The organism is Nostoc sp. UIC 10890 (assembly GCF_054786515.1).
Map to the genome: position 1 here is coordinate 57,672 of NZ_JBSGKF010000005.1, position 191,351 is coordinate 249,022.

Below are 191,351 nucleotides of genomic sequence, written 5' to 3' on the forward strand. Positions count from 1 at the left end.
CTGTACCCTTTGACCAGCAGCACATGAGGCTGAACAGACTGTGCTACACCTTTCCGAGGTATCGGTTGATCGGAGAACTCGTCACTATCAACAATAGTGACCTTAGAAAAAAATTCTGCAAGTACTGTAGCGCTAAGTAACCCTGCAATACTCCCACCAATTACAACAGCGTGAGTGTTATAAGTATAATTTTTGGCTTTTGTAATATTTACCATTCAATTCACTATTGTTTTAAGTGTGTAAGTGCTTAGTGCCGATGGAATAGAAGGTTTGAGGTAGTATATCAGTATTGAATGAATTAGATTTCTGAGAATAAAAACTGTTTATAAAAGTTAATAATCAAATTAATTACGGACTTTAAACTAAGACTTTTATTGAATAGAATACATGCGTCGGTTGCATTTTTAATGATTCAAAAATTATGCTTTTAGACAACGAAAATATGTCTTTAGCCAAAACTTTCTCTCAGACAAAAGTAATATTTGATACTATTCCTTCTTCAAAACGAGAAATCAAGGGTTTTGACTATTTCGCAGTGAGGGAATAAATAATTACGTATAAACTCTCATGAGAGAAAAGGTTTTTCCAGTGAAGATCGAGATTATAATATTGAACTTAAGTTGTAGGGCATCTGTGAAAAAAGGTAAGAGAAAGTGGATTTTGTCAATCGGCTAAAAGACTCAAAAGTATTTTAATAATAATAGTAGCTGGGTTGGGGAAAGAGGGGAGTGTCAGACTCAGCCGTGGTTAAATATCTCCTCAAGCCAGCAAGCTGGATTTATTAGCACTGCACCTTCGCAGACATTTGTGCAATCTAGGCTCTCACAAGTGGCCCTTTCGAGAGCATTTTTGTGCTTTGCAAGGGTGCGATGGCGTAACCGCCCGCCGGATACTGTACCGGAGGCGATCGCAAAACAGGTATTTTACCAAGGAGGAGCAGAGTGATAAGTCTGACGGAATGGTAGGCTTACCACTTACGCCCGGAACAGAACGAGAAAATGCATTTTAGGAAGCTGGAAGGCTTTGAAGTAGTTACGGGAGGGGCTGCGGCTGCGATGGCGTAACCGCCCGCCGGAGGCGATCGCAGCCCCTTCCATTCTGTAGATAGAGCATTTATTTGAGAAGTATTGCCGCGTTCACCCTTTGTGTTGGCGTACACTTGGTAGCGTGCCTAAGAGTTGCCATTGCCATTGAGCTACACCTTGCTCTAAAAAATCTAGATACGTGTACATGTTCAAAGAATTATCGATTATTGATTTTATTAATTAGATTTAAAGTAAATTGATATTCGGTTGTTTTGCCTTGTTGCTGAAATAGTACCGAAGCTTTTTGTAAATCTGTAATTGCTAACTCTAAATTTTTTAATACATAATGGGCAACGCCTCGATTATAATAAGCTTCTCCCTCTTGAGAATTAATACGCAAGGCTCGATTATAATCTTCAATTGCTCCTTTCAAATCTCTTAAGTTCTTCCGTGCAACACCTCGGTTGATATAAGCTTTTGCATCTTTAGGATTAAGACGTAATGCTTGATCATAATCTTCAATCGCTCCTTTTAAATCTCCTAAGTTCTTCCGTGCCACACCTCGATTAACGTAAACTTTTGAATAGTTAGGATTAAGACGTAACGCTTGATTATAATCCTCAATTGCCCCCTTAAAATCTCCTGAGCGATAGCGAACAATACCTCGGCTTAAGTATACTTCTGGATCATTAGTATTAACTTGTGCTAACTGCGATTTTGATTCACTTTCCAAGTCTAAAACTATTGACGAATTTTTAGCATTCACTTGAGAACTATTTAGAATTACTCCCAAGGCAATAAATAAAGTTGTTGATTTAAATATTTTCATATTTTTCAATCGCAAGTTTTACTTAGCCAGAATTTTTTCACTAGGTTATAACTACAATTACCATACAACAGGTTATTATTTTAATTTCTTAAACTGTAATTATCAATATGGTCGTAACAAAAGCATAATTAGGTCAAAAACTAATGTTTTTGTTTACGTAATAGGTAACATCTGCGATCGCCTGAAGCTGTCTTCCTTTGTCTCCAAACAAAACCAAAGGCTTAAGAAGAGCTTATCCCTTCCAGCAACAGGTAATTCAGTACAATTTTGAGTAGAAACGGAGTTTTGAGTGGAGAAACCAATTGAGGCAAAGTTTGACTGCACCAAGCCGGAAACTGAAGATTACGATCCTAACAGTAGGTTCAAGAGGAGACTTGCAACCATACTGTGCTTTGGGTATTGGGTTAAAACGTGCGGGGCATAAGGTGAAGGTAGCAGCGCATGAAAACTTTGAGTCGTTTGTTAGAAAGTTCGATTTAGAGTTTGCACCGATCGCTGGCAATATGGAAGAGTTTCTGCAATCGAAACAAGGGCAGCGATTGATTGCGGGAGAAAAGTTGAAAAAAGAAGAAGGAGATAAGCTTTTACTTCAACAGTTGGAATCAGCTTGGGATGCGTGTGTTGGAAGTGAAGTGATTATTTACACGCCGTTAGCTACCTTTGGATATCACATTGCAGAGAAATTAGGCGTACCCTGCTTTTTTGCATCAGTTCTGCCGTTGACTCCCACAGGGATGTTTGGGTTTTTGAGATTTGGTCAGATAACTAAAAACCCACTAAAGAAAGCAATCAACTATGGCAGCTACTTGCTAATAGAGTTTTTGCACTGGCAAAGATACCGTCCACTGCTGAATCATTTCAGAACCGAAACTTTGAAATTGCCGCCTTTGCCATATTTAGGCAGACGCTTCAGACAGAAGACTCCGGCGAATGTATCACGAATCCCTGTATTGTACGGGTTTAGTTCGCACGTCATCCCAAGACCCCGTGACTGGCCTGCATGGGTGGATGTAACTGGTTTCTGGTTTATTGACCAAGCCTCCGAATACGAGCCACCCCTGGAACTAGAGGATTTTCTTGGACGAAAGCAATTACCTTTGTGTTTTGGGTTTGGGAGCATGACGATGCCCAATCCAGAGTATCTCACACACTACATCGTGGAAGCTCTAAAGAAAACCCGTCAAGGCGGGATTATATTATCTGGCTGGGGTGACATTGGAAGAACAGTGAATGTAAAAGATTCGCTACGAGTGTTTGTGATCAAGGAAGTTCCCCATGATTGGCTGTTTCCCCAAGTGCCAGCAGTAATACATCACGGAGGAGCAAGTACAACGGCGGCAGTGTTACGTTCGGGAACACCATCAGTTACCGTACCTTTTTTTGCAGATCAGCCAGTTTGGGGTGAAAAGCTAACTCGGTTGGGAGTCAGCCCTGCGCCGATACCGTACCAAAAGGTATCAGAAGAAACCTTAGCGGCAGCAATTGAAATTGTACTGGGCGATGAGGTGATGCGGTCTAAAGCCCAGGAGTTAGGTGAAAAGATTCGGGGTGAAGATGGTGTAGCGAATGCTGTAGAAGCTTTCCATCGCCATTTGGGTTTGATTGAGTAAGTTATTATTTGGATGAGAAATCCTAGATAACCGTAATACATCATCATACCCACAACAGCAGTAAATGTCCACAGTTAAAGTTTGTGTTCATCTTAAATACTGGACATTTAAACACTATTTGCAAGATATATTCATAAGGAGTTGAAAATATGACAGGTAAAGCAAGCTATGACTTTGCTGGTAAAACGATTTTGATTACGGGCGGTGCTGGCGATATTGGTCGGGCTACCGCACAGCGTTTTGCCGCAGATGGCGCAGGTGTAGTACTCCTAGACTTAAACGAAGCGAAAATGGCAGAGGTTACTCACGAATTGGAAGTGTATAAAATTCCAGTCGCTGCCTTTGGCTGCAACGTCACCGCTTCTGAGGAAGTTGCTCAAGCCTTTTCTGGTGCTGTAGAGAAATTTGGACGGATCGACTATGTTTTCAATAACGCGGGTTATCAAGGAGTATTTGCCAAAACCGACGAGTATCCTGATGAGGATTTTCAAAAGGTCATTGACATCAATGTTGTCGGAGTTTTTCACATCCTCAAGGCGGCAGCCCAACACTTACGCAAATCGGGTGGAGGAGCGATCGTTAATATGGCAAGCTATGCAGGAGTAGTTGGCCCTCCGAATATGATCGCCTACTCAGCCTCGAAGTTTGCCGTAATTGGGATAACTCAGACAGCAGCGAAAGATTTGGCTTCCTACCACATTCGGGTAAATGCGCTCTCACCTGCGTTGATTGGACCTGGTATGATGTGGACGCGGCAGACTGAATTGCAGGCAGGTGTAGGCTCACAGTATTTTGATGCTGATCCTAAAGTAGTAGAACAGCAAATGATTAATTCAGTACCGATGCGGCGTTTGGGGAGCCTTGAAGAAGTTGCCAACAGTGTGGCATTTCTGATGAGCGAGGAAGCAAGTTACATTACGGGCTTTAATTTGGAGCTTACTGGTGGGCAATAGGGAAAGAGTATTGCCTCAGTTAGTCAGGGACTTCCAAAAACTGAGGCTATAACCTGAGTTAGCGATCGCCTAATCTAAGAGCGATCGCTTGCCTACTAAAAAATTATGGTTAAACTCAGACATACGCGCTTGACAAAGATTTTGAAGCATCCGCATGAGCGTTTGAATCATATCTGAGGATAAAAGTGAGCAACTTGCTCATCTTATGGTTACAGTGACATCAGTTGTGACTTTAGGCAAAATCTGGTTCTTGTCAGATTTTGGTGATCATTGAAGGTCACGCACTTTAAGGCAGACGGCAGAAGGTTTTAAGACGTTTTGTTATCCGAGCGTGGAACTTGTGGCCAAGACGGGCGATCGCTTACGGCTTTCTGATGATGCAGATGTTCTAAAATCCAAGCAAAGCTTCAATTGTGGGAATTTTTTCTTCCTCCTTCCTTCTGCCCTCTGCCCTCTGCATAGCTGCCTTGCTCCAACCAAGATCACCAAAAGTTGCCAAGAGCCACTTTATCCTTTAAGTGACATGCTTTGAAACCATAAAGTGAGCAACTTGCTCATCTTATGCTTACAGTGACAATACACGATCGCGGTGTGAATACAAAATAAGCTACTGTTATCTTTTATCCGATATAAACTACGATTAACACTACTTTCCTTGATACATAACACTTTCACCAACATGCGATCGCTCTGGGTGCATGTTGGCAACGGAATAGACACTATTGCGCTGCCGATAAATTTTGCTTGTCTTGGTATCGCCTTTGATGCGTAATCCAACGATACACACTTACAGGGTGCTAACTTTTAGTTATAATTAGCCGTAACTTATTATAGGCACAATTAACTATAGCTTTGACTGAGTGCAAAGATAGTTTACAAAAGTTGCTCAGGCGGTAATACTGCGCGGATAACTGCAACCGCCTTGATGCAGAACTGTCTGAGAATACAAATTGTCTGTTTTAATTACAAAAATTATCTACCCGAATATCTCGCCAGACATCAGACACTTGCCAGCCGGAATTTCCCACCGATTGTACTGGAGGATTATCAAGAAATGGAACATAGTCAGGAACTCTAGGCTCTGAAATCGCTACTGGTTTCTCCTCAACCTCAACCACAGGGGCAGTAGAATTGTCAGTATTAGCTTGAAGAAGTTGGTCTTCTGCCTCCTCGATTAGCTTCATCTGTCTCAGGGTAAGCTTGTCAGATTTTTTGATGATCTTCTTGGTATGTATCTCATTAGAAGCACTCATTGGCTGTTCCCTCGAAGGCATTGGTTTAAAATTTGTCTGAGTAAAGTTGGGAAAGTTAGGTATAAATAATTTGCACGGAATAAACACTCTACTGCAAAACTATGGAAAATACGAGTCCCTTGCTGAAGAAATTATCAATTGAGTACAAATTTCTTTTTCGTGCAGATGCCTTAGCTGTGGAGGAGGACAGATGCAAGTATTAAGCGATCGCTTCTTTCCTCATGACTGAATGTGTCTGTCAAGAATTACGGAAACAATCAGATGTACCAATTATCATGCTAACAGCCTTGGCAGATGTAGCAGACCGAATCACTGGGCTAGAACTTGGTGCTGACGACTACATGACGAAACCCTTCTCACCCAAGGAGCTAGAAGCCCGAATTGCTTCTGTACTGAGACGACGTTTTCACAAAAGTGATATGAATATTATTCCTAACTCTGGGATAATCCATGTTGGGAATCTCAAAATCGATGTGAATAAGCGGCAAGTCCATAAAGATGAGCAACGCATTCGGTTGACAGGTGTGGAGTTTAGCTTATTAGAGTTGTTAGTAAATCATTCAGGAAAGATTTTTTCAAGGGCTAAAATATTACAGCAATTGTGGGCCTTTGCCTTGCGATCGCAAAGTCTTTGCAGGTCAAAAGGTCATCGCTTGAATCATTTACAACTATAACTATATAGTAATATAAGTTATATATAAAATTGAATCCTTATGTCAAAGACCCTTTCTCCAAAAAATACTTCAGAAATCCTTGCTCCTGTTGCAGAGTATTTTAAGGTACTCTCTGAAACCAGTCGCTTACAGATTTTGAGTTCTCTTAGAAGCGGGCCGATGAACGTTACCGAAATGGGTGAAGCTACGGGTTTAGGACAAGCGAATCTCTCGAAACATTTAAAAGTGTTGACCCAAGCAGGTTTAGTGTCCCGTCAGCAAAAAGGAGTTAGTGTCTACTATGCGATCAGCGATCCTGTAATTTTTGAATTATGTGAATTAGTTTGCGATCGCATTGGCAACCAAATACAAAAACGGGCTAAAGAATTTGAACAGATCAAAGCCTTTAGCACCCTCTCAAAATAACTATTTCCTCAGCTTAACTGAGGAAAAGTTTCTTGGGAGTTTCCCTACTCCCCTCCCGACAAGCCATTGACTAGACATTCACTTTTAGATTCTCCTCCCAACGACGCGCACCATTGGCACGACGAATGTCTCGCCAAATTTGCGTAGCAGCTAAAGCACCATCCCCCGCAGCAATCACTACCTGATTCAATCCTACCTTCAAATCACCAATGGCAAAGACTCGCGGGTGAGAAGTCCGACACATCTGATCGGTAACTAGATTACCTCCTTTTAACTCTAGGTTTATCCCTTGCAGATAGGTATTGTGATAGCGGGAACCCATTGAAATTAGACCAGTTTCTAACTCAATCACCGAACTATCCACCAACTCGACACCAGTCATCTGGTGATTGTGTCCCAAGAATTGCTTAATTGGTGTCTCCACTAGGGGATAACCATGTTCTTGGAGTTTCTGACGCACTTGCGGACTTACTTCAAAAACTCCGTGAGTGAAGGCGGTAATGTAAGGTGTAAACCAGCTTAAGTTGAAGATCATTTCTTCAATACTTGCTTCACTACCTGCGAAGAAACCACATTTTTTATCTGTCATTTCATAACCATCACAAATCATGCAGACATGCAAATTATACCCAGCATAGTCATAAACATTCTGCATTTCATCCAAAGGTGGCAGATGGTCAATAATACCACTAGCAGCAATTAAATACTTAGAGCGAAACACTTCGGAAACGCTATTTACACGCCCCAGCTTGACCTTGACAGCAAAGGTTTCTCCCTCATCAACTATTTCTTCAACATAAGCATTAAGGAAATCACCATCAAGTGAAGTATAATGTTTTTTCCCACTCTGCAATAAAATCCTACCGGGGGTATCTGGTGGTAAACCCAAATAATTGTGCAATTCTTGCATCCAGAAAGACCTAGCTTTACCCTTGTCAATAATTAAACTAGAAAGACGAAAACGCTGTAAATAAATACCCGCAGATAGTCCCCCAGCACCACCACCGACAATAATCACATCATAGATTTGGTTAAGGTGTTGATTAAGGTTTTCTTTGGAAACTTTCATAGTTTTTATATTGTGAGTCTAAACAATTTGAGTGTTAATTAAACTTTTTGAATCTAGTTCAGCGATTTCGACAGTTTTCTTCCTAGCTACTCCAGCAATATGAGGGCTGACAATGGGAAAAGAAAGATTAAACTGTTGATAATCAACGCTCTCAAAACCAACATTGTCTAAAATTTCCCCAGTTTCACGGTTAGGGTGACAATTGTCGAACATTGTCTTCCAGACTGGTTCAATTCCATCTTGAATTCTGCGCGTCCAAGTACCGCATTGTGCTGCAACATGTTCGATAAATAAGAAACGACCATCAGGTTTAAGTACCCGCTCTATTTCTCGTAAGGTAGTTACAAGGTCAGTTACAGAACAGAGAACATGGGTACTGACAACAACATCAATGCTGTTATCTTCAATCTCTAACCTTTCTGCTGACCCTAAATGTAACTCAATATTATGCAAACCAAAGCGTTCCGCTTCCTGCTTGAGATAGGAATGCATGAAAGGATTTGGCTCAATGCCAATCCAGTAGACATCAGTGGGATAATAAGAGAGATTTGCCCCTGCTCCCGGCCCAATTTCTAAAACACGTCCGTCTAAATCGGCAAAGAAAGCCTGTTTGAGTTGTGCCATAGTTGCATAACTGCTGCAACCCTGCAACTTGATGGCACTGTTATCTGCGGTATTTGCTTTAGCCATTCCCCAAGCAAACAGACGTTTTAACCAGTCTGGAGTTATTTGTCTGTGTGGTGTCATAAAAAACTCCCGATTAAACCAAAATTATTACTTACCCGTACAAGTTTCTAGCCCCAATCGCCGCCACTCCATCATCCCACCGCTAATATTGAAGACTTTTGTAAAACCTGCTTTGACCAAATATTCAGCAGCGATGGGGCTGCGGTGGGAGGTTAAACAAATTACAACAACAGATTCGTTTTTGGGTAAATCCCAAAACCATTGGGGATAAAGCCAGCGACCTAAACCCGGTATCATGCCTATTAAAAGACGTGGCAAACTCAGGTTGATTGCCCCAGGTGCGTGAAACATCCCATACTCAAATTTGCTACGCACATCTATCAGCAAGGGAGGTTCAGCTAAGTTGGCAAATTCAGAAGGGGAGATATTCCCAAATGGTTGAATGGAAGATGTAGATGCCATTTCAGTAGTCATAACTTATACAATTCTCAATTGGTGGAAAGTTTGATGATGCCTACGGTGTAACCCTCTGGGGAAGCAAGCTACGCGTAGTGTCTCGTAAAGCCTGCGGCATAGTTACGCTTAGGACGTAGCCTCTCATAAAGAAAAGAGCGAAGCGATCGCAAATGTAGCTCTCAATAAACAGATTTTTTTCTCTATGTGACTCTGTGCTTACTTTACTACCTAGTGCATTTAAAAACATAATCTCGATGTTTACGGATTTATAGCAGATTGGAACCTGCTATCAAATCAAACTACTAAACCCACCAGGGTTTTTGCCCAGTGCGAGGATCAATTTCCGTCCAAGGAGAAATTCGGATATACTCCCCTTCCAAGTTAATACTAACAAGCTTGAGGGGAAGAGGTGCTGGCCCCCGTACTACTCTCCCATCAGGATCATAGCGAGAACCGTGACAAGGACATTGAAATTGATTGTCATTGGGATTCCAAGGAAAGGTACAACCCAAATGGGTGCAGTTATCGACAATTCCCCAAGGGTGCAGGGTGTCATCTGACTGTATTGTTAGGTAAGTAGGTTCTGCTCCTAAACCCGCGACTAAGGCACGAGTACCAGGGGGTTCAGCCAAAATCTGGTTAGCAGGAATGAGATTTCCGTTAATATCCTTAGCGAGGATAGAACCATCTTCACCCACTTCTGTGGGGGCAACAAAGAATTTAGCCGCAGGATAAAGTAGGCTGCTGGCTGTAGTGGCGACAACTGCACCTGTGAGAAAGTTTAGTAACTGTCGCCTCGACATTGAGGGACTTTCTAGAGGAAGACTCTCTGTCATGATTTTATACCGCTTAGTTTCACCATAGGTGTTGAGTGCCTTGGTGAATGTTTTGATCAGTAAATTTTATTTACTCTTCTACTATATTACTAATTGGTAATTTAGTTAATTATCTAAATTTTTCTAAAAGATGACTCTGTTCCTACTTTCGTTTTCCCGCAGGGGATAAGCATCTTTAAAACAAGATGAGAATTTACTTGACATTATATATAACTATATGGTTATATAAAGTATAAGGTTAACTTGCCTTGAACAACGATTAACCTCGGAATTAAAAATTATGACTATTTCTCTGCAAGAACGCCAAAGTAGTAACAATCTTTGGGAGAAATTCTGCAATTGGATCACCAGTACCAACAACCGTATGTACATTGGTTGGTTTGGCGTAGTGATGATTCCCACACTCTTAACGGCAATCACTTGTTTCGTCATTGCTTTCATTGCTGCACCACCTGTAGATATAGATGGTATTCGTGAACCTGTCGCTGGTGCTTTACTCTATGGCAATAACATCATTACTGCTGCTGTTGTGCCTACTTCCAATGCAATTGGTCTGCACTTTTATCCCATTTGGGAAGCGGCTAACTTAGATGAGTGGTTATATAATGGCGGCCCTTACCAGTTGATTATTTTCCACTTCCTGATTGGTATTTACTGCTACATGGGTCGGCAGTGGGAATTATCTTATCGCTTAGGGATGCGTCCTTGGATTTCTATTGCCTACAGCGCACCTGTTGCTGCTGCCACTGCGGTAATATTAGTCTACTCTATTGGTCAAGGTTCTTTCTCTGATGGGATGCCTTTAGGGATTAGTGGTACTTTCAACTTCATGCTTGTATTGCAAGCAGAACACAACGTTCTCATGCACCCATTCCACATGTTGGGAGTAGTTGGTATCTTTGGTGGTGCTTTATTCTCTGTCATGCACGGTTCTCTAGTTACTTCGTCTTTAGTTCGAGAAACCTCTGAAACTGAATCCCAGAACCACGGTTACAAATTTGGTCAAGAAGAGGAAACTTACAATATTGTCGCGGCTCACGGTTATTTCGGTAGATTGATCTTTCAATACGCATCTTTTAACAATAGTCGTGCTTTACACTTCTTCTTAGCTGCTTGGCCAGTAATTGGTATCTGGTTTGCTGCCTTGGGCGTATCTTCTTTTGCCTTTAACCTCAATGGTTTTAACTTTCACGATTCCCTTCTTGATTCTCAAGGTGTTGTAATTAATACTTGGGCTGATGTTTTAAACCGCGCTAACTTGGGAATTGAAACAATGCATGAACGCAACGTTCACAATTTCCCCTTAGATTTAGCTGCTGGGGATATTCAACCTGTAGCTTTAGCTGCTCCCGCTATTCACAGTTAATTAATTCTGAATTCAGTTCGTTCTAACTCCTCAAAAATAGTTTAGGCAACCCAAGTTAAAAATGCTTCGGGTTGCTTTTTTTATCAAGAGGGCGTTGCTATCAGAAAGAATCATTGTTTGGCGATAGCTACGCCTCGATGGAAGCGCCTACCGTAAGCAAGCGATCGCAACAGTCACAAAGAAGTGTGGACAATATATTACTGTATAGTTATACTATTGATTAATCAAACATTTTTATCTGGAGTTAGCCATGATGTTATTCCGACAACTCTTTGACCCGGAAACAAGTACCTATACTTATTTAATTGCAGATTTAGAGACTAAAACGGCGATTTTGGTCGATCCGGTATTAGAACAGGTGGAGCGCGATCGCCAATTACTCAAAGAACTAGGACTAACTCTCAAATACTGCTTAGAAACCCATATCCACGCCGATCATATTACTGGAACAGCTAAATTGCGGGAAGCTACAGGTTGTTTGGGGATTGTACCGGAAAATGCCCAAGCTATATGTGCAGACAGATTTATGAAAGATGGAGAAGTATTAAAGTTAGGGAGCGTGAAAGTAGAAGCGATCGCAACTCCGGGTCATACTGATAGCCATAATGCCTATTTAGTTAATGGTACTCATCTACTCACCGGAGATGCCTTGTTAATTCGTGGTTGTGGACGGACTGACTTTCAGAGTGGGAATGCAGGGATGATGTATGACGCAATAACGCAACGTTTGTTTACATTACCTGACGAAACCTTAGTTTATCCCGGTCATGATTATCGAGGTAACACAGTTTCCACCATTTGGGAAGAGAAACAATGGAATTCGCGCCTGGTGGGACGAAACCGCAGCGAATTTATCCAATTGATGGCAAACCTGAATCTACCCAACCCGAAAAAGATTATGGAAGCAGTACCCGCTAACCAGCGTTGCGGTAGCGTTGCTGCGTAACAAAATCACACAAAACTCTGCATTTAAAAATCTACATTCCTAAGTATAAAAAGCAATGACTACTTCCCGCGTAAACAAATTACAAACCGTTGATACTCAAACTCTCAAACAGTTGTTGAAGCAACAAGCTATCACACTCATAGATGTCCGTGAACCAGCTGAGTATGCTCTAGAGCATATTCCCGGAGCAACTTTGATTTCGCTCTCCAAATTTGATCCGCGCAAAGTTCCCCAAGATCAAGACACAAAAGTGATTCTCTACTGTCGTTCCGGGAATCGTTCAACAATGGCTGCTCAAAAACTATTTGATGCGGGTTTTACCACTGTTACCCATCTGGAAGGGGGTATAAGCGCTTGGAAACAAGCGGGCTATGCTACCACAATGAACAAAAATGCCCCCATTAGTTTAATCCGACAAGTGCAAATTGTCACTGGTTCATTGGTGTTAATAGGCACATTATTAGGAGCATTTGTTTCTCCTTGGTTCCTAATTCTTAGTGGTTTGATGGGAGCGGGATTAATGTTTTCGGGAATTACAGATAGCTGTATGTTAGGGATGCTACTAGCAAAGCTTCCTTATAATCAACGGAGTAGTGTATGACGCTGTGGATTATTGGGCATTTGCTGGCTGCTTGTATTGGGGTGAGCTTGGGTTTGATTGGTGGTGGGGGTTCGGTGCTAGCACTACCGATTCTAGTTTATGTTATGGGTATACCTCCAAAATCTGCGATTGCCATGACTTTGGTAATTGTCGGTACTGTTAGCTTATTGGGGGTAATTCCCCACTGGCGAGCCAAAAATGTTGATTTCAAGACTGCATTTATTTTTGGTTCAGCAACGATGCTGGGGGCATTTGTGGGGGCAAAAATTGCTACCCTCCCAGTAGTTACCGAAGCTTTTCAAATGATGCTGTTTGCAGTCATGATGTTGGTAGCTGCTGTGTTTATGATTCGGCGTAGTTCTAAGCCTGTTACAGCAGATGACAAACTGGCATTTTATCCCCCACCTGTCTGCAAGTATTGCTGGTTGTGGTTAATTAGTGAAGGCTTGGGTGTGGGAGTGCTGACTGGGTTAGTTGGTGTTGGTGGTGGGTTTGCGATCGTGCCAGCTTTGGTACTCTTGGGAAATGTACCAATGAAACAGGCGATCGGCACATCCTTATTAATTATTGTATTTAATTCAGTTGCAGGTTTTTTGGGCTACTTAGGTCATGTTTCTTTAAATTGGAACTTGATGTTCTCTTTCATTGTGGCTGCTAGTGTGGGAACAATTTTCGGTGCGTACTTAGCTGAATTTGTTCCAGCTAATAGACTTCAGAAAACTTTTGGTTATTTTTTGCTTGCAGTTGCAGCTTTGGTTTTGATGCAGAATCGTCAGCAACCGCGATCTGCGCTTCGCAGCAGCGCTTCGCTATCGCCCCAGGTAGAAAATCATAGCAACTCCCGACTAGTCACAGTCAGTAGACCGAAAAGTTTTGGGATACCTTCTCTACGAGATTCTATGCGAAGGGCGGGCGTAGCGATCGCCAAAAAATAACAGCATCTCAAAACTCCGTATGAAGAATTACACAGCGATCGTATGAACTAGCGGATAGCTAAGGTTTAGCCCATTCTGGCTTCTGAATTATTCTTTATTCTTTGATTGTTTGATTTTTTGGAACTCCTTTCGTGGCTGTTAAATTGGAAATTTCTCGATCAATGAAAAAGATACCCTGTCCTTCTGTCCCAATTAAATTAATTTTATCAAGAATCCCTTTGAACAGAAACTCTTCTTGATGTTGTTCAGCAACGTACCACTGGAGAAACTGAAGGGTGGAATAGTCTGGTTCCGTATTTGCTAAATGTACCAAATCATTAATCTTGTGAGTGATGCACTGTTCATGTTCGTAGATTTGTTCAAATAGTTCCTTCAGAGAAGAAAAATCACTGGGTGGAGCCTGCATTCCAGTGATGACAGCCAGTGAGCCTGTTTCATGTAAATAATTTAGCAAGCGTCGCATGTGCATCATCTCTTCATCTGCGTGTTGACTCAAAAAGCTAGCACATCCTTCCAAAGCTTTGTAGGCACACCAAGAACTCATTTGTAGATAAAGATGTGAAGAATACATTTCCAGGTTGATTTGCTCGTTCAATCGTTCAATGATGGCTGCTGATAGCATCTTTCTGACTCCTTTTTAATTTTTGACAAAGATAATTCGGAATAATGTCTTGAAAATGGAAAATAGAGAAGAGTAAAGACTAATATTCATGCTTGGTTGTAGAGTTTTCCAGGCATGGAAATCAACTACAAATTACTCAGCGCGATTCCACAAAAATACTTTGCGCTGTTTCCTGATCTAAGGCAGCGCGGGTTCTCCCAACTGTAATGATATAGGAAGGAAAACGTTGTTCCAGCACCAAATTACTTCCAGGTAAAATGCCGAATGCCATGAGTTTTTGTAACACTGAATGATCTTGAGTTTCTAAACTCACTACTGTTTGCGGTTGACCAATTTTGACTGTTGATAAAGCGTTCACACTAAAAGCTCACTCCGAATAAAATTAAACCGTGGTTGACGATATATCCCATGAGGAAGGCGAAGGGAAAAACAAACATTACTATTGCCAATGTGATTTTACTTCCCTGTTCCTTAATTAGGATTTGCAATTGGGCGATGCAGGGTAAGAATAAAGTCAAGACAATAGCAGCCACCACCAACTGATTACCCGTCAGGCTTCCCTGTTGCTGTAAATCAAACAGTCCGGCTGCACCATAATCTCGTCGGAAGAAGCCATAGAGAAATATCGATGCTGCTTGTTTCGGCATTCCCAAAGCCAAGGTTAGAGGTTCAATTGCCCGAATAATTAAGTCAAATAATCCGGTTAACCGTCCTACCCAAATTAAAACCGATGCCCATATAAACAAAGGCAAGATTTCCACAAAATACCACTTCATCCGCACCCAGGTTTTGGTTAGTATGTTCCGCAATTTGGGGAGACGTAAAGGGGGAACTTCCATGTAAAAACTGCCGGAAGTACCAGGTAGAAATTTGGCTGTGAGATAGCCAACAACTAAGAAGATGGCGGTGATAAAGCCTCCCCAAAAAAGCAAGGCGGCGGGTTTTTGTGCTAGTAGTCCCACAATTACACCCCACTGCGCTGCACAGGGAATGACGAGGGATAGTAAAAATGTGGCAATTAACCGTTCGCGTTTAGTTTCTAAGGTGCGAGTCACAATTGTTGCCATCGTGTCGCATCCTAAACCCAATACCATCGGAATCACGGCTCTACCTGATAAGCCAACGGATTTGAATAAGCGATCGAGCATTAAAGATAGGCGAGGGAGATAGCCGCTATCTTCCAAAAATGAGAACATCAAGAAGTAGGTAGCAACTACGGGTAAAACAATGGCTGTAGCATAACGAATACCCAAGGTGATAATGCCGTAGTCATTAGCAATGAGGTCTTGTATCGGTTTCCAGGGAATGAGTTGAGCGGTGAGGTAATTTACGACTGGGTTGATTTGTCCCTCAAAAAACGTTTCGATGCGATCGACGAGTTCCCCAGCGCCAAATTCACCGACAAATTTGTAAACTCCATAGTAAAGAATGACTACAAGAATAGGAAATCCGGTAATCGGATTGACTGTGAGTCGGTGGAGTGTTTCTGCAAGTGAAGATTGAGTCTGTTTGGTTTCATGCAGAACTGCTCTTTCTATAGCATTAGCCCAACTTTGACGAGTATTAGCGATCGCTAACCCAATAGGCTGTTTTAGTTGGTTCTGGGTAACAGTAATCAATATCTCTAGATAACTACACTGTTCTCGATCCTGTTCCAAAGTCTGCCATAACGTCGGGTCTTTTTGTAAAAGTAATAGAGCCAGACTGCGGGGTGAGAGTGAGTAGTTTTTAAATAAATAGTGATCGCCTAATGTTTGTCCCCAAGATTCTAGCTGGGCGATCGCAGTTTCAATTGGTTCTGGATAAGTAACTTGGCTAATCATGCCCTTGCCTCATAATCTAAAATACTTACGCTGGGATCATGACTGGCTGCTTCGGCAAGAATGGAGTAATTCTGTGTCGTAATTCGTCTAAACCTTGATTTAAAGCTGCCGCCATGCAGACTACTGGAATCCCTAACTCCATCTCCAACGCATCTGGTTGTACATTTATTCCCCAACGACGCGCTTCATCCATGATGTTGACGGCAAGTAAAACAGGTAGTCCAGCCTCGATCAGTTGAAAGGTGAGGGGCAGCATTCGTCCCAAGTTCTTGGCATCTACTACATGAATCACGGCTGTGACTGGTTCTGTTAACAATAAATCTCTGGCAACTTTTTCTTCTTCGCTGATCGGCAGTAGTGAATACATTCCTGGTGTGTCAATTACCATCATGGTTTGTGTACCAATCTGCGCCACTCCCCGACTCACTTCAACAGTCGTACCTGGGTAATTGGACACTGTGACATAAATTCCGGTCAAAGCGTTAAACAATACACTTTTACCAACATTGGGCATTCCTACCAGAGCAATTGGGGGATTTGAGGAAACTTCCTTTGTTAAAAATTGCTGACTTTTGCGAAAGAATGGCAACTTGTATGCTTGTTTTTTACAGGATTGACTGTGGGATCTACATTTGTGACATTCCATAGGAATTTCAGTTCGAGCTTTACTGACAAGTATTTTTAACTAAAAATGTGAGGAACTTGTGAGGAAATATATGGGATTGCATAGTTGCGGGATGAATTAAGCTACCAAGAGTTCTGTTGTACTAATGATATTGTGTATTAATTCTGTCTGATAGGGCTAAGTACTTACGGTTGATGATTGAAGATGAGTGATCGTAATTCAAGTTATAATCTGCACAGCATTGCAGACGTGGGAAAAATTTGGGGTGTTCAGTATTCAGCTTAAACGCTTCATCACGAACAAAATGATGACGGTTGTAGTCTGTCCGTATTGCCTTTAACTCTGTCTCCTGTGCAGATAAATCCAGGTTGACAGCAGTTTCAAAATTCTGTGGTGTAAAATCGGGCGCTAACAAAAAAATAACTATATAGTTATTTAGCTAAAATAGATAATACATTAAGTTTTGAAACTTCTCTAGCCGAGTTATCTTCATCGCTATATAGTTATAAAACTAACCTAGTTGCACTAACTGAAAGTTTCAGAGGTTTTAAAATGGGTCGTTATTGGGATAATTCTCTGCAAGAATCTAGAAATCAGAAAACATTGCTGTCATCATCTATCAACACAATACCCCAGGATTCACGGGTGCGATCGCAGCAATTCATGCAGACCTTACAGGATGAAATTTGCACAGCCTTAGAGCAACTTGATGGAGAAGCACGCTTTCAACAAGACCACTGGGAGCGAGCAGAAGGCGGAGAAGGGCGTACCCGCGTGATTCGAGAAGGGCAGGTATTTGAACAGGGTGGCGTGAATTTTTCCGCAGTTTGGGGAAATAGCTTACCGCCAGCAATTTTGGCTCAACGGCCAGAAGCCGCCGGACATGAGTTTTTTGCCACAGGAACCTCAATGGTATTACATCCTCGTAATCCCTATGTACCAACAGTACATCTTAACTACCGCTACTTTGAGGCAGGCCCAATTTGGTGGTTTGGTGGTGGGGCTGATTTAACGCCATACTACCCCTTTGCAGAAGATGCAATTCACTTTCATCAGACTCTCAAAAATGCCTGTGATGTCCACCATCCAGAATATTACCCAGCCTTTAAACAGTGGTGTGATGAATACTTCTACTTAAAGCATCGCCAAGAACAACGGGGTATTGGCGGCATCTTCTTTGATTATCAGGATGCTAGTGGCAAGCTTTATGTTGGTTCTCAAACAGATAGTCCCGCAGCACTCTACAGTCAGCAAGTAGGAACGGTATCTCGGAACTGGGAAGATATCTTTGCCTTTGTGCAGTCTTGCGGTCAAGCATTTTTACCCGCCTATTTGCCCATTGTAGAACGACGGCAGGGAATAGAGTATGGCGATCGCCAACGTCAGTTTCAACTGTACCGTCGGGGTCGTTACGCAGAGTTTAATTTAGTGTATGACCGGGGAACGGTTTTTGGTCTGCAAACCAATGGGAGAACAGAATCCATACTAATGTCTCTACCACCTCTAGCACGCTGGGAATATTGCTATGAGCCAGAACCAGGTACACCCGAAGCACGACTCACCGAACTTTTTCTCCAGCCTCATGATTGGACAAATGTGGCTTTTATCAAAAAATAACAACATTTTTAGCAACAAGGTATTCATCATGAGCAGCCATTTAGATGTTCGCTTGCGAGAAGGCACGAAACATTCTCACACAATAATCCATGAATTTGAACAGATTCCTACCCCAGAAGCTAAACGAGAATTTAAAGAGCAGTACCGTCAAGCATTGAATTTTCTACCTCTAGATGAGGCAATGATTCAGAAGATTGTAGACGAGGCCAACTATGCCTTTACTCTGAATAGAAATGTAATTTCTGAACTGGAAACAGATGTGAAGGCTATTATTGGGGAGTATGTCTTTGATTTGATTAGTCGCCAAGATCGCTTTGGTAGTACAGAACGTACTCCTGAAAGTGCTACGACAGAGATGAGCGCACCGGAGTATAGTATTTAGTCTTGGGGAAAGAAGATAAGGAACCTAGCGGGTAGGGGAAACGCACCTTATTTACTAATAAAATTTAAGAGAGATTTCAAAATGACATAGATAATTGCAAAAATCGATAAGGTTATGAATAAAATAAATGAATTGTCTCGAAAAAGTATGATTTAGCTTATCTGATGCTAAATAATTATTTATTGATACTAAAATAACTCAAGATTCGAGTTTATAAAGCTATGTTCATCTAGAGGAAAAGTAAAACTCTTCCTAAATATTCAAATTTAATTTCTGATATATGAGTTTATGCTAATGCTAAAACTCTTGCTAAATAATTGTTATCTAGCCCAGCGAGAAACTGTTTATTTTTTATTCCACGTTTGACACGCTTCTCTTGACCTAAAAGATTGACTGCAATATGTCTAAGAATTGCAAAATTCTGTGGAGCATTATTTTTTCTAATCCGACAGTCATCTTCTCTTAAAGCAACATCTAATATCCAATGTAGTGAGTTCTCAATTCCCCAATGACTGCGAATAGAATTACCAAATTGTTTAGCATTTGATTCAAGGCTACTGATAAAATAATGGGTTTCAACCGTTGTTTCACCATTTAACGAACGAACGGATTCTACCATTCCAACACTATTAAAGTTTGACCAAACTGAATTTGGGTTAAGCCGAGACTGGATTTGAGATAACATCACATAATGGCGGATTTCACGACGACCATGCCCTATTTCATCTGTTTTATATGTGCTATGTTCAATCCCCTCAAAACCTGTAACTATTCCTGAATGGAAGAGTTCTTCAACCTCATCATAAAGATTTCCTTGATTCTTTTTTAACGTAATTACATAATCTGCATTTGACTGCGTAATTAACTTCACAATTTCTTTTTGGCAACCCATTGCATCGATTGTCACAATACATCCAGATATATCTAATACTTTTAACAACTCTGGGATTGCTGTAATTTCATTCGATTTTTCATCTACTTTCACTTGTCCTAACACTAATCTATTTGTAGTTGCCCATGCACTCACTATTTGGATTGCACTTTGCTCACTACTTTCATTATAGGAACCACGTAATGTTTTACCATCAATTGCAATTACTTCTCCTGAAGTTATCTGATGTATTGATTTCATCCAATCTACAAAACAGGACTGAAATTGTTGAGGATTTATTCGTGCGAATACTCGCGCAAAAGTATCGTGTGACGGAATGCCATTCGGGAGTTCTAAAAATCTTTTTAACCAGTCATACTTCGCACAACCATAAGTCTCGATTCCCACCCATCCATCTGCCCCACAAATCACCGCGCATACGGCAATGGTCATGATATCGATTAACTTGTGTCGTTTAGTACGATCTATGCGTGGATCTTCTATTACACCAAAATGGTCAGCAATCGTAATTTTGGGTTTAAGCTTCATTCAACTATAATCTGGTTCTTGTTGTTTAATGCAAACAATGAATTTACTACAAAAACGAACCTATATTGCTTGGCAGCCGACGGCTGCCACAAATTCACGCCTCTACAACGATTATCATTCTTATTCAGCTTTATACCTAATTATCTGAAAGTCCTGTGTGGTCTAGTGTTGGGGAAGTTAATCTTGATTATCTATCTTTAATATTTAGATGCGTTCGCCCTAACCTAGCGGGTGGATTTATCCCCCGCTAAGACAACCGCTAGAATAGCCGTCAATAAATTGGCTGCGAGTGTCAAAATGTGTCTTGGATAATTCTGAGCGCCAAAAATCAGTATTTATAGTTAATAACTTAAAAATCAAATATGACAACACTTCCACCGCTACTTATTGGTAAACATATTGCCCGATACCCAATTATTCAAGGAGGAATGGGAATCAGAATTTCTGGCGCGAATCTGGCTGGGGCTGTGGCTAATGCAGGTGGTATTGGTATTGTATCCGCCGTAGGATTAGGACTCAATTCTCCTTATTTTGCGTTTAAACAACGAAAAAATCAGCTATTTGAAGCAAATCGTTTGGCGTTAATTGATGAACTTCAGAAAGCTCGTCAAATCAGTCCAAATGGAGTGATTGGGATTAACTCAATGGTGGTAGCGCGAGATAATGAAACTCTGGTACGTACAGCCGTGGAACATGGTGTTAATTTAGTGGTTTCTGGTGCTGGCTTACCATTGCATCTACCAGAATATACAGAGAGCTATCCAGATGTGGCACTAGTGCCAATTGTTTCCAGTACCCGCGCTGCTAAGGTGATTTGCCGAAAGTGGGAACGTCATTATGGACGTTTACCTGATGCCTTTGTGGTGGAGAACCCGAATACAGCAGGGGGTCATTTGGGTGCAAAATACCAAGATTTAGGTAATGTTGCCTTAAATGCGGAGCAAGTAATTCCAGAATTGGTAGAATATCTGCGTTCGGAAGTGGGAAAAGATATTCCAGTGATTGCAGCAGGTGGAGTTTGGAACCGTGCTGATATTGATCGGATGTTGGCTTTGGGGGCTATTGGCGTACAAATGGGGACTCGCTTTATTACCACCGATGAATGTGATGCAGATATTAATTATAAAGAGTTTCATCTTCATGCCAGTCCCGAAGATGTGGTAATTGTACCTTCTCCTGTGGGAATGCCGGGAAGGGCATTAAAAAATAGTTTTGTGAAAAAAGCGATCGCTCATTCTCCAGATTTAGAAAAACGCTGTATCGCTAACTGTTTAGAGGTTTGCCAATGCCGAGATCATCAAGAAACCTATTGTATTGTTCAAGCATTAGATAAAGCCGCCCGTGGTGATGTGGAAAACGGTCTAATTTTTGCCGGCAGTAATGCTGGACGTGCCGAATGTATTATGTCTGTTGCAGAATTAATTGGGGAACTTGTTAGCTAAGTAGGTAGGCGTAATTAAATATAAGATCAAAACCGAATGGCACTAAGTTAAGCGCAAAGCCATGATATAGCTGGCTTTTGGGTGTGGGGTGTAGGGTATGGGGTGTGGGGAATAAGAAGATGTTGAACTTCTTGACACAACTAAAATTTAATGGTCGGTCTTAAAAACTACACTCTACACCCTACACCCTGCCCCGTCCAGGTTTCAGCTTTTCTTAGTGCCATTCGATCTAGATTTGCCTCTCTTCAATTGGCGATCGTCTCCCCTGAAGCCTTCCAACCTGCAAAGCTAGGTGGAAAACCCTGGACATTATCGTAATTAAGCAGATGCAACGTCATCACCCCCATAGAAGAACGATAGCCAGTAGAACAGTACATCACTACAGGGCGATTGCTGGGAATTTTACTTAAATTACGAGCTAGCGTTCGGAGCGGGATATTGGTTGCACCAGGGATATGACCAGACCGATACTCTGATGGCTCTCGCACATCAACCAATAAGGGCTGACGGTTTGCCATCAAACTTTTTAAGTCTTCAACCTTAGCGATCGTGTAATATCCCGATGGTAGTGACATGAGATACTGATCTATGGCTGATTTCAATTTCGGAAATCCTTTCTGATCTGACAGAATATCGGTTTCAGCCATTGAGTCTGATGAAGTGGAAATTTCCGATGCCATCAAGTTTTGTTGAATGCTTAAAAAGAGACAGAACGACAAAACAATTCCGAGCAGTAGAGTTTGGATTGACTTTTTAAACTTCATAAATTTCTCCTAAAATGGCTAGCACTTGCAAGTGTTTTAACTTAGTGTGATCGCAATACTTTTCGGGTTTTGGAGGAAAGGTAAAAGGGTTTGAATTTACCTTTCCCCAGACCAAAAGAGAGATTATTGGGTTTATCCGAAAAGTATTGACTGCGATCGCCTGGTAAATTTGGAAATATTTCAATTTGTCAACAATATTACTATATAGTAATATAATCGTGTTAGTTTAAATTCAAACCCCGTCTAAAACTCTTTTGCATAAAGATGGGAGTGAAAAGGCATTGGTTAAAAACTCAACTTAAAAAATTACCTTTAGGAGTCGTTATTATGGCTCGCGTTGTTGTCATTGGTGCTGGACTGGGAGGATTGCCTGCTGCTTATGAACTAAGGCATATATTGCCGCGTGAACATCAGATTATACTCATTTCTAATCAACCAAAGTTTACATTTGTTCCTTCGTTACCTTGGGTTGGATTGGGGTTAAAATCCCTCGATCGCATTCAATTAGATTTAGCTAAGATTGTTCCTCAGCATGGTATTGAGTTTATTCATGCTGCTGTCACCGCCATTGATCCGAAGTCTCATCAGATAACGATGAGCAATCAAACACTGGACTACGACTATGCCGTTATTGCCACGGGGCCAGAACTGGCGTTGGATGCCCTACCGGGATTAGGGCCAGAAGGTGGTTATACCCAGTCAGTTTGTAATCCGCACCATGCTGTGTTGGCAGGTGTTGCGTGGGAGAAATTTTTAGACGATCCAGGCCCGGTTGTGGTGGGTGCAGCACCAGGAGCAAGTTGTTTTGGCCCCGCCTATGAATTTGCCTTGTTGATCCATCACGTTTTGAAGCAGAAGGGATTGCGAAATTGCTCTTCAACGTCAAAGCGATCGCAAATACCGATTACCTTCATTACCTCAGAACCCTACGCCGGACATCTGGGCATTGGCGGTATGGCTAACTCCCGGTGGCTAATCCGCAAATTCATGGCAGATCGAGAAATTGAGCTAATGGAAAATACTGCCATTTCCCATTTTGAACCTGACGCGGTTTATCTGGCTGATGGGCGGAAGATTCCAGCTAAGTACATAATGGTATTGCCGCCGTTTCGCGGGCCACGCTTCCTGCGTGAAGCACCGGGGTTAACCGATGCCAAGGGTTTTATACCCGTATTGCCAACTTATCGTCACCCTGACTTTGAGTCGATTTATGCTGTAGGGGTGATCACCCAACTAAAACCAGTAGAGCAAACCCCCATCCCTACGGGCGCTCCCAAGGTAGGGCTGATGTCCGAAGAAATGGCGCTTGCTGTTGCTCATAATATTGCCCTGGAATTAGGGGTTATTTCTGGATATCAGATCAGACCCACTCTACAGGCTATTTGCTTCGCGGATTTTGGCGATACTGGAGCGCTGTTTTTAGCCGATCCACTATTACCAGATGAGGCAGGACATCGCCACCGGGCGTTAACCTATAACGGCATCTGGGTATCTTGGATGAAAGCAGGATTTGAGAAATATTTTTTGACGAAATTGCGCCTGGGCTGGACGATTCCCTGGTTTGAGCGTTGGGCCTTTCGGGCAATCGGTCTGCCTCTGGTGGAACCGATTGTTCCCAACCCAGAACTGATTCAGGTAAAAGGATAAAGATTATCAATCGCCGCCATCACAACTCACTGGAGTAAAGCAAGTGATATGGAAATTGTCTTCAACTCTGGCGAACTGGAGGTACTCGCAAGCCGATTTAAGATCCTGGCAGAACCAACCCGACTGCAAATTCTAGCAGCCCTATGCAATCAAGAACGCAGTGTACAGGAAATCTGCAATTACACAGGGTTACTTCAGGGCAATGTCTCCAAACATTTGCGATTGATGAAAGATGCTGGCGTGGTGGCGTGTCGTCGAGAAGGGGTATGGCGCTATTACCGAGTAATTGATACTGAGTTATTGGCACTTTGTTCTTATCGGCAACAGTTACGCAACCATTTGAAGGAGTGAGTAATTAGAGAGGAAACATTATGGGATGTCGTATCCGCAAAATTTTTTCCGGGTTGCTGTTGTTGGGGACACTCGTACTAGATGTTCTCCTGGGTTTGGGAATGCTGAATCTTCCCAGTGCAGCAGCAGCCATCCGACAACTAGAAGAAGCACCGGGGCAAATCGTCTATCAGTCTCGCCAAACGCTCAAAGATCAGCATGGCAATGGCTGGCAGTCTATAGCGTTCAAACGTATTCGTCCCAATGGGGAAACCAGTTTTGAGTTGCGATTGGTGGGATTTCCCGGAGGGGTTGAAATTGACCGTTCCCAACCCCTGACTTTAACCAATTCATTGGGTAAAACCCTAACCGCAACTGATGTTTCTAGCAACATCTTTACCGAAGCCGCCAAAGCTGAACCCAATGTTGGGCAATACAACCTTCAGCCGACACTACCACATTTACAGGCAGAGATTCCCCTAACGTTAACATTGCCAACGTTCAAGGGTGAAGCCATTAGACTATCTGTTCCAACATCGTTAGTTCAGGAATGGCAAACCGTTTCTAGTTACGAATAATCTTCCAAATTAAGTAGGAGAAAAAAATGGCAGACTTATTTTCAGCGGAATGGATGCAGGCTTTTGGTAAACAGTGGAACGCAGAACCTGAGCTAGCTGATGCCCTTGCCAAAATTCATTTTAATTCCGCGATCGCTTATGGTTTTGTGGATGATCCCAACCCGATGGGCGTTCTAATCGTTCAAGAAGGACGGGTGGTTTCTGCCGGCAGCTATGACGGACAAAAACTTAACTGGGATTTACGTGCCGATGGCGATCACTGGCAACAGTGGAAAACCAAAGGGTTGAACATGATGGGATTGAGCATGGCGTACATAAGTAAAAAATTGCAATTTCGGGTGGGAGATTACACTGCCATGATTCAAGATCCTCGGATGGCAAAACCATTTATCAAATCGTTCTCAGTCATCACAAGAGTATAACTTCATGAATAATCAGATATCACAACAGCAGTTAAATTCCATTGTTGCCCCATTAATCCCATTCAAGGCAGTTTATGGCCCAGTTCAGTCTTGGCGATTTGGGCGATCGCTAGGGATTGATCCAATTGGTTCAGTATCTACCTGTTCATTTAACTGTGTATATTGTCAATTGGGAAAAATTGAGCATCAAAGCCTTCATCGCCGGATCTTTGTCCCTACCCAACAAATTCATCAAGAATTGCAATCCTTTACGCCATCTGATATCGATTGTGTCACGTTAAGCGGTAGCGGAGAACCTACACTGGCATTAAATTTAGCAGAGATTTTAATAACTGCTAAAGCCTTTACAAACAAGACTATAGCGGTATTGACAAATGGAAGTTTGCTTCTTAATGCGTCGGTTAGAGAAGCATTGGTGATCGCCGATCTGGTCGCTGTCAAATTTGATGCTGTCGGTATTCGACAGTTTCATCTCGTCAACCGATCGCTATCTGATCTCGACTTCATGCACATTTGGGCAGGGACATTAGAATTTCGCCGGATGTATACCGGACGATTAGCTATTCAAACCATGCTACTAACCGAATGGAATGATCGAGAACAAGAAGCATACATTTCTCTGATGCAGACGTTATGCCCAGATGAAATTCAGCTAAATACGCCAACCCGTCCTAAACCTCTAACCCATACTTTGGAGGCAAGAGGTAATCATCTCCCGGAAAACTCTGATTTAGGGCGATCGCTCAAATATGTTTCAGTGGATTTATTACAGAGTTTTGCTAATCGGATTCAAAGCACACTAGGGATTCCAGTGCGTTATCCACAAGTTACGGAATAACGATAACGAACCACAGAGGCGCAGAGGACGCAGAGAGAAAGAGAGAAAGATTTTAAAACTTAGGTTGGCTTGACACAGTACTAGTACCCTATTTATGACTTCTAAGAAGCAAGACTTAATTCTATGACTCACACGACTTCAGATGAATCGCAGGGTAAAACAATTGATGGATTAACTGAGCAAAAACAGTCTCCCTCACCAAGGCTTTTTCCTAAGAGGTGGGGACTGTTACTGGGAGGTGCATTGCTGCTGGCAGGAGGGACTTGGGGCATTCTGCAATTGACTCGCTCTGCTCATTCACCAGAAGCCATCTTAGTACCGGCGATGCCTGCGGCGGGCGGAGCCATCGCAGTTGAAACCCTAACTATTCGTTCCCAAGTGATCGTCAATACTTTGGAACTTTCTGGTTCAATTCGTCCTGTTGATCAGGCAACCCTGTCAACACGGGTGATGGGAAGGATTACCAAGTTGTCGCTAGAATCAGGCGATCGCTTCCGTAAAGGCCAAGTCTTGGCTCAGATTGATGTCACAGATATGACTGCCCAAACCAATCAGGCGAAGTCTGGGGTTATTCAAGCCCAGTCTGTTGTGATGCAACATCAAGCAGAATTATCGCGCTCTCAAGCAATGCTGAATCAGTTTGAGGCGCAAAAAATCGAGACGCAAGCGGCGCTACAGTTAGCAACTATCGATCAGAGGCGGATGGCAACTCTCCGAGCAGATGGCGCTGTTTCCCAAGAGCAACTGGATCGGGCAAACACTGTCCTAACCCAGGCAAAATCTAAGGTTGCTCAGATTAACGCCGGGATTCGCCAAGCACAAGCGGCAATTAGTCAATCTAATGCAGCGATCGCTCAGTTCCGTTCTGCCGTCAAACAGGCAGAATCTGGTGTCACCTCCGCAGATATCAATGAAAGCTACGGAACGGTCATTGCCCCCTTTAATGGAGTTGTGATTCAAAAGTTGGCTTATGAAGGGGAAATGGCAACTCCGGGAACGCCATTGCTAAAAGTGGAAAATCCAGACAAACTTCAGCTAGAGATTGCTGTACCGGAAGAGAAGTTGCGTTTCGTGCGTGTCGGTCAGTCAGTCAAAGTACGGTTTGATGCCGTCAATCAAACTCTCAATACTACCATTCAACAAATTGTTCCAGCCGCAGACCCAAAATCTCGCAGTTTCTTGGTCAAAATCCCTCTAAGTAATTCTGGCAGGTTAATTTCTGGGATGTTTGGGCGAATTACTTTGCCTTTAGGTGAAAAACAGCAAACAATGCTCATCCCTGCTGATGTCATGATGCAACGGGGGCAATTACAAGGGGTTTATGTGGTGGAAAAAAGCGGCTCTCAACCGATCGCTGTTTTACGTTGGGTAAAAGTCGGGAAAGTACAAAATAGACAGGTAGAAATTGTTGCCGGATTGATGAGTGGCGATCGCATCATTACCAACAAAATTAATCAACTCAGCGATGGACAAGCGATCGCAATTGAGCAATAGGGAGTGGAGAAAATTATGCAGAACGAATCGAATGGTCATCAATCCCCATCTCCCCATCCCCACAAATTGGGATTCGTTGGTAAGTTAGCTAAGAAATTCATCGACTCCAAATTGACACCGTTAATCATCTTGGTGGCGTTACTGTTGGGGATTGGCGCAACCCTGCTTCTACCAAGGGAAGAGGAACCACAAATTACCGTCCCGATGGCAGATGTATTTGTGCAAATGCCGGGAGCATCGGCGAAGGATGTCGAGCAGCGTGTCACTGCACCGATGGAGAAGTTGATTAAAGAATTGCCGGGAGTGGAATATGTTTACTCGACTTCCAAACCCGGCTCATCTCTAGTAATTGTGCGATTTTTAGTTGGTCAAAATACAGAAGATTCTATTGTTCAGCTTTATAACAAACTCTACGCTAACTTTGACAAGATTCCCCCCGGTGTTTCCCAACCTTTGATTAAGTCACGAGCGATTAATGATGTACCTATTCTTGCTTTATCTTTATGGGGAGAACAGACTACTGGCGCAGAATTACGGCAAATTGCGGCGCAATTAGACGAACAAATTAAGCAAATTCCCGATGTTTCTGAAACTACAATTATTGGTGGACAGAAGCGACAACTTAGAGTAAAACTAGATCCCACCCGACTAAATGGATTTGGATTAACACCATTAGAAATTTCCCAGGCATTGCAGTCTCAGAATGCTGAACTTGCTAGTGGTGCTTTAAGTCAAAATAATCAATCGTTTCTAGTCAGAACTCAAAGTTTTATTCGGTCGGCTGAAGATGCCAAAGGACTTGTAGTTGCTGTTGCAAATAATCAACCTGTTTATTTGCGAGATGTGGCGATCGTTACGGATGGTTCAGAAGAACCTGCCAGCTATGTATTTTTTGGACAAGGAAGTAAGCGAGGGGAGGAGCAGAAAAGCCAAAATGCTAGTGAAACCGAAGCGGTGACGATCGCGATCGCTAAACGGGCTGGAGCTAATGCCATTCAGGTGTCTCATCGAGTTCTCCACAAACTGGAGCAAATTAAGCATAATTATATTCCTCATAATGTCCATTTGACAGTTACTCGTGACTATGGCGAAACAGCCGCAGAACGTTCTAATGAACTTCTGTTTCACATGCTGATCGCTGTCGTTTCTGTGACGCTGCTGATGTGGTTTGTGATGGGCAAAAAAGAGGCAATGGTGGTGGCTGTCTCGATTCCAGTCACATTATCACTGACTCTCGCCAGCTTTGTTTTTTATGGATTCACACTCAATCGGGTAACATTCTTTGCCTTAATCTTCTCCATTGGGATTTTAGTAGATGACGCGATCGTAGTTGTCGAAAATGTCGGTCGTCATCTGGAATTACCAGAAAATAAAACCCGCTTACAAATTTCTACAAATCGCCGCCGCACCCTGAAACAGATTGTCTTAGAAGCAGTGGATGAAGTTGGTAATCCCACAATTTTGGCAACTGTGGCAGTAATTGCGGCAATCTTACCAATGGCGTTCGTTGGCGGCTTGATGGGGCCTTATATGCGCCCAATTCCTCTGGGTGCTTCGGCGGCGATGATCTTCTCAGCCTTGGTAGCATTTATTGTAGTTCCCTGGACAACAATGCGGGTATTCACTGGCGCTAGTCAGGCTGCTCATGGTCATGGGGAAGATGCTTTAAGTAAATTGTATCGCCGCTTTATGTATCCTCTGGTGCATTATCCGCGTCGGGGAACGGCTTTTTTGGTGGCAACTGCGATCGCTTTAATCCTAATTGTGGGCGGGTTGGCAGGATTTCGTTTAGTCATCCTCAAGATGCTACCCTTTGACAACAAGAGCGAGTTACAGGTGGTGGTAAATATGCCTGAAGGCACGACGCTAGAGCAGACTGCCAGAGCGACGAGAGAAATGGGACAATATCTTGCCACCATCCCCGAAGTTGTTAACTATCAAAGTTATGTCGGTACAGCTTCACCTTATAACTTCAATGGTTTAGTACGGCATTACTTTTTGCGATCGGGTACAAATGTTGCTGATATTCAGGTGAACTTTTTGCCGAAGGGCGATCGCAAACGTCAGAGCCATGATATTGCTAAATCAATTCGTCCCAAACTGAAGGAAATTAGCGATCGCTACAATGCTCGGATTCAAATTGCCGAAATTCCGCCCGGCCCCCCGGTGCTGCAAACGCTGGTTACAGAAGTCTATGGCCCCGATTACAAAGGTCAAATTGACCTCGCCAAGCAAATTTTTCAATTATATCAGTCAACTGATGGTGTTGTTGATGTGGACTGGTATGTGGAAACTCCGCAAACTGATTATAGATTAGTAATTGATCGTGAGAAAGCTACACTTAACGGTATTAGTCCCACTCAAATTTCCCAAGTTTTGCAAATGGCAATTTCTGGTGAAAATGTTGGGCTTTTACATGATGAAAATGCCCGTGAGGATGTGGCGATTAATCTGCGCTTCAGTCAGGCGAGCCGCACTAGCTTAGAGGATCTCAAATCCCTTAATCTTAAGGACGCAAACGGTAATTTGGTATTTCTGAGTTCCTTAGTGAAAACAGAAACTGCGATCGCTGATACTAGCATTTACCACAAAAACTTACAGCCTGTTGTCTATGTTCTGGGTGACGTGTCTGGCAAAGTCGAGAGTTCCGTTTATGCCATGCTCAACCTGCAACCAAAAATCGATAAACTGATTCCTGCAACAGGTGCAAAAATTCAGACTTACTTGACTGAACAACCCCCAACCACTGAAACCTACTCGATTAAGTGGGATGGTGAATGGCAAGTTACTTATGAAGTCTTCCGTGACTTGGGCATTGCCTTTGCAGTGGTGCTTGTACTGATTTATGCGCTGGTGGTGGGTTGGTTCCAATCATTTACAACCCCATTAGCAATTATGGCAGCCATTCCCTTTTCCCTAATCGGAATTATGCCCGCCCACTGGTTAATGGGATCATTCTTTACAGCTACGTCGATGATTGGCTTTATTGCTGGAGCCGGAATTGTGGTGCGGAACTCCATCATTCTGGTAGATTTCATCGAGTTACGCTTAAAAGAAGGAATGCCTTTAGAAGAAGCCGTAATCGATGCGGGAGCCGTCCGCTTCCGGCCGATGCTGCTAACTGCCGCCGCCGTAGTTGTGGGATCGGCAATTATTCTCGCTGACCCGATCTTTCAAGGGCTAGCGATCTCCCTGATGGCGGGTGAAGTTGCATCCTTGTTACTGTCGCGATCGGCTGTGCCAATTCTTTACTATAAACTCTGGCGTAAACGCAAAGGAATTCAAAAAGATTTCAATGCCCCAACGGATCAACCTACTGTCGAGATAATTACTAATTCGTAAATCCCTCTATGATATTTAAGAAACTTTGAATTTAAAGCTACATTTGCCAGTTTACTAGTGGTCAAGATTTAAACGAATTCAGAGGTTAGTTCATGGATTTTCTATCGGATACCGTTGCCCTATCGCGGATGCAGTTTGCACTGACGGCGATCTTTCACATGCTATGGCCTGTTCTCACTACTGGGATGGGGATTTATCTAGTCATAGTCGAAGGAATGTGGCTCAAAACACGCAATCCCGATTACTATCACCATGCTCGTTTCTGGGCAAAATTATATGTGCTGAACTTCGGCATTGGTGTAGCATCTGGCTTACCGATGGAGTTTCAATTTGGTACGAATTGGGCACCGTTTTCTGAAGCAGTAGGTGACTTTTTTGGCAGCATTTTGGGCTTTGAGGCTTCGATGGCATTCATGCTGGAAGCCGGATTTTTGGGTATTATGCTGTTTGGTTGGGAACGAGTAAACCCAGTGATTCACTATTTTGCCACGATCATGGTTGCCTTTGGCGCAAACTTATCTACCTTCTGGATTTTAGCGGCAAACTCTTGGTTACAAACCCCGGCAGGTGGAGAAATGGTGGACGGGAAATTTGTTGTCGATGATTACTTTCAGGCAATCTTAAATCCCTTCATGCTCAACAGCGTGTCGCATATGTTTTTGGGGACGCTGGAAACTTCGCTGTTTGTGATTGGGGGAATTAGCGCTTGGTATATTCTCAACAATCGTCATCAGGCTTTCTTTGCGCGATCGCTTAAAATTGTCTTAGCAACTGCGATCGCTGTCACCCCATTACAAATCTACGTCGGACACCTCAGCGCCGAGCAAGTAGCTGATTATCAACCTACCAAACTCGCGGCAATGGAAGCGAAGTGGGAAACTAGTCCAGCAGGACAACCTGCGCCTTGGAGTGTGGTGGCATTACCCAATAATAAGACTGAGCAAAATGATTGGGAAATCTCAATTCCCAACGGCTTAGGCTACATTTTGGAATTCAAACAGAACCTCTCTAAACCCGTTCTCGGACTGAAACATTGGAAACCTGAAGATCGCCCCCGGATGGTAGGTTTGATTTATTATGCCTTCCGTATTATGAGCGGTATTGGTTTCTTCTTGGCTGGATTGATGGGTATCAGTGTGATTCAATGGTTGCGGGGCAAACTTTCACCAGAAGCGATCGCCGGGCAGAAATGGCTACTGCGAATCTGGATTCTGGCGGCTCCACTGGGCTACATTGCCGTCGAATCGGGCTGGATTGTGCGTTGTGTTGGGCGGCAACCCTGGATCGTTTATGGGCAAATTCGCACGGTAGACGGAGCCTCCCACTTACCTGCTAGTGAGGTCTTAACATCTTTGGTGATTTTTGCTGGAATTTATACAACCCTGTTTATTTGTGCTTTATTCTTTGGTAGTCGGATAATTCGTCAAGGCCCCAATCTGGAGCTTCCGGTTCCAGGTATTGACACCCAACCTGGTGTAGAAACTACTCCGGCTAAATTTGTCCCAGATCAACGTCCTATCGAAGCAGAGCAATGAAGAGTGTTGAGTTCCGAGTTCTGAGTTCCGTTAGCAGTAGCGGGGCTTTAGCCGGTACTTTTTCTTCCCTACGGGACGCTACGCGAACACGCAGAACTCAATACTTAACACTCAATACTTAACACTCAATACTTAACACTCAATACTTAACACTCAATACTTAACACTCAATACTCAATACTCAGCACTGACTAAGGTAACTATATGGAGAATCTAGAACACTTTTTAGCCCAGGTCTGGTTTGTTATCTTGGCTCTGTTTTTATTTCTCTACGTCATGTTAGACGGGTTTGATCTAGGCGTAGGAATCCTATCGCTAACAAGTTCCAATGACGACCGACGCGACATTTTAATGACGAGTTTGGGTAATATTTGGGATGCCAATGAAACCTGGTTGGTGTTGATGGGGGGTGCGTTGTTTGGGGCATTTCCTCTTGCTTATGGCACAATTCTGAATGCGCTCTATATTCCCATTTTTGGGATGATCTTTGGCTTGATTTTTCGGGCTGTGGCCTTTGAGTTTCGAGAACATTCTACGAACAAAGTATTTTGGAATGTGGGGTTTGGAGTTGGTAGTTTTATGGCGGCGCTGTTTCAAGGATTTGCCTTGGGCAGCATTCTGGAAGGCATTAAGGTGGATGAAGCGGGTCACTTTATCGGCACCATGTGGGATTGGCTCGATTGGCGATCGCTCTTAGTTGCCTTGACATTAATCCAAGGTTATGTATTGATTGGCTCCACCTATCTCATCTTAAAAACTGAGGGAGAACTGCAAACGTCCCATTACCGCACAGCAAAACTCGCTGCTTGGACAACGCTATTAGGTGCAATTTTAATCACGATCGCCACCCCTGTTGTATATGAAAATGCCAGGGCAAAGTTATTTCATCAGCCAGAAGTGTATCTATTTGCAGTCATTCCAGTGTTAGGTGTGCTGCTGATTTGGTTATTGATTCAAAGCCTGAACCGCAAAGCAGAAACTACTCCCCTCGTTTGGACAGTGCTGCTTTTTCTACTTACCTTTGTGGGGTTAGGATTAGTTGTTTTTCCCTATATTATTCCCCCAAGTATCACCATTTATCAGGCAGCCGCAGCACCTAGTGCATTAGTCTTCATGATTATCTTCATTGGATTTCTTATTCCCATTATGTTGTTTTACAACATCTACAATTACATTGTGTTTCGAGGGAAAGTAGCAGGCACACATTATGGACAATAGGACTTCACTAAAGCAACAGGGATCGTGAGTTGTCAAACCAGACGCTACTTATTTAGGATTGACTCGGCTCAAAAATAGTGTGCAAAGCTACCCTTCTACAACTAGAAAAATTATCCATGTAGATATGGATGCCTTCTACGCATCGGTGGAACAGAGAGACAACCCTAGCTACCGAGGTAAACCGTTAAACGTAGTTCAATGCGAGTATTGAGGTAATCTTTGCAAGTTTGCCAGTCTGGAATGATGGTTTCTAAGAGTTTGTAAAAGCTTGGGGAATGATTATGAATACGAATATGGCACAGTTCGTGGATAATTACATAGTCAATGCAATCTTTTGGGGCGCTGACCAGCAAGGGGTTGAGTATTATCTTACCTTCCTTGGTACAGCTTCCCCAGCGTTTATGCATGGTGCGTAGCTCAAACCCTCGCTCATGTTGAATTCCGTATTGGGCTACTAGCCGGATGCAATGCTGGTAACGTTCCAAATATATCTGTTGTGCGCGTTCTCTGTACCAGCGCTTGACTAAATTCTCTACCTGCTTGCTGTTTTCTCTTTGATGAGTGCTGACTTCTAATTTACCGTGCCAAAGTCGCACAGTTTCCTGATTACTTTCAATTACTTTTAAGCGGTATTGTCTGCCCAGATAGCGATACCCCTCTCCAGAAACATATTCCTGGGCGGTTAATGTAGGGGCGTATTGGGCAAATTGCCGTTGCTGCTTGGTTATCCATCTTCCACGGTTACTAACTCTAGTCTGGATAGCTTCTAGGGGTGAATTATGGGGGGCTTTAACTACAACGCTACTGTCTGGATGGACTTCAATGCCCAGAGTTTTGCGATTGCTGTATTCAAGCGCAAACAAAATTGACTTCACTGAAAGCGTGAGTTTGTCCCCGGTGTTGAATTTGATTTAGTTTGCGAAGTTGGGTTGTGAGGATTTCTTCTAGAACAATCTTAGAACGTTTTCCCCCACGTTTGGCTAGGGCTGACTGTGGTGTGAGATATTCATAGCCCATGTTTTGCAGAAGAGTAAGGGCTGGAAGTTGGGAGATGATATTTTCTAGCCAGTCACTTGGGGATAGGTTCATTGTCAGATTGTTTTAAATTTCTCTTGCTGTAATTAGAGCATAATCATAAATTTTTGGGCTGATTCTTGTTCCTTTACTCATTAAATCATCTAAAATATTCTTGACATTATCAATCAATCCTTGCTCTTTTGCTAAAATAATCACTCCAACTAAACCAATAATTGGCAAGCCTCTACTAATAGCAACTTTTCTCCCAGCTTTTTCATCAATTAAAAGTTGATCTGCTTTTAATTCTTCTGCCAAAATAATTGCCGAACATTCTCCTAAATCTAAGTCTGTTTCTAATTGTAGTTGTTCAATGAGTTGGTTATTACTTATAGAACGAACTTCTAGCCATAAGGCTGATTTTACAGCTAAAACTGCGGGATGATTCCCCGTTGTTAATTCTGTATAGACTTGTTGAGGAATTATTACTCTACCAAAAACAGCCGAAAGTAAATCTAATTTACCAATTTTAGAAAGTTCACTTAATGGGGTTGTATCTGAGACAACAATCATAGATTATTGCCTTGTAATTTCATTTTCGCCTGATTAACTTCTTGCTGAAATTCGTCTAAAGTCATACTATCGTCAAATAGAGATATCTCATGTTTAGACATTAAATCTATTACCTCTAATCGAGGAATTCCTAGTAATTCACTAGCTTTACCACTGCTAATTTCTCCATGTTTAAGTAGAGTCATCACATAAGCTTCTTTGGCTTTAGTTTCTGCTTCTTCTCTGATGGCATTATTAACAGAATGAACAGGAATGGTAAATTCTACTTTAGTCATAATTTCAGAATGTTTTCTTTGTAATGTTTCATTTTCAACAGGGGTGATATTATATAAAATATCATTTTTCTATCGGTTAAAGTTGAGTTCTTCGGCGATTCCAACTAAGGGAGATTGACGGAAAAACTCTACGAGTGTGGTGGGTTGTTCTGGGTGGGTGTTCTGTGTAGTCAGGCTTTAACTGTTGGTTATTTCCTCGATGGCGCTGACCTTCTCAATATTACTTGGGATAAGCATACAAACTGGAACGGCGTGAGAGAATTAGATAAAGCACGAAACGTACCGTCAGCCTTATTTTCCCAACTAAACCCAACCGTCCACCCCCTCGCCCCCAAAAGACACTCCACCATCAGCCTGACCACACTGCCGCCAACCCCGGCAGCAACCGCCCCCGATAGAACTCCTGCTGTAACCCCGACAAAACCACCAGCACCCCAAGTTCAGACCAATCGCCCAAATCCTTGCTATGCAGAGATACCCGATAGTAGCCGCAAGCTAGGCGATCGCACTTCACAGGATAACCCAGTGCGTGACATTTCTCGATCAGCGACGATACCAAAGGTGGATATGTAGTAGGGTGGTTTGTCTTGCCTTGCATAAGGGTTAATTGTAGCTGGTCAGCCCCAACTTCCCCGCCCCAAAGCTCTTGCAGTATCTCCTCCCCGACTTGATATCGATGACAGAAATCCCCAGTCTTTTCAAAGCAGCATAGGGTTATATCTTGCGGATTTTCTTTCTGTTTTCTCACCCACAATTGAATTAGTTGCTGACGATAATCCAGAGTCTTCCTGAACTCCCTGGTGTATTCTTCCTGTGCGGCAGTATCCTGGGCTGATGCCTTCCACCAGTTCAGCAGTTCGGGAGTTGGCGCGAACAGTGGCAGGTGTTTGCCTTTCCAATTTTTGGGAGGGTACAGCGAGATTGAGATGGCCTCGCCTCGGATTTCGCCACGGTAGTATGAGGTGTAGATTGTCATACTCGCATCCTCTCTAAGTCATAGTCAGTCACCCGTGCGATGGGCGAAGTCTCGCCAAGGGCGATCGCATCTCTGAAAGTAAAAAGCTCATCAAACCAATTCGCAACTCGCAATTCGCAATTCGCAATTGCAGAGGAAATTATAAATTAAGCCGTTGGGGTGCAAAGCTAACATGCTAATCTTTGATTAAGTGACAAGTTTCAGTTATCAGTAATTTTAATTGCGAATTGCGAATTGGTAATTGCGAATTGTTTTGGCATCCATTCGATGCAGTAGAACCAGGAATCGCAAATCAGTTGGATGCCTTGGACAATCCTTGCTGGTGGCCCGTCGCCATGAAATCGGAACTCGACTAATTCACCCAGTTCAAACACAGGCTTTTCTTTGGTAACTAATTGTAAGTTACCTGTACCAATGATTTCACGTCCTAAAACAGTTAGATTATCGTTGCCAGAGACAATCTCATAATTCCAGCCTTTAGCTGACCACTCTACACCGCAACAGTAACCGAAAGATTTGGTGGTAGTGACGTAGACTTTCTCCAACAGGGAAACTTCTAAGGGAGGAATCTCTTTACCCCAAGGTGGTGAAACATACCAGCAAGTTTCTAAAGTTTGGACAAGGTTAATCATGCTTATGCCTCCTGACAGGACAATAGATGCCACAAATAATCAATCCGTTTCCAAGCGATCACCTACGGTGGGCGCTTGCGCCATCGCAGCTTGCCTTGGAGAACAACTCAAACCATAAGCGCGACGGGCATCATAATTACCCTTGATTCCCTTGGCTACTCCAATGGGAACCCCAGAAGCCACCTCACGAATGCCGGGTTGATAGCTTCGGTCTTCATGAGAGAGCCGTACTTGCGTAATCTGATTTCTAATTTGGTTTGCCCAGGGGGTCAAACCAATTCGCAATTCGCAATTCGCAATTCGCAATTAATTTCATTGCTTGATTTTCTCTTTAACTTTTCGAGTAGATGCAACTAAGATTTTTCCAATTTCTCTAGTTTCTTGAAGTAAGGATTCAAACTTGTTTTTATCAACCAATTCTGCCTCGATTAATATTTCTAACCAATATTCAGTCTCTCTTTCTTCTTTAAGCGCAATTTCTAATTTGCTCAGAAAATCTTTATCAGATTGGGCAGATTGAGCTTCTTTAACGTTTGCACCTATAGAAGTACCACTTCGGAGTAACTGTTTTGATAATGTTCGACAAACTCCGGGTTTTTCATCTAAAAAAGTACAAGCTTTAACTATTCTTATTGCCAAAGCTTTCGTTCTATCAGCAATACTAAGTTGTTGATTCATCTATTTTACTCCTAGTTAATAATTGCGAATTGCGAATTGCGAATTGCGAATTGATTCTTGGCAATGGTAGTTGGTAATATCTGCGTGGATTGGAATTCCTGGTTGTTCATGGCGCAATTGTGATTGAGCATAAGGGGAGATTTCGACAAATTGCCGGACTCGGAATTTGTGGGATAGACCTGCGGCTGATATTCCGTGGTGGCAGAGTCCGCCGATGCCGGAGAAAAGAGAAAGGACTGATTTCATGAGGCGATCGCACTCCTGACCAGTTCATCTGGCACTTCAAAAATTCCCAACCGCCCAATGTAAGGAATCGGCGTAATCTCCCGTGGATTCTCCAACTTCCAATGGTACTGCTCAGGCATTCCCCAGCCAGACGCAACTTGTGAAAACTTGCAATCAACTATTGTGACAATACCGATGACTTGGCCGCGGCGTAGAGAGATTAATTCTGGGATTATTACCCCCATGCTTTGGCAAAATTCTCTGGCTAGCTGATACTCTTTCTTGGTACAGGTCTTGGCTGCGTGAATCAGAATGTCGCCGCGATAATTGATAGGCCAGCCACGGTTTTCTATGTTTTTGAGAGCATAAATGATTGCCCATGCCCAAGGTTGACGGACAGATAGCGCTTTCACGATGTTTTAAAACTCCAGTAATTGAATGTATGCGTTTAATGCTGCGATCGCTGGATCTGGCTGTAAATTATCTCGCTAAGTTCAAAAATTTCGATGTCGATAAATCGCACAACATGGTCGCAGTGCCGAGCTTACCGTAAAGGCGGTTTTTCTCAACAATTAACTCGATAGTGCGATCGCTGCTGTCATTGCTGTACACGGAGTTGCGATAGAGCATAATTAACTGGTCACAAACCTCAAAGATTTCGCCAGAATTACGTAACAGATGACGATTGGGGCGTTTATCAGCCGTTGTTTGATTTCCCCGATTGATTTGACAGCCCAAGAAAACAGGGATTTTGTGAGACTTGGCAATATCCCGAATCTGGCGAGTAATCTTGCCGACTTCAAAGGCCATGTTCCCACCGGACTCCAGAGGAATCTGCTGCAAGTAGTCAATAAAGACAGCACCAATAGAACCACCAAATTCGGCAATAGCACGGCGCACAGCAGAAGCAATCATTGCGGTTGTCGGGGAGGAATGCTCATAGACTTTCCAAGGCAGTTCTACCATTTGCCCTATGCCTTGTGCTATTGGTTCCCAGTAGTGCTGAGTATTGGTTTGAATGGCAGAAGCGTCTACCCCTGTAATTCGGGCCAGCATACGGGCATTGAGTTGATTCTTGTCCATTTCTGGAGTTACGTACAGAACTGGTTTTCCAAGTTTGGTCATGATTTCATAAGCGTAAGAAATCATGAAGTGAGTTTTGCCCATGTGGGATTCAGCAGCCACTACAACTAAACTGCTAGGATAAATGCCACCGGTGATATTTTCGAGGTCGTACCAACCAACTTTGTTGCCTGCCATATTCCCCATCTCCAGCTTTTGAAAAAGTTCAATGCCCATGTCTTGTGCTGAGAAAACCTTGCAACGTTCATCGCTTTGATTTTGGGTTACAGTAAAAACTTTCGCCTCAGCTTGACCAAGGACAAGTGGTAGTTCAGTTTGCGTCTCGTAACCGAGTTGGACAATTTCATTGCCCACTTTGATTAACTGCCGCCGTCGATATTTCTCCATCACTAGATCAGCCAAAGCATCAATGTTGACGGCGGACACAGTGCGGTCTACCAAAGTTGCTAGCTTATTTCTGCCACCAATGCGATTGAGGAGATTGTGGTCAGCTAACCATGCGGTGACAGAAAGTAAATCTGTGGGTTGAAATGTAGCATGAAGTCGGGCTGCGGCTTGATAAATATCTTTATGGGCACTGATGTAAAAGGCTTCACTGACAAGGATATCGTTGACTCTAGCGATCGCTTCTGGATCGAGCATAATCCCGCCCAAAATTGCTTCTTCTGCTTCAATGTTTTGAGGTGGTAAGTTAACTTGATTTCGGTCAGGAGCAAAAGAAAGTACGTTGTCTTGATTAGAGTGCATAATTAAGCTCTTAGTGCTAATTTTAACTGCGCTTCAACTTCGCGCAAATTCGTGGAAGATAGTCTGGTGTTGCTCGGAACTTTTGGCTCATTTGCTTTGGCTTGAAGTTTCGCTTTTAGCTCCAGCATTTGTGGGCTTTTTTGATACTCCAAAGATGTTTCTTGTTTTGATTGTTCTTGCTGACGGCGCTTATAATCTTGTGCCAAAGCATCTTCGAGCGTGATGCTAGTGGTGTTGCTTGGTCTTTTTGCCGTCGCAGTATGCAGTTGGGGTAGGGGTTGTTTCTGTGTTTGCAATGCTTGGTTATAGCGCTGCATCAGGTTCGTCCATCCCCCTTTGGTTTTTTCCCAGGTGTTCATGACTGCGATCGCATGATCTACTTCCTGTCGTGCGGAGCGTTTCGATTTAGTGGCTAATTCTTGTGCCAGGAAGTCCACGACTATGGGGTTGAAGTTCTGGTACAGGTTATTCAGCTTTCGCTCTCCATTGCGCCAAGGTAAAACCCAGCAATTCCACTTGATTGAGTCTCTAACAAGCAGGGGCACACAATCATCACTCATAGCAGTCGGGTCTGTTAGCCAAGCATCAATCAGTTCTTTTACGTTCCGGGCTGTCTTGTAGGGACAGGTTAGTTGCGGCTTATTCGCTTGTTCGCGTTTCTCGAACGATCCCCCCGCAATAGTTGGTCTACAAGAGGGGTTATCGGTTTGTTGCGAAGACTCGGATTCTTTTAACAACGAAGTGGGTTGTTGTGGGGTTGGTTCTTCTGGGGTTGGTTTTTCTAAGCTTGGTTCTTCAAGTTCAATTTCTTTCGTTGCTAAATCAAGTTCTTCTTTTTCACACACACTCTCTTGGGTGGGGGGCGCGGGTGGCGTTGCCAGGGGCGCGTCCTTAAGTGGATGGACTTCAATTGGATAATCTTTAATTGGATATACTTTAGGTGTCCCCCCAGCACTACCCTGGTGTTCCCCCAACACTACCCCTAGTGTCCCCCCATCACCACCCTGGTGTTCCCCCATCACTACCCCTAGTGTTCCCCCATCACCACCCTGGTGTTCCCCCAACACTACCCTGGTTGTTTCCCCACTACTGGTCTTCGCTTTCCCTCTAGTCAAACTAGATTGTTTAGTTGCTTCGGTAAACCAATCGTCAATATCTGTGAGTCTGTATTGATTTGATGATGGCGAACCGTCTAACTTTTTTTTTGTGGCTTTAGTAATCAGATTCCAACAAACAAGCTCATCGACTGCTGCCATCGCTTTTCGCCGTAAAGTTTCAGTCGGTGAGTTCGGGAAAGAACCACGGAAACAAGCTTCACCTATAGATTTATAGGAAGGGAAGGCGTTATTATCACAACCGGCACGGCGGCACAGGTGGCAGTAAACCCGAAATGCCTCCATTGTTAGTGGCAAATCATCCAGCTTACTATCGATATAAATATGGCGTTTCTTTCTGCCGTCGCTGAAGCTATCGCTCTGTATTTTTGATGTTACACTCATATACAACCACCATTTGTCAAAATTTATAGTTGATCCTTTCCCCTACACTGCGCTACAGGTGGGGGATTTTGCTTGATTCACGTACCAAACGGAAATTCTTGTAATTGCAGTTGAAGGGGAAACTCTTCGATTTCGCCACCCTTACGAGCGCGGGTTTTAAATTGTTGCCCCTGGTAGTAAGCATTCGCCCCCAACTGTTTCACAAACACAGGCGTTTGGGATTGTAGGCACTGTTGGGCAATAAACTCATTCATGCCGTTATCTCTTGCCTCCTACGTGTGGGCGAAATGTCAGATTAATTCGTGTAGTTACAAACTTGTTGGTCTTGGGAACTTGGTGTAGATGTGTTGATTGGCAACCTGGGTGCATAACAAGTAAGCTGCCGTGTTCTAACCAGAAATCAGTCGGCTTTCCCCCGATAGGCTTAATCTGAAACTTTCGCATCGAACCCAGGCTGATAGAAGCGATCGCTGGGTTAAATCCCATTGATGCTTCACTATCGTTGTGCCAGCCGATGCTGTCAGAGCCACTTCTGTACTGATTACCAATGACGATACGGAAGCTGTAGCCAGTAGTCGCGGTGATTCTGTCGCGTAACTTAGCCAGAGCGTCTGTCCAAGGTAGTGGTTTGAGTAGTACGCTTTTAGAGTAGAGGTAATCACAGCCTTCATCGCCATAAATGCACTCTAGGCGAGGCACAGGAATTGTTTTACCCAGCATACGTATTTGATTCTGTTGCCATTGCAGTTGTTGACAATGTTGGTAGAGTGCGTCAGCTTCAGTAAGAGTGAGAAACTCTGGATAATAGTTGACTGGTAAAACAGCAGTTGGTTCGTCAAAAAGTGTCATCTGTTTCATAATTCTCCTTTGGCGTAGCTTGCCACCTTCGACATCGCCCGAACAATTTCTTCTACCCGTTTCTGTGAAATAGCTTGTTCTGGATTCTTGTAAAACCCAATAATTTCTGATTTGGGACGCACAATAATGCGTTGTCCTGTTGTACGTTTGTCCCATACAAAGCACGAAATGGTTATGTTATCAGTAGCCCAGCGAGTACCCCGTTTGTCTTTCCGAAAGCAGAAGCGCGGCAAAACTAGTACAAGTGACGGCGGGTGCTGCTGTAAGAAATCAGCGCGATCATCACAAGGTTCGAGAAAGCTGGTCAGGAGGAATGCAGCTACACCCACACGGGCTTTACGGTAGGCATTCTTAATAATTGGGGATGCGAACTCCGAATATGGCGGATTGGTGCAGATCCAGTCAGAATCGGGAAACTTAGCCCATGACTCGGATAGTGTTGCATCCAGATGGTAATCAGCCGATTTATGTGGATCAATATCGTTTGTCCACATTTGCTTGGTGTGTGGCCACGCCTGAAGTAATGATGCGATCGCGCCGTGTCCCACACAAGGCTCACCAATGACACCAGATAACGGAACATGGCGTAGTAATTCAGTTGTGAACCACGATGGAGACTCGTAAAAGTTTAGAGGATGTCGGGTGACAGTTTCGATGACGGTGATTTCTGGTGCTAATAATGGTACAACAGTCATACTTCATCCTCACTAAATTCAATGTGGCTTAAAGTCTGAAGTTCAACAGCTAATCCGCTTAAGAAATTTTGGAGTTCGACTGTTGCCAAATCAATGGATATCTCTTTTTCTGACGTATAAATAAGTTGCTTGTGATGCCCAAAGTAAACTTCTGTACGAGTTAAGTTTTGCTCTGTATCAGTTAACAGAGTCAAAGTAAATCTTCCAAGTTTACAAAAGTAATAGGGACGCTTTGAACTCCAAGGCTTTCCAGGTTGCCAAGTAATTTGGAGTTTTTTACCAATGTGAACGCTAATAGATTCAAAATCAACGTGGAAAATATTCAGTAAAGGAAGCATTTCGCCACTGTTGTAATTGTCTACAACGTGCTGTCTAATACCTGATTCTGCTAAACCTTCAGGAATATTAATGTGAGCTTCAGATGAAATTTTTTCAACTACTGTGACTATGGCTTTCATCTTTAAACTCCAAACTCAAAAACTTTGCAGTTATCAACAATAACCGGATTAATATTGAGCAATCCGCCCCCAGAATAATTGCAAGGAATATTACGCTTATCTTTGTCATCGAAAGCTTCTTTATGAACTGGCATCCAGCGCCCTACACAAGAAAATGCGACTGCGCTAGAAGGAGCGTCAGCTTTTTTATAATCTTCAGTAGTAGCGATATAACCGCAGCAGGGACACTTAAACTTCCAGTTCATTACATTCTCACCAAACAGTATCTTTCCTTGAGATAACCATGTTTCTTTGTTCATATCTCTTCCCCCTCCTCATCTGAACATTCATCTTCGATGGATTCAAATTCTTGAATAGCAAAAATAGCCATAGCCACACACGCTCTTTCTGCCGGATGTGTAGCTGATTGCATCCGATAGCTTTCGGGGACTACATAGCCTTGAATTGCGTAGAATTTCTTAGCTAGTTTTTCAATCAATACATCTTTCTGGAAGTAGCCGAGTTCCATATCTTTTCCCCTCAAGGTAGAATCTGCCTTTTTTGTGAAAGTCTTAATTTTTGATGATTCGGCGATCGCTGTGCTTGACAGATAACCATCAAGCAGTAACTACAGCTTTCTTACTAGCGAAAGCCCCCGCCTGCCTGAGCGCTGCACTAGGACTGGGATGAGCAAAGAACTCTTCTATAGCTTTGGTTAAGCCTGCTGCAACAGCCGGATCGTGGCAAGCGTAGACATAGATAGGCTGTTGTACACCATTGACCAATCGTGTTTCTTGGCGATCACCCAAATGTGGGTAAAACGTGCGAACCCATGTCCCAAGATGACCACGGTAGTGAGCGCCGCTTAGGGGGACTTTCTTTCCCAGTTCGCTCTCTGCAAAGTTGACCACGCCAAGCCATTTTTCTTTTGTGCCGGTTAGTAACTGTCTGTTGTAGTCAGCTATCAGATTGGCGGCGAAGTCTTTGCAATTCTGTTCCATGTATGGGTTGAGTCTGCCACCGGTAAGTTCGGCTAAAGTCTTCATTGCTTTGACAAAAGTATCTAGCCGTTGTTCAACTGGGGGGAGGGCTGGTGTAGTGGGTTGCTGGGGAGCGATCGCTGGTAGAGATGAAACTAAATCTAAAATGATAGTGCGTACTTGAGCAGCAATCTCCGATTCGGTCAAAAGCATTGCAATTCGGAGTGTGCCTAATGCGGAGAAAACCCTGGCTTGGGATGTTCGGGATGGTAAACAGAGCGTCTGACGAGCATCCCGTAAGTCCTTACCAGTAAGGGTTTTGGTTTCCCAGTCTCGAAATTCAGCCCCATTAACTCGAAAGAGTTCTCTGACAGATGACTCCGTAGTTCCGAAATATTCTGCGATTTGTGCAGTAGTTGCCCAACCACTACCACCCCAAACTGCAAAGATAATTGCTTTAGCCTTGGCCAGAATATCTATTGCCTTGTCGTCAGAAAAGTTTGTGATGGCTTCGGTTCTAAAAGATTTGGATTCGAGCAGTAGCGACTGATTTAAGAGTAATGTCATAGTTCGCTCCTAAAATAATTTTTCAGACTTGCACAAGTTTAAAAATGTGTTTTACTCTGCCGTGTCTAACCAAGGAAATCGGCTCAAGTCCGGGTGTTGGGCTTCAAAAAAGATGAACTTGTTCTCGTCCCAGTCGAGATGAAGGGTAAGACGGATTTCATCAGGGTCTAATCTTTCAACACTTTTGCCTCGCCAGCAGTTAGCGCCTGTTAGCTCCCAGTTGTAAGATTCAGTGTAAATCTCTGCAATTACTGCGCTTGATGCCGCATTCTTAACTGTGCTGACTGAAGCAGGAATTTGCTGCTCTTTCTCATCAACTAAAAATAATTTGTATGCAGGCTGCATCTGCATAAGGCTGACAAAATACTTGATGATTTCTGGTACAGCTTGTTGAAGGGTAAGGCGATCTTCATCCAGCGTGATTAACTGATCCTCTACTGTCGGGAATGAAAATAAGCGATCACGTACAGAAATGTTTCTTGTTCTCACCCCAGAGATGCCTAACCTTTTCTGAAGCTCTTGAATGTTGTCTCGGACAGTGTGGTAGAGAAAAAGGTCAGTTCCAAAACGAGGGCCAAACACTTTACCCATCTTGTCGTAAAACTTACCTCCTTCTTTTACCTCTGCTGGGGCATCCATGCACCAGCCTTTAGGGTCTGACAAAATGCGGCGAAGGATTTCTTCATCTTCACTGCTACCGTCACCAAGATTAGCAAGAGATAAGTAAACCTGTTGGTTTAGTAAAGAGGGGTAAGTGAATTTGTGGCGTTTAGGATATTTTAGACGAATACAATCTTCCAGTAAGGCTGATAAACCTTCTGTAGTAAACAAGTTGGGATTGTCTTGGAGGAGTAGCTGAAAAACTGGTAGTGTAAACATAACTATACCTCTTGTGGTGGTCTAGTTGAGGTGAGCGATCGCATAGCTTGCAGGCGGGCGGTCGCTTCAAATTATCATGGCTAGTTAAATAAACGCATTCATCAAGTCATTCTTGTTCTTCCTCGTCCTCATCCTCTTTAAATTCGACACCAAAAGTAACACCTAAAACAGCTTCTACTTTTCTGAGTGTTGCCAGAGGCAATGTTTTCATTTCTTCATTTTCAATGGCATACCAGTTTGGGGTACTCATTCCAGCCAAGGCTGCTAATTCTATAAGTGGGCGTTTATCAACCTTTCTTGCACGTCGAATTTTTTCTCCTAATCCAGGAACTTCCTTTTGAATACGCTTTTCAACCTTCATCAAACATGAACTCACTAAACCACCTCCTTTATTAAGCCTTGGTTTAGGATTTATTTCTACAAAGTAACACCTAGCGTTTACTAAGTCTGCTTTGTTTATATAAAGTAACACTTAGTAAATGCTAAGTCAAACTTGACAAATACTAAGTAAGACTTTATATTAAATATAAGGGTAAGGAAAGTGAACTGCCTGCACCCAGGACGCGAAAGAGTTCGCAAGTCAACCATTACAAACCAAGTCAAGCCAACATTCCAACTCGAAACATAGTCTAGAGACATGATCACCGGGGTATAGCACAAGCTCTATTGAGTAGGTAAAGAAGCCTGGAGAAGCAATCAACGGACACACAGCCATTTTGAGCAAGCCTTTTATTCAAAGCAGAAGCAATCGCTTTAGTGCAGTGGCTGGCAAATAATACTATTGAAGCCGTCGGTTGCGTGACGCACTATGTCTTTTGCTTAGTAGCTCTAACTACTGGTTAGGAGCAAGAAAAATTGAGGCTTCGCCAATTCTAGATTGAGAGTGTTGTGCTGAAAGCACAACAAACTGACCAATAAAAATAGGGCGAACGCTGGCTCTGGAAAAGTTGCGATCGCCCCTATGCCCCCAACCTTTTAAAGAAGAGGCAATTTATAATGATGACACAAAGTTTAGCCCCTGCGCCAACAAAAGATCCGTTAACCACGAGCGATCGCGAAATCATTGCAACCATCGTCAATCAGTCGGACTACTCAAAAGAGTGCAAGCCCGAAGATGTAGTGACTATCTGGATTACTGAAGATGACACTACGGTTTGGGTGAAAATGACTCACGGTTATGCTCGATACCACAAAGAGCAGTTCAAACGCGCAGTAGCAGAAATTAAAGCGAGTCTTTCTGCTTCAGTAGAGCGCAATCAGCAACTAGATAATGAGTTGAAAGAAGCTGATGAGAAAATTGGCTTGTTGGGTGATTGTGATTGGTTATCGTTGAATATCCAAACCCATCCTGACAAGGTAATTGGTTATGCTGGCTGCTACACCTCACAAAAGCATCGAATATTAACCCCACCTTCTGAATGGGACTTCACCCTGCCAAAGTGGAATCCTCCTGCTGCCATCTGTCCAGACTGTGGTGGTCATGGGTGCGGGAACTGTGGGTATCGTGGAACTCGTTCTGAGGACTTATGTACACCAGTGGACAGCTACCGACTAACCTATGTAGGCAAGACTGACATCCAGACGGCTCACAACGTCTATCTAGATGGTGAGTTCTTGGGCATACTCTTCAAGGTCAGAAACGCTAAGGAAGTCTGGGAAAACGACCCCAAAACATACTACTGGCGCTGTGGCGATGGCGTGCAGTACTGGAGCATTAAGGAAGCTGTAGAGGCGCTGCGTAGAGTGAAGATTCCGGTTGAACTGCCGCAAGTTCGTCGGGAGTTGGTAGCAGCGTAAAAAAATCAGAAGGCGTGACCGAAATCTTCATCGGTTGCGCCTGCTGCTTCAAGAAGTCTACGGCTTCGCCAATGCAAAAGTGAAAATGCTTTTGGTACAAACAAATGAACCCTCAAGAAAATGCTGAACTACTTGCTGCCCTGATGCGCCAAGAAGAATTGCTCAAGCAGTTAGTCGCAGCAATTAATAAGCCGAAGCTGGGATTGCACTCTGAAGCTGGCAATTGTAAAATCTACTGCAACCGTCAGCACGGAGGATTGTGGTACACACTAAATGGTGAACCGAGTGATGTCTCTCAAACTGCGCTGACAGGATATCTTAAAGAACTACGGTTTGAGAATACAGAACGCCGCAAAAAAGAAACCTGCAAGTTGCTAATAACTATGCAAGCAGACCGGACGTATATCTTAGAATCAGGCTACGATACGCATTTCTCAAAGTGCATACTTGCGGCGATCGCAACTTTGACCCCACAACAATTGTATTCTCCCATCACACTACAGCCTACTCCAGGGACGACAGACGAAAATGTGTTGTTCTGTCGTGTATGGGTAGAGTCGGAATTAGTGATGGCATCCTACAACGAGCAAACAGAGTGGCGAGAGGTCAGTAAACAGGCTTTAGCTGTAATAAAAGCGGCGAATGAGATTACGTTTTAACTCGTTGTAAACAGGGTTTGGGCAACTGTAATTAGAAGTTGGTTAAGCCTTGTCTACAGCTAATACGTGCTGTTGAACTATTCACAAATAATTACAGATGAGTATTACAATCGTTCACCCTAATATCGAAAACTTGCAATCATTTTCTGACTCGTTTGACATTGAAAAACTATTGCAATCTGATGGAGTTCTGCCGTGGCTTTTAGCAAATGGCTGGAAGCACAACGATGAATCGAGTTTGATTGCAAACATTATCGATGAGTCAACAAGTCTTGATGAAGTTTGGGAATCAGACGAGTTTGACTTTAAGGCTCTGCCTGATGAATTAAAGGAAAAATTAAACCTGATTTTCGAGCATTTCTATCTTTGAAAGAATCGAAAAATTACATTGTACGTGAAAAACTCTACAGTCAAACTGATTAAAGTTGGCTGTAGAGAAAAATCGATTCCACAAAAGATTATCGCACACTCTACTTCAATACTAATCAGATGCAAACAAATTTGATTAAGGTGTACGACGCGACACTGTTGAGTTCATCAAAAGTTTACCAAATTAATGGTACACATTGTCGATATCTGGGTGATTCAGGTACTATCCAACATCCACAGTATCTGTTTGTACCTCTGCCAAATCAAAGAAAAAAAGCCAGCTTTCGACTAAATCGAAACAAACTTATGACTCGCTGTTATGAAGTCGAAGGCATGACTTATAACAAGCCTGTGGTACAGGATAATTCGCAGCAACTTCAGCTATTTTGAGATATGTCCATACATAAACCACCAGTCATCAAAAGACACATTAGGTTACAAACAACCTCTAAAAAAGTAATCTATAGAGCTACTAAAGACATTCAAATAGTCACAAAGAAAGCTTCGCTTAATTGAAAGTGAAAAATAATGGTTGAGGTAAATAATCATGGTACAAGCAATTGACAACCCTATTGCTACAAATTTCCTAACTGATGCAGTAGTCGAGCGCCACAATTTCTCGCAATTAAATAAAACCCGTATTCGTTTTCGTATCCAGCTAAAGAAAAGTACAAAGTCTGCTGCTCCTAAATGGGCTGATGTCTTAAAATCTGAAGTGTCTGAAATCGAATCAGACCTCGTTAAAGTTACTAATTCCGAAGTTGGATTACGCGGAATCAAAGTATTCAAGAAGCTCGATGAAGCTGCTGCCCAATTGAGGCAAGAGATTGCTTCGGTTCAAGAATGGATGTCTGCTGATACTGGTGATTGGGTTTGTCCGATTGATTTAGCTCCACTTGTGTGGAATCAGTTAATTAATATCAGAGATAATGTTGCCCCTGGACTCCGTAATCAATTAAAAGTTGATTACGAAGCGGGACTCGAAGATTACCAAGAGCGAATTGACCAGTTCCTTTCACTTAACACTTGGGAACTACCCCAGGATAAGCAAGAGTCAGTTAAAGCCAACTTAATAATGGCTTTTCCGACTCTGACTGACCTTGAAGATTATCTCCAAGTAATTATCGGTCGCCCAGTGATCATACCTGCCCTATCCGAACAACTCGACCATAAACAAGCCGAATGTTTAGACCAAATCACTCGCTTCATACAACAGTATGACCAAAATCTGGAGCAGCGACTAAGGGAATCAGCCCTAGCTGGTGGTGAACAACTCGCCGCCCAACTTCTCTCTGAACTAGCCGACTGGGAGCCAGGACGTAAACCAGTCCAATTTAAAAAGAAGATGGAACGCCATTTAATGAAGATTCAGGTACTACTAGCGAATGCTGACCCGGAGGCTGGCAGCAGCTTGGAGGCGATGATGGCGCATATTGACTCGATTGTTAATGATCCGGCGATTGAGTCGAAGAATCTTGGTAATGAGGGGCGCAATCAGTTGCAGCAAAAAATGCAAGAAATTCGCACCAAGCTACTAGATGAACAGCGCAATCTGCAATCACTTGCGACTAGCGACGTGGGCTTGTCGAAAGCTACCGTTAGCGCGTTTAAGTTCAGGTAAAAAACAGTCTTGGGCGAGGGTGAATTCGCTCAAGACTGATCCCAATGGATTTAATACGTAGTTTCCAGAATAACCCAAAAAGAATATCGCACCCATACTATTTCTCAAACCACTTTGAAAGCCTTGGAGCCAAAAATGTCGCATTTCTCAACAGTTAAAACCAAGCTTGTATCCTTTGAATGTCTAGTACAAGCTTTACAAGACTTGAAACTGAATCCGCAAGTTCACGAAACAGCACAGCCACTAAAAGGATACTATGGCGGTTCACAAGGACAAAGTGCTGAAATCATCATATCTGGTCGCACCATAAAAGCTCGTGCAGACATCGGGTTTAAATGGAACACCTCAAGCGGCGTGTACGAGATAATACACGACAGTTATGAAACAGTTCCGAAGCTGGGCAAAGACTTCTTCAGCAATAAACTAATGCTGGCTTATGGACAACGGATGGTTCGCGCTAAAGCCGCCGAGTTACAAGAAAGATTTGGGGAGTGTGCGATCGCTGAAGAAAGCAATGAGACTGTACGAACTTTACGCCTAACCTTTGCCGGACATCAAGAAGTTCAACAATATGCACGGAGATAATTATGGAACGTTCAGTTTTAATTCATTTCGACTCGGCTACAGGTAAAGTTCAAGTAGAAGCTCTTGGATTTGAGGGATTGTCTTGTTTAGAGGCGACCCAACCATTTGAAGAGGCGTTGGGGGTTGTACAGGGCGAACGTGAATTTAAGCCGGAAGCTCAAACACAACGGATAGCAGCAAATTATCAACAATACCAGCGCCAGTAATTAGTCAGTCAGTAGTCAGTTATCGCTTAAAACTGACTACTGATTTTGTCACAATGGCTTCGCCAAAACTAATTGAAGTTATCTCAAATCTGCTATGAAACTCTCAAATCTGCTCTCCACACTCGATTCACAAATCCCTATCGCCGCAGTTGATGTCCTGTCTCCTGATGAAGCGACGATTATCCAATGGCTGACTACAGAGGCATCTAACAAACTGTCAAGTCCAGTGTTCTTCTGGAATCTGGGAGTGTCCAACCTGGAGCAATGTTTAATTGCAGCAGATGGGGGATTGGTGTTTAAGCCAGTTGCAGAGTACAAAAGACCTCCACAGGCTGATCCACTACTATTTGTATTCGACTACATTGCTAATTTTAGTGGTCATGGTGTATTTATCCTCGGAGATATTCACCCATTCATTGCTAAGAACTCACCCCAATTATCATGGGAGATTTTAAGCAAGGTAAAAAACCTTTACCACAGGTTAAAACCTACAGATAAACGCATTGTCTTGTTGGGGCAGAACATACAACTACACGAATCTCTAATCAGATTAATTCCTTATTGTGAAGTCCCTTTACCTAGTATTGACCAAATACTTGAACACATCAATTCTTATTTGCATGACTTACAACAGTCAGCTATTGAACAGGAATTGACTTTCACTATTTCCCTTAATAAAAGTGAAATTGAATCTCTTTCTCGTGCAGCACTGGGTTTAACTTTAGAAGAAATCAGTGATTTTCTGCGGTTAACTGTCAAAGAAAACTTAACTAATGATGGTGTCGTTGTTGATGCTAATTTCATCCCCAAAGCCGTCGAGTACAAAACTCGGTTACTTGCTCAAATGGGTATCGAATTGGGTAAACCTGCGATAATCGCATTCGGCGGTTTGGATCTTCTGCATGATTGGTTGATGAGGCGGCGGCGGCTATTCACCCAAGAGGCGCGAAGTCTCTCGTTACCACAACCAAAAGGTGTGTTGCTGGCTGGCCCACCCGGAACAGGTAAAACATTACTGGCTAAAAACATTGCTAACATCCTTAATTTACCATTGCTCCAGCTAGACATTGCATCCCTTTTGGGCAGTCTGGTAGGTGAGTCTGAGGGGAATGTCAGACGTGCTTTGAAAACTGCATCCGCGATCGCACCCTGCATTTTATGGATAGACGAAATAGAAAAAGCCCTTTCTGGCAGTGGTGACACCAGTGGAGTCTCACAGAGGATTCTGGGCAATATTCTTACGTTTATGTCCGAATCTCAGTGTGGCGTGTTTGTCGTGGCAACTTGCAATGACCCCTCTGCACTGCCAAGTGAGCTAAAGAGGAAAGGCCGTTTCGATGAAAATTTCTTTGTTGACTTGCCCACAGAGCCAGAGCGTGTACAAATTCTAGGGATTCATCTACAACGCTTTGGCATTCACCTGGAATCAGAGTATTTGGAAGCAGTTGCTGCCAACACCGCGAAATTCTCCGGCGCTGAACTGGAAACTCTCGCATCTGAAGCTGCTCTGCTGGCATTCGATGAGGGTAGACCGCAGCAGGTAACACTTGCTGACCTCGAAGCTTGTCGTCAAACCATTACCCCGCTTGCGATTCAGGATGCGGCGGCGGTTGAAAGAATGCAAGCATGGGCATCCACCGCACGACGAGCTAGTAGTCTTGTGGTTGCAGTCAAAACTCAGTCTTTGCGTGCTGCTAAGTTTCGGAATATGAACTGATGAAAAAGCGATTGTCTCCTGATTCTATGGGGGCAATCACTCTTTTTTTTTAGTAATTGAGAGCAATCAATTAACATACTTAATAAGGCGAATAAACATGACGACAGACTTAGTTACTTATTACGGGCAGACTCTAACTATTGACCAACTGGTTGATAAATATGGTGTGTATTTAGAGAAGTTGGACAGAGAAACGAAGCTTATGCTCCGAATGGCATTAGCAACTTACATTTTTACGTTAGAAAAAGACAGTTCTACTAAGCATACTGTTACTGAGGCACTTGAAGATGCATTGTCTAATATAAGCTTATTAGTTTCATATCCATTGTATAAAAACTTGTTTGAGGATGTTTGCTCTATTTTAGATGAGCTAACAACTCTGGAAGCTGAAATCTTACTTGAAGCTTTACAGCATCAAATTCGATGGGGCAATGCCCGTTAAGTCGTGAGTTGACAGGGTAAGAAACATGGAAATTTATTTAGTTTTTGTTGATGCTATCCGAAACAGCAATAAGTTCTGGTCTGCCATTGTCGAAGATGGTAACTTAACAGTGCAGTGGGGCAGAGTCGGTTATCAAGCGCAAACCAGAGTCCACACATTAGGCAATCATCAAAGAGCCGTTAATAAATTCAACAATCTAGTAGCAGAAAAGAAAGCCAAAGGTTACAGCGAAAGTCAGCCAGAGATTGATGCTAGCCGTAGTGTTGCAGACATTAGACGAGCTATTCAATTATTGAATATTATCCGTCCTTGTATTGCTAATAGGATTTTTCACGATGGCTATATTAACGCCCTAAATGAATATCTGAAAATAGTACCAACACCTTTAGGAATGCAAATTGATTACCACAGAGTTTACCGCACAGTAGAAGATATTGACTATCAGCGAGAGTTACTTAACTCTCTGTTAGCGACATCTGCACCAATTGTTACTGCGGTAGCTGTTGGTCATGCCCCTGAAGCAGCAGAACCCAAGGTAGTCAGTCTCAAGACTATCAGTAATAACTTCTGGCGACATTTGTAATTTGAGAAGCGTCACTTTGCAAGAGATGCTAAAAAGCTAAACTTCATTTTGAAATATTCTTTGGGGAAATTATGGAAATCAAGACTATTGCTGTAACTTACACACGTAAGTTCAATTTAGGCGACTACGAATCTTTAGAGTTAAGTTGCTCCTTATGGGGACAAATTGACCCAGCAGAAGAAGATGCACAAGGGACGACACAATTTCTATTTCAACAAGCAAAAGATTCTGTTAAGGAAGCTGCAATTCCAGTAATTAAAGCTTCAACCCATCAAATGAATAAAGCCAAAATGTACAAGCACTCTGCAACAAATCAATTTGAAGATCCTGATAATTTTTAATAACTAAAATTCACCTTTTAAATTCAAAAATACTTTAGTCAAGCATTAATACTGCTTGGCTATTTTTTTCTGCCATCGCTTTGCTTCCTACAAACCACAACAGTAAAAATATCATGCCTAAAAAAACTAACTCAGTCCCAAAAGACCATTCCCAGTTATGCCTACAGTACCTCCGCCATTGCGGTGGCAGCGCTCGATTATCTGCCATCAGGTTTAGTCTCTGTTTCATACAAACATTAGTTAATCGCAAGCTGTTAAAAGTGACAAATACTGGTGCAGGTTTTTTTGTGGAGTTGGATGAAACGAAATGAAAATACAAGTCGAGCAGCTAACTGCTAACGAATTTTTGTGGGCGAAATACTGGATAAAAGAGTGTTTGCCTTGGCGCGATTTATCCTGCCCCGAAGAAGTTGAAGAACTCACAGAACAAGAAATCATTTCCGGCATCACAATCCACTATAGCGGAGGGATAAAACAGTTTAAGTTATCTGTAGATGATCATATTTTTTCTAGTAATTCATGAGAATAAGTGAAACCGATGGCTAATCAGAAACAAATTGCTCGTTCAAGTATGCAAGAGCCAAAAGTCCGGTTAGTTAAAAATCATCGTCCAAGAAGACGATTCAACTCCAAAGTATTCATAGATCGCACCATAGAAACAACTGCAATTGTCTCTCTGCTAATTACTGGATTTTCTGGAGTTGGGGCAATGGCTTGTTGGGGGCTAGAAGTAATCGAGACAAATGCTAATCCCAACATAATCATCTCTGGTTGGGAGCAACAGAAAAATATCTGCCTGGGTGCAATGTTGGTCAGTTTTTCCGCCTTCTTAGGCAGTTCTCTAATCGAGCAAGTCTCAGTATTCAACAAGATAGATTTTAGGGAAAGAAACGGACAATGAAAGAGTATAAAACCAAGCATGGCGGCTACAAAATTGAGACTACCGAATCAAAGGCAAGTCGCAAGTGACAAGTAGCAAGTCGCAAGTTTAAGAGCAATTTTGTGAATTTTTACTTGCGACTTGCTACTTAGTATTATTTTTACTTGCGACTTGGTTAATTTGTTCTTCACTTGCGACTTGCGACTTGCGATTTATGACTTGGTTAAATGATGGTGCTGTGGATATTCACGTTGGGAAGCAGGGCTTTTTTAAAACAACTTGGGCTACTCCTACGACTCAAACTTTTGACAATCATACCCAAGCTGTTCGTCACGCTAAAAATGCTATTGATAACGGCGAAATCGATTCAGTTTTTATTAGTTGAAATGTATGAACTACTCAAAAAATAAAAATGAACACAAAACAATTGATTCTTAAATCTACCATTGCAGTTTTCGCATTTTCCACTATTTTGAGTGGTTGCGTCATGGTTTTTGGACAAAAGAAAACCAATTACTTCAACATCACAATACCTGCAAGCGCAGCGAGGCTGATTTTCAGCTTTAGCATGATGGGAACTGGATTGACCATGTTTATCGGTAGTCGGATTGAAGCAGCGCAATTTGAAGAATCATTAAAACCCAGACCTGTACCTCCTCCGTGCCAAGGTTGCAGGCATTTCCACGGGGTTATCTACAATGGTGTAACCTTCAATTGCGCTGTTCATCCCAAAGGCTGCTTCGGTGATAAATGCCCAGATTGGCAAACATTTAAAAAATCTTTAGAGGAGCAAGAAAATGACATTAACTTTAAATAATCGCTCTCGAAACAAAGAATCATCTCTGACACAAGCATTACGGCAGATACAACAACTAAACTCCAGAATTCTGGAGCTAGAGCAGCAGCATCAAGATTACGTGCATCAGCAACAGAATTTAATTCCAGCGATCGCTGAAATCTGTGTTTCTCCAATGCAGGAAGTACAGGCGCTGCGGATTCTGATACACCGGGGAGAAGCAGCTTGCCGACAGTACTTGCGTTCGGTGCTAGTCAAACAGGGTCAGACTTCAAAATAGCCACAGAACAAATAGAAAAACCCACTTTAAGAAAAAGAGCCAAAAACCAGGGTTTTCTGCAAAATTCAAAAAAATGAATTTTCTTTCTCATAGAGGCGCGGAATCAGTCAGGGCAAGGGATTGAGCAGACCATGAGACAGTTATTTTCACGGCATTACTAGGGTTTTGAGCCTCGTCTAAATCATCCGCGTGTCCCAAAGCCTTGATGCTACCGTGTTTGAGGTCGAGCAGAGTCTCATGGTCTGCTTGCTTTTTAGCGAAGGCACAAAAAAAAGGGGAGTATTGCACCCCTTTAGACTAAATCCCGTCAAGTTATTCGGCTGTACTTTGTGCTTCAGGAATCAAACCCAACTGGTAACGGGCAAGAGTTCCTTGAAGGTGAACCGCAAATCCTTTTTCCCAAAAGACTCGATGCATTTCTGACTCATTCCAACCCTCCATTGCTTGAATCCGTTTTGCAGCTTCATACAATGGCTCTGGAATAGAAACTGCGGTCTGAACCATTTTTGGTGTAGTTTTCTTAGGCATTTTCTCCTCGACAATAACGCTTACCTAACTTTACCCCTATAGTTATATGTTTTTGTCGAGAGTTTTTTCAGAATAATACCCTATCTATAGGGTTATACATAAGGTATTTATGCTAATCTAGAAGTGCAAAGATGTTATGGCTGTTTCTATGGCAGGAACAATTCTGAGGAACGAATATGAAAAAATTGTTGGTCAAGTTAGTGATTACACTTGGCCAAGAATTCTTCGTCGATTAGAAATATCTGATACCACCAGTGCCAAAGCTGGGGTAATTCTGCTGGTGAGAGCTTATGCTCAACTAAAGCTTTTAAATCCCAATCGCACCATTCGATTATCAGATGTTCAACGCTACGAATTTATTTGTTCAAACTTGCCACAATTGTCATGCAACGGCGCTCAACTCTTTGAAGCATTACAAAGGCTAGAACCGCGACCATCCAAACCGACAATTTACAGATGGGGTCAAGAAATTGGAGTGCCATTTTCTGTAGATAAGATTTACACCGAATTTGAAATTCAGCAATGGGTCAAAAAAATTGCTTCTCAAACTAAATTTAAATTTCGTCAACCTAAATCAATTGGAGCCACTTCATGAACGATTTACAAGAACTTCTCATTGCTAATGGAATCGAAATGAGTTCTGAAGAACTACGCTTGTACTTGCAAAAGAAAAGCGTAGATCCCGATGCGATTACTGAAGCAGAAATTATTGCCATCTCTGAAGAACTTGTGGCACTCAAAAAAGCTAGTAATTTAATTGTTTCTAGCAATGGTAAAACAGCTAAAACTACCAAACGTACTGCCAAAACCAATAAAGCTCAACAGAGCATGAGTGATTATAAAACTTCACTTGCCAATCAAGCCAAGCAGTCGTTAGCAGAGATACAATCTTTTAATTCTGCAATTACCCAAGGGACACGCGAGTTTGCTCACAAAGAGGCAGTTGAAACAATCGAGACTTTAGCTAATGTTTCTAACGAGTATTTAGCAGAAGTAGCACAGTTCGCCAAAGAATTTCAGGGAGAACCAGAAGCCTTTTTTCGTTTCGGTCAGGAGATTACATCGCTCTATCTCTCTGCTAGCAATGCAGATGCGACCGAATAAATTCATCTTGGTAGCAGCAGTACTAAATCTGCTGCTATTGACCCTCGTTTTGGGCGTGGCAATATATGGAGCAACAAGACCAAACCCATCGCAAAGCATTAAATATTCACCTGAAGAAGGACGGGGAATTGAATCTGTCAGGGCTGACACTAGAAAATCTGACAACAGAAGAATTCCTGGTAGTCCAGCAAATTATTGATGAGTCGAGAGTGCGATCGCAGTCCAATAGACAGATTGAGGAGTTAATGCAACGGGGAATGATGGCTCAAACTGCGATCGCAGCTTTTACTGTTTTGATGTTTTCATTCATGGGGATATATGGCATAACCCGATATATCGGCTCACAAGTTCAACAAGTTCAGCAGACTTATACGCAGGAGTCAGGAGTCAGAATTCAGGAGAACTAAATAGATAGATTTGAAAAGTAAAAATTTAATACTTTATAGTCTATTCATTCAGTACTACAATTCTTTATTCTGGCTCCTGACTTCTGGCTTCTGAATTCTTTAATTAGTAGTTAGAGAGGAGAAAGCAATGTTAGGAAAATGGCTTCCTGGTTTATTCGGCGGTAAAGGTGATGGAGTAGTGTCAACGGATTTAAGAGTTGGGGATGCTACCCAAATTGAGGGTGATTTACCAAGTTCTATCCGCGCTCGTTATACGTTACCTGCTTATACCACTGCACAACAGGTTCTTGATGAAGCAGAAGTAGCTGGCACGTTAAAAGCCCAGAAGTGGTTACACACCAAGTTCTCTCGCCATCGCCTTAAGCAGTTACAATCCTTGGCTGAAATGTATAAGAATCAACTGGCATATTCTCAAGAAGCCATGAAGGTTGAGGAGGATTTGCAGCGAACCAGGGGATTACATGGGGAGGCGGTGATCCGTCATGCCTTCGGGTCGCAGGAACAACAACGCCAGTTGGGAGGATACGAGCAAGCGTTCAACGAAGTGGGAGATTCATTCAGATTCTAGATTATGCAAAGTATTAAGCTCTCTCATATAGGATATGCAGTGTCTGGGGTTGGCTTTTCTATGTTTATGGGTTATCTATCCGTTGCCAGCCCCGCCAGTAAATACATTCTTTGGTTTATCGGCATAATCTCCATCTGCTGCATATTTCTAGGGTTATTCAACTTTGGCGGTTTAGTTATGAAAGGATTCGGTTTCAACCGCAAGACTTTTACCATTGGCTTAATGCCTGGGGTGATATTCCTGTTTGTCTTCTTGACTTTAGTTGCAGCTGGTGTTGCGTTGGGGGTGAGATAAGTTTATGCCATTTGAATTAGAACGACTAACCGCCAGTAGTGTGATTCACGCAGAGCGGACTACCTTGTGTTCTTTAGGAGCGAGTGCAGTGTTATGTCTGTCTGCTCCTTTTTTCTTAAACACTGACCGAATAACAACCGGGATGCTACTTGGTGCTGGAACAGTCAGTGCTGGCTTATTTGGGGTATCCGCCCAAATCAGCGAAAGTAAGGAAAAAGTTTACCAGTCTTTGCTAGAAGCTGACCTCAAAGCACTTAAGCAGCATTTACAAGGTGAGGCTGTTTATGATTATGTCACCACTGCGATCGCAGCCAAACGCCGAGTTGCTGATTACGTGAATCGGCTACCAATGCAAGAGCGCCCCCGGTGGATAGCTGAATATCAGTTGCAAGGTCTGGTTACACTCCCAGAACCACCAGCACAACGATCACCCTCACCGACTGGTATTCCCAATCCCAATATTGCTGACATTGATGAAGAATCGGTGCAGTCCGTGATTAATCCGGGTGCGATGAAAATTCTGCAAGCGATCGCAGCTAATTATCCCTCATACATCAGAATTGATGGTGGCTGGATTGATGAACTGTGTGATGCTGCATCTAATCAAAATATGACCCTTCGCAGTAATCACCATTTCTACATTTCTGGTGGAACACAGTCTGGAAAGTCCACGCTGGCTGGGGTAATTATCAACAAAATCGCTGCAAAATCTCAAACACCAGCAATTGTGATTGGCAGCGATCCAAAGGATGATGTCACTAGATGGTTGTGCAAGTTCAGCCGTAAGTTTGACGGCATGAAAGAACTAAAAAACTGGATTACCTTTGCCACAGACCAAATTGACAAGCAGAAAGCAAGAGTATCAATTGTTGGTGGCGAATGTCAGGGTGTCCCGGAATTATTTCTTGCTCAAGACGAGGTAGACAGTGTTTACGGTGGTGGCAAGGGACTTCCAGGAATGGTTGATGCTGATACTGCCAAAGACTTGCAAGGTTTTTGGAACTATATCATCAAATTCACAGCGGGGTTAAAGGGTCATGGTTTATTTATGGGACAGTCCCCGCTCTCTGGGGAAACCGGATTTAGCCGCCCATCTCTGAAAAACGTTTGCTTTATTGCGATGGGGCAAACATCAAGTTATATCCTTGACCATCCCCAGGATTTTCTGAATGTCAAAAAAGAAATTCTTGAAATCTTGCGACAGGCTTGCGAAATGTTGGATAAAGCCGGAGTTCGATATGCCCTAGTAATTCCAACTCGTGGTAATCCTTTTATAGCTCTAATACCTGAATTTGATATCAAAGGTATGGAGCAGAAGCAAGATTCTAAACCGAATGGTGACACTGTTAATAGTTCTAAAAATAATCAGCAATCCTCACAGCAGCAGGTTGACTGGTATGAAGAAATTAGAAAATGGGCAACAGAATTAGGGAGAAGACCACATTTTCAGGAAATCAAACAGAAGTGGCAAGAGCTAACGGGGCAAGAATTAAACGAAAAAGGGGTGACTCTATTACTAGAAAATCTCGGCTACCCAGACAATTAAACTGGAATGCCAGATATGGTAATCCCAAAGAGTACAGAAAACAAGTAGCGATTGCTCATAGAAAAACTCACAATTATTGTGTCGTTTGCTTGACTCATAAAAGTGAAGAGATCCATCACGCTTACTACGGCAACGACATCATTGGAGTATCAACATTTTCTACGTGCTACCGTTGTCATCAAGAGATTTGTCATAGTCCAATCAATTGGATAAAAAGCCGTAGTAATCCTGTTTGGGGCAATCGTAATACTGACGAATTTATTATCAGATTACGGCTGGGGTATCAGCTACTTTATGGAGGGATTGTCTATGATTAAGCTCTTTCTAAAATATGCACCAGATTCAGTAGTTGATGCTATAAACGATATTTCTTTAGCAGAACTTGATAAACGAGGTTTAATAGTGTGGGCTGATGCACCGCGCCTGGAGCCAGAAGATGAGAACTCAGCATTTAATCTAGCCATTCAGTTTCAAAACGTCACACCGGACAATATACCGTTCATACTCCAGGCGATCGCTCAAATATACACAAATTACGGTGATTGCTTGGCTCTGAAATACTTGATGGAACTTTCAACCGAATACTTTAGTTTAATTGGAGTTCACGAAGATGTATAACCAATACGATGATTTAAGTTTTTCAGAACAGTTACAGTTGACTGAATCAGAAATTAGACGGCGGCATAATCAGCAGATGTTCTTGCGTCGAAATGCTCAACTGTTGCAGCAGGAGTTAGAGCTTGAAGCTGAATTGTTAGAAGACAGTCCAGAGTTAGCCCAGACGATTCATTCTCTTAATATCCAGGAGATTCAGAGTAATCAGCGAGGGCTAGAGAATGTTTTAGGTTCAGAAGGATTACCTTCAAAAGAGCAAAGTGTTTGGAGTAAGTTTTTTCCGGGATTGGGTGGGAGATAAATATGTCTTGGTCGAAATCTATTTCATTAGATGTTGCTAATAAACTTTTTGACGTAATTGGGGTTTCTTTTGAGCAGAATGAGTTAGAGGGCGGTTACGTCGCCAAACATCAAAATAAGACCTTGAGAAGGCCAACGTTAACCGCTTGCTGTATGGCTGTTTTAACTGACTGGATAACAATCAAGGAGAATTGAATTTATGTCTGATTTATCAACTTTTGTATTTGAGTCTCAAGAAATTCGCGTAGTATCAATTGATGATGAACCCTGGTTTGTTGCCAAAGATGTAAGTCTTGGACTAACGATTCCTTGGAAGGGTGCGGAAACTCTCAATGCTATACCAGAACGGTGGAAACAGGTGAGTCCGGAAATTCCGGACTCACAGGGCAGAACCCAATCTGGCTGGGTAATTAAAGAGTCTGGCGTGTACAAATTAGCATTTCGCTCTAATAAACCAGAAGCGGATAGATTGACTAATTGGATTGCAGAAGAAGTACTGCCATCGCTACGGCGCACTGGTAAATACGAAATATCCAAGCCTGAGCAACAGCACAATACCAAACCCACTCTTGATGAACTCGTTAACTTTGGGCAAAAAGTACTTGCTGGTACAAGGCTGAGTGCAGAACTCCAAACCATCACCATCCTTCGAGGTGTACAAGCGCTGTGTCCCGAAATCACCCCAATGGCACAGGAGTTAGTCGGAGCAATCCAGGAAATCGTTGCGACTCCCGACTGACATTTGTCTCCAACTGCAATCGGTGAATTATATGCCGAACGCAACGGACTGCCCAAGCCCGTAAAGCCACAAATAGTTAACCGTGTTTTGGAATCTGCTGGCTTGCAAACTAAAGAGGTTCAAATCAAGACTGACACCAATGGTAAACAAAGCCACAAAAATATTTGGCATCTAACCGAAAAAGGTAAGCTGTGGGGAACGGTGACACGAGATAAAGCTCGGACTCACGACAAGATTGTGGAACACGTTCGCTGGTTGCCCAATGTTTTGGAAGTCATTGACTTGAATGTGGAGGTTTAATACAAACTTACAATTTGCATAATTTATTCTTTGGAAGTCCCTAAGCCTTACTTTATCTGGTTTTTGCCTTAACCAAACTGTATTGATAGTTAGGCAGCCTCATTTGGTCGAGTTGGTAGTAACTTAAAACTTACGCATCGGTGTTTAAGATGGTGTCAATAAAGCGTTGATATGCCGCCGCACGAGATATTGTTGTTGATCTGCGGAGAACTGTTCAGGAGAAATGACAACACCAGTGCCAATACCATCCACTAGGGCGATGAGTGCATTGGCTTCAAGGGTTAAATCAAGATCGGCTCGAATCACTTTGGCTTTTTGTAAGTCAACTAACTCTTGACAAATAATCTGCCGTAAGAAGTCATAGCGTTTTCGGTGTTCCTGGACAAGGCGTTCGCGCCCGATAGAATAGCCCAAAAATGCCACCCAAACCTTCCAATCAACTTTGTCAATGTCCTTCACAGGCAGAGCCACAAAAATCATCTGTGCTAGTCTGTCAATTCCTTGCCGTCCCTGGGCACAGGTTTTCATGTCCTCTAAGACGTTTTCAAACACTTGTTCTAGGGCAAATAGGGTGAGTTCTTCTTTATCTCGAAAGTAATGGGTAACAACCCCGGTCGAAGAGCCAAGCTCTTGCGCGATTGCCCGCATACTAGCGCGATCCAATCCTTCACGGACAATCACCCGCCATGCCGCTTTAGCGACTTCAATACGGCGATCGTCATAACTCATAGCTCTCCTCGGTTTACAGCAACATGAAACAAGCATCTTGACATCTTATCACAACAGTTGTTATGTTTTAAAGCGACATAACAACTGTTGTAATATTTCCTCCAGAGGCTAACCTGTTTTACACGCACACGGAGTTTGCGATGATTCGACCGACCATACCCGATGACACGACTGCGCTGATTGCTTTAGCCGACGCAACCGGACTGTTTGAACCAAACCAACTTGAGGAGCTTGGTGAAATACTGTCCGATTACTTCGGTGGTAGCAGCGACAGTGATTCTCTGCGAGACGGCAAACGCTTTTGGATTACCGACGATGACAATGGAGCGATCGGGGTCGCTTACTGTGAGATGGAACGAATGACCGATGGGACGTGGAATCTACAGTTGATTGCTATCCAACCTGACAGACAAGGACAAGGACGTGGTGCGACCCTGCTACGCTACGTTGAGCAAACATTGATCAGACGCGGCGGGCGTATACTACTGGTGGAAACATCAGGTACGCCGGACTTCGAGCGCACGCGAACGTTCTACCGCAAGTGCGGTTATGAAGAAGAAGCACGGATACGTGACTTCTATCAAGCGGGCGCTGACAAAATCGTTTACCGCAAGGCGCTGTCCGTTCAGCACCAGTAAGCGCTTGCTTGATGTGACTGCTGTCATTGTTAGAGGAGAGCGATGCCTATGGCGGGCTACGCCTACGCACGTGGGCAATTTAACGACGTTTGATAGCACTAAATTTTTCTAAGTTTCCTGTTCCAGCAATTTCTATAACTTTATGCCAGAAATCTTAAAAATTAGATACTGAATGCTTACGGAGAATGTAAATTTTACTTGCAGTAAATAGTACATTAATAAGTACTGTAAGTTCAATCAACAGGATATATCTTCATTGAAAATTTAAACTACAAAAGTTTAAATCCTAGCGAAATATGATGTGTGTACAAATAATTTGAACTAGTTCAAATTGTTGTTTATCTCTTTTGATTAATCATTTGTAAAGGTTTTAGGCGTATTTTATTCTAGTAATATAGTTATGTTTATTTGTACCTATTTAATTATTATCCATTATTGCATTTAAAAAGTCGGTCAGTTTTGGTCAATGTGTATTGCTATACCTTAATCAGGCGCTTGCTATACAAAAAGATGATAATTTTGTATGGTTTTGGATTGGGTCACATCCAGAGTATGACAGATTGCTAAGTGGTGGATAGCGTTCTAAGACAAATTCTATGATACTGCCCTAGTAGTTCACTTTCGTGACGAAAGCGGGGTAAAGGGGAAGGTGGGCCCCCACGAAGTGGGGATAAGGAGCAGGGGGAAAGGGTTTAAATCCCAAACCCAGTACCCTTTAACCTTTCCCCAGCCCTCACAAGCGCATTTTTGGGTTGGCAGACTACTAGAAATGGAACGAGTGGTAGAGGAAAAACTCGATAGCAAAGGAATTTATCCCAATATTGACTTTTACTCCGGTTTGGTGTTTGGAAAGATGGGAATTCCTACAGACTTGTTTACACCAATATTTGCGATCGCGTTGCAGATTGGCTAGGGACTTCCAGAGAATAAAATATACAGAGTTTTTGAGGGTTTCGCCTGATTTGAGCCGAAACATGGTTGCATTACCAGGGTCAATATTTGCTTTTCGCCTACCTAAGAGAGTAATAAATATCGAAACTTTACCGAATTAAAATTGAAACTTTAAATAAAAAATATTGATGTTTTATATGATTACTCATAGAAAATAAGGTGTGTTTATGAGTTTTTATCAGTGGGCATCAATTTTTGGCTGTACGACAGCAGCTTTTATATCAATTGCACCTCTACAGGCAGAAGCTGCAAAATATCAAATACAGTCTGGAGTCACTAGCGTTTATCATGATCTAAGTTTTCTTAGCAATATCGGTCTAAATTTGACAGGCAGCAATGATACAGTTACGCCAATTAACAGTGATTTTATAGTTGGCTTTGGTATATCCCCAACTACCAATTTTACATTCAGCGACATGGGCGGGTTTTCTCAGCTTTCAGGTACAATTCAACACACTGGTACTGTTACATTCAATAAAGAAATTACTATTGGAAACTTTTCTATTGGCTACGATCCGACACGTGCTATCAACAATGCCAGCGGGCTTTTTCTAAAAGACACAATTTCTCTGAATAAAATTTTGTTTGATTTGAGCGCTCCAGGCAATATGGAATTTGATGGCAAAAATTTAACTATCGCTAACGTTAAATTACTGTTTACTTCCGATTTTGCTAGTATACTTGCCGACTCTAGCTTGCTAGGTCAGGTAGGTGGAACTGCACGAATTGATGCAAAAGTCGTTGAAGTACCTGAATCTACAAGCGCGATCGCATTTTTAGTAGCGGCTGTGCCTCTGTTGAGAAGTAAGTTGAGAAAGCAGATGTAATTACTAATTCTAGAAAAGTACGAGAGACAATTTACTTGTCTCTCGTAAATATTGGTTGCTGTAGTATTAAACTGAATACTTTTTAAAATAAATAGAAAAAAGTCAGAATACGGAATTCAGAATTTAGTCTTCAGAATACCCCATCAATCAGACCACCAGGGGTTTTATAGAGATGGGGATGGTGTCAATACCTTTCGGTTAAGGGGGAAAGGGGAAGGGGAAAAAGTAGAAGAAAAACCTTTAACCTTTTCCCAAAACCAGATTACAAGTTAAAAATGCTTAACCGAACAGTATTGGGGATGGTGTGGGTTGTGAGAGTTGACTATGTAAGCCCTGCCCTACAAAGGCAACATAATTGCAAATTCAGTTCCTTGATTGAGTATGGAATTAACCTTCATTGCTCCACCATGCTTTTCTACTACAATTTGATAAGCGATCGCCAATCCCAGTCCAGTACCTTTACCAACTGTTTTTGTTGTAAATAGATAATTAAAAATTTCTTGCCTCACCTCGTCTGTCATGCCAATACCATTATCGGCAATCCGAATCGTTACATATCCAGGGCTGGACATCTCTGTAAAGATGTTGATTGCTAGGGAATCATTGACTCGCTTGCCCTGCTGCCAAACATCTTCTAAAGCATCTACAGCATTAGCTATTAGATTCATGAACACTTGATTGAGTTGTCCTGGATAGCACTCAACCTTTGGTAAGGAAGCGTATTTTCTGACAACTTTAATTTCAGGTCGCTGTCCCAACCCTTTAAAACGATGTCGCAGGATTAATAATGTATCGTCAAGTCCCTCATGAACATCAAACTTAACCTTTACCGATGTGTCAGTCCGGGAAAAGTTTCGCAGCGACATGGATATTTCTTTAATTCGTTCTGTGCTAACCTGCATAGAATTGAGGAGCTTGGGCAAATCTTCTAAGAGAAAGTCTAAATCTGTTTGAGCGATCGCATTCTGAATCACAGGCGGTAGTTGGGAATAATTTTCCTGACATAATTGCAGGACATTAGTGAGATCGGCAATATACTCTTGAGCAGGATGAATATTGCTAACAATGCAGCTAATGGGATTATTCATTTCATGTGCTACACCTGCTACCAATTGACCAAGCATTGAAAGCTTTTCTTGTTGCACCAGTTGCACTTGTGCCTTTTGTAACGCTGTCGTTCGCTCTGTAACCATTTGTTCAAGATTATCAGTCAATTGCTTCAGTTGCAAATGGATTCGCACTCTGGCAATCACTTCTGTTTGTTCAAAGGGTTTGGGAATGTAATCAACGGCTCCTAACGAAAACCCTTTTACCATATTTCCAGTATCAGCCAACGCGGTCATAAAAATAATTGGAATGTTTTGCGTTAATGGATCAGCTTTAAGTTTCTGGCAAGTTTCAAACCCATCTATTCCCGGCATTTGCACATCTAACAAAATTAGAGCAGGTGGTTTATGCTGCACCATTTCGATCGCACTTTCTCCATCTTCGGCGACTCTAACCGCGAAACCTGCACTTTTTAGTGCTTGTGATAGTACTGACAAATTAGTTGGATTATCATCAACAATTAAAACAAAATCAGAGTTTTTCATGATTCTCAAATATTTCTTATAAAATGAATTAACAAGACCAAAAACCTTATTGATGATTATTTACAGTTTATTTGGACTGGTCTATCCATTGATTTAATGCCTCTCGCAATTTCCTGATTTGGAAATTTTCGGCAAGTTTGATTACTTGTTGAGCAAAATCAAAATAAACAGGATAATTACTCTTTAAGTTATTGGCTTCATGCAATATCCCATCAGGATTGCCATCTTTTGCTAACTCATACAAGCTAGTCAATATCTCAATCGAAGGTAAAGAAAGATTCTGAGAATCTGACTGAATATTAGTTTGATTGCGCTCTAAATCAACTTCTAATTTTGGTGCATAAATCCATACCAAATTTAATTTTAATCGCAGTAATTCCAGCAAATTTTCAGCTACGACAGGTTTAGATAAGAAAGCATCCGCACCAACATCTAAACTACGATTTTGATCGCTGTCAAACACACTTGCAGAAGAAGCAATTATTGCTATGTTTTTTAACTGAGCAGATTGCTTGATATACCGAATCAGATCAAAACCATCCATTACAGGCATAACTAAATCAGTGAGGATCAAGTCAGGTTGAGATGTAACAGCCAGATCAATCCCCTCTTGTCCATTACTAGCTTCTATTAACTCAAATCCAATCGGTTCTAATAAATTAAGGATTACCGAACGGTTTTCCCACTTATCATCTACTACTAAAATGCTGCGTTTTTTGCCTTGATAGCCTGTAATTGCTCCTTGTTGCATTACTCTGGAACTTACAGCCCATTGTTTTGCTTCTGGTAACTCTACTTCAAACCAGAAAATACTACCTTGACCAATTTGACTTTCAACTTCCAAAGTACTACCCATGAGGTAAACAATTTTTTGACTAATAGCTAATCCCAAACCTGTTCCTTCAGATTGTCGTTTGATATCTCCTGCTTGCTCAAAGGGAAGGAAGATTTTCTGCAATTGCATCGATGTCATCCCAACTCCTGTATCTTCTACTTGAAAACGAATTTTATAATTAGTTATTTGTTGTATTTCTTGACTACTGACCCTGGACGAATGATTAATAACGTTTACTTTTAAAGTCACCCCTCCTTTATCTGTAAACTTGACTGCGTTACCCAAAAGATTAATCAGAACTTGCCGCAGTCTTTTCTCATCGGCGTGGATACCAACCGGGAGTTGAGAGTCGGGCTGATAGGTGAAGGAAATAACTTTTTGATCGGCTTTAATCCGACAGATTTCGACTACTCCTTCCAGAAACGAAGGAAAATGGAAATCGATAGGATGCAACTCCATTTTGCGGGCTTCGATTTTAGACAAATCCAGCACGTCATTAATTAAAGTTAATAGATGAAAGCCGCATTGATGGATAATTTCAATTCCTTTGTATCCTTTATCAGACAAGGTTTCAGTCCTTTGTAAAATTTGAGTATAACCGAGGATGCCATTAAGTGGAGTTCGTAATTCGTGGCTCATGTTGGCGAGAAATTCACTTTTGGCTTGATTGGCAACTTCGGCAACAGTTTTTGCTTCGTTGAGTTGGGCAGTCCGTTCTTCAACTCGTCGCTCTAGTTCATCATTGGTTTGCCGCAGTATAATTGCTGATCTTTGGTTTTCACTAGTTACCGCAGAGATCACAAAGGTAGTGATAGCAATTACACAAATGAATGATTGCAACAAGATGAGCGATTCATTAGGTGAGAGTTGTTTGGCAAACGAACCAAAGCCTTTAACAGTACCAAAAACCGCAATCGCTGACACAATAAGTACAGCTAGAGTAGATATCCGCGCTTCAAATCGAAATGCCGTCCAAATTAACGGCGGAATGATCATGTATTCAATTGGGTATCCCCCTGAAAAAGCGACCCGAACAATCGCCATCATTGACAATAAGACGAATGCAAGTTCGATAGTTTGTCGCCGATGGAAGCTTCTCGGCGATGGGGATTTTTGCAACCATGCCAGCACTAAAGGTGTAACAATTAAAATACCTGTGCTGTCTGATGTCAGCCAAGTTCGACAAACGTTACTAAATATTGACCAAGGTGCAATACCACTAATACAAAGCGTTAGTGCAGCCAAGATGGAACTGATTAGGGGGCTGGGTATAGTCAGAACCATAAATTTAAAAATATCTTGCGATCTCTCTAAGAAATGGCGACGCTTGATAAACTTATGAATTAAAAAAGTTGCTACGAAAGGAGTAATTAAATTGACAGTCGGAATGATAGTACTAATTAAAAGATTGTTCTTAAAAAAGAGAGTATAACTAACAATAAAATCACTCAAAAATATGATGGGCCAGACCCGATAGCCTACCAATAACATTCCTGCTAAAAACACACCGAATGAAGGCCAAAATGCTGACGCACCACCGACAAATGTCATGGATAAACCTATGTATCCAAGTCCGAGGTGAACGATAGGAATGGTCAGTGCTGCTATTATAAATGGACGATCCAGCTTGGGTAGGAATTGCTGCTTTGTCGTAGTTTGCTGCATTTCTTGTCTCCGTGCAGATAGCTGAAGGCCAGTAACCCTCAACAAAGGTTGTCCAGTTTATAATTCCCAAAAGTAGTTGTGACTTCACGGGACTTAAACAAAAATTAAGCCCAAATAAAGCCAAAATTGGTTTTGTAAGCAGCAAATACGTCCCAGTTCATCAGTCAAAGTGTGTATTAAGAATCCCTTACCTTTATGCCTGTACTTAACGTCTTCACCGCCACCTTTACCAGGGGAAAAAGACCCATCAACAGCACCGTAGTTCCAGTTGATTAAGGCTCTTTCCTCTGCAATCCCTAGTATCCTTGCTTGTTTTCTAAAGTTCCGTCCGTTTCCCAACGTTGTAACCATCTGTGCGCTGAACTTTTTGATGCTCAAATCTCTCTCTTTGGAATATCACACCATCGACATCCTGTTAACAATACATACAGTAAGGTGTTAAGTACATGGCGAAATGGTGCATGAGGCATTCCCCGCCCTCTGTTTTTTTGGTTCCTTGGGGAACATATCTTCAAACAGCTTCCATTCCAGATCGCTTAATCCTTTCCTTCGGAACGCTACGCGAACAAATCGCCCAGCCATACCTTGATAAAACTTACCGTTATCAACAGCAGATTATCATACTACTGGTATTACAGGTAATGAATCGCTCTTTAAGTGAAAATTTCACAAATCACCCCAGCATTTTTCTATCTCAGTGATTGTTTCAAAATAGCTTCTAACATCTCAATCGCCATTCTCATGTTAGTCATGTGTGCGCGTAACTCATGTGAAACTGTACTTACGAAATCATCTTTAAGATGATTTAATCGTTCAATTTCCTCAATTCGCTGTTGAGATGCCTGATAAAAACGGGCTTGACGAATAGCAAAAGCACATTGATTTGCGACCTGTTGCACTAGCCCAATTTCTACTTCATTAAAGGTCTCCGTTTTCTGTTTGAATAGCTAGAGGTCTCCTAAAATGGCTTGATTATCAATAATGGGGCAAGCCAAAATTGCCAACGGCTTGCTAACCGCGCTGATATCTATTTCACAGAATTGGAAATGCTCACCTTACGGGTCTGCCATCAATCAGTATGTCACCATGAGTCTGGAAGTGGCAAATATTATCCATACTTTTATTATTTGGAGCTTTTATTATCTTTTGTGGTAAAACCCATATAATGGAAATTTGGACGCTTTGGCATCCAACTTATTGGCTATCTGGTTTTATAAAAGCTTTGACTGCTTTGATATCGGTTTATACAGCTTTTACATTAGTGCCGATAATTCCCCAGGCGTTAGCTTTGCCAAGTCCAGCACAACTAGAAGCAGCTAACAGTCAACTAAAACTTACTCTCAAAGACCTTGCAGATACGCAAACTCAACTTATTCAAACTGAAAAAATGTCTTCTTTAGGGCAGTTAGTTGCAGGCATTGCCCATGAAATTAACAACCCTGTTAGTTTCATTTATGGTAATATCGCCATTGCCAATGAATATACTGAAAACTTGCTTAAATTAATTTCACTTTATCAAGAATTTTACCCACAACCGCTATCAAAAATCCAGATTTTAGCTGAGACAATAGAACTTGATTTTGTTAAAGAAGATTTACCCAAAATATTATCTTCAATAAAAATCGGCTCGGAACGCATCTCCGAAATTGTTTTGTCGTTACGTAATTTTTCGAGATTAGATGAAGCAGATATAAAAAGAGTGGATCTTCACGAAGGTATTGATAGTACTCTCCTAATTTTAGGGAATCAATTAAAAGGGTATGGGAAATACCCTGATATTGAAGTGATTAAAGAATATGGCAATCTACCTAAAGTCGATTGTTATCCTGGGCAACTTAATCAAGTATTTATGAATCTTTTGACTAATGCAATTGATGCTTTGAGAGAGCCAACAGTCGGTTGCCCAATACTAGAGAGTAACATTACAAAAACTGGAAATCAGCAACTGACGAATGATAGTCTTCAAATCCGCATTGCTACTGAGGTTTTAGATAGTAATCAAGTAATGATTCGAGTTATTGACAATGGCTGTGGGATGACAGAGAAAGTGAGGCAAAAAATGTTTGACCCTTTCTTTACAACTAAACCTGTTGGTTCAGGTACAGGTTTAGGAATGTCAATTAGCTATCAAATTGTAGACAAGCATGGTGGTCAGTTGAAGTGCATTACACAACCGCTTGAAGGCACAGAGTTTCAGCTCCAACTCCCGATTAGGAGTAATTCTTATTGAAGCTCTATGTACTTTAAGAAAAACCAATCTAATCATTTTCTTGGTAACTTCAAGATTTCACAACAAATGATATAAACATCCTGCTGATTAGTAAAAACAACTTTTATGGTAAAAATTCAGCACTCAGGAGTTAGAAGCTTTTATGCTCTTAAAAATGATTGCCCAGAAGCTAGTAAAGTTCTTGCTTGTTCTCGATCTAAAGGCTTTGAAAATAAGTACCCTTGTGCTTGTTGACATTGCAACAATTTAAGTTGCGTTAATTGGTCAATCGTTTCTACCCCTTCTGCAACGACACTCATTCCTAAATTATCAGCTAAAGTAACAATAGCCCGAACAATAGCGAATTGTTCAGTATCGCTATCAATGCGATTGATAAAGGAGCGGTCAATCTTGAGAACATCAATGGGAAAATTATGCAAATAAGCTAGAGATGAATAACCTGTCCCAAAATCGTCAATACATAATTGCAACCCAAAAGCCTTAAGCTGTTTAAGGACAGAGGTAGCCTTTTCAGGAGAGGCGATAATTGCAGTTTCAGTGATTTCTAGCTTTAAGTTGCTAGGGCTGAGACTAGTATCTTGAAGGATTTGGCTGATTTGTTTAATTAAATGAGGTTGAGAGAACTGTTTACCAGAAAGGTTAACATTGAGCATTAAGGGTTTGATCGCAGGAAATTGTAGTTGCCACTGCCGCAATTGCTTACAAGACTCAGTTAGTACCCATTGACCAATTGGGATAATCAGTCCAGTCTCTTCTGCTACGGGAATAAACTCGGCTGGAGAAATAAGTCCACGTTCTGGATGCTGCCAGCGAACCAGTGCTTCAAATCCTGTAATTGTTCCCGTTTTTATACAAATAATTGGCTGGTAAAAAATGCACAACTCCTGTCGTTCAATTGCCCAGCGTAAATCAGTTTCTAACTGCAACAGCGCTACTGCCCGATCGTACATAGTAGTATCAAAAACTATATGTCCAACTTGACTCTGTTCTTTAGCGCGGTAAAGGGCAGTGTCAGCATCTCGAAGTAAATCTGCGGGTTGAACGTATTGGTTTGTACCTAAAGCAATGCCAATGCTAGCAGTCATAAATACTTCATACCCGCACAAGTTGAAGGGCGACTTTAATGCCTGATGTATATGTTCTGCGATGTCGGTCGCATCTTCAATAGTTTGAATATGGGAGAGCAAAATGGTAAACTCGTCTCCACCTAAGCGAGCAACAATGTCGTCAGGCTGCAAACATTGTTGTAAACGTTGAGCAAGTGTTACCAATAGTTGGTCGCCAACTAAGTGTCCTAAGCTATCATTGACGACTTTGAAACGGTCAAGGTCAAGGAACAACACAGCAAACAAATCATCTCGATTATGTTTTATCTGTGCAATGGCTTGTTCTAGCCTGTTTATAAATAAAATTCGATTGGGCAGTCCAGTCAGAGCATCATAAAAAGCATTGTGAACTAACTTTTCTTCAAGAAGTTTGCGTTCAGTAATATCTGTTGCAATTCCATCGATCCGAATCGGCTGACCAGAAGCGTTATAAATTAGATGGCTTCGGTTTAACAGCCAGCGTACCTGCCCATCAGGTCTGAGAATTCGGTATTCTAATTCTTGCTTCTCAGTTAAGAATAATGGTTGAATGGCAGCATAAACTCGTTGCTGATCTTCCGGGTGAATGACTTCAAACCAAAGATTAGAGTTCTCAAAAAATTCTGATACAGAATAACCATAAACTTTCAGAGCCGCAGGATTGAGATAAAGAGTTTCAAAAGTATCAGCAGAAATTGACCAAATCACATCTTCAAGAGAACATAATATTCCATCTAAACGTTGTTTACTCTCTTGCAGTGCAGCTTCTGCTAGTTTGCGGTCAGTGATGTTAGTAACCATCCCCAAAGCTCCAGCATAATTTCCCTGGTCGTCTAATAACGGGGCACAAGAAATAATTGCCCAGAGGTCAGAACCGTCCTGACAGCGAAATTTGAAATCATGTGCTTCTTGAATACCCTGATAACGCCGTAAAAGGTAAGCATTAGCAATCTCTAACCCTTCAGAATCCATAAAAGAGAACAGTGTTGCACCCAACATCTCTTCAATGGTGTAGCCCAACATTGTTGCCATCTGTTGGTTGACAAAGGTAGTACAGTTGTCTTTATCGAGTACCCAAATTCCTTCACTTGCTGTTTGTACAATACGGCGATACTGTTCTTCTTGCTTTCGTAATGCTTCAAGAGCTTGTAGATGGTGAGTAATATCAGTCTGGATACCAATAAAGTTAGTCAAGTAACCGGAATTGTCAAACACAGGAGCTAAGTAGAGTTCATGCCAAAACGGTACATTATCCTTGCGGTAATTCCGTAAAATAACATGGCATTCTCTTTGTTCTTGAATGGCACTACGTAATTCCTGGAGGGCTGCTTGCTCTGAGTCGTTTCCTTGCAAAAAACGACAGTTACGCCCAATGACTTCACTGGCACAGTAACCTGTGATTGATTCAAAGGCTGGATTGACATAAATGATCGGATTATCTGGTTGATTGGGATCTGTCAAAATAATGCCATTACTACTAGCATTAATCGCACGTTCCATTAGATGTAAATCTACTTCTGGCTCCTGTAAGGGTGAGATTTTTTCAACTGATTGAGCGTTCTGATTACCTGTAGTGTTTGCAATAGAAGGGTTCCCATCAACCAAATTGGATTGGCTGTATGTGAAGTCAATGGGGTCTGTTATCTCTTCTACAGTATTTGTTAATGAAAAATCCTCCTGCTGGGTTTTTAAATGCTCAGTACTATTCATAAATATGAATAGTGCTGCTAGTTTGTCTTCGTAATTAACAACCTTAGCTGAAATTTCCGCCTTAAAAGTATCACCATTGGCTTTTTTGACTTCTACGGCACAATTCTTGATCAGGTTGCCACTTTTAAGGTTATTAACTAATTTAGCCCATAAAGTTGGCTGGTCATAAAAACTAGGGATGATTTTGTCGAATCTTTGACTTGGCTCAATTGCAAAAAAAGACGCTAATAATTCGTTTTTAAAGAGAACTTGCTGGCTTTCCAGGCATACAATTCCAATCGGGAATGGGCTAAGTTCCGTTAACGAATAAAGTATCTGCTGCCAGTCTATTTTTGGTTGATTATCTAATTCTTTCACCTCTGGCAATGAATTTCTGTTCGGATAGTTGCACCCAGTGAGGTATTCCTCACTTAACAAAATCGACTTTTCAATGAGATTATTTTGCTTCTGCTGATTTTGGTACACATTAAAGTCAATTTTGTTTTTCAATTTTTTTTTATAAATTGGCAAATTAGCTCAATCCTATATTTGACGTTTTTAATAAGCTGGAACACAGGACTTATAAAACTCTTCAAATAGGAAAAAGCAGATGATTTTATTTTGCTAGTTAATGTCAGAAGTATGTATTTTCTTAAAATACTCAGTGATTTCTCAAACCATAAATGTTTAGCATCTATTACAGATACCTAAAGAGGAGATAGTGTCTTAGGCCAAAATGCCCAGAAATTGGTGATTTTAAGCATTGGTTATAAAGTTTTTTAACTATTATTAATTTACCCCTTTAGATAGATGAAGTTACATATTTTACTAAATCTTTATCTAAAGATAATATTGCTTAATATTACTAGGGTTTGCTAGTAGTCAAACCATTTGGAGGTTGTAAACCCAGCGTTGGGATTTCGATAGCTCTGATGGTTTTTCACTTCCTGGCGTAGGCAGACGCGATCGCACTTAGTACAGCGCCAATCGGAGGCATCTTTTACATCTGTGGGGATTTGTTTCCAATCTTTGGAGTAGCGGGTTTTGCTCATACAAAAGAAACACTTAATTAAGAAGATAGTCTTTAATCTTGTTTTGATGAGAGCGCAAAATTTTCAAACCTTGATGTTCAGTTTTACGAATTGTTTCCGGGCTTTGGTTTAGGCGTTTTGCAACTTGACTCAAGGTTAGCTGCTGATTATCTTCTAATCCAAAGCGTAAAGTCAATACTTCTCGCTGCCTTGGCTTAAGCAATGCCAGCAACTTGCTCAAGTCTTGCTGTAGAAGCTCCTGAGCAATTTGTTCATCTAGGGAAATGCCATCCATCGGCAAAATATCGGCTAGTTCACTTTCACCCTCATCTCCCACCCGCATTTCTAATGAGACTGGAGACTTGGAAACTTGAAGGTAATCTATTATTTGACTTGGCAACAGATTCAAGGATTCAGCAACTTCTACCACAGTAGGACGACGACCTAAAGACTGAGACAACTGCTGCTGTATTCTCCTGATTTTGTTTAACTTTTCGTTGATATGGATTGGCAAACGGATAGTGCGAGACTTATCTGCTACAGCCCGTGTTATTGACTGGGTAATCCACCAGTAAGCGTAGGTTGATAATTTGTAGCCTTTATTAGGATCAAACTTTTCAATCCCTCGTTGCAGTCCTAGTGCCCCTTCTTGGAGCAAATCGAGAAAATCTAAATTGTGATTCTGGTATTTTTTGGCAACAGAAACCACCAGCCGCAGGTTAGCTGTCACCATTTTTTGTTTAGCCTTTTGACCTTGTTGAATGACTGATTGTAGTTCAGCTTCGTTTTGCCCAAGCGAGGTAGCTAATTCCAAATCACTTGGTTGTCGGTTAAGTTGAAGGGCAAGAGCTTGCCGTTGCTGCTCAACCGCCATCATCTGCTGCACTAGTCGAGCGTTTGTAATTTCTTGGTCAGGGGACAGCAGAGGATAGCGACCGATTTCTTTTAGGTAAGAGCGAACTGAGTCGGTAGTTGGACTGGTCATTATGGATTAGTAAATGATGAATAAAGGTACTAATATAAGTGGCAAGATATCAACGTCAGCCTTGTTACAGTTAATTAATGAAGAATAAGCTGTCCCGCTTAGATAATTTTAGATTTTCTGATTGCACAAGTTCAAGACCAACTCAACTCTAATCAACTATGCCCAAGACTTGGAACTTAAAGATAGATAGCTCTTTTCAAGCCGCACCCAATTGCATCATCGCCACCGCCCATGTAGACACATTCCCTACAGACCTACCGCTAGAACCAAACATCAGGGAACCAAACCGCAAAAGCGCGACATATAGGCAAATCTTCGATTCAGTGACGACTCAGCCTGAGAAATTCTTTTCGCGTCATAGTGGAATAACCCTGTGTGTAAATAAAGTTAAACCCAACAAAAACAAAACCGAACTTGAACTAGAAGTCTTAGAAGCTAGTGAAGGTGGAAGTGATGGGATTATCAATGGCGGTCATACAGTTTTAGCATTTGAGCAAGCGAAAACTTATAAATATGACCTAACCCAAGCTAGAGTCAAAGTCACCATCCACATTGGATTGGTGGAAGATGAAGCAAAAGATATAGCCTTAGCATCAAATACGACAACACCGGTAGATTCTCGCTCCAAAGTCAACGCCAGAGGTGATTACAAATTCATCAAGCAGTACTTAGCTTCCTTAGAACAGAAAGAAGATAGGAAATTCCGCATTGCTTATTACCAAAATCAAAGCGGCGCTCCCAGAAATGCCCAGTGCAATGTGAATCATTTGCTGAAGTTGATTAACTGCCTCGACAGAAATAGATACAATCCCGACAGCAATAAACGAACCAAGCACCCAGCAGGTATGAGTATCCCCTCTCAAATCAGCGATACTGAAAGGGAAAGATTAACTGCCTTGCTACCTCTCTTGACTCATGCCTTGTGGATAGAGCAAAGACTCTACGAACTAATCCAAGAACATATCAGCAACCCCAGAAGAAAAGGTGTAAACGACTTAGCATCAATAGACACACGTAAAAATACATTATTACCTGATAGTAAATACTCATTTGGGTTTGGTGCGCCAACAGATTTGGCACTACCGATAATTGCATCCTATCGGGTGTTTTTGGATCAAGATTATAAATGGATTCTGCCGTTTAACGAATTCTCTGAAGACTTTTTGCAACACGTGTGGACGAACTATTTCCGCAAATACTTAATATCGGAGAAAACAGCAGGGAATACAGTCGGTACGAAAATCAGCCGCAACCAAGAAATTTGGGAAAGTCTGTACATTTCCGCGCAAAGCTATTTGAATCAGCACTTGGTGAAAATGGTTAACTCCGGGAAGAAGCGGGAAAAATTGACGCTGACATCGGGTTAAAGGAGTAGGCTGGACAGAAATGAAGAAGAATTCAGAGATCTCTGTCCTAGTTTCGCCAAATGTCGGAGAGAACTAAAATAGTTATTAATACAAATATACTATTGAGGGAGGCTTATGACAGAGCAGGGCAGCATTTACAACCACAATAGCAAACAATCAACAGCCAGCACTCAATCACGCCAGATAGCCGAAAAGTTTGCCAGCGCGATTGGTGAATTCAACTGGAAAGTTGATTACTTTAAGTTTTGTGAGCTTTTAGAATTAGAGCCTGGGGAATATCCAGACGAGCAATATCAGTATTTTCAGCAGTTAGCAGAATCGCTCACAAGATTCAACCCTGAGTCTTTAGCCAAAATGATTGATGCGGGAATGGAAAAGTAAAGACATAGCTTATGCTCTGACGGTTAGGATGAACATACTGGTGATCATCCTGCTATATCTTTCCCACTCAAGTAGTTCATAGCTCTAGGTTTCCTCTTGCCTATAGGGACTAATTTCGATTGCTTAGGTGCTTGTGGGGGACGACATTTTTCACAATAGAGCGGTCGCACACCAAAAGTTTCTCGTTGTGTGGGTTGTTCACACTGCTTACATACGAAGTTAAAAACGCGAGTATGAATTTCCCGCTTGTGCGCTCTGACAGTGTACTCTCGGACTTCAATAATTTTGCTGGGCATCGGCTCTGTAATCGGTGTTCTATTTTTAAAGATAATTTCTAAACATCAATATATTCGTGTATCTCATTACAAAAACAGTGACAATTAGTTCACAGAGGGTAGCGACCGATCTTTAATTTTGTTTTAGTACTTTTTCAATTTCTACTAATTTGTGACGTAAGACTTCTTGTAATTCTATTAATTCAGCAGGGTTAGCTTGCTTGAGCAACTCTAAAGAGAGTTGTTGCAAACGACTAGATGCTTGGGATACTGCTTTTTTCTTCGTATTTTTGGTTACTGCTAGCTCGGACTCAGATGCTATTACTTCAGCTACTAATTTTCGAGTAGCAATAACAGACAACTTTTCTACTATTACTTTGTGCGTCGTCTCTTCCCTAATAGATTTGGCTTTTTGTTCAGTCAATCCCAAATTTTTTGCGGAAAGTTTTTGTAGAGCCATTGCATGAACACCTTTAAGTCCTGCTCTTATGGCAAGTTTTAGGTCTTCTGCTAAAGATAGCATTGGAAAAATATTGGCATCTATAGAAGCAGGATTTAGCTGTAAATCTAACAGTAGACTTAAGATTGCTCGTTCTGAGTCGCTTAAATCTAAAGACTCTAGTTCTTTTTCTTGTTTTTTTGCATCTGCTGTTATTAAATCCACCAGTGATGTTATACGCTTTTGACTATTCAAACGTCGAACTACTGTTGAAAGAATACGCGGAATATCTTGAAATTCTAATCCAGTAATTGTAGACAATTCACGCGCGATCGCCTCGGCTTTATCCAAAGGATTAAGGTCTTCTCGATGTAGAGAAGTTAATAGTGCTTTACGATGTAAACCAGTTGGCTCTGGAATAATAACTGCTTCCAAGGTTTGCCAACCTAAAGCTTTAGCACTGCGCCAGCGTCGCTCTCCGTCAAAAATTAATAAATGATTCTCCCTTTGAATCAGAATAATTGGTTGCAACTGTCCATCACTAGTTAAAGAGCGAGACATAGATTCAAGACTTTCAGTTAAAAATGTTTGTCTAGGTTGTTCTATATTTGGCTCTATTTCCTCGATAGGAATTGACAAAATACCTATTTGGGACTGAAGTTGTGTTCGCAACTCTTCCAATTGTCTTTCCAACTCGCCAGAATTTTTGTCACGAAGTTCTTCAATCTCTGCTCTTAATTGCTGTATTTCTTCCTCTGCTTGAGATAATTGCTGAGATTGCTTCGCACCTGAAAAATAATTTGTAAGATTAGGAGTGTTACGAGCGCACATAATTATTTTGTCTTTTTAGTTGTCTTAGGTTTTCCAATTAAAGTCACAATATGAGAAGTAGTTTCTTTAAAATCATCTTTAGCAGGATGACTAGGACGGTAAATATGCAATGGTAAACCTTGACCACTGGCATTGACAAATTCTGCGCTATCCCGGATTGCTGGAAATGCTCGAATCTTCATCTGTTGCAACTGTTCAGGCAATCCTGCAAGCATCTGTCTATGAGTACTTCTGCGAACATCATATTGATTGGGAACAAATCCTAAAATTTCTGGAGTTGGGTTTAAACGTAAGTGTTTGCAATGATAGTAGTACCATTCCAATAAATGTGCTGCACCTTGAATTGATTTTGGTTCTAGCTGTACGGGGATAATAATATGTGTACAAGCAGCTAGAGCCATTAAAGGTAAAGGGCCAAGGGTTGCCGGGCAATCAAAAATAACTACGTCGTGTGCTAGTGGATAATCTGTTAAACAGTCGGCTAAAAGGTAGGCTCCTCTTTTGTGTAGGACAAGTTCATCTGCTGTTTGGGTTAATACCATTCCCCCTTGGCATACGACAACATTATTGGTGTAGTGGCTCCAGCAAGGAGTTAATGGCCAAACACCATCAAATTGATCTTTGAGAACTCCTGCTAAAGTCTGTTCTGGCTCTGGTGGATTCAAACCACAGAATAACGTTAATGAGCCTTGTGGGTCTAGGTCTAGTAGGGCTACATTGTACTTGCGTTTTGCTAAGTCGTAAGCTAAATGAACTGAAAGTGTAGTCTTACCACTGCCTCCAGCGTTGCTAATTACTGCTAATCGAATTTGCATGGCTTCGCTTTGAGTGCTATTTCCGAATCATATATTGTGACGCTGAGATCATATATCAATATATGATCCAACTAATTACTTGTCTTTCTTATTGTGTCTTCCATTCAAGATAGTTTATTAAAGAAGTTTTTACGGCAGACATCATGAAATCTACCAAACGTCCACCCAAGCCACAATCAAAGCTCAAACACCCAAGTTTAAAACTAGAACAGACCCCTGATGCTAATCAGTTAGAGAAAGAGTTTCTAAATGTAAATGATGAGCCAATAGAGTTGACCAGAAATGCACAGGAGGCGATTAACATTATTCTTCGCAGCGATCGCGTCGCGGTGCAGATGATGACTCAGCACAGTCACCCAAAGCGCAGCGAGCTTCTAAACCCCGTATTGAAAACTCAGAATATTTCGAGCGGTTTCAGTATGTGAGATTTCTAGACTCCAACAAACCAGTGAGGCGGATTATATTTGGGTGTTGGCACTATCAACAAGAGATGCTTTGCGAGTTTATAGGTAAACCTGTAATGGGAAAGTACAAAGGTCATCCTTCACTAATTCAGGTGAAAATCTAATGCCCCAACTGTGAGCAGACGGCTATCAGATTAACAACTGGAAAAGTGCTTTCGATAACAGCAATTCCTTCTCCTTGGCAGCAATGATGGCACACTCCCTCTTCAAGAGTGACTGGTAAGAGATATTTACAACTGATAATGCAAATGAGATTGTTAACTTCAATAATGACTGCACTAACGGCGCTCACACTAACTAGTTGCAGCACTACTACTGCTGAACAGTATGAAGCTACAGCGCTCACTAGTTACAGATGGCAAGTCAAGTATGCCAATGATCTAACTAGTCAACCACAACCCCGCATTGAAACCTTTGCTACTACTTCGATGTTGAATCGGAATGGATTGAAACCGTCAGGAGCAGTCGTTGGCCCAGATGACCAAGGGCTATGGTGGCCTACTTTACCGCCGCGACCAAGTGTTGATGAAGTTGAACAACGTAAAAGACCTCAAGAAGAGTCAGGTAAAGCCGAACTGGTAAAAGATGTAAAGTACAAACTGACCTATGGAGTGGGTAATTCTCAGCAGACCCTACCTACTAATTATGATGTTTATCGACAAGTAGTGAAAGCGTACCCGACACGGCAGGCTTTGCAATTGACTTTGGGCGTGAATGATAATTCAGTCGAGAAAGCTGAACCTGTAAGCAAGTAATAACGCACTCGTTACGTAAGAAACAAGAAGTTATAGATCAAGACTTAATTGCTTTTCAACTACCAGTATTGACCAAGACCCGTTCCGGCAGGGTGTGGAGTGTAGAGAAAGAGATACCCCCAACAACCGTCTTCGTTACAAGCCCCGTCTTTTCACTCTGGTTTGCATTGGTCGGAGTTCCAAGCTCAGTCCAATGCCGTCTTTACTACACCCAACACCCTCTATATTGACCTTATAAGCCCAAGTGACAATCTCAAGTCTTGCAATAGCCTGTCCAAACGAGCAATTTATCGTAGGTAGATTGCAAGTCAAGAAGAATCTTGGCTCGACATCTTGCAGAGAACTAAATTACTAAATTTGATAATAAAAAATTGAAAGTAAAAGTATAAATCAAATAGTCAACCATCTAAATTAATTTCTACTGCGTTGATAAAAAAGATTTCAAAAATTGTTGGTGGGGGCTATGTGGGGGCTATATATACCCCAAATATAGTTCAGGACTTTCGAGAGAATATAACCCCTATATAGGGTATATATAGGGGTTATATGGGTTATATTTGACTTGATTGCATTTTATACCCCACTTAGCCCCCAAGGGGTTATGATAAGCTCTTGAGACTGGAGAAAGAAGCAGGGGGGCGGAGGGGAAAAACTTATAGCAATTTATTTTTATCTCCCTTACTCCCCTACTCCCCCTTTGCAGCAGAATAGATAACTTCCAAAAATCAAAGCGTATTGACTCATCCCTCATGTCAAACATTCACAGCTTACAAAAAATTTTTCCTGCGGGTTTCGATAACGGCTACGGAAGCCTAAAACTTTTAGTCGAAGGCTTTGAAGTAGTTCGTGTGCCGAGCTATATAACAAATGCCGAGATGGAAGATGTCCCAGGAAGAGTAGTTTTTAACGGTAGTGCTTATACCGTTGGAGAATCAGCTTACCGTACAGGAAATTATTTTGATCGCAACACAGACAACAATGAAAATAAAGTCAACAACGCATTATTGACTTTGTTCGGTGCATTGGCACATCTCCCACATCGTAAAGCTTGGCACTTAAAATTAGTCGTCAGTTTACATGATGTTGCTCTGGCATCAGAACTACAAAAAGTACTCAATGGAGAATATCAGCCAATACTTGCTGGCAAGCAATCAGAAGTAAAAGTAGAAGTGCTGAAAGTTGTACTAGAGGGTATGGGTGCATTGTTCGGGCATCCACTACCGAAAAAACTAACCATTTTAGACTTTGGCAATGGTACGACCCTGTATTCTCGTTACAACCGGGGTCAGCGAGAAGTTCACACTGCTTACCCCATAGGTGTAGAAGTTCTCATCGATGATATCTCCCAAAAGATGAAACATTTAAATGGCGGAAAAATCGGAGATCCATCCAAAATCCGATTTTGTTTGGAAATGGGGCATACTCGATACAGCCGTGACATCGATATCAAAGATATATACAGCGCAAGTTTAAAAGATTGGTATGAAAAATACTTGAAGAAAGTGGTGAATCTGACACTTGATGCCAAACACCAGGGGGATGAAATCTGGGCGATAGGTGGAGGCTGTCTCTTACCAGGATTTAAGAAGCTGTTGGAGAAAAACGGCTTCAAAATCCTGGACAATCCGGTAGAAGCCAATGTCTTTGGGCTTTTAGAGATGGCAAAAACTATCAGTAGCAAGAATCCAACTACTACATCTATTAAGTGATCGCAATGACAGAAAAACTTGACTTAACCCCAGAAAAAGTTCGGATCAAAGATAGCTACCGAGAGCGGATATTTGCCGAATCACAGCAACTAGGCAAGAGCTACCTAGAGACGCTCTACTTTATCATTGATTGCTATTTTGCTTTCAGGAAGGGTGCATTTCCCACACAACAAGTAGCTTTCACGCCAATTAATACTGAAGATAACAAACTCACCTCTTGGAGTTCAACTCAAATTACAGAGGAGGAACAAGAGGATTCTGATGGAGAAACATTCAGCCTCGACTTTGATTTGTAGCCAAAATGTAGGATTTATCGAGTCAGGCAGGAGGAAAACTGGCCTCTGCCTCCTGCCTTCTTCAAGTCTGATTTCTGAATAAGCGATCGCACTATAGCGTCATCGCTTTCTTTTGCATACATAAAGAAGATAATTCTAGCACCTCTGTTTGCTAAAGTAATTCTAAGGTGCGTGAATTTCTAAACCATCCAGAGACATCTTAAACAATTCGCAATTCGCAATTCGCAATGACGCGACGCTCCTGTGTCGCTACCGCGGACTCGCTAACGCAATTACGTTTTGTAATGGGGATTTCTCAAGACAGACCCCAACACAAAACAAGCTTCTTCCTTTGGGGATGGGGTCTTAAACCCTTTAATTATAGAAAATGGAATCCCAAATCCCAGAAAAAACAATGCTAAAAGTTTTTTAATTAATCTCATATAACTTTTCCCCTTCTACCGTTCACATCCAATCCCATCACCATCTCGGTCAAAACCATGAGGATCTGGGGGCAGTACCCTAAACCTCCGTTGGCTAATATCTCGGCAATCTAAGTCTGGTGAATTCTTTGGAATGCAAAAATCTGGGTAAGAGGGATCGCAGTTATTCTGTTGCTGCGGTTGAATCGCTTGTGAAGTTGTCTTTTGAGTAGCTCTGTGGCGGAAGTCCCAAGGCATCACAGGATTAGCCTGACTCCAAAATGCTAAACGCTTTTGTTTGGCGGTGTTTTCACCTTGCAACAAGCTATCTTTAGATTGTGGGCAACCTTTGAGGTACTGGCGATATACTACAGCTTGCCCCTCTTGCACCATATTCACATTGATGCTGCGATTTCCGACATAAATCTCTGCAACTAAACGCTTGTATTTATCAGTTTCAACAGGACGCAGAGTGATGGCTTGTCCTACAGGCAGCAATTGTTTAAGTCTTGCCGATGATTGCTGTCCCCAAGGGTTTTGTTTCATCTCCGGTGCATCAATGCAGACGAGGCGGACAGTCACAGTTTTGTTACCAGTTCTCACCCGTATGGTGTCACCGTCACCTACGCTTACAACTGTAGCGGTAAGATTGTTGGCAAATACGGGTAACGACATTTGAGCTAGAAGCAAAGCCGCAACACCAATCAAGCGAAATTTAAAAACCATTTGTACTAAAAATCACTCTTAACTTCTTCTTTTAGGATTCCCAATTTCAGCCAAGCGATCGCTTGTGATAAAGCAGTACACTGGTACTATGCCAAAACTTCCTCCAGTGCGATAACTGTCTCCTCTATTCACATAACCCCCACCTCGTCTGTGTCGTTCACCCTGATGGGGTAGAGGGTGAGAGCTGCTTGGACTTTCGATTAGACCCCAACGCCAAAGCAGAGGAGTTATGGCAACCGGAGGGGGCAAGCTACTATAACAGTGAATTAATACTGCAACCACAACAGAGGTGGACGCAACAGCAAAAGCTGGAGTTACTTGATTGGCATCCAATGTTTACTGGCAAGTGCCCCCAGTGCGGTGCATCCTTTGACCGAGACTACACCTCAAGAGTGCATTGGGATTGTGAATGCGGTTGGATGGATGATTCAATTTAGAGCGTTCGCCCAAGACGTTGGCGTAGCCATTGCTCAAACTACTTCTTTGCGCTTAATGCCTGTTGACTCAATTGCATCACAACATCTTGGGGCAATGGATCTATGACACTATCAGTAGGCAAAGATTTCATAAAACCTGTTACCTCCTCTTGGGTTTGATATTTTCCTTCACTCCAAGCATCAGCAATCTGCTTCGCTACCCAGTCAGCATCATCTCGATTGGTATGGGCGGTAATACATTGAATGTCATTACCTGTAAATGATATCCATGTCTGCCAAAGTCCCGTAACTGGATGCTGAACAATACCTGTAGTCAGTTCATTGTCCTCAAGCACTGATTTTTTCTGACGGCGACCAAATCCTTTAAACATGGCTGTATTTAGAAAACGCTATTTTAAAATGCCCAAAAATGCAGCAGCGATCGCCTACGGCGGGCGGTTACGCCATCGCACTTGTGTACATCTGCAACTCAACACTCACATTTCCCCTAAAATTGCCATATCCTGTCTTGAGAACAGCGAACACTACAGCTTTACAGCGATTGGATTGCTAGTGATAAAGCAATTCATCTATGGCGCTACTTTTTCTTTAAACTGTTTCCCAGCAGAAAACGCAGGCACTTTGGTCGCTGGAATTGTCATTGGCTCATTGGTTTTCGGATTACGCCCTTCACGCTCGGCACGTTCGCGTCGCTCGAATGACCCAAACCCAATCAGCGTTACCTTATCCCCATTCGCTACAGCCTCGGTAACAACTGACAAAAATGCACTGATGATTTCATCGGTTTGCTTTTTTGTGATGTTAGTCTTTGCTGCTACAGCATCTACTAGTTCGCCTTTGTTCATAAATCACCCTGAAGCATTGCAAGTAAAGGAAATTTACTTTACCATTCATTACTTCCTCTTGTCACGAAAGGGGGAAAAGGACTAACAATCAAGCAGCATACGAAAATTAACAATGCACGGCTACTGCTGTGGCAACTTGAAATTAAGGGGTAAAGCCAGTTGAGTTTCAGGAGAGCATTTACTGTAATCAAACACTCAATCTACAGTTTGCGCTTTTCTCATGCGATTTTTGCGGCTTTGCAAAAGGTTTATTAGCAAAGTAACCAATAGCAATCTAATAGGTTAAATCAGCAGCTCTCTCGATATTTCTCAGTGCGATGAATTGAGCTATTGGCTGCGGGATTGGGGTAAATTACGATGCGCTCTAGGGTGTTGAAAGCGATCGCGCTCTTGCTACATATAATTCCACTGTTGCTGGCTGTTGTTGCTCCTTGACAGCACCCAGTTCCTCAATAAGTGAGGATAAATTACATCTGGCTACGGACACTCAACTTCGACAGTAAAAGAAATTATTGGTACAAATGTATCGTAGGCTATGGTAAATTAAACTATGCACCTTCTATGGTTCCGTCGAGATTTACGATTAACTGATAACGAAATTGTCACAATAGCAACTGCTGACGGTGCAGGAGTTTTGCCATTCTTTATCATTGACCCTTGGTTTTATACCTGGGCTGATGTGGGAAAGAAGAGAGTTCGGTTCTTATTTGAGTCGTTGGAAAACCTCAATTTTAATCTTCAAAAGTTAGGTAGTCGGCTGTACTTATTTGAAGGTAATTCTACAGACATTGTGCCAGAGTTGACTAAGCAGTTAACCGAGCAAGGGTATAAACCCAAACTTTACTTTAACCGTGATGTGCAGATAGAGTATGGTATCAGCCGCGATAAAACTATAGTTGATTTTTACAAGCGGCTGAATCTCGACTACCACATTGGGCTGAACAACTTTCTGCAATCACAAGATAAACGTGATGAGTGGTTTAGCGAATACTATAACTATCAAAGACAACCCCAACATCCAACACCTCAAACTATCAACACGCCCCAAGTGACTCTCAATTTACCACAACTAACATTTGAAGAACTTAAACATAAGTATCACAGTTTTTGGGCAGGAGAGAAAATTTATTTTTCAGGAGGTGAAACCGAAGCACAAGCCAAGCTAGACTCATTTTTACAGAAGAGATATTACGGTTATCACTGGAAGCTTTCTCGTCCAATGTTATCACAGCTTGGGGCAACATCTCACTTTTCACCACACCTGACTTTCGGGACTATTTCAACCCGTACTGTTTATCAAAGTACTAAAACCAGAGCAGAAAAATTAAAAACTCAACCCAAGGCAGAATTCTCCCTCAAAGCATTTCGAGACCGTTTACGCTGGCATGATAGTTTCACTCAAAGACTCTATTTTTATCCAGAAATTGCTTACACTAACCGTTACCCAGAATTTGATAGTTTGTATACACCATCAGAATTATCACCTGCAAAACAAGAATTATTCCAGGCATGGCTTGAAGGAATGACAGGTTTCCCTTTAGTAGACGCAAGTATGCGGCAACTTCAAACGATGGGCTGGATGAACTTTCGGATGAGGGCAATGTGTGCCACGTTTTTAACTATTAACTGTGGTATTTCTTGGCATCACGGCGCTAGGCATTATATGAACTATTTAGTAGATGGAGATTTAGCAATTAATAATTGGCAGTGGCAGATGCAGGCTGGTGCAACGAATCCACTTAGCGATACTTTCCGCATCTATAATCCGTCAAAGAATGTTGCCGAAAAAGACCCTCAAGGAGACTTTATTTACCACTGGATACCGGAACTGCGGGGCTATAGTTTACCAGAAATTGAACAGGAGAAATACATTAACAATAGTTATTATCCACAACCAATTTTAGATTGGTCAAAGACGCGTAAAGTTAATGGCAAAGTTGTTTCTGACTTACGAAAGCAAACCAAACAGCGATTATTAAGCCAAGGTGGAGATGAATACGATAGTGCAATCGCTGCTAAAGAAACAGTTGAGAAATACTGGCAGCATAAAGACAGAGAGTATAAAGAATATCAACAAAAGCTTACTGAGGCGCAAGGGTGAAGCATTATCTAGATTTTAGACTAAGCTCTCTATATCTCTCTATACATTTATGTTGCGTCTGAACGAAGAAAATGGTTAAAAACCATCTAGAACTTAGAACCAAAAGTTACTTCAAGCTTAGTTCACAACTTGCTGGGTTGGATAATACGCAATTGTGTTCTTTGTTTGACAATAATGAGCCAGGCACATCAAGTTCAAGTTCAGGGCGAAATCATACCATCGTTCTTGGACAATTCAAAGTTTTTGTCATTGGCTGTCACTGGAGCCTTAGTCTTCGCCATTACCTTGGTTTTCATCTTAGCCAAAAGTGGAGCCGAATCCATCGCAACTGTGAATTTTGTCAGTTTCCAACCACCTTACCACTAACCGCAATTTATCAATGTAAAAAATGTGAGTTTAATCAAGAAAAACTATTTACTAATGGTATAGAATTTGCGAATCAAGCCCAATGTATGTACTGTAATCCGTAGGGTCACAAATGAGCGAAATCCTTGTTGTAGTAGATATGCAAAATGGTTTCATGCCTGAAAAATGCAGACATATTATTCCTACTGTCATTAAACTAATTGAGCGTTTTTTAGAGGCTGGTAAACTCGTTGTATTTACAAAATTTATCAATAATGCTGACAGTAATTATGTAAAGCTAATTCATTGGTCAAGCTTAATACATGAACCAGAAACGAGCATTATTGATGAACTTCAGCCATATATACATAATATTTTTGATAAGCCTTATTACTCTGCATTTACGGAAAATTTTTCGAGTTTTATTTTGATTAATCAAATCAGCAAAATATATCTTTGTGGAGTTGAAACTGATAGCTGTATTTTCAAGACAGCAATTGACTCTTTTGAGCGCGGTATTGAACCAGTAATTATCGAGGATGCTTGCTTTAGTGCTGGTGGTCAGCAAGCGCATGATGCAGGTATTTTCTTACTCAAACGTAATATCGGAAAAAACCAAATTCAGATGAGTAATCAGATTCTTGAGAAGATATCATAAGCTGTTCCACATAAACTATCCATTATGAGAAAATGTTCACTTGACTTCAAATAGGCACGGCTTCAAGGAGTAACAGCGATGGAAACGCGATTTTTAGGAAAGTCCGGTCTTAAGATTTCGGTTCTCAGTTTCGGTACAATGACATTCGGTGGTAGTGACTTCTTCCAAGAAATTGGGGCGACTCAGGTAGACGAGGCGCAGCACCTGATTGATATTTGCCTTGATGCAGGTGTCAACATCTTTGACACAGCAGATGTTTACTCGAATGGACTTTCTGAGGAGATTCTTGGTAAAGCTCTCGGAAAGCATCGAACTGACGTAATTATTGCAACTAAGGCTTATGGTCGTATGGGAAAAGGAGCAAATGATATTGGATTGTCACGTTATCATCTGATTCGAGCCTGTGAGGACAGCCTACGTCGATTAAACACAGATTACATCGACCTCTATCAAGTTCATGGTTTCGATGCTCTAACTCCACTAGAAGAAACACTTCGCGCCTTAGATTCACTTGTACGTAGTGGCAAAGTTCGCTATATTGGCTGCTCTAATTATTCAGCTTGGCATTTAATGAAGGCGCTGTCTGTATCAGAGCGTTTGAACTTGGAGCGCTATGTGTCACAACAGGTTTATTACTCACTTGTGGCGCGAGAGTTGGAATTTGAACTAATTCCTCTTTCTTTAGATCAAGGTGTGGGTATCTTAGTGTGGAGTCCGCTTGCTTTTGGTTTCCTCTCAGGTAAGTATCGTCGTGGTCAGTCCCAACCGGAGGGGACGCGACGAGCAAAAATCGGTGATATTGGTACTGTCAGTGACCTAGAAAAGGGATACGACATTGTGGAAGTTCTGCACGAAGTGGCTAATAACCGTGGTGTCAGTGTTGCTCAAGTTGCTCTCAACTGGCTGTTACGTCAGTCTGGTATTACATCCGTTATTATCGGAGCGCGGAATGAACAACAACTTCGAGACAACCTTGGGGCTGCTCAGTGGGAGCTAACATTAGAGGAAGTAAATCGGCTCAATGAGGTTAGCGCCATCGCGCCAATCTACCCTTACTGGCATCAGCGCAAGTTCGGATCTGAACGCATTCCACAATAAAAATATCCCAGTTGCGATCGCATGAAGCCAGTGAGCTTGGTGCGATCGCTCCCTATCTGCAAGTCCTAGCCCAGTTGAGGAAAATCAGAGGTAGACAGTAAAAAAGCGGATGATGTCTGTAATACACTTGCTTGTACTGACTTTTAACCTTTGTAATGCCAACTTCAAGATTATTCGTTTTTTGCGTAAAGCACGAAAATTGAGGTGAATAGTATTATATAACGGTATTTACTATGGATAAACCGGGGACAACGCTAATTGTCTCCCCTATAATTTACTTCTATCAAAAACTGCTCTAGCTTCCGTCTAGGGCAGTTTTTGATTGCACGGTGAACTGATTTCAACTGTGCCCAATAGGGAATCATCTAACAGTAGCTAGAAGCAATCGAAATTCTGGTATAGCCCATTATTTACTCACTTCTGGAGAAATATTGTGCCACATTCTGTAAAACCGCATATCCTAGACGTATTCTGTATAAATCTTTGCTTTCAGCAGTCTAAAATATGCTCCAAGACTTCTCCGGTCAGGATCTCAGAGGTCGTTCTTTCAAAGGTCAAAACCTTGCAGGAGCTAACTTTAACGGCGCAGATATTCGGGGGACTGATTTTAGTTGGGCTAATTTGACAGATGCTAATTTGACTAATGTCCACGCAGGGGTGTCCCAAAAGTGGATAATTAATGTTGGATTATTATTAATATTTCTGATTTTCTCAGCGTTATCAACATCTTTAATTGTGCCTCTGTTAGTGAATATATTTATAATAATATTTTTAACAATAGGTACATCTAAGTATAACTACACAACCAATGGGCGAATTCTAACAGTAACCTCGGCTCTAGCTATACTTGGCTCAATTGCTCTAGTCTTGGCTGTAGTTTTATATTTAGTGATTACTCAGATTGCATCTGTATCCGTAGTTATAGCTGGATTACCCCCAGTTTTTGTAGGTGTTGTGGGGTTGGTATATGTAGTTTTAGTTGGGTCTGAGTCTGGAATCCTTTCAACAGCTAATAATGATGTTGGTGGCTTTATATCTTTGTCTAAAGCAATAATTAATGAACTCATAAAAAATACTATTACTAATACAGGCGGTACTAGCTTTCATGCAGCTAATTTAACAAATGCTGATTTTCAGAATGCAAGTCTCAAATACACCAATTTTGGAAAAGCTAATGTAACTTATACAAAATGGTTTCAAGCAAGAAACCTTGATCACGCTCGTGTTGGGATGACTTATCTTCAAAATTCAAAAGTGCGAAAATTGTTGATTACGAGGCAAGGAAAAAATAAAAATTTTGATGGATTTAATCTAAGGAGTGTTAATCTCCAGAGAGCTAATTTAACAGATGCTAGCTTTATTGGCGCAGATTTAAGCAAAGCCAATTTACAGGAGGCAGATTTATCAAGAGTAAAGCTGAAGCAAACTCAACTAGACGGCACTGATTTTACAGGTGCAATTCTCACCGGCGCATTCATTGAAGATTGGAACATTAGCACTGATACCAAATTTGATGGGGTTAGATGCGAGTACGTTTATATGCACCTGCCCACGCAAGACAACCCAGACCCTCACCGTAAACCAGACAACAGGGAAGAGGTATTTGCTGATGGCGAGTTTGGAGATTTCATTAAGCCAATCTTTGATACCCTCGACCTTTACCATAGCCAAGGTGTTGACCCAAGAGCGATCGCTATTTCGTTCAAGCAGCTAGCAGAGAATCACCCAGAAGTAGATTTGCGGATTGTTGGGATGGAAGCGCGTGGTAAAGACAAATTTCTGCTCCGTGCCAAAACAGCGATCGCCACCGATAAGTCGCAACTGAGTGCAGAGTATTTCACCACTTATAATCAGCTAAAAGCCCTGGCAGAGCAAGAAATCCAAAAGTTGATAGTAGAAAAAGATAGCAGAATTACTGATCTACAGAATATGGTAGTGACAGCACTACAACGCCCTAGTTTTTATGCCCAAACTTATCAAAACCAAGGAGATACCATAATGGCAGAAGCTTCTAAAAAACAGTCTAACTTTGACCTCAAAGGCGCTCAATTTGCAGGTGGACTAGTCAACGCAGATACAGTAACCGCAAATCAAATCGGCGGCAACATCACCAACTACTCCACTGAACAAAAGCAGAATCTCGCAGAAGCCGCAGCAGAAATTCAGCAGCTTCTCAATCAGTTAGGGCAGAGTTACCCTACTAACACTCCACTAGAAAAACAGATAGCAGTGACAGAAGCGCTCAAGCAAATCGATAATAATCCTACATTGAAAGCGCGGGTAATTGGGGCGTTAAAATCTGGTGGAACTGAGGCATTGAAGGAACTAGTGGATCATCCTCTTGTGAATATACTTTTGGCAACTTTAGAAGGGTGGCAGGATGCTGAATAATTCTGTCGTTACAGAGGAAGCAGGGGGGTAGCTGATGATGGTAAATGAGGAGCATCTGGCGATATTATGGCAAGGGGTGGAGGTTTGGAATGAGTGGAGAGAGAAAAATCCTCATACAAAATCCGCAGTTTGCAAGTGGCATAGTAGATGCCATTAATGTTAATACAGAGCAAGTAGGCGGTAACATTAAAAACATAAATAATCAAGAAACCCCAGGTTAAACCTATGCCGGATTCTGAAGACCCAAAGCAAGTCTCCAGCAACGACTTACGAAATTCCCAGTTTGGCGGTGGGTTTATCAACGCTGAGTCCGTAAATGCTCAAAGAATTGGTGGGGACATCTGGAATATTTTCTTAGGGCAGCAGATAACACCAGTAGGCAACCCTGCTCGACCAAAAAATGAGCGGTTATTACTAGCCAGAGTCAAAGAAGAAGTTACAGTGCGGTTAGAGCAGTGCCTTCATAATGCGGTATTGATTAATTTGGGGAAGGAGTCGCAACCGCAAAAAGTAAAGCGGCCTTGGGATGCAGAGATAAAAATTGGGCTAAAGCGTTTTAAGCTTTTACCAGAGACAACAAGTATTTTGGAAGTGTTTGATTCAACAGAAATTGCAGGTAAACTGTTAATCCTGGGTTCGCCAGGGTCGGGCAAGACAACTACACAGTTAGAACTTGCTCAAGCTTTAGTTAAACGTGCAGAAGAACAACCGGATTATCCCGTTCCAGTTTTATTCAACTTGTCTTCCTGGAAAGATAACAAACAACCTATACACGACTGGTTAGTAACAGAATTAAAGTCAAAATATGGGGTACAGAAAAATATTGGCTATGATTGGGTGAATAATCGTCAAATATTGCCAATGCTTGATGGGCTAGATGAATTACAAAATAGCCGTCAGAAACCCTGTATTAGAGCAATCAACCAACTAGTAGAAGGAGAATACCGTCCTCAGTATTTAGTTGTTTGTAGCCGCAGCGAAGAGTATACTAATTATAAAACTCGCCTCCAACTTAACGGTACTATCTATCTACAACCTCTGCATACAAATCAAATTTGTAAATATCTTGCTGATGTTAATCATACAGATTTATGGTTTTACATTAGTAATGAACTAAATTTATTAGAGTTAACTAAGATCCCTTTGGTGCTAAACATTGTTATCCTCGCTTACCAGGAAATATTCAGAAATTCATGGGAAAATGGGAGTGAGGAACAATTGGACAATATGTCTACTAAAGAATGGATTCAAACGCCCTCCTCAAATTCGTTCAATCTTGAGTACTTGCTACTTTCTTATATCCAACTAATGCTGAAATGGAACATTAACAGTAAGGTATACATTAAGCAGAGATTACCTACGGTTCGGCAAACCCAATTATGGCTTGTCTGGTTAGCTCAACAATTAGATAAAGAATCTCAAACAGAATTTTTTCTAGAGAGTATTCAACCTACTTGTTTAAAAAATAACCGACAAAAATGGATATATCGTTTCGTATTTATGCTAAATATTGGGTTAAGTTCCGGTATAATCGGTTTGATTTTTGGAAGTATAACTTTTGGTCTATATAGTGGTTTGGGTATAGCCATATTTTTTGCTTGTATAGTTACTTCTAATTTAATATCTGCATCATTTTCTAATTTGAGAAAACATAATAATACTCAAGAGTTAAGTGGTATTAGGAAAGATATATTAGATTTTTTATCAGATATTTTACAAACAGAATTTAATATTGATAATCCTATTCTCCCCGTTGGATATTTACATTGGTCGTGGAAAAAGTTTCTTAGGGCTGTAATGGTTAGTTTAATTCGAGGATTTTTAGTTTGGACATTTTTAGTCTCTATTTTTCAACAGCCAATGACTTCTGCATTAATTTTTATAGGCGTTTTTATCCTAGTTGATTTGTCAATTTCAGCTTCAGGAATATTTGATAAGCCTGATATAGAAAGGCAAAGAAATTTTAATCAAGGTATTCAGCAATCAATAATAACTGCTGGATTGGTTGCTGTCTTTACTTGTTTTAGCTTTATAATTCCTTTCTGGATTAATAAGGTTTGGAAAACTAGCATTATTACTGAATTAGTTTTAATTGTTGGGTTACTATTTGGTGTATTTCGCTGGCAAGCTACTGGTGGGTTATTTTGTATCCAACACTTCTCTTTACGCCTCGTTCTGTACTTCAACGGCTACATTCCCTGGAATTATGCCCGCTTCCTCGACTACTGTACCGAGCGTATGTTAATCCAACGAGTCGGCGGACGCTACCGCTTCATCCACAAACTGCTACAAGACCATTTCGCACAAATGGACTTCAAAACCAGTGGAACAACTGTAGACGCTAACACTGTTGACGCACAGGAGACAGGTAGTTAACATTCAGAACAAAGCCGTTTAAAACCGCCAAAACTCAACTATGCCGGACTCAAACGACAGGGGGCAAGTCTCCAGTAATGACTTACGCAATTCACAGTTTGGCGGTGGGTTGATTGATGCTGATACAGTGGACGCTGAACGTGTTGGTGGCGATATCTATAATATTCATATTGGGCAACAAACAGTAGCATCAAGTAATCCAGTCCAATCAGAAAACCAAAGAAAGCGATCGCAACAAGAAAGAGGCTCACTCGAAAAAGCCTATACGCTCCAAAGCCAAAGAGTTGACAGAATACGAAATGCATGGGTGATTGAGACAGATCCATCCCGCAAGTTTCAATACGAACAACAGCTTCAGTCAGAGGAACGCACACTCTATAAGCTTGGTGACAAGTTGAATACAATTGAACAGCAGTTGCAAGCTACAAAAAATTATGCTAGAGAAGATAACTTTAACCAAGAATCAATTTATGAAGTAGATTCGTATTCTGAAGACCCAGAACCGCATAACCAAAATTTTTCTAAAGATGATAGTATTGCGGATCTTATCGAAAAACTGAAAAAGATTAAACCTGAAGCAATTGTCAGTTCTTGTAGTACTTATCAAGAAGCAAATGCCTTAGTCCTTGAGTTATGGAATGAAGCAACGAAAATAGCTAAGAAAACGCAACTTTCAGAAGCTCTCTTTCTACTCGAATTTGCTATTGCTATTGCTAAAATACTTAATGACCCTGTTCTATGGTTAGCAATTGACAAAGATTTGGAATTTATAAAAGCTAAACTACGTTAGGAAATCAATGCTATTAAGCAATGCAATAGTGGTATTTTGTTATACTTGCACATAGTTTAGATAAAAAATCTAGTCTTACACGATACCCGATTACCCATCTGCTAGACAACGAATCTTGGCACAAAGCTTTACGCCAAAGCAACCAGTATCAATCCTATAGCCAACATCAGCAGAACTTCCAATGTTCTTGCAGCAGGTTCGAGAGCATGAGCGATCGCGCAACTCAATCAGCGCCTATTTCCAAAGCTGACCATTGAAGTTTATATAAAGTTTTTAATGATTACCGAGTTTATACTGAGGCAATAGTACTTAATCTAACCTTAAAAATGTGAGATTAGTTCGAGCAATTTTTATGTTTAATATTCAAGAAACAGTAGCCAGGAATCCATCCTTACTACCTAAACTGTACTGGTTATTCTCCAGTATAAAGAGAAAATGACAGGAACTTTAAGCCCCTCTCCTGGTTCCATAGTCAGTTGTCGCAGTCGGCAATGGGTGGTACTGCCTTCAGAAAATCAGAATGTTATTCGCTTACGACCGCTTTCTGGAAATGAAGATGAAATAGCTGGTATTTATCAGAAGCTTTTAGAAGAAAAGCTAGAGAACATTCAATTAGCCACATTTCCTCTTCCTCAAGCTACTAGCGTACAAGACCATGCAGCCGCACTTTTACTTATGGATGCTGCACGTCTTCTACTCCGTAGCGGTGCAGGCCCTTTTCGTTGTTTAGGACGGTTATCACTGCGTCCTCGTCCTTACCAGTTAGTCCCTTTGTTGATGGCACTAAAGTTAGAGACGGTAAAATTACTGGTAGCTGATGATGTAGGGATTGGTAAGACCATCGAAGCTGGATTAATAGCTCGTGAATTGTTAGACCGAGGTGAAGTTAAGCGAATTGCAGTGCTTTGTCCACCGCACTTATGTGACCAGTGGCAGCAGGAATTACGTGAAAAGTTTCATATTGATGCGGTGGTAGTACGTTCTGGTACAGCTTCTAAATTAGAGCGCAATATACCTAATAATGACAGTGTTTTTAGTTATTATCGCCACCTGATTGTTAGCTTAGACTATGCCAAGGCAGAGCGTCGTCGTGCTAGTTTTATAACTCACTGCCCTGACTTAGTAATTGTGGATGAAGCACATACTTGCGCCCGTCCCAATAAAACTACTACATCCCAGCAGCAGCGACACCAACTGATTACAGAAATTGCTCAAAAACAAGAACAACATTTACTGTTACTTACAGCTACTCCTCACAGTGGGATTGAAGAATCTTTTCTCTCACTTTTAGGTTTGCTGAAGCCGGAGTTTGAGCATTTCAATCTCAATAGCTTAACTGACAAACAACGTGACCACTTAGCCAATCATTTTGTTCAGCGCAGACGGGCAGATGTCAAGGTTTGGCTAGGGAATGAAACTCCTTTTCCTGAACGAGAGTCAAGTGAGGAATCATATAAGTTATCGAAAGAGTACAAAGAACTATTTGATGAAGTCTATGATTTTGCTCGTGGTCTAGTGAAAACGACTACGGCGGACATGAGCCATGCTCAACGTCGGGGAAGATACTGGTCGGCTTTGGCTTTGATTCGCTGTGTTATGTCTTCACCTGCGGCTGCGATCGCTACATTAAATCGCCAAGTTAGTAAATCAGGTAGCTCATTGACTGATTTAGATGAAGACTTAATGAGTTCTTATGTCCACGACCCCACAGAGCAAGAACAAGCGGTTGATGCATCGCCAACTGTAGTAATAGAGCAGGGACAGCAAAGTTATAAAGACGCAGACAAACGCAAGTTAAAGGCTTTTGTGCAAGCAGCAGAGAAGTTGCAAGGTGGCAAAGACCAAAAACTGCAATCGTGCATCGCTACGGTAGAATCTTTCCTCAAAGACCAGATGAACCCGATTGTCTGGTGTCGTTATATTGCTACGGCAAACTATGTAGCTGATGCTCTCAGACAGAAATTGGAGAAAAAAGGTAGTCAGATCCGCGTAATTGCGATTACTGGGGAACTTTCTGAAGATGAACGGGAAACTCGGCTAGAAGAGTTAAAATCTTATCCTCAAAGAGTCCTAGTAGCTACCGACTGTTTGAGTGAAGGGGTAAATTTGCAAACGCACTTCAGTGCAGTAATTCACTACGATTTACCCTGGAATCCTAATCGGTTAGAACAACGCGAAGGACGTATTGACCGCTACGGCCAAACAGCAACTAAGGTGAAAGCCTGTTTGCTTTATGGTCGGGATAATCCTGTTGATGGTGCAGTCTTGGATGTTCTGATTCGCAAAGCTGTGCAGATTCACAAGTCTTTAGGGATTACTGTTCCCGTACCAATGGAAAGTACTACTGTAGCGGAAGCAGTCTTTAAGTCCCTGTTTGAACATACTACTGAAGTTATTCAGTTATCGCTGTTTGAGTTTCAAGAAGAATCTGCGGTTGATAAAGTTCATAAGAATTGGGACAACGCAGTAGAACGCGAAAAAACCAATCGGACTCGCTTTGCTCAACGTGCTATTAAGCCTGAGCAAGTAGAACAGGAATTAATTGACTCTGACCAAATTTTAGGGAATGAGCAGGATGTAGAGCGGTTTGTCCTATCGGCTTGCGATCGCATCTCTTGTTCCTTAATTAAGAAAAAGCAGGGCTGGTCGCTTTCCCAACCACCGGATTTCCTCAAGTCTACGTTGAGCGATAAGTCCCGTTTACTTACATTTACTACCCCAGCACCAGAAGGTGTGGAATACGTAGGGCGGAATCACCCTTTAGTAGAAGGTTTAGCACGATACATCTTAGAAGATGCACTTTCTCTGACGGCTGAACCAATCGCAGCAAGATGTGGGTTCACTACAACTAATGCCGTTCAAAAGCGCACGACTTTACTGTTAGTGCGGTTAAGGCATTTATTAGACAGTTCTAGGCGTACTACAGAGACAAGGAATACTACATTAATAGCAGAAGAATGTGTAGTTATTGGCTTTACTGGTTCGCCTTCTAGCCCTAATTGGTTGCCGCAGTTGGAAGCAACTAGATTATTACAAGAAGCAAAGCCAGTCAGCGATGCTGGTAAAGCTATCAAGCAGGGAGAAATTGCTGAATTACTTCCCAGGCTAGAAGAATTAGAACCAGATTTAAAAAAGTTTGCAAGCCAAAGAGCAGAAGAATTATTACAAAGCCATAAGCGTGTGAGGGACATCACCAAAGAAGGTCGAATCCGCGTTACTCCACAATTACCGATGGATGTTCTCGGTGTTTTCATACTCCAACCCGGACGTAAGTAAAAGGCTGGTTGTCCTAAAACTACACTGCTGCCAGCTATTAATTTTTTATTTTTAATTCTTCAGATATGAAAACTACATTAACTGCGCTTCAAATCGAAGGAAATTTACTAGCTCCAGATATGACTGCCCAAATGCTAGAAGGCAGCATCAAAGGACAATTGCCAGAAGACTTTGGTTTTAATAAAACTGACAAGCTAGCAGATGAAATTGCTACTGCCTGGGGCGATGCTAAAGCATACTGGGCAGCATTTCAACGCGCATTGGCAAGGCTGGATGAAAATAACTCGGCTACTACCATTACCCGTGAACTTTGGACAGTGCCATTACTGCAAAGTCTAGGTTATGAACCTGTATACACTGCAACAGCCGAAGTGGTAGAGGACAAAACTTATGCGATTTCCCATCGTGCAGAAGTAGGAGAAAATAAACCACCTATTCACATTATTGGTTGTCGGCTAGAAATCGATAAACGTCCTCCTAGTGGCACACCCAGATTATCGGCACACGCACTGGTGCAAGAGTATCTTAACAAGACAGAGCATCTGTGGGCGATCGCAACCAATGGTTATCGCTGGCGGTTACTGCGTGACTCTTCATTGATGACTCGGCTTACCTACATCGAATTTGACTTAGAACAGATTCTCAACGGTGAGAATTTTGCTGAATTTGGGCTGTTTTATCGGTTGTTCCACCGTTCCCGTTTACCTGAAGGTATGGATGATGCGGATAAGTGCTTGCTGGAATATTACCACCAAGAAGCACTGCAACAGGGGGGACGGGTACGCGAAAAACTACGGGATGGGGTTGAAAAAGCCTTAGTTCAACTAGGTAATGGCTTTATTCAACATCCACAAAATGAACACCTGCGCCAAAAATTAGGAATTATCCCCCACTACGAAACAGAAATTACAAACTACGAATTTTATCGCCAATTGTTGCGGCTAATTTATCGCCTTCTGTTTTTAATGGTGGCAGAATCTCGCGATTTATTATTAATTGGAGATGACTTAGAGAAAGCGCGGATATACCAAGAATATTATAGTATCGAACGCTTGCGAGAGTTAGCTGAACGTCCCTATTGGCGGCGGGAAGGTTTTCAAGATTTATGGCAAGGTTTGTGGATAACTTTCTTGCTGTTTGATGAAAACTGGCGCGGTGAAGTACTAGGTTTGTCTCCCCTCAATGGAGATTTATTTGGTTCAGGTACCCTTTCAGCTTTAGATGATTGTGCAATTGATAATTATGATTTACTGATAGCACTTCGTCAGCTATCTTTGTATCAAGACAAGGGGCAATTAAGGCGGGTTAATTATGAGTATTTAGACGTAGAAGAATTAGGAAGTATATATGAAAGTTTACTTGACTTTCATCCCAAAGTAATTTCCCATCAAGGGATATATGAATTTGCTTTAGTTTTTGGCAGCGACAGGAAAACTACCGGCTCTTATTATACCCCACCACAGCTTGTACAGCAACTGATAAAAACTGCACTTGAACCAGTAATTAAAGAAAAGCTTCATAGTACGCAACAGAAGCTAGGCAATTTAGAAAACAATCAAGAATTAGAAAAAGCACTTCTTAGTTTAAAAGTATGTGACCCTGCTTGTGGTTCAGGCCATTTTCTTTTAGCAGCAGCAAGGCGGATTGGTAAAGAATTAGCCAAAGTTCGTACAGGTGAAGCAGAACCTGGAATTGAACCTTTAAAATTAGCAATTCGAGATGTTATTCAAAATTGTATTTATGGGGTGGATTTAAACCCGTTAGCAGTAGATTTATGCAAGGTTGCGTTATGGATTGAAGGATTTCCTGGTAAGTTACCACTTAGCTTTTTAGACCACAGAATTAAATGCGGAAATTCCTTAGTAGGAGTATTGGATATTAATTGTCTATCAGAGGGAATACCTGATGAAGCTTATAAGCCTGTAACCGGGGATGATAAAAAGTTATCTTCACAGTTTAAGAAGCGGAATAAGAAAGAACGGGAGACAGATAACCAAGGACAATTATCAATATTTGGAGGTTTAGAAACCGAACGTACACACTATACAGAAAGTGCGCGGGAGTTAGGAGATATTCCTGAATCCACACCGCAACAAGTGAGAGAAAAACAAGCACGATATCAGCAAGCTCGTAAAGATTCGGGATGGTGGCGAGATTATTCGGCGTGTAATTTGTGGACTGCGGCATTTTTTATGCCATTGACTGAGGAAAACTTGCAGCTTTTACCAACAACGGCGGTGTTAACTCAGCTATTACAAGGTAATTTGTCAACGCAAGAGATAGTAAATACAACAAATAAGTTGGCTGAGGATAAGCATTTTTTTCACTGGCCTTTGGAGTTTCCTGAAGTGTTTGAAGTAGATGGATTTGACTGTGTATTAGGAAATCCACCTTGGGAACGGATTAAGTTACAAGAAAAGGAGTTTTTTACTTCTCAAAGTGCGGAAATTGCTAACGCTGTAAATAAGGCGGCGCGGGAGAAGTTGATTAAGGAATTACCTAAGAAAAATCCAGAGTTAGCACAAGCTTTTGAAGATGCAAAACATGATGCTGAGGCGCAGAGTAAATTTATCCGTGAGTCTAGTAGATTTCCTCTAACTGCAATAGGAGATGTTAATACTTATGCAGTGTTTACAGAAACTGTAAGAAAAATAATTTCTTCTACAGGAAGAGCAGGAGTAATTATTCCTACAGGTATTGCAACAGATTCAACTACCTCTACATTTTTTCGTAATCTGGTTGAAACTTCAAGCCTCATTAGCTTTACTGGTTTTAAAAACTCAAAGATGATTTTTACTGGTATTAAAGATTATGTAACATTTGGAATTGTAATTATAGGTTATTCGGAATCTACCTTTAATTCAATCAAGTTTTCTTGGCTAGCATTAGATGTTCAACAAGCAAATGACTCAGCTAGACAAATATTTTTAAAACATTTAGATTTTGAGTTGATAAATCCTAATACGCTGAATTGTCCCATTTTTAGAACTTCTGTAGACGCTGCAATAACTAAAAAAATCTATAGCACGGGAGTAGTTATAGAAAATGAGAAGACAGGCTTCAATCCTTGGGGTGTCTCTTTCTTAAGAATGTTTGATATGTCTAATGATAGCAATTTATTTAAAAATGAAATTTCAGACGGCTTAGTTCCTTTATATGAGGCAAAAATGTTTCATAATTTTGATCATCGATTTGCAACTTATGAAGGAGCAACACAAGCAAATATTAATGAAGCAACTTTACCACAAACTTCAGCCGAAATGAAGCAAAATCCTTATTTTGTTAATCAGCCTCGGTACTGGGTTACTAATAGTGAAGTAAAAAATAGATTAAATGATAAATACTCATTCAATTGGTTTTTATCTTTTAGAGGTATTTCGGCTGCGGCAAATGAACGAACAGCAATCTTTAGTATTTTGCCTAAAGTCGCAGTTGCGAATAGCGCACCCTTGTTATTAACAAGTATAAATAAGTCTGATTTAATTACTTGTTTATTTGCTAATTTTTGCTCTTTAACATTTGATTTTGTAACCCGACAGAAAGTAGGGGGTGCTAATATTAACTTTTTTATAGTCAAACAACTACCTGTTATACCACCAGAATCATACACTCTAGAAGACATTAAATTTATCAGTACTCGCGTACTCGAATTAGTCTACACCGCCTGGGATATGCAACCCTTCGCCAAAGACATGGGATACGACGGCGAACCCTTTATTTGGAACCCCAACAGACGCGCATTATTAAGAGCAGAATTAGATGCATATTACGCCAAACTGTACGGACTCACCCGTGATGAACTGCGATATATTCTCGACCCTGCTGATGTCTACGGCGCAGACTTCCCCAGCGAAACATTCCGCGTATTAAAGAATAACGAAATTAAGCAGTTTGGTGAATATCGCACACAAAGATTAGTTTTAGAAGCTTGGGACAATATGTTTGGTTCGTAGCAAAACCAAATAGATAAATATTTCTAATTATTAATTTTAATAAAAAAGATGGCTATAACTGTAAAGCTAAATGAATTAATCCAGCAACCAGAGAATGCTATTTTATCTATCAGCACTCTATTAGGTCAAAAATTAGCATTATTAGATTGCTTAGGTGTGGTTGCCCTTACTCCAGAGCAATTAACCCTTTTATTTACAGCTATCCCTGAAACTTGGCAGTCAACCGAAATTAAAGAAGTTTTCGATTTCTCCACAATTACCCCAACCTTTAACCACCAACTTCAAGACTGGATTAACCAACGCTTAGGATACATCCAACCCCAAACCTCCATTACCGACTACGAGTTAACAAGTACAAATGATCTTGATATCTTTAACTTCCGCAACGAGGTAATAGGCGACTACCGCCGCTATATAGAAAGCTTCCTCAAAATCCGCGATCGCAAAGTCAAAGAATTTGTAGACGCAGAATTAGACAAGGGGCAACTCTGGACTGACCCCCTAGTACAACTCAATCCCAGTTACAAAAAAGGTGCAACAGTTAAAGAGTTAGTACAACAGCAAACGCTTCATCCAGACTGCGAGAAATACTTCTACAAAAAAGACGGCACGCCCTTTACTTTCCATTACCACCAAAAGCAAGCATTTGAAACCGCACAACGCCAAGAACCTTACGTTGTTACTACAGGAACAGGTTCCGGTAAAAGCATGACTTACGTCGTGCCGATCTTTGATGATTTACTGCGTCATCCTGAAATTTCAGGAGTCAGGGCAATATTGGTTTATCCGATGAATGCCTTAATTAACTCCCAAAAAGAAGAACTCGACAAATTTTTACGTCAAGTTCCGAATACTCACATTCGTGTTGAAAAATACACTGGGCAAGAAAGTTTAACCAAGAAAACAGAAATTCAAAACAATCCACCCCATATTTTGCTCACCAACTACGTGATGCTAGAGTTAATGCTCTCACGCACTCACGAAAATAAACTGGTCGAGTCTCCCAATTTAAAATTCCTGGTACTGGATGAATTACATACCTATCGGGGACGACAAGGTGCAGACGTTGCCATATTGATCCGCAAACTCCGTCAGCGTAGCAAAAGTAATGAGGAATTACTCTGCATTGGCACAAGTGCCACCATGTCAACGGTCGGTTCCCGCGAACAACGCCGCCAAGTTGTAGCAAATGTCGCTAGTAAGTTATTTGGCGTGGAAATTAAACCCAACAATGTTATTGATGAAACCCTAGAACGTTCTATCCAACGTGTTGAACCTACTATTGAACAACTGTGCCAAGGAATCTTGGCAGGTTTACCAACCGAATTAGAACAAACACTAACAGAATTCCGAAACCATTCCCTAAGCTACTGGATCGAGATGAACTTTGGTTTAGAAGAAAGAGAAGGGCATCTTGTGCGCCGTCAACCCATTAGTTTAGAAACGGGTGCAAACAAACTTGCCCAACAAACCCAGCTTCTAGAGGAAACTTGTTTAACAGTCCTCAAACAGATGTTCCTTTGGGGAAGCAAAACTAATGGACTTGCCTTTCGCCTACATCAGTTCATTTCCCAAGGGGGAAGCGTTTACGCCACTATTGAAAATCGAGACAAACGCCATTTAACCCTCGAAGGTCAATATACAACCACCGACAACCGCATACTTTATCCCCTCGTTTTTTGTCGGGAATGTGGACAGGATTATTATGTCGTGCGCTACGATGCCGATAAGCATATTACCCTGCCTCAATTGCCAACTGCATTAGATATTAGTCCTGATGATGCAGATATTACCGAAGGTTATCTTACCCTTGATGAACCAGAACTTTGGGATACAAGCGATGAAGATAGACTTCCTGACTCTTGGTTTAGTGAAACCAAAAAGAAAGGACGGGTTGCCAAAAAAGACTTTGTACGGTTTATTCCTCGCAAACTCCAAATTCTACCCAATGGTAAAGTTACATCCTCCTTGTTGCAAGGAACCACTTGTTGGTTTATTCCTAAGCCCTTTTTGACCTGTCTCAACTGCGGTGTACTTCATGACAAAAAGCGCAACGAATTTGCTAAACTCTCTCGCCTCAGCAGTGAAGGACGCAGTACCGCCACCACTCTACTTTGTCTTTCTACCACCAGCCGCCTCAAGCAAGTCTTTACAGGGGAGAAAGCTAAAGCTGCCAAAATCCTCAGTTTTACCGATAACCGTCAAGATGCGTCTTTACAAGCGGGACATTTCAATGATTTTGTCCAAACCAGTTTCTTACGAGCAGCACTTTTAGGCGCAATTCAAGCCAAAGGACAACTCACTCACAGCGAATTAGCTAGTGTAGTCGTCCAATACATGGGAATTACTCAAAACGACTACGCCAAGCAAGCAGCAGAATTTGGTGTCGGGAAGCGTCGCAATGAAGAAGCCTTTCGCAAACTGATTGAATACCGCCTTTACGAAGACTTACGTCGGGGATGGCGCATTGTTCAACCCAACCTCGAACAGTGCGGACTGTTGATAATTGAGTATGACGGACTCCAAGAAGCCTGTGCTGACGATAAACTATGGCAAAAACACCGCCATCCTCTTTTACTACAAGCGACTCCGCAACAACGTTTCGTAATTACCCAAGCATTCCTCAACCATTTGCGACGAGAATTGGCAATTGATGCCAAACTTTTACAACCAGACCAAAAAGATTCACTTAAAAGCGAAGTTATTCAAGCTCTTAAAGAACCTTGGGTATTTGATGAGAACGAATATTTATACTTAGCAACTTGGGCAACTATTAGTACTGGTGGTAATGAAAAAGCGAAAGTCAAACTTACTACTAGAAGTAAAATTGGACGATTTTTGCGATCACCGAATACATGGTCGCTCCGCAGCCAACTTTTAACAGATGTAGAGTTCAACAGCTTAATCACTACTTTAATTGATGCTTTGTGTGATGCTGGCTACCTAGTGCAAGAAAAATCTGAGGTACAGCTACGCATAGATTCACTACTATGGAAAGCAACCAACCTCAAGGAAATCCCTACCGATCCCTTAACATCCCGTCGCTTGCAAGGTAACGATAAACCCAATATATCTGTTAACCAATTTTTCCAAGGTTTTTACCAAACCAATGCCTTGCAAATCCAAACAATGGAAGGTCGAGAGCATACCGGACAGGTAAGCAACAAAGACCGTCAAGAACGGGAAGAAAAATTTCGTCAAGGACAATTAGCTGCATTGTTTTGTTCTCCGACAATGGAATTAGGTATCGACATTTCCGACCTTAGCGTTGTCCATCTCCGAAACGTTCCCCCCAGTCCTGCTAATTACGCCCAACGTAGCGGTCGTGCTGGTAGAAGTGGACAACAAGCTTTAGTCATTACTTATGCTTCCATTGGTAGCGGTCACGATCAATACTTTTTCAAACGACAAAATCAAATGGTTGCTGGGGTAGTTGCTCCACCAAAACTAGAGCTAGCTAACCAGGATTTAATTAAATCTCATGTTTACTCGATTTGGCTGGCACATACTGGGGTTTACTTGGAAGATTCCATGAATAAAATCTTGGATTTGGAATTAGAAAACTATCCCCTCAAAGACAGCATTCGCCAACAACTTACTCTGAGCCAAGCCAAATTAACCCAATGTCTGCAAGCCGCTCAGTCTATCTTCTCAGACTTTTTCTGCCAAGAGGATCTGCAAAAAGCTTCTTGGTATTCGGTCAATTGGTTACAGGTAACTATCGAAAATGCTCTGAATGCTTTTGACCGAGCCTGTAAGCGCTGGCGAGAATTGTACACAGAATCAGTCAAGCAGTTAGAATCTGCCCGTCGCACCATTGACCGTTTTGCTAGAGGTGATGTTGCTCAGGAAGAACGTAACAATGCCGAAGCTCAGGCAAGAGAAGCACAACGACAAATTGATTTACTCGTCGGACACAGCCAAGGCAAGAGTAATTCCCAGTTTGAATTTTATCCCTATCGTTACTTTGCTGCCGAAGGGTTTTTACCAGGATTCAACTTCCCTCGCCTGCCAGTTCGGGCATTTATTCCGGCTGGTGAAGGTGGCGAATTTATTTCTCGTCCACGCTCAATGGCATTACGGGAATTTGCTCCCAATAACATCCTTTATTATGAAGGTAGTAAATTCATGGTGGTCAAAACTAAAGTTCCTGTTGGTGGCATTGAAGGCGAGTATAAACGGGTAAGTGTCTGTGCTAATTGCGGGTATTACCATGATGGCGATTTTCGTGACACTTGTGAAAACTGTGGCGCAGAAATAAAACCTGATGTTCATAGGAATGTAGACAAGTTGACTCGTGTACTGCCAATGGAAACTGCGATCGCTCGTCGTCGAGAACGCATTACCTGCGACGAAGAAGAACGGCTCAAGTACGGCTACAACATCACCACACATTTCCGCTACGCTAGCCAAAAGCGGGAATCAGCCATTGTCCAAGCTGCTGACGGTACGCCACTGTTCAAATTAACCTATGGGGCTACAGCTACTATTTGGCGAATTAATCGGGGACTGAAGAGGAATAGAGAAGAACGAGGATTTAAGCTCAATCCAACAACGGGGGTATGGGGCGACCATAAAAATCCACAGACTCAACAGACACCCGACACCTTGCATCCCGAAGTAAATTTAATGGTTGATGATACTTGCAATATCTTGATTGTTGAGCCATTAAATGTTCCTGTTGAGGATAGAGAAGCTTTTATTGCCACCCTGCAATACACCTTAGAAACTGCAATTCAAGCCGTTTACAAATTAGAAGCTGATGAACTCGACTCCGAACGATTAGGCGAAGGCAAATACTTGCTTTTTTGGGAAGCTGCTGAAGGTGGTGCAGGTGTACTCTCTCAGCTATTAGAAAAACCAGAGGCATTTAGAAAAATTGCTGATGCAGCTTTCGACATTTGTCATTTCACACAACCTAAAGACAGTTGTATTCAAGCTTGTTATGAATGCTTGCTCTCTTACCGCAATCAATTTGACCATGCACTGATAAATCGTCACCTCACCAAACCTTGGCTTGACCTCTTACTAGAGAGTAGCGTTATTACTCAAGTTAAAGGGCTTTCTCGCGATCTGCAATATCAAAAATTGCTGGAACAAACAGACCCTAACTCTGATTTTGAGCGTGTGGTTTTGCAAGAAATTTATCGACGGGGGTATAAATTACCCGATGCTGCTCAGAAATTTATTCCAGAGGCAAACTGTAAACCAGATTTTGTTTATGAGGAGAAGGCGATCGCTGTTTTTTGTGACGGTTCAGTTCATGATAGCCCCAATAAGCGCAAGCAAGATAAAATTGAGCGCGATAATCTGAGGTACGAGACTGGTTATACTGTCCTTACCTTAAGCCATAGCGAAGGTTGGCAAACTGAACTGCTTGTTTTAGCAAGTTTATAACCTAGAACAAATCTATCCACTGACCCTTAATTTTGTACAATTGCCCCCAAAGTGCCATTGACCGCACGTAAATAATCATCTGGCGATAGCAGAAGCAGTATCCCTCCCATTCCATCACTGAAGGTATATTTGCGGGTATTCGTCGCGTCGAATTAAATTAAAAATAATGAAAAGACCACAAACTGTCAAATCATTGGAAGAATTAGGTCGGGTACGTTTGTCAAAAAACTTCTTTATGCGTGATTTTCTACACTCAGAAATTTCTCAAATTGAAGGAATTCCAAATATACCAGATAATCCTGATTTGGCGATCGCCTCCGGCAAAAGTCTTTGTGAACAAGTTCTAGAACCAATTCAACAAGCTTTCGGAAGAATCAGCATTCGCTCTGGATATCGGTCATCTGCTGTCAATGCTAAAGGTGCAGAAAATAAAAACCAGTACAATTGTGCTAGTAACACATCTAACTATGCAGTTCATATCTGGGATGTTCCAGACGCTAAAGGTTATATGGGTGCTACAGCCTGCATTATCGTGAATTCTTTCATTGATTATTATGAGAAAACTGCCGATTGGACAGCCTTAGCATGGTGGATTCACGATCGCATTGATTATTACAATGCAATCACCTTTTTTCCCAAGTATGCTGCATTCAATATTGGTTGGTCTGAAAATCCCGAATGTAGAAAACTATACATTTACAGCTATATCCCTAATCCTTACACAGGCAAGAAGGGATACTTAACACGTTTAGGTGCAGAAAATTATTCAGGTTCACATAAACAGTTTTATGAAGAGTTGGCAACGCAGTTAGCTATTACACTTTAATTTCAGACTCTAGAAAGCTCAAAGTTTTTTCTTCCAACTCAGTAAGATAAGGACGATTCACCTTCCCCAACGACTGCAAAAGACTTTTGACTGTCTCCTCCAGCGAATCGGAATACACCTGATTAATGCGATCGCAAATCACCCGCATCTGCTTACACTCGGCAGGCAGGTAGTTGAAGGACTTTAGGTGCTGCAAGCCAACGGCATACTCGCCATCCCACATTCTCACGGTGCAACTAAAATCATTTATTTGAGGGGGTAAATGAGCAATCGTACAGAGAATTATGCTAAGGCTGTAATCCTTACTGGGTAAGTATTCTGCAAATCAATATTTTTCACAATTCTCGATGTACCGATTAACCTATAGATTATTTGGCGCAGCTTTTTTGTACGATACAGCAAGGGTTTGAAGACTTTAAATTTTAGAGACTTCAATTGGTACAGTTTAATTTTTGATGATCGTAATATTGAAAGTGACTCATCAAGTTCTTAGCGTAACTTTCGGTATCACTGCTTATTTAACCCCGTATAAGAACTTTGTTCAGTCCTTTTTAAGGCTCTGCCTCCACTTCAGTATCTTCATCTTCAATTGCAAACTCGCTAATGTAGTCCCGCACAACACGCTCAAAAAACAAGGGAGCAGGTAAAACAGTCCACTCGCTATAATGACCAAAGCTATAGCGTAGTGATTCCACGAGGGAAGCTATACAATCAGGGTCATCTTGCGGTTGCCGTAATGTAACAAGAATCTCAAGAGGGTTTGGAGTGGGCCACTGATCCAAAAATGGTGGTTTTTCCGAGACTTGATGAATCTCTAACCCAGCCTGGTTTAAAACTTTTTCTCGTAACCCACCATCTTTTTTTAGAGTTACAGGTGTATTTATTTGTATTGGGCGATAGCAACTTTGTCCGCGTAAATGCTGGTGGAGTGTTTTACCTCCCACAGATAGATAAGCAACACACTCACTTTGGTTGGTACCACTGAGTCGGAATAATCCAGATGAACTAGATGCAGATGGTAGTTTAAGGTTTGGGGGCAATTTTTTTAATTCCTCTTTAGACCGTGTGTCTTCTAGAGAGGTTTCAGCTAGAAGCCTTTCTTTTTTATCAATAATTCCAGGGGCAAGGTCTTGACGAATCCGAATTATGCGTGCGCCCTGCCACTCTTGCTCCATCCATTGATACATTTGCTCAAAATTAATTTCATTTGCATTAATTCTGATATCTGCAAGCCAAGGCCACAGCTGGACACAGTTAGAAGAATCAATCATTACTAGTGGCTGTGCTTCTTCTTCCACGGAATTAGAAATAATCTGTTTCACAAATTCCATGAATCTAGTCTTACGCACTTCATTTTTATCGCCCAGTTTTACTGGAGACAGTTGAGCAATGAAGGCGATTCCATCAGAAAAACTGCTCCAAGGGCTGATTGCTAAGGTATTTCCTTTGTCATGGGCACAGCAAAGTTCACACTTGCCTGTATCTACCTTGAGGCGCATCGCCACTGCTAAAAATGTATTTTCGATGCGACCGCGAACACGACCCCTCTGTTTGCGGACAACTGTAATCGCCAAAATTTCTTTTGGTCTGGCTTCTGTTGGAATATCTTTTAAGTACTTGTCAACCTTCTCTTGCACGCCATCAATACGACCAGAATGGGCAGACAGCAAATCTTTCAGAGCTGCTTGTACTCGATGGAAGAAATCTTCTAATTTAAAAAGTTTTGTTGTTTGAGTCTTCTCAATTGGTAAGACAAACTGTACGCAAGAACCAGCCATTGCAGCCAAAGCTTGGCGAGTTGAAGGTTTATTCACCCTATCATCATGTTTTAGATTGTTCTGTCCTTGGGGATCTGGGTAAAATTCTCGTGCCATTATCAAGCAAAAAGTTCGCTGTTCGCGTAGAGCAACTTGCTCTACAATAGGTTTCCACGCCTCACGTCGGCATTCCGAACGCTCCTTAGCTTTTAATTCTTTGCCTGGTAATGCAACTCTGGGCCCATGAGTATTTGCTGGTAAACAAGTGGCTAGGAATTCTATTGTTTCTCCCCACAGAACGCGGATAATTGCTTCTAGCAATTTCATCTCTGTTTGCAACTCCTTTTCATAGAAGATGATGAGTAGCAACCGTTCATTTGGGTAAAGTCGCCGCAAGGCCTCTTGATTTGCCCGAATAAGCGATACAAGTTCATTTGTCTGGTCTTTCGATTTGGAGCTACCAAATTGGAGAACTTTCCTTCTCTGATGAATCTCATCTAAAACAATGTCAAAGTGTTTGCGTAACAAACTGTTTAGCTGATTATCGTCAAATTGCTCAAGGTATTTTGGGGTAAACTCCAGGTTACAATTTGTTTCAAGCGCTTCTAGGCAAGCACCAAGCACTGTGGGAGGATTAATCATACGTGATGCTGTATCGTCCGAATTGTGCCTAGATTTCACCTGCGAGTAACCCTCAAATTTTTGAAGTCCAATTCGCTCAAGAATGTTTGCAATTGCCTCAAATGCTTCTAGCTTATCAGTCTCAGGTACACCAGCCTTAATTCCATATTCTTTTACACCGTTCTGAAGCCCATTGCGGTAAGTCAGCACTACTGTGTTACTGTTATCACTGGCTTTGCCCAGTGCAATATCTTGCCCACTAAAAGTCTGTGCTTTTAGTTTCAGTTCACGGCGCAAAGCTTCAAAATCCTTATCTGTCACCCACTGCCAGTTTTTATCATCCTTTTTGCAAACTACTCGGTAACTAAAGGCGCGGTCGGGATGGTCTTGAGAAAAGACAAAGCCACTAATATCATTACGGTCAAACTCAGGGGATTTCAACTGACTTATCCAGCGCCGCTTAGAAACATCTATTTTTAGCAAAGGCTGATGAAGGGAAGGATATGTTATTACTTCTAAGCGTACCACTAGACTGAATTTACCTTTTTCTGGGTTGTCAATGATGCTGATTGGCTTAGTAATAAGTTCTGCAACGCCAGAAGTGAGTCCACCACCACTGGATATAATCCGATTCATTGAACCTAGACCGTGAAAAATCTCTTTACCAGCTATTTGGCGAGCTACATGATCGGCTAGAACTCGATACAAATATTTGCTTTTTCTAGTATCAGGATTAGTTGTACCTGTTTGCTCCGACCAAGGCCAAGGTAAAGCTTGGTATTTAAAGGGTATGATTTGAAAAATTTCTTCGTTTTCTCCTAATTCTTCTAGCCTATTAATAATTTCTTCTGATATTTGTTCTCGTTTAGCATAAGGTCGAAGAAAGTTAGTAATCCAGTTGTCGTGTATTATTTGAAGAGACTTTTTAATTGCTTCTAAACTGCCATCAACTAGATAAGCAAAAGGTTCTGGTTCGCTTGTACTTTTAGTATTTAAAGCAAAGGTGCTAAGACCTAAGTTCGACTCCAGTCGTGCTAAATCTTTGAGTCCTACTTCCAGAAGTCCACGCAGTGAAGCATAGGGAAGATTTTTAACATTTTTATGTCCATCAGTGCGATTTCCTTTTTGAATTGCAGCTAAATTGCCTAGAGCAACCTTTGTCCATGCAAGCGTATAGCCCTCCACCCATACGGTCGGCAAATCGTCTGGGATCTTAAAGGCTAGAGGGACAAACTTGATACTTTTAGGCATCCCTAGCGGAATATAAAAGGATTCTGAAAGTGAATTTGTCTCAGTTACTTCATCTTCGTCAAGTTCAGATAAATCTTCATTAAAGCTAAAGTCGTCAGAAAAATTGCTACCCATTATTACATCTCCAATAATTGTGAAAATTCATCGAAATCTTCCTCGTCTGTCAACTCTTCTTTTGAACGCAGATTTTCAGGATAAATTACGCCTTCAATTCGTTGTAAAGGGGTTAGAAATGTGCCGTAAAGTTCTTGATAAATTTCTCGAATTACAGGGTCAGGATGATTTACACATTCTTCTAGGATGATTCGCATCTGTACCAACATACTGTTTCGCCCATAGTCGGGTTTATCCTTTGTGGATTGAATCGCCCAAGCTGCGTCTACAAAATAAACTGCTACTGGACAACCATTCCGCATACCTCGCCCAATTGTTTGTAAAATGGCAACCATTTGATTAGCTGTAAATGGTCTAAATAGATCAGAACCAAGACGGCTAGCCATCAAAGGTTCGCGCAACAATCGATTAGCAGATCGCCAAAGATTTTTTCGAGACTGGTGCCAAGAAGAAGCGATCGCGCTCAGGTCTTCTGCTTCGGTAAAAACTTTACTATCAAATTCTTGCGTTGACCGTCCTGCTAGGCTGTACAAAAGCTGCATATCATCCGTGGAAGGATGAGGACGAGTGAGAAAGTAAATCGATCCAATTGCAGCGTCAAGTTTCCTTTGCCCTTTGGTGAAAACAATATTTACGCCCCGACCAATTGCAAGTATGGGGAAAATTAAAATATCGCAAGTTTCATCATCTCCTAGTGCTTCGCACTGGGCAGTTGTAACAAAATCTATTGGTTGCTCTCCTTCTTTTAGAGAGCGAACAACTGCTTTTGTGCGTCTGCTAACCTCTGGATGATAGTCGTTAAGAAATTTTTTGATAGTGCGAGCTTGCTCGTAGCTATTAACGATTAAGGCTGCTTTGCGATGTATGCCGTCTTTTACATCAAAATTGCGAATAGACTTGAAAATTTCTGATTTTGTAGTGCCACCCCGTACCAATGCGTCCACCATTCGCTTGAGATTGCGTTCCTGAAGTTCTCCAGCGCCACTGTATCGCAGGGGTTCATCGCCACGCTCGCGATCAGGAATCCATTTGAAGCGGTAAACGCTGCGTTTTGGGTCATGCTTTGCTTGGCGCGGTTTGAGTAAATAATGCGGCCCAGCATTAATGTGGTAAGCCGGACTTGCTTCCAGAAATGATGTTGCCGAAGTCATTAAAATAGCTGGTTTTGATTGTTCTCCATCTGCTTCTAACAATTTATGAAAACGGTGCATCAGCATTCGCGGCGCACCGACAAAAGTAATATACGAAAGTTCTACGTTTCGAGCAGTGGTACGAGTTGTCTGCGCTTTCTTAAAACTGTATTTCACCCCAGAAAACGAACCAAGAATATTTTCCGGGATAATCTTTCGCAATTCTGGCGTTGCTGTAGACTCCACAATTGGTTCTCGGATTAGCCCTTCTGCAACCATCGTTCTAGTTCCCGGTACAATTCGTTGATAACCCAAAATCATGAAAGTGACTGATACCAATAATGTAATTACATCGTTTGCTTCAGTTGGGGATTGACGGCCGGGAAAGCAGAGAGGAAGAAACAATTCGGCAATCTCTTCGACAATTTTGTCACGTTGCTTAATTGAATCTTCAGCTAGGTAACGGCGGAAGTGCTTAACTAAATTCTTCCATTGTGCTTCTAAAATATTACGGTTTGTTTCTAGAATTTGAGCGCACAAATCAGCTTTAGCCCAGTCTGTTTCCTCAATACCTGTACGGTTGTAAAAGGCACGGTAAGCTGCTGATTCCCAAACTTCAGTCAGCGCCCGACTTTTACTGAAACCAAGTTTGACTTCAAGGTCATCAAGCTGATCGCGTTTGGAGTATTTCTCAAAGCCATCTAATAAATCACTAACAAGCCTTAATACAGTTAATAGTTGGTTTTCATAACGTTCCCCCACCCTCGACGAGGGCATATTCTGAATGGCGGTCATTAGCGAAGTATTGTGATTGCCAAATTCTGCTAAGTAACGACTGTAGAGTTCTACATCTCGGTCAGATAGTCGATGATTTTCCCCACGAGCAAAGCGGTTATGGATTTGTTCGAGAATTTCCCGGTGAATTGAAGTGTCCGAACCTGAGATGCTTAAAGTTGCTGCCCCGTAAGCATCCAAAACTGACTGCACCATGTCGGCTTCGTCAAACACAACTACATCGAACGTACGGGCAATCAATTCAAAATATCGCAAATTCTCTCGAATCGCATGGGGTGGTACTTGAGTATCGAGGGAGCGCACATGACCAACCCAAATATCTGCGTCTATCAAATCTCGCGGTGCTTTGTTACGACCGCACATTGTCCACAAAGGACAAAGGCACTTCTTCATTTGCCCTTTCTTACCCCCACCTTGCAAAATCTCTTCGCAAGGTGCGTAACCAAAACCCCACATCGAAGTATCAGCATTTGAAAAGGCTGGTAAAACACAATTCAAACTAAATACTTCTGCCCCTTCCAAACTGTGGGCAAAGCCAGCATTACCTCCACCAGCTGCAATTGCCTCAGCAATATTGTCTGCATGACGACGACGAGTCTCATCACTTTGACCCACTAGCATTCCCACTTTAACCTTATGAAATGCCAGTTGAGCCATGTACTGTCTGGCTACTTCAATCGAGGGGAAAAGAAACATGGCTTTGTAAGCATTCCGTCCCAACCAAATAGCCGTCAGCACGAGAAGCGTTGTTTTACCAGCCCCTGGCAAGCCAATTAAATGCTTGATGCCTTCTAGTTCCAATGTGTCATCTTCTTTCCGCAGTCCCTTGCCGATAGACGGTATCATCAGGTCAAAGTGTTCAAAACGACTCACCCAGCTCCCAGATCGCCGTTCGGGATTTTTGGACTCACGCTCGTCCATCTCAATAGCTAAGTCACGTAGTTCTTTCAGGGGAATGCGGATTTTTCCTTTGGGCTGGCGATTGAGAGAATGCGTGCGACGTTCGGCAAGAGGGGCGGTAATAGGATTGATTGGTACTCTCACTGCCATTGTCTCTTGACCTAAAGAAACCACCATTGGCTGACGAGGGTCGGCAACTGTTGCAGTATGTAGTTGATAGGACATCGGCGTATTAAGAATTTTACGCGCTTTTGCAATCAACGGGTCTTCTAAGGGGTCTGTTCTTTTGAAGCGAAGCGTCTGAGCCTCAATCTCATAGGTTCCTTTTGTTTTGTTGCAGTAGTGATGATCGTTATAAAGCGCTACTGCATGTTTTACTGACTGCTCCGTAACATAAGTCAGCGACATCTGCCGCATATTGAAAATGCCTTGACAAGCTTGCTTTAATTTAGGTGCGTTCAAGATACTCGCCATGCCTGACATTGCCACTGGTGCATAGTCCAGTGAGTTAGTACCAATAAATTCTTCCATCAATACGCATAGCCAACAAATTCGGTCTGCACCTTGCCAGAAATCAGGTTTGATTCGCATAAGTAAAAGAAATAAGGATAAGAATGGGAAAGCTTTTCCCAGATTATTTTGCTTGTTGGAACGTTACGTTTAATGATTTCCATCGATTTACTAAGCTGTCGCATCTTTACTTTTCTAAAGTATTTTGATATATCAAGAGTTACGGTTTCCAAAAAATGCAACTTGTAGCTGTGATAATTTACATCTGTTTTAAAAATTCAATCACCAAGGAAACTGGCAAAATTTCTAAAGTAGTGGGGTCTCCTTTTTTATCGAGTGTTGACTTTAGGGTCGAAATGTAACTAGGGTTTTCTTCAATTAACTGGTCGCTAATGGCAATAATGCGACGACGATAGTGAACCAATCCCCCAATGCTACGGTTGAGGCGTAGAGCTAGAGATACAGGACTTGTGTAAGATTTAGCATCAATACCAATTGCCCGTTCATTTATCGACACATCACATAAATCAGATTCCGGGTACAATTCAGCATTTAGCCCGTGTTGTAGGGCTGTATCAAAAATTTCTAATTCATCAATTGCCGGGCCAGTCCAGTAGGTCAGAATTTGAGGCTTTGCAATCAATAAACGGTCTTGAGATGGGTCTAACTTCTCCAAAACTTTTGCTCCTTTACGGCTGTTACACTGTCGGATTGGACAGTGCCCTTCTGGAAAATTTTTTTTATTAGGATGCGGTCGCATCAACGTGCCACAGTGGGCGCAACGATGAGCTAGCCCTTTGATTAGCCAGATATCTGGTACTGAGTCGAAGAATGTGTCGATTATCGTTCCCTGTATGGGGGTTAGATTGTTGTCTACCAAATAATCCCATAGTTGATGTTCGACTATAAGCGAGTACCTGCCAACTAGCTCCCGTAAAGCAGTGTAGGTTTTGTGCTGGCGACGACTTCCCATTCGCTCAGTTGCCTCACGCAAATATCTATGCAGCCGATGCTCAATCACATTGTCTTCGCCAAAGGCTCCACTGATAGCAGCAATCTCTGAACAATCTGAGGTTGGTACGCGCAAGTCTGGGTCAATTAGGGTAACTCCACCGAAGCGAAAATTAGAGTTGCGAAAAACTTCTAATTTCCACTCTTCGCAAACAAGTGAGTATCTAGCACGTTCCAAAACAGTATGCACACAAGCAGCGCTGTCGGTTAGCCCTTCTTCAATATATAGACGACCCAATTTACACATGGCCTTATAGAGTTCGGGTGGCATACTATCGTGTTGGCAGACAATTTCTCTACCAGAAAGAACCCGGTCATATTGGCGAAGAATTCCCTGTGCCAACAGAACGATAGCATCTTCAGCCAAATCAGCTACTTGGCGATGTCCCGTAGATAATGGCAAGAGAGTTACTTCCATTGCAGGTGACCATGTGGGATCTTGACCATCAGCTTCTGCAATGATTTGCCTTTCTAAAATATTTTCAGAAAATGAAGGCAAAACTTGAGCGATCGCTGTTAGCGTCCAGCCTTTTTTCAAGAGAAGAGTTGTTGCTAACCCCTCCAAAATCTGTCGAAATCTAAATTCTTCTCCTTTGGGTTGCGAAAGAAGTTGCTTTGTTCGCCATGATCGAACAGTCCGTAGGGCAGGTACTTCTACTGAGAGTCCTAGCTGCTCAATCCGGCGTTTCAGTTCTTTTGCAAGAGCCTCCGCAGTTCCCTGCCATTGACGCACGTCGTCAAAGTACATAAATTACAAAACGATTTTTTACATCAATTCTTGTTTACACTAATTGATGTAAATCAAAATGTCAAGTCAGCTTGCTTAACTAAAATGTAAGCTGAAAGTAAGCAAAACCAGATAGCATCACAACTTACGCTCAAGTATATTTTTAGAGAAGAAGCCTTTAAGCCCAGCGTCGGATACAAGGATAAATACAGGGTATTCAGCCAAGATACTGGTTGACTGACAAAAGTCTAAGTAAAAAAAGAGGCGCAGACTTATGTCCCTCTTTAGCTGGTACTTTATTTGATTGCAAGCCTCTAAAGATTTCCCTCTATGAAGCTCAAAAGTTCTTCCTCAAACGCAGTTAAATACGACCGCTTCAATTCCCCCAAGTGCTTCAGTACAGTACGGGCAGCTTCTTCCAAGTTCTCGTTTTCCCGTAACCTACTGATGCGATCGCAAATCATCTGCATCTGCTGACACTCCGCAGGCAGGTAATTGTAAGACTTCAGGTGCTGCAACCCAATGGCGTACTCTCCATCCCAGGTTTTGACGGTACAACTGAATTCGCCCACATGGTTAACTATACCCCAGCAGCCACCTTTGCCCCTCAGTTCGGGATTGTCTTTAACAAGGATTTGGCAGACTTCGCCAATTTGGTATGTGTTTGGTACTTTCGTCCTTTCCATGATGCGCTGCACCACATCTTTGACAATTCTGGCTGGCGGCACTTTTCCCCCTGCCTGCTCCACCGCTTGCCGCCATACTTCTTGCTGTTGCGATGGTTCTAGCTTAGTCAGTGGTCGAACTTGGCGTTCGGTTGTAGGCAAAATTTGGGAACCATTGGTTCCCATTTCATCCGATATCTCGTTTTGGGAACCATTGGTTCCCATTTCATCCGGTATCTCATTTTGGGAACCATTGGTTCCCATTATTATGTTGTCAACTACATTTGAAGCAGCTATTAAATAATTTACATGGCGGTGAGTATAGGCAAACCGAGAACGGCAATATTCCTCAAACGTCTTGTGCGTCGAGCGGTACAATCTGCGATCGCGCAATTCTGCCAGTGCCTTACCCGCCTCAAAAAACGCTCTTTCCACACGGCGCTCTAGGTGAAGGCGATCGCGTTGTTCCGTTTCGGACAACTCCTCTACTTCAGCAGCAGTAACTGTAATTGTTGCTGTAGCAGGATTTTCTGGATCAAAGGTGTCTTCGGCAGAACTAGCGGTTGCTTGTAAATTGTTGGAGACAGCAGAGGTGGCTTTTTTGCGGTTCGAGGATGGTTTAGTCATGATTCCACCCTTTCAAATGGTATTTCTCAGACTAGATAACAATTTTATGGTTGTAGTCAGGAGCTACAATCGCTCGTAAAAAAACTAAGGGCAAGGCGAGAGGAGTAGTTAATCATCGAATTTCACTCCTAAGTCAATACCAAGTACTCGCTCAATTTTCCTTAATGTGTCTTCAGGCAAAGCATCTCGTATTCGTTCTGCCTCAATATCGTGCCAGTAAGATCGGCTAATATCAGCTTCTCCTGCCAAAACCTCGACTGAACGCCCATCAGCTTTTCTAGCTTGTTTAATTTTTCCTCCTAAACCTGAAATTTCAATGTCTGTGTAGCGTCTGATTTTCACTATATCCACCTAAACCACCTCCTTTAATGTAAAACGTCGTCCTACACTTACTATATAGTGTCGTGCATCAGTTGACAACTGTAGACCATCAGTCTACAATATTTATATAGAGAAAGCGCCCCCGACCGGAAATCTGAAGCGCTTCTCTATGTCCATTAAGACTTTATCAATTATGACTTACAACATCTACAGCCAACAACAGCTACAACTGAAATCTATTGCCCGTCTGAAGCAAATCTACAGCGAAATCGGCTGCACAGTGGAAGTAAGCGACAAACGCTGCAAGGATTCTTGGATTACTGCGATCGCTGAATATCAAACCAGCAAGATTCAGAAACTCACCTTCGCTGCCCCCGACAACCAAGCCCTCGCCCAAGCCGAACTCGACAGCTACATCGCTGACCAAGCCCAAGCCATAGCTCCCGAACCCCTCAGAATAGTCGAAATCTCTTTTTACGATCATGAAATTTACTGCGGCGAGGAACTGATAGCCAGCATTAGCCACGACGATGACCTAACACAGCCTTGGGTAGTCTTGGTACAGGGCAAAGAGAAATTCCGCGCTAACACTTATGCAAGATGCTATCGCTTCATTCAATGGCATCACCAAGACAGCACACTAAACGAACCCGCCCAAGTAGAAACACCCCCCACGACCGAAAACCTAATCATGGCGCATATCTTCAACGAGTGCCAGAATTACGGGTTTGAAATTCTCGATGATGGCATTTACAACAACGGCGTGAAACTGGGGCAAGTCGGATGCACTGATGGGAACTGGTGGGTGAAGAGGCGTTATTCAGTCCAGCAGCAGTATTCTAACTCCGTACTTGATGCTGTGCGCTCATTGTCGATGGTGGACGTGTCTACTGATAGTAAATCCATTTTTGAGGAATATTTTTTAGATCAGCCGTTAGAACAGTTAACTGGCGATAAATTGCAACGGCTGCTGGAGAGAACGGAGTTAGTCACAGCGTAATCTTGGGCTTCGCCTGGGAAAAGGTTAAAGGGGAAAGGTAAATTTCTTCATTCCCTTCCCCTTTCCCCTTTCCCTAATTATTTATTCACCAATCCCCAATTAAATCAATGCAACCCACAATCGTAATCCCCCAATACTGGGGCTACCCTCGCTTTGCTTTAGATCAGCGTACAGAACAAGGCACGATTCTAGGACTTTACTACTATCCCTCTGGTACAGAACTGGCTAATGAATTTGATGAAGGATGGCGTTACGTATTGATGCCTAACAAGAATTCTGACGAGATATCGTACTTGCAAGAGAATCAAATTCAACCGCTCTCTCCGCAGGAATTGTTCACGCAAATTACCGCAGAGATTGAGTTTTACCAACAGCAGATAGCAATTCTGCAACAACAGTTAGCTGTAGTCACCGGAGGAAAAGCGAATGTCTAAACCGATTGACAACGACTTTGACCGTAGAGCCAATCATTTACTGCGTGTGCTTCAGTTTTGCGGTGGTTGTGTTCCTCTGCACCGTCTTCAGTTTCAATTCTCCAATTCAGTCATTCAAACACTGTTGGATAAAGAACTGGTGCAAGTACAAAACACGGGGCGCGGCTTTTTGTTAGAGATTGCCGAGGATTTTTAGGTTATTAATCCCAGAGGACAAACTTATGAAACTTTACGCTAAGACCATTGCACAGACTTTACCTGATTGGGCAACTATCGTTACACAGAGCGCAGATTTATTTGAAGTCGAAATCAACGATGAACACCCTGGTTTTCAATCCCTGCTTGAAGAGTTAGAAACGGAGATTGAGCCAGGAATCATGGGAGTGAAAGCAGAAGATTTATGCTCACGGCTGGGCATTGAAATGTCTAATCCAAATCTCTGCCAATTACTTGAACAAGCCCAAAATCTGATATCTGAAATTGCTACGCACCCAGATTACAAACAACTACTGGAGTTGGGATATCAACCTGATTTAAACATTGCGGATGCTAGCACTGCGCTCACTTATTTGCAATGGGAGTTAGAGCGGAATCGAGAACTTTCAATTTAATACAAAAGCGTTCACCTGAATGAGTGCCGCTTATTCAAGTGAACGCACGGAAGTTTTTCTCCCGCTACAGAATTCCCATTATGGCACACAGAACAACACTCAATGAAACTTTAACCGAGGCGAACATGGTTACTGAAATCAAACTAGGTTTATGCAACCCTCCCGAACCCATCTATTTATATGTCAAAAATGCCGAGTTAGGTGGAGAATTTTACCTGTGGTATCACTACGATATTGACAGGGATAAAACCATCCCTGTTTCCCAAAGAGCATTAACTGGGTATCTTTCAGAACTGCGATTGACGACTAAAGAATTCAAAGGCAAGGACAATATCAAGCTGGATATTGTTGTCAGTGCTGATGAACTTTACGTTATCAGAACTGGTGTTGAAACCAATTTCGCAAAAAGCTTTCTTCTTGCTGCCTCATTAGTTCAAGATTTTTCTAAGCCACTGATTATTGTTGCTAATGCTGGCGACGAGAATACAGTTTTCTGTAATCTTTACGATGCTGCAAGTAAGACCAAAATTTATAGGGAATGGAGTAGAGATTTAGATTGGGCAACAATCATTCATGACATTCAAATTTTATTAGCTGGGAATTCCTCAACTACTCCATCCACGCCAAAACTTAGTGTAGTCCCTCAAGCGGTACATCCCCAAGATTTACGAATCAAAAATATTCGCACTTTGCTTGATTATCCCCTTGATTTAGTCAAAGAGTGGTTGGAATTTCAGGATGTTGACCGCCCAAGTCTACTTCATATTAGCAAGATTAATGAACTGGTAAAAACCATGTGTTTGGCTTGGGCAGCAGATAAGTGTGACCATCCCAATCATGCTGAATCTTTGTATCAAAAGCAGGTTGTTAATGCTGTCGCTAATGGTGCAAATGAATTAACGGCAATCAACGGATGGATGCAAGAGTTGCAAGCTTCAAAAGCCGGAGCGGTGTAAATCAAAAGTCAGAAGTCAGAAGTCAGAATTCAGGATTCAGAATTATTCTGATTTCTGGCTCCTGGCTCCTGAATTCTCAACATCAGAGGAATTAACCATGAGAGTCATCGTTACAGTTGTTGAAAAAATCACCAGCGAAGCGCACATTGATATCCCTGATGGGCTGAGTCAATCCGCAATCAAGCAGCACATAGTATACCGCTACAACACCGGGGAAATGGTCACAGATATGAACATCTTTCAAGTGGATTTTGAATCTATCAGCGCTCGGATTGTCCAAGAACATTCTTCTCCTAAGTCTGCATAAACATTGGAGGTAATAAATGAATCCCAAATGGACTGATGAAGAACTCGGAATTATTGAAGCTAAAGCTGAACTTTATACCCCTAAGCAAATAGCCTCAATCTTAAAAAGACATGGGTATTTTCGTACTCCAATTGCGATCGCTACTAAGCTTTGGGCTTTAGGTTATTCTACAAGCCCCTTCCTCGATAACTATAGTAGTGCTGAAATCGCCCGTGTTCTCTGTGTGCATTCCACCACCGTTTCTGGTTGGGTGAGACGTGGTTGGTTGAAAACTAGTCGCCGTTCTTCTAAGCGTTATCAAGTTCGGAGATGGCATCTTAAAAGCTTTTTTGAGAATCCTCCACAACATCTGAAAAAGCGTATTGCCTCTATTGACTCCGAAGCCATTAATTATTTATTGGGAAGAAAAGCATGATTGACAACATTAATGCCCTGAAAACAAGTTGGTATCTTTCCCCACCTTGGCATGGAACAATTCCACCTGTTGCAGTTAATTTACTGGAGAGGGTATACCTCAGAACCACGAGAACATTCGGCTATTGCTGTGGGATGCAGTGGAAGCACGAATGTTGGATTTATTCAATTGACTGCCGTAATGAAATACTCCACGCCACACAAAATCAGATCATTGCAACTGGAGAGTTAGAAGCCATCAAAGTGCAAAAACCTGCGTTTGTTTTGGGCGAAAGAGTAATCCTCTGTTCTCACGATAAGGGAACAAAACAACGGCTGATTTTGGGGATTGCGCTGGTGCATGATTCTTGGTTTTACCTTGTTGAATTGATGTCGCCAACGTTAATTAAGACACCAACTATATCTAATCGTTTCTCACTAGTTGGTGAGAAAAGTTTAGTGCGGGTAAATGTCTGATTTGTTTAGCACTCTAACGATAATTTGTTGGCTTCACCGAAAAAAGTATCACCTGTTAATCAAAGTCAGCAATTACTTCTACCACCATGAAACAAAAGGTATGTCATGACTAAGAATGAAAATCTCCATCAACTAAATAACAGTAGTCCTTTCGATGGCATCCGTCAGTTCGATGAACAAGGACAAGAATATTGGACTGCTAGAGAGTTAATGCCATTACTGGGTTATTCTCGCTGGAATGAGTTTAAACCCGTAATTGAAAGAGCAACTTTTGCTTGTAAAAATACGGAAAATGACGTAGAGATGCACTTTTCAGGGTCAACCCTGAAAAGTCAGGGGCGACCAGGACAAGATTACAAACTATCTCGTTATGGCGGATATCTAACCGCAATGAATGGCGATCCACGAAAACCAGAGATAGCAGCAGCACAAAGTTATTTTGTTGTGAAAACGCGAGAGGCTGAAACCCAAACCCAGTTAAAAGCCATGACACAAATACAGTTACTCGCGGCGATCGCACAACAACTTGCAGAGCAAGAACAGCATTTACTCCAACAACAACAGCAACAGACTGAAATTTTGGCGAGACTCAAAGCGGTTGAAGTTGAGCAAGACAGAGTAAACACACCCTGCGGTCACAAATATAGTGTTGTTGGATTCGCCAATCTTCAAGGTTTAGAAATTTCAGTTAAAGAAGCGGGTACTAAAGGTAGAAAGGCAAGTACATTGTGCCGAAAACAAGGGATAGAAATAGAACGCATTCATGACCCACGTTTTGGAAAAGTCGGTTTGTATCCAGAAAGTATTTTGGTTGAAGTTTTTAAAGCCGAACAGAACTAATAGCAGTTTCTTGTTTTGAGAGAAATATCATGCAACAACTCACACTTTTTGCTGAATCAACCCCGGTTTTACCCATCACCTATTACCCTGATTTCTTAAGTCAGGAACTTGCAAATGAACTTTACCAGCACTGTCTACGACTGGAGTGGCAACAGAATCAAATCAGAATGCTGGGTAAAACAATGCCTGTTCCCCGCCTGGAATGTCTTTACGGTGATGCCGGATGTGATTACCTTTACTCCAATAGCGTCTTTTTAAAACCACTATGTTGGACAGAAGCTCTGTCTAGCTTACGGGACAGAATCACTGCACTGACTGGTTACAAATTCCGCATCGTAATCGGCAACCAATATCGCACGGGACAGGATTCGATTGGTTGGGTGTGATTTGTTGGATAGAAACTAGAACCTGTAATGGTTTTGGAGGATTATCCTAGAGATTTTATCTCTAAACTGAATGACTTTGTAGGTGTGAATCCTACCCCTCAAGTGCTGAGGTGAAAGCGCACAGAACGCGGATAAAACTGCGTCCCCCAGGTTTGAGACTAGCTATCAAAGCCTGAAGCGGGGGTGAAAGGATATCTCACTAGGAGCCTCAACCCGGTGAAGTCCAAGCGAATGTATTCATGAGTAAAGCTTTGGCTTGAAGACGTGTTTGAACCATCGTTATCGAAAAGTAGCTAAATATGGCTGATAAGCTACACCAAAAGGTAAAGGATAATCAGGGATTGGCGATTCCAACCTCGACCAATAAGCACTCCCGACAAACCCGGTGGAGAACGTCGCTCTAAAAATACACAGTAATGTCATTTGGAACAAAGTAACCCCTCGTATGTTCTCAAAAGGTCGAATATTTGAGTAGGTGCTAACCGGATACTGCGAGGTGGTGAGATTGAGTAAGAAGCGAATGTTTCACTGTAATGGTGAAAATATGCTGACGTACTCACAATGATTTGAAAGGAAAAGTCTTTTGTAGGAAGTAGATATGTCTAATACACGGCACAAGCCGATGGTGGAATGGAACACAATTAACTGGCAAAAGCTAGAACGTCGTGTTTTTAAGCTTCAAAAGAGAATTTTCCAAGCCTCTAATCGTGGTGATATTAAAGCAGTTCGTAAGCTTCAGAAAACATTGATGAGGTCTTGGTCAGCAAAAGCTCTAGCTGTTCGCAAAGTCTCTCAAGATAACCAAGGTAAGAAAACAGCAGGTGTTGATGGAATCAAATCCCTCACTCCATCTGCTCGGTTACGTTTGGTAAAAACGATGAGATTAGGAACCAAAAGTCTTGCTACTCGAAGGGTTTGGATTCCCAAGCCTGGAACGGATGCAAAACGACCTTTAGGTATCCCAACAATGAATGATAGGGCATTACAAGCCCTTGTCAAACTGGCACTAGAACCAGAATGGGAAGCGGTTTTTGAACCGAACAGCTACGGTTTTCGGCAGGGACGCTCATGTCATGATGCTGTGGAAGCAATATTTATCACAATTAAGCAAAAATCTAAATTTGTTTTAGATGCTGATCTGTCTAAATGCTTCGACAAAATCAATCATTCTGCATTACTCAAAAAACTAAATACATTCCCCACCCTTCGCCGTCAAATTCAGGCATGGTTAAAAGCGGGAGTGATTGATGGTCAAGAGTTACTTCCTACAGCCGAAGGCACGCCTCAAGGCGGGGTCATTTCCCCTCTACTGGCGAATATTGCCTTGCATGGAATGGAACAAGTAATTAAAAAATACGCTGAATCTATTCCAGGAACTAAACGGGATAATCGTAGCGCATTTACCTTAATCAGGTATGCCGACGACTTCGTTATTTTACACGAAAATGCCCAACATCTGAACGTCTGTAGGGATTTAATCACAGAATGGTTAAAAGACATGGGTTTAGAATTAAATCCACAAAAGACAAAAATCCGTCACACCTTTGTATCAATGAATGATGAAATCGGGTTTGACTTCTTAGGATTCAACGTCAGACAATACCCAGTCGGGAAAAATCATTCAGCAAAGAATAGTAATGGAAAAGTCTTAGGCTTTAAAACGCTCATCAAGCCCAGTAATAAGAAGATTAAAGAACATTACCAAGAACTTTGTAAGATTATTGATGAACACAAATCAGCACCTCAACAGGCACTGATAAGTAAGCTCAACCCGATTATTCGGGGTTGGGCAAATTACTACTCCACCGTAGTGAGTAAAGAAATCTTTGAAAGTCTTGACCACCAATTGTTCCAGAAGCTTCAAGCCTGGGCAAACAGCCGTCATCCGAAAAAGTCAAAAAGTTGGATAAACAACAAGTACTGGCATACGGTAGGCGGCAACAACTGGGTATTCTCCACAAAGTATGGCACAGAAGTAGTTCATAAATTGCTTAGACACCAGCAGACAGAAATAGTCCGGCACGTCAAAGTTAAAGGAACTGCATCCCCCTTTGATGGCAACCTAGTTTACTGGAGTGCAAGAAAAGGTAAAAATCCCCAAATGCCTCACAGAGTCACAAAACTCCTGAAACAGCAAAAAGGAAAATGTGCCTTTTGTAACCTTTACTTCCGTGAGGAAGATGTCATAGAAGTTGACCATATTCTTCCTAAGTCGAAAGGCGGTAAGGATGAGTATAAAAATTTTCAGCTTCTACATAGACATTGCCACGATACGAAAACCGCCAAAGATGGTGCTAGGTACGCATGACAAGCGTCAAATCATTGAGGAGCCGTGTGAGGTAAAAGTCTCATGCACGGTTTTGAAGACCAACGGAGTTGGTGACAACTTCGTTGAGTTTAATCACGCTGACAACGAAGCATCGATGGGATTCAACCCTGCGATCGCTTCCATAAGCCTGGGGTCATGTCGCAAGTTTCAAATCAAACCGAGAAATGGCAAACCCACTGACTTCTGGCTCGAACACGGTAGCTTACTTGTGATGCACCCTGGTTGTCAATCGACACATCTGCATCAAGTCCCCAAAACCAACAAAGTCGTTGGCACACGTATTAATCTCACATTCCGTCCACACACCGGAGGGGGCAGATAACGCTGTGGCTGGCTTGATCACTACTTCATAGCCAGCACAAGCGCTCACAAAAAGTTGAATCGGCGGCATGGGTGCAATGCCGCTTCATTTCCATGCGTCAAAAAACAGAGGAAATATGCGTATAATCGAATCTGATTCTCACTTCAAACATTTACAAGAATGGCGAGGCAGCGGAGTTGACGAAGAAATCATTGCTCTGAATGTGCGTTCGCTGTCTGGCACAACACCCTACGAATACTTGCTCTACAGTCCCAAAATCTCCCGTCGCAATGATGGACGACTGCGCGATCGCGATTTAAAGAAGTACCAGCACATTGAATTAGGCGGCTGGTGGTGCAATGGAGTTGACCCCCTCAACAACTACGTCCTGATGATGTGGGGTTGCTTCAAACCCGACCACCCCAGACGTGACCGCCAGAAAATCCACAAGTTCATCAAGTACGAGCATCCATACAGAGACGAGACACGCGCTTTCTTCCTCTTAGTGCCGAATCGCATTTGGCTAAAAGTCTCAAATCGCTCTGGTATCCCCATCACCGAAGATGATCTAAAACACCCTGGCGGCTTCTGGCACTGGGTTGTAAAGCATAACGTACCAGTCACAATTGTCGAAGGGGTTAAGAAAGCGGGGGCATTACTGACTGCTGGTTATGCTGCGATCGCAATTCCAGGTGTTAACGCAGGATACCGCACACCCCAGGATGAGTACGGTACTGCCATCGGGAAACCCTTTCTGATTCCCGACTTGAAACATTTTGCAACACAGGGGAGACAGGTTAACATTTGCTTTGACCAAGACAACAAACCTGAAACAGTCCAGCGAGTCAGAACCGCTATCAGTCGTATGGGACGGCTGCTGGTAAATGAAGGCTGTTCGCTGCGAGTGATTGATTTACCGTTAGGGGCAGAGAAAGGGGTCGATGATTTTATCGTTGCTCACAGTCAGCCAGCATTTGACGCACTTTACAACACTGCCGTTGCACTGGAGTTGTGGGAGATTAAGCTGTTCACTCTGCTGACTTATCCGCCAGCGATGTCTGCGACGGGCTACGCCTACGCACTCAACCAACGTTTCTTGGGCCAGCTTCTCGTCCCCGAAGGTGAAAAACTAATTATCCTCAAGGCTCCTAAAGGCACTGGTAAAACTGAATGGCTGGCAACTGAGGTGGCGAAAGCACACGACCAAGGGCAGAGGGTATTAATCATTACTCATCGCATCCAGCTAGGTGAGGCACTGTGTAATCGATTTGGTGTTAACTATGTTACCGAAGTCCGCACGAATGAAACAGGCACATTATTAGGATATGGGGTATGTGTTGATTCATTGCATCAAGAAAGTCAGGCGCGATTTAACCCCAATGACTGGTCAAATGATGTCATTATTATTGATGAATGTGACCAAGTTTTCTGGCATCTTCTCAACTCTGGTACGGAGGTTGCTAAACGTCGGGTATCCGTTCTCAAAAACCTCAAACAACTGGTACAGAATGTTTTAGGCAGCAGTCAAGGAAAGATTTACCTGTCTAGTGCCGATGTGTCAGATACTGATGTGAAGTATGTTTTATCACTTGCTGGAGAATATCGGGTTAATCCATTCGTCATCGTTAACAATTATCGGCACGTAGCTGGCAATTGTTACAACTACTCTGGCAGTAATCCGAAGAATTTGATTGCAGCACTGGACAAGGCGATCGCGCGTGGTTTAGCAAACCAGAATTGCCGTGTGGGTCAGGCACGGGAGCAGGGGAGCGGAGGAGCAGGGGAGAATGAAGCTACACTCTCCTCTGCACCTCTGCCCCCCTGCCCCTCTGCCAGCCACCATGCAGAATCGTCTTGGCAACCTCGTTTTCTATTGTGCTGCTCTGCTCAAAAAGCCAAATCCAAATGGGGGACGCAAGCTTTGGAAGAACGTTTTCGCCGGAAATACCCAGAATTGCGAATCCTGAGAATAGACAGCGAATCTGTTGCTGATCCTTCTCATGCGGCTTTCGGTTGTATCGCTCAATTGAACGAAATTCTCACCCAGTATGATTTGGTTATTGCCTCCCCAAGTTTAGAAACTGGAGTCAGCATCGACATTCGAGGACATTTCAGCGCTGTTTGGGGGATTTTTCAGGGAGTGCAGCCGGTTAACTCTGTGCGTCAGATGTTGGCAAGGGTTAGGGAAACAGTTGACCGTCACATTTGGGTGAGAGAGTGGGGGATGTCGGTTGTAGGGAATGGTTCTACTTCTATAGGGGGTTTGTTGAGAAGTCAACACGTCGCAACACAAGCTAACATTGCGCTGTTGTCGGCGGCGGACAATGATGATTACAGCTTTGTTGATCAGAATTTTCAGCCCGAATCTTTGCAGACTTGGGGTAAACGTGGTTCCGTGATTAACGTTGAAATGCGGCGTTATCGAGAGTCTGTGCTTGCGGGTTTGGTCGAGGATGGGTACACCGTTATTGATGCCGACGATGTTGATGATGATGAAAGTGAGGCTGTAATTGAGTCGGTTAAAGCGGCAAGTCAGGAATTGTACGCTAGTGAATGTAAAGCGATCGCGGATTCTCCGACCATCTCTGATGCCGAACTTAAGAAGCTGCAAGACACAAGGGCGAAAACGAAAACCGAACGACATCAGCAGCGCAAGGCGGAATTGTCTCGTCGCTACGAAATTGACGTGACCCCTGATTTGGTCGAGAAAGATGACGACGGCTGGTATCCCCAACTGCGGATGCACTATTATTTGACACTGGGGCGAGAGTTTCTGACGAACCGTGATGCGAAACGGGCGAAATCCATATTAGAGTTGGGGGAGAATTCGGTTTGGAAACCGGATTTTAACAAGGGGCAACTATTACCTGCTGTGTTGTTACTCGAAAATCTCAATCTGTTGCAGTTTCTTACACCAGATGTTCAGCTACGTGGAAGTGATGAGAAGATGGTTGAGTTTAAGGCACTGGCTGTAAAGCATCGGCACGTTATCAAGAATTACTTGAATGTAACGATTTCAGAAAAACACACACCGATAGCGATCGCACAGAAACTACTTGCGAAGATTGATTTGAAGTTGGACTATGTTGGTCGATTAGGTAAGCGTGAAAACCGGGAGTGCGTTTATCAATTCGTTGCTCCTGATGACCGGCGTGATTCAATTTTTGGGCAGTGGTTAAATCGGGATGAAGCATTTTCAAGGGATTCGGTGTCAGTCACGAACAATATAGAGTTACAAACACCAGGTATTGACACGGAATTTCTTGACATTCCCCAAACATTTACCCAGGTGGAAAATCCTATTGCCCAAAGCTGGAAAGGGCTGAAACTGAAATTGCGCCAAGGACTCGACAGCGCTGGTCAGTTCTACCAACAGCTAGTCTCCACAATCAGGGAGGCTGTCGGCGTTGCTGATGGTGAACCGTTCTGGAACGCACACTTGGGGCAGTGGCAGGTTTGGGTTAACTTTATTGACGAGTGTAGGTCTGTGGTCTGTGATTGGCTCAAAGCGGCTTAGACCAGAATGGCACTAAGAAAACCTGAAACCTTTGTCTGAGGGAGGTGTATAGGGTGTGGGAGGTGTGGGAAGAAATCTGGCTCCCCACACTCAAAAGCCAGTTAAATCACGGGTTTGCGCTTATCAAGCGTGCCATTCGGCTTAGACCAATAAAGCTCCCGCTTAATATTGAATAAGTTTTTGTGGTCTAGTGTAGTTGCTCAGATTTGCAGGTACTTCAATATGTGGATATAATTTGGGATCATTTATGGGTACAGCCGCCGTCAATTTTAAGGGAATTTCTCCTGCCCATACTGGTATTTGATAGTCAGCTTCATCATCAATGGGCCCACCAGTGCGAATCTTTGCTGATGCTTCTGTGAGCGGTAAAGATAAGACTATAGTTCTGGCTAATTCGTTATGGCAAGGCGATCGCACTTGCGACCACCGTCCAAGAATAACGTGTTCTGTAAATGCTTTCAAGGCAGCTAATTTTTCCTCTGCATCTTCGACCAGTGTTGCTTTACCAAATACAACTACTGAATGATAATTCATTGAGTGGTGAAACGCCGAGCGTGCCAATACTAACCCATCAATTAAAGTCACTGTTACGCAAACATCAATACCTTGTTGCAGGATTCGCAGCATTCGACTAGCAGGTGAACCGTGGATGTATAAGGTATCCTCAACTCGTCCATAGGCTGTAGGGATCACAAAAGGCTGTCCATCTGCGACAAAACCTACATGGCAGACTAATCCTTCATCCAATATTTGATAAATGGTGTCGCTTTCATAGTTTGCTCGTTGGGATACGCGTTTAACTGTTGTTCTTTGGCTGGGCGCTTTTTGTTGAGGCATGGCTGGAAATTTATACTCTATATCGCTAGAGTAATCAGGTAAGTGGAATGATACAAGTGCCACTTTTTGAATAAATTACCAGTCCACTTATCTCTTTTGCAATTCCTAACCCGAATGGATTTTGTTATTAGTATTGACCTAGAAGCAGCTTTACCTTTGTATCGCCAAGTTTACGCCCAACTACGTCAGGCTATTCTTTCGAGAAGGTTAACCCCAGGAGAAAAACTGCCTTCAACGCGAAAGCTTGCTCAATTGCTTAGTGTTTCCCGCGCCACTGTTACCCAAAGTTATGAAATGCTCTTAAGTGAAGGTTATCTTGAAACAATTGTCGGTTCGGGAACATTTGTCTGTCGTCAACTCCCTGATGAATTACTAAATACCACACCGATTCAGGCAAAATCACAACTACCTCATTCTTCAATATCCTTATCAACTTATGGCGAAAGTTTGAGTGATCGAGCTTTTTTACACCTACCAGAAGCAGAAGTAGAAATTAGCTTTAGTTATGGACGACCAGCTTTTGATCAATTCCCAATAGACTTGTGGCGTAAGCTCTTGTCTCGCCATTGCCGCTTTAGTCGATACGTGCTTGACTATACTTCTGACTCTATGGGATATCAACCTCTAAAAGAGGCGATCGCTGACTATCTGTCACGCTCCAGAGCAGTTAAGTGTAAGCCAGAGCAAATCATTATTGTTGCTGGTTCACAGCAGGGACTTGACTTGATTACACGTGTATTAATTGACCGTGGTGATTGGATAGCAGTGGAAGAACCAGGTTATTTAAGCGCTAGACGAGCTTTTTTGGCACAGGGAGCTAGTCTATTCCCTATATCTGTAGATCAATCTGGCTTAATAGTCAGTAGCCTAACAACAGATATCATCCCTAACATTAAATTCGTCTATGTCACTCCATCTCATCAATTTCCTACAGGTGCTACATTATCTCTTTCTCGCAGGTTAGAGTTATTAGCTTGGGCACACAAATCAGGGACGATGATTATTGAAGATGACTATGACAGCGAGTATCGTTATGGTCAGCGTCCCATACCAGCATTGCAAGGATTAGACCAAGCTAACTCAGTGATCTATCTGGGTACTTTCTCTAAAGTACTATTTCCGGCTTTGCGTCTTGGTTATTTAGTTTTACCACAGAATTTAGTTCATATATTTGCTCGTGCAAAATGGCTAGCAGATCGGCAATGTAGTTTGTTAGAACAGTACGCCCTGACTGATTTTATTACCGAAGGACATTTAGAACGCCATATCAGACGGATGCGTGCGCTCTACGACCAACGCAGACAGACTTTGGTGCAGTCTTTGTTTTCTTATTTCGGTGACAAAATTGAAATATCTGGGGAAAATGCCGGAATGCACCTGATGGTCAAAATCAATACTAAACTCACTGATGATAAAATAGTCCAGCTTGCTGCTCTTGCTGGCGTAAGTATTGGGGCAGCGTATCCTCAATATTTAAAACATAGCCCTGGTGGCGAATTTATCTTCGGATATGCTGAACTCAATGAGCAGAAAATTCAAGAAGGAGTACGCCGACTAGCTCAGGTAATACTAATTTAAATACTACCCCAGTTACTGACACACACAATATTCCCCAAATATTAGATAAGGCTGTTGGGGAGTGGAAGAGCAAAAAGATTGAAATTACGCCAGGTGCAAGAAAAGTGCGGCTCAGTTCTACAGCAAGTTAGCCTCCAAGGAAGGCGAGGCTGAGGTTTTTTAATTCAAAATGCAAAATTCAAAATGCAAAATTAATTTTGAATTACTAATTTTGAATTTTGAATTGGAGGGAAGCGACTCGCCTTACTGGAACGCATACCTGGGGCAGTGGCAGATTTGGGTTAAGTTTGCAGACGAGTGTAGGTCTGTGGTGTGCGATTGGTTGGTGGCGGTGTAGGGAAAGTGGTGATGTCATTTTTGCATACATATAAAAATTGGCGTTGCTGAATCCAAGTATGAATCATGCGATCACCTCAAGCTTGCGGGCGCTACGCGCCCGCAGCGGCACGGAACCGTACTTTAGATATGGGGTAGCCTGCGATCCTGCGAAGTTTGTTTACCGTCCGGCTGATTTTGGTTAATTTTTGGGGTTCATCAATAAGCCAATCTTATCATTTCTCCCAGACGATACCGTTTTTCCATTTCTCGAAAAACGGTATCGTACACTACTATTTTTTAGCTCAGAGGGTGACAACCTACCTATAAAGGTTGTTGCATAAGGGATAGGGCATAGAAACCACGCTGAAAATAGAGCCGTTTATGGGGTTTGAGTGCAATCAGACTCAAGACCGAATCTGCCCATAATTCCATGCCGTAACGCCATCGTTGTCCATAGAGTCCAAAGCTAAAGTTACTCTGGCGTGGGGTTCGGTCTTTGTGTTCTTGGATACGTCCTGCATAAATATCTATCCCTAATTTTTTCATCTGCTGTCCCTGCATTGTCGCCAAACTATAGGCCAGGGCAATCAACAAGACTATTGAGTCGAGGCAAGTTTAAAAAGCGTTGCAGGTTTCGCTTACGACTACCATATTGAATTGGTTGGGGAAAGACACTAGCTAAAACAGAGAGTTTGACCTGACGATGAACTTGTAGCAATAACAACAGAAGCTTTATGGTTATATACTGGCTTTCATTCAGATGGGTACGCAGGGTTTTTTGGTAAGATTCAGGAAACATATTTTTCCAGGGGAGCCACAAAAATGCTCCCTATTTTTTGTCTTCACCATCTTCTCAAAGTTTTGTCCTGCATAGCTTAGAGTTGTCTTGTCATCCTCTAAGATTTTTTAGCGATGGCTACGCCCGCCGCAGGCATCGCCAAACTTTTAGGTCTATTGACATTGCTTGTTACCTCTAGCACCCGATTTCAACTACTGTACCGTATATACGGCACTTGAGCCAGAACCCTTTGTGAGCAAGCTTTTTAAGACTTAACGGGAAAAGTCAGTATTTAAATAACCTCTCAATTTTTCAGCCACTACCTGGACGTGAGGTTCTTCTAAGATGCCAATGTGCCCACCAGGAACTTCATGAATTTCCAATTCTCCATCTACAAATTTTCTCCAACCTAACTCAGGAGGATCATAGCTATAGCTTACAGAAAAATCATCTCTCGCTTTAAACAAAAGCACTCGACCTGAATAAGTTTTGGGGGTATAATCCTTCAAAGCTGAAATGACTGGTTCTGGGAGGTAGATGTGCGGTAGATACTGAGTTCCATATCTTAGGCGACGAAACTTATTTTTCACCTTGAGCTTGGCTTTTTCTAGAAATTCGGTGGGACTCAGCCGTAATAAATTAGAAAGCCTCTGACCCAGTGGCAATAGTTTTTGGTTTTTTTCTATATAGGAATCAAACAAAGCCAATAACCCTACCTGCTGACCTTGGGCAACGAGCTGTTGAGCCACCTCGTAAGCGACCACACCGCCGAAAGACAAACCCATCAAAAAGTAAGGACCCTCCGGCTGAAGCGATCGCATTTCAAGAATGTAGTGAGATGCTAAGTCCTCTATCTTAGGAAGGGAAAGCGGACTATCCGCCTGTTCTCCCATTCCATAATGCAGGGCATAAACAGGCTGAGATAGTCCTAAATATCGACTCAAATCCTTGAAGTTAATATAATGGATGGCAAACACGGGGAGCCGGGAGCCACCAGTTTGAATTGGAACGAGAGAGTACCAACGGGATACAGGAGTAGTAGTTTTTTGCAGAAAAGTTAGGATTTCTGCTTTATGCTCAACTATTTGTGCTTGCAAAGTTGATGTTAAAACTCCTTCGGGGGCGCTACAGCGCAGCTTGTCACCTTCAGCAAATAGCTTGACATCTAGACTGCGAAGGTAAGAGAGAAACTTGTAAGTATTAGAAGTTACAAATTTTTCTTCTAGATTTGTTTGAGACTGAACAGGAACTGATACAGACAGCCAACGTCCACTGGGAATACTTGGGTAACCTTTTACCTTTTCCTTGGTACCTTCATATACTAAGACTCGGTTACCACTTTTCAGATGAGTCCAACGTCTTTGATAATAAGTAGGGTGACTCTCTATTTGGTCTAGCACTTGCACCGTTTTCAAAGGTATGCGGTAACGCTCGCCATAAACAACTCCATCATCCGGCACTAACATAGGATAAGTGCCTAAATTAAATAGCTGTGCATTCTCAATAGCATCTTCCCCCAAAAACTCACCATATTTCATTAGTCCATGATTCCTTTCCCCTGCCATTAAAGTGCCATAGACAAATACTTCTACGCAATATTCATCTAATATATCCTCAATCTTTTTAAGGACAGATAGCAGCAGACTTTGAGGATTTTCATCACCAGCTTTACTAGACTGATAGTTATTGATAGCTAGGGCTAGTTTTTCGTAAAAATCATTTCCCTCAATTAATTCTGGCAGAATTGTGTGGTCCCGTAGCTGGGTAAACAGCCAGCTTAAAGGGACAGGATAGGGAGTCGTGATTAGTACTTTGCCTGTTTGAGCTTGAATGTAATCAGAGGTTATGATGACATTACCTTCTTTCCACTCATGAGTATTTTTTTCTTGATAATTGCTAAAGCTGGAGCTATTAATTTCCTGCTTGATATCGGCTATACTTTTGTATATTTTCATAGTTTTATGTATATTAATTGCCAATGAGGAAAATTTTATAAACTCTACAATGAATTTAAATTTATATCAATACTTCCTTTGAGTTAAATAGGTGATTATATAGGATTATCGGACAACCATTTTAATACTTCTTCTGCATTAAGGTCAGGAGGGAACACTGGATAAAAGACCTTCTCAATCTTCCCATTTTCAATAATAAGAGTTAGTCTTTTTATGAGGGTCTTTGATTCTATTTCAAATGTTGGCAAATGAAGAGAGTGTGCAAAGGATAACCCACTGTCGCTTAAAAGTTGAAAAGGAAGATGTAATCTTTCGACCGCCTCTCTTTGATAATCTGAATCTTGCGTACTTAATCCAAATAAATTGGTTACAAAGTTACTAATATCAAGGTAGCGATCGCGAAAAGCACAGGACTGCGGAGTACATCCTCTAGCACCTGGTATTTTATCCCATTCATTAGGTAACTGATGATTAGGACTTCCAGTAAGGGGGTAACAATATACAACTGTTCTTCCAGTTAACTTAGAAAGATCGATATCGCGTCCTGATGTTGATGGCAGTAATACTGACTTTAATACTGTTCCAGTAAGATGAGAGCAACTTCCATCATCTTCAGGTATAGGAAGATCGTCTGGAAGTTTATGAAGATGCACTGATTCATTCATAGTTAATTGCGCCTAAATTACAATAAACGTTGCTCTATAATAATATATCAAACCTTGAAACCAAAATTATTGAAAGCTTCAATAACATAAGGCAAATCCAAAATGCCATTCTTTTTTAAGTGATTGATTGTAGGTTTAGCATCGGATTGAATACTAAGAACTACTTGGGAATGAGGATAAGATTCTTCAACAATAAGATTAGACTGATTCATTGAAAAACCAAGTCTATTTAAATATGATTTCTCGTTAGTTAGATCGGGCTTTAGAAAAGCAAATATTAATTCAGGGAAAAGCGGCCCAATTATCTCTTGCTGGTCGGTACTTAGCTGAGGCCATAATATGTGCAACAGATAGGAAAAATAGGCATGATGTAGCTTTTCATCTTGGGCATGATCCAATATCATGTTTTTTACTGCACTAATCATGTTACTATTTCTAGGAGTTTCCCTCAGGATACTAGAAATAAGTGTTTCGGATACAATTACGGAAAAAGTCTTTGCTAATTCATGAATATCAGTAGGAAGATTTTCAAGTATCTTTTCTAAAGAAAAAATAAAAGAAGGCTTTTCAATACTTAATTCAGGAACACCAGTCAACTTAATAATTTGACTCTTCATGTCAGCTGAAAATAAGGAATGATATGCTTCATCAATGTAAATTTTTTGAGCATCGATTATCATTTGAGGAGGTAATTCAATAATTAGATTACCACTAATTATTTGATGTGCCACATGATTAACAACCTGATGTTCAAGAACATTTGTAAGTTCAAGATAACTATAAAGACGCTGAATTATTATTTGTTTCCTAAATTTAACGTCTTTTCCTTGAATCAACGGATGGGAAAGTATAGGGATATTCTGAGATGGAAAAAATTCTTTTTCGCAAATTTCAATCTCATCTATAATTCTTTGGGGTTTAGTTCTTACAGATGAAGATTCATACCAGTTAGTAAAGGGACTAAAATATTCGTGTTTCCTATATCTTTTATCTTCTTGCATAAATTATTTATTAAATTTTGGTTATTATAATTTGTGATTTTATCGAGGAAGAAGTGAATTAAATTGAGAGGATTTTATTCACTTCTTGTATATAAGATATAAACACACCCGAAAGTCCGAAAGTTAGATAGCGTCAATTACATCTATATATTTACTTTCCTTACACGCATATATCATTCTTTCTCGATTTATTTGATCTTTAGTCCAAAGGGATTGATCAATCAACGCTTGATAAGCTGGTTCCCCCTTTTCGATTGGAACCATATCTGGTTTTTCCGTATCTCTAAATCCAAGCATTTCATAGATGTAGAATCCAGTTTGAGCAAGCAGAGTGATAATTTGTTCGTAGGAATACTCGACTACTAAATGTGCAGCATGAATCTCAATGAATAAATGTTTAATTGAATTACGTAGAGTTTCTTCCATACCGAACAATACCTTTCCTTCCGCACCGTGAACATCGATTTTTACCACAGCAGGATGAATATTCTTCTGAGAACTAAGTTCGTCAAAGGTTATCGCCTTAACGGTAACTGGAGGAATATTCTTAGTGATATCAACTTTCATTGTTCTATCCTGAAAGGAAATATCTCCAGATTTATCTGAAAGGGCTAAATCGAAAATCTCCGCATTTACCTGATTTTCAGCAACGTTTTTGCTTAGTATTTCAAAGTGATTCGGACCTGGCTCAAATGAATATATTTTAGTTTGAGGATTGAGTTTTCCGACATAGCAAGTATAGTATCCATAGTGAGCACCTACATCCATAAAATCGCTGGGTTCTTCTGTTAATATTCTGCTCAATAAGTTGATTACAGAAGGCTCATAATCTAAATCTTTTGTTGTTTCTTTGGGTACGCTAGAATCTGGATCAAAAAGTTTGAAACTAACTTCATTGATCTTGTATTCATAAAAACAATTCAAAGTATTATTTTCCATCTTCATATTCCTTTAATAGCGATGATTCCAACCCAATTATACCATTTTGAAAAAACTTCAATTTTACTATAGCCTATATCTCTTAAAATTTCTAAGTTTTCACTTAAGGATAGAGGCATCAATACACCTCTTAAACTCCTTGCTTTTTGAATAATCATACTGTCGTTTAGTCCCTGTCTTGTTTTAAAATCCCAGTGCAGTTCTACCCATAGATCCTCAAAAAATGAACTTTCAGCATTAACTTTTTCAACTAAAATAAAAGCGCCTCCCACTCTTAAATCTCGATAAATCATTTTTATTAATTCCAGCCTCTTATCGAAAGACATAAAGTGAAGTGTATATAAACTCGTAATCAAAGATGCATTGATAAATCCTGTTAAATTTAGAGCATCTTCATAAACAAAATTCACAGACAATAAATCACATTTAATTTTTGCTTTCTCAATCATTGTCTCACAGTTTTCAACGCCAACAAATTTAACATTCTTCTTGTTTTTATGCTTTTTTGAAAGCAATGAAATTGTTTCACCCGTTGAAGATCCTATATCATAGATAATGCTGTTATCTTTCACAAACCACTCACTCATTTCCACTATCATTCTTTGAATTTCATGATAGTATGGAACACTTTTTTCGACATGACTATCAAAATTTGCCGCTACTTGATGATTGAATTCCCATTCACCGGTGACGGCAGAAATCATTGTATCAACCGATTCTGAATTCATCTGTTCTGGGTGACTTCCGTTATTATGCATATAAACAACCTTTCATAAAGTTTTACTATTTACTACAAAGAGTAATGTATTTATTTCCTAGACCTTGGACACAAAAGAGTTTGATTAAGGGGGAAGGTTTATAAGATAATCTCCTCTCTTTTGGAATAACTATCTTCAGAGGAATTGCCCACTTGCCAACATAGTATTTCAACACGTTCTGCTAGTTCTGCTATAGTCGGTATTTCATACAAGTCTCGCAGGGTCAGTTTTATCTGAAATGCTTTGTAGACTCGATGCATCACTTGAGTTAAGCTCAACGAGTTTACTCCTAATTCAAAAAAGTTGTCGTGGATACTAACTGATTTCAATTTCAGAACTTGCATCCAAATATCAGTTAGACGCTGTTCAACTGGAGTGCGAGGTGCGACGAAGGTCCTTTTTAAGCTTGTTTGTGGACTCTCTAAGCTAGCTAGGGCGAGACGGTCTATCTTACCATTGAAGGTTAGGGGCATTACTTCGAGAAGCACGAAATTTGAAGGCACCATGTAGTCAGGTAGTTTCTGCTGTAAGAAACGACGCAGTTGCTCAACTTTAATTGTCTGCTCTGGGTTCGGCGTAAAATAAGCCACGAGGCGCTTGTTACCAGGAACTTCTTCTTTGGCAATCACAGCACTTATTTTCACGCTGGGATGTTGTCTGAGGACGGCTTCAACTTCCCCAAGTTCGATACGATTTCCACGGATTTTTACCTGATGATCGATGCGCCCAATATATTGGATAACACCATCTGGTAAGTAGCGGGCTAAATCTCCTGTTTTGTAAAGTCTAGCTCCTAATTCCTCACTAAAGGGGTTAGGGATGAATTTCTCTTCTGTCAAATCTGGTCGGTTAAAATAGCCACTAGCCAAGCCAACACCGCTAATGCAAATTTCGCCCATAACACCGGTTGGAACTGGTTGTAAATATTGATCAAGCAGATAAATTTGCATATCTGTTGGGCGACCTATGGGAACAAAGTGCTGCTCATCGTTGCTCTGACATTGCCAAACAGTTGCATAGTTGACTTCATTTAAGCCATAAAGGTTGTATAAATTCGCTGCTAAACCCTTTTTAAAGAAACTATCTTGCAGTTGAACAGGCATTGCTTCCCCCACACAGAAAATGTGCCGCAAGTTCCTACAATTTTCGATGTTGAGTTCTTCAAGCATTAATTTTAGGACGGTGGGAACAACACTAATTACAGTGATTTTCTGTTCAGCAATGAGGTTAACTAGATAATTAGTATCTTGATAACCTCCAGGTCGCGTCATCACAGCTGTTGCTCCGGCTAACAGAGGCCAGAAAAATTCTTTAGAACTCCAAGCAGACTTCAGCAGGATGCGGTCTTTTGTAGTCATAGGATAAGTTCTCTGTTCCCATAACTCACGGTTGCAACAGACAAAGTGGGAAAGCATTACCCCTTTAGGCTTGCCTGTTGAACCGGAGGTGTAGAGAATATAAGCAAGGTTTTCAGGTTTAACCTCTGTGTCCGGGTTTTCTAGACTCTGTTGCGTAATCGTTTGCCAGCTTGTATCTAGACAAACAATATCACCTTGATAGGGGGGTAATTCAGTTAACAGTCTCTGTTGAGTTAATAATACTGGTGCTTGGGTTTCTTCCAAAATAAAAGCTAGACGCTCTTTTGGATACTTAAGGTCTAGAGGCAGTAAAACACCGCCTGCTTTGGTAATGCCCAAAATCCCCACTGCGACATCCATGCAAAGTTCCGTGAAAATGGCAACAGGAGTCTGGGGTTTTACACCCATAGCTTGCAGGTAATGGGCGAATTGATTAGCACGGCAGTTTAATTCCTTGTACGTGAGTTGCTGATTTTCAAAAATGATTGCTACAGCATCCGGAGTTTTCTCAACCTGCCTCTCAACCAATTGATGCAGACAGACATTCTTGGGATAATCTGCCTCAATATCATTCCACTCCACCAACAACTGATGCTTTTCTGCTTCTGTCAAAATCGGCAAATGTGAAATCTGCTGATTGGGTTGAGCAACCACACCCTCTAGCAACACCTGCCAATTACCAATCATCCTGCTTATGGTGTCAGCATCAAACAAGTCTGCGTTATACTCAAACCAACCATTAATACCTTCTGATGACTCTTGAGCTTCAAGAGTTAAATCAAACTTTGCAGTCTTGCTCTCAACTTCAATTGCGTTCAGACTCAAACCTGGAAATTCCAACGCAGACACCTGTTGACTTTGGAGAGCAAACGTCACCTGAAACAATAGTGAGCGACTAAAATCCTGCTTTGTTTGCAATTCTTCTACCAACTTCTCAAAAGGTAAGTCTTGGTGGGAGTATGCTGACAAAACAACTTCCTGAACTCGACCTAACAATTCCCGAAAACTTGGATTTCCTGAAAGGTTGGTTCGCATTACTAGATTATTGGCAAATAATCCAATCAGCCCTTCGACTTGATGTTGGTTACGGTTAGGAATGGGAGAACCGACAATAATATCTTCTTGAGCCGTGTAGCGGTAAAGCAAGATATTGAATGCTGCAAGCATTGTCGTCAACAATGTAACTCCTGACTGCTGACTCAAAGACTTGAGTGCATTAGTTAAATCTTTGGGCAGATTCAGAGATTGTCTTGCACCTCGGTAAGTCTGGACTGGCGGACGCAGATGGTCTGTCGGTAACTCCAGTACAGGTAACTCCCCTCCTAGTTGCTGCTTCCAATAGCCGAGATGAGATTCCAACACTTCACTTTGCAACCACTCACGCTGCCAAATAGCAAAGTCAGTATATTGAATGGGTAGTTCAACTAATGGTGATGGCAAGCCATTGGAAAAAGCTTCATATAAACTTGCAAGTTCCTGCAAAAGTATGTTTAACGACCAGTTGTCGCAAACAATCTCGTGTATCGTTAGCAGCAAAATATGCTCAATTTCACCCAATCTCTGCAAAGTTGCACGGACTAACGGCCCAGTAGCCAAGTCAAAAGGCTGCTGCGCTGACTCAGTTAGCAGATGTTGGCTCTCTTGCTGAAGTTCAGTAACAGAAAGCTTACTTAGATCCACAATTGGCATCATCCAGTTTGAGGATGAAGCAATAACCTGTAATGGTTGCCCATCAACAGCAGTAAAAATGGTACGCATTGCCTGATGACGCTGCACAATTTCACCCAAACTTTGCTCCAGCGCTTTCACATCGAGCGAACCCTTCAAGTGAATAGCTCTAGATATATTGTGGGCAGGGTTCCCAGAATTTAGCTGGTCAAGGAACCACAACCTCTGCTGAACAAAGGACAAAGCACCAGAGTCTAACCCCTGCTTTGTAATAATTTGGGGCGAAGAGATGGAATCCATACGGAAACTTCTGAACAATTAATTTTATAAAAAATATTGGTTCTACCGTTCTATTAATGCTGTGACATTAAAACGACAGCTTTATAAGTCAGGTTGAAACCGTCAAAAACGAATCTAAGTAGCCAAGACAGCTTACAATTATATTGTTAAAATTCGTTTTTTTAGTTCATGATGTGCATTTATTCAAGTAAATAAATGCCAACTACCACTCTCATCACTTTCTACTTCTGACAATGGCACCGGAATATAAAGAGCCATATTCCCAGCACCACCGATCGCAATTTGCCCTTGACTTTCTACCTAAGCATGGGCTGACATCTGTCCACCCTTGTCTCTGGTAAAACCTATGCGTAGCTGAGTGGGATAACCACGCCAACCAAGTAATACTTGCGTAGCCAAAGCTTGCGGAAGACATACGGCTCGTAAGTATGGGCTTGTTACTGTCACAGCACAAGCAACTTTGTTGACATAAGCTTGATCTAACGCCTGCAACTTAGCCCTTGGCTGTGCAATCTTTGTCAAAAGACTACGCAATTTATGAAACAGTAACAATTTCAGTCCTACCCTGATGATTGCAAGTAGAATTGCAGCCTTAACCAGAAGCAGGTGATCGCTTGATGTCAGACTCAAAAACTTAGTTAGCCTTTTCACACCTAACCTTGATAAAAACTGTGTTGTTAGTTTCTGGAGTAACACTAAAAGGTCTAAATCAGACACATCTCATGGTCAAGACGACGCTTAATCCGAGTTTGTAGTAGCCGCACCAGGGCTATCCCAGTCAGTGCCACATATCCAAACGAACCTGCAATTTCTGCAAGCATAGAGTGAGTCTACTAGTGGTTGAACAATCACAGTCGTCTGTCAGAATATCATCACCTAGTCCTCCGTAAATCAGATCATTGCCTGCACCACAAAAGATGGTGTCATTACCATCGTTACCGAAAAGTAGTTATTTTTCTTGATGAATTATTTTGTGTCAACAGTCTCATCAATTTGGAGCCACTAAACAAAGACTATCTTTAGGGTCGTAGCCCAAAGCAATAAGGCTAAATAGAATTGCTGAACATCTTGTAAAATTGGCAAACAGGCGGTTTAGGCTAGATTAATCACTTTGGGCTACCCCAAAGTTTTCTGAAAATGCCGCAGTTTTTAATGTATCTTCTAGCAAACGCTGATTGGACTTCTTCAGACTATGCGTAAACCGACTTGGGGGCCTATTGTCAAAGAACGGGTTCGGCACTTTCTAGAGAGATTACTCTCTGTTGCAGATCAAGTGTACGATTGTAATGATTTCCAATTTCGTTGGGATGATAGTGCCAGAGCTAATTTAATTGTTGAGACTAAGCGCAGATATTTAGAAAGATTAACCAAGTTAAAACAAAATCAGATTTACGAAGTCATTGAAAGCCTCAAAATATTAGAAGTTCTGGAGGACAATCGTACCCAAACCCAGGGTAAGGATGATTGGCATTTCACATTGAGGCTTTGGGACAGAGATATAGCTACTAACTTGAACCAGTTTGACCAAAAGTGGGAAAATACAAGACCAGAAAAGTCAAAAATCCAAGGTGCTGCGCTTAAAAAAGCTACAGCAATAGAACAGCATTGGCACTTGCCTGCTGATACCCCAATTATTGTCCAAGCAGCCTTAAACTTGATACCAGAAACACAAGTATCACTGCTCAACGAAACTAGATTGACATTGCCAGATTTATCCCCAATGCCGACAAATCCAAATGGACAAACCTTACTCCAAGCAGAGGCACAATTGCCTGTGGGACAAGTTCCTCTCAATTCCATTTTTTATGTTGAACGTTCTCTAGTGGAAGAACGCTGTTATCAAGAGATTTTGCAACCAGGTGCCCTAATCCGAATTAAAGCACCCAGGTTCATGGGCAAAACTTCGCTGATGGCCAGGCTTCTTCACCAAGCTAGAGAGTATGGTTATCACACAGTACCCTTGAACTTTCAGTTAGCAGACAATGCAGTGTTCGCTAACCTGGATACATTTCTACGTTGGTTTTGTGAAAGTGTTGGTCGCAGACTAAAAAAGCTTGACCAGTTAAATGATTATTGGATTACCTATGGGAGTAAAGATAAAAGCACAGCTTACTTTGAGGAATGCCTATTGGAAGAAACTGCTACCTCACTAGTAATTGCTTTGGATGGAGTTGAGCGAATTTTCCCACATCGCAACGTTGCTGACGAATTTTTTAGTCTTCTGCGGGCTTGGTATGAGTATGCTAGGTATGGCGATCGCATTAGCGAACTTTGGAAAAAACTCCGGGTAGTAATAGTACACTCCAGCGAAGTTTATATTCCACTGGATATAAATCAATCTCCATTTAATGTTGGATTGAGCATTGAATTACAAGAGTTTACTAAAGAGCAAGTGCAGGATTTATCAGCACGTTACCCTGGAGTGAATTGGACAACTACCCAAGTTGATAGTTTGATGGATATGGTGGGAGGACATCCCTATTTAGTGCGGTTGGCTCTGTATCATATACAGCAAGAAGGAACTACACTTGAACAGTTATTACAAACGGCTCCTACAGAAGGTGGGATTTATAGCGACCATCTCAGACGACACTTAGGGAATCTTAAGCAGCATCCAGATTTAGCCGCAGCTTTTAGCCAAGTAGTAGCCACCCCAGAACCAATAGAGTTAGACTCAGATTTAGTATTTAAACTATACAGTATGGGACTGGTATTGCATTGCTATGAAAATAAAGTAACTTGGCGCTGCAATTTATACCGTCAATATTTTCCCAACCGCCTAAGTCAATTTTAGTTTTCTTGTTGGGTTAAAATTCAAAATAATTCATGCTACATTGCACGGCTGATAGCCGATAACACAAAACAAAATGCCTCCGACAAGCAAAGCAGAAAACTCAGCTTACAACTATCAAGTTGGAGGAAGTCTACAAATTGATGCTCCCAGTTATGTCGAGCGACAGGCTGATAAAGACTTCTATGAAAGCTTGAAATCAGGAGAATTTTGCTACGTTCTCAACTCTCGACAAATGGGCAAGTCAAGCCTGCGGGTGCGAACAATGCACAAACTGCAAGAAGATAATATTGCTTGTAATGTCATAGATATTACAGGAATTGGTAGTCAAGATATTTCTCCATCTGAATGGTATCTGGGCGTACTTCGCAGATTGGCACGCAGCTTTACCCCCACAGTTAAGGTACTAACTTGGTGGAAGGATTACGAGGGACTGTCACCATTAGAACGCTTAAGTGAGTTTATCGAGTCAGTATTACTCATTCAGATTACTCAAAACATTGTCATTTTTGTGGACGAAATTGACAGTATCCTCAAATTAAATTTTAAAGACGATTTTTTGGCATTTTTAAGAGCTTGTTACAACAAAAGAGGCGATAATCCAGCATATCAGCGCCTAACCTTTGCACTTTTGGGAGTAGCGACACCTTATGATTTAATTCGAGATAAAGATCGTACACCTTTTAATATCGGTCGAGCTATTCAACTCAATGGCTTTGAGGAGCATGAAGTCCAGCCATTGGCTCAAGGATTAGTGGGGAAAGTTAGCGATCCTCAAGCAGTGTTAAAAGAGGTGTTAGCTTGGAGTGGTGGTCAACCTTTTCTTACCCAAAAGCTTTGCAAGCTAATTATCACATCTGACTCCTTCATTTCAGCAGGTAATGAAGCAAATTTTATTGAAAGCTTAGTACACTCTAAAATCGTCAACAATTGGGAATCTCAGGATGAGCCAGAGCATTTGAAGACAATTCGCGATCGCATTCTCAGAAGTGAACAGCGTAGTGAGCGATTGCTAAACCTTTATCAACAAATTTTATTAAATAGTGAAATCACAGCAGATGCCAGTCCTGAACAAATAGAATTACGACTATCAGGCTTAGTAGTTAAACAGCAGGCTTCCTTAAAGATTTATAACCGCGTTTATGCATCCGTTTTCAATCAAAATTGGATTAATAAAGCATTATATGATTTGAGACCATATAAGTCGGCACTAAAAGCATGGATAGCTAGTAACTATCAAGATAAATCATATTTATTGCGTGGGCAAACATTACACGATGCTCAAATATGGGCAGAAAATAAAAACTTAAGTCATGAGGACGAACGCTTTTTAGCTGCGAGTTTTGAGTTAGAGACACAAGAACTGAAAATTGCTTTGCCGAAAAAGAGAAACTCCGCTCGAATTTTGTTCAGGAAGTCTCCTTTACAAACAGTTTTGTTTTTAAGTGTTGTTGTTACAGCCTTAGTAATGGGAGTGCGACATTTAGGGATGCTACAAAGTTGGGAATTGCAAACTTTTGATTATCTCATGCGGTTGCGTCCCAATGAAAAACCAGATGCGCGTCTTTTAGTAGTGACAATCACTGAAAATGATTTTAAACTTCCACAACAACAACAGCGAAAAGGTTCGCTATCAGATCAAGCGCTGGCGCTAGTTTTGCAGAAACTCAAACAGTACGAAGCACGAACCATTGGCTTAGATATCTATCGTGATTTTCCTGTAGACAGCAAACACGCAGACTTAGCAATTCAGATGCAGCAAAATCATAACTTAATTGCTATTTGTAAAAGCAGTGAACCAAAACTCAATGACCCTGGTGTTTTACCTCCTCCAGAAATACCCATAGAACGTCAAGGTTTTAGTGATTTCGTCAAAGATAGAGATGGTATTCTCCGCCGCCATCTGATAGCGATGAAACCAGACTCCACATCTGGTTGTACCACTCCCTACGCCTTTAGTGCCCAGCTAGCATTTCATTATCTCAATTCTTTAGGCATTTCTGTCAAATACACCAAAACCGAAGAATTGCAAATTGGTGAAATTGTGTTTAAGCGTTTGCGATCGCTCCAGGGGGGCTATCAACAACTGGACGATCGCGGCTATCAAATATTATTGAATTATCGTTCTGATGGTTCTCCCCTAAAGCTTGCCGAACAAATCACCCTTAAAGATATATTAAGCGATCGCCTAAAACCTGAAATGGTCAAAAATCGGATCGTTCTCATTGGTGTTACTGCTCAAAGTGCTGGTGATTATTTTCTGACTCCCTATAGTGCTGGTGAAAATATTTATCAAGAAATGCCTGGGGTAATTCTTCATACCCAGATGGTAAGTCAAATTCTGAGTACAGTTTTAGATCAAAGATCCTTGTTATGGGTTTGGCCTTCTTGGGGCGAAGGTTTATGGATCTGGCTTTGGTCTATTTTGGGAGGAATACTAGCTCGGCGCATTCATAATCCTCTAAGCTTAGGATTGAGAGGAGTTGTTGCCCTTGGGATTTTATTCGCAGTTAGTTTTGGACTACTGATCAACGGTGGTTGGATACCACTAGTTCCAGCTGCATTAGTCTTTGTAGTCATGAATTTAAGTATAATTGTTTACCTTAACTCCCAAAGCAGTAAGAACAAAGATCACAGGAATTTATCCGAAAATGACTTTCCTTTTGTTGAATAACTAATAGTTAGATAGCTAGCGATTAGCCAATACCATTTTCTCCATTTTTTTACATGGAGAGTGTCAAAATTAATATGCAGTTGCCTCTTTTAAAAATTAAACTTGCTTTAACCACTAGTTTGGTATCGTTAGGATACACATCAGCACACGCACAGATGGTCAAACCTGTAATTACTGTGCAAAGCCAGACTTTTAGCTCAAGTAAACAATCAAACAAGCCATTAATCTTTAACGTTCCACCACCACCAGACGATATTGATGCACCAGGGAACCGTTCCGCTGGAGGAAGACGTGGCTGTGAGATTATAAACCAGTCCGCAGGAGTTCAGAAAAAGCAGCTGACAGCTTTAGTTCCTGTGTATGAACAAAAAGATTCGGCATTTGTTTGGGGATTAACAACCACTTCTCATCCCACACTCTGGTTTTATGTTCCTTATTTACCCACAGTTAATGCCGAGTTTGCGCTCCAAGATGAAACACGAAAGATTGTATATCAAACCCCAATTTCACTTTCTGGAACACCAGGAATTGTCAGTATTTCTCTTCCATCTACGACACCGCCCTTAGAAATTGGCAAGCGATATCATTGGTATTTCAATATTTACTGTCAGCCACAACAACCACCTATTTTTATTCATGGGTGGATTCAAAGGAAGGCACTCAACTCTGCTGTTCAAAATCTGTTGAATAAAGCCACTCCACAAGAGCGTGTTTCCCTTTATGCCAGTAATGAGTATTGGTATGACGCATTAACGGCAGCCGCTGAACTTCGCCGTCAAGACCAAAAAAATACCGAGTGGACTAACTTATTGCAAACCGTTGGTTTAGCTGATATCGCTACAGAATCGTTGGTCGAGTGCTGCCGTTCTGGAAGTTGATATCTTTTGGCGTGGTTGCCAGATGTTAGTCTAGCCCATCGCTTTTAGGGCAGGGGAGCAGGGAGCAGGGGGAGGAAAATCGTTTTGATTCCAAAAATTGGATAATTTATTTTTTGGAGTTCCCTAAGTGCGGTCAAAGCCAATTACCCACTAGAACGTAAGGTGCCCAATACAAAGGATGTTGGTAAGTGGGATTTTTCAGAAGAGTTAACTGGGCTTGACGAAGGGCTTCTGCTTTTGTCATCTGAGACATTTTAGTTAATTTTGTATAAAACTGGCTCATCAGCATAGAAGTAGACTCATCTTCTACGTTCCATAGGGAAGCAAGGGTACTGCGTGCCCCCGCTCGTATAGCTACCCCAGCAAGTCCCAAGGTAGCTCGATTGTCTCCGGCTGCGGTTTGGCAAGCACTTAATACTAGCAGTTCAACTGCTTGAGGTGTATTTCCTTCTCTAATGCGTAAAAAATCACTCAACTCATTTACGTTTATCTGCTTATCCCAAGAGAGAATAAATGTATTGTCGGTGTTGGAACTAAACTGTCCGTGAGTTGCCAAATGAACTACTTTAAAAGGCAGTGATTCTATCTGTTTTTGAAACGCTAAGGAGGTAAACTGCTGATTGAGCAGCACTTTTGTTCCCACTTGTGATTGAATCTCTTTTAATTCCCGTTCTACGTTAGGTAATGCTGAGAATCCTAAACGTGCTTCACTTAACCCGGCTGTTAACACCTGCAATCGTTTCTTTGGTAGGGGTTTAGGATCAAATAATTGTAAACCGGGAGTAAGTGCGATCGCATACTTTTCTACCAGATATTCTTTACCATTGTAGAGTGATGCCATTGGCACATTTCGCAACGATCCATCCAACACAAACACCAAAGTTTTTACTTCATTTTCTGACAGAATTTTCTCAATCGGTAGAATTAACCAATCATAAACACGCTCAGATAACGACTGAAGCATTAATTCCTGTTGGGGTATGATGATGTTTGCACGCAATTTATCGAGTGTGCTTTCTACTTCTTGTTGATTGACATTAGTAGCATAATGTTGGAGAGATTTTTGTCCTGGCAACTTGAGAATAACCTCTAATCGACCCGGCAAAATAATTGGGTAAATAACTGCTGCTGTTTGGTCTTGCTCTGTGGCTTTGTCAATTTCTACTTTAGCAATTGAGCAAGCTTGTCGAAAAAAGTTGTCTAATTCTGCCACCTGTAGAGATTCAATGACAAACTGAGCTTGTTTGAGGTTGTCTTGTTTTAAGGCTGCAAAATTTTTATCTGTTTGCAATAGTAATCCCACCAATTCTCGATATACTGGTTCTACATTTTCTCGAAATGAAAACTGAATTGTGGGATTAATAGCAGCTAAATCATTCCTCAGAGACTGGAGGGTTTGGAATGCTTGAGAATAATAAGAAATTGCATTTTTTATCTCACCTTGACTTTTAAGTAAACGCCCTAACTGCCATTCCCACTGATAACCAATATCCGACGCTTCAATACTTTGGGCGATGAATAAAGCTTTTTCTGTAAGTTCTTTAGCTTCGACAAATTGCCCTGTTTGTTCGTATAACCAACCAAGACTCCCCTGAGCATAAGATTCTGCTTGTCTGTCTGCCAAACTTTGCGCCTGTTCAACAGCTTTTGCTAAAAATTGAGCAATATCTAGCCACGAGGGTGTATCTGCGATCGCCTGCTGTTTGAGTTTGACTAAATTCTCAGCAAAATTAATTCGAGCGTAAATTGCCATGCGGCTAGGAGCTAATTTACTAATTTCTGACTGGATTCGCGGCAATAATGCACTTGCATCACTCCATTGCTTGGTTTCTATTAAAAAGCTAAATTGATTTAACAGCAGTTGGATACGCGTACTTGGAGGAACAGATACAGCAGCAGCCTGTTGATAAAACTTTATCGTAGCTTGAGTGTCGCCTAAATCACGGACTGTATTAGCTAAACCGATTAAAGCTTCAGCGATTTCTTGATTTGCCTTTAAGGATAAAGCCACTTCTAAACTATGGTTTAATATCCGTTGAGATTCCTTTAAATCCCCAACAACTCGTAGTATGTTGCCGAGCCTACGAAGTCCTGTAGCTTTTAAAAGGGAGTTTTGTTGATTTTGCAGGTTTTGCTCAACCTCGGTCAAGACTTTTTTAGCTTGCGGGTAAAACCCTAAAACTTGCCAAGCTTGAGCCGAGTTAATCCGAACTCTAATCAGTTGATTGCGATCGCCTAATTGTTCATAGATATCAGCAGCTTGTTGCCAACTTTCAAGTGCTGCTTGGGCTTGTCCCCGTGCTAATTGCCATTGTGCTTGAACATCTATTGTTTGGGCGAGGATTTGTGAACGTTGTGATGAATTTTCTACATTTTCTAATAGCTTGAGACTTTGAGCGATCGCTTCTTGGGCTTGTGTCCACAAGCCGAGTTGTTGATAAGCTAAAGACAAGTTTCTCAAAGTCATTGCTTGCCGTAAGTGATCGCCACTACTAGCGTATGATGCAGCAGCTTGTTGTAAAACCTTTACTGCATCACTAAACTTCTCAGCTTCGTACAAGTTTCTGCCTTGTTCTGCTAAACTTTTGGCATTAGGTAAATCTGAAGCTACCCTCTTGACGGCAATCTTCTGAGCAGTAGTGGGCAAGGTTGCACTGAACAAAAATAGTGCTACAAACAGAAGTAAACTGACACGGCGTATAAAGCTTGTCTGCCACTGCTTAATTTTGTATTGGACTGTTCGGCAAAATTCTTTGAATTTATACTGAATATTCATAGTGATTTATCGAATCAACGCTTCTGAGCAGATACTGGTAGCCCACAGGTAGTTGCGACCTGTCCGTAACTGTGGGCAGTAGCAGTAGGCGGATTGGCTGTCAGTATAATTTCGCCTTTGGCATTAGTTACCCATCCTGTAGCCTCCACAATGGTTGCTGATGTCGGAATGGGAGAATTTGTAGTCGCTGTTTGGCGATCGCTACCTTGGTTGAGAGTTGCCCACTCTGCTTGGGGTGTTTCATTAGTAAAAGCTTCTCTAGGATTGAGTGGTAAGCCGCCGCGTCCTATAACCACAAACTTGCTTTGAGCATAACTTGGACTGTAACAGCCTTGAGCAATTTGAGGATCTACTGCGATCACTGGTAATGCGACCAAACCATTATTAGGGTCAATATCAGGTGTATTTATTTCTATAGTCCCGTTGACTCCATACTGGGAACTAGCAGTGATATCACTTGCATCAGTTAGCGTTGTCCGAGGTTTGATACCAAAAATACCTTGAGTATTAATCTGGACATTACCACCTCTGCCTGTAAAAGCATTCGCAGTGATGTCGCTGTTTTCGTTGGGGACGGCGACAATAAACTTTGCGTTGATGTTGATGTTACCCCCATTGCCGCCTTTTTCTTGTGTACCAGCGTTGGTGGAAATTAGAGCGTTGCCACGTAGAAGCAAAAAGTCACTTACTTGTAGATTAATGTTCCCGCCGTCACCAGATGCAGATTCAGCAATAAATCGTCCTTGATTAGCTAGGGTTAATTTGGGGGAGGTAACTTCGATATCGCCTGCTAAACCAGAACTTTCGGAACGAACAAAAAGACCGCTAGCAGAACCGATATTTAGCACTTCTGAGGGAAACCGCGCTACTCGGTTATTGAAGGTCGTATCAGTGCCGGAGACAATCATTTGGTCGTTAGCATTAACTGAAATTTTACCAGCACGCCCATTACCAAAAGTAGTAGAGATAAGTTGCCCCCCATTGAGAACCTCAACCTGATTTCCTCTCAGTGTAATATTGCCACCATTTCCATCATTTCTGGTTCTTGCATCTAACACAGCACCATCTAATAGACGGAAAATATCCGTATTTAGCGTGATATCACCACCTTTGCCTATGGAATTACTGGATGTAGATGTCAATAACCCGCTAGAGTCTGGGCTTGTGAAATCAGTACCAGAAATATTGATAGAACTAGAAGCATTAATCTCGATATTACCTGCATCTCCCTGTCCAAAAGTGCTGGCAGTTACTTGAGCGCCATTAATTACAGAAAATTCCCTAGTGGTAATGCGGATATCTCTACCGTTACCGATGCCGCTTTGTTCTACGGTACTTGCAGCTCCGCTATTTGTGCCATCGAATAAAATACGCTGTTTGGCATCGATAAACAAGTTACCTGCATTCCCTTGTCCGCGAGTACTGGCAGTTAGCTGGGCACCATTGCTAACTGTCAGTTCCTCTGTACTTATATAAATGTCTCCACCCTTGCCGATGCCGCTTTGTTCTACGGTACTGGCAGCTCCGCTATTTGTGCCATCGAATAAAATACGCTGTTTGGCATTGATAAATAAGTTACCTGCATCCCCCTGTCCACGAGTGCTGCCAGCTAGTTGGGCACCATTACTAACTGTCAGTTCTTCTGTACTTATATAAATGTCTCCACCCTTGCCGATGCCGCTTTGTTCTACAGTGCTTGCAGCTCCGCTATTGCTGCCATCGAATAAAATACGCTGTTTGGCATTGATAAATAAGTTACCTGCATCCCCTTCTCCACGAGTACTAGCAGTTAATTGAGCGCCATTGCTAACAGTGAGTTCCTCTGTGCTTACGTGGATTTCTCCGCTCTTTCCTTGGCCACTCTCTTCTGCGGTGCTGGCAGCTGCGCTTTTGCCATCGAATAAGATACGCTGTTTGGCATTGATAAACAAGTTACCTGCATCTCCCTCACCAAAGGTGCTGGTAGTCAGTGCGGATGCATTAGTAACAGAGATTTCTTCAGTGTTAATATAGACATCTCCGCCCTTCCCGATGCCATTCTTTTGTACGGAGCTTGTAGCGCCGCTTTTGCTATCGAATAAGATGCGCTGTTTGGCATCGATAAATAAGTTACCTGCATTTCCCTCACCAAAGGTGCTGGCTGTTAGTTGAGCGCCATTACTTACAGATAGTTCTTTAGTGCTAATACGTACAAAACCGCCATTCCCTTTGGCATTTTCTCCTACAGTACTAGCAGCCCCGCTCGCTGTGGGAATAATATTATTTATGCCATCTAATAAGATGTGCTGTTTAGCATCGATAATCAAGTTACCTGCATCTCCCTGTCCAAAGGTACTGGTAATTAGTTGAGCGCCATTGGTTACAGATAGTTCTTCAGTTCTAATATAGACATCTCCTCCATTTCCTTTGGCATTTTCTTCTACGGAACTAATAGCCCGACTTGGTACGGGAAAAATATTTGTGCCATCGAATGAAATACCTATGCCATCGAATAAGATGTGCTGTTTGGCATCAATAAACAAGTTACCTGCATCTCCCTCCCCAAAGGTACTGCTAATTAATTGAGCGCCATTGGTCACAACGAGTTCTTCAGTGGTAATGCGGACATTTCCACCATTTCCCTTAGCATTTTCTTCTACAAAACTAGCAGCCCAAGTCGGTGTGGTAAAAACATTTATGCCATCGACTAAAATACTTAGAGCATCGAATGTAATGCGCTGTTTGGCATCAATAATCAAGTTTCCGGCATTTCCTTTACCAAGAGTGCTGGTAGTTAGTTGAGCGCCATCGGTAACAGAGAGTTCGCCTGTCGTAATGCGTATGTCACCACCATTGACCGTAGCATCACCAATTACAAAGTTTTCAATTACGGACTGCTGATCAATGTTTATTGACTCTATGGCATTGAGCGAAATATCTTTGGCTTGACTGTCAACAGAACCTTGTCCATAAATCCCAGATGACAGTTTACTGGCTCCCAAAATATCAATATTTCTTGCGTTGACTGCAATACTACCCCCATTCCCACCAACAACATCCAATTGAGCGCCATTCAAGAATACATCTGCGCGTGCTAAATTCTTGGGAAAGTTCAAACTCAAAATGCTGTCATTCACGGATATATCTACTGTCCCTGGTTCTAGCACTCCACCTAACTCAATCCGTCCTGATGGGGCAAAAAGAATGCCTTCTTCCACTGCCACATCACCACCTACCAATGCCAAGGTTTTCTCTGGGCTGACTTCAAAGCCTTGGGATAGATTGACGATAAATCCTGGATTTGCGCCATACTGCAAACCTATTGGCACATTAATACTTAGCAAAGGTGCAGACTGAGGATTTATAGCGCTAAATTCAAAACCATCTGCAAACTTCAGACTACTTGCCGTACTTGCTAAAAACGAACCGCCAATATCCAAACGCGCATTTTGACCAAAAATAATCCCATTTGGATTAATTAAAAACAAATTGGCTGTACCGTTAGCTCTAATTAACCCATCAATATTAGATATTGAATTTCCCGTGACCCGACTAATAATGTTCTGAATATCCGCAGCATTATTAAATATTGCAGTATTGCCAGTAGGAACAGAAAACTCTCCAAAGCTGTGAAATAAGTTACCTCCAGATTGATTTCCTCCAATGATATTGAAGGTGTTACCATTATTTTCGATACTGGAGTTAGTAGGTAGAGTACCATCTGGAGTAATTTGAGCCTTAGCACAATTCCCAAATAAAGTACTAACGCTAACTATGGCAGTACTAAACAAAGCGCCCCATTCACTCAAACTCCAACTGGACATTGTATATCTCCACTCACAGCACTTAGGTATAGTCAACCATGATCAAGGTCGCTGCCATATACTCTTTAACAACAACACATGAAAACTAATACTTTATGAAGGAGGAGTTCACAAATATACTGCTAGTTATCTACATCTTCTGAAATTCTATTGAGTTTTGTTAATTTCTAGCGTGGCAAAACTAGCTAGAGCAAAAACTTAAACGTAGTAAATTCGTTATTATTGAAAATTTTGGTTTACGTATTTACGCCTATTTCAATCATGAAAAATCTACTCTAGCAAGTTTTACCACTCTAGGATTGATTTACCGTTAGGGGCAGAGAAAGGAGTCGATGATTTTATCTATGCCTTGGGTCAGCCGGCATTTGATGCACTCTACAACACTGCCGTTGCACTGGAGTTGTGGGAGATTAAGCTGTTTACCTTGTTGACTTACCCGCCGTCAATCTCGCTTAATCAACGTTTCTTGGGCCAGCTTCTCGTACCCGAAGGTGAAAAGCTGATTATCCTCAAAGCTCCCAAAGGCACTGGTAAAACCGAATGGCTGGCAACTGAGGTAGCGAAAGCACACGACCAAGATAGACGGGTATTAATCATCACCCACCGTATTCAACTTGGTGAGGCATTATGCGATCGCTTTGGAGTGAATTATGTCACAGAAGTTCGCACGAATGAAACAGGTGCATTATTAGGATATGGCGTGTGTGTGGATTCGCTGCATCAGGAAAGTCAGGCGCGATTCAACCCTAATGACTGGGCGAATGATGTCATCATTATTGACGAGTGCGACCAAGTATTCTGGCATTTGCTCAACTCTGGTACTGAAGTGCAGAAACGTCGGGTATCCGTTCTCAAAAACCTCAAGCAACTGGTACAAAACGTTTTGGGCAGCAGTCAAGGAAAGATTTACTTGTCTAGTGCCGATGTGTCAGATACTGATGTGAAGTATGTTTTATCACTTGCTGGAGAATATCGGGTTAATCCATTCGTCATCGTTAACAATTATCGGCACGTAGCTGGCAATTGTTACAACTACTCTGGCAGTAATCCGAAGAATTTGATTGCAGCACTGGACAAGGCGATCGCGCGTGGTTTAGCAAACCAGAATTGCCGTGTGGGTCAGGCACGGGAGCAGGGGAGCGGAGGAGCAGGGGAGAATGAAGCTACACTCTCCTCTGCACCTCTGCCCCCCTGCCCCTCTGCCAGCCACCATGCAGAATCGTCTTGGCAACCTCGTTTTCTATTGTGCTGCTCTGCTCAAAAAGCCAAATCCAAATGGGGGACGCAAGCTTTGGAAGAACGTTTTCGCCGGAAATACCCAGAATTGCGAATCCTGAGAATAGACAGCGAATCTGTTGCTGATCCTTCTCATGCGGCTTTCGGTTGTATCGCTCAATTGAACGAAATTCTCACCCAGTATGATTTGGTTATCGCCTCTCCAAGTTTAGAAACTGGGGTATCCATCGACATTCGAGGGCATTTTGATGGTGTATGGGGAATTTTTCAGGGTGTGCAGCCGGTTAACTCTGTGCGTCAGATGTTGGCAAGAGTTAGGGAAACTGTTGACCGTCACATTTGGGTCAGAGAATGGGGTATGGGTGTTGTGGGCAATGGTTCCACAACAATAGGAGGATTACTCAGAAGCCAACACGTTGCAACACAAGCTAACATTGCGTTGTTGTCGGCGGCGGATAATGCGGATTTGAGCTATATTGACCAGAACTTTCAGCCAGAGTCATTGCAGACTTGGGGCAAGCGTGGCTCTGTTATCAACGTAGAGATGCGGCGTTATCGGGAATCGGTGCTTGCGGGATTAGTCGAAGATGGTTACACCATTATTGATGCTGACGATGCAGATGACGATGAAAGTGGGGCTGTTATCGAGTCGGTTAAGGCGGCATCTGTTGAATTGTATGCTGCGGAGTGTCAGGCGATCGCTAATTCTCCAACCATCTCTGATGCCGAACTCAAGAAGCTCCTTGACACAAGGGCAAAAACCAAAACTGAACGACACCAGCAGCGCAAGGCGGAATTGTCCCGTCGCTATGAAATTGACGTAACTGCTGATTTGGTCGAGAAAGATGACGATGGGTGGTATCCCCAACTGCGGATGCACTATTATTTGACGCTGGGGCGAGAGTTTCTGACCAACCGTGATGCGAAACGGGCAGCAGCGCAGTTAGAGGCGGGAGAGAATTCGGTTTGGAAACCGGATTTTAACAAGGGGCAGTTATTACCTGCTGTACTGTTGTTGGAAAACCTCAATCTGTTGCAGTTTCTCACGCCAGACGTTCAGTTGCGTGGAAGTGATGAGAAGATGGTTGAGTTTAAGGCACTGGCTGTAAAGCATCGGCACGTTATCAAGAATTATCTGAATGTTTCCATTTCTGAAAAACACACACCGATAGCGATCGCACAGAAACTACTTGCGAAGATTGATTTGAAGTTGGATTATGTCGGTCGGTTGGGTAAACGTAAAAATCGGGAGTGCGTTTATCAATTCGTTGCCCCTGATGATCAGCGCGATTCGATTTTTGGACAGTGGTTAAATCGGGATGAAGTATTTCTTAGTGAGTCGGTGTCAGTCACGAATAATATAGTGTTACAAACACCAGGTATTGACACGACACCTATTGATATTCCCCAAACAGTTACCCAGGAAGATCCTTTTGTCCAAAGATGGAAGGGGTTAAGCCTGAAATTGCGCCAAGGACTAGACTGTGTTGGACAGTTCTACCAACAGATAGTTTCCCAGCTTGGCGAGGCTATTGGCGTTGCTGACGGAGAGCCTTACTGGAATGCATATCTGGGGCAATGGCAGGTTTGGGTTAACTTTGGGAGCGGCTGTACGTCTGTGGTGTGCGATTGGTTGGTAAGTGTGTAGGTCATGTCCTGACAAATCTCACCTGATTAATTGCATGTTATGGTAATCAGTCAAAAAAGTTTAATATGAAACAAATATTGCAATTTATGGATTTATGCAATGAGAATTACTAATATTTACGTCAAAAATAACTGCTTAGTATTTTGTACGGATGATGGATGTAAGTCAGTTTATCCTTTGTCAAATATTGTTATAGATACAGGCTTATCAATGGATTCACTTTCTCCTAATAACCTAACAGAATCGAGAGTGCAAGCAATTATTGAAGCTGAAGGCGAACAAATATCAATAGTCGAAATTAAAGGCCCGATCGGTAGGTTAGAAAATGCCGAAAATTGCCTTGATGTTGATTACAACGAAGTTTCTCATAGCTGCGTTTATTACTTTTCTGGACAACTCAATGAGATGCTAAATCAAATTTTTACCTAAAGATAAATCAGATTTTTCGATTCTTGTTAATTTGTCTAACCATCTTGATGCTTCGTTATAAGATTTGAACTGGTTTTCACTAATACGTAACTCTTTAGTGTGAACCATTCTTCTTCCTTTAACCCACTTCGTGCCGTGGTACTTGTGCAACAATTCGTGATACAACACAAACTCAACTACGAACCCAGGTACTTTCGCATCATCTAGGGTTAAACTCATCACTATTCTGTCTCTGGCTGACTCGTAGTGTCCAAATTTACGGTAAGTGTTAACTCGGCTCCATGTTAAACGTGGTTTGGCAAGACTTGCTGCGAAATATTCATGATTGACTTTATCAAATAACTCATTTAGATTATAAAACTTGCCTTGTGGATTTTCTGCCACTACCTCAGCAATCAAATCAAGCTCTAACAATACAGCAATGTATTCTTCTGTACTAGCAAATGACCTGATGAGTCGTGTATTATCTTGACTCTTGCCAACAAGAGCGTTCTCACACCTCAATATTACTGTTTAATCTGAGGCAATGATTCCTTGTAAGATGCGCCGCAGTGGACTGAATGGATGGCGTGATTTTTCGGCACACATTGCGATCGCTAAAAGGTCAGTTCCTCCCAATCATCAGAAACAAATATCAGTACTCCCCAGGAATTGCTAGTAAATTCTGATTCAGATGAAAACGGTAGTATTACTTTTGAAGAGTTAAAGTCAGCAGAAGAGATAAGCAAATAATTTAACCTAACAGTCAAAAAACCCAATACCAAATATCAATACCCAAAATCCCTCAAAGCGCCTACGCTTTGAGGGATTTGTATGAAAAAGACAATTGTCTGTTCGTCATCTTCTGAGTCGCTTAAAGTAACGGGAGCAAGATTTGTTTTAACTCAAGATTGAACCTGAACCGACTTCCCACTGATGTTTGAGTAATTCTTGGTAAGTCGCTTCCCTTATCATCATCTGCTTATACAGCATCTGCAAAAACTCTTGAGCTTGTTCACGGGACATCTGCTGCACTTGATCAGAGAAAGTTCTAAGGCTAAATTCTTGTTCTAAAGATAATTCAATGGGTTGGTTCATAGCTTTTATTTGAGTTTGCTAAGTTAAGCAAATATTCCTTTATATAAATAAATGTTACGATAGCTTTACAAAAACTAAAGGGGTGTAAACCGTACCGACGTAGGTTAGAAATCCCGTCTCTGCTGCTAAAAACCTTGATATAACTCAATTGTGGCAACCCAAGTAAAAACTTAAGTTCTCAATTTTCCTACTTTGAGGTTTTTAAAAGCATTTTTCGCTTCTGCTTGCGGCTGGCGATCGCTCTTGGAGAAGATGGGCAATACAATTATTCCTTTGGGCAAGAGTGGTGAGTGTTGCGGCGTGATGCTGGAGTTTAAGGATGTGAAGATGACAAGTTTGCTCAACTGGTGGCAGATGCGCCGCCGTGGACTGAGTAGATGGCTTGATTTGCTTCTGTTACAGACCCGTTGACTGTTAATCCCTCGAACATCATTTGAGTCTTGTAAACAGTCCTATAATATTCTCTTCTTCATTTATTGACTTATTTTTGAAGCCGAGCTAATTCTGAAACTTCAGAATCTGGCGAAATTTCCGATGCTTCGTCACTATCAACCTTTAAAGAACGCAGTAATTCCCGAATTACATCGTTAAAGGGTCTTCCTGTTCTTGCACAGTCCATAATTAATGCACACCCAATACAGAGAGTGCAAGACAATAGCTAATAGTGTAATTTATCCAGCTTGCTGGTTCAACCAAGCTTCTAAATCCGCCACAACGGAAAAATCTCAGCGCATAATACAGGGAATTAAGTAATACATTTATGTATTACACAGAATATTGAGTTAGTAAACTGCTAGCTCTGATCACAAATCTGTTAAAAGTCTTGCTTTTCTAAGGAGAAACTGTAGTACTGTTTCTTGAGAAGAAATGATGTCTGCCCTCCCTTCCATGCCAGATTGAATTGTACACTGGCGATCGCCAACACTTAATACTAGCTTCTCAGGTTGGATAGTTATATCATAATTAGCAGCATTTTTATCTTTATTTTCAGATATGTTAGCGTAGCCCAACCCAGACATTGCATCTGGAGAAATGGCGCTGACTTTACCTTTTAGAGTTCCATATTCAGTATACGAACAACCAGAAACCCGCATTTGTACTTCTTGACCTTTTTCTACTTTACGGATATCTTGAGATCCTACTAATGCCTTAATTATTAAGGGTGAATCATTAGGAGAAATTTGAGCAACAATCTCACCAGAACGCAACACTTGGGAAGGATTACGCAAATTTAATTCCTGGATAACGCCAGATGCTGAGGCACGAATTGCTGTATCTGCAATCTCTCGAATAATTTGTTGAAGTTCTTGTTGATCGCGGTTAAATTGTTTTTGAATTTCTACTTTTTGTTGTAATAATTGCTCGCGTTCTTGATTTAATTTTCCCAGGCTGACTTTACCTGTAGCACTTTCAGCAGCAATTTTCTCTTGAGAAATTGTAACACTAGCATCACTAGGATTGAGATTAACAAATGTGCTTTGTAATCTAGCTGTGGCTGCTTCTACTGCTTGTTGCTGTTGCTGGATTGCTTGTTGTTGTTCTTCTACACTAGCTTTTTGAGATTCTAGGAGTTGTTCTTGTTGTTCAACAGCTAGTTGCACTTCTTGAAATTGATCCTGAGAAATCGATCCAGTTTGGAGTAAGGGTTGATATCTGTCTCGCTTTGCTTTTGCTGCCCTTAATGAAGCATCGCTAGACTTTAAATTCGCTATTGCTGATTTTAACTGTGTTTGAGTTTTTTGTAATTCCTTTTGAGCTTGCCTTAAATTTGCTTTAGCTTCCCTAACTTCAGCAGTTGAGGTGATTCGCCTATCTTGCACCTCGCGTTGACTGCGATTAAGTTCAGCTTTAGCTGAGGCGATAAGTCGGCTGGTGCGATCGCTTTCTGCTGCTATTTGCCCATCTAAAGCCAAAATTTGGGCATCAAGTTGAGATAGTTGCAGTTTAGCTTGCCGAATATTTGTTTCCAGTTGGCTTTTTTGAGTCTGAAAACGATTATCCTCTATCAGTGCGATCACATCTCCCTTTTTCACTGGTTGATTTACCTGCACAGCAATGCTTTTAATCGTTCCCTCTGTTGCTGCTTGCACCAGGCGCAGTTCTCCAGCAGGACGAATGGTCGCTGGGACTTTGACTGTAATTTTATATTTAAGAACGCTTGCCAAAATAAGACTAGCAGCAAAGATACTAAGGAGAACTATACCGCCCATAGTTGTCCAATTACTAATGGGGGGCAAGAATTCATTAGGAGTAGCTGGGCGCAGAGAGTCGGGGTTAATTACCTTTTCTGCATTGGTGTAAGAAATTGCAGGTGAAGGTAAGTTTGCATCAGCCATTTTTGAATTCAGGATTTTTTAGTTTTATTTTAGACAATAAAAGTGAGAATTTACTTAATTTATAATTATTTAACTGAATTCTGTAGAACTTCAGCGATCGCTTGTGAAATCGGTAAGCCAGGACAGCGTTCCAGCCAGAAAAACTCGCCAACTGGGTTAACTTCAAGGAATACATACCGACCATCAGGAGTCAAAATAATATCAATAGCTCCGTAGTTCATACGGAATTCTGCCATGAGTTTGAGCAATTTCTCTTCCACATCTTGAGGCAAAATGTATGGCTCCCAAGCGTTAAGTAAGGCAATTCCCTGTTTGCGCCAATCGTAACGCGCTTTATCCAAAGCTTGAGAATCAACCGCAGCCGTCAGAACGCGCTTACCTACAATAATTGTCCGCAATTCCAATGCTTTAGGGATTTTCTCCTGAAATGTCATTGGGCAGAAACGTAAGCCATCAAGGTTATCCAGATCCTCAGATGAAATTAGATTTGTAAACACAACTTTTTCTCGTCCTTGTTCATCGTAAATAGCGAAAGAAGAGAGCATTTTTGTAATTATTCCCTGCTGGCACTCTTGGGCAAATTGCTTGACTGCCAGTGGATTATTTGTAGTTAGGGTGCGTGGTGTATCTAGACCTACCTTCCGCGCTATTTGTAATTGCAGTTGCTTATTTTCGGCTCGGCGAATATTTGGCAGAGGGTCAAGATGAAATCCCTTAATACTGGCAATCATTCCCTCAATGGTGACACGAGATTCTTTCAATGAAGCTTGTCTAAGTTGCTTATCCATCCAGTCGGGAATTTTTGAACCAATTGCGATGCGTCGATACCAAACTGCTGAGACTTTATTTAAATCTAATGTTTGGTCATCAACATTTAGAGTAACTCGCTCAGTTTCATCATAGTAAACATCTAACTGGATTTCTGTGGGAAATCGATCTGTGTCAAAACGAAATGCTTTCCCTCCTTGGGCTTCAATTGCCTGAATCACTAGAGGGATACTTTCATTGTCTTGGCTGTGAGTAATTATTAATACAGTCACGTTGCTTCGCTCCGAATTCAAAATTCAAAATTAACAAGTTCCTAAATTTATAAAGCCTGTTAGTTGGTTTTAAATTTTTAAGTAAGAATATTAGATTTAGGGCTTGTTGAAAGTAGTGCAGATGCGATCGCATCTGCAATGGGATAGTCCAAATCTCTCTCTAGCATCCCCCACTCTCCTGTGGGATTAATTTCTAAAAAAACGTATTCCCCTGATAGCGTTTTAATAAAGTCAAAGGCTCCAAAAACCAGTCCAAACCTTGCCATAAAAGCATCCAGACAACGGATTAGTTTGTCGGGTAATTGATATGGTTGCCATGTAATAACCTCTTTTGTCCCACGTCGCCAATCTTGCGTTGATGCTGCATACTCAGACGCATCTAGCGCCCCGACAAAGAGATTGCCATTCACATACACTGCTCGTAGTTCCTGCTGTTTGGGGATTTGCTCTTGAAACACAGTTGGACAATAGCGTAGTGTTTCAGCATCAAGTAAATCTTCTTCTTTAACGACGCTGGTATACATGAAAAATGAGGAGGCTTGCATACCATAAGAAAGGGGTCTGAGCAGCTTGGCAACCATTTTTCCCTTAACTTGGTAGAAAAACTCTCGTGCTTCTTGAGGGTTGTTGGTGACAAGAGTCCGAGGTATGACAAGTCCTACTTCCGATGCAATCCGCAGTTGGCGTAACTTGTTTTCAGCTGCACTAATCCTCTGTAAATCATCCACCCACCTAGCTCCTCTGAGGCTATCCCAAAAGCCATCTAAAACTGCCAGTGATTCATTAGAGCAGGCTGCTTGAAATTGTGGAGCCAGTTCTTTACCTAAATCGGGTTGCCAAATACGTCGCATCCATACTGCTTGCACTTGCTCGGTGTTAAAGGATAAATCCCCATATTTCAGCCTATGGTTGCTACCGTAATTACTTAAATTAGCCTGGAGTTGCAGTGTCATTGGAAACTTATCAGTATCAAGGCGAAATGGCTGTACGCCTCGTTTTGATACAGCTTCTGCAACTCTATCTATTGTAAAGAAATCACCACTATGGGTAATTAATAAAACCACATCACGCTCAAGGTGCATAAACTATCTTCATTCAGTTTTTGAATTTTCCTTATTGTCAACTATTGAGGAAGCAAGGTTTTTAAAAAAGTAAACTTAGTTTTAATGGGAAGCCAACCCCTCAAATGGAGTTGGCAAAGCTAATAATATTTTTGTTGTCATAATTTTTCAAAACCGCATTTTTGATGTACTCAAAAGTATGCAGTTATCGTACTAAGCTAGCTCATCATTGTCAGATGGGTACTTTCTCGTTTCTATGGGACCTGGGCTATCTTCTTGATCGGATGGGAACTTCAGAGTTTGGACAAGTTCATCATCCTTCTTCTTGGTTACACCACAAGTTCCACCGCTAATCGCTTCTGATTCTTGATCGGATAAGTCTTCAAAGCTTTGCCCTTCTAAAAATCGGGCAAAAAACGGTACTGCTTGTGAATTGAGCTTTTCTGGTTTATTTTCAGACATAATTTTTTCTTCCGGTAAAGTGAAGATAAATCCACACCTACTGCATACTATTACATAGGGTATAATATTTCAAGTATTAATTTAGCCTTAAATAAAATTTAATTTTTAAGTAAAAATCCCTTAAAATCAAGTAATACTTTCATCAAGAAGATACTTTAAAAGTATAGGGCGAAATATATAATCCGCTACTAGACAAACTCTCGTCCACACTGATGGACTATTTGCTTTAGTTTTATTTTTCTAACGATTGTAAACTATCAAACAGCACACTAAGAGGCAAAAATAGAATGAATGTACTATCATCTGCTAATTTTGTCATCTAGAAAGAATGAAATATCAAATCGTTCTGCAACATAGTGAAGAAGACTGTGGAGCAGCGTGTATTGCGACTATTGCCAAACATTATGGACGTAGTTTTGCCATCGCTCGTATTCGGGAAGTTGTTGGTACAGGAGCGCAAGGTACAACCCTTGTAGGTTTGAAACGTGGTGCCCAAAGCCTTGGATTTAACGCCCGTCAAGTTAGAGCTACGCCGCAACTAATTGATAAACTTCATGAAGCACCTCTCCCCGCCATTATCCACTGGAAAGGATACCATTGGGTAGTTTTATATGGAAAAAAAGGTAAAAAATATGTAATTGCCGATCCTAGTAGTGGCATCCGCTATCTCAGTCGCGAAGAATTAACTACAGGTTGGGCAAATTATGTCATGTTACTGTTATTACCAGACGAAATACGCTTTTATCAGCAACAATCAGATAGAATTAGCGGTTTTGGTCGTTTTTTAACACGAGTTTTACCCTATCGTCATATTTTAATCGAAGCAATTTTGATTAACTTGGCGATGGGAATATTTTCCCTTGCAACCCCTTTTTTAATTCAAATTCTCACTGACGACGTACTAGTGAGGGGAGATACACAACTTTTAACCACGGTTGCTATTGGTGTGCTGGCAATAAATACCTTTAGTAGCACCCTAACACTGGTACAGTCTAACTTGATTGCTCACTTTGCTCAACGCCTAGAATTAGGACTTACTTTGGAATTTGGCAGGCAAATTTTGCGCCTTCCTCTTACTTATTATGAAGCTCGTCGTAGTGGTGAAATCGTTAGCCGTCTCCGAGATATTCAAGAAATTAATCAGATAGTTTCTCAAATTGTTATTGCTATTCCGAGTCAGCTTTTCGTTGCGGCAATCTCACTGGTTTTTATGGGATTTTATAGCCCTAAATTATTAGGCTTGTCGGTGTTAGTCGCTCTAATAATGTCTCTATCGACAATTATTTTTTTGCCTACTTTAAGCCAAAAGATTCGTAATCTTATTGTGGTAAAAGCTGAGAATCAAGCAATTCTGGTCGAGATATTTAAAGGCATACTTACCGTAAAAACTGCTAATGCGGCTCCCCAAGCTTGGGAGGAAATTCAAAGTCGCTTTGGAAATCTTGCTTATCTTACTTTTAACACTGTTCAAATTGGCATTATTAATAATGTATTCTCTGGATTAGTTGCTGGTTTTGGTAATCTTGCCATACTCTGGTTTGGCAGTAGTCTAGTTATTAGTCAGGAATTAAGCATCGGTCAACTGCTAGCATTTAGCGCGATGAATGCTAATTTTCATCTATTGATTACTACAATCATTAGTTTTGTCGATGAATTTACCCGAATTCAAACTGCAACACAACGGATTAACGAAGTCATTGAAAGTACTTCAGAAGACCAAAATGAAGAGAAGAAGCCTTGGGTAGTAATCTCTGGTAATGCTGATATTATTTGTACTAATGTCAACTTTCACCATACAGGTAGGGCAGACTTATTACAAGATTTTTCCCTAACTATTCCAGGAGGTAAAGTCACAGCCTTGATTGGTAAATCTGGCTGCGGAAAAAGCACTTTAGTTAAATTGATGACTGGGTTATATCCCTTGCACTCAGGTAATATTCGCTTTGGTATTTATAACCAGAAAGATTTATCTTTGGAATGCAGGCGGCAACAGGTAGTATTAGTCCCACAAGAACCCCACTTCTGGAGTCGCTCAATTTTAGATAACTTTCGCTTTAGCTATCCTCATACTACATTTGAACAAATTGTTCAGGCTTGCCAAATTGCTGCTGCTGACGAATTTATCTGTGAATTACCGGATAAATATCAAACTGTACTAGGTGAATTTGGTGTAAATATTTCCGGTGGACAAAAGCAGAGATTAGCCTTAGCTAGAGCAATAGTTACTGACCCTCCAATACTAATTTTAGACGAATCTACTAGTGCATTAGATCCAATATTAGAAACTCAGGTTTTAGATAAAATTTTACATTCTCGGCAAGGCAAAACCACAATTATAATTAGCCACCGTCCTCGAGTTATCCAACGTGCAGATTTTATTGTCCTATTAGATAAAGGGCAGTTAAAAATGCAAGGGGTTTTAGAGGAAATGCAAGTTACCTCTGGAGAACACTTGGATTTTTTAACACCTTAGAAAAGGAAGATAGCTCAATACGGTTCGTTAAGTTCTAAGCGGCATTAAAATAATTAGTCTCTAAGCATCTCTGAAACTCAAATAAAGAAGCTCTTTGACAAACATGCGAAAATACCAGCAGAACGACACCAGCAGTGTAAAGCCGAATTGTCCCGTCGCTACGAAATTGACGTAACCCCTAATTTGGTTGAGAAGGATGATGACGGCTGGTATCCTCAACTGAGAATGCACTATTATTTGACGCTGGGGCGGGAATTTCTAACCAACCGTGATGCTAAAAGAGCTGCATCGCAGTTAGAAGCTGGGGAAAATTCGATTTGGAAACCAGATTTTAACAAGGGGCAGCTATTGCCTGCTGTACTGTTGTTGGAAGAACTGAATCTGTTGCAGTTTCTCACACCAGACGTTCAGTTGTGGGGGTCTGATGAAAAGATGCTGGAGTTTAAGGCACTAGCTGTAACGCATCGGCAGGTTATTAAGAATTACTTGAATGTTTCTATCTCGGAAAAACTTACTCCTGTAGCGATCGCACAGAAACTACTTGCGAAGATTGATTTGAAGTTGGATTATGTCGGTCGGTTGGGTAAGCGTGAAAATCGGGAGTGCGTTTACCAGTTTGTTGCACCTGATGATCAGCGTGATTCGATTTTTCGCCAGTGGTTAAATCGGGATGAAGCATTAAATCGTGAGTTGGTGTCAGTCATTAATAATATAGAGTTCCCAACACAAGTCACTGGTACAATATCACATGACATTCCCCAAACATTAAATCAGGTCGAAAGTCCTGCTACCCACGGTTGGAAGGGGCTGAAACTGAAATTGCAGCAGGGTTTGGACAGTATTGGCTCTTCCTACAGTGAGTTAATCTCCAAGGTTGGTGAGGCTGTTGGAATTGCTGATGGTGAGCCTTACTGGAATGGGTATTTGGGGCAATGGCAGGTTTGGGTTAACTTTGGGAGCAAGTGTAGGTCTGTGGTGTGCGATTGGTTGGTGGGGGTTTAGTCCAGATTAGTTCACCGTTTTCCCATTACTAGCATCCGAACTCCACCATTAGGAGCAAGGGTAAATCCCCGCCTTTGCAATTTAAGAGGTTTATTTTCTACCAATGCAAGTTGATAATTAGATAAAACGGTTGCCAAGACTAACTTCATTTCTAACAAAGCTAGGGCATATCCTAAACATCGCCGACTTCCACCACCAAAAGGAATGAACTCCCAAGGGGAATACTGCCGTCCTAGAAAACGTCCCGGATTAAATTGTTGAGGATTAGGATACAAGTCTTCTCGGTAATGCAGGAGGTAGATACTTGCCATTAAGGTTGTGTCAGGAGGAAACTGGTATCCTGCAATATTTATGGATGATTTGGTAATGCGTGGGAAAAGCCCTGGAAGGACTGGATACATCCGCAGGGTTTCAAGGCATACTGCGGTTAAATAAGGAAGTTGGGCAATTTCCATCGGGTTTGGATTTTCTCCCAAGCTGTCAAGTTCCTGCTGCAATTTTAAGAGGACATCTGGATTTCGGTGAATTTCATAGAAAGCCCACGCTAGCGTTGTTGCAGTAGTTTCATGTCCAGCAAATAAAATTGTGAGCAATTCATCTTTTAATTCATCGTCGGTCATTGCTTGCCCAAAATCATCCCGTGCTGCCATCATCAAGCTCAGAACATCGCCCTGGCTCTGATCGTCCTTTATTCTTTTCTCTTCAATTTCTGCAAGAAGTAGCTGATAAATATAGTTTTGTCTACTTTTCATCTGTCCCCAAGGAGTCCCTAGTCCCCAATCTTGTTGTAAGAATCGGAAAAATAGCATACTGGAGCGCAAAGGAGAATCAGTCATATCCAACCAACTAGTAAGGAGAGGTAAAATTAGTTGATAGCGTTCCCCTTCACTTAAACCAAAGACAATTTGTAAAATTACTTCTAGACTCACTTTCTGCATAGCAGACCGAGCCACAAAAGGTTGATCTATTTGCCATTCACTGGCGATTTGCTCGGTAATTAAGCAGATTTGTTGACCATAAGCCTGTAGCCTTTCTCCATGAAAGGGGGACATTAATAATTTTCGTTCTCGTCGATGACGGGCACCATCTATTAACATAAGAGAATTTTGCCCAATCAAAGGCTCTGCAAGTTTATTACCACGACCAATATCAAATTTAGAATCTTGACTGAAAATTTCTTGAATGGCTTGGGGATGGCTAAGAATTACATAAGAACCCAGTCCGCTCAGTCGCATGGAAAAAATGTCTCCATACTTTTGACTATACTTTTGCTGAAATCCAATTGGATCGGCAATCCATTTTATCAGTTGCCACCACGAAGGACTGGTAATGCAATTCGGTAATTGAGTAAGCATAATATTTACTTGTATATTCCACTTCCTAATCTCAAACAAATACACCCACTTTTGTGCATTCACACACAATTTACGGGAGCAACCTGGATCTCAATTGAACTACTTGTGTTGATTTGGGAGGAGAAAAAACCCAGAGCAGATTCTGACCAACTAAAACTCTTATACCATGTCAAACTAAAAGACAAAGTGTTGACGGAGGTTTTTAAAGATGGATTCTCTAGCCCAACTTGAGTCAGGATGGCACGATAGCGCACTTGAGAGCATTATAAATATAGTCAGAGCGCCCGATGGTGACTTTGAGAGTATTGGCAACCTCGCAAATACTGTTGCTGATTTGCATAGCTTACAAAAAATAATAGAACTTCTTCATAGCACTCCACAAGGAAAACAAGCATTTGAAAGACGCTCAAGATTAGGTGATATCGATCTTCAAAAACTTTATCGCCTACCTCCTAATACATTTGGATATGCCTATGCTGAACATCTGCTCAAAAACAATTTGCAACCTTTACACTCTGGACAAGTAGAGAATGATTACCAATTTCTCGGAGCGCATATCACAGAAACACACGACATTTGGCATATTATTACTGGATGCGATACAAACATTCTTGGAGAAATTCAATTAGAAGCTTTTTATGTTGCCCAACTACACTTTTCGCGTTTCTGGTTAGCATTATTGGCTAAAAATCTTGTCAAAGCCGCTATTTACGATATTGAGGTTTCGACAAAATATATGGATGCAATAACTAAAGGATGGCTAATGGGAAAACAGTCCCTGCCCCTTTTTGGTATTGAATGGAATTCCTTGTGGTCAAAACCATTGGAGAATCTCCGTAGTGACTTAAATATCATTTTTTGTGAAACTTAATGATATAAAACTGTTGCAACTACTGTTAGTCGTTGAGTGTAAATGTGAAAGTATTGAAAAAGAATGTTTTATGAGCCTAGACAGTAGTTTTTTACTTAAACTGCCGCATGTTGAGGCATTCCTTACTTACTTTACGCCAATGGCAGAAAAAAAGAATGAGTATAAAAAGCTCAGTTTTGCTAAGATAATAGGTAAAAGGATAACAAGAATGGAAACCTTAGAAAATTATCACTTAATTCTAAAAACGGGTAAAACTACAATAGAAAAAGCTCTAGAATTGTTTGATGCTTTTGAACCCGTGAATTTAGATTTTATGTTTGGTCGTTGGCAAGGGTCTGGACTACATACAAATCATCCAATGGATGGTTTATTAGAAATTTCTAATTGGTATGGCAAAGAATTTATAGATGCTGAAAATGTTCACCCTTTGTTATTTTTAGATAGTCAGGGAAAGATTTTTCCAGTTGCGCCTCATCCGACTTTAATGAACTGGGTTTTGAAGTTACCGATACCCAAAAATAATTCTCTCAAACCGTTACTAGGATCAATTAATTCTTTACTGAAAACCGATAAAAGCCAAGCCAGACTGAGAATGATGGAGTACAGAGGCAAAGTCACGGCTACTATGATTTATGATTATTTGCCAATCAATGATTCTTTTAGACAAGTAGATAAGAATACTGTGTTAGGAATTATGGATTATAAGAACCTAGCTCAACCTTTCTTTTTTGTTCTCAAACGATGCTTTTAGCCTTTGGCGGATAAATTGAGTTAATTCATGCTTTAGATTTCGTCTCCCCAGCTTTTTTAGAGGCAGCAATTACAGCAACTCCAAACAATAGACCTAGTAGGGAAGTGGGTTCAGGTATTGATGTAGATGAAGAACTCAGGGTAATATTGGCCGCAGAATCTTGATAGATGTATGTTCCTGCCCGTCCCACTTCACCCGTTAAGGTAATTTCAGAGCTTGAAGTTTTTTCTAAGGTATATCTTGGAGCATCAAAAACAATCCCAAAATCAACTACTAAATTCCAATTCGACCTAGAATCAAGCTCAAAATCAACATCTGGGGTTAAGTTCCCGCCATTACTAGATCCTGCATTCAAATTCAGGTCTAGATTGTTGACGGATAGCTCCCAATCGCTCAAAGTCCCGTTCTCTGAGTAAACCACAAATCCTGAATATTCACTCTCTTTTGGCAAAGAGTTCGTAAGGAATGGGCTAGTAGCATCGACTAAGGTAAAATCACCTGAAAATTCTTGTCTAGTTAGAATAGCTCCCAGCACGGGAGTAGCATGAAATACGCTTGCAACTACCAAACCAATCACGGCGACGCTAACTTTGGGGAGTCGAACTTGATTCATGGATTGGGTATGCTATCTAAATTTATTGAGGGTATGCTATCACATCCGGGCAACACTTGGCTCAATCAGGTAAGTATCCCAAAATTACTAAGCGGGTTGGGGCTAGCCCTCCTCAATATGCAGATTTTGATTAGGAGAAGAAGCTTACCTATTTGAAAGATAAAATACAAGTGCAGCGTTTTGAGACAAACCAGTCGGGAACAAGTATCAAATGGTTAACTATGAGATAAAAAAGGTAGAGGTTGATGAGTTGATTTTTAATTTAAATCTCATGATTAAAAACTGTAAAAAGCTTGATTTGGGTCATAGTGTATAATCTTTGAGGTGTCTTTTTCGCACTAACCAAATGACTACGGTAGCTAGATTTTAAACTTGAAACTTACATATATATTTTATGGCTCGAAAAACCACACCTCCATCGCAATCAGCTTCTTCAACTCCACTAGCCCTATCTCAATTACATATTCGTTTAGAATTTTTAGAAAAAGAACACCAATCACTGCTTAAACAAATCAAGAGAAAGCGCACGGAACTGAAGAACTTTGTTGAACAGATGCGTTCCTTTGGTGCGGAATTTCTTACTAAAGCTACTCCACTATTCCAAAGAATGGCTGAGTTAGATCGGGAAATCCATACTCTGTTTGATGAAATTTTTACTACTAGAAAGCTTGGTAAACAAACCCTCAAAAAGATAGAAGCAGTTTACTGGAATCTACAGGTAGCAGGAGTCATCAGTGTAAACCCCAATAGTAGACATTTAGATATAGAGTTAGATAAACCGTTTGATAATGAAGATGAAAATATAACTAGAGATTTTTCAGAGGAAACTACTTCAAAACACTACCAAAATTGGCAATCACAACAGCCTATAGAATCTCCCTCCGTAGCTAGAACACTGGAGCAAAGAAAAATTCGTCAAACATTTCTGAAGTTGGCTGAAATCTTTCCCCACAACCATTCTTTGACTCCTTTAACTGACCAAGGTGTTTCATCCACATGGATGTTAGGTTGTGTCTGTTTTACCCAATTACTTAATTCAATAATGCTTGGTTCAATCGCTTGTTGGATTCGTTCATTAGTTGCGACTAACGTTCCTAGCCCAATCTCAACTTGCCCTAATTCCCACAACATTTCTTGCTGTTTTTCATAAGGCATGTGTGCATAATTGTTTACCCATCCTAAGAACGCTTGTAATCTAACTCCTAAATCTTGTCCGGGAACGATATCTGGCGACCATGAGGCTGTTTGTACATTTCCACAACATTCACACACGCAGGTATGGCGTTGATATTCCACTATTTCAATGGGACGTTCTACCAATTGCGCTACCGAGTGTTTTTCTACCTTCACTGCCACACTCGCAAATGCTTTGTGGCCACAACAGATACAATCATTTGGACGTAAGATTTCATAACGATCTACTTTCCCAAAACCTTTACGCGTTTTTCCCTGATGTCCTGGCTGCCCGCCTGGTTTTCTTTTGGGATGATTTGATTCCTCTTGGGGGGGAGCTTTTTTGTTTTCGCTTTTTTTCAGAATGTCCCCAGATGGTGGTTTCGATGAAGTCTTGCTGTCCAAATCTCTGCTGACTTTTAACTGTTCTACTTCTTGCTGTAGTTCTAAGATTATTTTCTGTAAATCACGTATTACCTTACTCTGCTCAATGATGATATCTACCAGTTCTTCTTTTGATAACTGGTTCAAGCTTTCTCGATCTAATTCTTGAGGCAGGTTTTGGTTCATATTTGCGATATTCCCCCTCAAGTGTCCCTTTTGTCAATACCCTGCCACCTGAATCCTTACGAAAAATCTAATAACGCCTCTACTAATCCCTCCAATTGCTCAATAGATAATTCTCGAATTCGTTCAATCAACGCTGCATCAATTTCACCAAAACGGCGATTTAGTAGACGTATAATTAAATCTTGTTGCCCTTCAAGTTTTGCTCTTTCGCGGTCTTGCTGATAAAGTGGTTCTAATCTCATAATTAACTCTCTATCATCTGATTCTAAATTTTGATTAACTCTTAAATTCTGGCGCAGGTTGTAAACTAATTCTAGCGTTGCTTGCCTGTATGGGTGATTCAATGGTAATGCTGATAATTCTACAATTGCCTGTGACTGCACGCTCCCCCTGCCAAGAATTCTTAGCCACAACGTTTCTGGTGTTTGCGGTAGTTGATGTATAGCTACAATTGCTGTCCGTAGAGCATCACCTAAAAAGTATACTCCTGACAACCACCCCGATTTCTGATTAACATTAAAGCTCGATAGTATTGCTGGGGATGCAGTTGGACTAAGAACCCATAGTTTCGGAATATCTGACTCTTGGAGTCTGGTTTTATTCGCTTTAGCATCTCGCCGTAATCCAGCTTTTACTTCTAATAATTTTTGAATACAATCGCAAATTTCATCACTAGAAGCTGCATTGCGAAATGGTGAGCCAGCGCGGTCTTGGGGGTTTCCCCCATGAGCGACTGGCGAACCCGTAAGGGTTCTAATATAGCCGGAAATTCGGCAAATCTTCCAAGTAGCCCTAGCACTTCTAAATTAGAGCTTTGCTGAGAATAAGGAGTAAATAGCACATCAATTTCTTTGATCTCTCCTGATATTTTTGATGATGACTTTACTTCCCCATAAGGTTTTAACAGTTCTTCTAGATAATATACGAGCAAATTCGTCATGTACAAATCGAGTCATTCAATTTAGTTGATTTGAAATTAATTTGAAGTGATTAATAATATTTTATCTTGATTTACAACCCATTTTAATCATATCTGAAAGGCTGGAAGAGGCTAAAGCTGAAAATGCACTACTGAGCCACACTGTACAAGGCGATGCGAGAGCTAAGTCATCAGCGATCGCGGTCGTTCATGTCAGCACAAAGTTATTCATCCTCATCTTCCTCCTTTTCATAATCTGCATAATCTGCATAGTCTTTCCCGTGTTGTTCATACCACAAACGTTCTTCTTCTTGAGCCGCCTCTCGCTGTATCCTTTTCCGCTCTGCCATCTCTGCTTCTAGGCGTTCTTGCTCTAATTTCTGCTTCTCAAACCGCTCTCTCAAAAGCTTTTCTCGCTCTTGGGTTTCTTGCTCTACCCTCTCCCTCTCAAGTTTGATTAATCGCTGCTCAACTCGTCCACAGTAAAAATCTAATGCTTTACCCGTCGCCGCTCCGGTAACTGTACCACCCACTAGAAAGATGAGTCCGGTTCTCCAGCCTTCAATTGGGCCACCGCTCCACTGCAAACTTTTTTGATTAAACCATACCAGCACAGAAAAGACAGAAATTCCAATTACCGTATTGATGAGCGCAAAAATTCTTGGTGTCATCTCAGTCTGACGGAGAATTAGCCACTGCCCCAGCCAGAGTATTGCACCAAAAATCACCGCAGCGATCGCCTCCGGCGCGCGGGTACGCGATCGCACTCATGACCAAATGATCTGGATATCTGAACGGATCTAATGCCATGTTAATGATCAATGGCACAAATATCAGCAGACAGAGCAAAAAGCCAATGAATAAGCCAGCAACACTTATCAGGCTCCAGTAACGACCGAGATAACCAAGGCGGAATTCCAATATCCATTCTTGTACTGGGAGCATTGTGACGTAAAATGCCATTGCCGCACTGACGTAATCGAGCATTGGACTAAGTTGACTCTATGTTTAGCGTGTTTGGCATCACCATGCCAGAACGGACAAGGCAAGATATTAATAATCTAAGACGAATTGAAGCGATTATTACTGAAAGGTTTTCTTACTCCCCGCGATCGCGCCTAGAAAGGGATTCGTCTTTTCAGTGGTTATCAGGTATCAGAAGTACTAGCACTCTAGACAACTGATATTAAATCTGGTGCTATCACAATTAGCAAGTCTACCACCAAAGGTAAGCATAAAATAAATCCGGCGTTTAGGCATAGTCATGCTACCCATGTTATAGATGAAGGTGTTCCAGCGCATTTGGCTCAGGCTACTTTGGGGCATACAAGTTTGGATACCACGAGTAAATATCTGCACGTTAGCTCTAATAGAAGTTCTGGAGAGGCTTTAGTTAAGCGATGGTCTGAGCCATTTTAATTAGCGATCGCTTTTTGGGGCAGTGCGGGACGCAATCGCCCAAACCGATTATCTATGTATGACAAAGCCCAAGTTTGATATCAAAACTTAGTGAAACCAAAAATACTAAGTATTTTCTGTATGCTACATTGTTTTAAACTGCATTAATAAAAACAAGTATGATTTGAGTCTGTTTAGCTGTACAAAAAACATACAGGGCAATCCTAGTCAATAATTTTTAAGAAAAAATGTATTTTTAATCACTATAAGCACATTAATTGCTTCAGTGCTTATGGCATCATTTAGCTATGTAATCAATATTGTAGTATTAGATTTTACATTTTATACAAAATTATCTGAGTTAAAGACTTGTATCGTAAATCTGATTAACACTAGAGAGTATATTTAATGGAAGAAAGACAAAAAATCACTAAGTTTAACGGAATATCAAAGTGGTTATCTAACTCAGTTAGTGAATCGGAAGATAAGCGGTACACACATCGTCTGCTCAGAGAAGATAAAAGCCAACGAGATATAATTATCAATGAATTAATATTAATTGTTCAAAAAGCCCATGAAGATGCTCGATATCGTCTTCATAAATTAGCAGGAAATTCTCTCACTCCATTTGGGGATTTTTCAGACAACGATCCAAGCTATGGCTATCCTGATCGTCTTAATATTATATCCCTTCAGGGTTATTTTGGAGAGATATTTTCAGGAATCATTGCTGAAAATTTTGCTCCTTTTGGGCGGCATGATTGGGAAGTTCCTACTTTTCTTTTTCGATTTCATCTAGTTGAGTTTCAGCATTTAGAATTTCTAAATCAAACTGAAGAGATTGCAAAAAAGCGACCTGGACGTACAGGCGATGATTGTCTTGCTTTTCTACGTAACAGCGAAGGAGTAATTATTGCTTCTCTAGTTTGTGAAGCTAAATGCACAACTAATCATTACACAAAAATGATAGCTGAAGCACATAAAAAGGCAAGTGAACCACATATAAAGCCTGTTGATATCCCACAAATAATTGAGATTTTGGGTGATTACGATGATCCTTTTTCATCTGAATGGGTTGATTCTCTAAGAGTTTTATGGCTAGAAAAAAAAGTTGATAAAAATTATGAACGCTGCGATTTAATTAGTTATATTTGTGGTGAACATCCTGTCAGAAATCCCACATGGATATCTCCCGAAAAACCACACGAACAATATACAGCAGGAAGAAGACTCGAAGCAGTTGAAATTCATCTTCATGAAGTTGAGAATCTGGTTACAAGTGTCTATAGTCAGCCAGTAATTGCAACACATTCAGTAAATATTTCTACTCAGACAGTTCAACAACCAGATGATTCAGAGTTTGCTTTTGCAACCTCTGATGTCATAGTAGAGGGTGAAGTTCTGCAAAATGAGATGACTCAACCAAGTAACGAAGTCATTGCTTTAGCGAAAGAACTACAAAACAGTCTGGCAGGTAGCAGACTAACACCAGCAATTGCAAAACTTTATAGCCAACATACCAGACTTCGCGCAGGAGGAAAGGGATTAACTGGGTGGCGAGAAGATGAAGCAGGTGAAAGATTAAATGATGCTATGCGCCTTATTGAGGCTGCATTTATCCAGCGACAAACTGGAGATACTAACTGGCGTAATGGAATGCTACGGGCTGGTGAGTTATTTGAATGGCTATCTCATCCCCAACTAAACCCGGATATTTTACCAATTCGTTTACTTGCAGCAGCTGTGTATGAACTTGCTGGTTATCCTGCTAGGGCTGCGGGTTTACTCAATGAAGATATAAGTGAGGGAATAGAGTCAGAAATTCTACGTTCTTTGCTAAAAGCTGATTTCCCCAGTTTATTGCAACAACTGACAGAATATTGGGCAACTGCAACATCATCAAATTTCCAAACTGAAACAAGTCTTCTTTGGGATGAGACTGATACAGCTGCTGACAGATTTAACAAGTTGATTGTTAAAGAAACTGCTAGTTCTTTAGGAATTTTATGTGCCAAAATGCGCTGGGGAAATGAACCAAGATTAGAAAAAGCTATTGAAAAGCTTTCTGCTATTGCTAAGGTGCTTCTTCATGGACATGACACTTATTCTTGGCTTTTAGGTAAGTTATGTGCTGAAGTTGCTTATGTATATATAGAAACTTCTCTACGATATCATTTAGAAGCACTTTCTCAGATGATTACCCCAAGTGGTAAAACTTTCTTGGAACGTTATTTACGTCAAAGTTATCAAAAGTGTAAAACTTTAGCATGGCGTTCTCAAATTTGTGGAATTGAACGACTAGCAACAGCAGAATCATTTGCTCTTTGTACCCCTACGGGTTCAGGAAAAACAACAATAGCTGAAATCGCTATTCTGCAAAGTTTGTTCTTTGAAACAACAAATTATAACGAATTAAGTAACTCGGCCCCTTTAGTAATTTACTTAGTGCCAAGCAGAGCGCTTGCTACAGAAGTTGAATCAAATTTGTCTCGTGTTTTAAAGCGCTCTACTAATAACAATGTCATAGTTACAGGTTTATATGGAGGTACTGACTGGGGCCCAACAGATGTATGGCTGACATCAGAACAGCCAACAGTTTTAATTTGCACTTATGAAAAAGCAGAAGCTTTGATGAAATTTTTAGGGTCTCTATTTATCCGTAGAGTATCGCTTATTGTACTTGATGAAGCCCATGCAGTTCAATTTGATGGTAATAAAGATTCTTTGCAAAAAGCTGAGAATAGATCCTTACGCTTAGAGTCATTAAGTGCAAGACTGTTTACTTATATAGAACAAAATAATAGCCGAATTATTGCACTATCCGCTGTTGCATCAGAAACAGAAGGTGCTTTAGCAAGCTGGATAGAAAATTCAACTAACGCTAGTCCAGCAAAGACAAATTACAGAAGTACGCGTCAACTAATAGGTCGTCTTGAATGCCTGCCAGGAAAAGGATTTGAAATACGCTATGACTTACTTGATGGTAGAAGATTAGAATTTCAAGAAGGTGGTCAAGCTGACACACCTTTTATTCCAAATCCTTTTCCGACATATCCTCCTGTGCCAAAAGGTAAAAAAGAAGGAGTTGAAAAGAGGTTACGCCCTTATCTTTTCTGGGCAGCTATGCACTTAGCTGCACCAGATGAAAAAGGACAAAGACGTGCTGTTCTTATTTCAGTCACACAGCACCCTGGCGGTTATGCTGAAGACTTTCTGAATTTTTTGAAAATCTGGTCGCAAATAGAAATACCTTCATTTTTTCAAGAACCTATAGAGCCAGAAAAACTTAAGATTTGGCAAAAGTGTTTACGTTCATGTGAAGATTATTTCGGTATTAAATCTCGTGAGTATAAGCTGTTAGAGAAAGGAATTATAGTACATCATGGAAAAATGCCAGGATTGATGGCTCGATTACTTATCGATGTCATAGATGAAAAAATTGTACATTTAGTTTTAGCAACGTCAACTCTTTCCGAAGGGGTTAATCTTCCTTTTGAAACAGTATTAATTCCAAGTTTAAGGCGTGGTACGGGAGAACTAAATATTCGTGAATTTGGTAATTTAGTTGGTCGATCTGGAAGACCTGGATTTGGCACAGAAGGACGTAGTTTAGTATTACTTAGTAATGCATCGACAGATTGGAGTGACAAAGAAGCACGTAAAAGATACTTATCTTTGATAGGAGAATTAGAGAATCAAACACAGGCAATTAACCCAAATGCAAATCCTCTAAGTCCTATAGCAGAATTACTGCTACGTTTGGAAGAACAATGGCAGCTAATTTCTAGTTCTAATAGACAGGAGAATTTTTTAACCTGGCTGGAAAAAACTGCACCGCTTGACTCTGGCAATAATCTTTCTGATGCACAATTATCAGCTATTGAAACTTTAGATTCGCTGGATAGTATTTTACTGTCTGCAATTGTTGAAATTGAACAGCTAGCAGCTAATGATTTAAGTCCTAATGAATTGGAGGAGCAACTGCAAAAAATTTGGCAACGAAGCTTTGCTCATTATGCTAGCCGCGAACAAGAAAGATTAGAAAATTTATTTATCAGGCGAGGTAGGGCACTAAAAACAGAAATATATAAAGATTTGTCACAGCGTCGGCGCTTGTATCGCACTAGTTTACCACCACGTGATGGAAATCAGCTTTTAACTCTCTATTCTAGACTTAAAGAACAATTAGCAGTCGGTGGAGATTATGCTATTTGGACAGTAGAAGAACGCTTTAATTATATTCAAAATATAGTTAGTATTTTGACCAGTTTATCGAAGTTCAAACTGATTAACCCATCAGGAAAGGTTACTTGGAATGAAATATTACGCTGGTGGCTTGACCCTACTAAAGCAATTAAAAAACCGAAACCGACTCAAATTTCAAATTGGCATTCATATATTAGTCAAAATTTTGGATATAGATTCAACTGGGGCTTAGGAAGTGTTATTGCACTAGCAATAGATGAAGCTTTTGGCGGTGAGTTAGTTGAATCATCCCTTGAAAACTGGTCACAAACTGGGCTACCTTGGATTGTTTTCTGGATGAAAGAACTTATTGTATGGGGAACTTTAGATCCAGTAGCCGCATACTTGCTTGCTAAAGTAGAAGATGTAACAACTCGTAAACAAGCTGAAGAATTAGCGCAAACTTACTATGACTACATTAGCGAAAGAGAAACAGAAGCCAATGAATATCTTAATGCAATCAATATCAAAAATTGGGTAGAGCAATCATTTTCTAATGTTGAACGACATTTACCAACTCCTAAACCTCCTAATCGAATTAACGTCAATCTGCTTAGAGATTTCAGTAAGGCTCCAAGTAAAAATTGGAGAGTAGTACCAGTAGAAATTGGGGATGATATTCAATGGTTTGATTTAGCAGGATTTTCACTAGCAATTTGCCAAAAGCCTGAAAAGTGGCAGTCTGATTTTTTAAACACTTATGATTTCATGCTTGATGCAGAAAATCGAGTAGTTTCATCAAAGAGTTATATTTGACTAAAGTGGATGCCTAAGCTAGCTATGTCGCGCCAAAAGCCTTACTCAAGTGCGAATTTCTCCATGTAGCCGAATGAATATGCTCAACTAACCGTTTAGTTTCACCACCAGCTAATTCTAGTTCCTTAAGATTGCTCACCTCACCAAAACAAACAATTTCTTTACCCTACTAACGGCGGTATTCAGCAAATTAGGTTTACGATAAGGAACCAAAAACTATGCTCCTGATGGCACTGATAAGGAAAGAAAATGATCGCTGCTTTCTCTGCCCCTGAAAGGTGTAAACTGTGCCAATATCATTCCAAGAAAAGTTTTGCCAACGCTTCGTGAGTCGATACCTCAGCACGTTGGCTTGCTGCGAAAACGGCGATATCATCCCAATTGTCTTTGATTTGTCGGTAACACCAAAGTCATAGCCCTGTATTTTCTTCTAAGTCCTAGTTTTGATATGTAAGGTTACTTAATATTTGTCAGCGTCTCTAGTTGTACCAGCAGTTTTTCTATCTGCTTACGCTTCTTCGGATCTGACCAAATACGCAATTTTCTGAGTTTGCTAGTCGTAGCAGTAAAGCGTTCTTCGTAATTGTCAGACTCGGTGTTTAGGGTAGATTGGATAAATCTTATCACTAATGCGCTGTCTGATTTTCCTTAAAGACCAGTTGTTAGCAATAGCTTATTCTAAAAATTCAACACGCTCCAAAGTATATCGAATCTGGGCAATCACTCCTAGTACTCTTGGACTTTATCGATTAGAGTAATTTCAGTATTAGTTTGGAGCAAGCTGTCTGTGTTTAATATCAAATTCGTAATATATAGCTCCCAGGACAGGTCTGGCGGAAAATTTTGCTGATAAATCTGGAGAGTTAAAAGAGGTGTTTTTAAAGTTTTAATACATAGCAATGTATACAGTTGATGTTCCACAATGTAAATTAAACGGGATTTAAAAATGGAATTTGATAAGATAAAAGAACTAATTAAAGAACAGAAAATCCAAGCCATAACTATAGATACATCAATTTTTGATGCTGAGGGCTTAAAGCTAGAATCAGGGTTACTTAAGCAGTTAGAGCAGTTTAATAATACATCTATAAAATTTATAATTTCTGAAGTTGTTAAAAATGAGCTTCTCAACCATTTAGAAGATAAAGCAAAATCTGCATATACAGATATTGACAAAGGTTTAAAAGCCGCCCAAACATATTGTCAACTTCAAGATGATATTGATGAAATAAAAAAATTGATTTTTAAAGGGCGAACTCCACGAGATACTGCTTACGATCGTTTAAATAGCTTTATAAAAATCACATCTTTGAAAATAATCAAAGTTCAGGGCTACGTACAGGTTTCTGAATTGTTAAGCAAATATTTTAGAAGTGAACCACCATTTGCAGTTGTAGGTAAAAAGAAGAATGAGTTTCCTGACGCTATGGCTTTAATATCTCTTGAGTCATGGGCTAAAAAATACAAGACAAAAGTTTTAGTGATTTCACAAGATAATGATTGGAAACAGTATTGTACTCATTCCGAAAATCTTATCCTTATTAACGATTTGTCAAAATGTTTTGAGCTATTTCAAGAAGTACGTTCTTATTCTATATGTAGACAGTTATCAAAAAAATATTATCAAGGAAATATTGATTTTATCAAAAATGCAATCACTAATGTATTAAAAAACAAAATTTATGATCTGAATATTCATATAGAAGCTAGTTCATCTTACCAATATGAAGATGAAATCACGGACATTAGCCACGAAAAAAATGAATTTAAGATTATCAAAAAACCTGATATTATTTTCAGACCCATTAATTTTAATAAAGATACTTTAGTGATTGAGGCTGAGTTGAGTGTTGATATTAGTATTGAATGTAACTTTTACTTTACGACTTGGGATTCTATAGATCGAGAGGATGTTGGAATAGGAGCTAATACTATTAACAAGGAACAAAGCTTAGATATAACTGTTTTAGTAACCTTAATAGATGAATCTGGAAAATTTGACGAAAATATAGAAGTGCATGAGGTTGAAATAACAACAACAGGAATAACAATTGATTTTGATTATATTGAGCCAGATTGGAGAGATGAAGGTGATGATGAATAAATGAAATAGTTAGCCGATGTCAGATTTATTTATTGCTTTATCAAAATAATGTAGTTAAACCTTGAAGCGGAAGTCACGTTAATTGCGGAAGAGTGAGAAGCGATCGCCACCTGTTGTTCACTGCCAGTGACCTTATCGTTGGGGTCAATCGTCCCCGCTAAAGTCTGACTACCTTGTAGATAGAACGTTTTCATCTCCCGCAGTTGCTTAATGTAATCTGCCTTCTGTTCTTCAGTTACCCCAGCCGTTTGCGCTTCAAAAATAGCCTCGGATGCTTCCAATTGCGTAACTTCTAATACCTTTGGGCACCGAGCAATCGCGCTTTTATTGATTAATCTGGCACTGAATAGCTTACAGTGCTAGCGTACAGTTCCCTTTTTAGCACGATGATGCTTATTTACACAAGTTTCTGTGTGATAGCTCAAGCATCCAGGCTTAGGCACTCGCGTTGCGAGGAATAGAGTGAAAATTCTCTTCTGCAATACATCCAAATGAATCCGAAACAATTAGAATACTCCATTTTTGAAGCTGTCTCTGACGCGATTACAAGAGTTTAGACCAGTGAAGAAAAAGAGTTTATTCAGAACAATTCAGAGCTACAAAATAAATTTGAACAATGGCTAAATAAAACATTTAAGTGATACTTGTTGACATCCAGAAAACTATAGAATAGTCCGAGACTTAAGCACCTCTTCAAGCTTCAGTCAACCCATGAATTTCTTTGAAGATATTCCTTTTTCAAATTTCTTGTATGCGTCTGGCACTTGATTACGAGGCTGGTAACGCTTCGCGTAACTTTTGTGAACATTACAAAAATTTCGGAGAAATACAATGGATATTCAATCAACACTTACCCAAGCTATTGAAGTTATTGTGATGAGCTTTGTTGCTCTGATGATTTTCGATTTTATTGACGGACTTTATGTTGTGCCATTACCATCTATTGCAATTGCACAATCCAATACCAGTTCCAAATCCACAGTAACAGCAACTCAATTTGAGCCACTATCTAACACTGAACAACTAGTAGTCGAACCTCAACAAATCTCCTTCGTTACATCACAATTTGAGGAAATTTCTGACCCCTGGACATTAGAGCTAGAGCCTCACAACAGTTCTACCGAAATTCAACCAGTTGTACTCCCATTCCCCTCACTAAGGCTGCTACCGCCAGCAACAGGAGTACAACCGAAATCTAAGGCTAAAACCGCCAAGAAATCTACTCCCCTCAAAGGCAAAACTACCAAAACTTCTAAGACTACTGCAAAAGCGACATCTACTAAGGCTCCACGAAAATCCGCAAGACCACGCAAGCAGTCGGCTTAAGTAACTTTGTTGGTTTTCGTGGAGCTTCGACACAGACACCTATTAAAGGAGCGATCGCTATTCTGAAAACGTGATCGCTTTTTTGTCATTTCAACGTGAGCATCCCACAGAAATCAACATCTTGCGATTGAAGTCTACTTTGATTGCCGCTCGCTGTACGAATCTTCCTGTGCAGTATCGGCTACGCCAATTTTTTGTGAAAATCAATACTATATACAGTCATGGTCAGCCTAATCGCTACACAAGGATGTCTCTTCGACCTGCAAACAGTTCTGGACTACGGGCAATCTGTTGTGAACGTTGCCCAAGAACTTGTTAAATTATTAATTGAAAATCGTCCTATCTCCACAAAAACTGTTTCTACCCAGATGAATCGTTACTTCAACGGCACGGCGGCACAGGGGAAGTGGCAGTGGAAGGACGGATACGAAGCCCTTGAGGTGGCGTTAATCTTGTACTTGCGGCAAAAGGGGCTGTCAGATAATCCCTTAGAACAACTGCGACGGCTTGAGTTGCTCTGCCCCACGCATACCCGCCGCAGCGAGGAGCAATTAAAACTTCAGCAGTTCTCGACTCCGCTACCCCTAGCGTACTTAGTAGCATTGGCAGGACAAATCACAAACAATGACCTGACGCTTGAACCATCAGCTGGTACTGGGATTTTAGCCCAGTTTGCTAAACTTCAAGGTGCAAGTTTGATGCTCAACGAGCTAGCCGACGACAGAGCGAAGATTCTGCGACGATTGTTCCCTGGCGTTCCCTTATTCTCTGTGAATGCCGAACAGATTAATGACTATCTGGCAGGCAAGACTCAACCATCTGTAGTGCTGATGAATCCGCCATTCTCATCATCACCCAAGATTAGCGATCGCAATCCCGACGCAACAAAGAACCACATCAACTCGGCATTGCAAAGACTGGCTGACGGTGGACGGCTGGTAACAATCACAGCCAATTGGTTCTCTCCCAATAATCCTACTTGGCGAGAGACTTTTGTTAAGTGGCAGGATTTTGCGCGAGTTCTCCTGTCTGTTGGGGTCAGTAGCAAGGTGTACTCCAAACACGGGACGACGATGGAAACCCGAATTACAGTAATCGATAAAGTCCCAACTGATAATCACAGTGACATTCCCTGTATTTCCGAAACCTTGGACTTGCCTGAACTGCTGGCGTTGATTGAGCAGTTACCTGAGCGATCTCCGTGGGAACGCTCAGAAAAAGTTAAAACTGCTGCGAAGGCAATTGTTGTTCAATTGCCAAAACGTACTACAGTTGTACAACCAGAAACAGTTTCCTCTCTTCCAGACGACCTAATAGTGCTGGAATATGAGGTTATCGAGTGGACGGCTAGTGAGGGATTGAAAGATACCCTATACGAAACCTATCGCCCACAGCGAATCCGAATAAAGGACGCTTTACCTCATCCCTCGCTGCTTTGCGAAAGTGCAGCCCTAGCACTTGTGTCACCACCAGCACCAACTTATAAACCGCATCTTCCTAGCAACATTATCACACAAGGCTTGTTGTCAGAGGCACAACTTGAAAGCGTTATTTACGCAGGTCAAGCGCATTGTGAATTTCTGTCTGGGTCTTATATTGTGGATGATTCGTGGGATAACGTGACTGTTGCGGCTCAGGGCGAAGAAAACGCCGTTAGATTTCGCTGTGGCTGGTTTCTTGGCGATGGAACGGGTGCCGGTAAGGGTAGACAATGTGCAGGAATCATCCTCGACAACTGGTGTCAGGAACGAAGAAAAGCAATCTGGGTATCTAAAAGTTCTGCCTTAATTGAAGATGCCCGTAGGGACTGGTGTGCGCTTGGAGGTAGTGAAAAAGATATCATTGACCTGGGCAACATCAAACTTGGCGACCCCATCCCTTTCACCCAAGGGATTCTGTTCTGCACGTACTCAACTCTACGTTCTCAAAAGAACGGTAAAAGTCGGCTTAAGCAAATCGTTGAATGGGCAGGTAAGGATTTTGAGGGTACTATCTCCTTTGACGAGTGCCACAGCATGGGTAACGCAATGGCTCAAGAGGGTAAACTCGGTATGGTTGCAGCATCCCAGCAAGGCATTGTTGGGCTGCGGTTGCAAAACGCATTACCGCAGGCACGGGTTATCTACGTTTCTGCGACTGGAGCGACAAAGGTTTCCAATCTATCTTATGCAAATCGTCTAGGGCTTTGGCAAACCGGCGACTTTCCGTTTAGCTCCCGTGAGGATTTTGTGGAATCCATTGAGGGCGGTGGTATCGCTGCGATGGAAGTGGTCGCCAGGGATTTGAAAGCGTTGGGTCTGTATCTGGCACGATCACTCAGTTTTGAAGGGGTCGAATACCATACCCTAGAAATTGACTTAACGCCAACCCAGGAAAGGATTTATGATGCTTATGCTGACGCTTTCAAAATCATCCATAACAATTTATACAAAGCGTTGGAAGCCTGTAACATCACTGGCGCAAAAACTTATAATCGTGCGGCTAAGATGTCCGCAATGTCACAGTTTGAGTCTCATAAGCAGCGATTCTTTAACCATCTACTTACAGGGATGAAATGCCCACAGTTAATCAAAGCAATTGAACAGGATTTAGCTCACGGTCACGCGGTTATTGTTCAGATTGTTTCAACTAACGAAGAATTGCTCAAACGACGACTTGATGAAGTTTCAGCAGAAGAATGTCACGATCTCAATCTGGATCTAACTCCCCGTGAGTACTTGATGGACTATTTGTTGTGTGCGTTTCCCGTTCACCTCCATTCCATTCATTCAGGTGAAGACGGGGAAGAACGCTCCGAACCTGCTTTTGATGCTGATGGTTCGCCCATCATTTCACAAGTTGCACTTGGGTTACGTTCGGCGCTAGTTGAGAGATTAGCAAGCCTTGACCCCATCCCTGGAGCTTTGGAGCAATTACTTTGGCATTTCGGACACAAACAAGTTGCTGAAGTAACTGGACGCAGTAAACGGGTGTTGAAGGACGAAGCTGGGCGCTTATTTGTCGATTCACGAAGTTCTGGTGCGAATATTGCTGAAACCACTGCATTTATGTCCGACCAGAAGCAAATCCTCATCTTCTCTGACGCTGGCGGCACAGGTCGTAGCTACCATGCAGATTTGAACGCCATCAACCGTAGAAGGCGATCGCACTACTTACTTGAAGCTGGTTGGAGGGCAGATAATGCGATTCAAGGTCTGGGGCGCTCACACCGGACTAATCAGGCTTCTGCACCAATATTCCGCCCAGTCACGACCAACGTAAGAGGTGAACGTAGATTTATTTCCACCATTGCCCGACGTTTGGATAGCCTGGGCGCACTCACCCGTGGACAAAGGCAGACTGGAGGAAACGGCATATTCTCACCCCAAGATAACCTAGAGTCACAGTACGCCGAACACGCTTTGTATGAGCTATTTAAGCAAATTTTCCAAGGTAGGTTTGCTGAAGTTCCATTAGGCACTTTTGAGCAGATGACAGGTTTATCGCTCACTTCCCACGAAGGCGGCATGAAGATTGATCTTCCACCCCTGCGTCAATTCCTCAATCGACTGCTGGCTTTGAAGATTGGAATGCAGAATATCATTTTCGAGAGGTTCGAGTTGCTGTTAAGTCAGCAAATCGAAACAGCGATCGCTCAGGGGATTTTTGAACAAGGTGTTGAAACTCTTCGGGCTGAACGCTTTACGGTTGTTAGCACAGAGACTGTTTATACTCATCCGGTTAGTGCTAGTACTACCAATTACTTGAAAATCGAACGAGTTCAAAAGGCTGACATCAAAACTGGTATTGAAGCGGTGGATTTAGCGACAAACTACCGGGGACAGCTAATGGTAAATGATAAGTCTAATAAGGCGGCTGTCTGCATTCCCACACACAGCATCTTTGACGATAATGGTGGAGTTGTACCAAGGGTTTTGTTGGTACGACCACAAAAAGAAACTCGCGTACCTCAAGAAAAGTTACAAGCCTCTCAATGGAGGGAAGTTTCAGTAAACGAGTTCGTCGCAGCTTGGTCTAAAGAAGTTGAAGAATTGCCCAAGTTTACTACTGATTATATTCATCTTGTAACTGGCATTCTTCTGCCAATTTGGAAAACCCTACCAAACAAAAACAATCGAGTATTTCGATTGCAAATCAGCAATGGGGAGAAAATTCTGGGGCGAGTGGTTGATGCTCAAGATATTCGTACTGTTGCAGAACAATTGGGTATGAAAAATAAGCTGCTTTCTCCAGAAGAATTAGTTTATTTGGTACTGAATGAGCGGTATTCAGAGCAATTACCCGGAGGTGTAACTTTGCGTTGTTCATTGGTTGCAAATGAGCGCCGTATTGAATTAGTTAATGCTTTATCGTTGGCTGACAGATTTGTGGCTGTTGGATGTTTCACCGAAATCATTCAGTGGAAAAAGCGAGTATTCATTCCAGCTAACTCTAAAGCGGCATCAATATTAGCTGCTGTGATTGAAATTCTGGGATGAAATTTGTAGCCACTTTTATCGAGTGGCTACTTTTTCGATTTGGCTATCCTACTTTCAACCCCAAGCAAATCCTTATAAACTTCATAATCTCGAAAAAGGTCTATAATCAAACTTCTAGTAAAAGCACAGTAAATCATATTTCCTCGTGCCTCGTACAAACCAAATGCTTTAAACAAATCTTTTTTAGCACCCTCAATATCACCCAGATGAAATCTGACTGTCCCTCGTCCACAGTATGCTTCTGCACAATCAGCATCCAAAGATAATACCTTTTCTAAATCAGAGAGTGAACTTTCTAATTCCCCGGATAAAAAATAAATATTCGCCCTATTTATATAGGCTGATAAACAGTTTGGGTCAAGTGAAATTACTTGATTGTAATCTAAAATAGCTGCTGGATTATCACCAGTTAGATTTTTATACGTATCAGCCCGATTTAGATAAGCTTGGACTAAATTTGGATTCAGGGCGATGGCTTTAGTGTAATCTTCAATCACCTTGGGGAATTCTGATTTATGACAGATTTTTGATCGAGCTAGTCCCCGATTATTATAAGCTTCAGCAAAGTTAGGATTCATTACTAATGCGTTATCGAAAAGTTGAATCGCATTCTCATATTTTTCAATTTGAAACTGAATCATCCCTATAGTATTGTGAACTTCCGCAAAATTAGGATAAAAATAAAGTGCATTTCTGAAGCACTCCATTACTCCAGATAAGTTTCCTGATAAGAGATGTTCCAATCCTTTTTCATACCACAGTTGCCCTTGTTCTATATCAATCTCTTCCATTAATTCCACCATATATTCTCTGTTGTAATTTATAATTACTGAAATATTCATCAACTCAGATATTTAGCCGAGTCAGTTAATTTATCTGTGCATTTCTAATTCTTGACTTTTATTTTTTGCTAAAATTTTATCTATTTGACTATTCGCGTCCTCAAAAGTTTGCAATATCTGTGGAGTTACTTTATTAGTCTTCACCTGACCAGATTGCAAGTTTAAAATTACCTCTCCATTTTTCTGTGAAATAGTTAAATCCCTCTGCTGGGTATTGAAAGCCAAGTCATAAATCTTTCCCAAAACTTGAGTACCATTTCCATCAGACTTACCCCAGACCATGCCAATCCTTTGAGCAATTTGAGTCAGCCGACTGATGGCTTCAAGCTCAAATGTATCTTTATTCATTACTGTCAACGCTTCGGCTGATAATTGCTCACC

186 protein-coding genes and 10 pseudogenes (1 of these 196 only partly in view) are annotated in these 191,351 nt (G+C 41.6%); 104 read left to right on the forward strand and 92 right to left on the reverse strand.

The window, feature by feature from the left end; all coding sequences use genetic code 11:
• The 3 genes from ACWATR_RS33830 to ACWATR_RS33840 all read right to left on the reverse strand — a co-directional run.
• Positions 1 to 215, reverse strand: partial view of an FAD-dependent oxidoreductase gene (locus ACWATR_RS33830; protein WP_460342799.1) — the beginning only. Its footprint begins 1,162 nt before the window's first position; only the first 215 of its 1,377 coding nucleotides appear in the window; its start codon is at positions 213 to 215; its stop codon lies off the left edge, out of view.
• A 752-nt stretch (positions 216 to 967) separates the two neighbouring features.
• The gene (locus ACWATR_RS33835) at positions 968 to 1,159 is read right to left on the reverse strand and encodes a hypothetical protein (protein ID WP_460342802.1); all 192 of its coding nucleotides are present in this window, start codon (positions 1,157 to 1,159) and stop codon (positions 968 to 970) included.
• Positions 1,160 to 1,242: 83 nt separating this feature from the next.
• Entirely contained in the window at positions 1,243 to 1,854 is a 612-nt protein-coding gene (locus tag ACWATR_RS33840; RefSeq protein WP_460342805.1) for a tetratricopeptide repeat protein, read from the reverse strand.
• A 314-nt stretch (positions 1,855 to 2,168) separates the two neighbouring features.
• Here ACWATR_RS33840 and ACWATR_RS33845 point away from each other — a divergent pair, with 314 nt between their 5' ends.
• Positions 2,169 to 3,464, forward strand: a complete 1,296-nt coding sequence (locus tag ACWATR_RS33845) for a glycosyltransferase (protein ID WP_460342808.1) — start codon at positions 2,169 to 2,171, stop codon at positions 3,462 to 3,464.
• 149 nt (positions 3,465 to 3,613) lie between these two features.
• On the forward strand, positions 3,614 to 4,417 hold the full coding sequence (locus tag ACWATR_RS33850) for an SDR family NAD(P)-dependent oxidoreductase (RefSeq protein WP_460342811.1): 804 nt from the start codon (positions 3,614 to 3,616) through the stop codon (positions 4,415 to 4,417).
• Positions 4,418 to 5,376: 959 nt separating this feature from the next.
• Here ACWATR_RS33850 and ACWATR_RS33855 read toward each other — a convergent pair.
• The gene (locus ACWATR_RS33855) at positions 5,377 to 5,670 is read right to left on the reverse strand and encodes a hypothetical protein (protein ID WP_460342814.1); all 294 of its coding nucleotides are present in this window, start codon (positions 5,668 to 5,670) and stop codon (positions 5,377 to 5,379) included.
• A gap of 233 nt (positions 5,671 to 5,903) precedes the next feature.
• Between ACWATR_RS33855 and ACWATR_RS33860 the strand changes: the two are divergent.
• Positions 5,904 to 6,281, forward strand: a pseudogene (locus tag ACWATR_RS33860) (response regulator); the annotation flags it as partial.
• A gap of 102 nt (positions 6,282 to 6,383) precedes the next feature.
• Entirely contained in the window at positions 6,384 to 6,749 is a 366-nt protein-coding gene (locus ACWATR_RS33865; protein ID WP_460342817.1) for an ArsR/SmtB family transcription factor, read from the forward strand.
• Between the two features lie 70 nt (positions 6,750 to 6,819).
• Here the strand turns inward: ACWATR_RS33865 and ACWATR_RS33870 are convergent, their stop codons facing one another.
• The 4 genes from ACWATR_RS33870 to petC form a co-directional block, all read right to left on the reverse strand.
• Positions 6,820 to 7,818: an NAD(P)/FAD-dependent oxidoreductase gene (locus ACWATR_RS33870; RefSeq protein ID WP_460342820.1), complete on the reverse strand. Its 999-nt coding sequence runs from the start codon at positions 7,816 to 7,818 to the stop codon at positions 6,820 to 6,822.
• Positions 7,819 to 7,836: 18 nt separating this feature from the next.
• Positions 7,837 to 8,565: a class I SAM-dependent methyltransferase gene (locus ACWATR_RS33875; RefSeq protein ID WP_460342823.1), complete on the reverse strand. Its 729-nt coding sequence runs from the start codon at positions 8,563 to 8,565 to the stop codon at positions 7,837 to 7,839.
• Positions 8,566 to 8,592: 27 nt separating this feature from the next.
• Entirely contained in the window at positions 8,593 to 8,979 is a 387-nt protein-coding gene (locus ACWATR_RS33880; protein ID WP_460342826.1) for a rhodanese-like domain-containing protein, read from the reverse strand.
• Between the two features lie 284 nt (positions 8,980 to 9,263).
• A complete protein-coding gene (gene petC / locus ACWATR_RS33885; RefSeq protein ID WP_460342829.1) occupies positions 9,264 to 9,797 on the reverse strand; it encodes a cytochrome b6-f complex iron-sulfur subunit in 534 nt (177 codons plus the stop codon).
• A 280-nt stretch (positions 9,798 to 10,077) separates the two neighbouring features.
• Between petC and psbA the strand changes: the two genes are divergently transcribed.
• From psbA to ACWATR_RS33905, 4 genes are all read left to right on the forward strand, one after another.
• Positions 10,078 to 11,163 carry a photosystem II q(b) protein gene (gene psbA, locus ACWATR_RS33890; protein WP_460342832.1) on the forward strand — a complete coding sequence of 362 codons (1,086 nt, stop codon included), beginning with the start codon at positions 10,078 to 10,080 and terminating at the stop codon, positions 11,161 to 11,163.
• A 253-nt stretch (positions 11,164 to 11,416) separates the two neighbouring features.
• Positions 11,417 to 12,109, forward strand: coding sequence for an MBL fold metallo-hydrolase (locus ACWATR_RS33895; protein ID WP_460343291.1), 693 nt, complete (start codon positions 11,417 to 11,419; stop codon positions 12,107 to 12,109).
• 55 nt (positions 12,110 to 12,164) lie between these two features.
• Positions 12,165 to 12,710, forward strand: coding sequence for a rhodanese-like domain-containing protein (locus tag ACWATR_RS33900; RefSeq protein WP_460342835.1), 546 nt, complete (start codon positions 12,165 to 12,167; stop codon positions 12,708 to 12,710).
• Positions 12,707 to 13,645, forward strand: coding sequence for a sulfite exporter TauE/SafE family protein (locus ACWATR_RS33905; protein ID WP_460342837.1), 939 nt, complete (start codon positions 12,707 to 12,709; stop codon positions 13,643 to 13,645). Before ACWATR_RS33900 ends, ACWATR_RS33905 begins: the two co-directional genes overlap by 4 nt.
• Before the next feature lie 94 nt (positions 13,646 to 13,739).
• On the opposite strand, the gene ftnA is transcribed toward ACWATR_RS33905, so the two are convergent.
• The 5 genes and pseudogenes from ftnA to ACWATR_RS33930 form a co-directional block, all read right to left on the reverse strand.
• Positions 13,740 to 14,267 carry a non-heme ferritin gene (gene ftnA, locus ACWATR_RS33910; protein ID WP_460342839.1) on the reverse strand — a complete coding sequence of 176 codons (528 nt, stop codon included), beginning with the start codon at positions 14,265 to 14,267 and terminating at the stop codon, positions 13,740 to 13,742.
• 136 nt (positions 14,268 to 14,403) lie between these two features.
• Positions 14,404 to 14,625 carry a FeoA family protein gene (locus tag ACWATR_RS33915; protein ID WP_460342842.1) on the reverse strand — a complete coding sequence of 74 codons (222 nt, stop codon included), beginning with the start codon at positions 14,623 to 14,625 and terminating at the stop codon, positions 14,404 to 14,406.
• Position 14,626: 1 nt separating this feature from the next.
• Entirely contained in the window at positions 14,627 to 16,090 is a 1,464-nt protein-coding gene (locus ACWATR_RS33920; protein ID WP_460342845.1) for a nucleoside recognition domain-containing protein, read from the reverse strand.
• A gap of 25 nt (positions 16,091 to 16,115) precedes the next feature.
• Positions 16,116 to 16,679, reverse strand: a complete 564-nt coding sequence (locus tag ACWATR_RS33925; protein WP_460342848.1) for a FeoB small GTPase domain-containing protein — start codon at positions 16,677 to 16,679, stop codon at positions 16,116 to 16,118.
• 301 nt (positions 16,680 to 16,980) lie between these two features.
• Positions 16,981 to 17,142: pseudogene (locus ACWATR_RS33930) on the reverse strand (magnesium-protoporphyrin IX monomethyl ester (oxidative) cyclase); the annotation flags it as partial.
• 125 nt (positions 17,143 to 17,267) lie between these two features.
• On the opposite strand from ACWATR_RS33930, the gene hemF reads away from it, so the two are divergent.
• Together hemF and ACWATR_RS33940 are read left to right on the forward strand one after the other, a co-directional pair.
• On the forward strand, positions 17,268 to 18,332 hold the full coding sequence (hemF, locus tag ACWATR_RS33935) for an oxygen-dependent coproporphyrinogen oxidase (RefSeq protein WP_460342851.1): 1,065 nt from the start codon (positions 17,268 to 17,270) through the stop codon (positions 18,330 to 18,332).
• 28 nt (positions 18,333 to 18,360) lie between these two features.
• Positions 18,361 to 18,714: a biliverdin-producing heme oxygenase gene (locus tag ACWATR_RS33940; protein WP_460342854.1), complete on the forward strand. Its 354-nt coding sequence runs from the start codon at positions 18,361 to 18,363 to the stop codon at positions 18,712 to 18,714.
• Positions 18,715 to 19,000: 286 nt separating this feature from the next.
• Here ACWATR_RS33940 and ACWATR_RS33945 read toward each other — a convergent pair whose 3' ends face one another.
• Positions 19,001 to 20,134, reverse strand: a complete 1,134-nt coding sequence (locus ACWATR_RS33945; protein WP_460337061.1) for an ISAs1 family transposase — start codon at positions 20,132 to 20,134, stop codon at positions 19,001 to 19,003.
• Between the two features lie 362 nt (positions 20,135 to 20,496).
• Between ACWATR_RS33945 and ACWATR_RS33950 the strand changes: the two genes are divergently transcribed.
• Entirely contained in the window at positions 20,497 to 21,576 is a 1,080-nt protein-coding gene (locus ACWATR_RS33950) for an NAD(P)H-dependent flavin oxidoreductase (RefSeq protein ID WP_460342857.1), read from the forward strand.
• Positions 21,577 to 21,821: 245 nt separating this feature from the next.
• On the opposite strand, the gene ACWATR_RS33955 is transcribed toward ACWATR_RS33950, so the two are convergent.
• Positions 21,822 to 22,340, reverse strand: coding sequence for a rhodanese-like domain-containing protein (locus ACWATR_RS33955; protein WP_460342860.1), 519 nt, complete (start codon positions 22,338 to 22,340; stop codon positions 21,822 to 21,824).
• A gap of 327 nt (positions 22,341 to 22,667) precedes the next feature.
• On the opposite strand from ACWATR_RS33955, the gene ACWATR_RS33960 reads away from it, so the two are divergent.
• The 9 genes from ACWATR_RS33960 (at position 22,668) to cydB (ending at position 33,744) form a co-directional block, all read left to right on the forward strand.
• On the forward strand, positions 22,668 to 23,987 hold the full coding sequence (locus ACWATR_RS33960; protein ID WP_460342863.1) for an NAD(P)/FAD-dependent oxidoreductase: 1,320 nt from the start codon (positions 22,668 to 22,670) through the stop codon (positions 23,985 to 23,987).
• A gap of 48 nt (positions 23,988 to 24,035) precedes the next feature.
• Positions 24,036 to 24,338, forward strand: a complete 303-nt coding sequence (locus tag ACWATR_RS33965) for an ArsR/SmtB family transcription factor (RefSeq protein ID WP_460342866.1) — start codon at positions 24,036 to 24,038, stop codon at positions 24,336 to 24,338.
• 20 nt (positions 24,339 to 24,358) lie between these two features.
• A complete protein-coding gene (locus tag ACWATR_RS33970; RefSeq protein ID WP_460342869.1) occupies positions 24,359 to 24,895 on the forward strand; it encodes a DUF3122 domain-containing protein in 537 nt (178 codons plus the stop codon).
• A gap of 26 nt (positions 24,896 to 24,921) precedes the next feature.
• A complete protein-coding gene (locus ACWATR_RS33975; protein WP_460342872.1) occupies positions 24,922 to 25,317 on the forward strand; it encodes a hypothetical protein in 396 nt (131 codons plus the stop codon).
• A gap of 4 nt (positions 25,318 to 25,321) precedes the next feature.
• Complete coding sequence (locus tag ACWATR_RS33980) at positions 25,322 to 26,155, forward strand: radical SAM protein (RefSeq protein ID WP_460342875.1); 834 nt, start codon at positions 25,322 to 25,324, stop codon at positions 26,153 to 26,155.
• 123 nt (positions 26,156 to 26,278) lie between these two features.
• Entirely contained in the window at positions 26,279 to 27,649 is a 1,371-nt protein-coding gene (locus ACWATR_RS33985) for an efflux RND transporter periplasmic adaptor subunit (protein ID WP_460342878.1), read from the forward strand.
• Between the two features lie 15 nt (positions 27,650 to 27,664).
• A complete protein-coding gene (locus ACWATR_RS33990; protein WP_460342881.1) occupies positions 27,665 to 30,991 on the forward strand; it encodes an efflux RND transporter permease subunit in 3,327 nt (1,108 codons plus the stop codon).
• Between the two features lie 92 nt (positions 30,992 to 31,083).
• Complete coding sequence (locus ACWATR_RS33995) at positions 31,084 to 32,526, forward strand: cytochrome ubiquinol oxidase subunit I (protein ID WP_460342884.1); 1,443 nt, start codon at positions 31,084 to 31,086, stop codon at positions 32,524 to 32,526.
• Between the two features lie 204 nt (positions 32,527 to 32,730).
• Positions 32,731 to 33,744 (forward strand): cytochrome d ubiquinol oxidase subunit II, encoded by a 1,014-nt coding sequence (cydB, locus tag ACWATR_RS34000; RefSeq protein ID WP_460342887.1) that lies wholly within the window; start codon positions 32,731 to 32,733, stop codon positions 33,742 to 33,744.
• 164 nt (positions 33,745 to 33,908) lie between these two features.
• Here cydB and ACWATR_RS34005 read toward each other — a convergent pair whose 3' ends face one another.
• The 21 genes from ACWATR_RS34005 to ACWATR_RS34105 all read right to left on the reverse strand — a co-directional run bounded on the left by ACWATR_RS34005 (position 33,909) and on the right by ACWATR_RS34105 (position 46,223).
• Complete coding sequence (locus tag ACWATR_RS34005; protein WP_460342890.1) at positions 33,909 to 34,607, reverse strand: M48 family metallopeptidase; 699 nt, start codon at positions 34,605 to 34,607, stop codon at positions 33,909 to 33,911.
• Positions 34,594 to 34,833 carry a hypothetical protein gene (locus ACWATR_RS34010; protein ID WP_109013123.1) on the reverse strand — a complete coding sequence of 80 codons (240 nt, stop codon included), beginning with the start codon at positions 34,831 to 34,833 and terminating at the stop codon, positions 34,594 to 34,596. Before ACWATR_RS34010 ends, ACWATR_RS34005 begins: the two co-directional genes overlap by 14 nt.
• A gap of 12 nt (positions 34,834 to 34,845) precedes the next feature.
• Positions 34,846 to 35,331, reverse strand: coding sequence for a PIN domain-containing protein (locus tag ACWATR_RS34015; RefSeq protein ID WP_460342894.1), 486 nt, complete (start codon positions 35,329 to 35,331; stop codon positions 34,846 to 34,848).
• Positions 35,328 to 35,606: a UPF0175 family protein gene (locus ACWATR_RS34020; protein WP_460342897.1), complete on the reverse strand. Its 279-nt coding sequence runs from the start codon at positions 35,604 to 35,606 to the stop codon at positions 35,328 to 35,330. Before ACWATR_RS34020 ends, ACWATR_RS34015 begins: the two co-directional genes overlap by 4 nt.
• A 349-nt stretch (positions 35,607 to 35,955) precedes the next feature.
• Positions 35,956 to 36,582, reverse strand: a complete 627-nt coding sequence (locus tag ACWATR_RS34025) for a DUF488 family protein, N3 subclade (RefSeq protein ID WP_460342900.1) — start codon at positions 36,580 to 36,582, stop codon at positions 35,956 to 35,958.
• A gap of 200 nt (positions 36,583 to 36,782) precedes the next feature.
• On the reverse strand, positions 36,783 to 37,214 hold the full coding sequence (locus ACWATR_RS34030) for a DUF1392 family protein (RefSeq protein WP_460342903.1): 432 nt from the start codon (positions 37,212 to 37,214) through the stop codon (positions 36,783 to 36,785).
• Positions 37,215 to 37,253: 39 nt separating this feature from the next.
• Positions 37,254 to 37,520, reverse strand: a complete 267-nt coding sequence (locus ACWATR_RS34035) for a hypothetical protein (RefSeq protein WP_460342906.1) — start codon at positions 37,518 to 37,520, stop codon at positions 37,254 to 37,256.
• Between the two features lie 6 nt (positions 37,521 to 37,526).
• Positions 37,527 to 37,892, reverse strand: a complete 366-nt coding sequence (locus ACWATR_RS34040) for a four helix bundle protein (protein WP_460342909.1) — start codon at positions 37,890 to 37,892, stop codon at positions 37,527 to 37,529.
• A 15-nt stretch (positions 37,893 to 37,907) separates the two neighbouring features.
• Complete coding sequence (locus ACWATR_RS34045) at positions 37,908 to 38,138, reverse strand: hypothetical protein (protein ID WP_460342912.1); 231 nt, start codon at positions 38,136 to 38,138, stop codon at positions 37,908 to 37,910.
• A complete protein-coding gene (locus tag ACWATR_RS34050; RefSeq protein ID WP_460342915.1) occupies positions 38,135 to 38,530 on the reverse strand; it encodes an ASCH domain-containing protein in 396 nt (131 codons plus the stop codon). Before ACWATR_RS34050 ends, ACWATR_RS34045 begins: the two co-directional genes overlap by 4 nt.
• 67 nt (positions 38,531 to 38,597) lie before the next feature.
• Positions 38,598 to 39,947, reverse strand: coding sequence for a replicative DNA helicase (locus tag ACWATR_RS34055; protein WP_460342918.1), 1,350 nt, complete (start codon positions 39,945 to 39,947; stop codon positions 38,598 to 38,600).
• A gap of 2 nt (positions 39,948 to 39,949) precedes the next feature.
• Positions 39,950 to 41,446 (reverse strand): hypothetical protein, encoded by a 1,497-nt coding sequence (locus ACWATR_RS34060; RefSeq protein ID WP_460342921.1) that lies wholly within the window; start codon positions 41,444 to 41,446, stop codon positions 39,950 to 39,952.
• A gap of 77 nt (positions 41,447 to 41,523) precedes the next feature.
• Positions 41,524 to 41,700 (reverse strand): hypothetical protein, encoded by a 177-nt coding sequence (locus ACWATR_RS34065; protein WP_460342924.1) that lies wholly within the window; start codon positions 41,698 to 41,700, stop codon positions 41,524 to 41,526.
• Between the two features lie 4 nt (positions 41,701 to 41,704).
• A complete protein-coding gene (locus ACWATR_RS34070) occupies positions 41,705 to 42,304 on the reverse strand; it encodes an alpha-ketoglutarate-dependent dioxygenase AlkB family protein (protein WP_460342927.1) in 600 nt (199 codons plus the stop codon).
• Entirely contained in the window at positions 42,301 to 42,999 is a 699-nt protein-coding gene (locus tag ACWATR_RS34075) for a hypothetical protein (RefSeq protein WP_460342930.1), read from the reverse strand. Before ACWATR_RS34075 ends, ACWATR_RS34070 begins: the two co-directional genes overlap by 4 nt.
• Positions 42,996 to 43,457, reverse strand: coding sequence for a hypothetical protein (locus ACWATR_RS34080; protein WP_460341862.1), 462 nt, complete (start codon positions 43,455 to 43,457; stop codon positions 42,996 to 42,998). The genes ACWATR_RS34075 and ACWATR_RS34080 overlap by 4 nt, the downstream gene beginning before the upstream one ends.
• Before the next feature lie 2 nt (positions 43,458 to 43,459).
• Complete coding sequence (locus ACWATR_RS34085; protein ID WP_460342933.1) at positions 43,460 to 43,756, reverse strand: VVA0879 family protein; 297 nt, start codon at positions 43,754 to 43,756, stop codon at positions 43,460 to 43,462.
• On the reverse strand, positions 43,753 to 43,965 hold the full coding sequence (locus tag ACWATR_RS34090) for a hypothetical protein (protein WP_460342936.1): 213 nt from the start codon (positions 43,963 to 43,965) through the stop codon (positions 43,753 to 43,755). Before ACWATR_RS34090 ends, ACWATR_RS34085 begins: the two co-directional genes overlap by 4 nt.
• Before the next feature lie 88 nt (positions 43,966 to 44,053).
• Complete coding sequence (locus ACWATR_RS34095) at positions 44,054 to 44,983, reverse strand: hypothetical protein (RefSeq protein WP_460342939.1); 930 nt, start codon at positions 44,981 to 44,983, stop codon at positions 44,054 to 44,056.
• 51 nt (positions 44,984 to 45,034) lie between these two features.
• Positions 45,035 to 45,862, reverse strand: coding sequence for a hypothetical protein (locus ACWATR_RS34100; RefSeq protein ID WP_460342942.1), 828 nt, complete (start codon positions 45,860 to 45,862; stop codon positions 45,035 to 45,037).
• A 106-nt stretch (positions 45,863 to 45,968) separates the two neighbouring features.
• Positions 45,969 to 46,223, reverse strand: a complete 255-nt coding sequence (locus ACWATR_RS34105) for a helix-turn-helix domain-containing protein (RefSeq protein WP_194145140.1) — start codon at positions 46,221 to 46,223, stop codon at positions 45,969 to 45,971.
• A gap of 635 nt (positions 46,224 to 46,858) precedes the next feature.
• Here ACWATR_RS34105 and ACWATR_RS34110 point away from each other — a divergent pair.
• The 11 genes from ACWATR_RS34110 (at position 46,859) to ACWATR_RS34160 (ending at position 54,182) form a co-directional block, all read left to right on the forward strand.
• A complete protein-coding gene (locus tag ACWATR_RS34110) occupies positions 46,859 to 47,659 on the forward strand; it encodes a hypothetical protein (RefSeq protein ID WP_460342945.1) in 801 nt (266 codons plus the stop codon).
• A 104-nt stretch (positions 47,660 to 47,763) separates the two neighbouring features.
• Entirely contained in the window at positions 47,764 to 48,318 is a 555-nt protein-coding gene (locus tag ACWATR_RS34115) for a hypothetical protein (RefSeq protein WP_460342948.1), read from the forward strand.
• A gap of 97 nt (positions 48,319 to 48,415) precedes the next feature.
• A complete protein-coding gene (locus ACWATR_RS34120; RefSeq protein WP_460342951.1) occupies positions 48,416 to 48,688 on the forward strand; it encodes a hypothetical protein in 273 nt (90 codons plus the stop codon).
• A 119-nt stretch (positions 48,689 to 48,807) separates the two neighbouring features.
• Positions 48,808 to 49,077 (forward strand): hypothetical protein, encoded by a 270-nt coding sequence (locus tag ACWATR_RS34125; RefSeq protein WP_460342954.1) that lies wholly within the window; start codon positions 48,808 to 48,810, stop codon positions 49,075 to 49,077.
• A gap of 157 nt (positions 49,078 to 49,234) precedes the next feature.
• Positions 49,235 to 50,308: a hypothetical protein gene (locus tag ACWATR_RS34130; protein WP_460342957.1), complete on the forward strand. Its 1,074-nt coding sequence runs from the start codon at positions 49,235 to 49,237 to the stop codon at positions 50,306 to 50,308.
• Positions 50,309 to 50,443: 135 nt separating this feature from the next.
• Positions 50,444 to 50,893 (forward strand): DUF1257 domain-containing protein, encoded by a 450-nt coding sequence (locus ACWATR_RS34135; RefSeq protein WP_460342960.1) that lies wholly within the window; start codon positions 50,444 to 50,446, stop codon positions 50,891 to 50,893.
• 2 nt (positions 50,894 to 50,895) lie between these two features.
• Entirely contained in the window at positions 50,896 to 51,099 is a 204-nt protein-coding gene (locus ACWATR_RS34140) for a DUF2997 domain-containing protein (protein ID WP_460342963.1), read from the forward strand.
• A 94-nt stretch (positions 51,100 to 51,193) separates the two neighbouring features.
• The gene (locus ACWATR_RS34145) at positions 51,194 to 52,816 is read left to right on the forward strand and encodes an AAA family ATPase (RefSeq protein WP_460342966.1); all 1,623 of its coding nucleotides are present in this window, start codon (positions 51,194 to 51,196) and stop codon (positions 52,814 to 52,816) included.
• A 97-nt stretch (positions 52,817 to 52,913) separates the two neighbouring features.
• Positions 52,914 to 53,258 (forward strand): hypothetical protein, encoded by a 345-nt coding sequence (locus ACWATR_RS34150; RefSeq protein ID WP_460342969.1) that lies wholly within the window; start codon positions 52,914 to 52,916, stop codon positions 53,256 to 53,258.
• A 25-nt stretch (positions 53,259 to 53,283) separates the two neighbouring features.
• Positions 53,284 to 53,841 carry a WGR domain-containing protein gene (locus ACWATR_RS34155; protein WP_460342972.1) on the forward strand — a complete coding sequence of 186 codons (558 nt, stop codon included), beginning with the start codon at positions 53,284 to 53,286 and terminating at the stop codon, positions 53,839 to 53,841.
• 71 nt (positions 53,842 to 53,912) lie between these two features.
• A complete protein-coding gene (locus ACWATR_RS34160) occupies positions 53,913 to 54,182 on the forward strand; it encodes a hypothetical protein (protein WP_460342974.1) in 270 nt (89 codons plus the stop codon).
• 34 nt (positions 54,183 to 54,216) lie between these two features.
• On the opposite strand, the gene ACWATR_RS34165 is transcribed toward ACWATR_RS34160, so the two are convergent.
• Positions 54,217 to 54,411, reverse strand: a complete 195-nt coding sequence (locus tag ACWATR_RS34165) for a hypothetical protein (RefSeq protein WP_460342977.1) — start codon at positions 54,409 to 54,411, stop codon at positions 54,217 to 54,219.
• Positions 54,412 to 54,489: 78 nt separating this feature from the next.
• Between ACWATR_RS34165 and ACWATR_RS34170 the strand changes: the two genes are divergently transcribed.
• The 5 genes from ACWATR_RS34170 (at position 54,490) to ACWATR_RS34190 (ending at position 56,138) form a co-directional block, all read left to right on the forward strand.
• Positions 54,490 to 54,705 (forward strand): hypothetical protein, encoded by a 216-nt coding sequence (locus ACWATR_RS34170; protein WP_460342980.1) that lies wholly within the window; start codon positions 54,490 to 54,492, stop codon positions 54,703 to 54,705.
• A 15-nt stretch (positions 54,706 to 54,720) separates the two neighbouring features.
• Positions 54,721 to 55,083, forward strand: coding sequence for a hypothetical protein (locus tag ACWATR_RS34175; RefSeq protein ID WP_460342983.1), 363 nt, complete (start codon positions 54,721 to 54,723; stop codon positions 55,081 to 55,083).
• Between the two features lie 193 nt (positions 55,084 to 55,276).
• Positions 55,277 to 55,447: a hypothetical protein gene (locus ACWATR_RS34180; protein WP_460342986.1), complete on the forward strand. Its 171-nt coding sequence runs from the start codon at positions 55,277 to 55,279 to the stop codon at positions 55,445 to 55,447.
• Between the two features lie 27 nt (positions 55,448 to 55,474).
• Entirely contained in the window at positions 55,475 to 55,879 is a 405-nt protein-coding gene (locus ACWATR_RS34185; RefSeq protein WP_460342989.1) for a hypothetical protein, read from the forward strand.
• Complete coding sequence (locus ACWATR_RS34190) at positions 55,860 to 56,138, forward strand: hypothetical protein (protein ID WP_460342992.1); 279 nt, start codon at positions 55,860 to 55,862, stop codon at positions 56,136 to 56,138. Before ACWATR_RS34185 ends, ACWATR_RS34190 begins: the two co-directional genes overlap by 20 nt.
• Positions 56,139 to 56,225: 87 nt before the next feature.
• Here the strand turns inward: ACWATR_RS34190 and ACWATR_RS34195 are convergent, their stop codons facing one another.
• Complete coding sequence (locus ACWATR_RS34195; protein ID WP_460342995.1) at positions 56,226 to 56,426, reverse strand: hypothetical protein; 201 nt, start codon at positions 56,424 to 56,426, stop codon at positions 56,226 to 56,228.
• Positions 56,427 to 56,450: 24 nt separating this feature from the next.
• On the reverse strand, positions 56,451 to 56,666 hold the full coding sequence (locus tag ACWATR_RS34200; RefSeq protein ID WP_460342998.1) for a hypothetical protein: 216 nt from the start codon (positions 56,664 to 56,666) through the stop codon (positions 56,451 to 56,453).
• Between the two features lie 136 nt (positions 56,667 to 56,802).
• Between ACWATR_RS34200 and ACWATR_RS34205 the strand changes: the two genes are divergently transcribed.
• The 12 genes from ACWATR_RS34205 to ACWATR_RS34260 all read left to right on the forward strand — a co-directional run bounded on the left by ACWATR_RS34205 (position 56,803) and on the right by ACWATR_RS34260 (position 62,539).
• Positions 56,803 to 57,261, forward strand: a complete 459-nt coding sequence (locus ACWATR_RS34205; RefSeq protein WP_460343001.1) for a hypothetical protein — start codon at positions 56,803 to 56,805, stop codon at positions 57,259 to 57,261.
• The gene (locus ACWATR_RS34210) at positions 57,258 to 57,770 is read left to right on the forward strand and encodes a hypothetical protein (RefSeq protein ID WP_460343004.1); all 513 of its coding nucleotides are present in this window, start codon (positions 57,258 to 57,260) and stop codon (positions 57,768 to 57,770) included. Before ACWATR_RS34205 ends, ACWATR_RS34210 begins: the two co-directional genes overlap by 4 nt.
• A 65-nt stretch (positions 57,771 to 57,835) precedes the next feature.
• Positions 57,836 to 58,177, forward strand: a complete 342-nt coding sequence (locus ACWATR_RS34215; RefSeq protein WP_104902035.1) for a hypothetical protein — start codon at positions 57,836 to 57,838, stop codon at positions 58,175 to 58,177.
• A 127-nt stretch (positions 58,178 to 58,304) separates the two neighbouring features.
• Positions 58,305 to 58,745, forward strand: a complete 441-nt coding sequence (locus tag ACWATR_RS34220; RefSeq protein ID WP_460343007.1) for a hypothetical protein — start codon at positions 58,305 to 58,307, stop codon at positions 58,743 to 58,745.
• A 66-nt stretch (positions 58,746 to 58,811) separates the two neighbouring features.
• Positions 58,812 to 59,039, forward strand: coding sequence for a hypothetical protein (locus ACWATR_RS34225; protein ID WP_460343010.1), 228 nt, complete (start codon positions 58,812 to 58,814; stop codon positions 59,037 to 59,039).
• A gap of 4 nt (positions 59,040 to 59,043) precedes the next feature.
• Positions 59,044 to 60,585: a hypothetical protein gene (locus ACWATR_RS34230; RefSeq protein ID WP_460343013.1), complete on the forward strand. Its 1,542-nt coding sequence runs from the start codon at positions 59,044 to 59,046 to the stop codon at positions 60,583 to 60,585.
• Positions 60,586 to 60,674: 89 nt separating this feature from the next.
• Positions 60,675 to 60,902, forward strand: coding sequence for a hypothetical protein (locus ACWATR_RS34235; RefSeq protein ID WP_460343016.1), 228 nt, complete (start codon positions 60,675 to 60,677; stop codon positions 60,900 to 60,902).
• A complete protein-coding gene (locus tag ACWATR_RS34240; protein ID WP_460343019.1) occupies positions 60,895 to 61,203 on the forward strand; it encodes a hypothetical protein in 309 nt (102 codons plus the stop codon). The genes ACWATR_RS34235 and ACWATR_RS34240 overlap by 8 nt, the downstream gene beginning before the upstream one ends.
• Positions 61,196 to 61,501: a hypothetical protein gene (locus ACWATR_RS34245; protein WP_460343022.1), complete on the forward strand. Its 306-nt coding sequence runs from the start codon at positions 61,196 to 61,198 to the stop codon at positions 61,499 to 61,501. The genes ACWATR_RS34240 and ACWATR_RS34245 overlap by 8 nt, the downstream gene beginning before the upstream one ends.
• Positions 61,502 to 61,503: 2 nt before the next feature.
• Positions 61,504 to 61,695: a hypothetical protein gene (locus ACWATR_RS34250; RefSeq protein WP_460341980.1), complete on the forward strand. Its 192-nt coding sequence runs from the start codon at positions 61,504 to 61,506 to the stop codon at positions 61,693 to 61,695.
• A gap of 4 nt (positions 61,696 to 61,699) precedes the next feature.
• Entirely contained in the window at positions 61,700 to 62,239 is a 540-nt protein-coding gene (locus ACWATR_RS34255; protein WP_460343025.1) for a BRO-N domain-containing protein, read from the forward strand.
• Positions 62,240 to 62,242: 3 nt separating this feature from the next.
• Positions 62,243 to 62,539: a hypothetical protein gene (locus ACWATR_RS34260; protein ID WP_460343027.1), complete on the forward strand. Its 297-nt coding sequence runs from the start codon at positions 62,243 to 62,245 to the stop codon at positions 62,537 to 62,539.
• Positions 62,540 to 62,683: 144 nt separating this feature from the next.
• Here the strand turns inward: ACWATR_RS34260 and ACWATR_RS34265 are convergent, their stop codons facing one another.
• Positions 62,684 to 63,268, reverse strand: coding sequence for a TetR/AcrR family transcriptional regulator (locus ACWATR_RS34265; RefSeq protein ID WP_460341986.1), 585 nt, complete (start codon positions 63,266 to 63,268; stop codon positions 62,684 to 62,686).
• Between the two features lie 140 nt (positions 63,269 to 63,408).
• On the opposite strand from ACWATR_RS34265, the gene ACWATR_RS34270 reads away from it, so the two are divergent.
• From ACWATR_RS34270 to ACWATR_RS34280, 3 genes and pseudogenes are all read left to right on the forward strand, one after another.
• A complete protein-coding gene (locus ACWATR_RS34270) occupies positions 63,409 to 63,906 on the forward strand; it encodes a GNAT family N-acetyltransferase (RefSeq protein WP_460341989.1) in 498 nt (165 codons plus the stop codon).
• A gap of 664 nt (positions 63,907 to 64,570) precedes the next feature.
• Positions 64,571 to 64,816 (forward strand): annotated as a pseudogene (locus ACWATR_RS34275) (citrate/2-methylcitrate synthase); the annotation flags it as partial.
• 208 nt (positions 64,817 to 65,024) lie between these two features.
• Entirely contained in the window at positions 65,025 to 65,684 is a 660-nt protein-coding gene (locus ACWATR_RS34280; RefSeq protein WP_460343030.1) for a hypothetical protein, read from the forward strand.
• A gap of 338 nt (positions 65,685 to 66,022) precedes the next feature.
• On the opposite strand, the gene ACWATR_RS34285 is transcribed toward ACWATR_RS34280, so the two are convergent.
• The 3 genes from ACWATR_RS34285 to ACWATR_RS34295 form a co-directional block, all read right to left on the reverse strand.
• Complete coding sequence (locus ACWATR_RS34285; RefSeq protein WP_460343033.1) at positions 66,023 to 67,276, reverse strand: hybrid sensor histidine kinase/response regulator; 1,254 nt, start codon at positions 67,274 to 67,276, stop codon at positions 66,023 to 66,025.
• A 67-nt stretch (positions 67,277 to 67,343) separates the two neighbouring features.
• Positions 67,344 to 69,776, reverse strand: a complete 2,433-nt coding sequence (locus ACWATR_RS34290; protein ID WP_460343036.1) for an MASE1 domain-containing protein — start codon at positions 69,774 to 69,776, stop codon at positions 67,344 to 67,346.
• A gap of 93 nt (positions 69,777 to 69,869) precedes the next feature.
• A complete protein-coding gene (locus ACWATR_RS34295; RefSeq protein ID WP_460343039.1) occupies positions 69,870 to 70,154 on the reverse strand; it encodes a hypothetical protein in 285 nt (94 codons plus the stop codon).
• An 83-nt stretch (positions 70,155 to 70,237) separates the two neighbouring features.
• Here ACWATR_RS34295 and ACWATR_RS34300 point away from each other — a divergent pair, with 83 nt between their 5' ends.
• Positions 70,238 to 70,477, forward strand: coding sequence for a hypothetical protein (locus ACWATR_RS34300; RefSeq protein ID WP_460343042.1), 240 nt, complete (start codon positions 70,238 to 70,240; stop codon positions 70,475 to 70,477).
• On the opposite strand, the gene ACWATR_RS34305 is transcribed toward ACWATR_RS34300, so the two are convergent.
• Positions 70,466 to 70,675 carry a hypothetical protein gene (locus tag ACWATR_RS34305; protein ID WP_460343044.1) on the reverse strand — a complete coding sequence of 70 codons (210 nt, stop codon included), beginning with the start codon at positions 70,673 to 70,675 and terminating at the stop codon, positions 70,466 to 70,468. The two genes, ACWATR_RS34300 and ACWATR_RS34305, sit on opposite strands and share 12 nt — an antisense overlap.
• A gap of 215 nt (positions 70,676 to 70,890) precedes the next feature.
• Between ACWATR_RS34305 and ACWATR_RS34310 the strand changes: the two genes are divergently transcribed.
• On the forward strand, positions 70,891 to 72,006 hold the full coding sequence (locus ACWATR_RS34310) for a sensor histidine kinase (RefSeq protein ID WP_460343296.1): 1,116 nt from the start codon (positions 70,891 to 70,893) through the stop codon (positions 72,004 to 72,006).
• A gap of 140 nt (positions 72,007 to 72,146) precedes the next feature.
• Here ACWATR_RS34310 and ACWATR_RS34315 read toward each other — a convergent pair whose 3' ends face one another.
• The 3 genes from ACWATR_RS34315 to ACWATR_RS34325 all read right to left on the reverse strand — a co-directional run bounded on the left by ACWATR_RS34315 (position 72,147) and on the right by ACWATR_RS34325 (position 76,796).
• Positions 72,147 to 75,266, reverse strand: coding sequence for a sensor domain-containing protein (locus ACWATR_RS34315; RefSeq protein ID WP_460343299.1), 3,120 nt, complete (start codon positions 75,264 to 75,266; stop codon positions 72,147 to 72,149).
• Between the two features lie 389 nt (positions 75,267 to 75,655).
• A complete protein-coding gene (locus ACWATR_RS34320) occupies positions 75,656 to 75,832 on the reverse strand; it encodes a hypothetical protein (RefSeq protein ID WP_460343046.1) in 177 nt (58 codons plus the stop codon).
• A 13-nt stretch (positions 75,833 to 75,845) separates the two neighbouring features.
• Positions 75,846 to 76,796 carry an RpoD/SigA family RNA polymerase sigma factor gene (locus ACWATR_RS34325; RefSeq protein WP_460343049.1) on the reverse strand — a complete coding sequence of 317 codons (951 nt, stop codon included), beginning with the start codon at positions 76,794 to 76,796 and terminating at the stop codon, positions 75,846 to 75,848.
• A 158-nt stretch (positions 76,797 to 76,954) separates the two neighbouring features.
• Between ACWATR_RS34325 and ACWATR_RS34330 the strand changes: the two genes are divergently transcribed.
• Together ACWATR_RS34330 and ACWATR_RS34335 are read left to right on the forward strand one after the other, a co-directional pair.
• Positions 76,955 to 78,163: an AIPR family protein gene (locus tag ACWATR_RS34330; RefSeq protein WP_460343052.1), complete on the forward strand. Its 1,209-nt coding sequence runs from the start codon at positions 76,955 to 76,957 to the stop codon at positions 78,161 to 78,163.
• 114 nt (positions 78,164 to 78,277) lie between these two features.
• Positions 78,278 to 78,544, forward strand: coding sequence for a hypothetical protein (locus ACWATR_RS34335; RefSeq protein ID WP_460342444.1), 267 nt, complete (start codon positions 78,278 to 78,280; stop codon positions 78,542 to 78,544).
• A 44-nt stretch (positions 78,545 to 78,588) separates the two neighbouring features.
• Here the strand turns inward: ACWATR_RS34335 and ACWATR_RS34340 are convergent, their stop codons facing one another.
• The 3 genes from ACWATR_RS34340 to ACWATR_RS34350 form a co-directional block, all read right to left on the reverse strand.
• Positions 78,589 to 78,840: a hypothetical protein gene (locus tag ACWATR_RS34340; protein WP_460343055.1), complete on the reverse strand. Its 252-nt coding sequence runs from the start codon at positions 78,838 to 78,840 to the stop codon at positions 78,589 to 78,591.
• A gap of 112 nt (positions 78,841 to 78,952) precedes the next feature.
• A complete protein-coding gene (locus ACWATR_RS34345) occupies positions 78,953 to 80,089 on the reverse strand; it encodes a ParB/RepB/Spo0J family partition protein (protein ID WP_460343058.1) in 1,137 nt (378 codons plus the stop codon).
• Between the two features lie 2 nt (positions 80,090 to 80,091).
• Positions 80,092 to 80,904 carry a ParA family protein gene (locus ACWATR_RS34350; RefSeq protein WP_104902019.1) on the reverse strand — a complete coding sequence of 271 codons (813 nt, stop codon included), beginning with the start codon at positions 80,902 to 80,904 and terminating at the stop codon, positions 80,092 to 80,094.
• Between the two features lie 143 nt (positions 80,905 to 81,047).
• Between ACWATR_RS34350 and ACWATR_RS34355 the strand changes: the two genes are divergently transcribed.
• The 4 genes from ACWATR_RS34355 to ACWATR_RS34370 all read left to right on the forward strand — a co-directional run bounded on the left by ACWATR_RS34355 (position 81,048) and on the right by ACWATR_RS34370 (position 84,128).
• Positions 81,048 to 81,329, forward strand: coding sequence for a hypothetical protein (locus ACWATR_RS34355; protein ID WP_460343063.1), 282 nt, complete (start codon positions 81,048 to 81,050; stop codon positions 81,327 to 81,329).
• A gap of 308 nt (positions 81,330 to 81,637) precedes the next feature.
• Complete coding sequence (locus ACWATR_RS34360) at positions 81,638 to 82,123, forward strand: hypothetical protein (RefSeq protein ID WP_460343066.1); 486 nt, start codon at positions 81,638 to 81,640, stop codon at positions 82,121 to 82,123.
• Positions 82,124 to 82,872: 749 nt separating this feature from the next.
• Positions 82,873 to 83,832: a ParM/StbA family protein gene (locus ACWATR_RS34365; protein WP_460343069.1), complete on the forward strand. Its 960-nt coding sequence runs from the start codon at positions 82,873 to 82,875 to the stop codon at positions 83,830 to 83,832.
• Positions 83,833 to 83,837: 5 nt separating this feature from the next.
• On the forward strand, positions 83,838 to 84,128 hold the full coding sequence (locus tag ACWATR_RS34370) for a hypothetical protein (RefSeq protein WP_460343072.1): 291 nt from the start codon (positions 83,838 to 83,840) through the stop codon (positions 84,126 to 84,128).
• A gap of 437 nt (positions 84,129 to 84,565) precedes the next feature.
• Here ACWATR_RS34370 and ACWATR_RS34375 read toward each other — a convergent pair whose 3' ends face one another.
• On the reverse strand, positions 84,566 to 85,255 hold the full coding sequence (locus ACWATR_RS34375) for a thermonuclease family protein (RefSeq protein WP_460343075.1): 690 nt from the start codon (positions 85,253 to 85,255) through the stop codon (positions 84,566 to 84,568).
• A 188-nt stretch (positions 85,256 to 85,443) separates the two neighbouring features.
• Here ACWATR_RS34375 and ACWATR_RS34380 point away from each other — a divergent pair, with 188 nt between their 5' ends.
• Positions 85,444 to 85,692, forward strand: coding sequence for a hypothetical protein (locus tag ACWATR_RS34380; protein ID WP_366844885.1), 249 nt, complete (start codon positions 85,444 to 85,446; stop codon positions 85,690 to 85,692).
• A gap of 38 nt (positions 85,693 to 85,730) precedes the next feature.
• On the opposite strand, the gene ACWATR_RS34385 is transcribed toward ACWATR_RS34380, so the two are convergent.
• The 3 genes from ACWATR_RS34385 to ACWATR_RS34395 all read right to left on the reverse strand — a co-directional run bounded on the left by ACWATR_RS34385 (position 85,731) and on the right by ACWATR_RS34395 (position 87,024).
• Positions 85,731 to 86,063: a hypothetical protein gene (locus tag ACWATR_RS34385; protein ID WP_460343079.1), complete on the reverse strand. Its 333-nt coding sequence runs from the start codon at positions 86,061 to 86,063 to the stop codon at positions 85,731 to 85,733.
• Positions 86,064 to 86,261: 198 nt separating this feature from the next.
• The gene (locus ACWATR_RS34390; RefSeq protein ID WP_460343082.1) at positions 86,262 to 86,537 is read right to left on the reverse strand and encodes an HU family DNA-binding protein; all 276 of its coding nucleotides are present in this window, start codon (positions 86,535 to 86,537) and stop codon (positions 86,262 to 86,264) included.
• A 364-nt stretch (positions 86,538 to 86,901) separates the two neighbouring features.
• Positions 86,902 to 87,024, reverse strand: coding sequence for a hypothetical protein (locus ACWATR_RS34395; protein ID WP_460343085.1), 123 nt, complete (start codon positions 87,022 to 87,024; stop codon positions 86,902 to 86,904).
• A 63-nt stretch (positions 87,025 to 87,087) separates the two neighbouring features.
• Here ACWATR_RS34395 and ACWATR_RS34400 point away from each other — a divergent pair, with 63 nt between their 5' ends.
• The 13 genes from ACWATR_RS34400 to ACWATR_RS34460 all read left to right on the forward strand — a co-directional run bounded on the left by ACWATR_RS34400 (position 87,088) and on the right by ACWATR_RS34460 (position 109,748).
• Positions 87,088 to 88,638: an FAD-binding domain-containing protein gene (locus ACWATR_RS34400; RefSeq protein WP_460343088.1), complete on the forward strand. Its 1,551-nt coding sequence runs from the start codon at positions 87,088 to 87,090 to the stop codon at positions 88,636 to 88,638.
• Between the two features lie 174 nt (positions 88,639 to 88,812).
• Complete coding sequence (locus ACWATR_RS34405; protein ID WP_460343318.1) at positions 88,813 to 89,004, forward strand: hypothetical protein; 192 nt, start codon at positions 88,813 to 88,815, stop codon at positions 89,002 to 89,004.
• Between the two features lie 5 nt (positions 89,005 to 89,009).
• On the forward strand, positions 89,010 to 89,108 hold the full coding sequence (locus ACWATR_RS40425) for a hypothetical protein (RefSeq protein ID WP_465249745.1): 99 nt from the start codon (positions 89,010 to 89,012) through the stop codon (positions 89,106 to 89,108).
• Between the two features lie 8 nt (positions 89,109 to 89,116).
• On the forward strand, positions 89,117 to 89,641 hold the full coding sequence (locus ACWATR_RS34415) for a cysteine hydrolase family protein (protein ID WP_460343091.1): 525 nt from the start codon (positions 89,117 to 89,119) through the stop codon (positions 89,639 to 89,641).
• Between the two features lie 78 nt (positions 89,642 to 89,719).
• Entirely contained in the window at positions 89,720 to 90,739 is a 1,020-nt protein-coding gene (locus tag ACWATR_RS34420; RefSeq protein WP_460343094.1) for an aldo/keto reductase, read from the forward strand.
• A 504-nt stretch (positions 90,740 to 91,243) separates the two neighbouring features.
• A complete protein-coding gene (locus tag ACWATR_RS34425; RefSeq protein ID WP_460343097.1) occupies positions 91,244 to 93,130 on the forward strand; it encodes a pentapeptide repeat-containing protein in 1,887 nt (628 codons plus the stop codon).
• 89 nt (positions 93,131 to 93,219) lie between these two features.
• Complete coding sequence (locus ACWATR_RS34430; RefSeq protein ID WP_460343100.1) at positions 93,220 to 93,351, forward strand: hypothetical protein; 132 nt, start codon at positions 93,220 to 93,222, stop codon at positions 93,349 to 93,351.
• A 4-nt stretch (positions 93,352 to 93,355) separates the two neighbouring features.
• Complete coding sequence (locus ACWATR_RS34435; RefSeq protein ID WP_460343103.1) at positions 93,356 to 95,506, forward strand: NACHT domain-containing protein; 2,151 nt, start codon at positions 93,356 to 93,358, stop codon at positions 95,504 to 95,506.
• A gap of 40 nt (positions 95,507 to 95,546) precedes the next feature.
• Positions 95,547 to 96,296, forward strand: a complete 750-nt coding sequence (locus ACWATR_RS34440; protein WP_460343106.1) for a hypothetical protein — start codon at positions 95,547 to 95,549, stop codon at positions 96,294 to 96,296.
• A gap of 435 nt (positions 96,297 to 96,731) precedes the next feature.
• Positions 96,732 to 99,572 carry a helicase-related protein gene (locus tag ACWATR_RS34445; protein ID WP_460343109.1) on the forward strand — a complete coding sequence of 947 codons (2,841 nt, stop codon included), beginning with the start codon at positions 96,732 to 96,734 and terminating at the stop codon, positions 99,570 to 99,572.
• Between the two features lie 65 nt (positions 99,573 to 99,637).
• Positions 99,638 to 103,525 (forward strand): Eco57I restriction-modification methylase domain-containing protein, encoded by a 3,888-nt coding sequence (locus ACWATR_RS34450; RefSeq protein WP_460343112.1) that lies wholly within the window; start codon positions 99,638 to 99,640, stop codon positions 103,523 to 103,525.
• A gap of 48 nt (positions 103,526 to 103,573) precedes the next feature.
• Positions 103,574 to 108,922: a DEAD/DEAH box helicase gene (locus tag ACWATR_RS34455; protein WP_460343115.1), complete on the forward strand. Its 5,349-nt coding sequence runs from the start codon at positions 103,574 to 103,576 to the stop codon at positions 108,920 to 108,922.
• A gap of 166 nt (positions 108,923 to 109,088) precedes the next feature.
• Complete coding sequence (locus ACWATR_RS34460; protein ID WP_460343118.1) at positions 109,089 to 109,748, forward strand: peptidase M15; 660 nt, start codon at positions 109,089 to 109,091, stop codon at positions 109,746 to 109,748.
• Here ACWATR_RS34460 and ACWATR_RS34465 read toward each other — a convergent pair.
• The 6 genes from ACWATR_RS34465 to ACWATR_RS34490 all read right to left on the reverse strand — a co-directional run bounded on the left by ACWATR_RS34465 (position 109,738) and on the right by ACWATR_RS34490 (position 120,198).
• Complete coding sequence (locus ACWATR_RS34465; protein WP_460343121.1) at positions 109,738 to 109,971, reverse strand: hypothetical protein; 234 nt, start codon at positions 109,969 to 109,971, stop codon at positions 109,738 to 109,740. The two genes, ACWATR_RS34460 and ACWATR_RS34465, sit on opposite strands and share 11 nt — an antisense overlap.
• Before the next feature lie 328 nt (positions 109,972 to 110,299).
• Positions 110,300 to 113,491, reverse strand: coding sequence for an RNaseH domain-containing protein (locus tag ACWATR_RS34470; protein WP_460343124.1), 3,192 nt, complete (start codon positions 113,489 to 113,491; stop codon positions 110,300 to 110,302).
• Positions 113,492 to 113,493: 2 nt separating this feature from the next.
• A complete protein-coding gene (locus ACWATR_RS34475) occupies positions 113,494 to 116,907 on the reverse strand; it encodes a pPIWI_RE_Z domain-containing protein (protein WP_460343127.1) in 3,414 nt (1,137 codons plus the stop codon).
• Positions 116,908 to 117,085: 178 nt separating this feature from the next.
• Entirely contained in the window at positions 117,086 to 118,585 is a 1,500-nt protein-coding gene (locus ACWATR_RS34480; protein WP_460343130.1) for a restriction endonuclease-related protein, read from the reverse strand.
• A gap of 293 nt (positions 118,586 to 118,878) precedes the next feature.
• Positions 118,879 to 119,856: a hypothetical protein gene (locus tag ACWATR_RS34485; RefSeq protein WP_460343133.1), complete on the reverse strand. Its 978-nt coding sequence runs from the start codon at positions 119,854 to 119,856 to the stop codon at positions 118,879 to 118,881.
• 108 nt (positions 119,857 to 119,964) lie between these two features.
• Positions 119,965 to 120,198, reverse strand: coding sequence for a helix-turn-helix domain-containing protein (locus ACWATR_RS34490; protein ID WP_100904288.1), 234 nt, complete (start codon positions 120,196 to 120,198; stop codon positions 119,965 to 119,967).
• 172 nt (positions 120,199 to 120,370) lie between these two features.
• On the opposite strand from ACWATR_RS34490, the gene ACWATR_RS34495 reads away from it, so the two are divergent.
• From ACWATR_RS34495 to ACWATR_RS34540, 10 genes are all read left to right on the forward strand, one after another.
• A complete protein-coding gene (locus ACWATR_RS34495) occupies positions 120,371 to 121,177 on the forward strand; it encodes a hypothetical protein (RefSeq protein WP_460343136.1) in 807 nt (268 codons plus the stop codon).
• Between the two features lie 107 nt (positions 121,178 to 121,284).
• On the forward strand, positions 121,285 to 121,611 hold the full coding sequence (locus ACWATR_RS34500; RefSeq protein WP_460343139.1) for a hypothetical protein: 327 nt from the start codon (positions 121,285 to 121,287) through the stop codon (positions 121,609 to 121,611).
• On the forward strand, positions 121,604 to 121,807 hold the full coding sequence (locus tag ACWATR_RS34505) for a hypothetical protein (protein ID WP_460343142.1): 204 nt from the start codon (positions 121,604 to 121,606) through the stop codon (positions 121,805 to 121,807). Before ACWATR_RS34500 ends, ACWATR_RS34505 begins: the two co-directional genes overlap by 8 nt.
• A 25-nt stretch (positions 121,808 to 121,832) precedes the next feature.
• Positions 121,833 to 122,222, forward strand: a complete 390-nt coding sequence (locus ACWATR_RS34510) for a hypothetical protein (protein WP_460343145.1) — start codon at positions 121,833 to 121,835, stop codon at positions 122,220 to 122,222.
• A 125-nt stretch (positions 122,223 to 122,347) separates the two neighbouring features.
• Entirely contained in the window at positions 122,348 to 123,178 is an 831-nt protein-coding gene (locus ACWATR_RS34515) for a hypothetical protein (RefSeq protein WP_460343306.1), read from the forward strand.
• A 97-nt stretch (positions 123,179 to 123,275) separates the two neighbouring features.
• The gene (locus ACWATR_RS34520) at positions 123,276 to 123,485 is read left to right on the forward strand and encodes a hypothetical protein (RefSeq protein ID WP_460343148.1); all 210 of its coding nucleotides are present in this window, start codon (positions 123,276 to 123,278) and stop codon (positions 123,483 to 123,485) included.
• Positions 123,486 to 123,501: 16 nt separating this feature from the next.
• On the forward strand, positions 123,502 to 123,900 hold the full coding sequence (locus ACWATR_RS34525; RefSeq protein WP_109012896.1) for a MerR family transcriptional regulator: 399 nt from the start codon (positions 123,502 to 123,504) through the stop codon (positions 123,898 to 123,900).
• On the forward strand, positions 123,897 to 124,355 hold the full coding sequence (locus ACWATR_RS34530; RefSeq protein ID WP_460343151.1) for a DUF1392 domain-containing protein: 459 nt from the start codon (positions 123,897 to 123,899) through the stop codon (positions 124,353 to 124,355). Before ACWATR_RS34525 ends, ACWATR_RS34530 begins: the two co-directional genes overlap by 4 nt.
• Positions 124,356 to 124,460: 105 nt before the next feature.
• Positions 124,461 to 125,195, forward strand: a complete 735-nt coding sequence (locus ACWATR_RS34535; RefSeq protein WP_460343154.1) for a BRO family protein — start codon at positions 124,461 to 124,463, stop codon at positions 125,193 to 125,195.
• Positions 125,196 to 125,224: 29 nt separating this feature from the next.
• Positions 125,225 to 125,581 carry an alpha-ketoglutarate-dependent dioxygenase AlkB family protein gene (locus ACWATR_RS34540; RefSeq protein WP_460343157.1) on the forward strand — a complete coding sequence of 119 codons (357 nt, stop codon included), beginning with the start codon at positions 125,225 to 125,227 and terminating at the stop codon, positions 125,579 to 125,581.
• Positions 125,582 to 125,860: 279 nt separating this feature from the next.
• Here ACWATR_RS34540 and ACWATR_RS34545 read toward each other — a convergent pair whose 3' ends face one another.
• On the reverse strand, positions 125,861 to 126,004 hold the full coding sequence (locus ACWATR_RS34545) for a hypothetical protein (RefSeq protein ID WP_460343160.1): 144 nt from the start codon (positions 126,002 to 126,004) through the stop codon (positions 125,861 to 125,863).
• A gap of 175 nt (positions 126,005 to 126,179) precedes the next feature.
• Between ACWATR_RS34545 and ltrA the strand changes: the two genes are divergently transcribed.
• The 3 genes from ltrA to ACWATR_RS34560 all read left to right on the forward strand — a co-directional run bounded on the left by ltrA (position 126,180) and on the right by ACWATR_RS34560 (position 131,728).
• On the forward strand, positions 126,180 to 127,889 hold the full coding sequence (gene ltrA / locus ACWATR_RS34550) for a group II intron reverse transcriptase/maturase (RefSeq protein ID WP_460343163.1): 1,710 nt from the start codon (positions 126,180 to 126,182) through the stop codon (positions 127,887 to 127,889).
• Positions 127,870 to 128,232, forward strand: a complete 363-nt coding sequence (locus ACWATR_RS34555; RefSeq protein WP_460343166.1) for an alpha-ketoglutarate-dependent dioxygenase AlkB — start codon at positions 127,870 to 127,872, stop codon at positions 128,230 to 128,232. The genes ltrA and ACWATR_RS34555 overlap by 20 nt, the downstream gene beginning before the upstream one ends.
• A 115-nt stretch (positions 128,233 to 128,347) precedes the next feature.
• Complete coding sequence (locus ACWATR_RS34560) at positions 128,348 to 131,728, forward strand: plasmid replication protein, CyRepA1 family (protein ID WP_460343169.1); 3,381 nt, start codon at positions 128,348 to 128,350, stop codon at positions 131,726 to 131,728.
• Between the two features lie 162 nt (positions 131,729 to 131,890).
• Here the strand turns inward: ACWATR_RS34560 and ACWATR_RS34565 are convergent, their stop codons facing one another.
• Complete coding sequence (locus tag ACWATR_RS34565; protein WP_460343309.1) at positions 131,891 to 132,565, reverse strand: pyridoxamine 5'-phosphate oxidase family protein; 675 nt, start codon at positions 132,563 to 132,565, stop codon at positions 131,891 to 131,893.
• Between the two features lie 114 nt (positions 132,566 to 132,679).
• Here ACWATR_RS34565 and pdxR point away from each other — a divergent pair, with 114 nt between their 5' ends.
• Complete coding sequence (pdxR, locus tag ACWATR_RS34570; RefSeq protein WP_460343172.1) at positions 132,680 to 134,143, forward strand: MocR-like pyridoxine biosynthesis transcription factor PdxR; 1,464 nt, start codon at positions 132,680 to 132,682, stop codon at positions 134,141 to 134,143.
• Between the two features lie 281 nt (positions 134,144 to 134,424).
• Here pdxR and ACWATR_RS34575 read toward each other — a convergent pair whose 3' ends face one another.
• The 10 genes and pseudogenes from ACWATR_RS34575 to ACWATR_RS34620 form a co-directional block, all read right to left on the reverse strand.
• A complete protein-coding gene (locus ACWATR_RS34575; RefSeq protein WP_460343175.1) occupies positions 134,425 to 134,547 on the reverse strand; it encodes a hypothetical protein in 123 nt (40 codons plus the stop codon).
• Between the two features lie 235 nt (positions 134,548 to 134,782).
• Positions 134,783 to 135,260: pseudogene (locus ACWATR_RS34580) on the reverse strand (hypothetical protein).
• A gap of 251 nt (positions 135,261 to 135,511) precedes the next feature.
• On the reverse strand, positions 135,512 to 137,194 hold the full coding sequence (locus ACWATR_RS34585; protein WP_460343178.1) for a thioesterase domain-containing protein: 1,683 nt from the start codon (positions 137,192 to 137,194) through the stop codon (positions 135,512 to 135,514).
• Between the two features lie 95 nt (positions 137,195 to 137,289).
• Positions 137,290 to 137,859 carry a peroxiredoxin gene (locus ACWATR_RS34590; protein ID WP_460343181.1) on the reverse strand — a complete coding sequence of 190 codons (570 nt, stop codon included), beginning with the start codon at positions 137,857 to 137,859 and terminating at the stop codon, positions 137,290 to 137,292.
• A 47-nt stretch (positions 137,860 to 137,906) separates the two neighbouring features.
• Complete coding sequence (locus ACWATR_RS34595) at positions 137,907 to 138,860, reverse strand: diiron oxygenase (protein ID WP_460343184.1); 954 nt, start codon at positions 138,858 to 138,860, stop codon at positions 137,907 to 137,909.
• Between the two features lie 123 nt (positions 138,861 to 138,983).
• The gene (locus ACWATR_RS34600; protein ID WP_460343187.1) at positions 138,984 to 139,799 is read right to left on the reverse strand and encodes an FkbM family methyltransferase; all 816 of its coding nucleotides are present in this window, start codon (positions 139,797 to 139,799) and stop codon (positions 138,984 to 138,986) included.
• 2 nt (positions 139,800 to 139,801) lie between these two features.
• Complete coding sequence (locus ACWATR_RS34605; protein WP_460343190.1) at positions 139,802 to 140,557, reverse strand: methyltransferase domain-containing protein; 756 nt, start codon at positions 140,555 to 140,557, stop codon at positions 139,802 to 139,804.
• A 98-nt stretch (positions 140,558 to 140,655) separates the two neighbouring features.
• Positions 140,656 to 143,883 carry a non-ribosomal peptide synthetase gene (locus ACWATR_RS34610; protein WP_460343193.1) on the reverse strand — a complete coding sequence of 1,076 codons (3,228 nt, stop codon included), beginning with the start codon at positions 143,881 to 143,883 and terminating at the stop codon, positions 140,656 to 140,658.
• Positions 143,884 to 144,183: 300 nt separating this feature from the next.
• Positions 144,184 to 144,600 carry a lasso peptide biosynthesis B2 protein gene (locus ACWATR_RS34615; protein ID WP_460343196.1) on the reverse strand — a complete coding sequence of 139 codons (417 nt, stop codon included), beginning with the start codon at positions 144,598 to 144,600 and terminating at the stop codon, positions 144,184 to 144,186.
• 61 nt (positions 144,601 to 144,661) lie between these two features.
• Positions 144,662 to 144,817 (reverse strand): annotated as a pseudogene (locus ACWATR_RS34620) (hypothetical protein); the annotation flags it as partial.
• Positions 144,818 to 145,075: 258 nt separating this feature from the next.
• On the opposite strand from ACWATR_RS34620, the gene ACWATR_RS34625 reads away from it, so the two are divergent.
• From ACWATR_RS34625 to ACWATR_RS34635, 3 genes are all read left to right on the forward strand, one after another.
• Positions 145,076 to 146,677: an AAA-like domain-containing protein gene (locus tag ACWATR_RS34625; protein ID WP_460343199.1), complete on the forward strand. Its 1,602-nt coding sequence runs from the start codon at positions 145,076 to 145,078 to the stop codon at positions 146,675 to 146,677.
• A 73-nt stretch (positions 146,678 to 146,750) separates the two neighbouring features.
• Positions 146,751 to 149,348 carry a CHASE2 domain-containing protein gene (locus ACWATR_RS34630; protein WP_460343202.1) on the forward strand — a complete coding sequence of 866 codons (2,598 nt, stop codon included), beginning with the start codon at positions 146,751 to 146,753 and terminating at the stop codon, positions 149,346 to 149,348.
• 74 nt (positions 149,349 to 149,422) lie between these two features.
• Positions 149,423 to 150,226: a DUF928 domain-containing protein gene (locus tag ACWATR_RS34635; protein WP_460343205.1), complete on the forward strand. Its 804-nt coding sequence runs from the start codon at positions 149,423 to 149,425 to the stop codon at positions 150,224 to 150,226.
• 133 nt (positions 150,227 to 150,359) lie between these two features.
• Here the strand turns inward: ACWATR_RS34635 and ACWATR_RS34640 are convergent, their stop codons facing one another.
• Complete coding sequence (locus ACWATR_RS34640; protein ID WP_460343208.1) at positions 150,360 to 153,002, reverse strand: CHAT domain-containing protein; 2,643 nt, start codon at positions 153,000 to 153,002, stop codon at positions 150,360 to 150,362.
• A gap of 14 nt (positions 153,003 to 153,016) precedes the next feature.
• Positions 153,017 to 156,805: a two-partner secretion domain-containing protein gene (locus ACWATR_RS34645; RefSeq protein WP_460343211.1), complete on the reverse strand. Its 3,789-nt coding sequence runs from the start codon at positions 156,803 to 156,805 to the stop codon at positions 153,017 to 153,019.
• A gap of 298 nt (positions 156,806 to 157,103) precedes the next feature.
• On the opposite strand from ACWATR_RS34645, the pseudogene ACWATR_RS34650 reads away from it, so the two are divergent.
• A pseudogene (locus ACWATR_RS34650) lies at positions 157,104 to 159,689 on the forward strand (plasmid replication protein, CyRepA1 family); the annotation flags it as partial.
• 99 nt (positions 159,690 to 159,788) lie between these two features.
• A complete protein-coding gene (locus ACWATR_RS34655) occupies positions 159,789 to 160,118 on the forward strand; it encodes a hypothetical protein (protein WP_460343214.1) in 330 nt (109 codons plus the stop codon).
• On the opposite strand, the gene ACWATR_RS34660 is transcribed toward ACWATR_RS34655, so the two are convergent.
• Positions 160,098 to 160,622, reverse strand: a complete 525-nt coding sequence (locus ACWATR_RS34660; protein ID WP_460343217.1) for a hypothetical protein — start codon at positions 160,620 to 160,622, stop codon at positions 160,098 to 160,100. The genes ACWATR_RS34655 and ACWATR_RS34660 overlap by 21 nt on opposite strands.
• Positions 160,623 to 160,721: 99 nt before the next feature.
• Between ACWATR_RS34660 and ACWATR_RS34665 the strand changes: the two are divergent.
• Positions 160,722 to 160,860, forward strand: a pseudogene (locus ACWATR_RS34665) (EF-hand domain-containing protein); the annotation flags it as partial.
• Between the two features lie 137 nt (positions 160,861 to 160,997).
• Here ACWATR_RS34665 and ACWATR_RS34670 read toward each other — a convergent pair.
• Complete coding sequence (locus ACWATR_RS34670; RefSeq protein ID WP_460343220.1) at positions 160,998 to 161,195, reverse strand: NblA/ycf18 family protein; 198 nt, start codon at positions 161,193 to 161,195, stop codon at positions 160,998 to 161,000.
• Between the two features lie 192 nt (positions 161,196 to 161,387).
• On the opposite strand from ACWATR_RS34670, the gene ACWATR_RS34675 reads away from it, so the two are divergent.
• Positions 161,388 to 161,606 (forward strand): hypothetical protein, encoded by a 219-nt coding sequence (locus tag ACWATR_RS34675; protein ID WP_460343223.1) that lies wholly within the window; start codon positions 161,388 to 161,390, stop codon positions 161,604 to 161,606.
• Between the two features lie 70 nt (positions 161,607 to 161,676).
• Here the strand turns inward: ACWATR_RS34675 and ACWATR_RS34680 are convergent, their stop codons facing one another.
• The 5 genes from ACWATR_RS34680 to ACWATR_RS34700 all read right to left on the reverse strand — a co-directional run bounded on the left by ACWATR_RS34680 (position 161,677) and on the right by ACWATR_RS34700 (position 166,094).
• Complete coding sequence (locus tag ACWATR_RS34680; RefSeq protein WP_460343226.1) at positions 161,677 to 161,814, reverse strand: hypothetical protein; 138 nt, start codon at positions 161,812 to 161,814, stop codon at positions 161,677 to 161,679.
• A 184-nt stretch (positions 161,815 to 161,998) separates the two neighbouring features.
• Complete coding sequence (locus ACWATR_RS34685; RefSeq protein WP_460343229.1) at positions 161,999 to 163,531, reverse strand: HlyD family secretion protein; 1,533 nt, start codon at positions 163,529 to 163,531, stop codon at positions 161,999 to 162,001.
• Positions 163,532 to 163,596: 65 nt separating this feature from the next.
• Positions 163,597 to 164,571, reverse strand: coding sequence for an MvdD family ATP-grasp ribosomal peptide maturase (locus ACWATR_RS34690; protein WP_460343232.1), 975 nt, complete (start codon positions 164,569 to 164,571; stop codon positions 163,597 to 163,599).
• Positions 164,572 to 164,648: 77 nt separating this feature from the next.
• Positions 164,649 to 165,653: an MvdC family ATP-grasp ribosomal peptide maturase gene (locus ACWATR_RS34695; RefSeq protein ID WP_460343236.1), complete on the reverse strand. Its 1,005-nt coding sequence runs from the start codon at positions 165,651 to 165,653 to the stop codon at positions 164,649 to 164,651.
• Between the two features lie 192 nt (positions 165,654 to 165,845).
• Positions 165,846 to 166,094: a microviridin/marinostatin family tricyclic proteinase inhibitor gene (locus tag ACWATR_RS34700; protein WP_460343239.1), complete on the reverse strand. Its 249-nt coding sequence runs from the start codon at positions 166,092 to 166,094 to the stop codon at positions 165,846 to 165,848.
• Between the two features lie 328 nt (positions 166,095 to 166,422).
• Here ACWATR_RS34700 and ACWATR_RS34705 point away from each other — a divergent pair, with 328 nt between their 5' ends.
• Together ACWATR_RS34705 and ACWATR_RS34710 are read left to right on the forward strand one after the other, a co-directional pair.
• Positions 166,423 to 168,567, forward strand: coding sequence for a peptidase domain-containing ABC transporter (locus ACWATR_RS34705; RefSeq protein ID WP_460343242.1), 2,145 nt, complete (start codon positions 166,423 to 166,425; stop codon positions 168,565 to 168,567).
• A 147-nt stretch (positions 168,568 to 168,714) separates the two neighbouring features.
• Entirely contained in the window at positions 168,715 to 169,569 is an 855-nt protein-coding gene (locus ACWATR_RS34710; protein WP_460343245.1) for a hypothetical protein, read from the forward strand.
• An 11-nt stretch (positions 169,570 to 169,580) separates the two neighbouring features.
• Here ACWATR_RS34710 and ACWATR_RS34715 read toward each other — a convergent pair whose 3' ends face one another.
• The gene (locus ACWATR_RS34715) at positions 169,581 to 170,924 is read right to left on the reverse strand and encodes a cytochrome P450 (RefSeq protein ID WP_460343248.1); all 1,344 of its coding nucleotides are present in this window, start codon (positions 170,922 to 170,924) and stop codon (positions 169,581 to 169,583) included.
• A gap of 208 nt (positions 170,925 to 171,132) precedes the next feature.
• Here ACWATR_RS34715 and ACWATR_RS34720 point away from each other — a divergent pair, with 208 nt between their 5' ends.
• The gene (locus tag ACWATR_RS34720; RefSeq protein ID WP_460343251.1) at positions 171,133 to 171,795 is read left to right on the forward strand and encodes a Coq4 family protein; all 663 of its coding nucleotides are present in this window, start codon (positions 171,133 to 171,135) and stop codon (positions 171,793 to 171,795) included.
• The gene (locus ACWATR_RS34725) at positions 171,785 to 172,546 is read left to right on the forward strand and encodes a DUF4334 domain-containing protein (protein ID WP_460343254.1); all 762 of its coding nucleotides are present in this window, start codon (positions 171,785 to 171,787) and stop codon (positions 172,544 to 172,546) included. The genes ACWATR_RS34720 and ACWATR_RS34725 overlap by 11 nt, the downstream gene beginning before the upstream one ends.
• A gap of 25 nt (positions 172,547 to 172,571) precedes the next feature.
• On the opposite strand, the gene ACWATR_RS34730 is transcribed toward ACWATR_RS34725, so the two are convergent.
• The 5 genes and pseudogenes from ACWATR_RS34730 to ACWATR_RS34750 all read right to left on the reverse strand — a co-directional run bounded on the left by ACWATR_RS34730 (position 172,572) and on the right by ACWATR_RS34750 (position 176,808).
• Complete coding sequence (locus ACWATR_RS34730) at positions 172,572 to 173,159, reverse strand: PEP-CTERM sorting domain-containing protein (protein ID WP_460343256.1); 588 nt, start codon at positions 173,157 to 173,159, stop codon at positions 172,572 to 172,574.
• Positions 173,160 to 174,086: 927 nt separating this feature from the next.
• Positions 174,087 to 174,902, reverse strand: a pseudogene (locus ACWATR_RS34735) (IS66 family transposase); the annotation flags it as partial.
• 56 nt (positions 174,903 to 174,958) lie between these two features.
• Positions 174,959 to 175,858, reverse strand: a pseudogene (locus tag ACWATR_RS34740) (DUF4351 domain-containing protein).
• 187 nt (positions 175,859 to 176,045) lie between these two features.
• Entirely contained in the window at positions 176,046 to 176,588 is a 543-nt protein-coding gene (locus tag ACWATR_RS34745; RefSeq protein WP_460343259.1) for a hypothetical protein, read from the reverse strand.
• Positions 176,494 to 176,808: a hypothetical protein gene (locus ACWATR_RS34750; protein ID WP_460343262.1), complete on the reverse strand. Its 315-nt coding sequence runs from the start codon at positions 176,806 to 176,808 to the stop codon at positions 176,494 to 176,496. The genes ACWATR_RS34745 and ACWATR_RS34750 overlap by 95 nt, the downstream gene beginning before the upstream one ends.
• Positions 176,809 to 176,825: 17 nt before the next feature.
• Between ACWATR_RS34750 and ACWATR_RS34755 the strand changes: the two genes are divergently transcribed.
• The 3 genes from ACWATR_RS34755 to ACWATR_RS34765 all read left to right on the forward strand — a co-directional run bounded on the left by ACWATR_RS34755 (position 176,826) and on the right by ACWATR_RS34765 (position 182,220).
• On the forward strand, positions 176,826 to 177,005 hold the full coding sequence (locus ACWATR_RS34755; protein WP_460343265.1) for a hypothetical protein: 180 nt from the start codon (positions 176,826 to 176,828) through the stop codon (positions 177,003 to 177,005).
• A 55-nt stretch (positions 177,006 to 177,060) separates the two neighbouring features.
• Positions 177,061 to 177,240: a tyrosine-type recombinase/integrase gene (locus tag ACWATR_RS34760; RefSeq protein WP_460343312.1), complete on the forward strand. Its 180-nt coding sequence runs from the start codon at positions 177,061 to 177,063 to the stop codon at positions 177,238 to 177,240.
• A 387-nt stretch (positions 177,241 to 177,627) separates the two neighbouring features.
• Positions 177,628 to 182,220: a DEAD/DEAH box helicase gene (locus ACWATR_RS34765; protein WP_460343268.1), complete on the forward strand. Its 4,593-nt coding sequence runs from the start codon at positions 177,628 to 177,630 to the stop codon at positions 182,218 to 182,220.
• 196 nt (positions 182,221 to 182,416) lie between these two features.
• Here ACWATR_RS34765 and ACWATR_RS34770 read toward each other — a convergent pair whose 3' ends face one another.
• Positions 182,417 to 182,644, reverse strand: a complete 228-nt coding sequence (locus tag ACWATR_RS34770) for an AAA domain-containing protein (RefSeq protein WP_460343315.1) — start codon at positions 182,642 to 182,644, stop codon at positions 182,417 to 182,419.
• A 32-nt stretch (positions 182,645 to 182,676) separates the two neighbouring features.
• Entirely contained in the window at positions 182,677 to 182,847 is a 171-nt protein-coding gene (locus ACWATR_RS34775; protein WP_460343271.1) for a hypothetical protein, read from the reverse strand.
• Positions 182,848 to 183,166: 319 nt separating this feature from the next.
• Here ACWATR_RS34775 and ACWATR_RS34780 point away from each other — a divergent pair, with 319 nt between their 5' ends.
• The gene (locus ACWATR_RS34780) at positions 183,167 to 184,324 is read left to right on the forward strand and encodes a PIN domain-containing protein (RefSeq protein WP_460343274.1); all 1,158 of its coding nucleotides are present in this window, start codon (positions 183,167 to 183,169) and stop codon (positions 184,322 to 184,324) included.
• 29 nt (positions 184,325 to 184,353) lie between these two features.
• On the opposite strand, the gene ACWATR_RS34785 is transcribed toward ACWATR_RS34780, so the two are convergent.
• The gene (locus tag ACWATR_RS34785; protein WP_460343277.1) at positions 184,354 to 184,605 is read right to left on the reverse strand and encodes a hypothetical protein; all 252 of its coding nucleotides are present in this window, start codon (positions 184,603 to 184,605) and stop codon (positions 184,354 to 184,356) included.
• Between the two features lie 550 nt (positions 184,606 to 185,155).
• Between ACWATR_RS34785 and ACWATR_RS34790 the strand changes: the two genes are divergently transcribed.
• Both ACWATR_RS34790 and ACWATR_RS34795 read left to right on the forward strand, forming a co-directional pair.
• Positions 185,156 to 185,650, forward strand: coding sequence for a hypothetical protein (locus ACWATR_RS34790; protein ID WP_460343280.1), 495 nt, complete (start codon positions 185,156 to 185,158; stop codon positions 185,648 to 185,650).
• A gap of 221 nt (positions 185,651 to 185,871) precedes the next feature.
• Positions 185,872 to 190,128 (forward strand): strawberry notch-like NTP hydrolase domain-containing protein, encoded by a 4,257-nt coding sequence (locus ACWATR_RS34795; RefSeq protein WP_460343283.1) that lies wholly within the window; start codon positions 185,872 to 185,874, stop codon positions 190,126 to 190,128.
• A gap of 26 nt (positions 190,129 to 190,154) precedes the next feature.
• Here ACWATR_RS34795 and ACWATR_RS34800 read toward each other — a convergent pair whose 3' ends face one another.
• Together ACWATR_RS34800 and ACWATR_RS34805 are read right to left on the reverse strand one after the other, a co-directional pair.
• On the reverse strand, positions 190,155 to 190,970 hold the full coding sequence (locus tag ACWATR_RS34800; RefSeq protein WP_460343285.1) for a tetratricopeptide repeat protein: 816 nt from the start codon (positions 190,968 to 190,970) through the stop codon (positions 190,155 to 190,157).
• A gap of 30 nt (positions 190,971 to 191,000) precedes the next feature.
• Positions 191,001 to 191,351: pseudogene (locus ACWATR_RS34805) on the reverse strand (hypothetical protein); the annotation flags it as partial.

Bases quoted from the DNA above. Each gene is read 5' to 3' on its own strand.
- ACWATR_RS33840 (WP_460342805.1), bottom strand. From the start codon at position 1,854: ATGAAAATATTTAAATCAACAACTTTATTTATTGCCTTGGGAGTAATT.
- ACWATR_RS33850 (WP_460342811.1), top strand. From the start codon at position 3,614: ATGACAGGTAAAGCAAGCTATGACTTTGCTGGTAAAACGATTTTGATT.
- ACWATR_RS33855 (WP_460342814.1), bottom strand. From the start codon at position 5,670: ATGAGTGCTTCTAATGAGATACATACCAAGAAGATCATCAAAAAATCT.
- ACWATR_RS33865 (WP_460342817.1), top strand. From the start codon at position 6,384: ATGTCAAAGACCCTTTCTCCAAAAAATACTTCAGAAATCCTTGCTCCT.
- ACWATR_RS33870 (WP_460342820.1), bottom strand. From the start codon at position 7,818: ATGAAAGTTTCCAAAGAAAACCTTAATCAACACCTTAACCAAATCTAT.
- ACWATR_RS33875 (WP_460342823.1), bottom strand. From the start codon at position 8,565: ATGACACCACACAGACAAATAACTCCAGACTGGTTAAAACGTCTGTTT.
- ACWATR_RS33880 (WP_460342826.1), bottom strand. From the start codon at position 8,979: ATGACTACTGAAATGGCATCTACATCTTCCATTCAACCATTTGGGAAT.
- petC (WP_460342829.1), bottom strand. From the start codon at position 9,797: ATGACAGAGAGTCTTCCTCTAGAAAGTCCCTCAATGTCGAGGCGACAG.
- psbA (WP_460342832.1), top strand. From the start codon at position 10,078: ATGACTATTTCTCTGCAAGAACGCCAAAGTAGTAACAATCTTTGGGAG.
- ACWATR_RS33895 (WP_460343291.1), top strand. From the start codon at position 11,417: ATGTTATTCCGACAACTCTTTGACCCGGAAACAAGTACCTATACTTAT.
- ACWATR_RS33900 (WP_460342835.1), top strand. From the start codon at position 12,165: ATGACTACTTCCCGCGTAAACAAATTACAAACCGTTGATACTCAAACT.
- ACWATR_RS33905 (WP_460342837.1), top strand. From the start codon at position 12,707: ATGACGCTGTGGATTATTGGGCATTTGCTGGCTGCTTGTATTGGGGTG.
- ftnA (WP_460342839.1), bottom strand. From the start codon at position 14,267: ATGCTATCAGCAGCCATCATTGAACGATTGAACGAGCAAATCAACCTG.
- ACWATR_RS33920 (WP_460342845.1), bottom strand. From the start codon at position 16,090: ATGATTAGCCAAGTTACTTATCCAGAACCAATTGAAACTGCGATCGCC.
- hemF (WP_460342851.1), top strand. From the start codon at position 17,268: ATGGGTCGTTATTGGGATAATTCTCTGCAAGAATCTAGAAATCAGAAA.
- ACWATR_RS33940 (WP_460342854.1), top strand. From the start codon at position 18,361: ATGAGCAGCCATTTAGATGTTCGCTTGCGAGAAGGCACGAAACATTCT.
- ACWATR_RS33945 (WP_460337061.1), bottom strand. From the start codon at position 20,134: ATGAAGCTTAAACCCAAAATTACGATTGCTGACCATTTTGGTGTAATA.
- ACWATR_RS33950 (WP_460342857.1), top strand. From the start codon at position 20,497: ATGACAACACTTCCACCGCTACTTATTGGTAAACATATTGCCCGATAC.
- ACWATR_RS33955 (WP_460342860.1), bottom strand. From the start codon at position 22,340: ATGAAGTTTAAAAAGTCAATCCAAACTCTACTGCTCGGAATTGTTTTG.
- ACWATR_RS33960 (WP_460342863.1), top strand. From the start codon at position 22,668: ATGGCTCGCGTTGTTGTCATTGGTGCTGGACTGGGAGGATTGCCTGCT.
- ACWATR_RS33965 (WP_460342866.1), top strand. From the start codon at position 24,036: ATGGAAATTGTCTTCAACTCTGGCGAACTGGAGGTACTCGCAAGCCGA.
- ACWATR_RS33970 (WP_460342869.1), top strand. From the start codon at position 24,359: ATGGGATGTCGTATCCGCAAAATTTTTTCCGGGTTGCTGTTGTTGGGG.
- ACWATR_RS33975 (WP_460342872.1), top strand. From the start codon at position 24,922: ATGGCAGACTTATTTTCAGCGGAATGGATGCAGGCTTTTGGTAAACAG.
- ACWATR_RS33980 (WP_460342875.1), top strand. From the start codon at position 25,322: ATGAATAATCAGATATCACAACAGCAGTTAAATTCCATTGTTGCCCCA.
- ACWATR_RS33985 (WP_460342878.1), top strand. From the start codon at position 26,279: ATGACTCACACGACTTCAGATGAATCGCAGGGTAAAACAATTGATGGA.
- ACWATR_RS33990 (WP_460342881.1), top strand. From the start codon at position 27,665: ATGCAGAACGAATCGAATGGTCATCAATCCCCATCTCCCCATCCCCAC.
- ACWATR_RS33995 (WP_460342884.1), top strand. From the start codon at position 31,084: ATGGATTTTCTATCGGATACCGTTGCCCTATCGCGGATGCAGTTTGCA.
- cydB (WP_460342887.1), top strand. From the start codon at position 32,731: ATGGAGAATCTAGAACACTTTTTAGCCCAGGTCTGGTTTGTTATCTTG.
- ACWATR_RS34010 (WP_109013123.1), bottom strand. From the start codon at position 34,833: ATGAACCTATCCCCAAGTGACTGGCTAGAAAATATCATCTCCCAACTT.
- ACWATR_RS34015 (WP_460342894.1), bottom strand. From the start codon at position 35,331: ATGATTGTTGTCTCAGATACAACCCCATTAAGTGAACTTTCTAAAATT.
- ACWATR_RS34020 (WP_460342897.1), bottom strand. From the start codon at position 35,606: ATGACTAAAGTAGAATTTACCATTCCTGTTCATTCTGTTAATAATGCC.
- ACWATR_RS34025 (WP_460342900.1), bottom strand. From the start codon at position 36,582: ATGACAATCTACACCTCATACTACCGTGGCGAAATCCGAGGCGAGGCC.
- ACWATR_RS34030 (WP_460342903.1), bottom strand. From the start codon at position 37,214: ATGATTAACCTTGTCCAAACTTTAGAAACTTGCTGGTATGTTTCACCA.
- ACWATR_RS34040 (WP_460342909.1), bottom strand. From the start codon at position 37,892: ATGAATCAACAACTTAGTATTGCTGATAGAACGAAAGCTTTGGCAATA.
- ACWATR_RS34045 (WP_460342912.1), bottom strand. From the start codon at position 38,138: ATGAAATCAGTCCTTTCTCTTTTCTCCGGCATCGGCGGACTCTGCCAC.
- ACWATR_RS34055 (WP_460342918.1), bottom strand. From the start codon at position 39,947: ATGCACTCTAATCAAGACAACGTACTTTCTTTTGCTCCTGACCGAAAT.
- ACWATR_RS34060 (WP_460342921.1), bottom strand. From the start codon at position 41,446: ATGAGTGTAACATCAAAAATACAGAGCGATAGCTTCAGCGACGGCAGA.
- ACWATR_RS34065 (WP_460342924.1), bottom strand. From the start codon at position 41,700: ATGAATGAGTTTATTGCCCAACAGTGCCTACAATCCCAAACGCCTGTG.
- ACWATR_RS34070 (WP_460342927.1), bottom strand. From the start codon at position 42,304: ATGAAACAGATGACACTTTTTGACGAACCAACTGCTGTTTTACCAGTC.
- ACWATR_RS34075 (WP_460342930.1), bottom strand. From the start codon at position 42,999: ATGACTGTTGTACCATTATTAGCACCAGAAATCACCGTCATCGAAACT.
- ACWATR_RS34080 (WP_460341862.1), bottom strand. From the start codon at position 43,457: ATGAAAGCCATAGTCACAGTAGTTGAAAAAATTTCATCTGAAGCTCAC.
- ACWATR_RS34085 (WP_460342933.1), bottom strand. From the start codon at position 43,756: ATGAACAAAGAAACATGGTTATCTCAAGGAAAGATACTGTTTGGTGAG.
- ACWATR_RS34090 (WP_460342936.1), bottom strand. From the start codon at position 43,965: ATGGAACTCGGCTACTTCCAGAAAGATGTATTGATTGAAAAACTAGCT.
- ACWATR_RS34095 (WP_460342939.1), bottom strand. From the start codon at position 44,983: ATGACATTACTCTTAAATCAGTCGCTACTGCTCGAATCCAAATCTTTT.
- ACWATR_RS34100 (WP_460342942.1), bottom strand. From the start codon at position 45,862: ATGTTTACACTACCAGTTTTTCAGCTACTCCTCCAAGACAATCCCAAC.
- ACWATR_RS34105 (WP_194145140.1), bottom strand. From the start codon at position 46,223: ATGAAGGTTGAAAAGCGTATTCAAAAGGAAGTTCCTGGATTAGGAGAA.
- ACWATR_RS34110 (WP_460342945.1), top strand. From the start codon at position 46,859: ATGATGACACAAAGTTTAGCCCCTGCGCCAACAAAAGATCCGTTAACC.
- ACWATR_RS34115 (WP_460342948.1), top strand. From the start codon at position 47,764: ATGAACCCTCAAGAAAATGCTGAACTACTTGCTGCCCTGATGCGCCAA.
- ACWATR_RS34120 (WP_460342951.1), top strand. From the start codon at position 48,416: ATGAGTATTACAATCGTTCACCCTAATATCGAAAACTTGCAATCATTT.
- ACWATR_RS34125 (WP_460342954.1), top strand. From the start codon at position 48,808: ATGCAAACAAATTTGATTAAGGTGTACGACGCGACACTGTTGAGTTCA.
- ACWATR_RS34130 (WP_460342957.1), top strand. From the start codon at position 49,235: ATGGTACAAGCAATTGACAACCCTATTGCTACAAATTTCCTAACTGAT.
- ACWATR_RS34135 (WP_460342960.1), top strand. From the start codon at position 50,444: ATGTCGCATTTCTCAACAGTTAAAACCAAGCTTGTATCCTTTGAATGT.
- ACWATR_RS34140 (WP_460342963.1), top strand. From the start codon at position 50,896: ATGGAACGTTCAGTTTTAATTCATTTCGACTCGGCTACAGGTAAAGTT.
- ACWATR_RS34145 (WP_460342966.1), top strand. From the start codon at position 51,194: ATGAAACTCTCAAATCTGCTCTCCACACTCGATTCACAAATCCCTATC.
- ACWATR_RS34150 (WP_460342969.1), top strand. From the start codon at position 52,914: ATGACGACAGACTTAGTTACTTATTACGGGCAGACTCTAACTATTGAC.
- ACWATR_RS34155 (WP_460342972.1), top strand. From the start codon at position 53,284: ATGGAAATTTATTTAGTTTTTGTTGATGCTATCCGAAACAGCAATAAG.
- ACWATR_RS34160 (WP_460342974.1), top strand. From the start codon at position 53,913: ATGGAAATCAAGACTATTGCTGTAACTTACACACGTAAGTTCAATTTA.
- ACWATR_RS34165 (WP_460342977.1), bottom strand. From the start codon at position 54,411: ATGAAACAGAGACTAAACCTGATGGCAGATAATCGAGCGCTGCCACCG.
- ACWATR_RS34170 (WP_460342980.1), top strand. From the start codon at position 54,490: ATGAAAATACAAGTCGAGCAGCTAACTGCTAACGAATTTTTGTGGGCG.
- ACWATR_RS34175 (WP_460342983.1), top strand. From the start codon at position 54,721: ATGGCTAATCAGAAACAAATTGCTCGTTCAAGTATGCAAGAGCCAAAA.
- ACWATR_RS34180 (WP_460342986.1), top strand. From the start codon at position 55,277: ATGACTTGGTTAAATGATGGTGCTGTGGATATTCACGTTGGGAAGCAG.
- ACWATR_RS34185 (WP_460342989.1), top strand. From the start codon at position 55,475: ATGAACACAAAACAATTGATTCTTAAATCTACCATTGCAGTTTTCGCA.
- ACWATR_RS34190 (WP_460342992.1), top strand. From the start codon at position 55,860: ATGACATTAACTTTAAATAATCGCTCTCGAAACAAAGAATCATCTCTG.
- ACWATR_RS34200 (WP_460342998.1), bottom strand. From the start codon at position 56,666: ATGCCTAAGAAAACTACACCAAAAATGGTTCAGACCGCAGTTTCTATT.
- ACWATR_RS34205 (WP_460343001.1), top strand. From the start codon at position 56,803: ATGGCTGTTTCTATGGCAGGAACAATTCTGAGGAACGAATATGAAAAA.
- ACWATR_RS34210 (WP_460343004.1), top strand. From the start codon at position 57,258: ATGAACGATTTACAAGAACTTCTCATTGCTAATGGAATCGAAATGAGT.
- ACWATR_RS34215 (WP_104902035.1), top strand. From the start codon at position 57,836: ATGGAGCAACAAGACCAAACCCATCGCAAAGCATTAAATATTCACCTG.
- ACWATR_RS34220 (WP_460343007.1), top strand. From the start codon at position 58,305: ATGTTAGGAAAATGGCTTCCTGGTTTATTCGGCGGTAAAGGTGATGGA.
- ACWATR_RS34225 (WP_460343010.1), top strand. From the start codon at position 58,812: ATGGGTTATCTATCCGTTGCCAGCCCCGCCAGTAAATACATTCTTTGG.
- ACWATR_RS34230 (WP_460343013.1), top strand. From the start codon at position 59,044: ATGCCATTTGAATTAGAACGACTAACCGCCAGTAGTGTGATTCACGCA.
- ACWATR_RS34240 (WP_460343019.1), top strand. From the start codon at position 60,895: ATGATTAAGCTCTTTCTAAAATATGCACCAGATTCAGTAGTTGATGCT.
- ACWATR_RS34245 (WP_460343022.1), top strand. From the start codon at position 61,196: ATGTATAACCAATACGATGATTTAAGTTTTTCAGAACAGTTACAGTTG.
- ACWATR_RS34250 (WP_460341980.1), top strand. From the start codon at position 61,504: ATGTCTTGGTCGAAATCTATTTCATTAGATGTTGCTAATAAACTTTTT.
- ACWATR_RS34255 (WP_460343025.1), top strand. From the start codon at position 61,700: ATGTCTGATTTATCAACTTTTGTATTTGAGTCTCAAGAAATTCGCGTA.
- ACWATR_RS34265 (WP_460341986.1), bottom strand. From the start codon at position 63,268: ATGAGTTATGACGATCGCCGTATTGAAGTCGCTAAAGCGGCATGGCGG.
- ACWATR_RS34270 (WP_460341989.1), top strand. From the start codon at position 63,409: ATGATTCGACCGACCATACCCGATGACACGACTGCGCTGATTGCTTTA.
- ACWATR_RS34280 (WP_460343030.1), top strand. From the start codon at position 65,025: ATGAGTTTTTATCAGTGGGCATCAATTTTTGGCTGTACGACAGCAGCT.
- ACWATR_RS34285 (WP_460343033.1), bottom strand. From the start codon at position 67,276: ATGAAAAACTCTGATTTTGTTTTAATTGTTGATGATAATCCAACTAAT.
- ACWATR_RS34290 (WP_460343036.1), bottom strand. From the start codon at position 69,776: ATGCAGCAAACTACGACAAAGCAGCAATTCCTACCCAAGCTGGATCGT.
- ACWATR_RS34300 (WP_460343042.1), top strand. From the start codon at position 70,238: ATGAGGCATTCCCCGCCCTCTGTTTTTTTGGTTCCTTGGGGAACATAT.
- ACWATR_RS34320 (WP_460343046.1), bottom strand. From the start codon at position 75,832: ATGAGCAAAACCCGCTACTCCAAAGATTGGAAACAAATCCCCACAGAT.
- ACWATR_RS34325 (WP_460343049.1), bottom strand. From the start codon at position 76,796: ATGACCAGTCCAACTACCGACTCAGTTCGCTCTTACCTAAAAGAAATC.
- ACWATR_RS34330 (WP_460343052.1), top strand. From the start codon at position 76,955: ATGCCCAAGACTTGGAACTTAAAGATAGATAGCTCTTTTCAAGCCGCA.
- ACWATR_RS34335 (WP_460342444.1), top strand. From the start codon at position 78,278: ATGACAGAGCAGGGCAGCATTTACAACCACAATAGCAAACAATCAACA.
- ACWATR_RS34340 (WP_460343055.1), bottom strand. From the start codon at position 78,840: ATGCCCAGCAAAATTATTGAAGTCCGAGAGTACACTGTCAGAGCGCAC.
- ACWATR_RS34345 (WP_460343058.1), bottom strand. From the start codon at position 80,089: ATGTGCGCTCGTAACACTCCTAATCTTACAAATTATTTTTCAGGTGCG.
- ACWATR_RS34350 (WP_104902019.1), bottom strand. From the start codon at position 80,904: ATGCAAATTCGATTAGCAGTAATTAGCAACGCTGGAGGCAGTGGTAAG.
- ACWATR_RS34355 (WP_460343063.1), top strand. From the start codon at position 81,048: ATGAAATCTACCAAACGTCCACCCAAGCCACAATCAAAGCTCAAACAC.
- ACWATR_RS34360 (WP_460343066.1), top strand. From the start codon at position 81,638: ATGACTGCACTAACGGCGCTCACACTAACTAGTTGCAGCACTACTACT.
- ACWATR_RS34365 (WP_460343069.1), top strand. From the start codon at position 82,873: ATGTCAAACATTCACAGCTTACAAAAAATTTTTCCTGCGGGTTTCGAT.
- ACWATR_RS34370 (WP_460343072.1), top strand. From the start codon at position 83,838: ATGACAGAAAAACTTGACTTAACCCCAGAAAAAGTTCGGATCAAAGAT.
- ACWATR_RS34375 (WP_460343075.1), bottom strand. From the start codon at position 85,255: ATGGTTTTTAAATTTCGCTTGATTGGTGTTGCGGCTTTGCTTCTAGCT.
- ACWATR_RS34385 (WP_460343079.1), bottom strand. From the start codon at position 86,063: ATGTTTAAAGGATTTGGTCGCCGTCAGAAAAAATCAGTGCTTGAGGAC.
- ACWATR_RS34390 (WP_460343082.1), bottom strand. From the start codon at position 86,537: ATGAACAAAGGCGAACTAGTAGATGCTGTAGCAGCAAAGACTAACATC.
- ACWATR_RS34400 (WP_460343088.1), top strand. From the start codon at position 87,088: ATGCACCTTCTATGGTTCCGTCGAGATTTACGATTAACTGATAACGAA.
- ACWATR_RS34405 (WP_460343318.1), top strand. From the start codon at position 88,813: ATGAGCCAGGCACATCAAGTTCAAGTTCAGGGCGAAATCATACCATCG.
- ACWATR_RS34415 (WP_460343091.1), top strand. From the start codon at position 89,117: ATGAGCGAAATCCTTGTTGTAGTAGATATGCAAAATGGTTTCATGCCT.
- ACWATR_RS34420 (WP_460343094.1), top strand. From the start codon at position 89,720: ATGGAAACGCGATTTTTAGGAAAGTCCGGTCTTAAGATTTCGGTTCTC.
- ACWATR_RS34425 (WP_460343097.1), top strand. From the start codon at position 91,244: ATGCTCCAAGACTTCTCCGGTCAGGATCTCAGAGGTCGTTCTTTCAAA.
- ACWATR_RS34430 (WP_460343100.1), top strand. From the start codon at position 93,220: ATGAGTGGAGAGAGAAAAATCCTCATACAAAATCCGCAGTTTGCAAGT.
- ACWATR_RS34435 (WP_460343103.1), top strand. From the start codon at position 93,356: ATGCCGGATTCTGAAGACCCAAAGCAAGTCTCCAGCAACGACTTACGA.
- ACWATR_RS34440 (WP_460343106.1), top strand. From the start codon at position 95,547: ATGCCGGACTCAAACGACAGGGGGCAAGTCTCCAGTAATGACTTACGC.
- ACWATR_RS34445 (WP_460343109.1), top strand. From the start codon at position 96,732: ATGACAGGAACTTTAAGCCCCTCTCCTGGTTCCATAGTCAGTTGTCGC.
- ACWATR_RS34450 (WP_460343112.1), top strand. From the start codon at position 99,638: ATGAAAACTACATTAACTGCGCTTCAAATCGAAGGAAATTTACTAGCT.
- ACWATR_RS34455 (WP_460343115.1), top strand. From the start codon at position 103,574: ATGGCTATAACTGTAAAGCTAAATGAATTAATCCAGCAACCAGAGAAT.
- ACWATR_RS34460 (WP_460343118.1), top strand. From the start codon at position 109,089: ATGAAAAGACCACAAACTGTCAAATCATTGGAAGAATTAGGTCGGGTA.
- ACWATR_RS34465 (WP_460343121.1), bottom strand. From the start codon at position 109,971: ATGTGGGATGGCGAGTATGCCGTTGGCTTGCAGCACCTAAAGTCCTTC.
- ACWATR_RS34470 (WP_460343124.1), bottom strand. From the start codon at position 113,491: ATGGGTAGCAATTTTTCTGACGACTTTAGCTTTAATGAAGATTTATCT.
- ACWATR_RS34475 (WP_460343127.1), bottom strand. From the start codon at position 116,907: ATGCGAATCAAACCTGATTTCTGGCAAGGTGCAGACCGAATTTGTTGG.
- ACWATR_RS34480 (WP_460343130.1), bottom strand. From the start codon at position 118,585: ATGTACTTTGACGACGTGCGTCAATGGCAGGGAACTGCGGAGGCTCTT.
- ACWATR_RS34485 (WP_460343133.1), bottom strand. From the start codon at position 119,856: ATGACTAAACCATCCTCGAACCGCAAAAAAGCCACCTCTGCTGTCTCC.
- ACWATR_RS34495 (WP_460343136.1), top strand. From the start codon at position 120,371: ATGACTTACAACATCTACAGCCAACAACAGCTACAACTGAAATCTATT.
- ACWATR_RS34500 (WP_460343139.1), top strand. From the start codon at position 121,285: ATGCAACCCACAATCGTAATCCCCCAATACTGGGGCTACCCTCGCTTT.
- ACWATR_RS34505 (WP_460343142.1), top strand. From the start codon at position 121,604: ATGTCTAAACCGATTGACAACGACTTTGACCGTAGAGCCAATCATTTA.
- ACWATR_RS34510 (WP_460343145.1), top strand. From the start codon at position 121,833: ATGAAACTTTACGCTAAGACCATTGCACAGACTTTACCTGATTGGGCA.
- ACWATR_RS34515 (WP_460343306.1), top strand. From the start codon at position 122,348: ATGGTTACTGAAATCAAACTAGGTTTATGCAACCCTCCCGAACCCATC.
- ACWATR_RS34520 (WP_460343148.1), top strand. From the start codon at position 123,276: ATGAGAGTCATCGTTACAGTTGTTGAAAAAATCACCAGCGAAGCGCAC.
- ACWATR_RS34525 (WP_109012896.1), top strand. From the start codon at position 123,502: ATGAATCCCAAATGGACTGATGAAGAACTCGGAATTATTGAAGCTAAA.
- ACWATR_RS34530 (WP_460343151.1), top strand. From the start codon at position 123,897: ATGATTGACAACATTAATGCCCTGAAAACAAGTTGGTATCTTTCCCCA.
- ACWATR_RS34535 (WP_460343154.1), top strand. From the start codon at position 124,461: ATGACTAAGAATGAAAATCTCCATCAACTAAATAACAGTAGTCCTTTC.
- ACWATR_RS34540 (WP_460343157.1), top strand. From the start codon at position 125,225: ATGCAACAACTCACACTTTTTGCTGAATCAACCCCGGTTTTACCCATC.
- ACWATR_RS34545 (WP_460343160.1), bottom strand. From the start codon at position 126,004: ATGACATTACTGTGTATTTTTAGAGCGACGTTCTCCACCGGGTTTGTC.
- ltrA (WP_460343163.1), top strand. From the start codon at position 126,180: ATGTCTAATACACGGCACAAGCCGATGGTGGAATGGAACACAATTAAC.
- ACWATR_RS34555 (WP_460343166.1), top strand. From the start codon at position 127,870: ATGGTGCTAGGTACGCATGACAAGCGTCAAATCATTGAGGAGCCGTGT.
- ACWATR_RS34560 (WP_460343169.1), top strand. From the start codon at position 128,348: ATGCGTATAATCGAATCTGATTCTCACTTCAAACATTTACAAGAATGG.
- ACWATR_RS34565 (WP_460343309.1), bottom strand. From the start codon at position 132,565: ATGCCTCAACAAAAAGCGCCCAGCCAAAGAACAACAGTTAAACGCGTA.
- pdxR (WP_460343172.1), top strand. From the start codon at position 132,680: ATGGATTTTGTTATTAGTATTGACCTAGAAGCAGCTTTACCTTTGTAT.
- ACWATR_RS34575 (WP_460343175.1), bottom strand. From the start codon at position 134,547: ATGATTCATACTTGGATTCAGCAACGCCAATTTTTATATGTATGCAAA.
- ACWATR_RS34585 (WP_460343178.1), bottom strand. From the start codon at position 137,194: ATGAAAATATACAAAAGTATAGCCGATATCAAGCAGGAAATTAATAGC.
- ACWATR_RS34590 (WP_460343181.1), bottom strand. From the start codon at position 137,859: ATGAATGAATCAGTGCATCTTCATAAACTTCCAGACGATCTTCCTATA.
- ACWATR_RS34595 (WP_460343184.1), bottom strand. From the start codon at position 138,860: ATGCAAGAAGATAAAAGATATAGGAAACACGAATATTTTAGTCCCTTT.
- ACWATR_RS34600 (WP_460343187.1), bottom strand. From the start codon at position 139,799: ATGGAAAATAATACTTTGAATTGTTTTTATGAATACAAGATCAATGAA.
- ACWATR_RS34605 (WP_460343190.1), bottom strand. From the start codon at position 140,557: ATGCATAATAACGGAAGTCACCCAGAACAGATGAATTCAGAATCGGTT.
- ACWATR_RS34610 (WP_460343193.1), bottom strand. From the start codon at position 143,883: ATGGATTCCATCTCTTCGCCCCAAATTATTACAAAGCAGGGGTTAGAC.
- ACWATR_RS34625 (WP_460343199.1), top strand. From the start codon at position 145,076: ATGCGTAAACCGACTTGGGGGCCTATTGTCAAAGAACGGGTTCGGCAC.
- ACWATR_RS34630 (WP_460343202.1), top strand. From the start codon at position 146,751: ATGCCTCCGACAAGCAAAGCAGAAAACTCAGCTTACAACTATCAAGTT.
- ACWATR_RS34635 (WP_460343205.1), top strand. From the start codon at position 149,423: ATGCAGTTGCCTCTTTTAAAAATTAAACTTGCTTTAACCACTAGTTTG.
- ACWATR_RS34640 (WP_460343208.1), bottom strand. From the start codon at position 153,002: ATGAATATTCAGTATAAATTCAAAGAATTTTGCCGAACAGTCCAATAC.
- ACWATR_RS34645 (WP_460343211.1), bottom strand. From the start codon at position 156,805: ATGTCCAGTTGGAGTTTGAGTGAATGGGGCGCTTTGTTTAGTACTGCC.
- ACWATR_RS34655 (WP_460343214.1), top strand. From the start codon at position 159,789: ATGAGAATTACTAATATTTACGTCAAAAATAACTGCTTAGTATTTTGT.
- ACWATR_RS34670 (WP_460343220.1), bottom strand. From the start codon at position 161,195: ATGAACCAACCCATTGAATTATCTTTAGAACAAGAATTTAGCCTTAGA.
- ACWATR_RS34680 (WP_460343226.1), bottom strand. From the start codon at position 161,814: ATGGACTGTGCAAGAACAGGAAGACCCTTTAACGATGTAATTCGGGAA.
- ACWATR_RS34685 (WP_460343229.1), bottom strand. From the start codon at position 163,531: ATGGCTGATGCAAACTTACCTTCACCTGCAATTTCTTACACCAATGCA.
- ACWATR_RS34695 (WP_460343236.1), bottom strand. From the start codon at position 165,653: ATGCACCTTGAGCGTGATGTGGTTTTATTAATTACCCATAGTGGTGAT.
- ACWATR_RS34700 (WP_460343239.1), bottom strand. From the start codon at position 166,094: ATGTCTGAAAATAAACCAGAAAAGCTCAATTCACAAGCAGTACCGTTT.
- ACWATR_RS34705 (WP_460343242.1), top strand. From the start codon at position 166,423: ATGAAATATCAAATCGTTCTGCAACATAGTGAAGAAGACTGTGGAGCA.
- ACWATR_RS34715 (WP_460343248.1), bottom strand. From the start codon at position 170,924: ATGCTTACTCAATTACCGAATTGCATTACCAGTCCTTCGTGGTGGCAA.
- ACWATR_RS34720 (WP_460343251.1), top strand. From the start codon at position 171,133: ATGGATTCTCTAGCCCAACTTGAGTCAGGATGGCACGATAGCGCACTT.
- ACWATR_RS34730 (WP_460343256.1), bottom strand. From the start codon at position 173,159: ATGAATCAAGTTCGACTCCCCAAAGTTAGCGTCGCCGTGATTGGTTTG.
- ACWATR_RS34750 (WP_460343262.1), bottom strand. From the start codon at position 176,808: ATGCTCGATTACGTCAGTGCGGCAATGGCATTTTACGTCACAATGCTC.
- ACWATR_RS34755 (WP_460343265.1), top strand. From the start codon at position 176,826: ATGTTTAGCGTGTTTGGCATCACCATGCCAGAACGGACAAGGCAAGAT.
- ACWATR_RS34765 (WP_460343268.1), top strand. From the start codon at position 177,628: ATGGAAGAAAGACAAAAAATCACTAAGTTTAACGGAATATCAAAGTGG.
- ACWATR_RS34780 (WP_460343274.1), top strand. From the start codon at position 183,167: ATGGAATTTGATAAGATAAAAGAACTAATTAAAGAACAGAAAATCCAA.
- ACWATR_RS34790 (WP_460343280.1), top strand. From the start codon at position 185,156: ATGGATATTCAATCAACACTTACCCAAGCTATTGAAGTTATTGTGATG.
- ACWATR_RS34795 (WP_460343283.1), top strand. From the start codon at position 185,872: ATGGTCAGCCTAATCGCTACACAAGGATGTCTCTTCGACCTGCAAACA.
- ACWATR_RS34800 (WP_460343285.1), bottom strand. From the start codon at position 190,970: ATGAATATTTCAGTAATTATAAATTACAACAGAGAATATATGGTGGAA.